This window comes from Paenibacillus sp. EKM206P, assembly GCF_011066155.1.
In the GTDB taxonomy this organism is placed as follows: Bacteria; Bacillota; Bacilli; order Paenibacillales; family Paenibacillaceae; genus Paenibacillus; species Paenibacillus polymyxa_D.
Genome location: NZ_JAAMNQ010000005.1, coordinates 57672 through 288357, shown reverse-complemented (window position 1 = coordinate 288357; position 230686 = coordinate 57672). Strand labels below are relative to the sequence as shown.

Sequence of the window (230686 nt, the reverse complement as noted above, 5' to 3'; positions counted from 1 at the left end):
CTGGGATGATAAAGCGGACCCGACTGAGACACAAAACATGAAGGAGGCTGAGAAAGAGTTTGAAGAACAAGTGACTCGCAGGATTAAGTCTCTTATGCACAAATTACAGTCAGAATATAAAGTCGATGTTGCTGGTTTTGGTGATCATTTGCATATTGAGAAACCGCAGGTGTGGAAAAAAGTAAAGGAGGATTGGGATTATAAATTCAGCAAAATACCCGTAACCTTCGATATAAAATTATCCATTACGGATTTAGGCTCATCTGCTGAATGAAAAAGTCGAATTGGCCTTATATAAAAGCCAATTCGACTTAGGATTCGCGGTTGTCTTTATAACCTTCCAACACTGCAACGGTCGCTCCTGGATTTCCAGGAGCGGCTACATGCTTAATTCAAATTGATTTTAAATACATCCCCTGCATTGCCACCCAAAACGATCAAGCCACCTTTGGGCAGTACAACCGAATTGCTATTGCTGGCAGTTGAAAATTGTACAACCGCTCCGTTTTCATCATAGACAGCGAACCCTCCGCTTTTTGGAAAATCAACGGTCATCGTTTTATTGGCTGAGTTTTTATCTATTTTATACCATGTGGCTTGGCCATTAGATGGTATAGTGTACACTGATTTTCCTCCCAAGATAGGTTTAACAGCATCTTCACTGATATAGGATTGTCCATCTATGGTTAAATACTCCGAACCATCCTTGGTATAAAAATTCAGATCAAATGCATCTCTTCCACTCATAACAGGAATCTCAACGGCATTTACTGCTTTATTCTCATCCACAATTTTAGTACCACTTGCATATCCGTCATGATCAACGGATATTTTTTTCGTTATAAATGAGGGGGCCAGATAAAATATGGAAGATATCTTTTCATCCAAAGCATAATAATTTTTCCCGTTCCTGTTTTCCCATGCCTTTTTAACTGGAGGATTTACAGGATTGGCATCTAGCTTTTGATATTCATAAGTCACCATAACCATTTGACCTAATCCCGGAAAGTTTAAATAGAAGTTAGCCTTAATATACGTTTTCCCGTTTTTTTGTTTGTCAAAGCTTATGGCTACACTGCCATCACTGCTTTTGAATTGTCCATTGCCTGTATACACATATTTTTGCGCCGGGACGAATCCATCCAGAAAAGCTGGGAACTCAAACTCTCCGTTCTTAATCTCTACATTGATGGTTGTACCCACCGAACCGTATAATCCCGAATAAGCAAGTAAATCAGACGGCATTTTTACTTTTACAGGAGGCTCAAATGTTTTATCCGGTAGGATGTCTTTAATGATGCCCTTATCTTTTAAGACTTCTAATAAAACGTTGGAAGCAAAAATACTATCTAAGATGGAAGACCCTCCAGATGAAAGCACAGTCATAGAAAGCTGATGCTCTGGTATGGTGATCAAGACAGAGTGATACAAAACAGTATCCCCACCCTTGGACAACGCAGTTATTCCGTAATCACTAAATGGTGCCAACTGAACCGCATCCCAGCCAAGCCCATAATTAAAGCTGTTTGTCTCTTCAGGTACCCATACTCCATTTCGATATTCATGACTTTGCATGGACTTTGCTGATTGTGCAGATAAAATATCGGGTCTGTTCCCCGTTAATACTTCTGAAAACATAGCCACCTCTTCTGCGGTGGAGTATAAGCCTCCTGTCCCGATGACATTGGCATTTTCAACCGGTAAGGCCCCCTCAATCCCAGGAAAGTAAGTTTTGGACAGCTTTTGTCTATCAAATTGGTCGAGAGGTGTTTTGGTAGATTTCAAACCCAAAGGGGTACTCATATGCTTTGCCAGAAAATCAGTGTAACTTAGACCGCTCACCCGCTCAACCAATATTTCAAGCAATTGAAATCCATCATTGGTATATACGGAATATTCACCAGGGTTTGATTTTAAGGTTTCTGATTGCAACCTTAGCAAGAGTTCATCATGATTTTCTGTATCATTGTCATTAAATAACATACTATTTTTATAGTGAGCACCATAAAGACCTGACGAATGATTTAACAGCATACGCGGTGTAATTTGTTTGTATCTTTCATCAGACATTTTAAAGTCCTTAATGTATGTTGTTAATGGCTGATCAATATCTACCTTATGGGCATCCACCAGCATCATCGTTGCAGCAGATACATACATTTTGCTTGTAGAGCCTATACCGAACATCGTATCTTTGGTGATTTGCTCGTTAGTTGCTTTATTCTTTACACCCACGCTATCCGATAATACGATGTTTCCTTGGTCCATAATGGCATACTGCACACCGCTAGCACCGTATTTGGATACCAGCTCCGAGGCCAGACTGCGAGCCTTTTCCTTGATGGGTTCATCAGTGCCTTGAGCAAAAGTATTCGTCATCGGCAGTACAAAAAGCATAGCAGACACGAACACAGCTATTATTTTCTTCATTCCATATTTCCTCCTCTTATAGCTTCACCAGATTTTATGACTGACCTGATCATACAATGAACGAGGATTCTATATAAAAAAATACCCTTAAACGAAAAAAACAATCCCTAAACAACATGATGTCTAAGGAATGTCCTTATAAAATGGCAATAAGACCATATTATCGAATACTTTATTTTTCGTTTCAATGGTCATATTCCCACCATATTTGTCACATATTCTAGATATATTGGTTAAGCCAATGCCATGAACATCCGGGTTTGATTTTTGACTATGCAAATGAGCCACTTCATTCTCCACATGATTAAGGATGTGAATGAAAAGCGTGGACTCATTGGAATGTATTTTAATAAGAATGTACCTGTCATCCGCAATCTTGACCTTTTTAGATGCTTCTATGGCATTATCCAGCATATTCCCTAGAACTACACATAAATCATAACGTTCAATATTTACTTTCTGTGAATATAAGTTAAGTTGGGTATCTACCTTGATGCCATTGGCTTGTCCAATGTTAAGACTATTCGTGACAAGGGCATCTATAACCAGATTACCGGTATTAACCCTTTGATATGCTCCTTCGATTTTATTTAAGGTAACCTTAATATGTTCACTCGCCTCAGCCAATTCATTTCTCTTGATACATTCTTCAATATACAAAAACTGTTGGTGTGTATCATGAATGATTCTTTTTATATTTTTGAAGCTGTGAACCGTTTTTTCATAATTGGCATCTTGGTAGTCCATCTGATCTTGTAATTGAGCATTTTCATGCATTAATTGAAATTTTTCAATGACATTATCAAAAATATATATGATAAAAACATTTAAGGAAATAAAGCCAATAATAGAACCAAAATAATACATATTCTTTTCACTATAAACAGATAAAACATTGACCTGGTATAAACTTATGATGGGAACGATTAAAAATAAAATATAGTAACGATGCTGCAAAGGGAAGGTTCTTCGTTTGGCAAATAACCGTATAATCTGAATGACAGCAAACATGATAATGCAGCTGAGTAACATAACCTTAGAGAATATCAAGTGATCTTGTTCACTCAAATGGCTAAAGTTGCTAATTTTAACAGAGCCTACAGCATATAAAATATAAAGAGATATAAAATTAACGATGGTTATCAATACAGCATAAAGGATAGAAAAGATGATCTTTGTCTTTATTTCCACTGTATACGATTGCGCTAAACTAAATATGACAAGTAATGCTAAAATCGAAGATATCGTAGGAGCCAAATAAACACTTAAATATAGGGAATCCAGCAACCCAAAAATAATGAAGTACACGAATCTGTTCGGCTTTCGATTGGACTTATCAAAAACCGAGTTAAAGTAAAAATTCACTTGGAAGCACATAACAAGGACAACGCAAAGATTAAGAAGCAGGGAGTTATATTCCATCATATTAATGCATCTTCATGATCATAAATTTGGTATATAGATCTTTAACTTCTTTTATTTTAGAACGCCCAATAGGTAACTTCACATCATTTGACATCAAAACATCACCGCCAGCAAATTTTTTCACATGAATTAAGTTTATAATAATCGAACGATGAATTTGTAGAAAATTATGTTCTTTTAATGCTGAAGCATAGTCCGAAAGAATCCCTTTGCTATCATAGGTTTGAGTAGAGGTTACAAAATGCAGTTTGTTTTTTATGGTTAAGCTTTTGACCACTTCAATACTAATGATATCATCATATTTTAAAAGCACTTCCTCATAAGCTGACTTGATGATAACGAATTTTTTATCGAGAGATTGAAAATATTGACACAGCTTTATCATTTTTTCCTCAAAGATATGGGGAGCAATCGGTTTTATTAAATACTGAAATGTGACTACGTCAAAACTTTCCACCATATATTCAGGGTAGCTCGTTAAAAAAACAATCTGTTCATCCAGGTGATTTAAACTCCTTATTTTTTGGGCGGTTTGGATTCCGTTCATGCCACTCATTTCAACATCCAATATTAAGATATGGAATGGAGACTCATGGTTTTGATAATGAGATACCAGCTGTTCTCCGGAGTCGAATAATTCAACTTTAAATTCTATACTGGTCTTTATCGACAAAGTAATCAGCATATTTTTAACAAGCTCTCTCTGCTTGTGCTCATCATCGCAGATAGCCACTCTATACATAAATAACATACACCTCGTTCCCATTGCATTGATCATGGAATTGTATTCTAAACAGTATATAACCTTTTAATATTCTATAAACAGCTTTTGGATAAAACGCAAATTCAAATCCCTCAAATGCCAGTATACAAGCTGCTCAGCAGTTGCATCCAAGGTAAAAAAGAAACCCTCGTCTTAAAAGACGGGGTTTCTTAACTATATTATTGATCGTTATTTTAAAAAATCTGCTCTCTTGTCTCCACCGTGGGAACGTCTGGCAAAGTCGACAAATTGGAATTTGTCCAGCCGATGCCTTGACTCGGTATACTGGAACAACGTGGTGTCCTCCAGATAAACATAGTTACGTACTACGACCACATGAGTGTAGTTCTGAAGGTCCATCAGCCTATGATCTTCTTCGTCTGCATTTTCTACGGAAACGACTTTTTTTGCATAACTGATTTGAAGATGGAGCTCTCCCTCCAAATATTCGTAGATGGATCCACGACTAATTTCCTCAGTAAGCACAGATACAATGTCTGATCGAAAGTAATCTTTGTCCAATATGACGCATTCACCTTCAATTTCACGTGCACGAACGACTTTCCAGACCAAATATTTGTCTTTGTCAATCTCAAGATGATTGGCTATGTCATCTGGAACTGGAAGTAGTTGATTTTCATGTACAATGGTTCGTGATGTACGCCCAATCCGTTCGGACATTTCCTTAAAACTGACCAGACCTCCTATAGGAAAATCCATCCGTCCCATATCCAGAACAAAAGATCCTTTAGCTTTTATTTTATGGATATACCCATTTTGTGCAAGCAAATGGAGTGCCTTACGTACGGTTTCGCGAGAAGTGTTATACTCCCGGGCCAGTTCATTTTCAGATGGCATTTTCGTACCTGGAGCCAATTCGCCTGTCTGAATCTGTCCCGAATAATCCTGATAAATTTGCAAAAATATATTCTTTGTCAATTTTCATCACCACGTTCATTGTAGCATTCTTTCACTTCCCTGTTCACTATAATAGACTGTGCGAATTGAAACTGAATTAATTCCTATGACCTGATGAAGAATTCAAATGAATTTTCATTAAGGTATACTGCAAATCGTCTGCCTCACCTGGCAGTTCCTCAACCGATTTAATCATACTTTGGCCATCCGGGACAATGACAGGTGTAATGATGGGATATCCAGATTTCTGAATCAGATCACGGTCAAATTCCATCAATAGTTGTCCTTGCTTCACAGTTTGATCTGTCTCCACATGTATGGTGAATCCCTCACCCTTCAGTGACACCGTATTGATCCCCACATGTACCAGAATCTGTACCCCTGTCGGATGCTCCAAAATCAAGGCATGCTTGCTTTTCATCATGATATGAATAACTTTTCCGCTGAAAGGGGCAAGAATCTTGCCATCCTTCGGTTCCACTGCGATACCGTGTCCCATCTGCCGTTCGGCAAAAGCCGGATCAGGAACCTGCTCCAACGGCACAACACGTCCCAGTACCGGAGTCTTTACTTCAAGCACATCCAGTGCAGAATCTTGACGGCCCGAATCTTTCCGTACGGAGTCGTTAGCTGGTGTAGCTGGAGTCTGACGGCGCTTATTTAGCAGTTTTCCATACATAAAGGTTAAAGTGAACGGTACAATCAATACGATCGCCATCCCAATGAAGAATACACCCCAGTTGTTTGGGAAAATAGACAAGAAGCCTGGAATCCCTCCCACACCAATGGAAGAAGCCATCACATGATTTACGGTAAGCAGTATACCTGCGATACCGGAACCGATCATTCCAAATACGAACGGATATTTATATCGGATATTCACCCCGAATATGGCAGGCTCGGTTACACCCAGAAAAGCAGACACAGAAGAGGTAAGAGCCAACCCTTTTCCCTTTTGCTCCTTCAATACTAGCATCATGGCCAATGCTCCGGCCCCCTGAGCGATATTGGACAGCGCCAGCATCGGCCAGAGGAACGTTCCACCCTGCGTACCAATTAATTGCACATCCACCGCCAGGAAAGTATGGTGCATTCCCGTAATCACGAGCAAGGAGTACAAGCCTCCATAGATCAAGCCTCCCACCGCAGGAGCCCAATCGAAAACGTATACAAGACCAGACGTAATAGCATTACCAATCATAAAAGTAACCGGACCGATCACTGTAAAAGCCAGAAATCCCGTTATTAATAATGTAATCGGTGCCACGAGTAACAGCTTAAATGAATCCGCTATCTTTTTATTTAGGAATTTTTCAATTTGTGCAAGTACGTAAGCGGATACTAAAACAGGTAAAACCTGTCCTTGATAACCAATCTTGTTCACTTCCCACCCAAACAAATTCCAAACCGGAACGGTTCCTTTGGTAACGGCATCCGCATAACCGTATGCACTTAATAGATCTGGGTGAACCAGAATCAGACCCAGTACAATCCCGAGTAAAGGACTGCCGCCAAACCGGACAACGGCTGACCATCCAATTAAGGCAGGTAGGAATGTAAAAGCGGTGCTGGCAATGGTGTTAATGATAGCAGCAAAGTCAGTCCATTGAGGATAGACCTGAACCAGAGCCATACCTTCGAAGAAAATCCCCTTGCCTGTCAAAATATTATTTATTCCAAGTAATAAACCTGCAGTCACGATTGCGGGCAAGATGGGGATAAAAATATCTGCCAGCGTCTTGATGGCACGCTGAATTGGATTTTGTTTTTTGCTTGCTGCATTTTTGACATCGTCTTTAGAAGCCCGACTACCTCCTGTAATGGAGATCATTTCGTTATATACCTTATCCACCAGGCCTGGACCAATCACGACCTGATACTGTCCTTGTGAAGAAAATTGGCCTTTGACCAAATCATTTTGTTCAAGTGCTTCTTTATCGACCAGCTTATCATCATAAAGGGCAAATCGCAGACGAGTTACGCAATGCGTAGAGGCCTCTATGTTGTCTTTGCCACCAACGGCTTTTATAATGTCTTCTACCTGTGATCTTTCAATCGCCATTTAGCCCACTCCCTTAACGTTTGCTCTTTTTTAGCAGCAACCCCGGTTATAAAAAATAACGTTCCCGGGGTACTACTAGTTATCTCCATACTATTCACTAAGACTACGGACAATCCACATATATGAAGCATATGGGGCCAAAGTGATCTCTTGTTTTAGCTCCGGGACGTGCTGGGTATTACCTATTAAAAGCTCAGCCGCACCCAACGCTTGATTTTTTAATGATGAATAAAATGAATCCGGTATACGGAATTGCGCATCCTGTCCGCTAAAATTAGAGATGACGATCAAAGTCTCCTCTTCATTGCTGCGTTGATAGGCGTAGACCTGAGGATGAGCTTCGTCCAAACGTTGATAACTCCCGTCAGTAAGGACCTGCACCGTCTTACGCAGGTGAATCAGCTGACGGTAATGATTGTAGATCGAGTTCGGGTCCTCTAACTGAGACTGAACGTTGATCTGTGGATATCGTTCATCTACCTTAATCCAAGGCGTGCCTGTAGTGAAGCCCGCATTGCGAGTGTTATCCCACTGCATCGGTGTCCTCGAATTATCACGAGACCGCTCTCGAATGATATTCAATGCTTCTTCTGCACTTTTGCCTTGTTCCTGTAAGATACGATACATATTCAGAGATTCAACATCCCGAAACTCTTCAATATCTGCCCACTGCGGGTTGGCCATCCCAATCTCTTCACCTTGAAATATATAGGGTGTTCCTTGAAGACCATGTAACGTGGTTGCCAGCAGCTTGGCGCTTTCCGCATGGTATTCGCCATCATCCAAAAAGCGAGAGATCGCCCTTGGCTGATCATGATTGTTAAAAAACAATGCACTCCAGCCACCACCTTGTTGCATGCCCGTTTGCCAATCCGAGAATAGCTTCTTCAACAATTCAAAATCATATGGCATCAATTCCCACTTATGTCCATTTGGATAATCTACCTTCAAATGATGAAAATTAAAGGTCATGGACAATTCTTTTCTTTCTGGATTGGAATAACGGATACAGTGATCCAGTGAGGTGGAGGACATCTCCCCTACAGTGACACTGTTATACGCTGAGAATACTTTCTCATGTAATTCATGAAGGTATTCATGCACACTTGGGCCGTCCGTATAATACTTACGCCCGTCCCCAGGAGCCGTGCTTCCATCGTCGTCCGAGAATTGCTGATCTTTGGAAATCAAATTAATGACATCAAGTCGGAAGCCACTAACTCCCTTCTCTGCCCAAAATTCCAGCACATTAACAACTTCCTGACGAACTTTGGGATTTTCCCAGTTTAAATCCGCCTGCGTCTTATCAAACAGTGTCAAGAAATATTGGTTTGTAGCCTCGTCATACTGCCAAGCTGGTCCACCAAACTTGGAAATCCAGTTGTTCGGAGGTCCTCCATCGGGTGCTGGGTCACGCCAGATATAATAGTCCCTGTACTCACTATCCTTAGAAAGCCGCGCCTGCTGAAACCAGACATGCTCTGTGGAAGAATGGTTAACCACGATGTCGATCATCAAGTGCATCCCACGCGCCCGAATTTCCCGGCTCAATTCTTCAAAATCCTGCATTGTTCCATAGTCAGGATTAATCCGGCAATAATCGGCTACATCATACCCGTTATCACGTTGTGGTGAGACATATACAGGCTGCAACCAGACAATATCGACACCCAGTTTTTGCAAATAATCCAGCTTTTGCGTCAGTCCTCTTATATCACCGGTTCCTTTACCCGTCGTATCGTTAAAACTTTTGGGATAAACCTGATAGACTACTGATTTTCGCCACCAGTCCTTATCTTGAGGAATCAAAGTCCTATTCGTTGCTTCCATTCATGCTCATTCCTTTCTTGCGAAATGAAATAGCGTAAAAAATAATATAACGCTTTCAACAACTTGTATATACAAGATTAAGTCATGTATATACAAGTTGTCAACAGCTTTATTTATTAAGGTAATACCCGTTTTGCAGCTAAATGATCAGGAGACTCATCCATTCTGTCCGATTGTATGTTATAACTCGTAAAATAAGCTCAATTCACACGAAAAAAAAGCTCCTGCCTATAGTCAGGAACCTTTCTTTTCTATGATGGAAACGGTATTCATTTACATCCATATCGATAGTGCACTATAAAGTAGCAATAAGGACATTATGATATTGAAGGAGCGCTCATACTTGTTCAAGAAACGCTGAAACATAGCCCCAAAAATCGCCCAGCACACTACAGCTATAAAACCAATACAGGTCAAAAGTAATGAAATCATAATAAGCTCTATATACGATACATCATAAGGCATAACAAACGTTGAAATGACCGTAATACCATACAAAATGACTTTTAAATTGATAAATTGCAGCAGCAATCCTGATTTGAAGGAATATCCTTCATTGTGATCATTATTTTTAGAAGAAGGTTTGCTCTTCGCTATTTTTATCGCCAGATAAAGCATGTACAGACTACCGAGTACATTCATCCAGATTTTAACCCGTGGCAAAAAATGATACAAAGCAAGATTAAAATAGCAGGCTAACAGCATAATAGCGAAACAGCCAGCTGTTACTCCCAGCAAAAATGGGAATGCTTTTCTCAAACCTAACCGCCTGGCACTGTCTAATGACATAATATTGTTGGGTCCGGGCGTAAAGCTGGTAACAATCACATAAGAAAGAAACGGAATAACCGGCATGCAACAATCAACTCCAGTATGTTATAATTGTATAAAGTGTGCGTTAAAACGCACGTTTGTACTTTATGATTGTACAATACGTTCTTTATAAAGCACAATAGGGGCGAATAATTATGGAGAATATTAATCTGATTTTAAGTAAAAATTTGAAATATCTAAGAAATGAACGAAAATTAAGTTTAGATAAATTAGCCGATCTGACGGGGATCAGTAAAACGATGCTTGGTCAGATTGAGCGGGGAGAATCAAATCCTTCGATTACAACCGTATGGAAAATTGCAAACGGTTTGAAAATCTCTTTCACTGCCCTGATTAATGAACCCCCTGCAGATGCAGTAGTCGTTCCGAAAACCAAGGTGCAAGTGCTTGAAGAAAATAATCACTATCGGTTGTATCCGTTTTTTCCCTATGAAGGAAGTAGAAATTTTGAGGTTTACACCGTAGAGATTGAAGCAGGCGGGGAACTAAGTTCAGCGCCACACCGTGAAGGTACAGAAGAATTTATTACGGTATTTGAGGGTGAAATGGTGGTAAAAGTCAGTGAGGAAATGTACACGGTGAAAGCCGGAGATTCGATTCGGTTTAAAGCAAACCGCCCACATATTTACTATAATCTAGGAGAAACACTAGTACGGATGAACATGATCATTTATTACTCTGTATAATTCAATATTGAAGACCATAAGTGTACAAGTCTTTAAATTAAATGATCCTATTAAAATAAAGAGCTATTTTAATAGGATCATCGGAACAAATATTAAATGCTTTGCCTGTATGCTGTTTAGGAGATTTCAATCTGCTTGATTATTCGTGCTGGATTTCCAGCTACAACCACATGATCTGGAACATCCTTGGTTACTACTGCTCCTGATGCCACTACGACATTATTACCTATCGTAACACCAGGATTGATCACTGCTCTCCCGCCGATCCATACATTGTTGCCAATCTTAACAGGCTTTCCATACTCTGGGCCAGCGATTCGTTCAAACGGATCTATGGGGTGAGTTGCTGTGTAAATATGAACTCCTGGAGCCAGGAAACAATTATCTCCAATGCGCACTTCGCAAACATCCAAAATGGTACAGTCAAAGTTGGCATAGAAATTATTTCCAACATGGATGTTGTATCCGTAGTCACAACGTATGTTGGGTTCCATGCCTATATTTTCACCAGTTGATCCGAAAAGCTCCTTAAGTAACTTTTCACGGTACTCACGATCCGTCTCTGTCGTCTGATTAAAGAGACGGACACATCTTCTCGCATACTCTCTTTCACTCGTTAATTGAGGATCAGCAGCTACATACAGTTCTCCATCTATCATCTTTTGTTTTTCCGTTTTCATAGTCATGGGCCCATCCCCTTTATATTTTAATCTGATTTCCTTTCTTTCATCCCAATGGGTTGGGCTGCACCTGATATCAAACCAGCAACAATAACGCCAACATAGTCAATGACCGCATCTACAAGTGTCTCCATACGAAATGAACCGTGGAAAGCCGGCAAAAGCATTTTTTGCAATTGATTTTCTACCACAGAACCTTCGGCATTTACTTATCTCCCTATCACTACTTTTTATTAATCTTTTAATAAGCTATATTATAATTAGTCATTCTATTCGTATCCAAACTATTTGTCAAAAAGAGAACTATAGTCATAGATCGCTATTGACCGTCAATTGTAAAATTTTAAAAAAAGACCTGAGCAGGTAGAGCATGAGCACTCACCACCTATTCAGACCTTTTTAATAAAACACTACAAGCTCTATGCTGATTCAACCTTGAATTATCATTTGCGTTCTTCTTCCACTTTCAGGCTGATTTCTCCCTGTAACTCCCCATCTGCTGATGCTTGAAGCAACAGCTCACCAGCCACATTCCCAGATTGTACAACCACAAGACACCTTCCTCTGTGTGTTCGTCTCTCATTCCCCTTGTAGGGTTCATCACTGGTGAGGTCCCCATTGTCTATTCCAAGGATGCGGCCATCACCATGCAGTTTAAAGGTTAATTCAACATCCTGGTTAGGTACAGTGATCCCGTTTGGGTCTATGACGGTTACTTCCACATGAGATATCTCATGCCCATCAGCAGGTAGAACCGTCCGATCGGCCTCCAACTTTAGAGCATAAGGAGTCCCGGCAGTAGTCAGTTCATGCTCACAAACCTTCTCGTTTCCATTACGACCCACAGCTCGGATTTTGCCCGGTGTATAGGGAAGCTCCCATAGGATTAAATGATTAGGGTAATCCACTAGCTTCCTCTCACCGTATAATTCATCATTCACGATCAATTCCACACTCTCACAATTGGTGAAGGTAACCAACCGTATCAATTTTCCACCGTAGTCAGGAAATGTCCAGTGATCTTCCATGGCCGGAGATTTCCAGTGCATTGTCCATGTCGGATTAAATTCCGATTTCATATGTTCGTTAAATGCGGCTATGTGCACAACAGGCTGATTAGACCATAAGCTTTGTTGGAGATAAGATACTGGTTTGCGGAATCCGCAAGTATCAATCAGGCCCGAAGACCACCCTTTGGAGGGATAGCTCGTTTCTCCCAAATAGTCAATTCCACTCCAAACAAATTGACCGATCACATAATCATGATTAGCGACATCAAACCAGGGATTCATAAGCAAATAACCTTTAACCCGGTTATCCTTGCCCCGATAGTATGGAAACGTCTCGGTTCCAAGGATAAGCATATCCGGCATGGCCGCCCTATAGTGCTCATACCACTGCTCCTGATAGTTTAACCCCAGAACATCCACTCGTTGTGCCAGCTGCTTAGTATGCTCCACTTTGGCCTCAATCGAACCCTCACGCAAGCTGATCGGTGTATTATGCGGCTCAAGCGCATATGTAACCGATCGGGTTGGGTCTTTTTCATGGCAGAAACCCACGAGCTGCTCCAACATTTTTAGCATGGATGGCTGCCCTTGGTTTTCCACTTCATTCCCAACGCTCCACATGAAAACACTGGGATGGTTCCTGTCTCTGAGCAACATTGCCTCCAGATCTTTTTCCCACCACTCATCATATAAATGCTCATAGAAAAGAGATTTCCACTTATCAAAAGCCTCATCAACCACCAAGAACCCCATCTGGTCACATAAATCTAATAATTCGGGCGCCATCGGGTTATGAGCAAAACGGATCGAGTTACAGCCCATTTCCTTCAGCTTTTGCAGCCTTCTTTTCATGGCTGTATCATGGTAAGCAGCCCCCAGACAGCCTAAATCATGGTGAATGCACACTCCCTTTAGCTTTAAGCTGTGCCCATTCAAAAATAAACCTTTTTGTGTATCCAGCTTCACTTCTCTTATGCCAAAAGAGGTACAATAACGATCCACCTCTGTATTGTCGCAATAGATCGTCGTCTGGGCTTCGTAGAGCACTGGGTTGTCCGGTGACCATAGTTCTGGCTCTAATACTCGCGTTTTTTGCTCTATTTCCCCCGTTTCACAGCTCGAAAGAGTGACTCGGTTTTCCACTTTTCCTTGGATCTGTCCCTGTGGGTCCAGCATTTCAGTCATAATCGTACACTCTACGGCATGCGCGTGTTGATTAGTGACCTGGATTCTGACAGTCACCTTGGCTTCATCTGGCGAAATTTCAGGTGTGGTAATGTAAGTCCCCCATTCGGTTATATGAATATAATCCGTACAAATCAGCCAAACATTACGATAAATACCGGCCCCCGAATACCATCTGTCAGGTGAAAGAATCGTATTGTCCACTTTGACGGCAATCACATTTTCCTCATCCCACCGAATATATGGAGTCAAATCATATTGAAAGCTAACATATCCATAAGGTCGCTTGCCCACAAAATGCCCATTGATCCAAACCTCACTGTTACTGTGAATGCCATCAAATTGTATGTATACGCGCTGTTTTGGAGAGGAGGGCTTCACATTAAAATGCTTTCTGTACCATCCGACAGACCATCTTGGCAAATAAGCCTGATTGCCACCATACAGCATATGTGGATCAAAGGACTTTTCAATGCTCCAATCATGAGGGACATGAAGGAGCCGCCAATGCTCATCGTTGTAGTCCATTTTCTCAGCACCCGCGTAATTTCCTTCTATAAATCTCCAGTCTGTTTTGAACGGCATAATCACTCTGCTTCCCATGATCTCGCCTCCATTTCATAAAGTGGATGAACGGATATAACAGCAGTGCTGGATGACCATCACAAAAAACGTGTTCTCATTACAATATTTGAAACACCGGGTGATCTTCAATAAAGTGTACGGCAAGCATCGGAAATTGGGCGGAAAGTACATCTGCGAGATACTTCATCCCAGGTGCTTCACTTTCAGCATGTCCCAGCATGATAAGTGCTCTACTGTGCCCTTGATAGACAGCATCTTTAACATATTCTGGTGTTTCCCATTCTGGGCCTTCACCGGCGATGACTACATCTACATTTTCATTTAGAAATAATGGAATGGCTAGATCGCCACCTCCCCTGTATCCTACTGAAATTCCCACTCGTTCACATGGCATGGAAACCTCGCCAGCCACCCGTACATAACGAATATGTAGTTTGGCTTTGATATATTCAGCGATCTCCTTAACTTTCATAGCGGGAATAGTCAAAATGGCGGCCGTCGGCTGCTGTTTTACCATGTAGTTGTGCCAGCCAAGCGCCTGAAGAAGCCCAACCATCACTCCATCCGGTTGATAACGATGTATGGTGTCATGAAACCGATAAATGCCTATACCTGCATCGGCAATGAGGCGAGATTTTTGCGAAAAAACCGGATCATGTAGTAGACACTCATGCATCCTCTGATGACTATAAAAAATGCCTTCATGTGTAATGATAAAATTTGCACCTAGAGAAATAGCTTGTTCTATCACGTACTGTGAAGCGGAGAAAGCGGTTACAATCCCTTGCACCTCAGTATCTACAGATCCTGGGTCCAGCAGATCTACGGTGGTGTGGGGTAGGCTTATTCCCTTGGTCAGATGATTCACAATCAGACCCATAGTCATGGTCATACACGTTCCCTCCTCATGGATAATGCATAGCAATTGTACCATTTTATTTCAGCCATAGGCGCTATTCTTTCTAGCAAAACAGCCAGTTCCAGAGGAGCCAGCTGTTTTACGAATAATTCTATTATTTATACAGAACTCCTAAAATGGAGTCGATTCGTTCTTTTGCTCCTTGCCAGGATGTCATGACGGGGAACTCATATTGCTCTCTTGCTCTCAGATTCCATGGATGAGGAATACAAAGCACCTTTTTCCCCTCCTTTAGCGCAGGTACTAAATTATGAGGACCATCATCAATCAGGAGATCATAGTTAATCAGGTTCTTTCGTTTACATGGGAAAAAGTTCTCGATCGGAATGAATGGCATATGTCTTTGAAGCCAGTTCCATTTCTCTACGACGGTCTTGGGCTCTGCCGCTGTCACAATAATGACATCAAAAGCATTGCAAAGCTTCTCCATTTCTTCTACAACATACTCGTCAAACAGTTCAAGTTCCTCAAACAGACCCGGTCGCCCATAAAATACATCATGCGTGCTTTTGGGATGACGTAGATGATCGGTGTTCCAATCTAACATTTCTTCATAACGAAGCGGATGAGTGGGAAATTCACTATTGTTATGGTATATGGCTCGTTTGACGAGATGACAGATGGTATCGTCCATATCGACTGCAATGATTGGTTTTCTCATCAGCTTGCCCCTATTCACTCTGGTAAAATTTTTCACAAGAATATCATACTATAATTTAATATCGCGGTGAAGCTTAGGTATTGCTGTCCGATAGATCTCACCTTTGTTCAAAATAATTAACCAAGCAAAACGTTAGGTCAACCTACACAAATCCGGAATATCGCAGAAATATAGTTAGGTTATTTTTATCAATATAAACTAAATTTTAAACAAACATAAACAATAAATACAATGAAACCACAGAAAATCGCACTTAAATAATACATCCATGTGTTTATACTTCAAAAACACAAAAAAATAACCAAAATAACCGATTGAATAACAAAAACACAAATGATAGAATAACAAAAATAACTTTTTTCATATTTGAAAGCGCTTAATTTTGTGTTTAGCTTACTGCTATTTACACACTTACATACCTAACTTCATCTCTGTATAGCAGGAGGTTGAATAATATATTTAGGGAGGAATAAAAATGAAGGTATTGTTAAGAAAAGCACTATTGTCTGGAATGATCGGCTTGCTCATCATGATTGGTTTAGGAGGAGTTTTCTCCAAGGTAGAAGCTGCTTCAGGATTTTATGTAAGCGGTACCAAATTGTATGATTCTACAGGCAAGCCATTTGTTATGAGAGGCGTCAATCATGCTCACACATGGTACAAAAACGATCTTTATACAGCGATCCCGGCAATTGCCCAGACAGGTGCTAATACCGTCCGAATTGTCCTTTCTAACGGAAACCAGTACACCAAGGATGATATTAATTCCGTGAAAAATATTATTTCTCTCGTCTCCAACCATAAAATGATTGCTGTACTTGAAGTTCATGACGCTACGGGCAAAGACGACTACGCTTCTTTGGATGCAGCTGTGAACTACTGGATTAGCATAAAGGATGCTCTAATCGGCAAGGAAGACCGGGTTATCGTAAACATAGCGAACGAATGGTATGGTTCTTGGAATGGAAGTGGTTGGGCTGATGGATACAAGCAAGCGATTCCCAAGCTGAGAAACGCAGGTATTAAAAATACGCTCATCGTCGATTGTGCCGGATGGGGACAATATCCTCAATCTATCAATGACTTTGGTAAATCTGTATTCGCAGCTGATTCTTTGAAGAATACGGTATTTTCCATCCATATGTATGAGTTCGCTGGTAAAGATGTTCAAACTGTTCGAACCAATATTGATAACGTTCTGAATCAAGGACTCGCTCTGATTATTGGCGAATTTGGCGGTTACCACCAGGGAGCAGACGTCGACGAGACAGAAATCATGAGATACGGTCAATCCAAAGGAGTAGGCTGGTTAGCCTGGTCGTGGTATGGTAATAGTTCCAATCTTTCCTACCTTGATCTTGTAACAGGACCTAATGGCAATCTGACGGATTGGGGGAAAACTGTAGTTAACGGAAGCAACGGGATCAAAGAAACATCGAAAAAGGCTGGTATCTACTAAACGTACTATCAGAAAGTAAAAAAGGCTCATGGTTGAACGACCATGAGCTTTTACATTTTTATACTTTATACTAAAAGTACCCACTGTGCGTCTCTGAACTTACACTTCCTGGGTTATACGGTGAGTCGAATTTCATACACAGGCACGATGCTGACTGCGCCGATATCTACGATACGTTCCTTTGCCGTCTCTTTCCAGCCAGCCATAGTCGTATTGCTGTTGAGAACCTTACCTTTTCGTATTGGGGAAACATATACGTACAACCCTTGCTCGATGAGCCGATGCTCAAATGCTTTCAAGCCTATTTCCCAGGTCGTATGGTTGCAGAAATTATCGTTGATCAGTTCGCCATCCATAAAAGCATAACCGATATCTCCAGTATAATCGATACGCAGCAGAGCTTCCTTAATTCCGTGAAAGGCATCTATCTCAAAATCAATAGTAAGTTTATCGTCATTTATTCTTTTCAAATTGAAATGAATTTCTCGCTTAGGAGCCTTTAAACGATACGTTTTAAATACATTGTTTTCTGTTATGTCTAGCAGCTCTCCACCAGTAATAGATGTGATCGAGGCGTCGAAATCAGGGAATACACTCAGGGATACCATTTCTTGATCCGTCGATTCCAGCCTTAGATCGCCCTCAGATACAAGAACATTGGCATTGGTCAAAATGACTCTGTCCCGGCCTTGCATGTTTACCTTCCAAAATGTAAGACTTTGCTCATCAGTCATCGTGTAGATGGCAACTTTTTTGCCACTTTCAGATACCAGATGGATGAGACTATCGTCCTCTTCAGCAACCTTAATGATCGTGTTCCCGTCCAATTGCTCTATCGAGCCTTTGTCGATTGTGGCACTGATGATATCTTTTGACTCAATTTCATATCTTCCCTTCATCCCCTCTGGTACAAAGAAAAAGTTGTATACTTCTCCATCTTCTTCTATCCTTGTTATCAGCTGTGCCGTAGCATATTTGAGCTTCATTCCATCTAAATTAAAGTTAAATGGCAATATAGCGAAACTTTCACGTCCTAACATCAGCTCACCTTGACTAGGGATTATAATCGTTTCCTCGGGCAGTTCAATGCTCACATTAAAATCGCACAGGTCGTCATTTTCGACATGGTCTTGGAAATTATTTAGAAACAGATAACCCGATCCAGCACTGGATCGCACTGCATATCGTAACGTATCCACATCATAAGGGTCCATCTGGGACGTATCCCCTGGCAGAATAGTCTTGGTTACTGAGAATTGCTTTTGGAACGTTGAAAAAAAGTAATGCTGCAGCTTTGTTCTATGGTACGATTCCCTTACTTGACCGAATTCGCCGATCATGGCGTTGAAATCATAGGATATTTTAGGTGTGGCTAGATCATTGGTGAACGGGTTAACCTTACCCCGAGGATTGGAACCCCCATGATACATGTAATATCCGATCAGATTACAGCCTTCTGCAACCTTCATGACAGTCATTGCTGGAACACTGCGGTAGGGAAATGCGAACCGATATTTATAAAACTGAACCATGCCGCCACCCATTTCACAGCAAGCGTACGGATAGTCTTCAGGTGCGTATTGAGGCTCGAAATTGTAACTCTCTGGAATCTTGTTATTATGCTTGTCGCGGAAAATGTATTCCGGTGTCGCAGGATGCTCGTCCATCCCCTCCAAACGTCCCTCTTCGTAGTAGATCCATGGCCAATAGGCATACCCGCCCCATAACGGCAGCATATCAGGTACAGGAGTTGTTGCTCCTCCCCATCCTGTGCACGTATAGATCGGAGTATCAATCCCCGCTTCCAGAGCTATTTCTTTAAGTTTTAACATATGCGAGTTACCGTCACTTCCACTGTTTAGCCACATATCATTAATTCCTACAGTCAATGCCCACTGGGCAGATGAATGATGATGCTCGTTTTCGATTTGGGTGCCGATAATCGGCCCCCCCTCCTTATATAACAGCCCTTTAACCTGGGTACCGATTTCGTTATACAATCTTCTTGTATAGAACAGATACCCCTCATCATTAGAACGAACCTCAAATGGTCGACCGAATAACCAATCTGGCATACCGCCGTTTCGAATTTCCCCATGATCAAAGGGACCGATCCGAATGATGGAGTATACCTGATGTTTGCCGCACAACTCGATGAAATGACGAAGATTCTTGTTCCCACTCCAATTAAAAACACCTTCAACTTCTTCATGTAGGTTCCAAAAAATATAAGTGGCAATGATGTTTACGCCGCCCATTTTTATTTTAATAATTTCGTCTTCCCAATAGCGTTCATCATAACGGGCATAATGGAATTCACCACAAATACCGAAAAAGGGCTCTCCGTCCTTCTCCATAAAATAGTTGGTGAATCCGATCTCCTCTCCTTTTGGGTTGGTGCCGCCAAGTTTGATATGTCCTTTAACAATATGCTTCTGATCGTCTTTAACCGCAACTCGATAGTTTCTCATGGAGTTCACTCCCCTCACTCGTTAATCTGAATTCAGGATAAATTGGTTCCACTTGCGCTGCCAAGCGATATCATTCCAGAATGGATGATGGGGAGCGCAGTTAGAACAGAGGGTCATTCCCCAGAACCCAAGTGCCATTCCTTTTCGCAACACATATTCAGCGATAAATTTGCCGACTGGGCCTTCTTCAAATTGGGCATGCAGCGGCGTGTAGCCTACATAACCTTCTCCTATGACAATTGGAATGCCGGAATGACGAGTCCATTCATGAATCTCTTCCAATCGGGTGTCGGCCTTCTGCAACATGGCCATTTTATGGTCTCCATACCGATCGTACAAAAATAAATCCCATTGATCGGGATCTACCCAGTCGTGCAAATAAATAAGTCTCATGCCGACTGGATTGCCTTCCATCCGCCAATTCTGCCCCGGAGGCAGGGTCCATTTTGCAAATGGAGGAGCGTCTTCTCTTAATAGGGATTGTACGAATGGATTGGGGAACGGCGCCAACTCATCATAAAGCGCTGCCGCTTCCATAAGCTCATTGAGCACCCCTTTAATATATAGGTGAAAATGGGCCACCTGCATATTGCGCGCGACGTAAGCCTTGGGGTAGGCTTCATTTAACGTATAACTGGCTGTCATCATCATATCAGGATGACATTGGCGAAGATATTCTATCGCTTCTTCTACGTAGGGCTGCATGGCTTCAATAAGCGCCGGTACATTCGTTTCGGCTATGCCTTCAGACGTTCCGACGGCGTTTAACTGCCCAAATTCCACTTCGTTATGCAGCTCTGTATAGATGATCTGACTCCTGTAGCCTTCTGCTGTGACGAAACGGATCAACTGATCCATTGATTTTGCAATGGCCATGAATCTCTCCTTAGGAGGAATTGCAGCTAGTTCATCTCTAAGCTCAGCATGAGCCAGAAAGCTGGGACTCTGCTGATATTCCCAAGAGGATAACATAATGTAACAGTTATGAGCCTTTGCTTGTTTGAACAGTTCGAGCAAATGAGCATGCCCGTCCAGTACTGCGCCTCCACGACAGTTATACCAACGCGTACGCTGGCCTACTTCCCCAAGGTTAGCAAACTCCAAGGGTCCGGGGCGTTTGCCATCCGCTGTAAACAACATGAATGGCATTGCACATATTCGGATCGTATTGTAGCCTCTTTCGACCGCTTCTTTAAAACGGGCTTCCAGATCGCTGTAGGGCTCACCTTCCTGTGTCATGGTATACCAAGAAAAGTCCCACATGGTGATCGTCAATTTGCGCGGTACAGTTCTCATGAGATTACTCAATTGATTTCCCCTCCCAGCTCCAGTCCATATGGTTCAACGCTCCTTGATGGTTAGCTTCTAGCTTAAGCACCGATTCAAAATGCAAGATGGCTTCGTCCTGTCGCCCTAATCCAAGCAAACCAAGTGCTTTCATATAAGTACAATGAACCTGATTACGAATATTCAGGTCATCTTCAAAGATGAGAAAGTCGGGTAACGAGACCGCGAAATAATCCATTTTCACGGGTTCGAATAAGTATCTATCGGCGTAATCAATGAGCTTGTTGAATCGACGATTGCCTTCCTTCGCATAACCAAGTTTCCGCCAGGCCAATCCTTGGTAAAATATCATATCTGGCTGTTGATCGTTATAATACATGGCATTAATGGGTTCCCCCAGTCCTTGAGAGGCCGTGGAAAAGGCCTGTCTTGCCTCATCTGTTAATTTCAATAGCTCATACGCGCAGCCCAAATAATAATAGATATCGTTATCTTGGGAACCCTCTAGCTTACCTTCGCCAAGATTCTCTGGATACACTAAAGCCTCCCGCAGCCCCTTTACAGCCTGTTCAATCCGCCCAGACCTCAGGTCGGACTTGGCAAGCTCTACCTTGGCCAGCCTATACTGTCCCGTTACCTTCCCCTCTCCGCCTTCCCATGGATGAAATATTCTCCCTGTCAGCAAGGACAACGCTATCTTATGCTGCTTCATCGTATTGTGAACGGTTACATATTCTAAAAACAGATCATCGCGAAGCTTTATGATTCCCGGATAACTCTCCATTAGATTCAATCTGTCGTTGGGCTTGATGTTCAGCTTCCTATACAGCTGGTCAAGCTCATAAAGAATACGTGCGTCTGAAGTATTGCACGCAAAGGCCTGCTCTAACGAATGGCGAGCCTTCTCTACTTGGCCTTGTTTGTTAAAATATCCAAGAGCAAGATTACGGTGAACAACGGGGTAAGTATCGTCAATGGAACGAGACATTTCCCAGCTGGAAATAGCATCCTGATGCCGTTTCTTATCATAGAGTAAATTACCTAAGTAATAATGCGCCTTGTCATCCTCCGGTCTTGTTCGAATTGCAAATTGTAACACATCCAACTCAAACAGACGGTTAGGAAAGCAGTAATCGGGTACTGCATCTGCGGCCTGAGCGAGAGCATTGTTCACCTGCTCAAGCTTGCCGATTTTAGCATAGCAGAAGGCCTGAACGTAATACAGCATAGGGTATGTTTTTGCCTGCTCTGGAGCTTCTTCCAGCACACATGCTGCATCCTCATAGAGTCCTGCCGCCGCATAGTCCGATGCTACCGCTATATAGTTGTGCACATCTCCACGCATCCATTTTTCCAGCTCTTCAAAGACCGTTTTAGCATCATCTCGTAACCCGAGAGCCTCTAAAGATAATGCTTGCTCACGGTAAGCTCCAAAATCGGCGATATCGAGCTTCATCGTTTCCTTGGAAAAGGCTATTGCTGCTTCGTTCCTGCCGAGCTTACGAAGAATAGCCGACTTCAGGTTGCGTGCCTTGTAATTGCGAGCATTTCGGATTGTCGAGCGCTCGACGAGTTCCAATGCTTCTTCATAGTTCCCTTGTTCTGTCGCAATCTGTGCCAGTGAGAAATACCCGCTGTCTTGCCATGCCGCACTCCATACTGATTTATAAAATGCAGCGAACGCCTCATCCATCCGCTCTTGGTGTTTTAGCGACAAACCAAGCTGGTAGTAGGCCTCACCATCATAGGGATTAGAGTTACGCCAGGTTATCCGCGAGATGGCTTTACGAAAGCACTCTTCACTTTCTGCATATAACCCTCTGCGAAGAAGCAACGTACCATATGCCATATTTATACGGCTGTCATTCTTATCTCTTTTCAGGCCCTCAAGGTAATACGCCTCAGGCTCAAAGGTAGCATGACGGTATTGCTCCAAGTGTTGTCCTGCTAAATACAATTCTTCGTTCGTTCTTAATTCCTCCGGTTGTGGCAGGGGGTCGGCAGCAGCCGGCATCTGCTCAACTTCCTTTTGCTTAGGCTGGTAGCTAATCAGCTCCCTTCCGGTCGCGTCTTTGACGCTTAAGCATAGATCATAATCCTCATCCTCAGCCAAAATAACTGTCTTCTGTATCAAGGCCTTATTAGGTGTCAGATCCAAGGTTTCTTGAATATAAACTTCCCGCTGGCTGCTTAATTCCACAACAGCCTCGCAAAATGACGAAGTTACATAGACGCCAATCTGTACTGTCCCTTCGCTGCGATTTAATTCCAAACTAACGGCTGCGTCAATTGAAGCGTTTTTGACCATACCAATATGTTTGTAAGGCATAAAATACTGCGAGAACGTCTTTTCTTCATACGGCTGAAGCCAAGTGAAATCTGGTTGATTATCGGTATACACTCCCGTCATCAACTCGATGTAGGGGCCGTCTTCATCTGTTAGATTGCGGTCCCAAGCTTGGCCGAATTCGCCATTTCCCCATGTCCACTGCTTTTTCCCGGGAGAGATGTGATGGTTGGCCACATGCAAAAGCCCAGCTTGTTTCATATGGTCGTAACCACCTATGAAATTGTAATCCGATTTATAGGCCATATATGAAGTGGGAACAGGAATATTTTTGTATCGGGAGATATCTACGCCTTCAGAATAATCCATTTTATAATAAGTGCCTGTAGCAATCGGGAAACGGGATACATCTCGCTTTCCATGGTCGAACACGGCTGATACGTCTGGAGGAAAAACAGATTGCGTGTGATCATGTACCGCTACGGCTGGATTGGCCCACCATAAAAATGTTTGAGGCTCGGCAGTCCGGTTATATAGCTGGGCCCCCACTTTAAGGTATGCCTTATCCGGTTGAAGTGTAAAACCAGCTGTTACTTTCGTGCCGAACATACGATCAATTTCGCTCACCCATACCGTTGCGCTTCCGTCGTCGTGTTCTTCCAACTTGTATTCAACGGGTCCGTAAGTGTTGGGACGGTGATGCTGCGGCCAGTTGAACTCAATGCCTCCAGATATCCATGGTCCCAATAAGCCCACAAGCGCTGGTTTGATGACCCTGTTATAATAAACAAAATCATAACCGTTGGTCTTGTCGACCGCACGATAAATGCGTCCTCCCAGCTCTGGCATGATCTCAATGCGCAAATATTTATTTTCTAGGAAAACTATTTGATAATTTTCAAGTTTCTTCTCATCCTCAATTTTATCAATGACCGGATGCGGATACACTCGACCGGAACTTCCCTGATAGACACGTTTCTCCAGAAACATTGGATTTTTGTCGGGTTTGCCAATTCCATACGTGGGGATCTGCACGGTTTGCTCCCACACGCGTGCCCTAGCGTCGAAAATGCTCAATTCCATCACTCCCTCATAGTCGCTCTTATATTCAGAGCTTACAAGTAAGCGACATTACAGACAATTGACAATCTACTGTTTATGATGGACTATATACGTATTTCATCATTAGAGCCGCCTAAGGCTAGGAGATGGATAGATTATGAATAAGAAAGCTGATGGATTTGAGGGTGAAAAGTTATATGTCGTTCCACCCTATATACTGGATAAATTAAATATGAATCCGCTTACAAAAAATCTATATATTACGGATATAGGCTGCTTCAGCCATGCCCGCCATCATTTTCGTGAAAGAATGCACGGATGTGACTCTCATATATTCATCTACTGTACCAGCGGAAAAGGTTGGATACGAACAAAGGATGGCCTAACGATTGACATGACAGAGCGAGGCTTTGCGTACATTCCCAGAGACATGCCGCATGCTTATGGGGCTGACGATAGAGATCCTTGGACAATTTACTGGTTTCATCTTAAAGGGGACCAAATGGATGATTTTATAGCATTGTTTGAGCCTTTTAAAACGTATATTTCGATATCTGCCAGTGATGGAGTCAAACTACTGGAGCTATTTCATCAGTGTTACGACCTTTTATTGAATAAATCATACTCCATTATACATTTAGTTCAAGTATCGCAAACTGTCCGTTATCTGCTGAGTTTTGTTGTATCGGTTGCATTTCGCAAGGAAGACAGTACGTACCAGAGTCATGTGGATAAGGCAACACGCTATATGAGTGAACAATTGGAATCCACCGTTTCGCTTGAGCAGCTTAGTCGGCATGTTCAGGTATCCAAGCAGCATCTGAACCTGATATTCAAGCAATCCACCGGCTACTCTCCTGTCGATTACTATTTAAGAATGAAGATACAGAGGGCCAGTCAGCTTTTGGATTTGACGAATGCCTCTATTAAAGAAGTTAGCATACAACTCGGTTTTAGGGACCCTTACTACTTCTCCAGACTATTCAAAAAAATAATGGGCTGCTCTCCTTTGGAATATCGAAATAATTTGAAGGGTTAATCTATGTTCATCAGGAGCGTTCAAATTTGCTTCTATCGGGCTACCGCAAGGTCACAGATCATTTACGAATCACGGGTGCAAGGTCTATACTTAAGGTTAAAAAAGGAAGTTTTGTATGCTCCTCACGTTGAATCGTAGACTAAATGCAGCTATGCCGCTAATTACACCAATCAGCATTCTAATTGGCGTCCTAATCGGTACGCCGTTGTCAGAATATACCGAACTCTCTCCCTGGCTGTTTGCATTCATGACCTTCGCGGGCAGCATCAGTATGGGGTTTAAGGATTTTGTCCATGTGATCAAGCATCCTGGTCCGATGATCGCCTGTCTGTTTATTCTTCACCTGGCCATGCCGCTTCTCGCCATGATGCTGGGACATCTGGCCTTCAGTGATGATCCTTACACGATTACTGGACTTATTCTTGGTGCAGCTATCCCTACGGGCATTTCCAGCTTCGTGTGGGTCAACATCTATAAAGGCAATACAGCGCTGACATTGGCGATCATTTTAATTGATACGATTTTGGCCCCATTTGCCGTGCCGGGCATCATGTCCCTACTGATCGGAGCGGATGTGCAGCTCGATACCTGGGCGATGATGCAGAGCCTATTCTGGATGATTGTCGTTCCTTCGCTAATCGGCATGGTGTTGAACGAATGGACCAAAGGGAAGATCAAGCAGGTATGGGGACCACGGCTAGGACCGTTCTCCAAGCTGGCTATGGCTCTTGTCGTCATGATTAACGGATCTGTCATTGCGCCTTATCTGGTCGATTTTAATCTTAAGCTTGTCGGAGTATGCCTATCCATAATCGTCCTTGCCTCCACTGGATATGCGATCGGTTATCTGATATCAGGACTGATGCGGTGGAATAATGCAGACCGTACGGCGCTTGTCTTTAACGGCGGCATGCGCAATATTAGCGCGGGAGCCGTGCTTGCCATCACCTATTTCCCGGCCCCGGTAGCATTGCCCGTTGTACTGGGGATGATTTTCCAACAATCCACAGCATCTCTGGTCGGGTTTCTGCTGAGTCGTCGCGACCGCGGCAACGCCAAGGAAAAGCGCAATACGGCCTCTGTTTCTTAAGCAAAGGGGGTTAGCGGTGGTTCCAGATGATAAAACTCCTCCTTATGAGGAGGAGTTAGTTTCGGAAGGGCGTTTCTATACGTACATGGTTGAAAGTCTAATTTAAATATGCATGCACAATCATGTAAATGGTCACTTTCCACTTCATAACATTACTATTGAATCGTGTAGGGTAATAAACTTAGCTTCCGTAAAGAGCCTTTCGTGGCACAACGTTCAAGCCATATATTACCCTAAGGAAACTAAGAACGATATACACAGGTCGCAAAGTCTAAAACAGCTTTTGCGTAAGATTTTGAAATTGTGACTTCACTCCATCTTTCTGAAGTTCTGATTGTAACACCTGATTAAAGGTTTGAAGTGCACGCTGGAATTTATTTTCACCAAATTCCGTAATCCGAGTATACACACCTCGTCGATCATCCTCGCATGTATGTCTTTGTAAAGCCCCGCAGTTTTTGGCTTCCATTCTCACTACGAGTCTCGATGTCGCACTTTGACTTAATCCCACCAATTCTTGAAGTTGCTGCAGTCGTAATTTTTTTTCCTCGGAATTGGATATAAAACCTAAAACATAAAACTCCTTCAAAGATAAATCATAATTTTGTAGCAGGGCTTGTTCTAACTTATCATTTAAAGTGGAATGGATGTGAGACAAAGACAACCATACATCCAAAAGTTCGTTTTCATGTTGCAAGTTTAGACCACACCATTCTATATTGAAGTATTTCCAGTAAGTTTATCCTATTGTAACAAGCTTAAATGGAATGGTCAAAACCCATAACCTATTTTGAATATTACAATCCGTCGTCACCGAACCAGCATGCAAATGCAGCATAATGATTCTCGTTTCAGAGTGTCGATTTTATTGACAGTAGTCCACCCTAACTATCTTCCTATGTACATACATTGCTGCAATTAAGCTTATATAATGTGAGAAAGTGAAGATAGCAAAAAACAGGTCAATCATGGTGATATCTAACCATAATCGACCTGTTGAATGTAAAGGAATAGCATTTTCAAAGTGAGCGGTAACAACATCATGACGAAATGGAAGAACAACGTAGATCGTAGCAAAAGGAAGTCAGACAACCAATTTTCACATGTAGCCTTTCAAAAAGACGACACTGCATATCCAGTATCGTCTTGTTAGTGTTATTTTCAAGATATATATAGGTTCCATATCCTTTTACTGTATACATAATATGAACTGCAATCTTTTCATTGAATTATTCAGCTTGCCATATATCTTTCAATTTCCAATATGTCAGCCCATTTACTAGCGCCTCTCCACCCTCTGTTATGATTTCTATGCCTAGCAATTTCTCACTCGGATAGATGCGACTTGTCATCGTAGCTTGCCCTTCATTCGCAAACATTTCAATGGATGAACGATCCAGATATACATGCAATGTCAGCTGTCCCTCAGCATTGAAGGCTGTTTGACGTACTCCATCTGTCTTTTTACCTGATTTAGAACAATTAAGCATTAGTTTCTGCTCCGGAATAGAATATGTGATAACCGTTTCTTCTCGACCTCTTCCACGAAACTTCAAGCCTACCAGGTCTGCACTTGACTTCGTGAGATCGAACACTACCTTAACTTCAAGCAAGTCTTCTTCAACTTCCTTGAAGTAACTTCCAGAAATAGCGCCATATTGATACAAAACATGTTTACTTTGGCGAAGTAACTTCATTTCTTCAACTGGAGTCATCAGTACTCTATTATTGTCACCCAACGTAATTAAACGTGGGATCGTCATTGCTCCACACCAGCCGTCTGCTTTCGTCGGCATATCCGATTCCCACATATCCATCCAACCAAGCGCTATGCGGCGACCTTGATCATCTAGAAAAGTTTGAACCGCATAGAAGTCATGACCAGTATCCAACTCGATGAACTCTCCATGCTTATATTCATTACTATCATAATTATATTCGCCAACATAATATCCCGTCTGGAACAAGTTATTGTACTTATCTCCTTGCGCATCAATACCTTGTGGGGAGAACATAAATATATGCTTACCGTTCAGTTCAAAGAAATCAGGGCACTCCCACATGAAGCCCATATTCTTATCTCCCTGCAGAAGCACACCATGATAGGTCCAAGTCCTAAGATCAGGAGATGTATATAGAATAACACGCGGCAGATCTTCTTTCGTGCTGTTACCTAGGATCATGTACCATGTATCCTCATGCTTCCATACCTTCGGATCACGGAAATGCTGTGAGCTATCAGTCGGAGGTTCAGCGATTACGGGATTCTGCCTTAGTTTTGTAAAATGAATGCCATCTGTGCTTACTGCCACATTTTGATTTTGGAAAAAGATATTGTTTGGTTGATCAATATAGTGATGACCAGTATAGATCAATGTCAGTTCGCCGTTATTATCTACTGCGCTTCCTGAGAAGCAACCATCAAGGTCACACGCATCTCCAGGCGCTAATGCAATCGGACAATGCTCCCAATGTACAAGGTCTTTACTCTTCACGTGGCCCCAATGCATTGGGCCCCAGTTCTCATCATAAGGATGATGCTGATAGAAGGCGTGATATTCACCTTTGAATTGAATTAATCCATTTGGGTCGTTAATCCAGTTTGCTGGTGCCATAATATGATAACCTAATCGGTACCGCTTGTTCATTTTCGCTTCTGCCTGTTTCAATGCTTCCTCAGCTTGCTTCGTATTGTTATTATATGTGTTCATCTTTCTTCCTCCTATGCTGTTTCAATATGCTTGTTAGGCTTGGGATCCAGCTTTTTCGGTTCTTTCTTTAAGGTAAAGATTGAGATTGTTGTAAAGACAAATACGAAAACACCCATAATCACGTACGTATTTGCAAAACCTCTAATGTCATAAGACATACCGGCGATTGGCGAGAAGATCGAAGCTCCTACCTGACTCATAAACTGGAATCCCACCAGATACAAGATCGAAGACAGACGCGTATCGAAATTTGCAGCCAAGTACTTAAATACGGAGATCAGCATGATTGGCAGTTCCAATGCGTGAATCAATTTCATAGCTGAGATTCCATAAGGTCCAATAACTAAGCCTGAACCCATGATCCGGAACGCCATCAAGAACCCTGCCAATATTAGACCCTTTTTTGCTCCAATTTTGTTGACAATGAAAGGCGCTAAGAACATCATGCCTGCTTCCAAGAACACTTGTAGGGAATTTAAGTAACCGTAAACTTGATTGCCTAATGCAACCGTTGAGAACGTCGATGAAAAGTAATTCGGGAACTGCTGGTCATACACATTGTAAATACAGGTAACACCAAGAACATATAAAATGAAGAACCACAAATGCTTATTTGCAAACAAATGGCCGATTTGCTTAAAGTTAACGGATTCTGCTCGCTCCATCTCGGAATCTGTCATTTCAACTTTAATTGTCGTCATAATGATAAACAGAACGACAGCAGATACTGATGCAATCCAGAAGTTAATGTTAGGGTTGATATTAAAGAGCTGACCAGCGAAAAACGTTGCTGCTGCCCAACCTAGCGAGCCCCACATACGAGATTTTCCGTATTCAAAGTCATATTTTCGGCTGACTTTCTCGACATAAGATTCGATGGCTCCAATCCCTGCCAAAAAAGAAATACCCAAGTATAATCCACCTGCAATGGCACCGAGAAATACATTGTATTGAAGTAACGGCCCATAGATAAAGATATAGAAAGGACCAACAAATAAGAGCAAAGAACTGATTAGAAATAAAATATGCTTCTTTAATCCGATTTTATCAGATATATAGCCATAAAGCGGTTGCATACATAGCGCAAAGATAGCGTTTACAGTAAAGATAACACCTGTTTCAGCACCATTCAGACTGATTTCTTGCCCTAGCCAGATGGAAAACAATGAATAACTTGCTGACCAAGTAAAGAAGAAAAAGAAAAAATAGGCACTTAGTTTCCAGTACATGCTCTTTGACTTTCTCATATCGAACGCTCCTCAAGTTGAACATTTAATGTAAATGAAAGCACTTTCGTATTTACAGATCGATTATATGTCAACCGCTTTCATATGTCAACCGCTTGACATATTTTCGAAAGAAAAAGAGCTCTCCTCTTGATTTCAATTACTCTAATAAGGATAGCTCCACCTTCTATCACAATGCTGAAAACTATGGAAACTGTATTAAGCCGTACTAGCTTCAATCAGTTTCACTGGTAGATAGGTTTCTCGCGGGACATCACTGAATCCACCTTCAATTTCTTTAATAAGTAACTCTATGGAAGATCTGGCAATCTCCTGTATTGGTTGCTGAATTGTCGTTAATTCAGGGAGAAGATTGCGGGTTGTTTCTGTTCCGTCATATCCAATTACGCGAATATCTTCAGGAACACGTTTTCCTCTTCTTCTTGCTTTAGCAATAAAAGACGCAGCCACCAAGTCATTACTCGCAAACAATCCATCTACTTCAGGATGTTCATCGAGCAAGCGTTTAATCGGTTCGTCGTGATTCTGTTGGTGGAAGGGATCATGTACTTCATAGGTAATTGCCTTTCGACCATACTGCTCCATCACATCTTCATATGCTTTTCTTCTTAAGCTTGCTGGTGTTTCCAATTCAACAGGGCCATTTATGTGTAAGATATGCTTGCACCCTTTTTCAATAAGTAGTTCTGACGCCAGTTTTCCACCCATATAATTATCCGATCCTACAACTGGGATTGAATCGGATAGGAAGCGATCGATCGCAATGACGGCAATGTTCTTCTGTTCATAATTTACGATACCCCGATTGTGTGTACCAACGATAATACCGTCAACTTGATTTCGCATAAGCATATCCACATATGATTCCTCTTTATCCAGCTGATTCAAACTGTTACAAAGCAACAGCTTATAGCCTAATGACGCACAAATATTCTCTATATGAAAAGTCAGCTCTCCGAAAAATGGGTTGCTTGTAGTTGGAATGATTAATCCAATCAGATTTGTTCGTTTACTAAATAATGACCGAGCCACATCATTTGGAAAGTAATTTAGCTCTTGCATCGCTTTATGAACTTGATCCTTCGTTTCTTGACTGATATAGCCACGATTATTAAGTACGCGAGAAACCGTAGTCGGTGAAACTCCAGCTAATTGTGCAACATCGTTAAGTTTTGGTTTCATTGATTCTCCCTGCCTTCTCTTCATGCCATATCTCTAATTTTTTTCATTTTAACATGGTTAAATGTTAAAAAACATGCTTGAGCATTCTTATGGATTATTCTTCAGATTTGTCTCCCTCTAAGAATCTCCTTGGCGACAGAAGAACTGGTCAAAGAAGACGCTAAAAAACAAGGATATGATAGCGAATTTGTTGATTATTACATCATAGAAATGAGCAAAAATCCTCCTGAAGAAGCTTACACCGTATTGCCTGCGGCTGTAACCATTTCGTCGAATCGTGGCACTGCTTAATAGGCTCTGTCGTAAATTCATTTCAATTTTAATGATAATGGTAAACTAAAGTCTAAGCAGTCTCATTTCCTCAGATGCATGTCAGATGATAATTCAACGATCATCTTCATAATTAGTGAGAACTCATTGACTCGAAGTTATACTACTTCTTCATTGTCAATTGTTAGCGAATAATAATGTTTTAGACTAAACAATAAAGAACTAGACTGAGATAAGTTATAGACTGGCGACGCGCGGCCCGCATGCGCGACTGCAGTTGCGCTCCCCATCTCTTCCGGAATGAAGTCCAGCTTTGCGATCGGCGCGCTAGCGACTGCGCCCGTGTAATTAGAAAATATAGTCTTAGACTGGAAAATAAAGTATTAAAGGTATAAACTACGAATATGCTTTTTTCTTGAACCCTCTCATATGATGAGAGTAATTCAGTATTCGAGGAGATGGTCTTGATGAACAAGAACATAGGGATTAAGGATACTTTGGTAAGGTTCGACGAGATTTCGAAGCATTATGTTCGGGAGCTGGACAAGTATAGTCTGGCGGAACTGTGTCGCAAGCCAAGCGAGAACGAATGGTCGCTTGGGCAAATGTACCTGCATCTGCCTCATTCCACGCTGAACTTGCAGCTCCGTCTTGCGGAGCAGTGCATGGCGCTCGGTGGCGGCAACGAGGAGGGCGACGGGAAGACGGAGGCCGGTCATGCCGTGTTTGAGCAAGGGAGCTTCCCACCGGTTCGCATTCAGGTACCGGCCGACTTGCAATATACGCCCCCACAGCCAGAAAGCAAGGAGCAGCTTGTCGCCAAGCTGGAGGAAGCAAGGCGCCGCATGCATGAGATTGGGGCGTCGCTACAGAACATAGACCCAGAGCGGCTGCAGCGAAAGGCGACTCATCCGGCCGTAGCCTTCGGCGCGTTAAACGCGGTCGAATGGTTCACGATGGTGGAGATGCATTACCGTCATCATCTTCTTCAAAAGGAGCGGCTGGACGCTTTCTTACAAACTGCAGAGTTATTAGGCTAACAGGACACGATAGTTGAATGTTGACCACAACAGCGGCCAGTCTAGGAATTTATTTTCGCGTCCTTATCTGCCGCTGTTGCATTTGTCGGATCAGTCTAAAACTTTATTTTCTTCGGACAATAAAGTTGTATACCAAAATCCAATATTTGTAATTTTGATTCTTTTATCAATATATAAAAATATGTACGTTAAAATGGGGTAATACCAGCGAAATTGATACAAACCGCAATTTGTTTCCTCTAAGCTTTTAGAGGCTGATCGTTTGGACTGCTTACATCAACATAAACACGAACATATTCACTGTTTCTGTTCTGATAGGCCTTTGAACGCTTCAGCACTCTGTAGTAGTCCTCGAAGTGCTCCAAAAACTGATCAATCTCTTCAGGTATTCCTTCAACCCGTATTTTTAGCATCCTCTTTTACAACTCTTCTTTTAGCGATGAGCTTGGAGCATTTTCAACCATTTCGTTTGTGATTCCGTGGATGGCGGTCGCTTCTTCTGGAATGAGGGATACCGGCTTGATTAACGTTTCAAAAAGAGGATTTTCGTCAAGATCAATAATTGCAATCTCTACGATCTCAGAGTCGCCATCTAAACCGGTGGTTTTCACATCTAAAATGATATATTCTGATTTTCTTTGGCTAACTGAACGGTTCGAGCTTTTTGTATTGCTGCTAGTTGTTTCTCTTATTTTCACAAAAAAACAAGCTGACGATTATAAGATGGACTTTTTCTTGTACAAAAAAGAGTCTGCCCTTGGGCAGACCCGATACAAATGAACAGACTCGTGCAAGTTGTGCTCAGTCAGATTGAACCTGCAGGATAGAGGCTGTTTCAATTCGGATTTATTTTGTTAACTTGATAATAATGTGCTTCTACCCAACATCGTCTCTAATTCGAAAACATTTATTCCATCTAATGATCTTTTAATGGAATAACCTAGCTGACATTTTTTAAACACCTCTATTGACACTTAACACTATCATCAATACAACACTTCGTTAAGCCACATTATTACAAATTTATTGATGTAGTTGAGATGGACTCACTTTTTGAATTTGAACAAGTATATCAAACGTTTTACCTAATGATATATCAACAGTTTTTGGTATAGCAGGGCCTTCTTTAGTTATTCCAGCGAAAATTTGATGTTGTTCGTTTAACCAAGTTTTTGTCACTCCGTTCGCCTTACGTAAATCAATAAAAAATTGATCTTTTTTGACCTGTCCAAAAATGTAATTATAACTGTTTGGATCATCTGATTTTAATATTCCATATGGGCCAAATTCACCATCATTATTATAAACATTATATTGTCCTTTATAAACTGATGTTCCAATAGATACATACCGTTTTCCATAATATTCTGCTAAATGCTGCCCAGCTACTTTAGGGTATATAAATGGAATCATATTTGTTTTCGAAACGTGTCCATTATGTCCCCAAACTATGGTTTTCCCTAAATGTTCTTCAGTCCACTTCGCATTTTCATACATTGCAATATCATGTTTCAAATAAAAATCCGATGGTTTATCAGGGGATGTTCCTCCTAACATTGTAGTAAACTGTTCAATAATACGAGCATTTTGTTTTATCCATGCGAACTCTTTGGATTTTCCGTTCAGATAACTTTTATTTTGTTCTAATAAAGCACTGATTTGTTTAGCATCTGAAATATACTTTTCTTTTTCTTCTTTTGTAAGGCCCTCAAAAGTAGTCATATCCTTTGTTACAGGAATGAGACCTTTTATCTTCTCTTCTACTCTAGGCACAAGATCTGAATTGTTTCTTTTTATATATTCTATTATATTATTATAAACATTCTCGTTTACTGATTGAATGTCCATCCCAATGATACGCACTTTAGATTTATGTTCTGGATTAGCATTATATTGTCGAATCCAACTAAGTAGATCTAACATTTCTTTTGTGTTAAATACAGGTGATAGATGTTGGCTTGGGTTTCCCTTACCAGTAAGAACATATCGATCAAGCTCCAGAGCTCTGTCCCATCCCTCTTCTAAAACTAAGTTGATGAATCCCTTTTCAGATACTAAATAATTAACAATGCGTTGTTTCATTGTAAAAACTTCATGAGCCCCATGCGTAGCTTCACCTAAACCTACAATTGAAGCTGAACCTACCATATTCTTAAGTGGTTTTAAATCATTAAAAGATGCAGTTGGATTAGTTGTTTTTAAAGGCTTTGCATGCATTTCTAACCATTCCGTTATTTGATTTGTATTGTAGGGAGCTGTAACAGAAACTCCTGTTTTCGAGTCTGCATAAGTACTTCCTACAAAATTAGTCAGTATTATAGCAAAAACACCAAGTGCAATAATCATTTTCTTTTTCATAATACCCTCCTAAAATACTTACTTGTTAGTTTTTTGACATGCTCTAAGGAGCCCAGTTTAAACCATTTTTTCCTTTTTCCTACTTGCTAAATTCAGCAAGTAAAATATTTTTAAATGGATCAGGACTATCAGCTTTAAAGCTGTTCAAATTGACGACCAATGTATGCTTGCCTCCAAGTGTGCCACCAGCAAAAGTGGTAAACCCTAGAACTCTACCTTTGTGTCCCCATATCGAGACACCGTTTGGAAGCTTAGTTTCAAAGATCCCAAGACCATATCCGGTTCCTTCTCTATCTGTAGGAACTGTAGTAAGCATTTGTTTTAGTTGCTGTTCCTTCAGTAATTTACCACTGAGTAAGTAAGAGAAGAATTTGTTTAAATCGTCAGCAGTAGAAATCATATCTCCATCCGAGCTACCTGGGTTAATATAAGCAACGTCTTTTAGCTCACTTGCTCCGTCTAGTTGGAAATAGCCACGGGCATGCTTGGTGCCTGGAATCACGCTTGAATTGCCAGGTAGGAATGTATTTGACAAATCAAGCGGTTCAATAATCCGATTTTCAACCTCTTCCGCATAGCTGTTTCCAGTTACTTTTTCAATAAGGATCCCCAGTATTACGTATCCTGTGTTTGAATAAGACCAACCCTTTCCTGGGGCAAAGTCTGGGGGAAGAGAAATCCCCATCTTTACGAATTCTTCAGCCGTATACGATTTTTTTGTATCCGTATAATCAAAGTCTTTTGAATTTACATAGTCAGCGATACCACTTGTATGATTCAATATCTGCCGGATAGTAATTTGGTTACCATCATATCCGTTTCCTTGAATGACACCAGGTAACCATTTTTCAATGGAGTCGTCTAGATTCAAGCGGTTCTCTTCAGATAATTGAAGTAGAACTGTTGCAATGAATGTCTTCGTTACACTACCAATGCGAAAGCGAAAATCTGTTTTCATTGGTTTCTTGGTGCTCAGGTCCGCTAACCCAGCGGCATAACTCCATGTTTTTCCACCCTCAGAAGTTTTAGCAAGTATCCCAGGATATCCAAGTTGCAATGTATCCCGCATTGCCTCTTTGACGGAATTACGTTCACTTTGAGTGCTTGTTTGTAACGGACTAGATACATTTTGAATGGACTCCGCTCTTACAATTGAGGTTGGTGTTGTGTATAACAGAGAACTTCCAGCCATTAAAAGGACTAAACCTGTAGATGCAATTTGACAATGCTTTTTCATAAAGATATTCTTCTCCTCTATTCATATTGTATCGGCAGTTATTTGCTGTTTTAGGGCAAGAGTGGATTTGCAATTATCTTTACTCATTATTATTTTCACAAACGCTATTGTGTCCTAACAAACGGTAAATTCCTTTTTTTCCACATGTATGTTAACCCTAGAAATTACTTATTTTCCTTAAAACACTCTTGTTACTGGATTGTTTTTCATAAATAGGTCTTACCTGTTTCCCCTTTCACGCCTCTTTATTTTTTATCATACACAATGAAAATCTCTCCTCCTCGTTTATTGTTAATGTGTTAAACTGCCTCTATGATTCTAAGTATTTTTCTGTCACATACGGTAGTGTCAAAATGTCACACTATTAAAAATCCTAATATTATTCGGAGTGAATATCTCAATCCAGATGTCGCTGTCAGTGAAGCTGGTGATTTGGCTGTGTCTTATTCGTATTCCCAGTTGCTCCATAACCTCTCTTACCAGAACTCTTGCCAATCTCAATTCAATCGCTTGCATTTTTCTAGGGGGTAACTCACTCTCGTTGCCAACGTAAAAACACCTCCAAGGTTATCTCCATATCTTACGACATGGCTTGATTCTCTTGAAGGTGTTTTGATTTGTCTCACGTTATGGGGTCAGTCCCCTTGATCTACAGTCGAAAAAGGTTCTTTATCTAACTTTACCAATCGATCAAAAACCTTAATTTCAAATCCCGATTCATTTCTCAACACTTCAAACCGGATGTTCTCCTCTACCGCCGGATTGATGGCTGAACCGAAACATTGTTATCTCCTGACTACAATCAATCATTTTAAGCCCATTATCTTCAAACAGGCATTCAGCATATCCTTGTTTTTATAGATTACAACAGTAATCTCCTGTCGTGCTCTCGTTAGCATTTGGTACAAACGCAGCCCCGTTGTTTCTTTGCACTCCACCTAGGCGACATTCTTTAGCTTGGCGTATTGTTGCAGGTGTAAGGCTTTTGCCGATGCCCAACCGCCGATGACAAATTGACATCGGACAATTTGTCCGATATAATCAAAACAAACCGGACAAACTGTCCGAATTTATAATACGAAGGGTGAAACTGGGATGCATATCAAAAAATTGTATTTTTTATCTGTAGGTGAATGTTTCCTAGATCAATCGGCAGTTAATCGAACCCTTGCCCCCGGGAAATTAGTCGGAATGCCTGTGTGGTCTTTTCTATTGGAAACGACCAGCGGGCCGATACTCATCGATACGGGAATGCCCGACGCTTTTATCAACAATCCCGATTACTACAAGGGGACTAGACGTGAAGGGCGCGTCGTCCCCAACATGTCTGACGGCGACTCGATCGTAAATGTGTTAAAGCGTGTCGGTTATCGACCTGACGATATTCAAATGGTCATTAGCTCCCATTTACACTTGGATCATTCTGGGGGAAACGGGCATTTCCGCAATACGCCGATCCTTATTCAAAGGGCAGAGTATGATGCGGCCATAAACAATGAGGATTACTCTCCATTAGAGTGCAGGCTGCCCGATTTACAATATCAAATCATTGAGGGTGACCATGAATTGATTCCGGGGGTTCAAATTTTATTCACTCCGGGTCATTCCCCTGGCCATCAATCAGTCCTTGTCACAACGGAAAAGTCGGGTCCAGTGCTACTGACAATTGATGTTGCTTATACTCGGGAGAACTTCGAGAATAGCGTACCGTTCTTGACATTCGATCAAAAGATGGCTGCCAAATCGATTACTCGCATGCAGGAGTTAATTCAGGATGTTCGGCCGTCCTATGTTTTCTTGGGACACGATAGAGATCAGGCGCAAAAATGCCGCACCTTTCCTGACTTCCTGTAATGGAGAGACAGGCTATGGATACTCAATCAATGGCTTTATCCGGCAATGAGCGGAAATTAATGGGGACACTTTGCTTGCTTATTATTTTCGGAAACATCAATATGACCATGTTTAATTTGTCTATACCTTCGATTTCCGCTGACTTTGCCCTGACCTCCTCGCAGGTGAGCTGGGTTATGGTCGGTTACAGCATTTTGATGGCTATCGGCGCCGGTACTTACGGCAAGTTAACGGAGTCCTTTTCCTTTCGCCAGCTGTATGTCATTGGTTTAATCCTTTTAGCTTTCGGCTCTATGACCGGCTTTTTTGCAGCTTCATACTTGCAAGTCATCATTGGAAGACTACTGCAGGCAGCAGGGGCCTCATCCATCTCTCCCCTGTCTTATGCGGCAGTAACCCTGTATTTTAAGCCTACAGTCAAGGGACGGGTGCTGGGAACCTTATCCGCCACAATTGCCTTTGCTTCCGGCTTCGGGCCTGTGTTCGGCGGTTTCGTAGAGCAATACTTTGGCTGGCGTGCTTTGTTCATCGTGTCCAGTCTGAGCCTATTTGTTATCCCTTTGATACTCAAGTATGTTCCTGACAAGAAACACGACCGCGGTTCATTCGATTTTCTCGGAGCTGTTTTGTTCTCCGCGGGACTGGCGTTGGTATTGCTAGGGGTTACGAACTATTGGTTTATGCTCATTGCAGGAGCAGCAGTTCTTCTATGGTTCGGTACTCATATTCAGAAAAAAGAACATCCATTTATCGATGCATCTTTCATGAAAAATGCTCCTTACCGACGAATTCTAGGGATTGGATTCCTTACCTTCGTATGCAACACGGGGTTAACCTTTACTCTTCCTGTCATGATGAAGAATTCCTTTCATTTACCAACTAGTAAAATCGGTCTGCTGATGCTTCCCGGTGCCGCCTGTGCAGCCTTGCTCGGATCCCGGATCGGAAGTTGGACAGATCGTTTCGGAAGCTCCCGTGTGCTTGTCATATCGCAAAGTCTCGTCATCAGCGGATTTATACTACTGGGGGTATCCGTACATTTGCCGCCATGGATCGACGCTTTATTGATCATTATCCTTATGATTGGATTCAACGGTGTCCTCACCTCTAGCAGCAATTTAGTTTCGACGACACTCCGTTCGGCTGAGCTGGGTGTGGGGATGGGTATTTTCACACTGGCCTATCTCCTAGGCGGAGCATTTGGCCCTTCGCTGGTCGGCCGACTGATTGATCTAAAGATGCCTTTTTCTGTTGTTTATTTTACCATTTCCCTGTTGGCAATCCTGACATACTTATTCGCAAGAAAAGCAAATCCTAGCGGAAGTTATGGTAATTAGTTTGGTAGACTTACGACATGTCCGAAAGATACGGAGGATGAATAGATGAGTAAATTAAATTTCCAACTGTCCTTTGCTGCTATTCATGAGCTGGCCGAGGGGATCCGAACAAGGGAAATATCCCCGGTAGAGATTACAGAACATGCGCTTCATCGCATCGAACGTTTGAATCCGAAACTGAACGTTTTCGTTACCCAAACGTCCGAACTGGCGATTGAACAAGCGAAGCAATCGGAACGCGATATTATGCATGGTCGGTACAAAGGGCCCCTTCACGGGATTCCCATCGTTCATAAGGATCTATATTACACTAAAGGGATCCGAACAACTGCCGGTTCAAAAATATTGAACAGCTTCGTCCCCGATTACGATTCGACGGTTGCAGCTAAGCTACATGAGGCTGGAACAGTTCTGCTAGGCAAAGTACAGACTCACGAGTTCGCTGCGGGATTGACAACAACTAGCCCACACTTCGGTCCTTGCCTCAATCCGTGGAACACTGAACTTGTAACGGGAGGTTCAAGCGGCGGATCGGCTTCTGCTTTAGCGGCTGGACTTACTTATCTGGGCACAGGCTCGGATACCGGAGGTTCGATCCGCATACCCGCTGCTTTGTGCGGTGTCGTAGGGATGAAGCCGACGTACGGTCGGGTCAGTCGGTATGGTATCATTCCAATGGCCTGGTCATTGGACCACTCGGGTCCGTTGAACCGCTGTGTCATGGATGCGTCTCTGTGCTTGGATGTGATGTCTGGCTTCGATCCAAAGGATGAATCGACTGTCGATCTGCCTGCGCCAGGTATCAAGATGTATCCGAATGGTCTCAGGGGTGTGCGTATCGGATTGCCGACAAGCTACTATTACGAGGATTTGATGCCGGAAGTGGAAGCTGCGATGAAGGCCGCTATAAATAAATTCCGAGAACTGGGAGCAGAAATCATCGAAGTTAGCCTGCCCCTGATCAAACATGTTAGAAGTGCGACGATGGCCATTATGATGACGGAAATGTACTCGTACCACGAGAAGTGGCTTGAGACAGAATTGGAACAGTATGGACCGGACGTCCGAATGTTTCTTGAAAGCAGTAGAGATATTCCGGCTTCCATTTACCTTCAGTCTCAGCGGGCCCGGCAACTAATTGTCAATGATTTTTTGAATGCATTGTCCGGAATCGACATCTTGTTGACGCCGGCAACACCGATCACTGCGCCGCGTGCAGATGATGAAGCTAGTGTATTCAGATTGAACTCATTTACGGTTCCGACCAATTTGACTGGCTTGCCTAGCTTGAGCATGCCTTGCGGCTTCTCACCTTCCGGTCTGCCGATTAATATGCAATTGATTGGCCGCCCCTTCGAAGAAGCGACAGTACTAGGTATCGGCAATACTTATGAAATGAATACAGACTGGCACAAGAGACATCCGGATTTGTAAGCCTGACTATATTTGATGGAGGGTAATCTATGGATCAAAAGCAACTTAACTCTGAAGTTAGCAGGAGAGCATCAACCGAAACCGGAACAGATACGACGAGCGACAAGAAAAAAGCAATCGAGCAGTTTATTCATACGATCGCAAGTTTAAAGGAACTGGACCTATCGGGCATTGAACCGCATTTGCCTCCAATTTACAAAAAGCACTATACCAAGAGATAAAAAAAGCTCATCGGTCACCCAAATGAATGTATTTTTAATTTTTCACGAAATGTATTATAATTATGAAGACGGACAACATGTCCTATACACGAAAAACGGACATATTGTCCGCTTTTCGTGTTAAATAACAGTTAAATTAATGATGAAGGGAGATGTTTATGGTGAATTCAGAATCGCAATCTGTCTCTCTGAAAATTCCCAGAGAGGAGTTAAACCGAAGACGAATTTTGGCGGCGGCTAGAGAACTTTTCATCAAAAAAGGCGTTGACAATGTCAATATGCATCAGATTGCGAAGACTGCTGGAGTAGGACAAGCAAGCCTATACCGCCGCTACTCGGATAAGGGCGACATATGTCAGGAGATCGCGTATGAAGAATACCAACCTTTGTTTGATGAAGTTCAAGCATTTCTTGATCAATCCCCAGAAACCGCTGCCTTGGACCGGCTTTACCATGTAATCGTAAGATATGTCTCTTTTTTAGAGGCGAAAGTTCCTTGGCTCTGTGAGGTCAGCCGGGCCTCAACCGGGCATCGTCCGTTACAATCCCCGTTATGTCAATGGATGCGCAATATAAGCAGAAATCTGCTAAATGAGGCCGTTGAACAGGGAGACGTATCCGGGGTGGACATTTCATATACTATTGAAGCCCTGCTGGCCGTGCTTCACAATATCGATTACCATCTCCAAGATGAGGGCTTTACAAGCCAACGAGTTCTTGATGGATTACACCGCATATTTATTGAAGGTTTAAGAGCTAATAGACATTAATTGAGGGGCTGGCCACAAAGCCACATAACATGGATGAGGAATAGTCCTGCGTAACTCCTCTTTTTATCTCATAATGGTATATTGAATGTACAAAGAAACCATATCCTTTCAAATGGTCGGGTGGTACCTCCATTTTACCCAGGAACGGTTTCTTATTGTTTTACAATTGGAGAACAGGACGTCCCTAGTCATTTTTATGACTTATGGGACAACCCTTTTTTTCTGCCAATGGCTGCTACGCGAATTGTCCGGATCGGACTTCCATGGCACGCTCTCCTTATTCGGTCTTCTTATCATCAGCAGCGCTCTTTCGTCTACATCCTGTAGGCTTCGTAGCAGCAGGCTTAGTAGCCTGAGAATCCATGGAGAACAAGCAGGTTTTCATCTTATGTATTCCAAAATTGCAGTTGAAGAGATTTGTACAACACTTGGGGATTTTATTAACTCATCTTCCAAACTCCACGTCCAACTTCTCCAATCCATAACCAAACCACCTTTACGAAAAGTATCAATTATGATCGTAATTTGGATTCGATATCGATAATACCATATGTTAACATTTATAGGATATATAGAGTAAATAGAAACACAAAAAACCAATAGAAACAAGGGGCTTTGTTTCTACTGGTTTAAAAATGTCTCAAACATATACCCAAAAATGTCTCGGTTATCAACCAAATCAGTCTCAATTATTACCGTTACTCACTGTGTGGTGTCATAATTAGTGAGAATATCCACATTGCTTAAATGCATAAAAATACATCCGCTTGTATACATTATTTTACCATCGAGTAACCCTAAAGATACAAAAAAGGGCACAAAAAATGCCGGTTAATGGATATAAAAAACATATGCAGTTCCATCATTAAATACAAAGATGCAGTAGCTGGTAAATCTTCAATTAATTTAATTTTTGAGTCTGTTATGAGGTATACAATATTGTTTGGATCATAGAGGTACCAGTCATCTCTCATCACTTACGATATATCCGTTAACTTTTTTATAGCCAGCAGCCATTTTCTCCTTATAAGCTTCATCACGTAGTCTTTTTATTCTTTCCTGTTTTAATACCTCTCTAGCTGCTAATTTTAGTTTATTGTACCTTCTATTGAATTTATCTAACTGATAGAATGCAAACACATTGCTAAGCTTAGGCCTTTCATCGAGAAGGGTTAATAACTTAGGAATTGTGACTGAACTGTAAAACTGCCCCAAACTCTTTGGATCTAGCTCTTAGTTTTCTTCTGTATTCTGTTCTTTGCGTTCTAAGAGTATCTATCTCTTTCAACAGTTCAACTTCACGTCTAGCCAGATGGTTTCTTTCAGTTTCAACTTTAGTAATATTTCTTTTCAGAGGCTCTCTGAGTTATGCCCGATGATTTCTTTCATCACCAGCAAATTTTGATTTAGATCTGCTGTAAAAGGAACGACTAGTTGAGGTATTTCTTGTTTCATGAAACTTTTTTTGATCAAAGCTGAACCAGTGTAAATTTCTCCCGTTCCCTGTATGCAACCATTGAAATACTCTTGATACTCCAAACGGAAGAGCAAATGGGAAAAAAGTTCCTAACCATATATCCGGTTTAATAAGATAAGTTAGTACCTTTTGCAGAATGATGACGGTCTCACCCTTTCATGGAAATCAAGAAATTCCATATTTGCTAATTTAGCATACCCAGCCCCATTATTTTAATTCAAACGCTTAATTGCCCTTGTCTTAACACAAGACAATATCATTTATCTGTAAAACAAAAAGCCGCCAAATTGGCGACTTCATAACCACTGCAAGTTCTTGTCCCGAACTGAGAACAAGAACTAGGTACCCCCTTGGGAAAAGAATATGATCTTATTGTCAATCATCATATTATTATAGGTAAGATGCAAGGAAAGATTCTTACGCCCTCTTACCACTGTAAAACTATATTATGAAATTCTCCGTGTTAGTCTTTCGATTTCTGCTAACTTCTAAGGATACGAACCCCCGGTACGGTTGTGAGCCGACGGGAGGTTACGTGTCCAGGCATAAGATAATACTTTAATTAGTTTTGGAGACCAGTTTAGATACGGATATAAGCAATCGGGCTGTAACCATTTCGTCGAATCAAGCCGCTGCTTAACGGGTTCTGTTGTAAGAACGTTTCAATTGGAATGATAATCATAACTACTGTCTAAACATTCTCATTTCCCCAAATGCTTACCAGATCATTGATCTGAAGCGACACGACCCTCAGTTCTCCACCAATGGCGTAGAGTTCTAGTCCCTTACTTTCGAAGTCCGGGAAAATCATGTCTGAAATGATTGTTTTTCCATGATTGCCGAAGACTTCGACACTTGACCAATCCAGATAAATGCTCAACTGTATCCTCTCATGCTCTGGCTTCATAGTGGCCTTGTGTATTGCTGTGAAATCTGAATGAAAATCAGTGGCGCTCGACTTCGTCCGATCGACGAACAATTCCTCATTCGAGATATTATATCCGATGATCGTCTCCTGATTGGCGGACTTCCGTACTTTAAACCCGAATTCCATAGCAGTACCGATTTCAAATTCTGCAATAATTTCTGCCTTGGCTGCGGAAATATCAGACAACACGTTCATATCTGGCTTAATCGTCAAGTCTTGTAGAGACAAAATCGGTTTTCTTAGCTGACTTAATTCATTTATGGGTGTTTGGATTAGGCGAAGTCCCTCGGGATAAGTCCTTAGCTGTAGCTCCCGGGGAATTGATGTCTTGCCACGCCATTCCTTTGAAGGAAGCGTGGTAGCATAACGCCAATTATTCATCCAGCCGATCCAAATCTTTCGTCCGTCTTCGTTCGAAATGCCATTCCAGGACACGGCCGCGTAAAAGTCTGATCCATAGTCTACCCATTTGATAGTATCGATGGATTCCAACGCTTCATCTGGCGTGAACGACTTACCGTCAAAGTTGCCTACAAAATACATCATGCCAGAACCGCCTGCCGGTGGTTCCGGATCGTCTGGATTCACACCATTTCTATCCCCGACGCTTAGCATCAGAATCCACTTCGTGGTATTAGGATCCTCATCCACTTGGATTCGAAATATATCAGGACATTCAAATATCCCTCGGTGTATATGTGGAATGTCGGAACCGAATTCGCTTGCAAAAGACCATTCTTTCAGGTTTGGAGATGTGTAAAATTCTACACGGTCCCTTACGGCAAGAACCATGATCCACATTGATGATTCATCATGCCAAATCACCTTCGGATCACGAAAGTCTAGCGTGTCCGTTGGAAATAAAACCGGGTTACCTTCATATTTTGTCCAGGTTCGACCTTTATCCTTGCTGTAAGCAATGCTTTGCACCTGCGGTTTTCCAGGCTGAGCCTTGTTGCCCTCATTTGTATAAATGGCCACCAATCCTGATCCTTCCTCTTTGAAAAATCCGCTGGTATTGTTCTTATCCACCACCGCACTCCCCGAGAAGATCGCTCCGTCCTCCCCAGGTGGAATCGCTGGTGGAAGCTCAGTCCAATGCACTAGATCCTTGCTTACCGCATGCCCCCAATGCATGTTGCCAAAATCAGGCTGCGTATCATGGGGCGTATGCTGGTAGAACAGGTGGTATTCTCCTTCAAAGTAAACCATGCCGTTGGGATCGTTCATCCAATTTTTCTCCGGTGAATAATGAAATTGAGGCCTGTACGTCTCACTATAGTTACTTTTTCTCTTTCTGCCGCTATAGTCGTCCGTTAGGTTTAATTCTTTCATAGTATCCGCTCTCCTCTTGATTGTTGATAAGGTATTTAACATAATAATTTGAGTTGCTCGTTTGCAAATGAATTTGAAATACTACCATTTAAATGTTTCAGCTTTGATCTTTGAGATATCTGTCATAGCCTTTCTGTTTGATTTCCAGCCATTTATCTAGCCCCAGTCTGGACAGCTCGGCTTTATATTCGGCCCATTCTTCTTCCACTTTACCCGTCTTGATCCATTCCGCCCGCTTGCGGTTAACGTAAGCAAACAAATCGGTTTCCAATGTGGAGATCTGCTTCTGATCCTCCAGAGAGAAGAAGACTTTCGGGAAATTATGGTCAGCCTTCATATAAGGAACGAGTCTTTCCTTCATGAGCTTAAGCCGTCCCACTGCATCATCGGGCTTAGTCGTAACCGTTCCGTAATACTCGTCAAGAATTGCTAATGGACCACCGATGTTCGTTTTTTGCCGTAGCTCGACAGGGGCCGTTCCCTTAAGCGGAAGATGCTTCAGCATATGACTCGCTTCATCGTATTCAAAAATGTTCTGCTGAGTTTTGTCGCCGTAGGTACCCCAGTTGTCTTGCACGGACTGGATAGGATCATACAGCTGGTCAATCCATTTTGCCGTAAGCTCGAGATTTTGGTTGTCACTGGTAATCACCATTCTCCCCCGGTCAAAGCCGAGATTGTTCGTGCGGGTCACATTGACTTCACCGCTTGGTCCGGCGAGCGGATTCATCAGTTCATATTTATCGTTGTCTCCTGAAATATTCGCCTTATCCCATTGGAAGTAGAGGCCATATCTTTCACTCTGACCTTTGGCTAGATACGTGTTATAATCCTGCTCGAATGATTCCTCGTCGATCAGGTTCAGTTTATACAGCTCATTAAGATATTTAATCCCCTCTTTGTAACCGTCCTGATCGGCAGTGAAGACCACTTTCCCCTCATTGGTCACTACCGTATGATCGCCGTTGTCCCCAAGACCGAATGATCCGAACAGAAAATTCAGGTCCTCATTGCCGTTATTGAGCATAAAGGACAGCGGGATTTCATCCGCTTGGCCATTTCCGTTAGGGTCGCCATTTTTAAATGCGAGCAGAACTTTTTTTAAATCCTCGGTGGTTTTTGGCATTTTAAGTCCCAGCTTTTTCAGCCACTCCACATTGATCCATGGCATGTCGTTTACAGAATGAATGCTCTCCTTCTCAGAACCCAGTTCTTCAATCCAAGGAAAGGCATAAATGTGCCCGTCCTGTGCGGTTATCATGGATCTGTACTCAGGCGCTTCCTTTAATACCTTCTGCAGATTGGGCATATATTTTTGAATCAAATCCTCTAAAGGGATAATAGTTCCATCCTTTCCGAGGTTCAACAAATCGTAATCGGAATATCCGGCATCCAGTATGGCATCTGGAAGATCTCCACTGGCAACAGCAAGGTTTCTTTTTTCAATGAAGGAATCGGAGGTGAAGTTGGTAAAATCGATATGCACCCCTGTTTTTTCTTCCAGTCTTTTATAAATCAACTTTTCATTTGGATCGGAAGGTGCCAGCGGCGAGCTTTGAGTCATAAAATGCAAAGTAACTTTCTCTTTAAGCGGCAGAGTAACATTTTCCAGCTTGTAATCTTCGGATGCCGCAGAATTATTGCCCGAACCGCCGCATCCGGCAAGCAGTGAAGTAGAAAGTGCCAACACAGACAAGGTTAGTAATGTTTTTTTCATCTCTATTCCCCCGATTTGTTATTTGATCGAACCTACCATGACACCCTTTTCGAAATACTTCTGGAAGAATGGATACATGACAATCAAAGGCAAACTTGATATGACAATGGCAGAGTACTTAATCATTTCAGACAATTTCTTAAGCTCCGCTTGTGCCATCGCATCGGCAATCATGCCGGGCTGAACCTGATTCTGTATCAAAATGGAGCGCAGTACTAGTTGAAGCGGAAACAGCTTCGGATCATCCAGATAAATCATGGCGTCGAAATAAGAATTCCACTGTCCGACAAAAGCGTATAAAGCTAGAACAAAAATAATAGGCTTGGAAAGCGGCAGGACGATTTTAAAGAAAATACTGAGCTCGGAAGCTCCGTCTATACTCGCCGCCTGGAACAGTTCTTTCGGAAGTCCCTGGAAATAAGTCTTTGCCAGAATAATATTGAATACGCTGATCGAGCCGGGCAGAATAATGGCCCAGACCGTATTCAACATGCCTAAATCCTTAATCACCAGATAGGTAGGAATCAGACCGCCACCGAAAAACATCGTTATCAGGAAAAAGATCATAATGGACCGTTTCCCTACCAACTCTTCAACCGCAAGCGGATAAGCCGCGAAGACGGAAAATAATACGGTTGCGAACGCAAAGGCTGCTGAATAAAAAATAGCATTAAAAAAACCGCGGATCATGGCACTGTTGCTTAGGATTTTGGCATATCCCGTGAGTGTCCAGTCTGATGATGTAATGGCAAACCCTTTGGTAATCAGGGTATTTGGAGTTAAAAAGGACGAAAGCACCACATAAACCAGCGGTAACAGAATAGCGAGAACAAACAAACCAAGTAGAATATAATTGATGATGAGCAGAATCCGGTCCTTCCCGGTGTAATGAATATCCATAAATACCTCCTTCTTTAATACAGCCCTTCTCCTTCGTTCAGCTTCTTGACGACGGTATTTACGAAAATCAACAGGAATACATTAATTACGGAATTGAACAACCCGATTGCCGTAGAATAAGCATAATCGCCGGATTGCAACCCCACCTTGTATACGTAAGTCGCGATGATTTCCGAGGTAGGTGTGTTCAGAGCCGTCTGCATTAGGTAAGCCTTTTCATAGCCGATCGACATAATACCTCCTGCAGCGAGAATGAACAGGACGGCCATGACGGGTTTAAGAGCTGGCAGATCAATGTGGAAGATTCTCTTCATCAATGAAGCACCATCAATTGTTGCAGCGTCATGCAACTGCGGGTCCACATTGGCTAAGGTGGCCACATAAATGATAGAGGACCAGCCCGCTGTTTGCCATATACCAGACAAAATATATACCGTTCGGAAATAGGCAGGATCAGTCATAAAAGCAATCGGCTTGCCGGTGAAGGTTGTTACCAAAGCGTTCACTATTCCAGCTGGCGATAGAAAAACAAACAGCATACCGGCAACAACAACAACCGAGATGAAGTTAGGTGCGTATACAATAAGCTGAATATTCTTCTTGAACTTCGCTCCTCTGACCAGATTTAGCATTAAGGCCAGAATGATGGGTACTGGGAAGCCGAGAATAAGACCGTAAGCGCTTAATTTAAGCGTATTCATTAATATGTCATAAAAATTTGGTGATGAAAGAAACCGCTGAAAATGTTCAAATCCAACCCATTCGCTGCCGAGGATGCCTTTTCTTGGGCTGAAATTTTTAAACGCAATGATCGAGCCGTACATGGGAACATACTTGAAAATGACGGTAAGAATTATGGACGGAAGCAGAAACAAATACAATATATAATTTCGAAGCATATAGCTTAACCAATGGTTTCTTTTTTTTGTTTCTGAAGCCTTTAATCCCCTTTTTTGAACGATCGAATTTGCCAATATTTTCCCTCCTACTGTTCACGGCTTGTTATACGACACAAAATATAAGCCATGTTATGTCATCTCTCTGACATAATTAACCAAGATGTTTTTCAAATACTTGCTTGTAATATCCACACCTCCAACAGAACGAGAATTTTACACATTCCCAAAATGAATGGGCTTACAATTTACATTTGAACATATTTCACTCTTACAATTTATCAGATGTACATTTAATTAGTCAATATAATTCGGGTGAAATATTCATTCAAAAAGCGTATTTCAAGATAATTATAATGTTTTTAGCAAAAATACATCAAAAATACACAATATAAATAAACAAACGTAAACCTTTATTGTTCATTTGAATAAATACATTGTTAAAAACATGAAAATACTATATATTTAGAAATATGAAGAATCTTAATTCGGAGAATAAGGTGAACAATATGACGAGAAAGTCAAAGGTTACGATACAAGATATCGCTGATGCCTTGGGAATTTCCAGAAACACTGCATCCAAGGCGCTTAATGGAGTGGAGAGTATTCCCACCGTTACTAGGGACAAGGTGGTCAAAAAAGCAATGGAGCTTAAATACAAACAATTTTCTTATATGGAAACAGCTTCTGAAAAACAAGGCAATATCGCACTTTTGACCTGTAATCTTCCTAATAGCTCACACTTTGGATCTTTGTTGATCAGCGGACTGGAGAAGGAAATCAGCAAACAGGGCTATACTTTATCCATTTATTTTGTCCGTGAGAATGATATCAATTCGATGACCCTACCCGGCAATTTTGAACCTTCGAATGTGGCTGGCATTTTCTGCATCGAAATGTTCAGCAAGGAATACAGCAAGCTGATCACAGATCTTTGCATCCCAACCATTTTTATTGATTGCGCTGCGGATATGATGTATCCAGAATTGAAGGCGGATCTGGTATTAATGGAAAATGAACACAGCACATACTGTGTTACCCGGAAATTAATCGATCATGGCTATGAAAGCTTCGGTTTTGTAGGCGATTACAATCACTGCAAAAGCTTCAATGAACGCTGGACCGGATTTAATAGGGCCTTAGCAGAAGCAGGAATCGCTGTAGATCCTGCCCATAGCATTGTAGCGCCTGACCGCAACTTCTTTATAGAGGAGAACTGGATGGAACAGCAGTTGGATGCTCTGAGGGAGTGTCCCTCCGTCTTTATTTGCGCCAATGATTTCATTGCCATCAACGTGATCAAATCTTTAAAAAACAAAGGGATTAAAGTCCCAGAAGATGTTGCTGTCTGCGGGTTCGATGATGCTTCGGAATCCCGGGTTGTCGAGCCTCATCTTACAACCGTGCATATTTACAGTAGTCAGATGGGTATTATTTCAGCCGAAATGTTATTGTCCAGAATCAAAGACAATACCATGCCATACCGAGTGACTCATGTTGCAACGGATATCGTATACCGGAACTCGACCCCTGTTCTAAACTAAATCTACCAAGAGGTGAATCAAAGTGAAAAATGACAGAACGGTTCTTTGTGTGGGGGAGTTGCTCATTGATTTTTTCTGCACGGATATTGATGTTAATCTTGCCAAGGGTCAGCATTTCTCCAAGCAGGCCGGCGGCGCTCCGGCAAATGTAAGCGCAGCCGTAGCCAAGCTCGGAGGAAAAGCGTCATTCTTGGGGAAAGTCGGGGATGATCCCTTTGGCATGTATCTGAAGCAAACGCTGGAGGAGCAGCATGTGGATACGTCCATGCTTCTTTTTGATCCGGAAACACCGACTACACTGGCCTTTGTTTCCCTTGCCGCTAACGGCGAACGAGATTTCGTATTCAACCGCGGAGCTGACCGTCAGCTGTCTCTGCAGGACATTGATAGAGAATGGACTCGACAGGCTGCCATTCTGCATTTTGGCTCGGCAACGGCCTTGCTCGCCGATCCTTTCCGGGAAGCGTATTTGTCTTTATTGGACGAAGCGAAAGCCAATGGGCAATTTACCTCCTTTGATCCCAATTACCGGGGGGACCTCTGGAAAGATAGGCTGGAGGAGTTTATAACATTGTCCAGAAGAGGAATACACAATGCAGATTTCGTAAAGGTAAGCGAAGAGGAATTAAATATCATTACGGGGCTGACTGACCGCAATGCTTCATTGGATCTTTTGCATGGGTTGGGAGCCAAAACGGTGGCAGTTACCTTGGGGAAAGAAGGTACTCTCATCTCAAGCGGTACCTCCCGTTCGCTAATCAGCAGTATTACTGTTAAATCGATCGATTCTACCGGTGCCGGTGATGCCTTCGTCGGAGCTATGCTGTATCAAATCAGCCAGCTGAGTCAGCCCAAGGCATTTACCTCCGATTGGGAGCAACAGCAGGAATTTATAACACTTGCCAATCAAGTCGGCGCTATCGTGTGCACTAAAGTTGGAGCGATTGCAGCCTTGCCATCGTTGGAAGAAGTTAAGCATTTCATAGAGCAACAGGGTGAAACAAAAATCGAACTGTAAGAACAGCAAAGGTGTCCCGACGATCCTAGGGTCGCTGGACACCTTTTTAGTTATCCCTTGGAAAGTGAAGTGAGGAAACTAAATCATATCGAGGGAGTTTAATCAAAAGGAAACTACTACTATCCTATGTAGTAGCTCCTTGTATTTAAGACAGACCAAAATGTTTTCGATTGCCGATAATATTCCATTTTTATTTGACTCAGATGTTTTCATAAAACATTTTAATTCACATTGCTGTGCTTATTGTAGGTAGTGATTTGAAGCTTTAACAACTGTATTTAGTGTTTCACTTCTTGTACATTGTGGATCAAATAAAACAGGAAATAAATCCTCCATGCCTCTCAGGTGATCTCGTTCTAAATACTCTGATCGAATTAGTCCATCTTCGGCAAACACAAAGAAAACTTGTAGGCAGAAATTCCTCCTGAAAATGCTGGTTCCATAAAGGTATCGACGATAATGGGCTTCTTTTTACCCATTTGTTATAACTCTAAAATAATGAACTCAACACTTTCATCAAAGACCGAAGAACCATTGACTCTATCGTTCCCACAACCTAAGAAAAACCACTCCCAATCGATAAAGTGACTTAAAATTGCCGGATGGTCCTGAGGGTTAGCTTTGCCCTGATAATCAAAGGTATGGTCATCAGAAGAATAATACTCCCCACTTGGAGGCTTTCGTCTTAGTCATAGTGCTTTTTACCGCCGTAAGGCCCCCGCCACAAATCCAAGTAAGTGTGATTTAGATAAAGCCTTAATACTCGATCTGAAATTTTCAAAGTACATCATTCCCCTGTCTAAAAATTGTTTCTTACAAGGGGAAAAGTCTCATTCTGAAAGCACTACAGTAATTTCTCATCATCCATATTCATTAATAATGCCCCCATCATTAAGTTATGTTTGGTTTATTCGATTCCGTCCCACATTCCACACGAAGTCTATCCATACCTAAAGCTCTTTTCCCTTGGCTCCTACAAATCCATTTCATTTTATCCTATTCGTTCCCTTGGCCTCGTGGTTTATCATCATTTATTAACCACCATTTCTTTTGATTTTTTATATTCTCGTTGCACATAATAATAAATCCGTCCAAATCGGCATGCCAAATCACCACAAGCAACATCTGGTGCTTGCAGCATGGACATCTCAACGGGTCTTTTTCATATGTCTCTATCACTCAGTCTCTATCACTCGCTGGCGATACGAAAAGCGAAAGAAGCTCGACGCTTTCCTGGCCAGCAAGAAATTGATTTTCCTAACCTGACAGAAGTAAGCTGAAGCTGCATGAACACAATAACAAATCCGCCTTTTGCCAAAAGCCCCTCTACGCCAAGCGAAGGGGCTTTTCTACAGGATAGAACTAAAAATCAGAGCTTACTTTCCACCTATTTCGTCGCATTTCATCCGTTGGAGGAGTCTCCAACGTAAGCTTTGAACCATCCTCGGATATGGTCAAAGCCCTATTATGATAAACTGAGATAATGACAACCGAACCATCCCTATTTTTGTGGACAATCCACCGCTGATTATTGTAGCCCAAATAAGAATAGAGCTGAATTTTATTGTGCTCCGCGTCCAGATCCAGCGCCTGTCCGGAGGTCGTTCGGATGGAATAGGAACCTGCATCATCTTCGGTCGGCACAAACACCCATTTTTGATCCGAGGCTTCATTTGCATCCTGTACACTAACTGCTTCGCCATTTGCCAGGCGGGCTGTATATATGGATTTTTGGAATGCTACGTTCACGAGGCTTGATACCCTCAACTTGGCCGGTTTCCCTCCTGTCACATTTACATTCTGATAAGAGACAGAGCCGCCAAAGACATGAAGTCCGAAATGACCTTCGGCAAAGGTCCCATCCTTCAGATCCATTATTTTCAGTCCTCCCATATGTACCACGATATGCGGGCCTTCCGCTTGAATCTTTATTTTATAGGTTTGGCCTCGCTGGATGAAGGCCGGGACTTTCGCCAGAACCTGTCGTTCCTCGAATCGTCCATCTATTTTGTAGAACAGGCGAATAGACTTCATGTTAGGATCTAGATTCAGGTAGTAGCCGCTGTGCCCATCCTCGCTTGCACGGAACAGAAGTGAACCAGCCCCGCCGGACGTGCCAAGCTTCAGTTCAGCTTCATAAGTAAAATCCCCAGCCTGCTCCTGGGCCATATAATTCGCGTCGCTTGAGTACCTTCCACGAATTCCATCCTTGCTGAGTACCCATGAAGCCATTGACGGATCTGGGGTCCAGCCGCTGAGACTGGTATGAAACTCGCCGCCAGAGACTTTTACAAGAAGGCTGGCGGATGCCTTTCCATTCGGGGTGGATACAGTAATGACGGACTCGCCCTCTTTTTTGGCCATAAGAGTTGCCTGAGAAGCGCCGGCTCCCTTTATGCCTACCACCTTGGCATTACTGGATTTCCACTCCAGCGGGTGAACACCATTGCCAGGACCATTCTCCACTGCCGCCCGCAGCGTTTCGCTTTGCCCTATCCCTAGTTCACGGTCACCCGTGTCCATTGCAATCCGTAGTGGCGAATCGTTATCCGAATTCCACACTGATCCAAGCTTGTTTACCGACAGAGAAACAATCTTCACATTGCCACCCTGATTATAGAAGCTCATCTCCCTACTGGCCGGATCAGGAAATATGACCTCGGAGAAAACCACCTTGCCTCCATTAGCGAAGACCTCAACAGAGGATTCATCCACCAAAATCCGCATCTGGATCCGCTTGTTCTCGGCTTTCATCCCCGTTTCATGTCTTGTGGTAAACAGATTGGAGAAATCCGTAGCTCCGGAAGCAGAGCGATCCACGAACAATTTACTTTCGCCTGGCTTATAACCCACCACAGTCTTCTGATTCGCACCTTCACGTAGATTAAAACCAAACTCTGTTACGTTACTTCCAGCCGGAATCTCCAGTTCGGCTTCAATCTCATATGCTCCAGAAACAAGTCCCTTCAGCAGGTTTGGAGAAGATGGATTGATCATCTTGTCAGTTACAGAGAACAGCCTGCTGCGCAGATGTTCCATCTCCTTGATCGGACCCTGGACGAGACGGAGTCCGTCGGGGGTCATGACCAGAGCAACCTCTCTCGGAACAGTCAGTCCCCCCTTCCAGCCCGAAGTCGGAAAAGCGAACGGATAATCCCAGTTGGACATCCACGCCAACATCACTCTGCGCCCATCCGTCATGTCCGAGAAAGACATGGATGCATAATACTCCTTGCCAAAATCCGTTCTCAGCACCTTTCCTGCCGGATTGTCATTTACGAATTTCCCCTCTGCAGTCAGACTTCCCACAAAATATTCAGAATCCGATCCTCCTGTTGCCGAATTCGCCCCTGTACTGATCATGAGAACCCACTTCTTCTCTGACGTTTCCTGCACGACCAGTGGGAACAGGTCAGGGCATTCCCACACACCGCCACGAACATAATCTCCATAACCCCAATTGTCGGTCAACGTCCAGTCCAGCAAATTAGCCGATGTAAAGAACCGGATATGATCACCACCGGACACTACCATGACCCAGCGATTATGCTCGTCATCGCGAATCACCTTAGGGTCGCGGAAATCCCATCCCCCCGGTTCTTCCCCGTTCTTGCCGGGGTTCTCAACCACGATCGGACGATTCTTGGCATAATGCCACGTACGCCCCTGATCCTTGCTGTAAGCAAGGCCAATGCGCTGGTTGCCATTAGGACCATCTGGGTTATAGGAAGTATAATAGGCGATCAGACCTTTGCCGCCCGAATCCGTAAATAAGCCTGAAGTATTCGTTACATCCGCCACAGCAGATCCGGACCAGATATGCCCGTAATCATTCCACGGAAGTGCAATCGGCAGACGTTTCCAGCTCAGCATATCCTTGCTGACGGCATGGGCCCATGTGCCTCCATCCTGATGGAAAAGATGGTATTCACCTTCGAAATAGACCAACCCGTTCGGGTCACTGGCGTACCCACGGATCGGTGTATAATGATACTGGGGACGATAGGTTTCAGTATAATAATTATTAGACTCCGTGACATAAGCATCCTGAAAGTAAGCGCTTCCCTTTTTCACAACAAGACCGGCGTTTCCTGTTGAATACGAATGATCCGTTACATCGATTGCTGGTGGAGTATAACCGTCCACGAAAACTTGAATCCGGTTACCCATTGCCTTTACTTCCACATAATGCTTCGCCCCCGCTAAGCTCGGATAAGGTCGCTCTGAGCCTGCAATTGCAGTTCCATCCGCTTTCGTCAGCGATACGCGGACCTGCTCTCCTTCCTTCACCAGAGTAGCTTCATATCCACGTGTTCCATCGGTAGAGGACCGGAAAGCTAGAGCGGCAGCAGCATCGGAGCGGAAAACGATTGTTCCTTCATATACAAAGTCAGCAGCTTGCCTGCTATAGATTTGCTGAGCCTTGCTCTGGTTCACAGACGTTCCTTTTTGGCCGCTGAGGTCAGGCTGCCACTGTCCTTTTTTCACAAGTACCAAACCCAGATTCCCTTTCAGATCGCTAACGGTTATGTTTTGGAACAAGGCTGACCCATCCCAGACGTGAAGTCCAAGACGGCCAGATCGGTATGAACTGTCTTGAACATCAATCACAGGCTTATATTGAGTTCCCCAATATACTTTCAGCGAGGCCCCTTCAGCTTTTACCTTGAGATGATAGATCTCCCCTTTCTTGAGCGAAACCGGATGCTCTTCATTTAATTTACCTGCTCCACTGCCCGCATCTTTTAAACGGATAATACCGGACTGCGGTGCAATTTGAAGCATATACGAATTCAATCCGTCTTCATTGGAACGGAAGAGCAAAGAAGCATCCGCTTGCATATCCTTGATCATAACATCGGCTTCATACAGGAAATCATCTGCTATTGTTTCTGAGATGGCCATCACGTCCTCCTGCGGATCAGATGTCAGCAGGAGCCCTTCTGCGGCATCTCCCCACTTGCCATTTCCTTTTACCTGCCATCCTGTCAAATTTGTATTTAGATTTATAACGTTTTCAAAAATAGAAAGACCCTCCTTTTCCGATTTTACTGTGTTACCTTCCGCCCGTGCAGCCCAGCCGGTATCAGGACTAGCGGCGTAAACTCCAGATGAAGTCATAATAATAGCCATCACCATGAGGATGTGCAGCACAGCTTTGAATTTCTTTTTCATCGATTACCCTCCATTTCTACTCTACGGAATAATCATCTTCTACCAAAAAAGTAGAAGGCGGCCAGTTACAGCACAGTAACTGGCCGGAATAGCATATTAAATTTGTTATAAAATATATAGAGCTTGAACTTGTGATTTCTATTTTAGGATTTGAACGAGACTATTGGGAATGTTCAAACTCCGACTCCCCTCTCTCTTTCCCTTTTTGTTAATTTTCAATAATATCCGAGCCCGGTGGAACACTATACTCATCCTTATGCTCCAAGATGGCACTTAAATTGAAATAACCGTTCAGGTTCCGGAGCACAACCTACCGGTTCAGCGGGAAAATCAGCAGCAGCTGCATAACGCCGCCCAAAAAATTTTGTGAGTTGACAAAAGTAAAATGACACGGGTTTATGGACCAGCAATATAGAAGGCTTCCATATCTAATGCGATATGGTTCAACGGCAGCTCGTGGTCCTTTTTCTCATCTGGCTTCAATGGCCTTCAAGGCGTCCCTATGTTAACGAATTCATCTTCAGAATGCCGTCTGGTCAGCATTTGTCCACTCTTCGGATATACAAGTATATGTATAATTTCACCTTCCGAATAAACACTAACACCGCCCCCCCGTACCTACGATATATTACAAGCAGTAGGAATCCTTACGCAGCACCCCATTTAAATCTCGCTATAAACTGCTGCATTGACATCGGTTTCCCAGCCAACGGGAACGGCAAGACCCGCCGCAGAATACTCAGTGTTTGTAATTTTCGACCCCGTCTTAGGAGTTGTGTAGCGAATCTGTAATTTGGCTATCCGGCGGAAAAGCTCAATAAAATCACAGCCGGTTATACAGAGCTCATTTTAGTTTACCTCCATCCTTACCCTCAAAATACTTATACTTGTGCATTTAATTGTTCATCAAGTTTACATTTATAATCAATATTTATAAACATTAATTTATATAACCAAAAGTATAGCGCTTTCAAAAATAAAAAGCAATGAAAATCCCACTCACTCTGTTACTTGTTTAAGTTTATATATTTCCTTGATAGCAAACCCTCCGAGAAGGGGTCTAGCTCTCTTTCTTTTCTTAGAAGAACACCGATTTATCCTAATAGTATAGAATCTTTTTTATCTAACTCTTACTACAAAAAAGGCAAAGAGTAGTGTAGTATAAGAGGGGAATGTTTATTAGCAGTATGCAAGATCAAAGAATTGTTTTCAAGCTAAAAACCACATTCACATTTACATTTGAATAAATTTTTGTTTATCATTTAAGATTTTATGAAGCAGGATAAAAAGGAGCTTATTATGGCTGAGAAAGTAACGGTTCAAGACATCGCGGATGCAATGGGGCTGTCTCGAAATACCATATCCAAAGCCCTCAACAACCATCCGCAAATTCCAGAGGGCACAAAAAAGAGAGTAATCCAAAAAGCAGCGGAGATGAAATACAAAAACTACAGTTTTATGAATGGAGGCAATATTGCTCTTCTTACACGAGGGGACATTAACGCCATCAGCTTCTACTCTGAAACGATTAAAGGAATGGAAACCTCCCTGCGCGCTGAAGGCTTTAATCTGATCTTATCTCTTGTCAATCCTGAGGATATCCATTCATGCACACTGCCCTCCAATATTAACCAATCAAATGTGAACGGAATTGTTTGTATTGAGATCTTCCAAGAAGCCTATATTGAAACTATTCTAAACACGGGCATTCCAACGGTATTTATCGATTTTTTGCCAGAGTCGTTGAACTCTCCACACAAATTCGACATCCTCTTGATGGAGAATCACCGCACGACATACAATCTTACTCGTTCTCTCATTGGACGCGGCCATTCGGAGATTGGATTTATCGGAGACCACAATCACTGTCGAAGCTTCTATGAGCGTTGGCTTGGTTACGATCAAGCCCTCCGGATGCATCGCGCTTCATCTGGAGAGACGTTCAGCATCAAGCTTGAGGACAACAATCCTTATCTATCTGTTGAGTGGATGCTTGAACAGTTGAAGCAGCTTCCAAAGCTTCCGACAGCATTTGTTTGTGCCAACGATGATATTGGAATTTCGGTTATTCGTGCGCTAAAGGAGTTGCACATCGATGTTCCTGGACAAATCGAGGTAACAGGTTTTGACGATATTGCTAATGCCAAGATTATCGATCCTCCGCTCACGACCGTACATACTTATCCGTACGGACTCGGTACACGCGTCGTTGAGTCCTTGTTGGCTCGATTGGAGCAGCCGGATCGACGGAATGAGACCATTCATCTTGAGACATGCATCGTTCATAGAGGCTCCACGAAGTCTTCCTAATCAAGTTGTATGTAACAAAGATACAGGGAACCATTTTTATTCAGAGCATATACACTGTTATTTTTAAGCAAGGTAAGATGAATAAGATTTTCAGATACCAAGGTAGTATGAATGAGAGAGATAGCAAAACTAAAAAATTAATCTTTCTCACATTCTTATGTTTTATTTTTTTGCTCCTTATAGTTAATAACCATAGTGTACTTCTATCATTACAATATAGACATAAATAAATAAGAAATTGAATCAGCACTTTGATTTTCAATGATATTCCTCCAAATAAGTTATGTTTTTCGCGTTAATTAAGTTTTGATGTGTAATGAATTTTTCAGATGAGTAAGCGCCCGAACTGTAGAAGGTATTTTGGTAACTAAATTAAAATGAGTTAAGAGAAGCATTTAGCGTAGATCTCATTTTTAAAAAGACGAAAAACCTCTTCACAATTCAGCCCTATCTCCTTTCTAATTATTGCATTTGCGTAAAGTTAGGCTTATAAGTAGCAGTTTATACTTAAATGAATCTGATATAAATAATACGTTTATATTAGATTTTCTTAAAAGATATATTTAAAAATAAATTGTCCTTATGTCGCATAATACAAATAATTTTTTTATTTATAGAAATAGCTATAACTGTATTCAATGAAAAAAGGTAGGTTCGCAATTGAACCTACCTATTCGGAGAAATTACATATTATTTACTTTCTTATCCTACTTAAGACTCCGAGCCCATCATTCTCCTGGCTTCTTTTAGTATTGAACCTGTTGTACTCATTAGCCATCCCAAAGAATCAGTAGTACCACAATACTCAATAACATCAGCGCATTTTAATTGTCAGGAGAAAATAACGTTCTAGACTAAAAAATAAAGTGTTAGACTCAGCAAATAAAGTTGTAGACTGAGAAAATAGAGAGACTGACGATGCTTCATTAAGCTAACGGACAGATAGGTTAACCATGAGATTTCAATAACTAGTATGGTTGTAGCATTGTAAAAAATATTGATCCCTCATAAGGGGGGAGTGATTTATTATTGAGTCTTTATGTTAAAATTACTATATGGATTGTGAATAAATGTACTTGAATTAATGCAGCAGATTAGTAATGGTAGATTATACCATGTGGATTATATGGAGGTTGCTGTAATGTTTGAAAGTATATGTGTTTCTAGTGATTGCGATTTAGGGACAATAGCAGAGAAAGCAATTTTTTATGATAAGGTAAAAATAATCGTCAATGAGAATCTGTTAAATCGTTTGTTTTCACAAGTCCATCCCGCTGAATTTATTCCATTTTTAGAAGAACATAAAGAAAATATTGAATTAGTTTATTTCTGGGTTGTACCAGTTACTAGAACTTTCCACCACGATGATAAAACAGAAATAATGTTTACCTCAATGGATGAAGATGATGTAGACCCATACTTAGATTACTTGTGGGAAAAAGGTGGGTTGAATAGTTCTCTCCTTTACTTTTAAAGAAACTTCCAAAAGATATTAAGTTAAAATTACACATCATAGAAGATGATGCTCTTTTAAAAAGATATGAATTAGAACATAATATTAGTAAAGAGATAATTGACCCTCTCTCATTTCTAGGAAGTTATTTTTCGACTTTTTCTAGCTTTGAAGTATGGTCAAAGCACTCATCGGATTTCCAATTAAGCCCATCATCTTCTATCTTAATTGCGAACAGATTTGATTCCCTTTATAACAAAATCGTTAGTGGAAGTAATAGTATAGAAACATTTAATAATTTTGTACTGAAAACTGGAAATGTTAGAGGAGTTTTGAATTCCGGGGAAAAGACTTTTTCAGAGTATATATCTATATATGAAAATAGTAGAAAATTCAAGGAGTTTATTGGTGATTTACCCCCAGAAGCTAATTTAATACAGGAATACTTTAATGCTAATAATGCAAATACTTGGGCTGAGAAATTACCATCTAAAACAATCAGGTTGGGCTGTTTACAGGTGCAGGTTTACTTAATACAGTAGGTGGCTCAGGAGCTGGCACTTTATTAGGAATTTCATTGAGTGCGGTAGATACATTTTTAGTAGATAAGCTAATAAAAGGATGGAAACCAAATCACTTTATAGAAAATGATTTAAAAAACTTTATAAATAGTTAAATATGTAATGTTAGACTAACGGGAAACGTTAGTTTAACAACAACAGCGGCAGTCTAAGACCTTATTTATCAGGTCTTGTTCTGCCGCTGTTTCATTTAATGGATTAGTCTAAAACTTATTTCTCAAAAGTTGACGGTTCTTCAATTCGAAAACGTTGTTAAGTCAACGACTCCAGTCTATTACTTTATTTTTACAGTACTAATCCTTTTCTTTTGTCATTTTAAATCATTCCCCTCAAATAGTTTATTTCTTCGCCATCTTCTTATATTCGGACACCACACACTCACATGTATTGCTAAAAATTTAAATCTTGTAAGCCTTCATAGCTTTTCTTAACTCTTTGAACGAAGGACGTTTACCATACATTAAGACACCCGTACGGTAGATCTTGGCGGCCAGCCAACCGAACAGCAAAATGGAGGCGACCAGAATACCAAGTGACAGCCAGATTTCCAGCAGGCTCGCCCGTTCCAGACCAATCCGCAACAGCATGACGGTTGGCGAGAAAAATGGGATGTACCCGGCAACCTTTACGAAAATCGTATCAGATGCGGCGATATTGAAGATACCGATATAAAAGGCTGCTAGTGACAGCACGGTAATCGGCATGATCGCCTGTCCCAACTCCTCGGTACGGCTAACAATGGAGCCCACCGCGGCGAACAGTACTGCGTAGAGAAAGTAGCCGAGGATGTAGAATACCAGACCATAACCCAACACCGCGATATTCAGTTGCGACAGATCCAGCCCGGCTGAGCTAAGAATGACATTATTATGCGGCAGCATAAGGTTGGCACATACAGCGGCTGCAAAGACAGCAATTTGCAGCAGGCCGACCAGGAAAATGCCGATAATTTTTCCGAACATCTGGGTCAACGGTGAGACACTTGTGATGAGAATCTCCATGATACGTGAGCTTTTTTCCGATGTCACCTCTGCAGCAATCATATTCCCCGTCATCATGGAGGAGGTGAAGAATAAAATCATCAGTACATAGACCAAACCATAGTTAATCATAGAGGTCTCTTTTTCCTCTGTCCCCACAGCTCCCCCTGCCTCAGACGAACCGTCTACTTCCCTGCTGTCCACTATTACAGGTGTGCTAATCTCACGAATTTGATCACTGGTCAATGCATTGCCGCCCATAATGGCTTTGACCTTAGCTTCCTGAAGTCCCGTCTGCAACAATGTAATTACAGCAGGAGATGGCTCTTTTTCTACAGAGACATATTCCACTTTAGGAAACGTGTCTCCCTTGTCGGTAGGCTCCGTGAACTGTACGTAACCTTGCAGCTCCCCATTTTTCAAGGCTTGCTGCATGGCTGGTGTTTGTACGTTGTCATAACGCTTCCAGATGGCTGCCGGGTTGGATTGCTCCTTGGTGAATTTCTCCAGTTGATTCGCCACTTCTATCCGGCTCCCGGCAATCAGTCCCAAGCGATGATGCTCGGCTGCCGTCGTGCCCGAACCTCCTGTCCCATCTGCTTTAAACAAAGAAATCAAATATGGCAGATTCATACCAAGCGTAATGAGCAAGGCCAGTACCAGCGTTGTAATGATAAAAGATTTGGTTCTCGCCTTCTGACGAAACGTAAAACCGATTACCGTACCCAGTCTATTCATGGGAATCACCCACCTCTCTTATGAAAATCTCGTTCAGCGTCGGTTCCTTGATCTCAAAATGCTCTACATCCGTTTGCTCCAACGCCGTTTGTAATACCAACTTCGCCGCATTCGGCTGCTCAATATGCAGCATCCAGCCGCGATCCATAGGCTCTACACGGCGCACGCCGGGCAGCTGTTCCAGTCCGTTCACTTCACCTGTAGTGATGAGACGAACTTTTTCACGCGGGTAACGGCCCTTAATCTCCTGCACACTTCCCTGCACAACTGTATTTGAGCGATGCAAAATCGTAATATGGCGGCACAGTTCCTCCACATGCTCCATGCGGTGGGTCGAGAATAAAATCGCAGCCCCATCGTCCCGCAGCTCTTTCACCGTATCCTTAAGCAATTCAACGTTTACCGGATCAAGCCCACTAAAGGCCTCATCCAAAATGAGCAGCGTCGGGCGATGCACAACGGCGGCAATAAAGCCCATTTTCTGCTGATTTCCCTTGGATAGCTCCTCAATCCGCTTGTCGTAATATTCGGGCACTCCAAAGCGCTCCAGCCAGTAGCGTAGACTTTTGTCCGCCTCCTTAGCCGACATTCCGCGCAACCTGCCCAAATAGTTAATTTGCTCGCTCACCTTCACCTTGGGGTACAACCCTCGCTCCTCGGGCAAATAGCCCATCGTCCGCTGAAGCTCCTTGCTGTAGGGCTTGCCCTCATATTGAATGTTACCTCCATCAGGGTAAATCAGACCGAGCACCATGCGCATCGTTGTCGTTTTGCCTGCTCCATTGCCTCCCAGTAGTCCGTAAATCTCCCCACCGTTCACATTCAGCGAAATTCCGTTCACCGCCGTGTGGTTCCCATATTGCTTCACGACCTCTTTCAATTCCAGCATGTTCATGATTACTCCGCTCCTTTTTTCTGCGTGTATGTCTCCGCATCTTCTGATAGTTGTCCCGCAGACCAATGTACTAAAATATCATCCAGTTCCAAACGCCGCACACGGATGGGGCGGATGCCCGCTTGTTCCAAGATGGCGCTGGTCTCTCCGGCTGCCAACGTTACAATTCGCTGCAATCCGCCTTCGCTCTCCATCTCTACAACACCCGGAAGTTCCGATGCCTCCTCCGGTGTGCCTTCAAACCACATTTCTTTGCTATTTTCGAGCAAATGGTCTTTTTCCAGCTTGCCGAGCAGCCTGCCATCATGCATCAGGACAATATAATCCGCCAAACGCTTAATCTCGTCTATGATATGAGTGGCAATAATGACCGTCGTTTTGCCGTTCTCCATACAATCCCGCAGTTCCTCCAGCATGATTTTCCAGGCAAAAGGGTCTAAACCCGACGAAGGCTCATCCAGCAGCAACAAACGAGGGTGAGGCGCCAAGGCTGCAGCCAGTTCAAACTTACGGCGCTCTCCCTTGGACATGCGCGATAATTTCGTATGCTGAGGAACCTGAAATCGTTCCATCAGACGCTGAAAACGTGTTTCATCCCAGCCGGGATACCACAAGGCTCGAAACGCCGCTGCTGCTTCTGCTGTGAGTCGATCTTCCTCACGGGTCGGCTGCTCTGACATATACCCAACCCATTGTCGTGTATCTGCCGGCATGCCGTCCGGATACGCTTGACCGAACCAACGTATTTCACCGGAATCCGGGTGGATAAGCTGAGTCAGCAGATGAATCAATGTACTTTTGCCCGATCCGTTATGTCCAGCCAAAGCGACTACATATCCCGGTTCAATGGTTAGATTAATCGGTCCAATTTCCCGGTTACCTCGAGTTTTATAGACTTGGCTCATCTCAATAATGGGTGTTTTTATCTGTATCCCCATAGGAACTTCCACATGATGGTTTACATCGTTTTTCACGGGCGTCACTCCTTCACTTGGACTTCATACCTTCTCTTCACCATTTCTGCGAAAAGCTCCAACAATTCCTGTTCTGTCATCTGTACAGCGATGCCTGTGTCAATCGCCGTTTCCAACGCCTCGGTCACTGCTTTAAGGCGGTAACCTGAGCGCTTATCGTCTTCGACCAGAGCTACGAAGGTGCCCGTTCCCTGCCGGGTACGAAGCAAGCCTTCGTTCTCCAAATCCTGATAGACCCGCCGGACGGTGATGACGCTGCAGCGGAGCGTCCCTGCGAACTCCCGAATGGAGGGAAGCAGCGTTCCCGCTGCAATCTGTCCGGTTACGATGAGTGAGCGAAGTTGCTTTTCAATCTGCGCATACAGCGGTTCCGCGCTATTCTCATCAATTTGCACTGGTATATTCACCTGCTTCTCCCCCCTTTTTATCTATCTTTGTACACATACCGCTAAGTTAAATCCCGTTTCATAAGCTTACGCTGTGTCACCCTGTAGGACATCCACATACCCAGAGCTCCTGCCAGCAGCGCTCCCCACATCACCGGAGACAACAGCTGCCATTCCTTGCTGTAAAATGCCGTTATCGATACCAGATTGGCCCCACATACTCGAACTATAATCGTAACTATCCCACAAATTAGCATGATGACAATGGATAGCCAAAAGTAGGATTTACCTTTTTTAAGAAATTCCAAATGAATATAAATGGCTTGAATCAGCATTCCGTAGCCTATCCAGGTAAGTGCAAACGATACAAAGAAACCTGTACTGGCATATACCCGAAACGTAGCTGACAACGTAAACAATAGAGTGAAAAATATCACACTATTCACAACAAACGCCAAAAGCGCCTGTTGAATTCGACTCATAATCACCGCATTCATCGGTATAGGCAAGGTGCGGAAAAAGGCTAGCATATGCGTATAGGAATCTTCCTGAAGATATTTAAATGCACGGCGGTTATAAATGTATCCGAGAAACGGAATCAACACCAGCATGATAAAATCGGCTACCGGACTCAAGTTTCCACGTTCATCCCAATGCACACTTACAGCAAAACTCATGGTAAATCCCAAATACGCAATAAACAGCAATGTCCACAGCATAACATATGGATTGTTGCGAAAATCCTGCCGGGTAATCTTCCATGCCTGCTTGATGATTGTCATTTTCTTATCCTGATCCCTTCTGCACTGCCTGTAATGACGACCTCGTTCTCTCTTCATACGAAGTTATTATTAAAGTAATCAGTGTTATTACTGTATATATCTTTATACACAGTATATAAACCATGAATTACAACTGTCAATACCTGAATGTAAATTGTGCGTACAATCACAATAGCTCGTCAGGACCTATGATACTCTGTAAATGATAAACGTTCTCAATCAAGGGGATGAACAAATGGATAAGATACTGCACTGGGATGAACCGATTTTTAACCTTGTTAACCGTTATCCCGAAGTGAAGGACATTATGGTAGAGCTGGGTTTTCATGATATCGCCAAGCCTGGCATGTTACAAACCGCAGGTCGTTTTATGACATTGTCCAAAGGTATTGCATTGAAAAAAGTAGCTATGGAAACCGTGGAACGCACGTTTTTGCAACATGGTTTTACCATTCAAAAATAAAGGAGCTAACGATCATGAGCGAGCTAATTAACAACCGTGAACATACAGCACAGGAATTAACAGAACGTCAACGAACACTGAAGGAAATTATAAAAGAATTACATGCCGGGAAAAGCGTCGAAGAGGTGAAAGCGCGTTTTGCAGAGGCTGTTGGCGGAGTAAGTGTGGCGGAAATTTCAGCTATGGAGCACGCACTGATGACCGAGGAGGGAATTCCCGTATCGGAAGTTCAGCGGCTCTGTTCCGTGCATACTTCGATCTTCAAGGGCTCCATCGAGGATATTCACCGTCCTTCAGGACCGGAGGAACAACCGGGACATCCTGTCCACACATTCAAGCTGGAAAATCGGGAGATCGAACGACTGGTCAACTTTAAGTTGGCATTGCATGCAGAGCAATTTCAAAAGGAGGACAGTCCCAAGGTTATTTACAAGCTGCTTGAGGATTTAAGTCTGCTAATGGATCTCGACAAGCACTACAGTCGTAAAGAAAACTTGGTCTTTCCTTATCTAGAACGCTATGGAATTTTTGGCCCGACCAAAGTCATGTGGGGTGTGGACGACGGCATTCGTGCCGCGATTAAGGAAGCGAAGAGTCTGCTCGCCGAATATAACGGGGATCGTGAACAGATTGGGAAGGCGCTTGCCCATATCATGAGTGAAGTAAATGAAATGATATTCAAGGAAGAGAATATTTTGCTGCCGATGGCACTCAGTAAGCTGACAGAGGATGAATGGCTGAAAATAGCCCGGGAAAGCGAGGAAATTGGATTCTGCCTGACCGCCCCCGAACGCGAATGGATACCCGAACGGGCAGAGGAGCCTGCAGAAGCCCTTGAGCAAACGGAAGGCACATCAGGAACACCGCAAGGCTTCGTGCGATTCGAGACAGGGATTGTATCCGTACAACAATTGGAACTGCTGTTGAACCATCTACCTGTTGACCTGACCTTTATCGATGAAAATGATGTTGTTCGCTATTTTTCCCATGGTAAGGAACGAATCTTCGCGCGCACGAAAGCCGTCATTGGTCGTACCGTACAGAATTGCCACCCACCCCAAAGCGTGCATGTCGTTGAGAAGCTGCTGGAAGATTTTAAGGCAGGCCGCAAGGATGTTGAAGATTTTTGGATTCCAATCAAGGATAAATTTGTCTACATTCGTTATTTTGCCATCCGTGATGCAGAGGGCCGCTATCTGGGAACGTTGGAATTTACGCAAAATATCGCACCCATTCGTGCCTTGGAAGGACAAAAGCGTATTCTATCCGAATAGTATCCAACCGTAAGCCACCATGTTCAGATTTTTGCCACCCAAACTTATAATATGTTGTTCTACTATAAGTTTGGCTCCCAACCTTTCATAAAAGGTACATGCTGGATTATCTGCTAGCACCCATACGATCACAGAGTGAATATCCATACTATTGAAATGTTGAAGCAGACGTAAAAATAGTCTCTTCCCCAAGCCTAAACTATGGTATTCACTCAAAACGTAAATTGCCGTTATTTCTCCCCCATACGGGGGATATTCACCTGACTTTTCCGGACCCCCACTCACAAATCCGATGATTTCCCCCTTCTCATTTTCAGCAACATATACCCGATGACCGTCTTCACTGGATAGATTCGCATTCCACAGTTTTGTTCTTTGCTCATAGGAAAGCTGTTCCAGAACCTGGGCAGGCATTATTTCTTTGTACGTCGTCCTCCAGCAATCTACGTGCACCTTGGCGATGCCCTCGGCATCTGATATCGTTGCTTCCCTGATGATCATGTGAGTTCCACTCCTAGTTTCCAATATTATACTTTCCATATACCGACGATCCGAATCTTGATCTATAATAAAAATGTTCACTGCTATTCATTCATTCCTGAAGGATTCGACTTGAATAAAATTGTTTCATTTTATGTACGTTCGTGGCTGTAGCTGTATTGATCATAGGCTGGAGTATCGGGTTGACGCCCGTAGGCAATCTGGTCTTTCAATATGTATTTGGTGTGTCCCCGAATTGATCGAACCTACCAAGAACGTATTTCAGGTTCTTACTTTACTATACATATGGGTAGCTGTCCGTAACATATATCAGGGACTTATTATTAACAAGCACCGAACGGCATGGATGACATTCAGCTCGTCCATACGTATTATCGTGATGCTACCAAACCTATCTTTATCGGTAGGCTGTTTTCTGTAGCTTTGCAATTCTCGCGCTTATTCTCTGTATCTGCTTTTTTCCAGGACTGGACGGCAAAGTGGCGGGAATTGTGATGGCTGTTTCCGATGAATGCATCATCCTGAAAAAAACTTACCTAGAGAGCCTTATGCAAAGGACCCGCACATTGACTCCCTATGGCACAACTCGCTTTTACGAGGTCAAAATATAAGGGCCGTTCTTTGTAATCGCAATCGTGTGCTCGTATTGGGCTCCCCAACTGCCGTCTGCTGTGCTGATGGTCCAGCCATCGTCCCCCCAGAGCACGGCCCCCTCGGTTCCTAGGGTAAATACCGGCTCGATGGTAATCACCATCCCTTCGCGCAGGGGTAATCCCGTTTTGGGACGACCGTAGTGCAGAACCTCTGGCGGCTCATGCATTTGGCGGCCAATGCCATGCCCGATCAGAGGCTTGACGTTGCCGAACCGCCGCCAGCCTGCCGCTTTTTCCACAGCATGCCCGATATCCCCCAATGTCCTCCCCGGGCGGGCAACCTCTATACCGCCCATCAGTGCCTTATGGGTCTGCCGCAACAGTCTCGCTACCGGGCGGCTAATGTTACCTACCGCATAGGTCCATCCTCGGTCAGCCAGCCAACCGTTCTTGTTAACCACAATGTCGATGGTCACAATATCCCCATCATGAAGCACCCGCTCCGAGGGAAAACCATGGCACACCACCTCATTGACCGAAGCGCAGGTGGCATAAGGGAAACCTTTATAGCCCTTTTGTTCAGGCGTGGCTCCGCGCTTGTTTAAAAACTGCTCCACCCAAGCGTCGATTTCAAGCGTTGTGATTCCCGGAAGAATACGACTTTCCAGCGTACGATGACAATCTGCTAAAATACGCCCGGCCTCCCTCATGTAGCCGATTTCCTCCGGTGTTCGTATCGCTATCTCTATTGGAATCCGCCTCCTTTGAGCATACAAATACACTAAACCTATCCCATTGTATGCAGGGCAGACACAAAAAAACCGTCTCCTCTGTGGATAGACGGTTTATAAAAGTCGTATTTCTAGTTTTTCGGGTAATCGAACCCTTTAAGATACTGAAGAATTTATGCGACCGAGTTCGTTTTCCACCACCATGGTCAACTCTTCCTCATACCCTCCTGTAATCCGGTATTTTCGCACATATTCCTTTACAAATTTTTTGGGATCCTTAGGCCGGAAAATTCGAGTCATTTCCCGCAGACTTTCCTTTACTTCATTGTGACCTTTCGTTGCCATGTAACTCCCTCCCAAAACGTTGAAAATAAGTGCTCCGTTGAAGAGAATGCCGAAAAGTATTGATGTCCTTATGCAGTGAAGTAGTATGTCTAATTGCAGCTTAGGTCGGGAACGCCTTAGGCAGGCATGTACCTGACACTTGTATTAACCGATTTTCTTTTGGCTGAATCACTACCCCATTATAACATATTCAGATACAGCTTTCAGCTTTCCAGTAAATTTACATTGATTTTACCTATCTTTTACGCATCATGTCATTTGGGGTACTACATCAGCTGTTGCACAGAGGGTATACCTTATTTATCGGTTTTTGGAGTGTATGTGTTTGGGGTAAAATAAATAAACATAACAAGGAGGGAAAAGGATGAGCCGCTATGCTCCGCTGTTCACTGCACCTGTTGCCCGTATGTCTGCCCTGAACATAGGAACTTGTGAAGAGGAGGGCATCAATGCCTCCTTACTTGATCAGGCAGACCGTGAAGTTCAAGCCAAGTTTCCTAAAATGCACAGCTTCCTGCTGCTGCGCCACGGTAAACTGATCTGGGAACGCTATTACAACGGTCATGAAGCAAGCTCTCTGAACGATTTGCGATCCGCGACCAAAAGCTTCACTTCCACGCTCATCGGCATAGCTATGGCTCGCGGTGATATGCCCGGGCCAGAGACGGCTGTACATAAGCTGTTGCCTGAGTATTTACCTAGGCGGAAGGAAACACTGCTAGAGCAGATTACGATTCGCCATCTGTTGACCATGACATCCGGCTTGTATTGGCAGACAGGCAAAAAGCTCGGAGAAGCTTTTATCCACCGTTTTCATCGCAGCAAAAGCTGGCCGTCCTTTGCCCTGCGCTTACCTGTACAGGAGGATCAACTCGGTGTATTCCAATATCGCAGTGTTGATTCGCACTTGCTGTCCGTGCTACTGACCCATTGTTGTGGGATTGACGCCTATACGTACGCTCTCCAGCATCTGTTCGAACCCTTAGGTTTTGGGAGAAGTGGTTGGGCACAAGATCCAGAGGGCTACACCATGGGACATATCGGGCTATATCTGACATCGCGTGACATGGCTAAATTCGGCGACTGCTGCCTTCATCAAGGCAGCTGGAACGGAAAAGAATTGATACCGGCCGATTGGCTGCATCAGGCGACACAGCGACAGGTCGAAGGCTATCCAGAATTCGGGGATTACGGATTCCAATGGTGGACAGGACGACTCCACGGCATCAACTACGCGTGTGCACACGGACATGGAGGACAGCAAATTTATCTTGTGCCAGAAGCGAACGCAGTCGCGGTATTTACAGCAGACAGCAAGGTGAGCCGTTGGAAAAATCCGCGAACACTGCTGGAGCGTTACGTTTTGCCAGCCGTATCCTCCCTCAACTTGGAACGTTCCTGAAATGAGCTTCAATGTGCTTATTGAATATAGGGGGCTAAACAATCATGGAAGTCTTACCACCAAAAATTCTAATATTGTACGCCAGTTACGGGGAAGGCCATGTACAGGCCGCCCGGGCAATTAAGGACAGTTTGCGAAGACTCGGACACTGCGAGGTACGACTACTTGACCTAATGGCTGAATCTCATCCCTGGTTGAACAGTCTGACCAAATTTGTATATATGCAAAGCTTCAAAACCATTCCACAGCTTTACGGATGGGTCTATAACATCACGCGCGGTATGCAGGCTACATCGGCCTTCGGCCATGTGTTGCATTCATTCGGAATGCGTCAACTTACGCTCACACTGAAAAAGGAGTTGCCCGACCTCGTAGTACATACATTCCCGCAGCTCGCGCTTCCGGCGTTACGTCGCAAAATGGGAATGCATTTGCCGATTGTCAACGTGGTTACGGATTTCGATCTGCATGGGCGCTGGCTGCATCCCGATATTGACCGCTACTATGTAGCCACTGAGGATATGCAGCAGGAAGCTGCCCAGCGGGGAATACCGATCGAACGCATTGCCGCGACGGGCATTCCGATCCACGCTTCTTTTTATAACATGTCTGCCGACGAAGCGCCTGTTCAAGAACAGCTAATCCCACCCCTACAGGCTGAGACTACTACGCTACTCATTATGGCTGGCGCCTATGGTGTGCTATCCGGCATAATGGATATCTGTCAGCAATTAAGCCAGCTTCCTCAGTTGCGGCTACTCATCGTCTGCGGTCGTAACCAGCAACTGAAGGCAGAATTGGATGCGCTGTATGCAGACTACCCGGACATTTACACCTATGGATTCGTGGACTTTGTTCCAGCACTTATGCGTGCGAGCAATCTGGTGATTACGAAGCCGGGCGGCATTACACTCTCAGAAAGCATTGCATCCGGTTTGCCTATTCTTGTGTTCAAGCCCGTACCCGGTCAGGAGCTAAATAATGCTCTATATTTGCAGCAAAAAGGAGCTGCTCGGATTGCTCGCACTACGGAGGAGCTGATTCAGCATTGTCTCGACCTGATTTCCATCCCCTCTCTTGCTGGAGAGATGACGCAGGCGATTAAGCTACTTCGCAAACCTCATCCCGCAGACCAAATTGCCGAGGATATTTTGCATCAGCTTGTGGATAAAAGAACCTCCGTCCGGACAAATTAACGGAGAATAAGCCATACGGAGGGGATACCAATGGAACGCAAAGGAAAGGATTTACTCCCACTAACGGGTGATAAGGTAGAAGTGGACGGTGTTTATATTGATGAGGATGGACATGAGCAGCATTTGCACAGAGGCCAGCATTTTCCCGCTGATGTAGTTTTGGGTACTTCCGAGTGGAAAATGACCGAATATGCCTTTGATAACCATCACGAGGGACGTACCGATGAACGACTTATCCCCAAAGAGGATGACAAGAATAAAATGGGTAAAATCACACATCCACGCCGCCATTTAAAAACTGGTGACCGATAATTACGAAAGTATATCCACAATTACACCCAATATGTTGATAGTTTGTGGACAAACTGTGTGCAAAGTATAAATTATCGTAATATTATCTACAGATTGTGCACAACTTGTGTATAAATAATGTTATTTCTGTGGATAAACATTAATATGTGGTGGATAAAGTGTATACAACATGTGCAAAACATGTGCATAACCGTTTAAAAGGCTGAACGAATTCTTTTCGTTCAGCCTTTTTCGTATTTTTATACACATTCTCTAATTCATTTTTTTACCGAGATCGGGTATGTTCGAACGAAAAATCGCTCCCGGAACGATGAGTTGCCCAAAAAGGACTCTATCCCATTAACGGAGACTCATCGAAAATTCGCAAATAGCGCATAGAGGAGTGTAAAATGGAAACGAGGACGAACAGAGTCAAAAGAGGAATTACCGAAATGTAATAAGGCGTAGTCATCATAGAAATTCTCGCTTCAGGCGGGCGAACATATGCAGGAACGCGGTATATAGAAGCATCTAGCAAAACTCGTTGACCAAAATTTGGAGTAGGGGTGATCCGAATGGCATCTATTAAAATCCTTTCACTTAATGTCGGCATGCCCAAGCAGATCCAGTTTAATCAGAAGAACGTTTCTACGGGGATATTCAAGTCGGCCACAGATGAATATTTGTATTTATCTTATCTAAACTTCGAAGGGGATGGGCAGGGCGATCTAGTTCATCACGGGGGTAAAGAGAAAGCTGTATGCGTCTATCCCTACGAGCACTATCCGTTCTGGGAAAATGAATTGCGGAGACCGCTCGATTACGGCGCGTTCGGGGAAAATTTAACGATAAAGGGTTTGCTAGAATCCGACGTTTGCATTGGAGACGTCTTTAAGCTTGGCAAAGCTATCGTTCAAGTTAGCCAACCGAGACAGCCTTGCTACAAGTTGTCCATCAAGTACGGCGTACCGGACATGCCCTTGAAGGTACAGCAAACAGGCCACACGGGATTCTACTTCCGCGTTTTGGAGGAGGGAGTTGCCTCTAAAGCCGACGGACTATCCCTCCTTCATCGCCATCCGAAAGCAATTACGGTTTCATTTGCCAATCGAATTATGCATCAAGAGAAGAATCATATCGAGGGTATTAAGCAAATTCTTGAAGTTGAAGAATTGTCCTTAAACTGGAGAAATACGTTTCTAAAACGTTTGGCGGGAACCGAAACGGATTCTCGGGAAAGACTATCAGGCAATTCGTAAGGTGGAAGTGGTTCAATGAGTCTGCAAGCTCGTCTGGCTACAGTCGAACATCGAATCTGCGAAGCTTGTGGGCGATGCGACAGAAGCGCAGTCCAAAGGTTATCGCCAAATTCGAGTATATCCACTCGCTTGACCGCTTATCCTTTGTGTAGAGCCATTTTTTTTACCGAGATCGGGCATATCCTTCAATCCTGTCCTCATAGCTTGTATAGTACGGAGACTTAGCTTGAATCTTTTTATAAAGGAGGATATGCCTGACATGTCAGTCTATAAGTCTTCCACAGGATTGGATGAAAATATAGCAGCTGTCCTGTGCTATTTGTTCGCCTTTATTGGCGCGCTGGCCTTTGTCATGCTGGAAAAGAAAAGCCGATTCGTATTATTTCACGCACTGCAATCCATACTTCTTTTTGTAGCCCTCATGATCGGACATGTGCTGGTAGGATTCATCCCCCTACTCGGTCCTTTCTTCGCTTCCCTGCTAACGCTGGCAGGCCTTGCCTTGTGGATTATCTTGTTAATTCGTGCGGGACAAGGAAAGTGGCTCAAGCTTCCCTGGATAGGCGATCTGGCTCTTCATCAAGCCCGGCAGTTATGAAAACAGCAAAAAACCTTGATCCTAAGCAAGGAATCAAGGTTTTTTATGTTTGGGCAGTTCATTTTTTTACACTAGCTTCTTCTGTCCTATCAGGACTTTGAAAAATTCGATTCCAGTCGCTCCGGAGTGCAAGATATAGACGAACTAAACCATTTCGATCTATATCTTAGTCATTGGAAGTCGCTTATGGGATTTTTGCAAAATCCTCGTCTATATGGATGTGTCCCAGCTTATCTGGATTAACCATTAAATAAAAATTCTGAATATGCTCCCCGTCCGGTGTCAGTATGAGACATAAGGTTTCTCTCACTTTTCCGTCTTCCAGAAATGCCAGCTGGACCTCGCCATTGATGACGGTATGGAACACATCTCTTTCTCGTAAAACGGTTAATACCCGACGAGAAGTCAACAGGGCAAGAACACCTTTGCGTACAACCATCGGCTTCATCACCGTATGCACATTACCTCCGCCATCTGACACAAATACAGGTTGTTCAGCCAGTAGTTCCAGCATAGCAGTCACATCGTAGGCAAGAAAAGCTGTTGTAAAACGTTCTAGTAGTTTTATTCGGGATGAGTTATTCACATTGCGACTGGACTGAGCCTCAAGAGCAGATTCTCCGGAAGATAGAATACGACGGGAGCGACTGAACAACTGACGACAGTTGCTCTCCGTCTTCCCCAGCAATTCCGCAATATCTTTGTAATCATATTGAAAAGCTTCCCTCAGCACAAAAACAGCCCGCTCTATCGGCTTTAGCTGCTCCAGCAAAACCAGAAAAGCGTAAGATATCATATCTTTACGCTCTAACCAATCCGCAGGGAGATCTGCGCTTTCACCCAACGGCTCCGGCAGCCACTGTCCTACATATGTCTCTCTTTGCTTACGTGCAGAGTTCAGTAGATTCAGGCACCGATTCATCGTCATTTTGGCCACATAGGCTTTGGGATTGTGTATATTATCCAGGGGCTTATCCTTCAGCTCGACAAAGCAGTCTTGAACGACATCCTCGGCATCTGTAACCGTTCCAAGCATGCGATAAGCAATGGCAAAAGAATATTTGCGATATTTCTGATACAGCTCTTCCAGACTTACATCCACCGATTCTTGTTCAATTCTATGTTCTTTGCCAGACAAAGCATAGCCCCCTGTTCATTAAAGAATGCCCGGATACATGCCCGTTGCAATTGCAATCCGGTTCCAACTGTTAATCACGTTAACTGCGGTTATCAAATCTACGTATTCTTCCTCGGTAAAATGCTCTCTGACCCGATTATACAAATCTGTAGGTACCCCTTGTTCTGAGATACGAGTAACCGCTTCGGCTAATTCAAGCATAACACGTTCTTTTTCCGTGAACAAAGGAACCTCCCGCCATAAGGCTAGCTGCAAAATGTGGTCAGCATAATCCCCCAGCTTGAGCAGATCCTTCGCATGCATATCCAGACAATAGGAACATCCATTGATTTGGGATACTCTAATTTTCAGTAGTTCGTACAATACTTTGTCTGTAAAACGACCGGAAATATATTTCTCCATCTCCATCATCGCCTTGAACGTACTAGGACTCACTGTTCTGTGATTGAATCTTAAACTCACGATACATCGCCTCCATTATTGGTTTACATATAGAAGACAAATGAACATGTGATTTTGTGACAAAGTGCAATACATCAATTGGGAATTGCCCTCAATTGACATAGCATGTATTATAGATAAATGATTTTATGCAAAGAAGGTGAGCACTCACATGAGCGGAAAAGGTATTATAAAAGAATTTAAGGAATTCGCTGTACGGGGTAACGTGATTGACCTTGCGGTCGGTGTTATCATCGGTGGAGCGTTTGGCAAAATTGTCACTTCTGTGGTAAACGATATTATTATGCCTCCGATTGGTAAGCTTCTGGGAGGTATGAATTTTCCAGATTTGTATGTAGCTTTACAAGCTGCTGAGCCTTTAAATGGTGACGGTACACGCAAGACTTTGGCACAGGCCAAAGAAGCAGGGATCGCGGTCCTCGCCTATGGTCAGTTCATTAACGTCCTGCTGGACTTTCTGATCGTGGCCTTCTGTGTGTTCATGCTGGTCAAAGGGATTAACATGCTGAAACGCAAAGAGGAAGAAAAACCTCCTCAGGAAAAAACGATCAAGGAATGTCCACATTGCCTATCCGAAATTCCTGTAGCCGCTACCCGTTGCGCACATTGCACTTCCAAGCTGGAAGGGTACGTGGAAGCACGCTGACTCAACCCACTTATATGACTACAATAAACGGCTTAAGACGCTCTATCGTCTTAAGCCGTTTTGGCATGTATGGAAAATTCAATTAGTTGAAATTGGTGATAATGCCACGGGGTCTAACGGGCAAGCCCTCAGCGTACAGATGGGAAACATCACCGAAGCCGATGCAACGGGGAACTGCCCATTCTTGGGAGCGCTCATCAAACAAGATCGTGGTTACGGAGCTAGGCGGCATCCAAAAACCGGACCAGACCAAGGCCAATGGCAACTCCAACAGATGAGCAAGCCAGGTCAGCCCGAAGCCGCCATGACAAAATACCGCCACCTGATCTTCAGTGTGCTTCAGAATCCGGTACCTGCCCTCCACCCGCTCAAAGCCTTGCCGTTTCAGGAACTCATCGGAATGAAGCTTCAGCCGCTCGAAGGTTTCAGGGCTTTGCGTTCCCTGATAATAGGAAATCTCCTGCCAAGAGTCATGAGTCGGCAGGGGCAACTCGGAACGGATCACTTCACCAGGCAAATCCCAATGGGAAAGACGGCCGTATGGGGTTTCCTCCAGCTTTAGATCCAGCTCCTGCGTCCAGTGTTCTACTTCATGAGTCATACCCAGAGAGTCGGCGGTGTAGCGCATCGTATCCAAAGCCCTCCCCAAAGGAGAGGCATAAATTCGATCCAGTCCGTGACTGGAAAGCCGCTTGGCTAGTGCCTGGGCTTCCAAATGCCCCTCCGGCGTTATGGTGTTGTTGGGGTAATCGGGGTCTGCGTGTCGGATAATATACAATCTCATCATTGTTCTCCGTTCCTATGAATGGCGACAGGATCGCTTTATCTCATTTCATCGATTAGTTCTCCTGGTCTTTAACGTTTAACGTTTATTCAGCAAAGTTTCCAAAATCGCGCGCAAATCCCTATCTTCCTGGTAGACTTCCTCACCCGTATCCAGCTCAATAACCCGGATATATGTATAATTGGCTCTGACATCGACTGGTTTAAAAATCAATTCCTCCGGATTGTCTGGGCGGACATCATAGCCCATATTTTTGAACATATCCGTGATTTGATCAATCCCCGGCTTGCCCCCGCTTTCCAGCATAATCAACCCGCGAAGTTCCTTGGGTTCCTCCGGATGCATGACTCGAAAATGTACTATACATTCCATGTAAAATCGCTCCTTTCAATCATAAATCTATGTGATGTTTCAAATCCTTATGTTCCCAGCATACCCCAAATGCCACTCCACATTCCACACCCGCCTTCATATCGTTAGGACAGAAAACACGTTATACTGTAAAGTAGACCTTTGATTTCTGCTTACTATAGGAGGAACCACGATGAATAGCGAGCTTCTGGATATCTACGACGATGAAGACAACCCCCTTGGCACAGCCTCCCGACGAGACGCACATGCCAAGGGATACTGGCACCATACCTTTCACTGCTGGCTAGCACGAGACACTTCTACAGGCCGTCGCTTGCTATTCCAACAGCGTCAGGATACGAAGGATACCTTCCCCGGATGCTACGATATTACAGCAGCCGGTCATTTGACGGCAGGCGAAGATATGTCTCAGGCGGCTCGCGAGCTGGAGGAAGAACTGGGCATTCATGTTCCCTTTACCTCATTAACACCGCTGATGACCGTTCGGTATGAAAGCAAAGGTACCGCCCAGGGCACCTCTTTTTGGGATCGGGAGGTTAGCTCGGTGTTTGGACTGCTATCGAACCAGCCATTGGAAGCTTATCATCTCCAGCAAGAAGAAGTAGCCGGACTGTACGAAGCGGATCTTGACCAAGCACTGGCCCTTTTTGAAGGCTATATTCCCTTTATCGAAGCCCAAGGCATTACGTCAGGGCCGAACCCAGAAAAAACTCGCCGCCTGATCACATCGGATCAATTCGTGCCTCATAAGGCGGGCTATATTACATCTATATGCCGGGCACTGATGGAACTTCCTACCCGGTAATCTTTAGCTATTCCCCAGCTGACATATATTTGCCGATAATGCCTTCATACCGCCAGCCATACCGGGTCGACAGCTCTCTGCCCATATCATGCTCCAGCTCATACAGAATAAGATCCTGAGCAAAATGATTAAGCAGCAGGCCTGTCATTACCGGATGCTCGGTAATAAGCGCCTGTGTCGGGCAATTCTCTCCCCGCATACCCAGCATGCACCAACGCCGATCAATAACAAAAGAAAACTTACGCCCTGCTGGTTCCTGTCCGTCTGTACCAGACCTAAGCGGTAACCACGGTCCCATCATGCTTTCTCCGTTATCGCAGGACCAGAGCAGACGCACACCTCGACTCTCGGCTTTCTCCAACTCTGTCCGCAGCAGTTCGGCTTCCTCGCGCCACAAGTCCAACACAATCTCATGCTCTGCCCGTTCCAACTCACGGGTCAGACTTTCCAGTACCTTCCGATCGCCTTCCGCATTATAAAAGGTCGGCTTGGTTGGTTCTGTTCGTGGCATTTCTTTCTCCACTGCACGTAGAGACTCCTGCATTTGTCCTTCGATCATCCGGGTCAATTCAGCCGGTGGCAGCATGCTGTAACGTACAGGCTCTCCCGCACTGGTTCTGAGGTATCCCTGCCCGGCCAAACGCTGTAAAGCCGCGTACACGTTGGAGCGTGATGCACCCAGACGCTTAGCCACTTCATAGCCGGAAGCCGCATTTTGCCTCGAAAGCTCGACCATAACCTTGGCTTCCATTTCCGTAAAACCCAGATTCCGCAGATGATGCAGCAAACGCTCCATATATTCTGTTCCCCCTATGCTGCCCGGCGTTATGTCTGTGTCCTGCAGCAGCCTGTTCGGCTGCGTTAAATCTGTTCAGCTCCGCAACGCGGGCACCACTTGGACCCTTTGGGTAGTTCTGCGGTGCAGATTTGGCATTTTACATTTTCACGTACTTGTGCAGACGGCGTTGCCGGTTTCTCAGCCCCGGAGTTGTTGGCCTTCCAATATCGAATCCGCTCGTCCAGCTCCTCCTGACGCTCACGCTCACGTGCCAATTCTTCAAGACGACGGTGTTCTTTTTCCAGATCTTCCTGACGACGGCGCTCCCACTCAGCGTCGAATGCCGCTTTTTCCTCCGGTGTAAAATCAGACACTGTATAATCGCGGTCTAGTCCCGCTGGTTCGTGTGTTTCATACCGCTCATCCTGTTCCTGTTCATGTCGATCGACTACTTCATGTTCTGCATACTCCGTGTAAGCAGGCGCAGCATCCTTCGCTACCTCTGGCTTGCGCAGATCAAAAGAATAGACGTCCGTTGGCACCTCTTCACGCACAGCAGCTACTTGTTTGGAAGCAGCCTGTCCTTCATTGAGCTTGCGTCCGCATTTAGGGCAAAAGTTCGCATCCAGAGGCACAACCGCTCCACAGGTGCATAAATGAGCGTTCTTCAATTCTGCAATTCTACTGCGCAGCTCGTCAATTTCATCCTGAAGCTCATCACAAGCAGTGGATAGCTGTGTCATCTCGGTTTCTGCCACCGACATGTCGGATGCGCGATAACCTTCGTAAAAGATTTGACCCATTCGCAAGAAATGAACATCCATTTCCTGCTGGATCGTTGTAATTTGTGAATTGATCTTACTAATCTCGACAGCATGCTGCGCCTTTTCTGTTGCGCGATTAGCGCCTTCCTTTATACGTTGAATCAGCTTCATCGTTATTTCCTCCCCATATCCAGCCGGATTTCACTGTACCGTCCGTATATCCCAAAGTTTTTTTCTGTTGGCAAACCTCGAACTCCTGTATAATGGAATGCGGTCATATCGCCTGTTTGAAGGCTATAGGCATTGGCGTCAACGTATTGACGTTCTGACGCTTCGGCAAGATCCGCATGAATTTCAGCATTATTTTAGTCCATCGCCTTGTTCTTATCGTCAGCTAAAGCTGACTAGAACTCTATCATACCAAAAACTACCCCCATTTGTGAAAATGGAAGATTTTAAGAACGAAAGGGGTTTCAGGATTATGGACCCAAATCCTTCTTTTTACCCCCGACCCATCGGGGTTCCTTATTCAACGTCGAGCCCTCAGGCACGTCGTGCTTCCATGGATACCAGTATGACGCTGGTACCCGATACCGACCAAGACTCGGCCTATTTTCGTGCTTTAGAGAACGCCGGCATTCACCTGAACCGCCCGCAGATTCAGGCCGTCCGCCACGGCAAAGGTCCCCTACTGACCCTTGCAGGGGCTGGCTGCGGCAAAACCACAGTGCTGGCTGCCCGCGCAGGCTACCTGATGGCGATGCGGGATGTTCCTGCATCGTCCATTCTGCTGGTGACCTTCACCAGCAAGGCAGCTGCCGAGATGAAACTGCGCATCGCGGGATCACCCGGTGTGCGCCCTGCCGCTGCACGTGCAGTTCAGGCACGCACGTTTCACTCATTCGCTTTGGCGATGCTGCGGCATCGCGGCGTGCAAGATGAAGTGTTCGGTGAAACGCAGGCCCAACATACCGTCATGAAAATGATGCTGCGGCAGCTTGGGCTCAGCGAAGCTTTCCAGCCGGAAAGCCTGCTGTCTGCCCTCTCCGCCTGGAAAGCGGAAGGCCGCAGCGCGGACGAGCTGCCGGAAACCGTACGCGAGGAATCGGATGCCAAGCGTGCCATGCTCGCTTATGAAGCGTGGAAACAGGAGCGCAATAAAATGGATTTTGACGATATTCTGCTGCGTGCCTCCGCACTACTGCGTGACCCGGATGTGCTTCAGCCGCTTCAGCGACGTTTTTCACATATCATGGTCGATGAATTTCAGGATACGAATGCCCTCCAATATGAGATGGTGCAGCGGTTGGCTGCCCGACATCGCAATCTGATGGTTGTGGGGGATGATGACCAGACGATCTATACCTTTAATGGGGCACGCCAGGAATCTATTCTGGAGTTTGACAAGGTCTATAAGGATGCAAAGGTCATTACTCTGGATATTAATTATCGCAGCGATGCGCGGATTTTGGGGCTGGGCTCTAACATTGTCGCCAAAAATGTTCATCGACGCTCCAAACGTCTTGCGGCTGCCGGGCGTGAGGGCTTGCCGCCACAGTTTGCCACCCCATCTGGGCCTGAGGAAGAGGCGGGACATATTGTTACTCATCTGCTCGGGCAGGTAGAAGAAGGTCGTCTTCGCTACCGGGATATCGCTATTTTGCACCGGACAGCCAGCGGAAGCCGATCTATTTTTGAGCAATTAATTATGCGGGATGTCCCATTTATTCAGTACGGAGCAGGGGCTGTATTTTATGACCAGTCCCTGATTCGTCCTTTAATGGATCACCTGCGCTTGTCGCTAAATCCCCGACGTATGGAATCCATTCCGAGCACCCTTGGGCCGCTGTACGTCTCGCGTGAGGCTGGGATGGAATGGATTATGCGCGAGGAGAAACAGCAGGCTAAAAAATACCCGCTGATTCATCTCAGCCGCTGGGATCGACTACGTGATTTTCAGCGTGAACAAGTGAAAGAGCGTATTCGTCTGATTCGCAGTCTCACTACCATGAAACCTGCCTATGCCATTCAAGAAATGCGGCGCGTCTTTTATGACAAATATTTGGAAAGTGGAGATACGGGCGCGTGGACTCATTATAAGGAAACGATGCAAGAAAGTCTGGAGGAGCTCGAAACGGCAGCCAAGCGGTTTGACACTGTGGAGGCGTTCGTCAGCTTTGCGGACGAGCTTTCCGAGCGTCACCGCCAAATGGAATCGCTGCGCAGAGAGGAAGACAGCGATGCTGTTCGGCTCATGACGATCCACCGCGCCAAGGGATTGGAATTCCCTTGCGTATATTGGATCGGAGCCAGCGAAGGCATTCTGCCGCACAGCTCGGCGCTGCACAGCGAGCTGCCGGAGGATCGGCGGGCAGGCGCCGCCCCAACTACAGCTGTGGATAACGATGCAGCGCTTGAAGAAGAGCGCCGCCTCGCTTACGTGGCCGTCACCCGGGCGAAGGAGTTGCTATACATCACCTCCCCCGCCTCTAATCATGGCAAGCCTGCCGCCGTGTCACGCTTCCTGCTGGAAGCCTATGGGGTCACCCCTGAGGCTTCCAAGCCAGAAACACGCCGCAGTAGCTTTGGCCAAGCGAAGGGTGCTTCCGGGTATGGCAGCCGTGCTGGCGCTGGATCGCCAGCGTCTGGCACAGCGACCCGCGTGAGCAGCAGGCCGGGACCAGGCAGCGCTACGGCACGGACAACCTCGTCGGTGGCAGGGTCTCCGGCGGAGCCACGCATCAGCGTGCCCGTGTGGAAATGTACCGACGGCGCTTGCAAAGCGTGGATGCGTCGCGACACAACAAGCGGACGCCGTACAAGCGCGGCTAGCACAGGCACGCCGCCAGTGTGTCCGCTCTGCGCCTCCCCGATGACAGAGGGGACACGCAGCATTCCGGCCAGATAGGTGGAAGGCGTATAACTGGTATGGAGAATTGTGCAGACCAATGATAAATTAAATAAGCTTTGGACAGACCAATAAAAGAAAGAGCGGTAGGCTAGGACGTGAAAAATAAAGTCCTAGTCTGCCGCTTTCTGTTTTAACTTGCTATTGAACGTTCGTTTTCCGTTAGTTCAATGCCTTGCTCTTTGTGATCACCCAATAGGTGTTCCATCAGGTAGTTTGATATCTGGTTTCAATAGAACCACATCCCCCTTTTCGGGTATTCCTCCAAGAACCAATACCTCTGACTTAAAGCCTGCTATCCGTCGAGGTGGAAAGTTGACTACACCTATGATTTGTTCCCCTATAATATCTTCAGCCACATATCTTTTTGTAATTTGTGCACTCGAAGCCTTTATTCCGATATCTTGTCCAAAATCAATTTCAAGTTTAATATTTTGCAACTGTAGTATACTTTAAAGATTTTGCCCAAAAATACATTCCCATACCGAATAGAGTCATGATTCCACCTATAAATTGAAATGCAGAGATTATTTCTCCCAAGAATAAGTAGGCGAGAATTATGGCAAGAACAGGCTCTCCAATAATACCAACGGAGACCGTAGTTGCACCCATTGATTTCAACAACAGATTAAAAATATATTGTCCAAAAATAGTTGGGATTACTGCAAGTAACAAGAAATACATCCATTCCGACGAGTCATATTCAATCAAGGAATAATGATTCAACAAATTGTACACCAGCATGACGCTGCCACCAATAAAAAAAACAATAACACTATATAAATTTGCATTTATTTTGTGACTTACTTTCTGTCCTGCCAACATATATGCTGAAACCAAAATTGTTCCCAATAAAGATAATCCATCTCCGATCAATGCCTCTCTCGAAATCCCTATGTCTCCCCAAGCAATAATGATTGAACCGACAAGAGCGGCGATCAAACAAAGTATGGTTAATATGTTGGTTCGGTCTCTGAACATAAAGTATGAACCCATCATTACAAATAAAGGCTGTAAGGATAAGATGACCATGGAGCTCGCAACTGAGGTATATACTAAAGATTCCATCCAGAATAAGAAATGTAACCCGAGAAAAAGACCGGCTATGAAAACGGTAATCCAATCTTTTTTGTTCATTTCTAAGGAACGGAACATTTTCCAAGGTACAAAAGGAAGCATTATTAGTACTGACATATACAATCTGTACATCCCAGCCACAGAGGTTGGAGTATCTGAGGATTTGATCATGATGGATGAGATAGAGACAGACAGTATGCTGATTAAAAGCAAAATATACGGATGAAACGGTAACGACGATTGATTTATTTTCACATGTACGCCTCCAAGAGGTCTTATCCAATCGCCTGTGCACAGGATTGTAATGATAAGCCGAAGATCTGGTATAATAATATCACCACTTTTATTTATTTTGTGTAACTATATCTTTAATTTATATAGAAATATCGTCATCAGAAAGGACCTCGCTAAAATGGAAAAACAATTGCATGAGACCATTCTATATCCCGATGTTTCATTTCCATACATCATGTACACCCATACTATTCATGCAAGTAGTCCTGAAGGTAGAGGATTCAACGATTTACATTGGCATGAGGAGCTACAAATCACTTTGGTTACCAAAGGGAAGCTAGTGATCCAAGTTAACGGGATTGATCATGAATTAGAAACAGGTCAGGCCATTTTAATTAATAAAGGTGTTCTTCACGTTACTACGCACCTTACACATAACGGCCAATATGTCAGTTTTAATTTTCCGGAGAAGCTGCTGGCCTTTTATGCAGATAGTGTGATGGAAAAAAACTATGTACTGCCTTATACAAACTCTCTCTTATTGTCATTAGTAATCAAAGGAGATGTTGAATGGCAAATTCAAATACTGCAAATGCTTTGGGATATGAAAGAGAAATTTGATATGAAAAAAAACTGGGGATGGGAATATGAGGTTTCTATTAAAACAGTACAATTATGGTTCATCATAATTTCTAACATTTCGCTTTCTTCGGAGGAAGCACCTAAACACATGAAACTGCAACAGGAAAGACTTCAATTGATGCTCAGCTTTATCCATCAAAACTATTCAGACAATATAACACTGCAAGAAATTGCTGAAGTAGCACATTTAAGTATTTCGGAATGCACTCGTAGTTTTAAGAGAACCATTCATATGACACCTTACGACTATTTAATTAAGTACCGTATCAAGAAAAGCAGCGAGTTATTAATTTCAACAGATTCTACAATAACTGAAATAGCCCGCAGAGTGGGGTTCAATCATGTAAATCACTTCATTCAGTCTTTTAAAAAACATCATGAAAGAACACCTAAAGATTTCCGGAAATTTAGAAATGAAATCAAGGATTAAGGGCTATTTCTTTTCTGGTTGCGTGATACCGCTCTAATACCAACAGTCACCTATATTCCGTTGTACTTCTCAATCGGCGCGCGACAGCGGCCTAATTCGTCAATCAATAGATAGCTTAAAATCAACAATAGTTTGCTCAGCCGTGATCTCATAGCCTAAGCCCTCGTAAAGATATACAGCGGCTTGGTTCTCCTTCAGTACTCCCAGGTAGATATCTGATGAAAGTGATCTGCCCAGTTTTGTAAGTTGGCTCGTCAAGTGCTTTGCTAGGCCTTTCCCTCTGTGGGTAGGGCTTGTGTATATGTTTCCGAGCTCAACGAGTTTAGAATCATAAAAGTGGAAGCCGCCCACGGCAATAAAATGACCACATTCCTTTATCCCAAGGAAAGGATATTGTTCGAGTTCGCTCCTCGTAAAAAATTTCATGCCGCCATTTCGTAATAAATCCACTATATCTGAAAGGTCATTTTCCTTAACTAGCTCAGCCCAGTTTGAATCGAGCAGTTTCGATTGATCCATATGCTTCATTGTTAAAAAACGTTGTGGGTTACCCAATATAAGACCATGAGATTGAAAAAGTTCAAGGTCACGATTACAGAGGATTGTACCACAAACAGTATTTTTCTTAAGTTGAATGATTTCCTCAGTAAAAGTAATAAGAGCTGGAAAGTTAAGTTTCTCGCGATTTATGCAATGGAAAGAAAAAGCAGGGAAGGATAGCCCCCAAAAGTATGCTAAGACCGCCGTCAGCTTGTCGTCTATATATTGACCAACAAATTTAGCCTGCTCCTTACGTTGACTTAAATAGCTATAGAATAACAAGTGTTGGTCTCTATTAATCTGGTCAGTTAATTGACTAATTGTTTCGTAGGTAAGCAATCGATGAGAAATCATTTATTAGTCCCTTTCATTAGTCATACTTTTCCTATGCGTGGAATACCTACTGGCATGATACCACAAATTGAAACTATTCTTCCCGCTTATTCCATATAGCCTTAAAAAATATTGGGTTATACATTTCTATAAAGATAAATTGTTTGCCGCCCGAGTATAAAAATCCATAATTTAAGGATGATTTTTCCCGAAATTCATTGTATGGTTCCTGCCTCGCGTCTAATTTATGATGAAATTAAAGAGAGGTGAGGCACCGAAAAAATTAATGACAAATATTGAAAACGCATACAAATGAAGAAGGAATGTTTAAAAGTGCAAGCTGGTCCTTAATCACCTGTCATCGATTACTTCAAAGTGTACTTAATATGTACACACTTATGAAAGCGTTTTCTGTACGATGCGTTGCAGATTAACTAAGGCGTTAACATCTAATTCAAGGAGTGAGTCATATGCCAGACCCATGGAAAAAAAGGTTTCTCAGTATTCTCAGTTTTGTTCTCTTATCCTTTTTGTTGGTATCTCTCAGTTTAATTCCAAGCCTAGCAAAAGCAGAATCAGCTCACTTGGTCACTGACGGTAGCCCCTTTCCTATAGTCGTCAGCTCCAAAAATGCAATTCTTCAAGGTTACGGGGTAGAAAAACGGGATATACCCTATACCGGCGATACGCTTTATAAAGGCGATGGCTATGTATCCTTCTTTTATGACTATGACCCAAACTCAGGAAAGTCTGACGGGACGGCTACGTTTAAAGTGAACGTGCCTACAGCAGGTCTTTATAGGCTGAGCCTCGGCTACTACATTCCGGCGGACACCGGCTCCAAGGATACCAGCATCAAGGTCAATGGCACAATGGCTGAAAACGTAACGCTGGCTGCTCCTCCGAAAGGTGCGGCGGTGAACGAGAAAATGGTAACTAAGATCATGCTGAATGCTGGCACAAACGAGCTGACTTTTTCAAGAGGCTGGGGATATTACGGGATCGAGTATGTGAAGGTTGAATTCGCCAATCTGCCTGCTGCCATAAGCAAAATGGAAGCCGAAGAAGGAGCCATTACTGGTGAGGTCAGCATCGAAGCTGCTGATACGGGTTATTCCGGTACCGGTTACGCAGCCTTTAAAGGCACAGGGTCGTTAACCTTTGCCTATAACGCAGCCTCAAGCGGGCTTTACAATCTTGCAATCGGTTACAGTAACCCCAATGGAGACAAAAAGACTCAATTGGTGGTCAATGGCCAGACCAGCGAAACATCACTCCCGACAACAGCAAGCTACACAGAGGTATCTGGCGGTAAACTGATGCTGAGTGCGGGAAACAATACCATACAGTTCAATGTCGATTCGGACCAATATCATATCGACTACGTCAAGCTGTCAGCAGTGTCCCCCCCGAAATTGCATCAGATTGAGAAAAAGCCAGTAAACCCGAATGCGACTGCGGAAACCAAGGCACTTATGGGTTATCTCGTCGATAGTTACGGCAGCAATATTCTTTCCGGTCAGCACACTCTTGAGGATGCCCAGTGGATTAAAGACCAAACTGGAAAGTATCCTGCGATGTTATCAACGGACATGATGGATTATTCCCCCTCTCGCATCGAACATGGCGCCACCTCAACTGAAGTGGAAAAGGCGATTCAATGGGCCAAAGAAGGTGGAATTGTCACATTCGCATGGCACTGGAATGCTCCTAAGGGACTGCATGATATTCCCGGCAAAGAATGGTGGCGCGGGTTTTACAAGGACGCTACTACATTCGACGTTCAATATGCGCTCACTCATCCCGAGTCGGAAGAGTATCAGCTTATCCTAAGGGATATCGATGCTATTGCTGCTCAGTTGAAACGTCTCCAAGACGCTCACGTTCCGGTGCTGTGGAGACCGCTGCACGAGGCGGAGGGCAAATGGTTCTGGTGGGGCGCCCAAGGGCCAGACTCCGCCAAGCAACTGTACCATATCATGTACGACCGCCTAACAAACTACCATCACCTGAACAACCTGATCTGGGTATGGAACTCTGAGAGCCCCGAGTGGTATCCGGGAGACGATGTCGTCGATATTGTAAGTGTGGATATCTACAACCAGGCGGCTAATTATAGCCCAAGTATCGGCAAGTATGACAGCTTGGCGAATCTCGTGCAAGGCAAGAAGCTGGTTGGTCTGTCCGAAAACGGCCCGATTGGCGATCCTGAATTACTTCAAACATATTCAGCGCATTGGCTCTTTTTCACCACATGGACAGGCGACTTCATCCGCAACGGACAATATAACTCCCTGGATCATCTCATAAAAGTGTTCAACAGCGATTACGTGATCACGAGGGATGAGCTTCCCCAAGACCTATTTACTTCGTCCAAGAATGAAGCGGAGTAAATTACTTTAAACGTATCCGTAACTATACCGTCCCATCCAGCGTCGTAAAGTAACGAAGTAGTCTTCCTCTAACAAACAGCGGCCGCCTCTGAAAATAACCAGGGTAGCCGCTGTTTATTTGTACCTCAAATGCTCCATATTTTATTCTCCCGTTTCGTTAATGTAGCTACTTTTCTAACCAAGAGACCATTATGAAAAAGGACCGTCTCCTCTCCGGCAGGAAAGTGGAAACGGCCCCGTTCTTTTATGCGAAACGAGTTAGTTCGTGGACCACAGCTTAATTCGGTCTTGGATATGCTTGGTAAAGGATTGTTCCATTTCTTGCACTCCAGCTTTCTCTAGTTCTGCCATATAGGCATCCCAAACCTTGTCGAAGTTTTCCGGTTTAGTCATGACAGCTTCCGGAATTCGTTTCCATGTAATATCCTTCATCTTGGCTCCAAGAATAACAGCCGGATCGTCATTGGGAAGAGACATTGTATATGCTGCTCCGTATGCTCTCGGCTGGAATTCTTCTTCCTTCGGAAATAGATCTTTCCAGTGTTCGATCTTATAGGCCTTCAGAACTTCCTTCTCCGACTTGTTGTAAGTCGCTGTCAGCAGTTCTGGATAACTACGAGTGAAATAGTTGCCAGTTGAGTCTTCGATGCCATCACCATAATGGACCGACAAGTTCCAATATAGGCCGATTCCAGACTCTTTTTGGAAAGCCGCATTGTCATTGTTTATCCGTTCAAGTACAGCCGGAGTAATCGTCCGTTTGCCGTCTTTCATCGTGTAATGCTTTCCTTCAATTCCCCAGTTATTCAGGACTTGCCCCTCTTCCGATGCTAGAAAGTCGAGAAACTGGATAGCGCGTACCGGATCCTTGCATTTGCTAGAGATTGAGATTCCGTACCCCCCATCAAAACCAGGCAGCCAGAAGTTGGTATCCTTGTACTCCTTGCTCATGGTAACTGGATAATGACCGTAAGTCTGATCGAATTTGCCCTCCGCCTTCAGCGCATTTTGTCCGTCGCCATAGTCCCATTCCGGATCGGCCAGGCCCAGTACGCGACCTGAAGCCACTTTCGCTTTAAACTGGTCAGTCTTTTGCACAAAGCTTTCCGGATCAAGTAATCCAATGGCATTCATGTGATTCAACCAGCGAAAATATTCTTTTTCTTCCGGTCGACGGAAATGATAAGTCGCTTGGTGTGTTTTTTGATCGATGTAGTATTCACCATCGTCTGGTCCCCCAGTTGTTTGGAATCCTGAGTTCGTTACCTGGTACATATGCCAATCGTCCGCATTTAGGGACAGTCCGATATTTTTGTTGCCATTTTCATCCGTCGGATGCTTGGTTAGATAGTCCTTAATGACTTTTTCAAAATCCTGTACCGTACGAATGTCTGGGTATCCCGCTTCCTTGACGACACGGTGTTGGAGTTTAAATCCTACGTCGGGTTTGATTTTTTTCTCTTCGACAGCAGACCAAGTTGGAATCACATAGATTGATGGGTCGTCCAAACTGTACTTTGTTCGAACAAGCTTGTCACCCAGCATTTTTTTGATGTTTGGTGCATGCTTGTCGATCAAATCCGTCAGATCAATGATTGCGCCAGCATCGACAAGTTTGCCAACATCCGCCTTAGCAGCGATTAAATCAGGATAGTTTCCTGTGGCAGCAATCAATGAAATCTTTTGGACCGGGTCACCGACAGCGAATTCAGCATCTAGAGTTACTCCGGTTTTTTCAGCGATGACCTTGCCGACTTCATCCTTCATATTATTCCAATTTGTGCTGGAGTCTTCCGAAAAATAAGTAAGCGTGATGTCACCTGTTGTTACGGCCTTGGTAGCCTCAGACGGATTATTACCGCTACACCCTGCAAGGGTCGCCACTAAAGTCAGTGACATTACGAAAGATACGACCATTCTATTTTTTCTTGACTTCATGGAGCGAAACCTCCCTGTATAATGAATATTTACTGCTTCGTTTTAGCTCTTTACCGCTCCAAGTGTCATACCTTTAACAAAATATTTTTGTAGAAAAGGATAGACGATAAGAATCGGCACTGTAACAATGATGGTGATTGCCATTTTGACGGATTCCGGTGAAACCTGTGCCATACGCTCAGCCATATTAGCAGCATCCTGGGAATTGGTTGCGCTCGTTGTAGTACTCTGCAAAATTTTCATTAATTCATATTGCAGGGTCGTCAACGATTCGTTAGACCCATTAAACAGATAAGTATCGAACCAAGAGTTCCATTGCCCTACTGCCAAGAAGAGCGCCACGGTCGCTAATGCTGGTTTGCAAAGAGGAAGAATAACGCGCCAGTATATCGTGAAATCGTTGGCACCATCCAGCTTAGCTGATTCTTGTAACGCATAAGGCAGACCATCAATGAAGGAACGAATAATGAAGACATTAAACGCACTTACAAGGCCGGGTAAAATATAGACGGCAAATGTATCAATTAAATGCAATTCCTTCATCAAGATAAAACCTGGGATTAATCCCCCGGAAACATACATGGTGACGGCAAGAAAGATTGAGATGAACCTTCGAGCTTGAAAATCACTTCGTGCAAGCGTATACGCAAGCATCGAACCGCTGGCCAAGCCCGCTACGGTGCCAATGACGGTCCGCAGAAAGGATATCTTGAATCCAGTGATTAACCCCTCATAGGTGAAAATCAAATCGTAATTCTTCAACGTAAATTGTCTTGGCCAGATGGTGATTCCCCCTCTAATGGTATCTACCGAATCATTAAAAGAGATAGCCAGTACATTTAAGAACGGATAGATTGTTAGAACGGTTACCACAATCATGAAAAGATAAACAACGACTTCTAAGATTCGATCTTGTGGTGATTTCGCCTTAAGCCAGTTGTTTAATCGGCCGACTGGCGTACTGCTTTTGACAGCCTCCATGTCCTTTATCCTCCCTACATAATACTCTCGTTGGTATAGCGCTTAAAGATTCCGTTAGCCGCAAACAATAGGATCAGGCTTATCACCGAATTAAAGATATTAATTGCCGTTCCGAAAGAGTAACGTCCCATCGCCAGACCATAATTAAGCGCATACAAATCAAGTACTTCAGAGTAATCAATGACCAGGTGATTGCCCAGCAAAAATTGTTTCTCGAATCCCGTACCGAGCAAATGACCAATAGACATAATCAGGAGGATGATAATGGTCGGCCGGATCCCTGGCAGCGTGATATGCCACATTTGCCGGAATCGGCTAGCGCCGTCGACCCGCGCAGCCTCGTATAATTCAGGACCAATACCGGCGATGGCAGCCAGATAAATAATGGCGTTCCAACCTGTTTCCTTCCAGATGTCTCCGAAGGTTACAACCCACCAAAATAATTTACCTTGGGCCATAAACTGGATCGGCTGTTCGATGATGCCTAGACCCATGAACATATCATTCACGACACCGCCATCCGCTGAAAGCATTTTGGTGACAATGCCTGCAGCAACCACCCATGAAACAAAGTGCGGCAGATAAGATACCGTCTGAACAAATCGTTTTATAACCTGGATACGAACCTCGTTGAGCAGTAAAGCAAAGACAACCGGCACGATAAAACCGGCGATCAGTCCCATAAGACTCATAGCCAGCGTGTTCCGCAGCACTTGGTAGAAATGATCATCTCGGAACAAAGTACGAAAATGCTCCAAGCCCACCCACTTTTGCTCAAAAAAACTCAAACCGGGTTTATATTTTTGAAAGGCCATTGTCCAGCCCCATAGCGGCAAATACTGGAAGACAAAAACCCAAATAACAAACGGAATGGACATGTAGTAAAGATACCTCTGGCTTTTAAATACCTTCCAAGCATTCCTCTCCGTCTTTTTGTATGCCTTTTCCGAAACCACTGTTACCGCTTTCATTTTTTTCATCCCCTCTCTTAAAATCCATCATAAAACAGAGAGGAGTCCGCGCCCATACAACGGATTTCGGAAAAAATCATACACAAATTATGGATTTCTATATTCCGATGGTGAACGGCCTTCGTACCTTTTGAATTTGCTGTAAAAGTAGTTGACGCTTGTATAGCCCACGCTTTCAGCGACTTCGTATACTTTCATTCCCTGATCCAGCAGCTCCTTGGCCTTTTGGATGCGGACTCGGTCCAGATAGGTGTTGAAGTACTCCCCAGTCTTGTTCTTGAAAAGCTGGCCTAAATAGGCGGTACTGTAGTTTAGTAGTCCGGCTAGCGTTTCCAGCCTCAGATTGTCCGCATAATGCCTATGAATGAAGTCGATCATTTTCTTGAATTCCTGCTCCTTTCCACGGTGTTCGGAGTCTTTTCCCAATGCTAGTAGGAAACGGTGGGTCTCTTCCAAAAGATCATCTAGGTTATCATGCTGGTATATCCCATTCAAAAAGCGGGAAACTGCTTCCGTCTCTTTCAACTCAATGCAGAAACCCGCGGTCAGCTTGTGAATGACTGCATTGGACAGAAAGAAGAAGGATTCTTTAACAGATTTCTCATCTTGCCCCTGTTTGAGAAAAAATGCTGCCGCCTCTTTCAACAACGATAGTACTATAGCCTGGTTTCCTACCTCCAGACTGTAATACAGGCGGAAGATGAAATCCTCCATCATTTCTTCGGCTTTATTGACGGACAATCGGGGAGAATCCAGCGAGGACGAAAAGAGAGGATACGGATCTATCAGTCGGTTCTTCTCGCTGAAAAAAGCTTGTTTTACTGCTTTCTGGGCCTTAAAAAAAGATTTGCAAATATCTTCGGGAACAGACACTCCCCCTCCGGTTGCAGCAACGAACCGTACATTACCAGCGGCGTTACGAATCTCGTTATACAGACTTTCACGTCGTTTTCTCCCGCGCAGTGGCTCGTTGAGCAGAAGGACCGTATAGGGGGGAATCACAGTTACAAGCCCCATCATCTGCCCTTCTATCTTTGGTTTTAACTCAATCGAAAGCCGATTTACCACATCGGCACGATCCACTTCAGAAACACGCGGGTAGACGACTACGACTTCATAGCTGGTCCACAACAAATCCGCTTCTTTTGCCTTACTTCTTAATTTGGCAGGATCCTCAGTTTTCTCTTGCGGGATGAGCAGGCTATGCAGGCAAAAATCACGACTCATAATCTCCCTCTCACGCCACTCTCCTTGAAGTCGCTCCTCTTCAATCCGCTCGCGTATCCGCTTTAAGTTGGCCGACATTTCAGCGACGTCCACCGGTTTAAGGAGATAGCCGACAACCCCGTATTTGATCGCTTGTTTGGCATACTCGAAGTCGGCATATCCACTGAGAATCATAAAATGCAAATGATGACCGTCAGATGTCAAGTGCTCAATCAACTGTAAACCATCCATAACCGGCATGCGGATATCGACAATTACGACATCGGGAGTCTTTTCCTCAATGACTTTCAATGCTTCTTTTCCATTAGCTGCCGCAGCAATAACGGTAAATCCGAGACTTTCCCATGGAATCAGCGTTTGAAGGCCTTGACGAAGCTTCGGTTCATCATCAACGATCACTACCTTAATCATTTGGATTCCCTCCAGGAATGAAAAACTGAATACAAGTGCCTTTCCCAGGCTCGCTCTCGATTTTTAAGGCACTAGAAGCCCCATACAGTAAGACGAGACGATCGTTTACGTTTCGCAATCCAATCCGCTGGACCTCCTGTTCATGTAGGGATTCAGCAAGCTCTTCCCGTACAAGAGCGAGACGATCGGCCGTGAAACCAGCCCCGTTATCACGTACCATAACTCGGACCCCTTCCAGGGTTTCCTTTACTTTCACTTCAATGACAGCTCCTTCTGCGCGGTTATCCAGACCATGCACAATAGAATTCTCCACCAAAGGTTGAATAATCAACGGCGGGACCAACATCTCCTCCAAATTCGGATCAACCGTTAAACGATAATTCAAACGGTCTTCATATCGGAACTTTTGAAGATCAAGATAACAGCTAACCCGCTCAAGTTCTTTGCGTAGCGGAATCTTATCATTACCAGCCTCCAGACTGCTGCGAAGCAACGTACTCAGCTGCCATACTGCCTCAGCAATATCGTCCTGTTTGCGAATGTGGGCCTCCATTCTGATGGACTCCAACGAATTGAAGAGAAAGTGCGGGTTAATCTGGCTGGCCAGCATTTTAAATTTGATCTCGTTTTGTCTTTGCTCTACGAGATTTTTCTGACGATTCGTTTCTTGGACCTCCTGCACCAAATTGTTCACGCTGCTGACGAGCGCGTTAAATTGCCTTGATAGTATACCGACTTCATCTTTTCCGTCGATATGGAGAAATGTTTCCCATGAGCCCGCGCCAACTTTGGTCATATGTTTGCTCAAGCGGAGAAGCCTTCTGGATAATAGCGAAGCAGAAGCATAGATAAGTAAGACTGCAAACATCAGGCTGGCCGTGATCACGATTCCTCCAAGCCATATCACTAGATTGGCATCGCGGGTGATCTCTGAAACGGAAAAGATGGAAATGACGCGAAGTCCGTTCCAGCTGTTCTGTGGAATTAGATTTGCAATAACCACTTTTGACGCTTTTCCGTTGATGAACGTGTTGTAACTTCCTTCCTGATTAAAAAGTATATTTTCGTCAGCATGAATTTCGGAAAGATTCTTCCCGAACAACTTTACTTCATTAGACGCGACGATCTGATTTCGGTTATCTACGATCAAGGTAGGGAACGATTCCTGCTCTAGGATTGAATTTAATTGGCGCTTGTTTACATTCATGACCAGAACTCCTTTTCGCCCTAGTGAATCCACTGAGAATGAACGAATTAGACTGAGATAATCGGAACCGTCCCTCTCATCCTTGATTAAATCCCATCCGGCCAAGCCTTTCTGATCTATAGCTTCCTTGTACCAATCTGCGGTTGTGATCGTATCGTCAGGCTGGATAAATTCCCAATTGTTAAGCGCTCCTGGATTAGCGACATAGACACGGATGCCGGATATCTCTTTGTATAACTGGAGGTAGTCACGAATATCCGTATACCCCCGGTATGCCTGAATGACTTCGAGGTAGCTGTTATACTTTTGGCTGGCCACCATCTTCATCCGGCTGTCATTGGTTAGCCGGTACGAGATGTCCAGCGGAACTTTAATTAGTTCTCCTGTACGATTTCGGACCCTTTCAACATTGTTGGATGCTTGCATAAAGGCGTTCTTAATGACAATCTCTCGAAGCCTCCCGGTCAGAAACAGACCGCATAACAGCAAGGGAAGAACGGCTACCGAAATGAATGTAAGCGTCATTTTCTTCCTCAATTTCATGTCATTCATCATTCGTATAAAAAACAAGGCTTCCCCCCTCTCCGATCAGTGCGGCTGCTACGCGCAAAATGCCCCTTTTCATATAAAAAGGGGCATAACCTAATCGATTGTTTTTTCTCTTTTGGCAGTTTACTGTTGTACTGATCCTTTAGACCTTGCCGGACCTTATCGCCCGGAGCCTGAACCATCCACTTTCATAGTCTTTCTGTCTGTAGACAAGAGGGAGCCCCAACTTCATAAGCCTATCCCCCCCATGGATAGACTTTTGCCCGCTATTTCCTGACTGAACTTCATATTCGAGTTCTGGATTAAGTCCGTCAAGGCGGAGGGCTCGCCAAGGCGCGTTCGGGACAGCCATCACTTGGAAATAGTAGACGATGGCATCCTCTTGGTCTTCAGAAACAAACATCCAAGCCGACTCGTTATTTTCAAACGGACTCTTTAGGCGATACAAGTCACCCTTCTGTACTAAACCACGAATCTGCTTGTAGACTGCGATTTGGCGTTTGACCGTCTCTTTTTCCTCATCAGTGAATTTCGTGAGATCAAGCTCATATCCAAAATTCCCGGACATGGCTACATCACCTCGAAAATCAAGGGGCGTTATGCGTCCAACTTGATGGTTCGGAACTGCCGAGACATGCGCCCCGGTTGCGCTTACAGGATAGACAAGGCTAGTTCCATATTGAATCTTCAGGCGTTCCACCGCATCGGTATTATCACTAGTCCAGACTTGAGGCATGTAGTAAAGCATGCCTGGATCAAAGCGTCCTCCGCCACTTGAACAGCTCTCGAAAAGAATATGCGGAAATTCAGTGGTGACGCGCTCCAATAACTCATACAATCCAAGAACATAGCGATGGGCAGTCTCGGATTGGCGTTCCGGCGGCAGAGCAGCGGAACCGATTTCCGTCAGGCAGCGGTTCATATCCCATTTCACGTAAGAAACCGGCACGCTGGAGAAAATGGCAGCAAGCGAATCGTAGATGAAATCGCGCACTTCCTTGCGAGTATAGTCCAGCACTAGTTGCCATCTGGCTTCGCTGCGCCTCCGTCCCGGAACGTGAAGGCACCAGTCTGGATGCTCCCGGTACAACTCACTGTCTGGAGAGATCATCTCTGGCTCAAACCAGAGCCCGAACTCAACACCCAGCTGATTGATACGTTTCGCGACATCCGCAAGTCCGTCTGGCAGCTTCCGACGATCCTCGTACCAATCGCCGAGAGACGAATTGTCGGAATCGCGTTTTCCAAACCAACCGTCATCTAAGACAAAAAGTTCGATGCCTAGCTCTGCCCCCTCCTTCGCTATCGATACCAGCTTATCTGCATTGAAGTCAAAATAGGTAGCTTCCCAGTTATTGACCAGAATAGGGCGTTCTTCATCCCGATATTTCCCTCGGCAAAGACGAGTCCGATACAAGCGATGATATGTACGCGACATTTCTCCCAGCCCTTGACCGGAGTAAACCATAACGGCTTCTGGCGTTTGGAAGCTCCCACCTGGGCTCAGTAACCACGAAAAATCAAAGGAATTCACGCCGATGCTAAACCGTGTAGAGCCAAATGAATCCATTTCTGCTCCCGCCTCAAAGCCCCCGCTATACACAAGGCTAAAGCCGAATGCCTCGCCATAGCTTTCCGTTGTCTCCCGAGTGACCAATGCAGTAAAAGGGTTGAGTTGATGGCTGCTCATACCCCTTTTACTATCAATTCGGGTCTCACCTTGAAGAATCGGTTTGCGGGTAATATTCCCTTCCCGAGCCCATGCTCCCGAAAGATACATGAATTCCAAATCGCTTTTACCCGAAAAATCGACACTGGCACTTAGTGCACGAAGGAGCCTAAGATTCTTTTCCCCCGCATTACTCAAACGAGCCGAACGAGCGATTACGTTTCGATCCGCGAAAACGGTGTAAAGAAGAACCACTTTAAGACCTGAAAAGGCATCTTTTAATTCCAGTTCCAGCGTATCCGCTTCGTCTTCATTCTCGGTATATACGGCCGGAAGCCCGCTTAATGATGGCTTTCCCTTCATGATACGGTAACCATCGTACTTCAACTCCGTAATACGAGTTCCATCCTCAAGTTCTACCTGATACGCCGGGGTACGGAAGTCTCCACTCCCATACTGCGGATACTCTTGCGGAAGCCGATCCAATCCAGCCGTCGCAGAAGTGTGAGGCAATAGATCGGCCGTTGATTCGCGATGCTTCAGCCTATCTCCCCAGTATACATGCACAGGAAATCCATCCACAACCTGAATAATATAACTCATGCCCGACGACTGTAGATGAAACAGCCCCGTTTGCTCTTGAACAATGATACCCATTGGGAAAATAACCCCTCTCTTAGATAATAATCATCGGAGATCCACACCAAAAAGGCACTTAGAAGAATCTTTATGTAGCAGGCATCAACTAAGCTCATATGGTGTAAAGCTTGATAAGATCCAACAATATAGCAGCAGGTTCTACAGAAATCATATATTAATTTTAGATATGAAGTACATGGCATGGTGCTCACTATTTATGTTATAATGCTTGATAATTTACATAAGGAGATTTTACCGTGATAGAGTATTTGCCACGTAGTAAACAGCACTCTGAATTGTATCTAACTCAGTTTGGTATAGAGAAATGCATACCCAGTCACTTTTTTGGACCTGCGATAAGAGATCACTATTTGCTCCATTATGTTTTGGACGGAGAGGGTACCTTCGAGGTTGGCGGGTTCAGTTATCGCTTGCGGAAAGGACAGTGGTTTCTAATCTGCCCCCAAGTCATCACTTATTATCAAGCCGATGTGGTGAATCCTTGGTCTTATTGCTGGTTTGGTTTTAACGGGGTACTGGCAGAAACACTCCTCAAGCAAGCAGGCCTAACGATGACGCGTCCAATCCTCAACTTTGAAGGAGACCATTTGATTTATCAGTATTTGCAGCTCATGAACGAATCAAGTGGATGCCATAAAGCTCGGGAAACCAGACTGACCGGTCTGCTATGCCTAATGTTATCGGAGCTTATAGAGTTCGGTCCGGTAACACCTCCTGAACAAAAGGAAAGCCGGGCGGAAATTTACGTGGAAAAAGTGAAGGATTTTATCGAAATGAATTATGCTCAGAAGATTACCATTGAGCACATTGCAAATTTTATCGGACTCAATCGGAGCTATTTATGTTCGTTATTCAAACAACAAGTGAACACAAGCATTCAGGATTATTTGGTTCGCTATAGGATCAACAAAGCATGTGAAATGATGGGAAACGCTGAACTTTCGATCGGTGATATTTCCCGTTCAGTCGGCTATAACGATCCTTTACTCTTCTCGAAAATTTTTAAAAAGATAAAGGGATTCTCCCCCAAACACTATCGAATCGAAACTCATGCTCAAACTCAAGCCGACTACTAACAAAAGAGGTCAACCCGAAAAACTGGCTGACCTCATAAGTTTATTTTGTTGTAGTTTGTCCTTCCAAATAAGAAACCGGCTCTTTAACTTCTACTTTGGTACCGCCAAATTCATCTTTAATGTATTTTTGAGTATCCTCGTTATGATAGAGGTCCGCTAACTTTTGCAGCACTTTGTCATTCGCCTTATCAGATGAAGTAACTAGAACGTTAATATTATTTTTGGTTGCCTGACTGATTTCCTCATGGAACAAGGAATCTTTCAGTACATTCAGGCCCCCTTCTAAAGCAATCGTATTCCCAATCAGCACCAAGCCTACATCTTGAATCACTCGTGGTCCTGTTTTATCATCAATGAGTTCAAATTTCAGATTTTTAGGATTGCTGGTAATATCATTGACTGTACCCAAGGCATCATTAAAGTCAGCCTTAAGCTTAATTAAACCGGAGGCTTCCAATAACTTTAAACCTCTTGCTGTATTGGCCGGGTTATCTGCCAAAGCTACCAGAGCCCCGTCGGTCACTTCATCGATGCTTTTGAATTTTTGCGAATAAATCCCCATAGGCTCCAGATAGGTTGTGGCTATCGCCTTCAAATCGGCTTTGCTCTCTTTGTTATAGCTAACCAGGTACGCCCACGATTGGAATGCATTCACGTCTACTTCGCCTTCTTTTGTCGCATTGTTCGTTTCGATTCCGCCGTTAATTTCTTTCACTTCAATGTCCAGCTTGGCATCCTTGGCGGCCTGGGACTGGGCAATATGCTTCCAGATCTGGGCGTCAGAGCCCATGGAGCCGATGACTACTTTTTGCGTTTCCGAACCGGAAGCGGCGCTGGAGCCATTGCTGTCTGAACTTTTAGTACCGCATCCTGCGGCAACCAATAATAAACTAATCCCTAATAGTAAAACGAACGATTTCTTCATGTTGTTTTCCCCCAGATCATGCTAGTATGCTAATGCATCGTCATTCCACCTGTAACATTAATCGCTTGTCCTGTCATATATGCGGAGAGCGGACTTGCCAGAAACAGCACCACATTGGCGACATCCTCTACCTCGGCAGTTCTCCCCAAAGGTACCTGCGAGCAATCTTCTTCGTATATTTCTTGAGCGGTCATTCCGCGAATGACGCCCCCATCAATCCGTTCACGATGCTTCATCGGCGTTTCTACAATGCCGGGGCAGACCGCATTTACCAAAATATTTTGCCGGGCAAGCTCAATAGCCATCACCTTGGTCAAGCCAAGAACCGCATGTTTGGAAGCACAGTATCCGCCCATGGCCCGATATCCATTTTTTCCAGCCTGCGAAGCCATTTGAATAATTCGCCCTGATTTACGAGCTGCCACCATTTCTTTGGCAAAACGTTTGGACGTTACATATAATCCGGTTGAATTGATCGAAAATACTTTCTCCCAATCAGCCAACTCACTATCAATGACATAATCCATCGTAGAAGTACCCGCGCAGTTCACCAATATATCAGGAACTCCCGCTTCGCTGATTAGTAAATCGCACCATCTTTCGATATCATCCGGTTTGGATATGTCCAATTGAGTTTCAACCAACTGTGGATTGACCACTCTATACGGCTCTTCATAAGAGATATCAGCAGAAATCACTTTAGCTCCGCTTTGAATGAAAAGCTCTACAATTCCCTTGCCTATGCCTGACTTACCGCCTGTCACTACCGCTGTCTGATGAGATAGGTCAATCGAAATCATAGATTTTACAATACTCTTTCGAAAGGATCGCGGCTAATGCCTGCTTCCAATACAATTTTCACATATTCCTGCGCAGAGAAAAGGGAGTGGTCCTTGTAGTTCCCACATTCCAAAGCAGTAACAGCCGGGACCTCTGTCGTTTCCAGAATTCTTTTCAAGGTTTTTTCCAAAGCGAGTGCAATTTCCTCAGGCTCATGTTCATTCCATAAAATCAAGTAGAACCCCGTTCTGCATCCCATAGGAGAGATATCAATAATTCCTTTGATTTCATCTCTCAGATACGTGGCTAATAAGTGCTCCAGCGTATGTACAGCTGCTGTCGGAAGTGCATCTTCATTGGGTTGCAAAAATCTCAAGTCATACTTTTGTACTGTGCTTCCTTTTTCGTCATGCTCTACTCCCGCTGCTCTTACATAAGGAGCCTTTACAATCGTGTGATCTAATTGAAAACTTTCTACTTTTGCCATTTTTCTTTTCCTCTTTTCTGTAATTTATATTTTTAATCTAATGATGGATACTCTACATTTGTGATTTTTTTCAAAGAATTAAATGCTCCAAATCAGCATTTTTGTAATTATACATCGGATTACTCGGTTTTACCACTATAATTCTTGTCGTATTTCTTTTTTTCTTTGTCCGTCTCTCCTTTGCCTGTAGGTTTTGACATAGTGTACAATGTATACGATAATGCATTTTTACGAAAAAGATCGAGGACATCATAAGCCTCATTTAGGAGAATGCTCTGTGAATGAACCGGATTGGAAGCACCTGAATGCTGTCCCATTACCCTTGCAGGAATTTCAGCTACAGCTGGATCAAAACAGTGTTGACGCCAAGCAACTAGAGGAGTGGAGAAAGATTCCCGTCCTTTATCAGCTGGCTCTGGAAGAATTAAAGAATAAAATTAAGCTGATCCAGACGGAATGGAAACTGTTAGACGGTTTTAGCCCGATTGAACATATTAAAACCCGAATCAAAGAGCCCCACAGCATCGTGGAAAAGGTTCGGCGCAAAGGGCATGAAGTGACCTTGGACAATATATTGCGTGAAATTCATGATATCGCGGGGATGCGTGTGGTATGCGCCTTTGTGAAAGATATTTATCGTCTGATGGATCATCTACACACTCGGGAAGACATTCGTATTCTGGAGGTCAAGGACTATATAGCCCATCCTAAGCCCAACGGCTATCAGAGCCTGCATGTCATTGTGGAAATTCCACTGATCCTGTTTGAGGGCACACGTTGGATCAAGGTTGAAATTCAATTGCGTACATTGGCTATGGATTTCTGGGCCAGTATGGAGCATATTTTGTATTATAAGTTCGATAAGAAAGTGCCTGAACATGTCGTTAATGGATTGACCGAAGCCGCACGTGCAACCTACGAGCTGGATCAGAAAATGCTGAAGTTGCGCGGCGAAATTTTATCGCTTAGCGAGGAACAGGATGCGGAAGAAACCCCGGAGAAACCATCCGAAGAGTCGTCCATGAAGACACTCTCCCTCCCCGCAGATCACGCCACTTCACGGCCACAAACCTGCTAAGTTTTTGTGTGTAAGATAACTTAAGAATTCCGTCGAGGCTGCAAAAACGTTGGTTCAGTCTTACGCTGAATTCTGTAATGTACAAAAAAAGAGCCATCAAAACCACGTTCATCATGGTTTTGATGGCTCTTTTACACATTTTTTCGATCAAATATTACTGTTTCTCACGGATTTCTGTGCTGATTTTCTCAACGATGTCCGCAATGCTGAGTGATCCCAGATCGCCTTCGCCGCGTTTACGAACCGCTACAGTACCGGTTGTTTTTTCATTTTCCCCGATAACGAACATATATGGAACCTTCTCTAGTTGCGCCTCGCGGATTTTATAACCAAGCTTCTCATTACGAGTATCCACTTCGACGCGCAGACCTGCTTTCAGCAACGCATCCTGTATCTCATTGGCAGTCTCGATATAGTTCTCGGATACTGGCAACAGCTTCGCATGAACAGGAGCCAACCACAATGGGAATGCACCGGTAAAATGCTCAGTCAGGATGCCCATGAAGCGGTCAATCGAACCGTAGATGGCACGGTGAATAACGACTGGACGGTGCTTCTGGTTGTCCTCGCCCACATAAGTAAGGTCGAATTTCTCAGGCATTTGGAAGTCCAATTGGATCGTTCCGCACTGCCAGCTGCGTTTGAGCGCATCAAGAATGTGGAAGTCAATTTTCGGACCGTAAAATGCTCCATCCCCCGCATTAATACGGTAGTTGATGCCCAGGTGATCCAGCACGTTTTGCAGAGCTTGTTCCGCTTGATCCCACAGTGCTGGCTCGCCCATAAAGTCATCTGGACGTGTGGACAATTCCACTGTGAAGTCAAAGCCAAACACACTATACATTTCGTTAATCAGCTTAATTACGTCTGAAATCTCTTGTTCAATCTGACCTGGTGTGACAAAAATATGCGCATCATCCTGACAGAATGTACGAACACGCATCATACCGTTCAACGCACCGGACAGCTCATGGCGATGCACTTGTCCAAATTCGGCTATACGAATTGGCAGATCGCGATAAGAATGAAGCTCATTTTTAAACACAAGCATATGCCCTGGGCAGTTCATCGGTTTCAGCGCAAATGTAGTTTCATCCACTTCGGAGAAGTACATGTTTTCCTTGTAATGCTCATAGTGTCCCGATTGTTCCCACAGACGGTTGTTCATCATCAGCGGTGTACGTACTTCCTCATAGCCATGCAGACGTTGAATGTCACGGGAGTAATCTTCCAATGCAGTGCGGACAACCATACCTTTAGGCAGGTAGAACGGCATACCCGGTGCTTCTTCGGAGAACATGAACAGTTCCAACTCTTTACCCAACTTGCGATGGTCACGTTTTTTTGCTTCCTCCAGCAAATGCAGGTGCTCATCCAGTTGTGCTTTTTTCGGGAATGCTGTTCCGTAGATACGTTGCAGCATCTTGTTGTTGGAATCGCCTCTCCAGTATGCACCCGCTACACTCAACAGTTTAAAAGCTTTGATGCGGCCAGTAGATGGCAAATGCGGGCCACGACACAGGTCAAAAAATTCGCCTTGGTCATAAATTGTAATTTCCGCTTCTTCCGGCAAATCACGAATCAGTTCCAGCTTCAGTGGGTCTTCCAACTCTCCAAAAATACGAGTGGCTTCCTCACGGCTGACCACACGACGTGTAATCGGCAGATTTTCCTGTGCGATCTTCGTCATTTCCTTCTCAATCTTGGCCAAGTCGTCAACGGACAAGGGGTTTTCGATATCAATGTCATAGTAGAAGCCGCTGTCGATGACCGGACCGATACCCAGCTTCACATTTTTCTCACCGTAAATGCGTTTGAGCGCCTGTGCCAGCAAATGCGCTGTACTGTGGCGATAAATTTCCAGACCGTCTGCACCGTCCAGCGTAATGATTTCAAGGTCAACGTTCTGGTCCAAAACGGTGTTCAGGTCTACAGCCTTCCCATTCACTTTACCTGCTACGGCGTTCTTTTTCAGCCCGGAGCTGATCGAACCCGCCACATCGGCGATCGTTACGCCCTGCTCGTACTCGCGTACGGCTCCATCCGGCAATTTCACTTGAATACTCACGATTAAAGCCTCCATTCAAATTGTGTGCTATATCAAAAATTGAACGCAAAAAAACGCCTCTCTCCCTCAAGGGACGAGTGCGTTCAGCTCGTGGTTCCACCCTAGTTCGGCCCGCTCCTGTGCGTACATTCATGTTCATCGGAACATGCTCATGCACACATGCGTGACCCTCCATTGGTATCCGTTAACGGGGATAAAGCGGTAGGCGCTTACTGATGTCACTGCCAGATTGCACAGCTACATGTTCAACGTCACGGCTACAAAGGGGTAACTTCACATGCGGTTGCCGGAAAAGCTCTCAGCCTCGTCTTTTCTCTCTGAACGGCCCTTCAAGGAAATCATGTCTTTGGTCAATGCCTTGAATATCACTATATGCTACAGCATTATAGATCAAATTCGCAGGTATTTCAAGTGGGCGTTTATGTATCCATATTTACACAGCTCTGAAAACACTATAATATACACTTATCTAGACGACACCGTACAGAAAGGGAGAAGGAGAGATGCCTAGAATTATTGTCACAGAAGAACAATGGATTCGGAAAGGAATCGAACGTTTTGAACAGGGTGGAATTGATCAACTCGTAGTTGAAAAAATGGCCGTTTCTTTGGGGTGCAGTAAGAGCAGTTTTTATTGGTATTTTAACAATCGCAGCAGCTACATTAGACAGATTGTGGAGACATGGAAGGAACAGACGACACAACAGGTGATTGCAGCGTCCATCATCCATGCTGCTGCAGATGAGCGGATCAAAGAGTTGTTAACCCAGATGTTCGGGAAGACGAAACGAGGAGATTTTCTGTTTTATCTGCGAAAACTGTCATTGAAGGATGATAGTTACCGTTCCTTGCTCGATGAAGTTGAACAGATGAGAATGGAGTTTATGAAAGAGCTTTTAATACAGAAGGGAATGCAGGCAGAGAAAGCCTTTCAGAGATCATGGATGTTGTACCATTACTACTTAGGCTGGTATGAGCGTCACAAGCAAGAGACATTAAGTGACGAAGCCATTCAACAGCATATTCACATGATTTGGACAGAGTGGATTTCGAATGAACCCAATTAAGGAGGATGTGGGATGTTGGAATTACTTACATGGGCAGTTGGCGGAATTCTATGGGTACTGAGCGGCATGCATTTATATTGGGTATTCGGCGGACAAAAAGGCGCTAAGGCAGCGATCCCAAGCACGGGAACGGATTTACTCTTTAAACCCTCCAAAATAGGGACATCGACCGTTGCCATTTTACTAGCTTTAGCCGCTTGGTTCGTCCTAGAACTAGGTGGAGTTACACAATTCCTGTTTTTCAGGTCCTTTCATTCCTACGGTGCAGGCTTGTTGTCGTGCGTATTTATTTTACGTTCTATAGGAGATTTCAAATGGGTAGGGTTCTGCAAGAGAAAGAAAGGAACCGTTTTTGCAAAATGGGACAGTGTGCTCTATTCGCCCCTTTGCTTTCTCTTGGGAACAGCCATTTTAATCATTATGTTTTTGCGTACGGCATAACTTAAAGCTGACCTCTATCAGGTGGTTTGTTTCTTTCGCACATCTCCACTCGTTTCTTTCTCAGTGAAAAAGTACAGCAAAGCCAGCACAGGCAGGACGACTCCAATCAGAGCACTGAAATTCCAACCTCCTAACGCATACGACCAACCACCTAATGATGATCCAATCGCTCCGCCTATGAAAAAAATAGACATGAATAATCCATTCAAACGCCCTCTCGCTTCACTTCCCAAGGAGTAAATCACACGCTGTCCAAGTACAAGATTTCCCGATACAGCCATATCCAGTGTAATCGCTGAAATAAAGAGAAGTACGAGTGCAACCGTCGAATGACTTTGAAAAAGATAGATGAGTAAAAAAGACAAGGCTGCAATGATCATAGCTAACCCGGTTAATACTTTACTCCAGCCTTTATCCGCCAATCTCCCGGCAATCGGAGCAGCTACCGCACCACCTACGCCTACTAAAGCAAACAATGCAATCCCTTGTTGGGACATTCCGAAATCATCCGCCAAACGTAGAGGAACAACAGTCCAAAATAGGCTGAATGCACCAAATAGGCAGGCTTGATAGAGGGCACGGCGACGCAATGCAGGCGTTTGTTTTAGAAGAGTACCTAACGAGAAAATCAATTTACTGTAAGATACCGTAGGCACAGGCTTGCGTTCTGGAAGAGCTCGCGAGAGCAGAATCGTCAACAGCGTCAAGACAATGGCTGACAAAATAAATACGGCTTGCCACCCCCAGATGCTGGTGATAAAGCTTGCTACTGGCCGTGCGAACATAATGCCTAGCAAGAGTCCGCTCATGACATTCCCAACAACGCGGCCGCGTTGCTCTTCGGATGCTAAATAGGTGGCGTACGGCACCAGTATTTGGGCTACCACAGATCCAATTCCAATGAACAAGGATGCGGTCAGGAACAACGGGGCATTGGTAGCAAAAGCGGCAACAACCAATGCACAGACTGTAATGATTAGCGATACGACCATGAGCCGTCGATTTTCGATAATGTCGCTGAGCGGTACGATAAATAGCAATCCCACCACATAGCCGATTTGAGTCAAGGTGACAATGAAGCCCGCGGCTGTAGAAGAAAGACCCATAGCAATATGAATAGGTCCTACAAGGGTTTGAGCATAGTACAGGTTGGCAACAATAAGGCCGCATGCGGCTGCTAACAAAAACATCATCCAATTTGAGATACGGTTACTTTCTAAGGCTTGTTGTTCTCTTTGCATGATAATCCTCCTCATTAATTTAAATACTAAACGTATAGTTCATTAATTCGATAGTTAAATAATATACTGAACGTTTCGTTTTGTAAATAGGCAAAATCAACTTTTTATTTTTATATGGTATTTGATATACTGAACGTATAGTTTATTTTTTGTGGTTACTTATATCTATTAAGAAGGTGAGCATTCCAGTGCAGAGCAAAAGAGGACGTCCACGTAATGTCGAGACGCATAAATCTATCCTTAACGCTTCCTATGATTTACTGTTGGAGCAAGGCTTTGGGGCGGTTACGGTAGAAAAAATTGCTGAACGAGCGAAAGTTAGCAAAGCCACCATTTATAAATGGTGGCCTAACAAAGCTGCCGTAGTGATGGATGGTTTCCTGTCAGCCACCATAGCAAGATTGCCCGTGCCCGACACGGGCTCTGTATTAGATGATATTCTCATTCATGCCACAAATTTAGTGCGGTTCTTAATAAGTCGAGAGGGTAAAATCATTACGGAGTTAATAGGCGAAGGGCAACTTGATTCAGGATTGTCAGAGGCATACCGGACCCGATATTTCCACCCTCGGCGACTTGAGGCCAGGCTTCTTATTGAGCGCGGAATGGAGCGCGGAGAATTGAAGGAAGATCTCGATATTGAATTATGTATCGATCTCATTTATGGGCCCGTTTTTTATCGATTGTTGGTAACCGGTTATCCATTAGACGACTCCTATGTACGACAATTAGTCATGAATGCGTTCAAAGGAATTGGCTTGGACTGAATGACGTGGCATCAAGCAGCCCTCACAGAGTATCCTCTGTGAGGGCTGCTTTTTCTTTTACCTGCCACGATCCTCTGGCTAGTTCCTGATTTGTTTATTCGTCAGGGTCTATACTAATTTTTTGCAGCAGGTCGATCAGAAGGTCCTCTTCCTCTTCGGATAGATTGTGGACAAGGCTGACATTGGACTCGTCCAATATTCCTTGTAGGACAGGGGAAAATTCTAGCGCCTTGGCTGTAGGAGACAAAAGATGGGAACGGCGGTCATTTGGGTCTGTTTTCCGTTCAATATAGCCTGATTCCTCCAATTGTTTCACAGAGCGCGCCGTGGTTGCCTTGTCAAATTTAAGTTCATTCGTCAACTGCTCTTGTGTAATGCCCGGCCGCTGCAAAATGAGCTTTAAAAAGCTGTGTTGTCCTCCACTGCCGATTCCGTAAGGAGTCAGTTTTTTGGACAATATTTTTTGATTACGACGGTACAGGTGGGAAATTAGCTTTCCAATCGGTTGTTTTTTTCTCATCAAATACACCTCATTGGCTTAAAAATGACACATCCCCAGTTGGGACCAAAGCAAAGTTTACAATAATATTGTTGCACACGCAACTAATTTGCTGTACACTAGAACCGTTCATTTAGTTGCGCGTGCAACTAAATGAAAATTGTCAACGATAACGAGGTGTAATGATGAGTTCAACTGCTACAACGGCTACAACCTATCAAGAGAATATCGAAGTCCAGAAGAAACGTTGGCTGATTTTAATTGTTTTGAATCTGTTTACATTTATGTCCACATTGGATGGAAGCATCGTCAATATCGCTCTTCCTGTGTTGTCTCGCACATTACATTTACCCGTAGCACAGATTGAATGGGTGACAACCGCCTATTTAATGGCGATATGTACCGCTATTTTATTTTTTGGCAAGCTTGGAGATATCGTCGGTAAAATCAAAATATTTAAAATCGGCACAATCGTATTCATTCTTGGCTCCCTATTGTGCGGTCTTAGCTCTTCGCTCTCTATGCTGCTGATTTCCCGCATTATTCAGGCGATTGGGGCGTCCATGACCATGGCAAACAGCCAGGGGATTGTGACAGATGTCTTCCCCTCCAATGAACGGGGCAAAGCACTTGGCCTCATTGGAACCTTCGTTTCTCTAGGTAGTATCGCCGGGCCAAGCTTGGGCGGTATTATTGTCTCCTCGCTCGGCTGGCAGTACATTTTCTGGGTCAATGTACCGATAGGATTGGTCGCTGTCTTTCTTGGCTGGAAGCTTCTGCCGAAGGATTTGATCAAGGTGAAAGATAAAATTGACGTTCCCGGTAGCTTGGTATTTGCTATTTTTATTCTCACTTTGTTCGTCGGATTGTTGCTGGGACAACAGGTCGGGTATGGCGACAAACGTATCGTTGCTTCGCTGGTGATGGCTGTAGTTGCTTTTGCCATGTTTATTCGATTGGAACTTCGTCGTCCACAGCCACTGCTACAGCTCGCGCTATTCAAAAATCCGTTATTTTCGCTCAGTATTTTGTGTGCATTTCTGGTGTTCGTCGCTAACTTTTGCTTTAACATCATTTCACCTTTTTATGCGCAGAATATGCTGAACTTGTCGCCTTTTCATGCCGGGTTCCTGCTGATGTTGTTCCCCATCTCTATGGTTATTGTGGCCCCACTCAGCGGTGCGCTTTCCGATAAAATCGGGTCTGAACTGCTCACATTCGCCGGGCTGGTCGTTATGGTCATTGCCCAGATTGGATTGGCCCAACTGCATGCAGGCAGCTCCATCCCGCTCGTGGGTCTGTGGATTGCCATGCTGGGCATTGGCAGTGGTTTATTCCAATCGCCGAACAACTCGCTGATTATGTCCACGGTACCCCGCACACAGCTCGGCTCAGCCGGTAGCGTCAATTCGCTGGTTCGCAACGTCGGTATGGTTGTGGGGATCACCTTGGCCACATCAATCCTCTTTTATATTATGAGTAAAGAGGCTGGTTATCGGGTCACCGGCTTGGTCCCGGGTCATCCAGAAATTTTTCTGGCAGGCATGCATGTAGTCTTTATGACGTCTGCGTCCATCTGTCTTGTGGCGGCATTGTTAACAGGCTGGCGGCTGATCGGGGCTAGACGGGTAAGAACGCAGCAAGAAAAGGGATAAAGAGTAACATTTACAATTTTAAAAATGGGATACAAGGGTGGAGCTCACATGAAACATTACTATGCATGCGGAACAAAATTGATGGTAAAGGAGTGTGAAGGCGAAGGCCCTATAAGCGTTGCGATGCGAAAATGATGAAAAAGATGTCTTTACAGGTAATTGAATTGCTAAACCGCAAGATGGCTGCTCTTTCCAAGGAACCCTCTTGCGGGTCCCTACACTTCTACTAAACGTCCATTCTCTTTCCATGATTGCAGTATTTTCTCAAGTACCCACTGGTTTTTGTAGCCGTCCTCGAATAAGGGGGCACGATCCACAGACTCTCCCCTTGCCAGCTCAACAAAATCTTCATAGGCCGTATGATTATAGATTGCAGGGACAGTCCAAGTCTCGTATTCGGCATCCGGGTGTTCTAGGTCACGCAGCACAATGCGGATACTTTCCGGATTACTGAGGCTGGCGTGCAGCGTACCCAGTTCTCCATAGATATCGACTTCGATATCGTGCCGTATGCCGATGGCATTTTTATGTGTGATAAAGGTTCCCACGGTATTGTCGCCTACGATGCCATGAAAGGCAGCGAGATCTTCCACATCCACTTTTACAGGCAGGCCCGTGATCGGATCGAGCCGCTCGGGTGTAATGGTATGTAGCAGCGCTGCGACACTTTTAAATTCACCCACCAAAAAACGGGCCAGATCAATGATATGTGAGGCTGTATCCCCCACTACTCCAGAACCAGCCTTGGCTAAATTGTGACGCCAAGTATACGGATGCTGACGATACGGCGCAAATGCATCCATTAGATAACGAAATTGAATGTTATAGATTTTACCCAGCTTTTGCTCATCCAGCAGTTGCTTGGTATATTGGAAGGCCGCGCCGTAGCGATGCTTATAGTGAACCAGCAAAGGCACCGGATTCGCTGTATATAGCTTGTTCAACCGATCCGCTTCCTCCCATGTGAGAGTCAATGGTTTTTCTGCCAGTACAGCTTTGTGTTTTTCCAGCGCAATACGAATAATGTCAAAATGCACATCATTGGGTGTCAGCGACAGAATCGCATCTACTTCTGGGTCACGGATTAATGCTTCATAATGGGCGTACCGCTTGGAAGGAGGCAGTTGCAATTGCTCTCCGATGGCTTGAAGGCGATTGGGATTCACATCACTAATGGCCACAATAGATACCCCCGAGATGGTGTGCAGTGATCTCATGTGATATTCAGCGATAAGACCCAGGCCAATGATACCCATCCGAATTTGTTTGGTTGGGAAGGTGGTGGTACTCATAGGTTCAGAACTCCCTTCTCTTCAATTTGGTTTGAACTCTGTAGCGAATTCCTTTTGCTATGCAGTATCACCCGTTGCTTTGTAGAATAGTCCCCACAGGAAGTGATCGTTGCAACCCTTAATTCAACAGTCTGATGCCGGGCAGTGAATACAATGTTCCATAAAAAAAGGATCTGCAGCTCCGTTGTCCGGTATTGCAGATCCTTGGTATTCCTTCTCTATGTCGACTACATCAAAAATGTACCTACCACAAAAGACACCCCGACGATGACCGAGCGCAGCAGCTGTGCCAGAGCCACATTGCCCTTGGCAATTTCCTCGCACACCTTGGTACTCGGCGTCACCAGATCAAAAATCACATAGACGAGACACAGCACTACAATGCCCACAGCCGACCAGGCCAGCATATCGAGCCATGAATGACTGCTGTACGACACCATCCCCACGATGATACACAGACCTAGCAGCTTTGCCCCCATATAGATGCCTGCCGCCTCATTGCCGCGTGCGATTTCTTGATTATCGTTATAACGTGTCAGTAAGCTGAATACAAAATAACCTACGATTAAGATGGCAAACAGGATAAGCAGGCCGATACCTACATTGCCCAGTGCGTTGCCCAAACTGATATGAGAGTCCAATTTTCTTCCTCCTTATGATACTTCAGGATTTTGCAAAATCCTCACTTGTGAAAATGAACAGATATGTTCGAATATTGTATATTTTTCAATTTAGCTTATACAACCGGCGGATTAGGAGGTACGGTGGCAATGGCGGCGGCGCAATAGTAGGCCATATCACCTGTTACCTTTTCACCGATTCGCGGCAGGACACCCGCAAAACGCCCCCCAATTACAAATATGCCTGTTAACACATAGCCGTGAAATAGCCCTTCCTCGGTCTGTACCTCTGCGCTCTGCATCGGCCACAGCCGCTGATAAATCTTAGGCTGTCCTTCATAATAAGCGGCAATATGTGCGGCTTCCTCCTGCTCAGGCGTTCGTGGAGCATCAGCTTGGTGAAGCAGATCAGGATGGTCGGTCTTCGCATTTTGAACCTTTCCCAAGACGCCTTCTAGTCTCTCCTCGTCTTCGGTATGTTCAATCAAGTGCGTCCCTTTACCCTCCCGACCCCATATACCTTTGGCCACATAGGGCTCTTTATTTTGCATAAACACCGAGGGTTCAAAATACGTAGGCAGCAGGTAGGTTCGTATCACCTCCAGCTCGCGATCGTCAAACAAACGAAAACCACAGAACTCTGGTGTCTGCTCATTGCGCTCATACAGTGACCATACGGTTGCGGTGAACCCTTTGCTCTGGGTAATGATATGCTGCGGTGGGTTGATTAATCCTATTTTCCCGTCTGCCACCATATCCATTAGCTCCTGCCCCACCTCAAGCCCCGTATTCTCCTCCCGGTCATCAATTAGATACTCCAGCGGATACAGGCGATAGAGAATGCGGATTTGCTCTCCCCGGTGATACAATCCTTCATTCGGGATAATCTCCAGTTCTTCCAAAGGAGCATAAACGACTTCGAATCCGGCTTGTTCACATAAACGCATAATATATTTGGTGTTCGTCTGATCCTCGATGTGCCAGTCATAGCAAGTGAAATACACCTTTGTCCCTAATCCCTTGCGGCTATAAAAATGGATGAGCTCCGTCAAGGCAGACTGAATCGCCTCGTCCATTCCAGTTGAGGGTCCATGTAGTGCATTGTCATCCTCCGACATTCCTCCCTTACTCAGCACCTCTAGCAGCTTTCCTTCGAGATAAGCCACCTCGGGAATTCCGGTTGGGGTATCGGTGTTATTCTCAATGCACTTGATACCCGCTTCCCCCACAATCCAGTCCTGGCGGGTTATCCCATCCGGCTCGGCCTCCATACGTGCAGCACGCAGCAAGCCCGGATGAATCCCCAACCGTTCCACCAGGTATTCATCCGGCATATAGCGCTGAACGAATTGCTGAACCTTGCGATAAATACGATGTACCGCCTCAGAAGCAACCTGAAGCTCTGCCAGCTCGCTTTCCCGATATACCGTTAAGGCCGGCACGCAATAGGACTTGCCATACATGCGGTGATACGGGATGATACGGCTGATTTCACCCTTAAAAAGCTCATCATGTTCATAAGGCAATTGCCGAATCGTGCGCATGCTCATCTTAACCCCCAGAGAAAAAGCCGCTGCGTGAGCCGCTGCTGCCAAAACCGCTGTGTGAGCTGGAAGATGAGGATGAGCTTTTGCGGTATGAGCTGGAAGAAGAACGACTGCTATGGTATGAGGAGCCTCCACTATAATAAGTCGATCCGCCATAGTAATACCCACTGCTGCCTGAATCCCGACACGCCGTTTGTTCCGATATAGGAAGCTCATCGCAGTCATAATACTCGTCGTCACCGCAACCCGTCAGAGCGGCCGGGACAGCCAACATCAGGGCAAAGGCCGCCATCCGTGTACGAGAGCCGGGCTTGGATTTCATTTTTTCCCAAGAATGCTCCATCACAGATCGACCTCCTTCACAAACAGATGTACCTTTTTCAGCTGAGGGTCCAGTACCGAATATATAAATTCATATGTTTTGCCACCCAGTACTGTATAGTGATCTAATAGCCGTTGGGCCAACTCCAAAGTAAATACCGAACCTTCCCGCTGATCCATACTACGGAATGCAGGTTCATGCCATATCCAGTACATTGCACTGTATGTGGAAGTGTAACCTCCCTCACTGGCAAGCACGAGGTCTGTGATAGACGCACCGTAAGGCTTTGCACGTTCCCCTGTAAATTCAGTCACATAGACGGAATGATCCGTATGTTCCTCACTTTCATTCGAGATATGCGACCATAGTTTGTCATGGAGACGCGTAGCGTCTACAAGCTTGCGTAGAAACAGCTCATCTCCCGATACGGATTCCCGTGTCAGGCTGCGCAGTTCCTTTTGAGTGTCTTCCGACCATTCGCGATACGTTAATGAATAATAAATGATGATTCCCTTCCCTTCCTGTACGCTTCTGTCATGAGGTTTGCAACAAATCAAAGCGCTTCTGTCGTTGATCACTATACGAGATTCTACCTTGAAAAGGTTCAATTTGGAAGAAAAACACGACAAAAAGCCGCAATCCCTAGGATTACGGCTTGATTTTAGCTGCTACAGCTTGATATTGTTCTCGTCGAAATATTCCTCCAGCGTCATCCCCTGCTTGGCTACATCCTCCGCAATGTCTATTCCCACATAACGGATATGCCAAGGCTCGTACACGTAGCCGGTCACATCTTCCTTACCCTTCATATAACGAATAATAAATCCGTATTCCGGTGCATGTTGTTCCAACCATTCGCCTTCCTTGGAAGCTCCGAAGGATTGCTCCAGCGCATTACCTACGCTTGGGCTGGATACATCAATGGACAATCCCGTCTGATGCTCACTCGTACCCGGTACAGCGCTGACTTTAGAGGCATATTCCTGTCCCTTTGTCTTTACATTGTTGTCGAAAATAGACACCTGACGCTTATAGGAACGGTATCCCGATACCGCACGCAGCTCAATGCCGTCCTTTTTCGCACCGTCGAACAGCTTCTCCAGTGCCTCTGCCGCATCTTTACGCAAATGCCGCTTTTCGTGCGGTCCCTCGAAGGAAAATTGCACCTGCGGCTCCACCAGGTCGTCTGGGACATAGCCCACAGGCAAGCTGCGCTTTTTGTTCACAACGACTGTATCCGAAGTCGCATTGGTGACAATCGCGGTTCCATCCTCTTCCTTAACCGTGGCTTGCAGCGCACTCTGGCTCCGCAACGCCATCACTGGGTCGGCTTGTCCACTTTCTGTACCCGCAGAGGCTTGTCCAGCACTAGTGCTGCCATTGCCCGCATCCGGCTGGGTGGAAGGCTGCACATTCTCCTGTACCGCTGTAGATGACTTTAACGGCTCGCTTTCCTGTCCACCTGATCCTCCCTGCTGGCAGGCTGCCAGTAATAGCCCTGGCAGGATCAGCCCTGGAATGAGCGCTTTGGTCCATCGCTGAGATGTGCGCGTCTGTTGTATATGTCGTTTCATGCTGGTATCTCCTCCAATATTGCAATTGATACATGACTTGCAGTGACTTTTCCGTTCCCCCATTGTAACTGAACTTTGGACACTCTTCGAAGCCGTTATCCCGTTCGATGAAGGCGAATAGACTCGAAAAAGGAAGTATATACCCGAATTGTTACGGAGTATGACGTTTTTGCGGAATTGCAGCTCGGGCCCGCTCGGCTACCCGTTCACGTATGAGTTTCAATGCCTCTTCCGCACGGGGTAAACCCGGCAGCAAAGCCGTAATATCCGCTTCCTTCTTAGGAACAAGCTTCTGCGGCAGATGAATCTCAATCGCATGAAAACCTGCACCGGGACGATGTAATGCTCCTTCTGCCGCTGACTCGGCAATCCATTCGCTAATCGCAGCCGATCCACTGCGTCCGCCTTCCGGCCGCGAGGTAGACTCAAGCGCGGGGGATGTCCCCTGCACATGAGATAACTCTCCGGCCCAAGCACTGAATACGTACTCCAGCAGCTCTTCCCGCGTCATTCCGATCAATTCCAGACAGGTCTGCGGCTCGCTTTCCATCCCGGTCTGAAGAGCCTTCTTCACATCGTCGACTACACCCACGCCATCCTCCATGCTGGAAGTGGCTGTCTCAGCTGCTAGCTGAACGATCTCATCCAGCGATAGACAGGTTTCCCCTTGCAAAAAGCGGTAGATGTCCAAAGGATCTGCTTTTAGCTGCTCCAGCCATGCCTTTCGCTGTTCGGGGTTCAGTACAGGCGCTGGGCCAGTCCATTGGACAGTATGTGTGGAAGATACACCCGTTGATTCGCCTTCCAAGCCATTTCTGTCTAATTCCGCTATCCATTGACCGTCAGTTACTTTCAGCTTCACTCGCGGCCTCGTCATCGCCTTCATCCTTTCTCTGCTCACTCAATCCATACATCATTTTGCAACGCAATCAGACCGCGCAATTCATCATCAGACATTTCGGTGAGCCAATGTTCACCGGAGCCGACAACCTGCTCGGAAAGTGCCTTTTTGCTCTCGATCAACTCGTCGATCCGCTCCTCCAGTGTACCTTGGCAAATCAGCTTGTGCACTTGTACATTGCGGCTTTGACCAATACGAAACACACGGTCTGTCGCCTGATTTTCCACTGCAGGATTCCACCAGCGGTCATAGTGAATGACATGGCTGGCACGTGTCAGGTTCAGACCCACACCACCTGCACGCAAGGAAAGTACGAATATATTCGGCCCTTTTCCCTGCTGGAAGTTGTGAACCATTTCGTCCCGTCTGGTTTTCGCCAGTCCCCCATGCAGGAAATATGGCTCTTCTCCCAGAATTTTGGCCAAGCGGGAAACCAGTAGTTCTCCCATCGATACATATTGGGTGAAAATCAGCGCCGATTCATCGTTCTCGCGAATGGTTTCTACCAATTCCAGCAGTCGCTCCATTTTGCCCGAGTTTTGCGTTTTACCACTATCAGCCCGACCCGGAATGATCAGACCCGGATGGTCACAAATCTGCTTCAACTTGGTCAGTGAAGACAGAACAAGCCCTTTGCGAGCTATACCGATCTGCCCATCCAGTGTTCCCAATAATTGATCCACTACGCCCCGATACAATCCGGCCTGCTCCGGTGTCAGTACACAGTAGGATTTCAACTCCAGCTTCTCCGGCAAATCCTTGCGTATATCTGGGTCGCTTTTGAGTCGACGCAGCATGAACGGGGAGACGAGGCGATGAAGCTCACGCAACGCAGACCCCCGCTCCTCTCCCGCCAGACTGTACCGTTGGCGGAATGAAGACGCCGTACCGAGGTAACCTGGGTTCAGGAATTGAAAAATAGACCACAGCTCGCTCAGCCGATTCTCTACCGGGGTACCCGTCATGGCAATCCGATGTGGAGCAGACAGCTTCATGACGCTTTGTGCTTGCTTTGTTCGTGCATTTTTTATATATTGCGCTTCATCCAACACGATGGAGGACCAGTATACCGCAGATAAATCGCTACCGTCCCGTCCCGCCAAATGATAGGTAGTGAGGACGATATCATACTCACGTACACTTTCCTGAAACAGCTCGCCGTGGAGTCGCTGGTTTCCATGGTGAATATACAGTGACAAATCCGGTGAAAAGCGTTTCAACTCGCGCTGCCAGTTGCCGAGCAAGGACGTTGGACAGATGATCAACGCCGGACGTTGATCATCTGCGCCGATGCCACCGTCGAGTAGGCAGGTGATGACCTGAATCGTTTTACCAAGCCCCATATCGTCCGCAAGGCAGACGCCAAAACCTAATCCACGCATCGCGGCCAGCCATTGAAAGCCGCGCTCTTGATAGGGCCGTAATGCGCCGTGCAGCGTCTCTGGCACAGGTCGCGGCTCTACCGAACGAAGTACGCCGCCCTCAGCCAAAGACGCAAGCAATCCGGCGGATTCCGCGCCAAAGATGGACAAGCCTTTCCATGAGGCCTCGCCTGCACTTTCATTTTCTGCCGCCAGATGCATCCATTCGGACAAGCTCATCTCACCGTTCTCACCGCGCTTGATAAAGCGCAGCACCTGACGAATTTCCTTAGGATCGACCTCGATCCATTCCCCTCCGAGACGTACATACGGCAAATTAGCGGCGACAATGCTTTCCAGTTCCTCCATCGTCAAAGTTGTATCACCCAGCACAGCCTCGGCATCAAACGAAATCATGCGGTTAATGCCGACAGTCGATGTATCGGCAATCACACCATCCGGCTTGGCACCCTGCTCTGTCGAACGCATTTTGAGCCGCAAGCCTGCACGTCTTCGGCCCTCCCGGCTCCAGCGTGAAGGCATTTGCACGGTAATACCGTTCTTTTGTAATGCGGGAACGGCTTCCGTCAGGAAGCGGAAGAACATCTCCGGCTCCAGTGTCAGCCCTTCGGGATAAGGGCGGTTCAACGCTTCTTGCAATATAGGTGCCGCTTCAGCAGCCTGTCCGAGCCTCATTAGCAGTTGCGCCTGCACTTGACGATATACAATTCCGCCGCGAACCAGATCGCGTTCAGGATGCGCCCACAGTGCCAGAGCAGGCAGTCGCAACCCCGGCTCAGCATCGCTTTCTGCCCAAAAGGTAATGCGCCATTCCTTCACACTCTCTTCCAGCGAAGGCTCCAAACGAAGGCACAACCGCAGTTGCCCTTCTATCGGCTCCTTGTCTTCCCGCTCCGTGACAGGCATTGCGCTTCCCTTAAGAGAGGACGCTTGGAGAACCAGCTCCTCCATCTCCGCGGGCGTTCCCTGAATCGCCACCGGGCGGGAACCTGTCAGCAGACTGTTCCACCATAGCTCTGTCAGCGGCGATCCTCCGCGCCGATACTCTGCACGATATCGTCCCAGCTCACGGTCTGATGCTGCCAACACCGCGGTCGTTTCCGCATGGATGACCGCACACAAGAAGGAGTACAGCACGATTCCGGCTGCATCCTCGCGTGTTTCAGGCTCCTTACCCGCGAAAACGGCAGGAGCCGCCATACAAACAGCCGGCATTGCAGCAGCCAGCTCATGAAAGCGGCGTATGTCCTCCTCTTGATACAGACGAGGAATCCACACCCCGACAGCCGCTTCCGGACCGCGACGACGCGGTCCCGATGGACGCGCCTCTGTAAGCGATGGCGTAATTTCGCCCCGCTGCATCAGCTCTAGCGCAAAATAAGCGGCTTTTTGCCAATATTGCATTTCCTCGCCCAGCGTAATGCCCGATGCCGCACAGCCCTTCTCGTCCATGCGGGTCAGCAGTGCCATCGTCTCGCGCGGTTCCAGCGCCAAGCCCTCCAATGTACGCCCCAGCATGGAACGTCTTTTGCCACCTCTGCCCGCGGTTTCCACACGAGCAGTGTTCGGTATTCGTACCTCGGCAAGGCGCAACGCAGCCTGCCGAAACGGCCGAAGGTCTCCCTTTAGCGTCAGCCTGCGAATTACACTGCTCCACGCATCGATACGTGGTTCCGACGTCTCACCAGAAAAGCAAAAAAACACATCTCCGAGCCATATCCCATAAAGCGGTTGATTCATATCTGTCTCCCGTCCAGCCTTTTGAATTATTACTCTTCATCATATACGAAAACGGGCTCTTTTCAAAACTTTATCACAAAAATAAATGGAAAGTCATAAGTCAATAACCTTAAATATTCATGTGGTTAACTATAAATAAGAGAATCAATTTACAGGATTAATTGTCTTTTTCTTCATCATCCGCTTTTGCATCCTTCAGATAAGGGTTCAGGCTGTCTTGCAACAGTTGCTTGACCTGTACACGCAGTTCTTTGGGAAATACGACCTCGGCCTCTGGCCCGTATTTTAGCAAAAGTCGGGATACATATCTAAACTCTTCGACCGGAATATATCCCTGCCATTCCTGAGCCTGCCCTTCCTGATGGGAAACATTTTGGAAGAGGGCATCTGATCCAGCCAGCCTGACACCCAATGCGGTAAATTTTATTTTGGACGGAATTCCTATACGGGAATCCTCCGAAGCCAACCATTCTTGAAGTGTAGGAAGGGTGTCCAAGGTGTCGTCCAGCATCGTTATTGTGATCACCCGATCTGAACGATACAAAATGATGCGGTCTCTGCTATACGCTGGCATGTACCAATATCCGTGATCAAAATACAGTCCAATCGGATATACCTGAGTCCACTTTGCCCCGGAAGCGGAGCGGTAATGCATGTTCACCCGGCGCTTATTCAGCGCAGCCTCCAAAATGATTGAGGTGTAGGGTGACTCTGCGTGAGTAGGTAGCATACGAAAAGAAATGTACTCCTTTAATTGATCGATGCTGTCCTGCACATCCTGTGGAAGTTCGGCATAATAGTGCTCGGATAAATGCTCACGAACTGAGCCAAAAGGGATATCTGGAATGTTCTCCAACAGTTGCAGCATGAGAAAAAGACCCAAGGCCTCGTCACGAGCAAGATGAAGGGGAGGAAGAAGCCGATTGGGAAGTGCCCGATACCCGCCATGAGGACCCATTTCGGTATAAAGGGGTAATCCGGTCTGCTGCAAATAGTCGAGATCTCTCTGTATCGTCCTGACGGAGACACCAAAACGTTCAGCCAGCTCACGCGCCGTATATTTTTTTCGGGAATCCAGTATCCTCATAAGAGCAATTCTGCGTTCGTTCATAAGGTACCCCTCTAATCAAAAATTAATTTAAAATGACCGTTTAACTACGACATACGATGTCATAAATACATTGTAACATTAGGATATAGAAAGGAGTGAATGAACACTATGAAGGATTTGAAATCAAACGCAGTTGTGCTGTATATTGCCATGAGTCTCGACGGGTATATCGCTTTGCCGGACGGTTCGGTGGACTGGCTGTATGATGTTAAAGGGGATGGTGGGGACAATGGATATGCCGACTTTTACGATACCGTTGGTACGGTGCTGATGGGCAGACTGACGTATGAGGAAGTATTGAAGCTCTCAGATGATTTCCCTTATGCTGGAAAGCCATGCTATGTGCTCACACGAGCATTAACGGAGCAACAGCAGGCGCCACATATTACATTTACGGACGAAGCTCTGACTGAACTGGTTCCACGTCTACAAGGACAATCGGAAGGTGCGGTATGGCTAGTCGGTGGAGGCCAGTTAGTCCAGGCCTTCTTACAAGCTGGACTGCTGGAGAAAGCTATCATTGCGATCATTCCCAAAGTGCTTGGACAAGGAATACCGTTATTTCCAGAGGGAACACTACCAAGTACGTTTGAACTCCAAGAAATAGAACGCCGCGGGGATATTGTTCTTCTCCATTACCATATATAATTAATTTTGCAAAAAAGCCTTCGTATGTTCAGGATCATGCAATTTCCCTGACATACGAAGGCTTTATCGCGTGCTTTTGTTCTTATTTAGTCTTCAAATTTTCCCATGTTTTCTGGAAATCATCGAATAGCTTCCCAGCATCCGATTTACCTGCCACATAGGCTTGCATCTGACTTCCGAATTCTTGCTGTGCTCCTTCAGGATAGCGGCTAAAGAACCAGCCCAGCAGTTTGTTTTCCTTACTGTACTTCACCACTTCAGCACCCAATTGGCCCATATCAGCCTCTGCCCCTTCGATGCTCTTGAACGCTGGAATAAACTTGAATTCCTTGGTGATATACTTTTTACCCTGCTCGGATGTTACCATCCAGTTTAAGAACTCTTTCGCCTCGGGTTTGACAGACGAATTTTTATTAACCACCCAGTTGTTGGCGACACCTACAAACAGCTTATCTCCGGCTGTTGCGTCTTCACCAATCGGCATAGGCAAAATCCCCAGATTCAGCTTCGGATTAATTCCGTCAATTTGGACCTGAGTCCAGTTTCCTTGCTGCATCATGGCAGCCTTTCCAGTGGCGAAGTTCGTTACCTGCGTGTTGTAATCAGTCGTGAGCGGCTTCGTATTCCCATACTTCAGTGTCAGATCGAACAACTTAACCCACTCGGCAAATACAGCGTTGCCCGGAATCTTTGCAGTTCCATCATTCAGTCCCTTAACGAAGGCCGAAGGGTCTGGCTGATTGGCAAATGCCACGTTCAGCAAATGATTGCCCAGCACCCAAAACTCCTGATATCCATTAGAAAATGGAGTAATCCCAGCGGCTTGGAGCTTTTGTGCAGCTCCCTCCAGTTCGGACAATGTTTTAGGGGTCTCCGTAATCCCCGCCTTCTTGAACAGATCCTTGTTATAAATAAAGCCGTACCCTTCCAGATTCATCGGCTGGCCATACAGCTTGCCGTCTTTGGTCATCGGCTCTTTGGCGACATCGACCACATCCCCAACCCAAGGCTGGTCAGACAGGTCCTCCAAATATTCCAGCCACGTATCCAGCTCGCGGTAACCGCCGACGTTAAAAATATCCGGCTGCTCCCCGGAAGCAAACTTCGCCTTTAACGCAGCTCCGTAATCACTGCCCCCGCCCACGGTCTGAATATCGAGCTTGATCCCTGGGTGAGACGCTTCGTATTCCGCCTTCATGCGGTTCAGCGCTTCTGCAATCTCTACCTTGAACTGAAAAATGTGAATTGTTTTTTCCTTCACTTCCTCTTTGCCTGCGTTTTGTCCGCCACTGCTGTTACAACCTGCCAAAACCAGGGCAAAGGCCGCGAGAAGCAAGATTAATGCTTGAGCTTTCTTTTTAAAGGTATGCGTTTTCATTTTGATGTTCCTTTCTATTCTAAATTCATACCAGATGAACTCGAAAAATTCATGTGGAAACGGAGCTAACGGAATGGTGCTGAACAAGCGATAGCGCTCGCCTTTGTCTCTAGATTCCCACCTTTATTCGTTTATTCAGGGAAATCTGGAGGCTAACAGCGATGGTAAGCACCCTCCGTTTGCGGAGTGGCACACCGTGTACATTTTCAGCTCATCCCACACTCAACCCTTGACCGAACCCGCCATAATACCTTGTATAATATATTTTTGCATAGCCAGAAAGAATGCGATGACTGGCAAGATGCCCAGCACCAGAGCAGGCAAAGCCAAATCCCACTGCTTTGTGTATTGTCCGAAAAAGGCATAGGTCGCAATCGGAATCGTGCGCAGCTCAGCCTTTTGCAGTACCAGAGAAGGCAGGAGATAATCATTCCAAATCCAGAGCGTATTTAAAATAATAACAGTTACCATCATCGGCAGCATCAACGGATACACAATTCGGAAAAACACTCCGTAAGGCGTACAGCCGTCCACCGTAGCTGCTTCTTCCACCTCGACTGGCACACCTTTGACGAATCCATGAAAGAGAAAGATCGACATTGGAGCTCCGAATCCCAGATAACAGATGACCAGACCACTTATACTGTTCATTAAATCCAGTGTACTTACAACCTTGACCAAAGGAATCATCACCGATTGAAAAGGAATAACCATAGCAGCTACGAACAGGCTGAACAACACTCGATTATAACGCGTCGGACGCCGGACCATTCGGTAAGCTGCCATTGAGCTGATCAGTACGAGCAGCAGATTACTAACTACCGTAACCACGAATGAATTCCATAAAGCTTCGGGAAAACGTGTGATGCTCCACGCTCTAGCGTAGTTGCTCCATACAAAGGTTTGTGGCCAGGCCGCAGAATCGGTGAGCAGGTCACCAAAGCTTTTGACCGAATTCACGAATAAAAAGTAAAACGGGACGAGGAATAACAATGCGACGAGGATCATCACTATCTCGGTCGCCCATGTTCCAAAGCGGTAGCGCTTGCTTGTTTCCATTTACGCTTCCACCTCCCGACTTTTCGTCAGTCGTACCTGAAGGCTCGTAACCAGAGCAACAATGATAAAGAAAATGAGTGCTTTAGCTGTTCCCAGCCCATAACGATTATTCACAAACGCTTCATTGTAAATATTGAGTGCAACCGACTCTGTGGACCCGAAGGGACCGCCTTTGGTCAGTGACAAATTAAGATCGAACATTTTGAATGACCATGATATCGCCAGGAAAAGACAAACCGTAACGGCAGGCATGATTAAAGGAAGTATAATCGACCGCAAAATTTGCATCCGACTAGCTCCGTCAATTTCGGCTGCTTCTAGCATATCGCGGGGCACATTGGTTAGGGAAGAGATATAAATCACCATCAAATACCCGGCAGTTTGCCAGATAAACACGATTACAATGCCCCAGAAGGCCGTGATCTCATCTCCTAACCAGGACAGATTGAAGAAGGACAAGTTCGTGCTCTCTCCGATTGCTGCAAATCCCTTGACGAAAATAAACTGCCAGATAAAGCCCAGCAACAGACCTCCGATCACATTGGGCATAAAAAAGATGGTCCTTAGTACATTTTTTGTTTTCAACGGTTTGGTTAGAAAATACGCCAGCAGAAAGCCAAAAATATTCGCAGCCACCACTCCTACCACCGTAAAACGGACCGTAAACCAGAACGCTGTCCCAAATTTGTCATCATTCCATAAAATGTGACTGAAATTATCCAGCCCGACCCACTTTGCCTGATTGGCTACTCCATTCCACTCTGTAAAAGAATAGTACATTCCGAGCATGAAAGGGATTACAATAATGATAACGAAAAATAACGTCGACGGCCCTACAAAAATCCATTGCTGTAGCCATTGCGACGACTTGGCGCGATTCAAACCGATCCCCCCTTATGTTGTCTATTGGTGTCTGGAACGCTCCTTTACGGCTTTCTTTCAGCAGTATGATGTTTGGGCCGTAAGGATATGCGATTCACATGTTCATTATGTCGAATAAGCGCTCTCGAGAACACGTAGGATCGTGAACCATTAAGGGGGAAAATATTGACCTCTGGCTCGCCTTGAATTGTGAAAGGAGCTCACTGCATGAAATTTTACAGTATTCGTTCTCGCCTAATCTGGTTTTTGCTCATTGCGGTCACCCTGCCGCTACTGCTGTCGATGACCATGACCTTCGTTCTCACCAAGCACTCCTTGCGGGAGCAGGCCACACAAGAAAATGAGCGGCTTATTTTTCAGGGAATTACGAATTTGGATAACTATTTACAGGGTTTGAATCGCGCGTCCATCGGAGTCTATAATGACCCTCATTTTCTGCGTAATCTGGCCAAAATCCCGGATGATTACCGGGCCGTCGCTGAAATATACACCACTCTGCAAACGATGATGAATGCTACGTCAGGCATTGACCAGGTGTATTTGCATTCTTTTGAGGCCGGGCAATCTACGCTGATTACCAGCACGGTTCCTCTACGGGAATTCCGGCTGGAGCCCTTTACCGGTTTTATTCATTATGGGCCTTCCGGACTGTTCATACAGCCCACGCATATGAAGCATTTGTACGGCTTTTCGGCGGTTTCCTATGCGGAGCACAGCACAGAGCAGCAAGTATTTACACTTCATCGGGCGATTCGGAACATTCCTGCCTCAGAGACGCTTGGGGTACTGGCTATAGATGTTGATCTGGAGCCGCTGCGCAGTATTTGCCGTCAATTGTATGATGCGGATACAGAGGAGCTGTTTTTGATCGATCGAAACGGAACGATCATATATAGCGGAAAAGAAGCATCAATTGGAACACACTGGAAGGAATCTGACCTGCTCAATCGAATTTCTAAAGAAGGCGAGCACGGAGTGATTGAGGATGATACAGCACTGCACGTGTACGGCAAGCTGGATGCCAACTTGTCAGGCTGGACACTCGTCAAGAAAATTCCACATCGTACGCTGTATTTACGGGCTACCCGCCTGACTCAGATCAATGCGGTCATTACAGGCGCAGCATTGCTACTTGCCATTGTTGCCACGTTATGGATTTCGATAAAAATCACGGCACCTATTAAGCGACTGACTCGTTACATAAACCAGATTCAGTCCGGTCAACTGGATGTAGACATTCGGGCCATGAGTAACGATGAAATCGGAGTACTGTCGCGCCGTTTCAGACAGATGATGGATACCATCAATAACCTCATTTTGCGGGAATACAAGCTGGAGCTGGCTAACAAGACACATCAATTGAAAGCGCTTCAGGCACAGATTAATCCTCACTTTTTATATAATACGCTACAGTCTATTGGAACCCTGGCTCTACAGCATGAGGTGCCGCGAATTTATTCGCTGCTCTCTTCCCTTGCCAAAATGCTGCGCTATAATATGAGGGACCATACGGTCGTTACACTTAAGGAAGAAGCCGAACATGTAAAACAATATCTTGATTTGCAAAAGGAACGCTTCGGTGAGCAATTAGAAGTCACTTACCAGTGGGAGGATGAGGTCCTGAATGATCGGGTGCCTAAAATGATTCTCCAACCGTTGGTGGAAAACTACTTTAAGCACGGTGCCGATCCCCGGCTGGGGCCCGGTGAAATTCGCATTACAGGCAGCCGAATCCGGGAAGGCATTGTGAAAATAACAGTGGAAAATAACGGAACTAACATTCCACAAGCCGAGTTGGAGCAACTCCAGCATATGTTAAAACGTCCGCTAAAAGCCTACGAGGAGCCAGACACTAGCGAGCAGGACTCCATTGGCCTTCGTAATGTTCTATTGCGTATTCAGCTTCACTCGGAGGATGGTTCTAACACCCTGTGCGTAGACAACATTCTGCCTCATGGTGTCCGGTACACACTCGAAATTCGCACGGAAGCCCATACGGAGATTCATATTAAGGGAGAGTGATCTGTCAATGAAAGTCCTGATTGTGGATGATGAGAAGCATGTGCGCCATGCCATACGGATGCTCGTACATTGGGAAGCTTGCGGTGTGAGCGAGGTGATTGAAGCCGAGTCGGGCGATCAGGCGATTGAGGTCATTACCGCCCTTTCCCCACCCGTTGTACTCACGGATATGCGGATGCCCGGCAAGGATGGGATAGCACTGATGGAGTGGATTCAAGTCAATTCCCCAGCAACCAGAGTCGTGGTGGTCAGTGGCTATGATGATTTTGACTTGGTTCGACAGGTCATCCGCCGGGGAGGCATGGACTATATTCTTAAGCCCGTGGATCCAGTGGAGATTAACGAGGCTGTAAAAAAAGCCACTCAAGCCTGGCGGACAGCAGAGCAAGACCGGAACAGGCAGACGATGCAGGCCATGGAGGTCAATCGGATGAGGCCACACTATGCTGATAAGCTCCTGACTGAAATCGTTTCCGGGATAGCGAATACCCCTCTTTCCATTACGCCCTTACGCGAGGAGCTACGTCTTCCCGCAGCTATTCAGATATGTAATGCAGCTGTGATGAGTACTACTCAGCTGGATGCCGATATACTGGACAAATATAAAACGCGGCGTGCGCTTTTGAGCTTTTCCCTCACTAACATCTGCAACGAATTTCTCGGAACTTCTCAAACCGGAGTTGCATTCCGTCATCTGGAGCGTATGGACGAAATTATTCTGCTATATTGGGGCGATCCATCTCGTTGGTCAAAGCTCTTGCAGGATATTCATACAGGAATCAAAACCGCTTTGCGGTGCTACATGCACATCGGGGTTGGCTCTTTTGGTGCCTTTCCCATAGCGGCAGCCACTGCCTACCAAGAGGCAAGGCAAGCGTTGTGGAAACGGGATGTGTTGCAAGCCGACTGGATGCACCAGAGTACCCAGACACGGCAGAGCATTCGTCTTCCCCAGTTACCTGACATGGAAGAGGAACTACGGCTTAGTGCGCTCAGCTGTAATGCCAGTCGTGTGTCTATAGCGGTAGGCCGCTGGATAGCAGCCGTAGCCGAGTTGCCTTCGGTTACAGCAGAGCAGCTAGCCAGTTGGAATCAAGAGCTGGACTGGATGCTGGCCCGCTGGTTGAATGACAGACCTGGAGATACCGATGGCGAGGAGATGGCAGATGAGTCCGGCTCCATTCATGCCTTGCCGGTCGACAACCGCGGCATGCTTTCGTTGCCCTTATGGCAAAGACAGGTCGAAAACCGACTGCTGGCAGCCGGTCAGGCACTTACACCAAGCCATAGTCCAAACAACCCGACCATCCGTGATATTGCCCGCTATCTGGATGCACACTACGACGAGGACATTTCTCTACAGGATATGGCGAGCCGCTTTTACCTCAGTCGGGAATATATTTCTCGTAAATTCAAGCAGGAGTACGGGGTTAATCTGTCGGACTATTTGTGCCAGATCAGGATGGGCAAGGCAAAGCTATTACTGCTGAATGACAAGCTGCGCCTTCATCATATTGCCGGTATGGTCGGTTATCAGGATGAAAAATATTTTGGCAAGGTGTTCAAAAAACTGGAGGGTGTCACGCCTGGCGAGTTCAGAAGACGCCATTCTGCAAATCCTCAGCCGTTATCGCATACAGCACGTGATCTTCCCACACACCATTAATCTTCAAGTAGTTGAGAGCTAGCCCTTCGCGGCGAAATCCTGCCTTTTCCATCACTCGATTGGAAGGCGTATTTCTTGGCATCACTCCAGCTTGAATACGGTGTAATTCCAACTCATTCAGGGCGTAGCGTACAATATCCTTCACTGCGGAAGTAGCATAGCCTTGTCCGTGGTAAGCAGGATCTACAAAGTAGCCCAGATTGGCGTTTTGAAAGGGGCCTCTAGCGACACCCGACAGCTCTATTCTGCCAATCAGCTTATTATTTTCCGGCAAAAAAAGTCCAAACGTATATCCCTGTCCGGCTTGTGCCGCTTCCAAACCGTTGGAAATCAGACGCGCCTGTTCTTCCAGGGTAAAGTAAACTTCAGGCCGTTCTGGCTCGAACGGTTTGAAAAAATCAAAATTTTCACGTCTGATCTCTAATAAACGTTCTGCATCATTTACTTGCAACAGTCGAATCTGTAGCCCCGGATGGGTTGACTCCATCAAAATCGCGCCATTAGCTCCATGTAACATTGTCAGTTTCCTTCTTTCTCAGTTATTCCTATATTATTGTGTTCACGGTCACAAGACAGGAAAATACCCCAGGTGCATGAGAGCAGCCTAGGGTATCTCCGTCATTCAAAATTTAGTCCGTAACAGGCATCCAGCCTGGAAGGGTCGTCAACGCACCCCACAGGTAGTCAGGAATGACTAGCTCCTGCTGGGCTTGCTTGGATAAGGTCGTGCGAATGGTATCTTCTGTGCCGTTTTGCACCTTCTGAACCCATTGCGGCTCCATCAAAAGTGGACGTCCCAGCGATACAAGCGGTACACCTGTCTCCAGTGCTGCAAGCGCCTCGTCCGGTGTATTCAGCGATCCGACTCCCATAATCGGCACACGGTTACCTACCTTCTCATGGATGAGAACGGTACGTGACCGTTCGTCACTACGGTCACGGAACGAACCACCGAAGAAATGATTTACGGAAATGTGCAGGTAATCCAGCCCTTGATCCGCCAGACGGTCTACAAGCACCATCGTATCATCCAGCGTGATGCCTGGCGTGTGTCCTTCCTCAGGAGACAAGCGGTATCCGAAAATGAATGGCCCCTTTGCATGTTCTGCGATCACTTTCTTCACTTCGTGAACAATCGCCAGCGGGAAGGTCATTCGTTTTTCAATACTTCCTCCCCATTCATCGGTACGAAGGTTGGAGTGCGGGGAGAAGAACTGCTGCACCAGGTAACCGTTCGCTCCGTGCAGCTCCACACCATCATAGCCTGCTTCAATCGCGCGGCGAGTTGCTTCGCCATAGGCGCGGATGACGCGATGGATATCGTCGGATGTCATTTCACGCGGCACAGGTGCGCCTTCTTTTTCCTCAGCTACTGCGCTTGCACTAATCGGTTGTCCGTCTGGAATCTGATCCGGTGGACACAGGCGGCCACCATGATAAATTTGCAGGATCGCTTTCGCGCCCTCTTGATGAATCGTATCTGCCAGACGACGGAGACTCGGAATCATTTCATCCTTGTCCGCACCGAACTCATTGACAAAGCCTTTGCCATCTGGAGTTACATACACACAAGCGGTAATAACCGCGCCCACACCACCGGAGCGTTCACGGTAGTATGCCAGTTCCTCGTCACTCACTTCACCATTTTCGTGGGAAGCAAAGTTAGTCATAGGTGCCATGGTAATACGGTTCTTCAACGTAACACCGGATGGCAGGGTAAAAGCTTCAAATAGAGAATTATATTTTGGGTTCATTCTTTCTCTCTCCTTCAGTTAAATCAGATCAGATAATATAAGGCTGTTGAGCATGAAGCCAAATACGAATTCGATGTAGTTTTCCTCCATAACGACTCAAACTACTGTTGCTTACTTAAATACAGTGGTTATAATAACCACAGTATAATGATCCGCAACTATAAAGTCAAATCTATCCTTTCTGACCATCCCTAAACTGTTCGAAAAAGCTGAACCGTAGCCACTTGGCACAAGCCACTAACAAAGCTTAATGCTTCCCGGTTGTGCTTTTCTTCTCCTCCCGGCGGGAAAACCAAGTCGCGAGCAACGAGCCGGAAATATTATGCCACACGCTAAAAATCGCACTCGGTACAGCAGCAATCGGGTTAAAATGAGCTGCTGCCAGCGCAGCACCCAGTCCGGAATTCTGCATTCCCGTTTCCAGCGTAACAGCTTTACGCTTGGAAAGATCCATGCCGAACAGCTTGGCAAACCAATATCCAAGCAGGAACCCGATTCCGTTATGCAAAATAACCACACCAAAAATAATCGGACCTGTCTCCAAAATCTTGCCTTTGCTGCCTGCAATCACAATAGCCACGATGAGCATAATCACCAGTGTTGATACGAGCGGCAGCGCCTGGACACTGGCTTCTGCCTGTTTGCGAAATAGCGATTTGACGATAACACCCAGCACAATGGGGACAATAACTACGATGAGAATGTCCATGATCAGGGACTTCGCATCAATATTCATCCAACGTCCCGCAAGCAGGTTAATCATCGCCGGGGTAGCCATTGGAGCAATCAGCGTCGACACCGAAGCAATCGATACCCCCAACGCCACGTCGCCTTTGGATAAAAGCGTCATTACGTTGGACGCAGTTCCACTCGGGCAACAGCCTACCAAAATGACACCTACCGCAATATCCGGTGGCAACTGCAATACTAATGCCAATCCAAAGGCCAGAAACGGCATAATCAGATAATGCCCGACCACACCAATAGCCACATCCACTGGACGCCGGAATACTTCGCGAAAGTCAGCCGCAGATAAAGTTAGCCCCATCCCGAACATGACAATGCCCAGAAATAACTGTATGTATCCTTTCAACCCTGTAAACGCCGCAGGAAAGAAAAATCCCAAGCATGCAAATAAAAGTACCCAGATGGAAAAGGTCCCTCCTACAAATTTCCCTACTTTCTCCAATCTATTCATTCAACTTATCTCCTTACTTCTATATAAGCTGAATTTGAGGAAATACAGCTTATATAGTGCTTAAAATTTTTATCATTGTACTACATATGACTGCATATACATACAACCTTTTATGATTATACCGGGATCAAGGAACTTTTTCCCGTTCGGACATATTCGAAAGCAAAGTGGGTATATTCATAGTAGAAGATTGTGACCAGTCGGTCATTTTGGATCATCATTCGTTGAGGAGGAGATATCCCAATGTCACGAAGCCATCCGTATAAATGGTGGAATATTATTGCATTTATCGCTGTCGTTCTCATTAACTTTCTGGCTTCTACACTTCCTATCGGTGGCAGAAGTACTGCTGCTGTATCCAACATGTACCCTACCCTGGTCACCCCAGCGGGTTACGCTTTTTCCATCTGGTCGGTCATCTACGTGCTGCTCGCCTGCTTTGTTGTGTATCAAGCTACACCTACAGGGCAAGCCAAGACAAGCGTTCAATCCATCGGTATTTTTTTTATTCTAGGCTGTCTTTTCAATATCATCTGGATTTTCCTCTGGCAGTATGTATACGTAGAACTGTGCGTCATCGTTATTATTTTATACTTGCTTTCCTTGGGCGTCGTGTATGTACGTACCCGCACACCTCAGCCAACCCGCGGAGAAATGTGGTTCGTCAAGCTACCGTTCAGCCTCAACCTCGGTTGGGTATCCGTTGCTACTATTATCAATATTGCAGTGGCACTGGAAAAGAATGAATGGAGTGGCTGGGGACTCAGCGATACGACATGGGCGATCATTATCCTGCTCATCGGCACCATATTGGCGATCATGGTCAGCTTTCCTTATCGTGACAGCATTTATCCTCTCGTATTTGTATGGGCCTATGTCGCCATCGCCGTCGAGCATCCGAACCATGAAAATGTACGGCTGGCTGCATTGATCTTGGCAGCAATCATTCTGGTGTACGCCCTATGGCTATTCTTTGCCCGTAATCGAGACCGGGATTAAAGAAACTATTGATATCTACTAGCAAAAACAAGCGAGTTCGGGTCTGAATCATCTAGCCCAAGCTCGCTTGCTTTGTTTATTCATTTTATCCAATATGATTAGGTATAGACTTTGATCAAATCTATAAGCTTGCTTGTTGAGTGATCTGCATTTATCTTCTTCATATTGATAATGTAATCCGACCTTTTTTCATACAAACGAAGAATCATGTCGACAAACCGTTCAGATTCCAACTCTTCTTCTTCTAAAAATTCACAAAAGCCTTGCGCCTTAAATGATTTTGCATTTAGAATTTGATCTCCCCGGCTGGCCGCCTTTGAAAGAGGGATCAATAGCATAGGCTTCCGCAACGTCAAGAATTCAAAAATGGAATTTGAACCCGCCCTAGAAACAACCATATCTGCCATCGTCATAACATCCGCCAGTTCATCGTTTATATATTCAAATTGCTTGTAACCATGCATATGAATGGAATGATTCACTTGGTCTTTACCACAGATATGCACGATTTGAAAATGAACGAGCAATGCCTCTAAATTCCTCCGGACCATCTCATTGATCTTCTTCGAGCCTAAACTCCCACCCATGATTAGAATGATCGGCTTATTTCGAGTAAATTCGCAATAGGCCAAACCTTTAGCTGCCACCCCATCTTTTAGTTCATCTCTCACAATAGCACCTACATACCGGGTATGCTTAGAGCGAAAGTACTGAGTGGTTTCAGGAAAGGTAGTACAAATTTCTGTAGCAAATGTGCTGGAAATCTTATTAGCTAATCCAGGGGTAATATCTGATTCATGAATGATTACAGGGACTTTATTCAACCAACCAGCCAATACCACAGGAACCGAAACAAACCCGCCTTTTGAAAAAATAATATCCGGTTTTTCTTTTCTTATAATCCGGTATGCTTGAGAAATCCCCTTCAGCACTTTAAAAGGGTCCTTAAAATTATCCCAATCAAAATATCTGCGCAATTTCCCAGTTGAGATGCTGAAATAACACACATTTTCTAGTCCGGAAATCAATTTTCTTTCAATCCCTTGTTTAGAGCCTATGTATTGGACACTCCATTGTTGTTCCAGTAAGTGAGGAATCAAGGCTAAGTTTACTGCTACATGTCCTGAAGAACCTCCACCAGTGAAAATTATTTTTTTATTAATCATCTCCACCTCCACTCTGTATTCAACAAAACACATTAAATTTGAGCAACCGGGTGCCTCTATTTAATAGGGACACCCGGTTGCCATGCAAACTTTTTATTTTATGAACGGACCTTTCAGACTATTCGCCCTTCAATGCAATGACTTCAATCTCCACCAGTGCATCCTTAGGTAGACGAGCTACCTCCACCGCACTGCGTGCTGGATAGGGTTGTTCAAAGAAAGAACTGTACACCTCATTGACGCTGACAAAATCGTTCATGTCCTTCAGGAATACAGTCGCTTTCACAACCTGGTTCATGTTGCTGCCTGCCGCTTCCAGAATGGCTTGTACGTTGCTCAAGGACAGGCGTGCCTGCTCCTGTACATCCTTACCAAACTCACCTGTTGCCGGATTCAGTCCAAGCTGTCCCGAAGTGTAAACAAACCCGCCTGCCTCTACCGCTTGGCTATAAGGGCCGATAGCACCGGGTGCTTTTTCAGTAGCAATTGTTTTTTTCATATGGGTTGGATTCTCCTTCCTGATACTGGTTCACCGTATTATAGCATGTGAAGTCCGAAGCCACTATTCCGTGCGACGGAATAACGCCCTGGGTTTCTTTTAAGACATCCCATTGCCACGTTGCTATATTTTTTTATCTCCGCTGTAACCTTTAGCACCTATGTATCATCTAACTCCTATAACCTGCTACAAAATAAATTCTACAAATCCAGATACAGGTACAATGATCATAGCTAAGTATAGGCGGGAGAGGAGCACCATCCTTTGAATCTCGAAACAAACTTACACCACGCAAAGCAGGGGGACCGCAAGGCATTCGTCGCCTTGATGAAACATATGGAATCCGATATGTATGGCATGGCGCGTTCCATTCTTCGTAGCAATGAAGATTGCGCGGACGCAATGCAAGAGGCCATGCTCAAGGCATACCAGTCTCTGGGTGAGCTGCGTGAACCTCGCTATTTTAAAACATGGCTGCTTCGTATCCTCATTAATGAGTGCCGTCTCATTATCCGCAAGCAAAAACGGATCGTACCCGTGGCGGAATTTATAAAGGAACCCTCCACCTCGGGTGGATATGAACAAATCGAACTGCGCGAGGCCATCGACCACTTGGAGGAATCCATGCGAACCGTAATTTCCCTGCACTATTTGCGGGATATGCCGATCAGAGAAATATCAGAGGTACTGGATGTATCAGAGGGGGCCGTCAAAACACGATTGCACCGTGCTCGCAGAACATTAATGGACCTGCTACAAAACCGCGGAGAAAGGAAGGTGACCTTGCAATGAGCCCTTCAAAGTTTGAGAAACAGAACCAAGAGCTGGATCGGAAATTACAATCAGAAAAAGAAAACTTGGAAGCAGACACGGTAATGATTCCCGATTTGGTAAGAGAACGCTTAGATACATTTTACACACAAATGGAATCGGATGTGGGGCCGTTATCCCAGTCTTCTTCCTTACATCAACCGGTCAAAAGATTTCTTCGGGGAACCGTAATTACCGCTGCTTCTGTGGCTGTCATTAGCGTTATGATCATTGGTAGCGCCTTTGTTTCGCCTACAATGGCAGAATCATTGAAACAGGTTCCCCTTGTAGACAGCGTGTTCAGGCTCGCTGGGGATTTCGGGCTACAGACCGCTGATCAGAAAGGGTTGGCAACTTCCTCGAATCTTAGTGTTACCCATGACGGTATTACGTTAAAGGTACCACAAATCATATTTGACGGGACACGCTTGGTCGTGGCGTTGGAAAAGAGCGGCGGAGATTCACAACAGCAAACCCTATATCCGACCATCCAAACGCAAGGACAGCCCGAAGAGGACATTCTGGAGAAAGTGGACCTGCTCATCAATGGGACATCGATCAATAGCAATAATGGCGCCTTTAATTTTATGTATGGCTACCCAGGCAAAGACAGTAATTCTATGCTGATTGCGTATATGCGTGATCCTGCCAGTGGTAAACCCGCCTTACCAGATCAGTTTGAGCTAGAGGTATATGCAAAGTTAAAAGGTGTAGCCGATCCGTTTCGCATACAAACCACGGTTCACAAAACTAAAATAAAAAACAAGATACTTCAGCTGCAAATGAGCAAATCTAATCCGTATCTTGCATTTACGGCAGAAAAGGTAGAAATTACCCCCATCACGACCAAGATTACAACGTCGTTCAAAATGCTGACCAATATTGCGCATATGCCGGATGAGTACACCGTGGAGCGTGAGTACAATTACATCAAAAACGGACAAACGATCCATTACACCAAAAAGGAATTGGATATGCTTGAGTATGCTGTATTCGACGAGCAGGGAAGAGAACTGCAGCTTCTGAGCGGCTCTGGAGTTCCCCTTACCAAAGAACATGACAGCAAAATGATCACCCTGTTTACTCCTTTTGTGGGAACTCCCCAGAAAATCATTTTCAAGCCTTATATCTTACCAACACAACCAGGCGGTAGTGCCCTAATCGATGCTAATGGCAACTGGACACGCCATTACATGGATGAATTAGAGATTACGATCGATGTGCCGCAACATACAGACCACCCATAAAACACAAATAACGCCGCTGCTGCCCGAATCATCGGGCAACAGCGGCGTTATTATCATTTTTAATCCTAAACGTGGTTTTACACGTTTACATCCGCATCCGCACCCGTTCCTGAACCAGTTTCCTCAACATCGGATGTTAGCTCCGCACCGATGACCCGAATGATGTCGTTCGGATAAATATGTACGCCGCTCGCCTGCGCAAGAGCGATTCGTACCATGGCTCGTGCGATGACCGAAGCCGGGATGGCACGGTAGGAAGCCAGCTTGCCCGTCATCAGACCGTCCAGCGCTTTCATGACAACAGCGGCAGCGGCTTCGCCCAAACGTCGTTCAGGTCTCGCTCCCAAGATCAGCGACGGACGGAACAAATGCAGCGCAGGCAATCCGATAGCGGCAAGCGCCTCTTCAGCCTCACCCTTGGTGCGATTGTAAAACACGCGTGAGTCTGGATCGGCGCCCATCGCAGAGACCGCAAGCATCTGTACCGCTCCAGCCTCTTTGCCCAACTGGGCAGCTAGCACTGGATAGTCCACATCCACCTGACGGAACTGCTCCTTGGAGCCAGCCTTTTTCATCGTTGTCCCAAGGCAACAAAAAACATCATCCACCCCTTCGAAGGCGAACGCCGTTTTCTGTGGCTGTTCCCAATCGATAAGCGCCTGCTCCAGCTTGGGATGCTTGATGTCCAACGGACGTCTGCCCATAACCATGACGCGGTTGTATTCCTTTTGCACCAGCAGCTCTCGTACAACATAACCCCCGACAAGCCCTGTTGCACCCACAACGACCGCTTTACGTTCCATGATAGACCTCCTTTGTGCCATAACGCTCCTGCTCCTACAATTGCGATTAGGTTAATTTAAAGGGTTGTTCGTCCGCCTCCTTGCTTTTGGACGGACACATCGGTAGGTACAGGGAAAATGTACTTCCATTGCCCTCCTCACTCTCCAGACGGATAAACCCGCCCAACAAGCGGGAAAAATCACGGCTGATGGACAATCCCAACCCAGTTCCTCCATATTTACGATTAATGGAACCGTTCGCCTGCTGGAATGCCTCAAAAATAACGTGTTGCTGAAGCTTGGAAATGCCGATGCCCGTATCTTTTACAGCAAATACAACCCAATCTCCCTCCTGTCCCTTTCGATCCAGATGTTGTGTACTGATTTCCAGCAATACACGTCCTTCATGAGTGAACTTAAAGGCATTGGACAACAGATTACGCAAAATTTGCTGTACTCGTTTGGAATCGGACCGAATTTCATTCGGTATAGGCTCATGCTCCTTTAAGCTGAATTCCAGGTTTTTATCCTTCGCAGTGACTTCAAACTGCATCATCATCACCTGCGCAATTTCACGCACATTGACCGGCTCACTTACGATTTCCATGTGTCCAGCCTCGACCTTGGACAAGTCCAGAATGTCGTTGATCAGTTGGAGCAAATCATGCCCCGAGGCATAGATGAGATCGCTGTACTGGTATAACTCGTCCTCATCCAGTTCCTTTCCCTGCTCGTTGATAATCTGCGCCAGGTTAATAATGCTGTTAAGAGGTGTACGTAACTCATGCGACATCGTTGCCATAAAATCCGATTTATATTGGGAAGCCATCATCAGTTGCTTGGCACGTTCCTCTAGAATGACCTTTGTCTTCTGCAACTCATCTCGCTGCTCTGATAACAACTCATTCGCCTGCTTAATCTGATGATTCCGCTGTTGCTCCATCTGAAAGTCCCGTAAAATCAGAGCAAATAGAAAACTGAGGACGATGCCGATTGGCAGTGTCAGAGGAACAACCTCCGCTACATAATAGCGCCAGGGAATGACGCCCAGGCAGGCTATATTTAACGTATTTACGATATTAACCGCTAAAATGGTCACCGATGCCTTGATAATCAGACGCCAGGTGGAACGCCGCATCCAGTAGTTCAATCCGGCGCACAGGACGCCCAGAATGCTCATATTCAAAAAGCCGACCCACGCCGCCATATGCAAACCGAAGGTAAATCTCGTAAGTCCGATTGCGACCCCAATAATAATAAGCGTATAGGAGCGGGGATACACCAATGCCGCGATAATCAGCGGTACAAAACGCAGATCAAAAATAACCGTTTCACTAAAGTTAAAACCAAAGCAAGAGCTGACCCATCCGCCAAATATCACTAGCAGCACGGAGCTGACATATTTGAACCGCGAAGAGGTACGACTCAAACCATATTTATAAATCACGTTCGCCACATAAGCAACGGCAATCAGCATCCCTAAATTCATTAAAAACATCATTGAAAATTGCATGGACTCACACTCCCATAGCGCAAAAAATTGGATGCCAGGCCTATGTTAACCGCGTTTGCCTTTCTTGTACATCATAACATGAAGCCCCATCTTTCGACATGTCAAAAGATGCTTAGCTCCCTATATAAAAAAGCGAACCTCAATGGCTCGCTCTAATGTGCTGATACCTATAGAATCAGCTTGTGATGCCTTTGTTCCGGCGCCACTCCTTGACAAATAATTCGGCAAAATAAGGGTCCCATTGGGTTCCCTTTCCCTCCTCCAATATCATAACCGCCTTCTCTTCCTTCATACCTTGCCGATAGGGGCGATTAGACGTCATTGCATCATAAGCATCCGCTACAGCAATGATTCGTCCAAATAAGGGGATATCTTCCCCAGCGAGCTGGTCAGGATATCCTTTGCCATCATAACGTTCATGGTGCGAGCGCACGCCAGGCAAATAAGGGGCCATAGCATAAGCCGGTTCAACTTGCCGGAGAATGCTCTCCCCCATAACCGGGTGCATTTTAATCTGATCAAACTCCTCGTCCGTCAGCTTGCCGTCCTTGAGTAGCACAGCGTCAGCCACGCCGATTTTACCGATATCATGCAGCAAGGCTGTTTTGCGCAGCAAATCGATGTCCGCCTCATTCAAACCTCCCTTGCGCCCAATGAGTACAGAGTATTCAGCTACACGCAAAGAATGTCCTGCGGTATAGGCATCTCGTGCATCCAGTGCTGCCGCCAAGGTGGCGAAGTAACTGTCCAATAGCTGACCGTTCTTTTCTTCCCGTTCCTTTAGGCCCTCAATCATCATGTTAAATCCTTCGACCAGCTCCGCAAATTCGTCCGAATACAAATCGCTGGCATTACTGTTCAGGCGGCCTTCCTTCACTTCATTCATTTTTTCCAGCAGGTGGTGGATCGGCTGTTCGATCTCACGGGTCAGCAACCTGCCTCCCAGATAAGCAAAGGCTACACCAAAGATTAAAATCGCACCCGCCCATGCCCAATAGGAACTAGAATTCGCCGCCTCCAAACGTTCCAAGCGAATCTGTGTAGCTAAACAAAATAAAAATAAAGGAAAAGCACCAATGAGCGTCGCACTTAACTGAAATTTATGCCGAAGCGATAGCAGGACTCGTCCTCGCAGGGACAGGCTCAATCCATATTGCTGGTAGGTTCGATCCCGAATTTCCTCCAGCAGTGGTTTGATTGCTCTCATGGTCAGGAAAAATTCAACCAGTGCGTGCATGGAAGCGACCAGACAAGCTCCTATACAGGCGATTCCTACATAATACAAGGGAAAGGTAAGTTGTCCAGTATGTATCATCCATAACGCAATGACGGTTGCCGGGATAGAGAAGCCTAACAAATGCGGTCCTACAATACGTAAAACTGACAAATTAGGCAGATGATGAACCCGGATATACACCGCTTCTACATCCTTGAGTGTTTCCTGGTTACCTAGAAAAAAACGATGAACCGGTCTCAAATGGACTCGAAACACTATGGTTTCACAAGCAATCATAATAACACTGGAAAATGCAATAATTTTAACAAGACCCCAAATTTCATGGTGGGCTACATTTAAGGTGGAAAATACAAAAATCATACCTACCAACAATACAGCGATAAACGAACCTATAATATAGTTCAGGATAACATGCTGAATAAAGCGCTTATAGGTCGGCAAATTGCTACCCCTCTTTTCATCCGTACACTCTAAAATATCTTGTGTATTCAATATCGGAGTCCAACCATCAAAAGTTTACCTTCTTGCTTGAGCATTTTACAATACGAAGACGACTTTTAGTCTGCAATTTATAGATGGGAAATCATACTATTCTTAATTAAGAAACCAAACACACCTTGTGTTTTAGATATATTCCTGCTATACTATTAAAGTATGTATTAACCCCATAAGATTCCACGCAACAAGCTATTACTCCTAATCACCGTATGGAGCTTCTCCAAATTTTATGTATAACCCTAATGTAGAATTTTGAGCTTTTGCCGAAGATTTTCACATTCACACTGGCGCGGTCATCGGAGCCGCAAGGACGAAAGAGAGGTAGGGCTTTTGTCGTTTGGAAAATGAACAGTGGAATCACACTGCCCCTTATGAACATGCTGACCATATATTGCAAGGTAGCAGGGGTTGAATATATATTATGCCATCAAACGATGAAGTTTGGGCAAGCTGTGCAGTACATGCAAACTGCACCCATCCTCCGGATGATCCCCGGGGGATTTTTCATTTTACGGAAACCGTATCATGAACAAAAAAATGACCCCGTCGATACATCGACAGGGCCTATAGCTTGATCAAAAAGGGGTTAATAGGGTCATTATAGTCTCGCTTTCTTAAAACTAAATGATATGCACCTTAAAAACTCATTAATTCTCCAGTTTTATATACCTTTTAATAATTCGTCCAATATTCTGTACCATCGGTCGGCATCGTTTGCGTAGTGGAACGTCTTGTTTCGGCTTGAGTGCGCCTTTGGGTCGAGGGACGCTCCCATCCTTCCAGTAAAACAACATGTTGGGTACCCGAATTGTTTTCCCAAGTGATGTAGCGCTCCTGTTCCATATGTCGCAAGGCGACTGTAATTTCAGCGTCTCGCTTGCCCGTTTTTACGGTCAATTCCGCCATTGTAGGCATGTGGCGATGCTGGGCGAAATAATTATACAAAATACGTAGCAGCTTTCGTTCCAAATCTGGCAACATCGTCTTCCCTCCTACAAAGAACATATGTTCCCATTATAACACATAAAAATGCACCCTCCTACTGGAAGATGCACTGGGCTTGTATTCCCATGTTGAATTCAGCTTTTTTCCTTCTCTTGACGACCGACAGAGCGCAGCCACCAAGCGACTCCACCAACACTTCCAAGTGCCAGAACCGTTAAGAAAATAATATAGAACAAATGAAATGCACGATCACTCATGGCAATCGCCTCCCTTACTTTATGTATACACTTTCCAGCTAAGCCTGTAAACCTCTTTTTGATCCCACATTCTAAATTTCCCCAAGAACTCGACAATAGATACTTGCTTGAGATCCATCGGTGCATACTAACTAAAAATGGTTAATACCAAATATGAGACAGACCAAGGAGGTTATCGAATATGAAATTCCTATTGATCGTGATCATCGTCGTGCTGATCGTTGTGTTGCTTATGAGAAGACGCAGATAAGCGGCGACATCCTGCATGGTTAAAAAGGAATACAAAAAGGGCTTTCGGCACATCACCGAAAGCCTTTATTCATATGAGGTTAGGGCTAAATTACGCCTTGTTCTTCTTGCTATATTTAATAAAAGCAATTACAAGCGCTACAGCAAACAATATTCCGCTGACTACCCATGTTGTCAGAAATGCCATACCCAAACCCACATTAGACCCCATCGTCGGGTGCTGCATGGCAGTAAACACCGAGCCCTGCATCATAAATATGGTACAGAATAAAACAACGGGCGCCAAAATAATCGTGCTTGCCGTCTTCCGACTACCAGATACTGCGATCACGCACAGAGCGGAAATCACCAAGATTACCCAATATATAACTGCTTCCCAAATCACTGAAGTGCCCACTGTTCAACCTCTTTTCTATCCATTCGTATATGCCTCTTCTATTGTAACAGACGTCACACAGTGAACCAAGCCATAATTTGATCAGAAAAGGGGTAAACTCTGCGAATAACGTAAATAATGTACAGTAGCAATCCTACATTAAAGACAGGAAAGGAAATGATTCCATGAGAAGTGCAAGCCCTTTTGTCATTGTAAACGACGTGCAGCAGTCAATTGACTATTACCAATCGGTTTTAGGCGGAAAAATCAAAGTGCTAAACAAGCAGGAAGGCAGACTCTTGCACGCTGAACTTCACCTGGGTAGCAGTCATATCCATTTTTCGGATTCCTACGGTAAGCCGCTGAAAGCACAGCATGTACAAATCATTCTCGACTGTGAAAGTGAGGACGAGCTTAAGCAGGCTTACCACGCACTAGCAGAAAAAGGTACCGTTACCGTGGAGCTACAAGATACTTTCTTTGGTGCGCTGCACGGCGAAGTAACGGATCACCTTAACCAGATTGGATGGGTGATGAACTATTTTAAGAGATGATCACGTTCAGCCATAACCGAATACGTCTTATAGCCACCATCAACGTTCCTCACCCGATAACCGTATTGGGTCAAAATTCGGGCCGCAATATAGCCTCGCAGACCAACTTGGCAGGATACCGCGATCTCCAGATCACTAGGGATTTCCGCCATCCGCTCTCTAATCTCGGCCAGAGGAATATGAATCGAACCTGGAATGGCTCCTGCCTGTAGCTCCACTGCATCCCTAACATCAATAATAAGACCACCCTTTCGGTGAAAATCATCAACTTCATGCCACTGTATCGTTTGGACCAGCCCATCCATGATATTCGAAGCCACGTAGCCCGCCATATTCACAGGGTCTTTTGCTGAAGAATAGGGAGGTGCGTAAGCAAGTTCAATATCAGCCAGTTCTCGGACGTTCAAATGACCACGAATAGCCGTCGCAATGACATCAATTCTTTTGTCTGCTCCATCAGCTCCAACAGCCTGCGCCCCATAGATCATCCCATTCTCGGGATTAAAGAGCAGCTTCATAGCGATGGGTGATGCGCCAGGATAATAACCAGCATGCGAACCGGGATGAATATGAACAGCCTGATAAGGAACACCCAGCCGCTGTAATGTTTTTTCATTATTACCTGTAGATGCTGAAGTCAATGCAAAGGTCTTAATGACGGATGTTCCGAGCGCCCCATCATAAGAAATTGTCTGACCGTTAATATGATCCGCTGCCAAGCGCCCCTGACGATTGGCTCCCCAAGCTAGCGATACCATCGTTGCAAACCCATGATTGCGGTCCTTGACCTGGATGGCATCCCCCACCGCATAAATGGCCGGATCGCTGGTTTGCAGTTGGGCGTTAACCTGGATGGCGCCGCGAAAACCAAGTTCCAATCCGCTTTGCTTGGCCAACTCATTTTCAGGAACAACACCGATCGCCAGAATAACCATGTCCGTCTGAAGCACACCCCCGGAGGTCAAACGAAGTTGTGCACCCTGCTCTTCAAAAGCCGTGACTCCTTCCTCTAAACGCACCTCCACCCCGTTCAGTCTCATATGCTGTTCTACCAATTTAGCCATTTCAGGGTCCAGCGGATTCAATAATTGTTGTCCCCTATCAATAATAGTTACTGCAAGTCCACGCTCTCGCAAATTCTCGGCCATCTCCAGCCCAATAAATCCGGCCCCGATCACCGTGACATGCTTTGGATGTCTTTCATCTACATATGCCTTAATAACGTCCGTATCATGAATATTTCTTAATGTAAATAGATTCATAGCTTCATGTAATCCGGGAATGTCCGGTATCATCGGTTTGGCTCCCGGCGACAATACCACAATATCATATGGCTGCTCATCTGTTTCCCCTGTAACCATATCGCGGAAATGGACGAGCTTCTGCTCCCGGTCTATTTGTATCACTTCTTTCAGTACCCGCACATCTATATTAAAACGGTCTCTTATCCCTTGAGGTGTTTGGAGAAACAGCTTCTCTCGCGCAGGGATTACCCCGCCAATATAGTAGGGAAGGCCACAGTTCGCAAAAGAAACATGCTCTCCGCGTTCAAACAGAGTAATCTCGTCTTCCTCATTCCATCTACGCAATCTCGCAGCAGCAGAAGCTCCACCTGCTACCCCGCCAATAATAACTATTTTTCTACCCACTTCTTCCCCTCCTTATATACCCTATGGGGTATAATATATACCTATGGGGGTATGTTGTCAACACGCAAAAAAAGACGGAGGTTGCCCCCCGCCTGATCAACCCTGAACGAATACCGATCTGGGTCGAAAAATCACTTGCGATGCTACACGAATGCTCTGTCACACTTAGTCTAAGAAGAGTCTACTGCTACTACTGCTGGCTGGCCGCGATCGCCTGCTCCAGATCATACAATATATCGTCTATTGCTTCTGTCCCGACAGATAGGCGTAACAGCTCCGGTTTGACTCCGGCAGCAACCTGTTCTTCCTCATTCAACTGCTGGTGCGTTGTGCTTGCCGGATGAATAATCAAAGACTTGGAATCACCTACATTCGCCAAATGAGAAAATAGCTTTACATTCGCAATTAGCTTGCTTCCCGCCTGGCTTCCACCTTTAATACCAAAGGTCAGGATTGCTCCTTGTCCTTTCGGCAAATACTTTTGAGCTAATGCGTAGGACGGGTGGCTCGGCAACCCGGTGTAGCTTACCCACTCCACATCCTTGTGGCCTTCGAGATATTGCGCTACCTTCAAGGCATTTTGACTATGTCTTTCCAGCCGCAGATGAAGTGTCTCCAAGCCTTGAAGCAGCAGCCATGAATTGAACGGAGAAATGGCAGCTCCCAAGTCCCGTAGCAATTGCACCCGTGCCTTGATAATATATGCGATAGGTCCCACCGCCTCGGTGTAAACAACTCCGTGGTAGCTCGGGTCCGGCTCAGTCAGCCCCGGGAAACGACCATTCGCTTTCCAGTCAAACTTGCCGCTGTCCACGATCACCCCACCAATAGACGTACCGTGTCCGCCAATAAACTTCGTTGCCGAATGCACGACAATGTCCGCTCCGTATTCAATAGGACGCAATAAGTAAGGACTTGGGAACGTGTTATCCACAATCAGCGGAATACCATATTCGTGCGCAATCGCCGCTACTGCTTCCACATCCAGCACATTGCCCTGTGGATTGCCAATCGTTTCGGCAAAGATGGCCTTCGTTTTATCCGTAATGGCATGGCGGAAATTCTCTGGATCATCCGAATCGACAAAATGCACCTTAATACCCAATTTGGGCAGTGTGGTAGAAAACAGATTATATGTACCGCCATACAGGCTGGAGGCTGATACAATTTCATCTCCAGCTCCCGCAATGTTCAGAATGGAGAAGGAAATCGCCGCCATTCCCGAAGCTGTGGCCAACGCGCCAGCCCCGCCTTCCAGTGCAGCAATCCGTTGCTCGAACACATCCGTGGTCGGATTCATCAGACGCGTATAAATGTTGCCGAATTCTTTCAGCGAGAACAAATCAGCCGCATGCTCGGCATCCCGAAATCCATATGAAGTGGTTTGGTACAACGGAACGGCGCGGGAAAAGGTAGTAGGATCAATCTCTTGTCCGGCATGGACAGCGAGAGTTTCGAATGACAGCTTGCGTTCTTCTGACATGATTATTTCCTCCCTTGTTATACGTGCTGTATGAATCGTCTCTTCCTGTATGCGTAGTCATGGATGATTTTTCAATTATTCTCGCACAAAAAGAACGATTTGGGAAGATAATTCTCATTATTCAGGTAGGATATTATCATTTTATTTAAAGCATCAGGTTTCGGATCGAAAGGTTTTGCCCAAATGCTCACCCAGACCAAAATAATGGCGGAAATTGTAGATGAGCGGACTCCACTTTGTCGGATCAATATGGTTCTCGCCGAGGATGATATCCTGATGAACATGCACCTGTATGGCTTGAGTTTCGACGATAGCAAAATAAGGAGAATGGTCAGGAATTCTTACATCCCTCACCTTGGCTTCAATTTGAATAGGGCACTCCCTAATTCGGGCAGGCTTGACCCTATTCGACTCAATCGAAGTGAGTCCGCTGATCTCATACTTATCTTTATGGTACATAAATCCATGTTCCTTTTTTTCCGCTGGAACAGGATTCTTACCTGTATAAGGAGCCAAACGTTCTACATTTTCCCACATGGAAGGTCCCGGAACATTGATTACACATTCGGGATGCCGCTCCATATTTTCTAATGCTTTGCCACCTGTTCCAATGCCTAGTACCACACAATCTCCTAATGCCCACGAGGAGGAAATCGGGCTAATATTGGTCGTTCCATCCTCATTCACCGTATTGAGTAAAATCACAGGGGTTCCGTAATATAAAATGCTAGGGTTAATCGTTTTAACGTTTGGGGTATGATTCATCTCATTCATCTGATTTGTTGGGTTCATCATCTCTTCTCCTTCTATTCAGATCTACCTCCCTATTGTAAAATATAAATATTTCAATCTTCATCGAAGTATGGATTACAAAGGGGGATAACCGTGCCATGAGCACCAAGTCAAATGTAGCCATGATTGCTTCTCTTGTCAGCGAGCCTTCCCGTGCAGCTATACTCACCGCTTTATTAGACGGCAGGTTCCACACGGCAAGTGAATTGGCCCATATGGCAGGCATCAAACCGCAAACGGCCAGCTTCCATCTGGCTAAAATGACCGAGGCACACGTCGTTACTGTGGAAAAACAAGGGCGTCACCGTTACTATGGCATTCAAGACCCCGAAGTTGCCCGGGTGATGGAGTCATTTTTATCCATAGCTCCACCTGTTCCAATCAAGTCATTCAAACAAGCCTCCGAAAACGAGGCCATACGGTTGGCAAGAACTTGCTACGATCATGTTGCGGGTCAATTAGGCGTACAGCTCATGAATTTTTTCATGCAAAAGGGGATTCTTTCCGAGGATCAGGACGGGCTTCATATTACGGACCAAGGAGAGACTTTCTTCACTGACTTTCAGATTGACCTTACAAAAACAAGACAAAAGCGCCGCTCTTTCTCACATAAATGCCTGGATTGGAGTGAACGACGCCATCACCTTGCCGGTGCTTTAGGAAGTGCTATTCTGGACAGATTATTCGAATTACATTGGATCGAGCGTCTGCCTACAACCCGAGCGATACGTATTACAGCCGAGGGTAAAAGAGGTTTTAAAGAGATATTTTCGATAGAGGTCGACTAGATCATCAGAGTCCTTTTATTTTTCGCATTACCTCAAATCAAGCAGACTGTTTGAATTGGGCAATAGCAATGGCGGAGTCCTGAAAGTTAACTCCTGTCGTAGTAAGCAGGATAAATTAAGAAGCTTTCCCGCTCTGATCCGCCGCTTTTGCCCCATCTGCCGGAGAAGGTTGAATGGTATTATGAAAAAAAGGTAGCCACAGCCACATACGTCTCCTTTTCATAGTCAATGATGTGTATACATATGACTAATCCGCATATCAAGACTGTGCGTTTCCCCAGAGTAATGAAACAGGTGTGGGCTGGATGAAGCTGTTCATTGATCAACCTCTCTTGAAGAACTCTACCGTTTCGTTAAATGATTGCTGAGCCGAATGTACGTTATATCGGGGAGAGTACGGATCACTGAATCCGTGCTGTCCGCTGAATTTATGTACCCGGATATTACGGTTATCTAAAATTGAAATAAGCTCATCCACATTAAATGATGGTTCTTCCTGTGGGAAAAAAAGCAGTGTTGGACAATGTGGAGTTATTTCTAAATAATTCCTAATACGAGAGCCATAGTATCCTACAATTCCATCAACATACTTTTCTTTACTACACAGCCAGGCAACCGTTGCCCCTATGCTAAAGCCGACGATAAATACCTTTTTATAGCGAGCTCGAATACTTAATAATAAACTTTCGATATGATAGAAAGAGCGTTCAAATCCTATATTTTCTATAAAATTGGTATAGGCACTTTCCTCTTGCGAATAGTCATAAGGCGTTTCTTTGCCTAGTAAATTTGGACAAATGACATCATAACCCTGATCTGATAATAGGCTACAAAAATTTTGTATATGCTTGTTAATCCCATAAATCTCATGCAGTACAACAATTAGGGTGCTCGACTTTTTATCTATGCTTATCATATTGTCCCCCTAACCAGTTTTGAATATGGGAAAATAATTCATCCGGATACGCGTATTTATACTTAGCTGCCACTTCCGAGGATAATCGTTTGAACAACTTTAAGGATACGACCAATGCTTCCCAACTATGATTGGGATCGTATTTCCCAAAAGATTTCTTCAAATCAGTAACAACATCTTGATCAGCCCATTCATTCATGAATTTCCCTGCATGCCAAGTATCATATTCCGATCCATGTACAGCTTTTGCATGCCACTCTATCATTTGCAGCAATAATTGTTTACAGTCCATATCTCTTTGCTTAGCTACCCACAGATCATTACGCAAAATTTGTTTAGCCACATATAGAGAGGTGAAGCAATACATGTTAACAACCTGTAGATAAGCACCTTCAGATATTAGAGGAGTATCCGGGATCGTTGTGGTTTGAGAAATGATTTGATTTCCATTCCCCGTCTTATCGAGCAGCATCCTGACCCCCCGCTGAAATCCTTCAGGAATACGTCCATTTTTGATTATATGATCCAGATCAGAAATATGACGGAATAGAAAATCAACCTCAGCCCCTTGGTCAAAGAGAACGAGTTTTTCCGGATCCCCTTTTGCCGTTCGAAACATAAAGCTGGTCCAAACTTTGCCGATGTTTAGTAACCATTGATCATTTTGAAGATAGTAATCTGGATTCGTTGAAAAGACGACTACATCCAAGTCAGAAAACTCATCAAAAGGCTTGTCCTCTCTTGCCCGGGACCCAACGATATAAACCGCAATAATTTCCTCATTAGAGATTCCCCATTCGGATATACGCTCCTCAAGCACTTCGTAAGCATTATTCATTACAATATATCCTCCTTTTTTAGAAAACATTATATCCAATCCAATAATTACGGTATATATTTTTAGTTAACATTCAAAGGAATGCTGCCTGATATACACCATTCATCAAATCAATTTCCCAATCTTCATTCTGTGATATAATTCTTTCAATATTACAGTTTGGAAGGATGGTGCAGATGTCGGAGCAGCGAGTATACATCCGGTTCTCTGAGGAGACGGACGCCGCAGAGTTGGCAGCAATGTACAAGCGCAATCGAGAATTCTTTGAGAAGTTTTCGCCAAACAACCAAGAGAAGTACTATACGGAGGAGCACCAGCTCCAGACGATTATTAAAAGCAAGGCCGACATGATGGAAGACCGGAAATATTCCTTCGTGGTATGCCACAAGGAGGACGACCGGATTATAGGCAGCATAAGCCTATCTTTTGTGGTGAGAGGACCGCTTCAGAGCTGTATGATCGGATACAGTCTAGACCAAGCATATAACGGAAAGGGTTATACGACGGAGGCGGTAAAGCAAGTGGTTCACTATGCCTTCGATGAGCTAAAGTTTCACCGGATCTTCGGGGAAGCCTCTCCCCAGAATCCAGGATCCATACGTGTGCTTGAGAAGGCTGGCTTTCACAAAGAAGGCATCTCTCGAAGCAACGTAAAGATCAACGGAAAATGGGAGGATCACCAGGTTTTGGCGATTATAAATCCATCTGAGGATATCTAGTTTTTCAGAGTGAACAATCATTTAACCATTGTAGGTGGTAGATAAAAGTACCAAATTTCAATATTCTTATTATTGTAATTGAATTTCGGGAAATTCCAAGGAGGTTATTATGAAGTATCAATCCATCAAACTGAATGAAAAGTTATCTAAGTTTAGTGATCATTGGTCTCCGAAAGTTATTGGTGAAATGAATGACTATCAATTTAAATTGGTGAAAATAGTTGGGGATTTTGTATGGCATGATCATCAGGATACCGACGAGGTCTTTATTGTACTTGAAGGTGAGATGTTCATTGATTTTAGAGATGGACGGGTACAAGTTTCTCAGGGAGAGATGTTTATTGTACCTAAGGGGGTCGAACATAAACCTTTCGCCCATGAGGAGTGCCATATCATGCTAGTAGAGCCGAGGGGAGTGGTAAATACTGGAGGATCAGAGTCAGAATTAACGGCAGCCAATGATACTTGGATTTGAATATATAGCAATAATTAGAAGTGAACAAGAAAAATTGAAGCTGATCGGAGATGGGGCGTATGCACTCCGTAGCTGTCTATTATTGCATTAAGCAACGGGCAGGGGGGATAGTTAAACAAAAATTTCGAGAAAGGAAGAGTATAGTGGATGATAAGAAACGCAGAATTTAAGAATAGTTATCCAGGATGGCGAGAAGTAGAAATAAAGGATTCCTCTCTAGGCATTACATTTCCCATGATGGTAATGTATCCAACGAACGAACCCGAACAAATAGAGCGATTGGGTCCATACCAGTTAGAGTTGGCGAGAGAGGCAGGGCCATCGGAAGGAAGGTTCCCTTTGGTTATCATCTCTCACGGTACTGGCAGTACACCGCTTGTGTATCGGATTTTGGCGCAGTATTTAGCACGTAATGGTTTTATTGTCGGCATTCCAGAGCATCCATTTAACAATCGAAATGATAATAGTCTGGAAGGGACTGCCCAGAATCTTATCTATAGACCTAGACATCTTAATATGGCCACCGATTGGTTTTTCGATAGTATGCTTTTCAAGGACAATTTGATACAGAATGCTGTGTCGCTCATTGGACATTCCATGGGTGGTTATACGGTATTAGCAGCGGCAGGTGGCGTGCCGACTTCTTTTCCTCACGAGACCTCGGACGGAAAGCCCCAGCTTATAGAGGTTACACCAGATTACCGAGTAAAATGCCTCGTTTTACTAGCGCCAGCGTCGGTCTGGTTTCGAGCTGAAGATAGCTTGCGTACGGTTAATCTACCTATCTTAATGATGGATGCAGAGAAGGATCAGTACACTCCTTCTTTACACGCGCGTATAATATTGGATGGCGTGCTGGACCCTAAGAAGGTACAATACAAAACAGTAAAAAACGCCGGACATTTCTCCTTTCTGAGTCCTTTCCCGAAATCGATGAGGACTCCAGCCTTTCTCCCATCGCAAGACCCTCCCGGCTTTGATCGCGAACATTTCCATAGGGGACTTAATGCTGACATATTGGATTTTCTATATGCTCATACACGTTAGTTGGATGACAACAGCGGCTGTCTAAGACTTTATTTTTCAAGTCTTGGTCCGCCGCTGTTTGATTTTTTGTTCAGTCTAAAGCTTTATTTCCACTGGATATTTTACAGAAACTGTGTTCTTTTGGCTGGGCTCTCTCAGTGCATGATTTCTCTCTTATTCACCTTAACACCTGATAAGGATTGATCAAACATATCGAGAATAAAAAGAAACCTCTCAGCTTCACGAAATACATGATCGGCTAATAAAGGATGGATAATGCTTTTTATTCGGCACTCGTCGATTAAATCACGCGCTGTTTTTTTAAAATCACGCAAGGACTTCACAGAGACACGGTTCTCATCAACAAATTGACTCAGGAGTGGAACGGTTTGTGACTGTGGCCGCATATGACTTAGGTCAATCGCTTGAAACATTAGCATATCAAAATCATTACTAAACTCCCTAGCTTGTTCAACCAGTTTACGTTCGGATGGATCAAGTAAATGGCCTATAAATTTTGCGTGATCGGCCATGATTTTTAAGAAAAATACATTTTCGTCAATAATAGCATCAGGTAAGGGTTCAAGTGTTCCTGAATTCAGTTCTCCTAAACGGTTTCTGAAATAATTTGCTTCCCGACTTACGTGATCTACCAGTAAAGGAAAATTGGTTTGTCCAGGAAGCTTGCATTGTAATATAAGGCCCAGTACCATCCTCTTAAATGCCCAAATATTCGTCGCCGCATTCTGAACTTCCGTATTAAACTCTTTGATTGTATAAGGATCTGCCTTGTTATTAAATTCATGCGACCTTTTCTCGATATCCTCGAAAATAGCGTAAAACTGATTGGCTTCTGTTTTAAGTTGAGTATCTTCCGCTCTAAAACCTAACCCCAGAAAAAAGGAATGCTCCTTCATAATCCTCGACCAAAATCGTATTTCATCTAATGAGCGCGCTACGAATGCATCCAATCATATCCCTCCTCTATGTGAGCAAAAAGCACTTACTTAGTCATATGGGATATGCCAGGTTATTATGATTATCGAATCCCACGCCTCATATTAGTCTAATTCTGAAGTTAACAAATTAAATTCCATAATAATACTCATATTTGAATATATATCATTTAATGTTTGGACAATTCTCCCAATCCAGTTCTATAATTCACTTGTTATTACATATATTTAGGAGGAAGTCATGAAAAATATTATATTCAAAAAACTAGGAACAATAGTGTTAGCCCTTCTCATTGGGGTTTCGGTGTTCTCATTGTTCCCTACTGTTACAAAAGCTGAGACTAGTAACGTGACTTGGTCGAATGGTTCTTTATTAGCAAAACTAGGGAATGGAGGTCAAGGAGATAAAGCAACTGTAGGAAAAACCAGTGGGAAGTGGTACTGGGAAGTAAATGTAGTTGATGGAAATCCAGATATACCAAGTATATCATTAATTGGTATAACAAGTGAATCAGGTACTAATACATCAGATAAATGGAAGTATCATAGTTACTATGGGTATGACGGTCAAATTTTAACTAAAATATCTTCTGATATAACAAGAACTAAATATGGTAAAACTTTTGCGCAGAAGGATACTATTGGTTTAGCGTTGGACATGGATAACGACACAATTTCTTGGTACAAAAATGGAGTTTGGCAAGGTTCTAATACTGCAAAACCATCTCAACTCGGTGGATCACAAGTATTCCCGATGGTTATGGCTGGGGAAAATGGATATAAATCCTTTCAAGCTAATTTCGGAGCAAGCGATTTTAAATATCCGATTCCTGAAGGATTTTTACCTTATCAAGATTCGGGTACATCTACAACACCTGATCCATCTACAAAGCCTGACCCGTCTACTACACCGGATCCATCCACTAAGCCCGATCCGTCTACTACACCGGATCCATCTACAAAGCCTGACCCGTCTACTACACCGGATCCGTCCACTAAGCCCGATCCGTCGGATACAGATGGGGCCTCCCAACCAACTGGTGACCGCGCCATTCTGACTGTAACGATGGACAATGGATTTGATAAAGAATTCGATTTGAGTAAAAAAGAACTCAATGCCTTCATCGCATGGTATGACGCTAAAGATGCTGGTAGAGGTGCTTCTTTCTTTGCCATTGACAAACATAATAACAACAAAGGTCCATTCAGCAATCGCAAAGACTACGTAATCTTCAACAAAATTCTCACATTTGAAGTAAGCGAATATTCAACGAAATAAACATATGAAGGGCTTCATGTCGGCTAACATGCCGATGAAGTCCTTCTTTACATTTACTCTAATCTCGAGATCACGCCTAAACTGCTATACTGGACGATACATTTTTTCTAGACTAAAAGTTTGCAAATCGTTTTTTAAACAAAAAAAGCACGGTTTCCAAAAAGCCTGGAAGCTGTGCTTTGCTTATGTATTCAACCCTAATATTCGATAATAAAGGTAACAAGATAAAATGAGCAACTACCTCAACCGATGAGGATACTCACAGGAGAATTCGTCATGTTAAAAAGAGCTCTATTCATTGCTCTACTTTCTGTAGCTCTAACAGCTTGTGGAAGCAATTTCAAAGAAGCAACGACAAGGTCTGGGTCTTCAAGTACATCCTTTGCTACTGAACAAACAGCAAGCAATGAAAATACTGCTCAGCAAGCTTCTACAAATCAGGTCACAGATAAACAATATTTATTTGCTGAATTCATGAAAGATGGAACCCCCATGTTAACAGAAGATCAAGCTTCTATGGAACAAACGTCTTATGACTTCATTGCTAAAAACAGTGACTTATTTCCTTCCACAGATAAAAGCAGAGTCATTAATCTAGTAGACAAATCCGTAACAACAAAACACTTAAATAAAAATTTGAACTTATACTTAAACAAATTTGTAAAAATAAGCGGCGATGTAATAGATATAGAAGAAGATAACATTCCTATAGGAACAACGGCTATCGTTTATATTAGTGATGAAAATGATAATACAGTAATGGCAGTTTATCCGGGAGCAAGTGGGGAAATTTTTGAAGGAGACGTTGCTACAGTTATTGGAGTTCCTATCGCTAATTTTTCATATGAAAATATTTCAGGTGGCTATACGAATACTACACTGTTAGCAGCTTCTTTTCTCACGAAAGAAAATCAATAAATTTTAATCATGCAAGCCCTTAAGCGAGTATTCAACTAAATACACAACGAGAGGGACTCTATCCGGCTAAATAAAGTGATTAGGAAATTGTTCAAATGCAAAAAGCTCTGCCGACCCATAAGGTTAGCAGAGCTTTTTATCTAATCTAATTTCGGACAGAATGAAAGAAGGTCGTTCAACTTGATTGATGGGTCATTATCATACAATTCTTTTCGCAAAATTAAACCCAACATGATTTAAGGATGATAACCAAGAGGATATAGAGCACCAAAATAGCCGCTGTAGAAGTCCACACACCGCAAACAGCTGCACCTGCACATCCGCTCATAGCTTTAGCCCTCCTTTATTTGTCTTCATCTTAATATATGTGTAAATATGTTTTATGACCGGGCATTCAGGTAAACATAAAAAGCACTCCATTTACGCATGCCAGCGGAATATTAGGATACTTTCCGATCGCGTGCTGATAGCTTTGTTAATATGGAAGATGAGATATACACCGCGAAAAAGCCATGCTTAATAGTTCCTGATTGTAAATCTGATACTTACGGTTTTGATCCAACACCCAATTTGCAAATCCAACAGCTTTAGTGTAGCAATTATAATCATAGGGATTAATTTTAAACTCAAGAATATTCAGCATCATCTGGTTCTCTTCATCTGATAATTCCAAGCCCAACTGGCTAAACTGTCTTTGTCGAATTCTCCGAGCGGTGTCGTCTTGTATGGCTCTGTGCTGAATGGACACTTGTCCTTTATGTTGACGATAATACAATAAGCTTATAGGGAGGTTTGCTATTTGTACCTGAGAGGCTAATCGGTTCCACAGTTCGTAGTCTTCGGCATGAGGATAACTACTATCATATTGAATGTTTAGCCGATGTATCATGCTATTGCGTAATATTGTAGCAGGATGGCAGATACAGCAATGAAATAACAACCATGTTCTAATTTCTTCATGACTAGCCGGATTCACCTTAAGTGCCCCTCCACTAGAAGTAGTAAAAGCAGCACCACATACATCAATTAAGGGATTTTGATCCATGAATGATATTTGCACATCCAGTCGATCTGGCGTAGAAATATCATCGCTATCCATACGAACGATATATTCACCAGTTGCCCTATTGAATCCCTCGTTTAAAGTAGCAACCAAACCTTGATTGGTACTATGGAATATTTTAACTACTCTAGGATCTGTTATCTGTGAAATAACAAAAGCGGATCCATCTGTTGAGCCATCATCAATAATAATCAATTCAAAATCGGAATAGGTTTGAGCTAATATACTGTGGATTGCTTCCCAAACAAAGGACACAGTGTTATAAACTGGAAGTATAACTGAAGCTCGTGGCACAAGAAGTTCCCTCCATTCTACATTTTAAAATCAGAAAATATTATTTTGCATAAAAGCCAACTTCCCTATTTTTCTCGAAAACTATTTCTTCGAATGTTCATGCTCCAAGTATATGTATTGAAATATATTTTGAGGCGGCTTCTCGGTAAAAAAAGCTTTCCATAGCCACCCTTTGGGGTATTTATAGAAAGCTAATCTGCTTTGCAGCGTCTATAGCGCTCACTTAAAATTTTTCAGGAAACTGTTTGACAATGCCTTCTGTCAGAATGTCCGCTAAATGAATCATATGGATCTCGTTTTTGTCGGTTGGAATGGAATATATGATAGAAGTATTCATGGGCTTGTACTTAGTAATTGATCTTCAAAAAAATAATGAAGAGAAGGAAAATGCATTACCCACTACTCCATAAAACAGAAAGGATACCCTGACGTTTTAAGTAAGTGAGTAATCAAATAAAGACTCTTATGGCAATACATTAGCGGAGTCCTTTCATTTACTCTAATTTCACATTGATCACGGAAAAATAAGATTAGTTAATCTTAATAGCTATTTGGTGATCGGTGTGGTGAATCCTAAAAGTAAACAATCCCCGCCGACCAAGTATGGTGAGCGGGGATTGTTTAGTTGTTTTTGAGTTGTTGTTTACGATTATCTTTTACTGTGGTTTTCAGGCTCGCGACGTTTTAAACCTGCCAATCCAATTAACCCCAACAGACCAAGCCACCCCCAATTATTATTATTATCGTTATCATTATTATTAGTAGTAGTTAGCATTTGTGTTCTACCATTGTCGTTTGTGCCCATATTGTTTTGACTGTTTTCAGCAAATGCTACTGCCGCTCCAAAGCTTGAAATCATTAATGCAACAACAGCCATTATCTTCATTTTTTTCAACATACCTAAACCACTCCCTTAAATTTGTGTTTGCAATCAATTTTTTAATGTATATAGCATGCCAATTGAACTTATTTCTTATACACACATTAAATCTTCACTACTGGGAATCATAAATTTGTACATCATTAAAATTAAAAAAGGAGTGGTTTTTATAATGGGTATCCTAAGCGGGAATCCAAAAGACGAGCCCATGCATTACGGAGAAGTTTATAGTGTGTGGCAGTTTTCAGCGTTAGCGAAAGGCAGCGTTTCATTTTACCAAGCATGTTTAAACCACGCAGGAGACAAAGAGCTCAAAAAAATACTGGATGATCTTATTGATCAAGCTAAACTGGAAATCCAAGAATGCGACGCAATGCTTACTGATAATGGGATTGCCCCAGCTCCTATTTTGCCTGAAAGACCTCCTGTCAAACTTGAGGATATCCCAGTTGGTGCAAGGTTTACTGATCCCGAAATCGCAGCTAAAATCGCATTAGATACCTCTGTAGGATTGACATCTTGCAGCCAAGCTATGGGTCAATCCATTAGAGAAGACATCGGGGCCTTATTTGCGAAATATCATCTAACTAAGACTGCTTTGGGAGTCCGTATTCTAAAAATGAACAAAGAAAAGGGTTGGCTAATACCTCCCCCTCTTCAATTAAAAAGACCTGAACCAGTTAAAGCCTAAATTTCCAGTACGATTCCTCAACACACTGTTCCCCTTAGATTGTTCAACAAAAATCCCCGCCGACCAAGTATGGTTAGCGGGGATTGGTTTTGTTACGTTAAGCACCTCCGATGGTAACGTAAGGCTGAATACTATTGTGGTGGTTAAGGGCTTGATCCGGCACAGTAACAATAAACAAAAAGCTAGCCGCGATGATTAGCAGTACCATTTTTTTCAACATTGGTCATCCACACCTTTTCCATAAAATTTAAAAATGCTGCTTTGGTTTCAGGAGCCGCATAATCCCGAAAATGTAAAAACAAACCCAAACAGTTTATAAAACAAGTCTCATTATTTAGTGTATGATAACTTACTAATGAATACATCAAATGTTTAAAACCATCAATGTAAGAACCTCGATGTAAATAATAATAAGATAACTCGTAACCAAACCACGCGATATAATCCGGTATCACTTGTTGGGTATACATATCATCTGATGATAGTTGCTGTTGTGCAAAAGCATTTATTTCGGCTTCAAATTGCTGAAGTATACCTTCTACATCTTTTGCTGAAATTATAACATTCAACAGTTTTGAGATTTTCTCATTCTCGTTAGTGGCGGATGTTGCTGCAATATATTCAACATAATCTTGAAGCACACTTATATCTCCTGACAACAGTTTATAACTGAGACCAGAGGAATATAAGCATTTAGAAAGTTGGCAGAGCAATCGTCAACAACAAAGAACTTTATAAAATTATGCTACTCAAGTCTCAAGACCTATTCACCAAATAAATTTAAAATTGAATAGATTGTTTTACAATTAACATTGGTATGCGGCGAAGAGGGACTTTAATCGCCCGGAAAAGGTCAGTTGTTCTCTCTCCTATTCAGACATCTTACAAAAGAAGAGCACGTTAAATTACTCAGTCGGGGGAATCACTATTTTGAGAAAGCTATCATTCTTTATTTCCATTATTATGTTGGGTGCAATGTTGTCCGCTTGTTCTGCCATTACATCCACCGTGGATCAAGCGACTGCAGGCGTTACGTCCGGCGAGAGCAAAGAAATCGAAAAATACAATGCGTATGTGAGGCTGAATAACTTGATGACAGGCAGAATCAATGAGGTTCTGGTTCATTATTTCGAGAAGTTCGGAGTGGATACACAGCCTGTAATCGAGAAGAACTTCAGCTTCATCATGCTCGGCGTTGCTGAAACTGAGCGGGAAGTTATTGATAAAGCGAACGGCTATACCGCAAGCCAACCTGCTTTTGCGAACGCAGATCCCGTAGTGATCAAACTGACACCGGTCATCAATGATCTGTTGTCCGTCCTGGACGAGATGAAAGCCTACTATGATACAAAAGGCTACGTGGATGATGACTTCGCAAAAGGAAAACAGCTGCATACCAAGCTGGTAAGTGCCAATCTCGCTTACGAGACTGTCTCCAAACAATACTTCACGGCTATGCAAAAATTGGGTAACGAGCAGCGTCTGGCTGAACTGCAAAAACTCAAAGATTCAGACCAGCAGATCAGGTATGATGCCTTGAAGTTCATGATAGATGCCGAGGCTACGGCCATTGAAATGGATGAGCAGGGTATCACCGCCGACAATGTGCTGCAGCTTGATATGACGAAGTTTAAAGCCAAATACGACATTATGACCGCAGATCTAAGTGCGCTCATGACAATCTCAAAAGATAAGAATCGAGTTCAAAAAGAAGGGATTAACAGCTTCAGTATCAGGAACTATGTTGATTCAGCCACTGAGGCAAAAGCGGCTGCTTCGAAAATTATTGAACGCATCAATAAGAAGGAACCTGTATCTGATTCTGACCTGAACGGCCAGTTCCTGAACACTACGGATGGCACACCTGAGAATTTCAATTATAAGCTAAGCAAGGCAGTCGAACGATATAATGAAATAAATTAAGCGTATCTAACGATATAATGAAATAAATTAAGCGTATCTAACGATAGGGGCTGCGAAAACAAATACGGAGTTCCGGTAACGAACAAGCTCTGCCAACCATAAGGTTAGCAGAGCTTGTTCTTTAAAATCCTCCAATGGTAACCTGAGGGTGAATGCTATGATGGTGGTTAAAAGCTTATCCGGCACATTAACAATAAGATTTAAAAATGCTGCTTTAATTTCTGGAACCGCATAATCCTGAAAGTGTAAAAATAACCAACCTTACTTCTCAAAGCTGGTATTCATCCGAAGAACGTTCAAGAGCAACTTGGACATTCGTCTATCAATGTAACTCTGGATACCTATTCACATGTTCTTCCGAATCTCCAAGAGGCGGTGTTAAAAAACATTGGCGATTCAATCACAGGAGAGAGCATTAGCACCGAAGAACCTACTTTACTAGACTAAAGGGTAGAAAAATGGTAGAAGAATGCTCAATTCAACAAAAAAGCGCGACCTCCAAAAAGCTTGGAAGCCGCGCTGTGCTTGAGTTTTATAGAATGCTGGTGAAGGGAATTGAACCCCCGGCCTACGCATTACGAGTGCGTTGCTCTACCCCTGAGCTACACCAGCAGGTCAGTGTAACTGACAACAAAAACTATTATACTCTTAGTTACATAAAAATCAATCACTTACATCAACTTTTTCAACTAGGATTTGGATTTAGTTCGGTAACATTTCCTGTCGCGATGCCAGATAGTTTCTCTGCGACGGAACGGAGCTTTTGGTGACTGGATGAAGGCTTGTCACGGCGATCATCAATTTTGACCGAGGTGGAAACACGCTTCGCTCCTGACAGGAATGGTGCTTCGTGCAGCGCAGCAATGGCGGTGAATACATCGTCCAACGAACCTTCAATAATCGTACTCATGGAGGTAAGCTCATAGGTAATTCCTTTTTGCGTTTTCAACACTTTTTGCATCTGGGCAACGTAGTCGCTCAGGCTTGTACTCCCCGTTCCAATCGGGATCACTGTCACTTCTGCAATAGCCATCGCCAAGTTCCTCCCTAAAATTAAAATCGTCGCTGCTTTAAAAATCTAAAATTTCAGTCCGATAGAGCGAGCAACCTTATTTCACAAAAAAAGTTTATATGTATGCTGCTTGTTTCTGTAGGAAACATCTTTATCATTCATTGTACCGTTCAAACAGCCTCAATTCAAATACAGCCCGCGACTTCTCTGTATATTTTGATTTTCCATTCCTTTTCCTTTACGTATGGCTTCGAATGTTGCTATAATACTCCTTGCACTTATTTGAAATTTTAAGTTTTTACACACAATATGTTGGGTTAAATATTCATAACACGTCTAAATATAGTGATGTAGCCGATAAATCGTACGGGAACCATCTTTTCCCCCTTCATTGGCAGGTACATCGCTATTTCTATGTTATTGGATTACATACAGCCCCCAAATGCTGTCTGACCATCGCTTTTTTCGCCATTATCTTCTCATCATGATCATTTTCATGCCTATTCCCAAGTATGATTCCAAATCAAGAAAGCGAGGAATTAATCCTATGCCACAACTCGTAACCAAACCAAACAATCGCCAGTTGGCTTTTGATGAAATACGCATCTCCGTATATGCCGACCGTGTACTCAGCGGACTGGACAAGCTGGATAAGGATCGACTCATTCGCGGTGTAACTAGCAAGCTGCGCCGGGACGAAGTCACGGGGGATGACATTAGCAACGCGTTTGCAATGGCTGCCCTTGAATTGGTTAGTAAGGAAGAACCGGACTGGAAATTTGCCGCTGCACGTGCTTTGCTCACTTCCTTGTATAAAAAAGCGGCTACTCACCGCCGTTACAAATCCTATGCGGACGAGCCTTACGGCGCTTTTTATCCACTGATCACTGATTTGGTCCAAAAAGGAATTTACCGTCAAGAACTGCTCGACTACTATACCAAGGAGCAGATTGATGAGTTGGGCGATTCCATTTTGCCGAAAAATGACCTGTTGTTCGATTATATCGGGCTGTTAACACTGTCTGAGCGCTATTTGGCCAACGATTTTGACGGACGCGTAATGGAACTGCCTCAAGAACGCTACATGATCATCGCGATGTACCTGATGCACCAAGAGCCTGCCGACAAGCGGATGGAGCTGGTCAAAGAAGCGTACTGGGCGATGAGCAACATGTACATGACAGCAGCTACACCAACTATGTCCAATGCCGGAAAAAAGGTGGCCGGACAGCTCTCCAGCTGCTTTATCGACACCGTAGACGACTCGTTGGAAGGTATTTTCGACTCCAATACGGATGTAGCCCGTCTTAGCAAAATGGGCGGCGGCATCGGCGTATACCTTGGTAAAGTACGGGCGCGTGGCTCCGATATCCGTGGACATAAAAATACAAGTTCCGGCGTCATTCCGTGGATTCGCCAGTTGAACAATACAGCTGTTAGCGTAGACCAATTGGGTACTCGCAAAGGTGCAATTGCCGTATATCTGGACGTATTCCATAAGGATATCCTCGCATTCCTTGACCTGAAGCTGAACAACGGTGACGAGCGGATGCGTGCACATGACGTGTTCCATGGCGTATGTCTGCCCGATCTGTTCATGGAGCGGGTCGAAGCACGGGGCGAATGGAATCTGTTCTGTCCGCATGAAGTGAAGAAAGTAATGGGCTGGAAAGATGACAACGGTCGTCCACTGGGACTGGAAGATTTTTATGATGAAACCTTCGGTTCAGGTACCTTCCGCGAGAAATACGAAGAGGCGTCGCAGCATCCGATTCTCTCTCGTATTACGGTGCCTGCTATCGACATCATGAAGCGCCTGATGAAGTCACAACTGGAAACAGGTACACCTTACATGTTCTACCGTGATACGGTAAACCGCGCCAACCCGAACCGTGCCCATGGTATGGTGTATTCCTCCAACCTGTGTACGGAAATTATGCAAAACCAATCTGCAACTGTAGTGGAAAAAGAAGAATTGGTCACAAAAGACGGACAAACACGCATCGTTATTTCCAAAATTCCTGGCGACTTTGTGGTGTGCAACCTGAACTCCATCCATCTGGCTCGTGCGGTTCCGGCAGGTGTGCTGGATCGCCTCGTGCCGATTCAGGTACGTATGCTGGATAATGTTATTGATATCAACAACATTGAAGTACTGCAAGCACAATATACGAACAGCCAATATCGCGCTGTCGGTCTGGGTACATTCGGACTGCATCATCTACTCGCACTGGAAGGTATCCGTTGGGAATCCGATGAAGCGGTAACCTATAACGATCATTTGTATGAAAAGATTAACTACCTGGCCGTCAAATCCAGCATGGAGCTAGCGAAAGAAAAAGGCCGTTATGCCAAATTCGAGGGCTCTGACTGGTCTACCGGGCACTATTTCACTTCCCGTGGCTATACAGACGGTACACGCGAAGGCAAATTTGTCACTACCTCCGAGTGGAGTGAGCTTGCAGAAGAAGTCCAACAAAACGGTGTCCGCAACGCATGGCTGTTCGCCATCGCGCCTAACGGTTCCACGTCTATTATTGCAGGCTCTACCGCCAGCATTGATCCATTGTATGAGCTGCTTTCCTATGAAGAGAAAACAACTTACAAGATTGCTAACCCTGCACCGGACTTGAACGAAAAAACCATCTGGTACTACAAGACGGCTTTCTTGCTGGATCAACACGCTTCGATCAACATGGCTTCTGCACGTCAGCGTCATATTGACCAGGGCCAAAGCTTTAACCTGTATGTACGGCCTGATATTAAAGCAACTGAATTTTTAGAGCTGCACATCCATGCCTGGAAATCAGGTATGAAATCGACCTATTATGTACGCAGCCGCGCACTGACGATTGAAGAATGTGATAGCTGCGCATCCTAAACTAAAGGAGAGAAGCTCTCATGCAGTTACAGAAGATTTTTAACACGGAAGCGCCAAATCGCTCTACCCGTATTATTGAAGGCGAAAGCTCCGGTATTTTGAATTGGAACGATATTCGGATGCCGCATATGTACAAATTGTATAAAGTGCTGCTGCTGAACCACTGGATTCCAGATGAAATTCCGATGTCCAAGGACGCGTCCCAGTTCCCTGTGCTGGATGCCGAAGAACAGCGCACCTTCAAAATTAACATCGGCCTGCTGGCTGTACTGGATTCGATGCAAACGATGTTTGTCGGGGATGTAAAACGCTATTTTACCGACTCGTCACTGGAAGCTATTTCAGCGATTATCGGGCAGCAGGAAGTGGTGCATAACCAGTCCTACTCCTACGTTCTGTCTTCTTTGGTGTCAGATCAGGAACAGAAGGAAATTTTTGAATACTGGAAAAACGATCCTGTCCTGCTGGAGCGTAACACATTCATCTCGGACATTTACCAGGAGTTCCGCGATGAGCAGAACCCACAGACCTTTTTCCAAGCGATGGTAGCGGATTTGATTTTGGAGGGCATTTTCTTTTACAGTACGTTTGCGTTCTTCTACAACTTGGCACGTGATCAGAAAATGATGGCAACCAGCCAAATGATCTCGTATATTCAGCGTGATGAAAATCAGCATTGCTACTTCTTTGCCGAAGTGTTTAAGCAACTGTTGTCTGATTTCCCTGAGCTGAATACCAAGGAAAATACGGACTATGTCTATCGTATGATTGACCGCGCTGTGGAGCTGGAAACGAATTGGGCGCATTATACGCTCAAAGAGGTTCGCGGCATCGACTTGAACGAGCTGAGCGATTACATCAAATACATGGCAAATATGCGCCTGAGACTGCTTGGTATGGACAAAGCGTACGAAGGCGTAGATGTAAACTGTATGCCTTGGATCAAACCATTCTCAGATGAAGCGCTGAATGCGACAAAAACGGACTTCTTTGAAGCAAAATCACGCAATTATGGCAAGGTCGGAGATGACAACGGATTTGACGATTTGTAAGTCATAAGATACAGCCTTAGCTCGGTGCTTACCGGGCTAAGGCTTTTTTCATGAGAATTTACGCAAATACGCAAAAAAATCATGAAACATCTGAATAACTATTCATATTTTCCTATTTGTACACGATATATATGAAGGTAAAAAAAACATAGTAAGGAGCATATTATGAAAAGCAGCGTCAAAAAAAGAATGGGATTACAATCCAAACTCTACTTCATCTTGCTCATTCCTTTAATATGGCGTCATTGTTTTGTGGACGACCAATCAATCTATCCAGAATGCTTCTCTATCAACCATGCAGCTAAACAATGAAACGCTGGCAAAGAACACGGCCCAGTTATTGGACAAATCCGCAGTCAAGAGCTTAAATACGGATTCATCGGAGCAAAGTAGCGAGTATAAACAACTTCGTAACGAGTTAAATACGCTCAGGCTGCAAACTGGAATCCTGTACATCTATATGTACAACCGTGTGGGCAATGAGTGGAAAATTACGGTATATGGAGCCGCATGGGACGACAAAGACTACAGTCCATTCGGAACTCCTGTAAGTTTTACCCTTAAAGAAACGGAAGAGAAATTGAAACAAGGGGAAACAGTGACTACAGATATTACAACGGACCCTGAGTGGGGGACGATGTTTTCCTCCTTTACTCCCATTAAGGATACAGATGGAACCATCATTAGTTATTTGGGAATCGATAGATCCCTGTCCTCTGTGACTGAAGTATACGAACATACCTTGCCCGAGGCCTACCGATTAGTTATTCCTGTTATCTCCATCATTCTGATCATCTCCATTACGGCTATGATGCTGGTAACCCGGCGGATACTGCGTCAGGTGAGATTTATTAAAAATACACTGGAGCAAGTAGCCGACGGCAACCTTACGGTTACATCGTCGCAAGTAACATATGATCAGTTAGGCGAAATCAGCGGATTGACGAACAAAATGGTGGAAGCCATGTCGAATATGATTGTGGATATTCAAAGCAGTTCAAGTACACTCCAGCATGCATCGAAGAATATCGTCGTGACAACGGAGGGGACACTCCATCAGACTGAGGAACTGTCCCGTACGCTCCAGCAAATTGCCGATGTCTCTATTAACCAAGCAGAACAAGCGGTGGAATCAGTTCAACAATCTGACCGATTAGGACAAACGCTGGATGAAGTCGGAAGCCATGTGCAGCAATTCACGGATACAGCCCATCATCTCAATGAGGTTCGCAATCAGGTAGCCAGTGAGCATGAACTGTTATTAGAAAAAGGACGAGAAAGCGCCCTGCGTATCAAACAGATGCAACGTATGTCACACGCCTTAACCGAAAAATCCCGCGAGGCGGCTAACATCGGTCAGCAGGTACAGGGCATCGTAAAGCAGACGCAGATTTTGTCCTTTAATGCATCTATTGAAGCCTCACGTGCAGGCGAAGCTGGCAAGGGTTTTTCTGTGGTCGCTCATGAAATGGGGCAACTTGCCCAACAATCCGCCATATCGATTCGTGAAATCGACGAAATCTTAAGCAGCTTTGTTGAGCAAATTGAGCAAATGGGTGATCAATTTGATGAAAACATAAAGACCGTCAATGAACAAGAAACCCAAATTTCAGCATGTCTACAGTCTGTTGACAAAGTCACCCAGGTTTCACGGGAAGTTGAGGAGTTAGCTGCACATCTGGCTCAGTTGACGGCAGAGATGCAAGAGGTACGTCACAGCGTAGATCAACATTTAAATCACACAGCCAGCGCGGCACAGCAGACTGCCGGAATGACAGAAGATGTATCAGCAAGCGCTCAGAAACAGGCCCTAGCGGTAAAAGAACTATCCGAAGTAGCCCGCAATCTCACCACACTATCAAACAATCTGCAGCGTCATGCCGACCAGTTCCGGGTAAAAAACGCTGAATAGTAAATATGATGCTGGATTCGATTCAACTAAACAAAAAAAGTAAACTAAAATGGAGCATTCACTAACGTAGCGAATGCTCCATTATTATGTTTTGAAAGCCGAGCAGAGTTCACCTTTATCCGAGTAGGTGCATACATATAACCTAGAAGTGTGTATTCAAGCAACCCAGAATCATACCCGTTCTTATGATGGAGGTAGCGCCGCTGTTTTCACCTGTTTTGTGTAAGAAGGATAGCCTCCCGTATGCTGGAGCATTTCGATTTCACGCAGAATACGCGGCAAGTCAGCGACCGAGTTCATCACGATGTGGGCTCCTGCTCTTTTCAAACCATATACACTCTGTCTGCGCCGTTCCTCAGCCACTCTGTCTTCCGCTTCATGGCTGGTCGTTTGAGCTACGGTCGTCACGCTTTCGTTATGGTTCAAGACACCAATCGTCCATACACCGGCGTTCCGTCCTTCTTGCATATCGGCTGCTGTATCTCCTACTTTCACAATATCGCTCAGCGGAAATACCTGCAAGCGATGTGCAATTTCATAGATCATCCACGGATAAGGTCTCCCCTGCGAAACTTCACAAGGGGCAACCGTACAATCCAGCGTATAGGGTGACTGCGCAGGCGTAAATACGTGACTGAGCATCTCCATTGGACAGGATGCAGTGGCACCTGACTGAATGCGACGATCCTGCAACTCCTGCAGCGCCCTATCTATACCGATAGCAGGCTCAGCCCCTTGGATCAAGGAGCGGAGAACAGGGACAAGCTCAAGATAAATATGCTCAATATCCACTCTGCCAGGATGCGCACCAAAGCACTCCAGCCATTTTTTCCGAACCTCTGAAAGTCCCAGCACATTCGCAATATGATCCCGGATCGGCATTCCTCGCCCATGAGATACCTGTTCTTCAGTTACCTGTATACCTTTCCATCTGAAAATATCACGCATTCCCTGGGTTAAGCCTCGTCCTCCGGGGTCTAACAATGTACTTTCGAGATTAAAAATAACCGCCTGTATCATGCAATCCCCGCCTTTCCGTACCGCGGCTATCCGCAATCTTTATTTTGCTTAGGAACATGATACACAGCTAACGTAAACTGAAATGTCGTAAACGGTAAGCGGATTGTAATTGAAAATAAATTCCTTGATTGGTTGTGAATACCGAGTGTGATCAGAGGAGGAGTCGCAACATGAGACAGCCTTGGAATGAATTTAATTCCAAAATGCCTTGGCGGATGGAGCTTGGTTGTTATGCGCTGAATAAACTGGCCTGTGGAGGATTGGTTTTTGGTCTCTTATGGGTCTACTGCTATCTGACAGAGGAAGTAATAGGGGTTCCTCTGACTATAGCAGGCAATAGTGGTGAACTGACCGCGCAGCTGTGGGCCTATGGTTTTGCCCTTCCTGCCGCTCTTGTCGCTGATGCGCTATGCGATCTTTTACCCTGGCTTCGCAAGCCCGAGCAGCTCACCCTATACCTCGCTGCAGGATTCAGTGTCTTTCTCCTGCTAGGTTCTTTGATGTCGCCTGCCGGAACGGGCATTTCATGGAGCAACGGCATAGCAGGTGCAGGGATTACACTGCTGTATTATGGAGGAAGGCACTGGCTGAACCGTGAATATGGATTACAGATCATGCTGGCCTTCCTCCTGCCACTGCTGCTATGGCCTATAGGGCTTCAATAATGTCGCCAGCGATCACAGAGGCAGGATGCTGGCGATGACGTGCGGCTGTTTCTCCAGCCGCACCATGCAAATACACGCCAAAAGCTGCTGCCTGCGAAGCACTCAGGCCCTGAGCCAGCAAACCTGCGATGATGCCTGTTAGCACATCGCCCGCACCGCCTGTCGCCATCCCAGCATGGCCTGTGGTATTGACGTAGGCCGCTCCGTCGGGACAAGCGATGACGGTGCGCGCTCCTTTGAGCACCAGCGTGACCCCACGTGTTCGGGCGTACTCCCGGGCATGGGTGATACGGTCACGCTGCACCTCTGCTGTCGGTATGCCCAGCAGACAAGCCATTTCACCGGGGTGCGGCGTCAGTACGACTGCCGCACTTCTCGGCTTCCAAGCCTCTAGCTCAGGCCCCGCCGAGGCGAGGATGTTCAAGGCGTCCGCATCAAGTAGGAGCGGACCGCCGTATTCCTCCCACAGGCGGCGTAGCCAGCCGGTGTCCCCTGCAAAGCGGCCGAGGCCGGGGCCGACGGCCAGCACATCACGTGCCTGCGCGAGCTGTAGCAGCTCGTCTGCGGAGTCGGCGTTCCATTCGCCGTCTCCGCTTGCTGCTGCGGCAGCGAGCATTAGTTCCGGCGCGGCGCCAATGACGCGCGGCAGCAGCGCTTCGGGCACCGCCCACGTGACAAGGCCGCTGCCGATGCGCAGGGCGGCACGTGCGGCCAGCAAGCCCGCGCCGCTCATGCGCAGGCTTCCAGCCGCGACCAGAACGTGGCCGTAGGTGCCCTTGTGTCCATCCGGCACGCGGCTGCGGCTTACATCCACGTCCAGCGCAGCGCGCAGCGTGTCACGGGTCAAGAGCTGCAGCTGCACGCCGCACTCACGGGCAAGGCCGGGTGGAATACCGATGTAGCGTACCACCACATCGCCTGCGGTCCCGGCGCCTGGATATTGGACGAGCCCACGCTTCAAGTAGGCGAGGCATACGGTGACGCGCGCACGAATGCACGGCTCGTGCAGTGCACCTGTGTCGGCGTCAAGGCCGCTAGGCACGTCTACCGACACCAGCGGCACGCCGCTGGCATTGGCCTCGCGGATCAGCGAGGCGTAGGGTTCGCGCGGCGGGCCTTGCGTGCCCGTGCCCAGCAGGGCATCGACGATGCCGGAGGCGCCGCGCAGGTCGAGGGTATCCCGGCCATAGAGGATCACCGGGATACCCAGAGCCGCGATGATATCGCGCTGCGCAGCCGCTTCACCCCGCAGCGTGTCTGGCGGCTCGACGTACACAACGGTGACGCGTAGACCTGCATCGGTTAAATGGCGGGCCGCCACCAGTCCGTCACCACCGTTGTTGCCTTTGCCTACGAGGATATACCAGTGTTCTCGTTCCCGTAAGTCATGTCGTCCTTGACTCCACGTCTCTGTCCGTATAACACCGCCATGTTCCGGTATATCCCCCGGCCCTGTGTGTGAAAGCTTCAATACTTCGTCAGCTACCGCGCGCCCGGCATTTTCCATCAAGGTAAGGGCCGGAATACCCAGCTTGTCAATTGTATAGCGATCCAATTCTCGCATTTCTTCGGCGGTCACCATATACATGCCTTTCGCCTCCCGTATGGCTATCCCTGCTTATTAATATCCAACTGTAAAACGGGAATTGACAAATTCCCCTTCTACTAACTCATCAATCAGGGCTACCGCATAATCTTCGACCGAGATACGGCTATGGCCTAATTCGTCAACCACCAAATGATCCAAACCAATACGGAACTGTCCTGTACGTTTTCCTGCTTCAATCATTCCGGCAGGACTACAATAGGTCCAGTCTACATCCGCAGCGCGGTACAGCTCCAGTGCATCTGCATGGGCAGCCGCCAGCGGCTTCACTTCCTCCGGAAACTCGGCGGTATCCATGAGGCGTTCACCGTTTTCTGTTTTCAGACTTCCCGCTCCACCAACGACAAGTATGCGCTCCGCGCCAGAACGCCGAGTTCCTTCCAGCAAAGAACGAGTCGCTTCGAGCAGTTCTTCCTCTTCTCCAAACTTGGGACCGTATGCGCTAATGATAGCATCGTGCCCCTTAGCCACTTCCGTAACGGAATTCGGATTTAGAATATCTGCTTGAACCACCGTCAAGTATTCACTTTGCTCCGTCACACGTTGCGGATCGCGCACCGCTGCTGTCACCTCATACTTACGCTTGATAGCTTCCTTTACTAACGCTTTGCCGATTGTTCCTGTTGCCCCGAAAATAATAACCTTCATATTCACTGCCTTCTTCCTGTCTATAATTTACTTACTGTTATTTATCCGTTTTATCTCCAGCTTAAACCCGTGCAGGATATCGATTTGATGTCTCATGATGTTCTGTTGCATTTTCTATATTTTTATTCATGCCGAATCTCCTCTTCCTGCTTGTAATCTTGTCTATTTTACCAAAAAATACTTCATATATCCTGGTCAAAGGTATACAAGCCCTTGAAATGCCTGTGTAGTCTGTGCAATAGTGTAGAAAGAACAATGGAAGGAGGGATTGCGGGTGTCCCCGACGGACTTCGCGGCGTTAGTCGCATATATCTCACCCGGTCTGATCGCCTTCCTGCTGGCGTTGTCTTTGCTGGTATGGCTGTATGTTCACAGTGCAGCCCAGCTTCGAAATTCGCGTCAGCAGCGGCTGGAAGAATTACAGGAATCGCTGCGTATCTATGGACGATTAGCTGGTTGCCTCCAAACCACTACCCAGAACGGGTTCAATAACAGCGAAAAGCAGTACCAGAACGGACTCATCCACGCTCTCCAGGAAGCCAAAGCTGCTCCCTATTTGACCCCTCACCTTCAAGAGCAGGTCCAAGCATCCCTTCGGGAGTGTGATGCGTTCCGCAGAGAATTGCTTCTCAAATCACTGGAGCGTGAAATGAACAAACTTATTGAGGAACGGCGTCTTGTTCTGCTGGAATCTCATGCTCCGGGCTGGGGAACAGCATTGTGGAAGCTATTGCGTCCAGCAGCTGGTCCGCTGGCACTGGCAGGAATCGTCTGGTTGGTCACAAGGCTGGTTGTGGAACTGACAGCCTCCAGCCATGTTGATGTTAGTCTGCCCGACACTGCACAATCTGCCTCATGGCTCATAGGGTGTGCATGGATGAGGTTCGTTTCAGGCTTGATCGCCCTACTGTATGTATATCGGCTGATGACCCTGCGCAGACAAAATGATCTGGACGTGACGGCATCCCATTTTCCAACAAGCCTGTTGTGCTTGGTAATCGCCGCTGTCGCCCTGTTTCAATGGATCGGACCGGAAGCATCTCCCTACATACTGGCTGTTCAGCTTGTGCTGTTCTTGATCGGCTTCCGACTTACCCGAGGTCGCTCGCGCAGTGATCGTCCTTATGTTGGTCATCCCGGCTTGATCAAGGCAGATGCTTCTCAACATCAGGATTTACGCGCAGCAGATACAGATAAAACGGCTGACTCTTCTTTGGCAGAAGAACATATCCGATCCTAAACACCAATGGCACATGCCTCTACCCGTATCCTGCCTGCAAATCACATACCATCACAGGACATCCCAACAACAAAGAAAGAGTTTATGGGGTGTCCTGTTTTTTGAACAATTTTTGGATTTTTGTGGGGTTAGGCTTGTGCCAATGATCAAGGAAAGGGTATATTGTTTATATAAATGTAAATCATATCGTTTTTTATGTATTATTATTGAAAAAAATCCATATATGTTAAACTACCATCAATTTATGATGTGCGTTAGAATTGGAGGAACTATGCAACTGGACATTTCTGAAAAATCACTTCCCGTTTATGAGGCGCTGGCCAGTGAGGTTCGGCTAAACATGATTGTTCTGCTTGCGGAGAAGCCTATGAATATACGTGAGCTGGCGGAAGCGTTGGGGCTCAGCAGTGCGATTATGACGATGCATGTCAAGAAACTGGAGAGAGCGTCCATTATTTCGACCAAAATGCTGCCCGGACGAGGCGGGGTGCAGAAAGTGTGCTCACTGGCAACAGACAAAATTGAAATCGCCATGCCACGCTATCAGCAGGATGTACGGCAATTCCATCAGACAGAGATTTCCGTCGGACACTTTACAGATTTTGAAATACAGGCGACCTGCGGACTGGCTACCGTCGAAAAGATCATTGGTGAATTCGATGAGCCTCGTTCGTTCTTGGACCCTGAGCGCTTCAATTCCAAAATTCTATGGTTCAGCCAAGGATATATGGATTATAAGGTGCCGAATTTCCTACTGTCCAGCCAAAAAGCTGAGGAACTGGAAATTTCGATGGAACTATCATCCGAGGCCCCTTTTACCAATGATAATTGGCCTTCAGATATCACTTTTTTCCTAAATGATGTGAATTTGGGTACATGGACCAGCCCAGGGGATTTCGGGGATAACCGTGGTAAATACACACCTGCATGGTGGCCTGATTTTATCAATCAATATGGTCTCCTCAAAAGACTTCGCGTTACCTCCGAGGGTACCTTTATGGATGGGAAGCAAATTTCTGACGTGACTTTAAGCCAAGTGCTGATTGATCAGAAACAATGGAAATTCCGTATTGCCATATTGGATGATGCCCAGCATGTGGGAGGGGTTACTCTGTTCGGCACCGGATTCGGTAACTACAATCAGGACATCTTGTTCCGTTTGTACTACAAACATGCAGAAAATCATACCAAAACAGTAACGGTAGAAGCTGGCGATAGCAGCAAATAGTTTTAGTCCACTTCAAGACCTGAACACGGCGTTTTGCCCATGCCTTTCATGGGAAACAAAGCGCCGTGTTTTATTTTTCATTCACTTATATCGTACTCTTTTGCCACGTGCTATCCGATTAGCGTACAGGTTCAATACACACAGGTGAAGGAACCTCCAGCACATATCCCGTTCGGGTCAGCCTTCCATCCTCACTATGGATGGCAAAGGATACGAGGTTGTTTCCATCCTGATTCGCCACTACCAGATAACCGGACAGGATGTTGAAGTTACGCGGTGTGCTGCCGAAGGTTTCCACCCATTCAACCGTCTTCAGCTTGCCGCTGTCCAGATCGACATGGTATAGCACGATGCTGTCATGGCCGCGGTTTGACACATACAAAAAGCGTCCACAGGGCGTAATCCGAATATCGGCTGCTGTATTATCTACATTTATAAAGCCTTCTGGCAGTGTGGACAGGCTTTGCAGCAATGTAAGCTCACCATTACGTTCGTTATAACTAAACACAGCGACGGTATTGTTCAACTCATTGGCGACAAAAGCATATGGACGCGAAGGATGAAAAACCAGATGACGCGGTCCAGAACCAGGTGGCAAATCTATCTCACGATGGGTCACCAGTTTTCCATCCTCTGTCAAACGGTATACCACAATCTGATCCAGCCCCAGATCACATATCAGGGCATACTGTCCTGAAGGATCTGGAATAATCGAATGCGGATGTGCCGCATCCTGACGGTCCTGGCGAATACCTGAGCCGGTATGCTGAACTTGCCCCGACATGTCTCCTAATCCTCCAGCTTCCGTCACAGGGAACACAACGGCATTGCCGCCTGAATAGTTGGAAGCCAGCACATATCGTCCATCGGTTGTTACGGAAACATAGCAAGTATGTGCTCCCTCTGTCCCTTTGCGATCCAAAGGATGTAATTCCCCCGTCTGGGTATTCACCTGATACGCATACAGCTCGCCTCCTTCTGTTTCACTGGCAGCATACAGCTTTGTCCCATCCGGGTGTAGCGCGAGAAAAGAAGGCCTCTCCATCCCTTCCACACCTCCAACCATGCGCAGATCACCATGGGTCACATTCAAAGCACATACATATATTCCTCTTTCCTGACGAGACGCATAAGTCCCTGTATAAAATAACTGCTCATTCCGCTCTTCCATCGGCTCTCAGCTCCTTCTAGCTTTTTTTATCTGGCTTTTAGCTCTACTATTTGTCTTGTTGTAAAACCATCATGCATTATTACCCAAGATTCTGTCGTTTCATTAACGTTTCGCAATGTATGCAAAAAAATAGCCTCCTTCGGCGCCATCTGTGGTTCATAAGAACGTCACAGTTCACACCAAAAGAGACTAAATTTACGACAAGAACAACATTAAACCGCTGTGGTTTGCGTATCTCTGCTATTCCATTTTACAGCCAGCCCCAAACTAAGGATGAGAATGACTGCCCCAAAAATATATGGCAAATTGATATGCACATCGAACAATTTACCCGCAAGTGCAGGCCCCAGAATATTACCAATACTCATATAAGCATTGTTCATGCCGGCTGCAACTCCCTGCTCATCCCCCGCCATTTTGGATAAAGCAGTATTAATGGCTGGCCGCAGCAACGACGTAGCGGTAAAGAAGATGAGCGATACCCCGAGTACATAATAAAAGTTGCCGGAGAGCAGCATAAGCACAAGGGAAATCGCTGAAAACAGAAAGGAGCCGATAATGACACCTTTTTCGCCAAAACGATTCAACATCGGGCTAATGACCACAGCTTGAATCACGGTTCCGACCAGTGCTCCTACGGTAATAATGATAGCAATATCACGCTCATTGTAATGAAACTTGCCCGTCACGAAGAAAGGAAACATCGTTTCAAAATGCGTCAATCCAAAGGTTAGCGTGAATATCATAATCAGCAGCATAAAGTAAGGCTTGCGGAAAGAAAGGGCAAACTGTTTAATCACATTATCCCGTTTGGCCTTGACATTCCGAAACTTCAACTGTTTCTCCAGCGACAAGGTTTCGGGCAGCATAATCAAGGAAATCAGTGCAGCTACGCCCGATACGGCCGCCGAAACATATAAGGGCGTACGAATCGAGATATCTGCCAGCAAGCCGCCCACACCAGGACCGATCACAAAGCCAAGAGACATGGCAGCACCCAACAACCCCATTCCTCTACCGCGATTGTGGACCGTTGTAATATCAGCAATATAGGCCATCATCGGAGGAATCATAAAAGCTGCTCCTGCACCTCCCAGCAAACGGGAGATATATAGTATGGTTAACGATTCCCCAATCGCAAACAATACAGAAGACGCCGTCATGATTACCAAACCGATAATAATCATTTTTTTACGTCCGTATTTATCGGACCATTCTCCCGCTAACGGCGAAAACAGGAATTGGGTTAAGCCAAACACGGCAACCAAATAACCACCCGTTTCACCACTGCCTCCCAAGGAGCTCATAAACTTGGGAAGGATCGGAATAATGAGGCCAATCCCCAGCATGGCAATAAACATATTAATCATCAAAATGACCAGCGGCCCCATTTTCAACTGTTGTGAATCTGACATGTAGCGTTTTGTCCTCCTCAGGTTCTTTATTTCGTATACGAAAATCTTATTTTGCAACCATTCCAGCAAAACTCTTCATTATATTAATAGAGAGAAGGACAAATAACAATCATAAAATACTTCCGATAACCCTGAATCTTTCCTTTGGCAAAACAGCAAAAAGGAACAACCTGAATAGACGATGTTGTCCCTCTCATAGCGATTCATAACCCTTTATTTTTGTACAATAGCAATTGCAATATCATAATCAAATTGCTGAATTTCTGCGGATGGAATATCAAAAGGATTCACGGGCTTAAGCCGATTCGACTCGATCCAATATGCCCCCTCCGTAGTATTACGCTCATAACCATTACGCTCCATCCAAGTAAACAGGTCATCATAAATGGTGTTCAGTCGTTCACGATCTCCCTGAAAACGGGTGACCGCATATTCCCCCTCAGGTATCTCAATGCGTTCAAGGCTATCCGGTATTTCGTTCCAAGAGGACACTTTAACGCCCACCTTGACCGCCATGCTTCCTTTCTCCTGAGCAACTGTCCATTGGGGAGTTAACACATAGCCCGTATCTACGTCCAGACGACCAGGGTGAATCTCTGGAACAGACTGTTGCACCCATTGCCACTGCTTCCGCACCTCATCACCCAGCTCCGCAAAAGGGGCCTGTGCGGTCAGAGCCACCACCTTAAAAGCAGGTAATCGTCGAATGTCCACAATGAGACTTGAATTCATCCTGTTTCCTCCTCATCAAGCGGATGCTACTCTGGTCCCTACGATTCCTGTTGTGGATCTTCGAATAGCTCCTGTATCATCTTTTCCCTGTTATTCAGAAATTGTTTCGTAATGATAAAATGATCGGTTTCCTCCAGCGTCCGGGTGTCGATCCCTTCATGTGTCAGATGATACAAGATGGAATCTGGATAAGCCATCAAAATAGGGGAATGAGTAGAAATGATAAACTGTGAGCCCTGCTGCACCAGCTCGTGAATCCGTGCAAGCATGGCCATCTGGCGCAAAGGTGATAACGCTGCCTCCGGTTCATCCAAAATATACAACCCTTGTCCTCCAAACCGATGCACAAATGCAGCAAAAAAAGACTCGCCATGTGACTGCTCATGCAGCGATTTGCCCCCGTAGGAATCTCGAATCGGTCGCCCTCCTCCTTCGCGATCCAGCTCGTCGATATGAGTCGCCACATTATAGTAGCTCTCCGCCCGGAAAAAGAAGCCATCCCTCGGCTTTTCTATCCCTCTCACCAGCCGGATATGCTCATGCAGTGAGGAATGCGTGGCTTGGGTAGAAAAATTGAAATTTTTAGTACCGCCCTCTGGATTAAATCCCCACGCGACCGCGATTGCCTCCATAAGGGTCGATTTACCTACGCCATTTTCTCCAATAATATAGGTGACGGAAGGATGGAATTTGAGTTCGTTCCACTGGCGCAGGGCTTTTAAGTTAAACGGGTATTGGCTCTCGTCAGCATCTGGAGGCCATATCAGCTCCAGGCGACGTATAAAAAGATTGCGGTCCCATATACTCATGTCCAGTTCAGCTCCATCGCCAAGCAATTCACTAGGTTTTCCATCATTATATTGGAATTATTTACAGCAATCAATCTGAAATCCCATTTCGTAACCCTTCTGTTGTTATTCAAGCGATTATTACAGGTATAATATATAGTAATGTTCATCGGACATGAAATCTAAGTACTTTATTTCTTGTATATCTCATTCTTTTCAAGCAGGTGAATCTATGAAGTCAAATCACAAACCGATCCAATCCTTTAAAATCGTACAGTTCTTGATGACCATCTACAGGCAGCGATTGACACGTATTTTGCTACCGTTGGCTGTACTGGCTTTTATTATATGGGAGGCCGGACGAGAACTAAATGACTTTAATCTGGCGCGTATGTTTCATGAGCTGCGGCGAATGGATGCCACCTTTCTCATTGAAATTGGCTTGTTCTCACTGGCTGCCGTGGCGGCTATGAGCGCATACGATTACGTAATCAGGCATCATTTCAAGCTTCAGGTCAAGCCTGGGACGACATTTCGCTACGCCTGGATCTCCAATACCTTCAATAATGTCTTTGGTTTTGCAGGCTTTACAGGGGCAGGACTTCGCACCGTACTGTATAAAAAAAGCGGTGTGCCGTTAGGTGTCATCACCTCTGCCGTCGTATTTCTTTCGCCGGTCGTCATTACCGGACTATCTTTGCTGGCTTGGGGGGCCATTGTCCATCTGTATCCGGTACAACCTGTGCTGGATGCTCATCCTTGGCTTCATTGGGCGCTGTGGGGAATGGCATTGTACCTGCCGCTATTTTTGATCATGCAGCGCTCCAAACGGTACTCCACATGGTTCAACAAGGGAGAAGGACAGCTTTCCTGGTCCACTATCTCCGCTTCCATTAGTGCTTCTCTGCTGGAATGGCTGCTGGCTGGCCTTACCTTTGCATGGATCGGCTCGCACTTGCTCCATGAACTTCCGATCCATGCTGTGTTCGGCATTTATGTGATAGCCGCGATTGCCGGATTGGTCAGTCTTGCACCCGGAGGGGTCGGGGCATTCGACATCATTGCCCTGCTCGGGCTGCAAATGGCGGGAGCCAACTCAGATCGGGCACTGGCTGTGCTGCTGGTCTTTCGTATCTTTTATTACATCATCCCGTGGCTCATCGGCTTGGTATTAGCCGCGCTGGAAATGATTCCGCGTAACGAGCGCCTGAATCAGCTTGCTGAGACGGGTTGGGATTACTCCCTTAATGCCTGGCAGAAGGTATGGGGCTGGCCTGGTCAATTCCGGTTTTTGGCCGATCTAGGGGTATGGGCGCTTGGTAAGCTGGTACTCATCTCCGGCGTGGTGCTTCTTTTGTCAGCAGCTACGCCCGGTCTGTTATATCGACTTCGTTTTGCTGAGCATTTGCTCAGCCTGCCCGTCATGCGCTTGTCGCATGAAATCTCGGTCATCATCGGGATTATGCTTGTCGTTCTGTCCCACGGAATCTCTCTGCGTATTCGCAGAGCATTGCGGCTGACATTGATACTGCTGCTGACAGGAGCTATTTTCACCTTCACTAAAGGGCTAGATTTTGAAGAAGCCTTATTCCTACTGTTTGTGGCGTTAATGCTATGGATCTCGCGTTCGCGGTTTTATCGGGTCAGTGCTCCGCTGAATCGGCACAACATTTTAATATGGGGTGGATTATCTCTACTCGTAACCGGGGCTTATTTTATCATTGGGGCAGGCTCCAACACTCCTTTTATGCGCCATTTGCATGCCAAGGTCCATCTGGACTTTTTTATGAACCGCAGCGATTACGGAGTTACCGCCGTATTTAGTCTAATTTTGGCATGGGTATTCCTAACGGTGTATTTCTTTCTTCGACCTCAGCGTAGCATCGCCAATCTACCCGACGAGCAAGAGCTGGATAAGCTAAAAGAATTTTTGGAACGGCAGGGTGGTAATCTCGTATCTCATATGCTTTTTTTGGGTGATAAATATCTGTATTGGACCACAAATGAACAGGTCGTCATTCCCTATGCTCGCAGTCGGGACAAACTGATTGTATTAGGTGACCCACTCGGTCCAAAAGAACGTGTGAGTGAAGCCATTCAGGAATTTCAGCGGTTCGCAGATCGGTATGCGTTAACGGCAGTATTTTATCAGGCCTCGCCGGAGTATTTGTCCATCTATCACGAGAACGGCTATCGCTTTTTCAAACTGGGCGAGGAAGCACTGGTGCCGCTGGAGTCCTTCACACTGACGGGCAAAAGCAATCAGGCGCTACGCAGCGCCAAAAACCGCTTTGACCGCGAGGGCTACTCGTTCGAAATCATCCAACCGCCTCTAGAGGCTTCACTGATTGAAGAGATGCGGCATGTTTCGAATATTTGGCTAGACGGTCGCAAGGAGAAGGGATATTCACTCGGCTGGTTCAAAGAACCCTATCTTCAGTTGGCTCCGATTGCATTGCTAAAGGACTCTGAAGGGAAGGTCATCGCTTTCGCTACGATGGCCCCTGCCTATGATCATGGCCGGACGGTCTCCATTGACCTGATGCGCCACTTGCCTGACACGCCAAATGGCACGATGGATTATTTATTCACACGGGTCATTGAGTGGGCCAAGGAGAGTGGATATACGACATTTAATCTGGGTATGGCACCGCTGTCCCAGGTAGGACAAAGCGAAAAGGCATTACGCGAGGAAAAGCTGGCTCGACTTGTTTTCCAATACGGGGGACATTTTTACGGTTTTCAGGGGCTTCGGCGCTTTAAGGATAAGTTCAAGCCCCAATGGGAGCCTCGCTATCTGGCCTATCCGGCTTCTGTCTTTCTACCGATCCTGACGCTGGAGCTGGTTTATCTCGTGTCCAAACGATCGGACTAAACAAAGGGCTGACAACAGGAACTTTAATAGCCTAACACGACGTAAAAAAAGGGTGTTCCCCAACCACGAACGGTTGCAGGAACACCCTTTTATTTCACAAATCTTCTTAGAAGCTGCCTTTTACAACAACTTCAGAGAGTGGAAAACGTCCTGATGGACGTGCTGGCACTTGTGCCTTACCTACACTAATAAGCAGGGTTGGCAGGTAACGTGCTGGAATATTGAATTGCTCGATCAACTGTGCTGGAATGAAACCGCCCATTGCGCAAGTGTCGTAGCCCAGAGATTTAGCAGCCAACATAATATTTTGTGCTGCAAGAGCAGAGTTCAGGATGGCTGCATCGCGAGCTACTTGCGGGTTTTGGTACGCGCCGTTGATTTGACCTACCAATGCGTCACGGATTTCCGCTGGCAGTGCGCCTGCTTCTACCGCTTGATCATAAATGACGGTGTTACGGTTCGCTTCCAAATCACCCAATACGGCAATCGTAACGGAACTTTCCGCTACTTGACCCTGATTGTAGGCGATAGGCAGCAATTTTTGCTTGTCCGCTTCGCTTTCGATAACAAGGAATTTCCAATGTTGAAGGTTCCAAGCGGAAGGAGCTTCTACCGCCGCAGTCAAAATAGCCTCCAAATCTTCCTCTGGCAATTTAAAATCCTTAACATAGCTCTTTACCGCGTGTCTTTCACTAATCGTAGATAGGGTTTCATTTTTTGGACTACTCGACATTCTGGGTACACTCCTAATTTCTTATGATATATATCTAACTTGAATCCTCATTAACTTCCCAAACTACTGCAATTATAAAAATGATAGTTAGTCATGTCAATATGTTTAAGTATGACCCTGCACTCAAAATACAGTACAATACGGATAAAGACATACATATCGGCAGATGCCTGCCGATGGGACAAGACATAATGAGTTCATTTTGTTCTCATTTGAATTAAAAAAGGAGCGTTACTATGATTGGATCGTTTAAAAAAACAGATATTGCTTTGTTTGCCGCCTGGGTTGTAGCTTGTGTGGCAACTTTGGGCAGTCTGTATCTCAGCGAGATTTTGGGGTATGAGCCTTGTAAGCTATGCTGGTTTCAGCGCATTCTGATGTATCCCCTGACCCTTCTACTCGGGATCGCCTATTTTCGAGGGGATTCGGGGATACGCCGTTATGTCATGCCGTTGGCTATCATTGGAGGTGCGATTTCGGCCTATCATTTTACCATTCAGCGCATCCATGCAGCTGCCAAGGCAGCTACGCAAACTTCAACTTCCTGCGGCAGAGTATCCTGTGAACAGGATTACCTAAACTGGTTCGATTTCATCACCATTCCTTTTCTCGCACTAATCGCCTTTATCCTTATTATTGTAGCCATGGGTTATATCATGCGAAAGGAGAAAAAATCAGCTCAGGGAGAGGTACAAGCAACAGAACTCGCATAAGTATGAAAGAGACCCAATTATAGGGCCAGTGTTATCACCAAGAGGCGTATAATCCGCTTGCCGGGGGAGAGACTGTAACTAAATATATCCATTGCATATGTGGTATAATGTGAAAGGTTTGCAGTCTGTCCAATAACGCTTATATTCCTTATAGAGGGGGCCAGTCCATGTTTCATATTAGCACCCCATTGCTGCAATATGGCGCAACCTTCGGTATGATCTTAATCGCTATATCGGCTATTTTCATCCGTATGAAGACAGGTCATCGCCCGATTAATGCCAAAAAAATCATCATCCCTCCGCTCGGCATGAGCACCGGTTTTATGATGTTCGTGGTGCCGGAAGTACGGGTTCCCTGGCTTTGGGCGCTGGGCGCCTTTCTGGTCGGCTGGTTTATTTTTTCTTACCCGTTGATCCGCAGCACCAAATTTGAGTTGCAAGAAGGGCTGGTTTTCGTGCAACGCTCACGTACCTTCTTCTTTATCCTATTCAGCCTGCTGATCGTCCGATTGCTACTGCATGAATTTATTCAGCATTACATTACCATTCCGCAGACAGCAGGGCTATTTTTCATCCTAGCCTTCGGCACCTTGTTACACTGGCGGCTCCGTATGTATTTTCAATATCGTCAATTCGTTCCGGACGAGACAGAAGTCCGCATCTGACCAACGGTTTTTTAACATGCATGCTCGCATGTTGCTGTATAGACCAAAAAGACACGTTCTCCCAGCCAGGAGGCCGTGCCTTTTTGGTCTTTTCGTCTTTTTAGTCTATCAGGTCTACATTAAGCATTCACGAAACAAGGAAGTATTCGATTAAGCCCCTCTGACTTTGCAATGTACAGCATCCGTTCTGCCTGCTCATGCCTGCGACTGGAACGGATATGCAGCGAATGCTTATAGAAAAAGAGACTGCCTCTGGACAGCCCCTTTTCTGTAATATGTCCAGACCATTCACCACGGTAGTCTGTATGCTTGCGGTGGATGCCTGCTTTTATTATTGCTGGGTCAAAATGATCGGACCCTCTGCTGTAATGGCCAGCGTATGCTCGTATTGCGCAGACAAGCCGCCGTCCAACGTGCGTGCGGTCCAGCCGTCCGCATCAATTTTACTGCGGTATGTGCCTGTGTTGAGCATTGGCTCAATTGTAATGACCATACCCTCTTTTAAGCGTGGTCCACGGTGCGGAGGTCCGTAATGTGGAACCTGCGGTTGCTCATGCATCTCTTCTCCGATGCCGTGCCCAATAAATTCGCGTACGACCGAGAAGCCTTCCGCTTCCGCGTAGGTTTGTATCGCATGGGAAATATCACCGATCCGGTTACCGATAACGGCTTGCTCAATCCCTTTATACAGCGATTCCTTGGTAACATCCAGCAGCTTTTGCGCCTGCTCAGACACATTACCCACCGCATACGACCAAGCGGAATCTGCCAGCCAGCCATTCAGGTTCACAACCATGTCGATCGTCACGATGTCCCCGTCCTTCAACGGTGTCTTATTCGGAAAGCCGTGGCAAATCACATCGTTAGGTGAGCCACAAGTTGCAAACTGGTAGCCGTTATAGCCCTTTTGCTCCGGTGTTGCGCCATGCTTCTTCATAAAGGATTCCGCAAAGGCGTCAATTTCCAGTGTCGTAATGCCCGGCTTGATCATTTTGGCAATTTCCCGGTGGCAAGCAGCCAAAATGTCTCCAGCCTTTTTCATATTTTCAATTTGTTCTTTGGTTTTAATGATAATCATTAAACGGTCTCCTTCTTTTCCGTGTTCGTTCCACTTTTCACTGCTTCTTTTTTCTGCTTCTATTGTAACGCTAAAAGCAGCGAAATGGAACCGATGTCAACTGATACCGTTTACAAGGATCTTAAATGGGGTATATAATATTCCATAACTTGTATACCAGTATGCAAAATCATTTCCTAGATAGGAGTATCCTATGAAATATCCAACAACCTGGTTACAGGGCGCATCGCTTGGGGAAAGGATTGCTTGTGAACTTCGGCTTCAGATTATACGCGGCGTTCAGACACCAGGCACTGTGCTATCTGAGAATCAGATTGCTGCCGATTTTGGTACCAGTCGTTCTCCGGTGCGTGAAGCCTTGAAGGCACTCTCGGGCGAAGGGCTGATCCGTCTGGAGCGCATGGGGGCGATTGTCGTCGGCATGACACCCGGTGATATGGAGGAGCTATTCGATGTGCGAATGCTGATTGAACATTTTGTTGTACAAAGGTATGTACATAGTGATAATGCCACATTGGTGACTGTTTTGAATCAGATGATTGACAAAATGGAAGTCGCTCTCAAGTACAGGGATGTCGTTGAATTTTCTCTTCAGGATTTTAATTTTCATGAAGCTCTGGTTCTGGAAGCTGGCCATACCCGTATTCTTCATACCTGGAACGGCATGAGACAGCTAATCCTGACGGTCATGTTAGCTGCAACAGAACAACGATTTGCGTCCAACATCGAAGAATCACAAGTCACGATTCACAAACATCGAACCTTTGCAAACGCTTTAAATCAGGGGGATGCTCAGGAGTTGTCAGGATTTATTGAGGATCATTATCGAGATACCCGCAACGCGGTTAACGATAGCGTCCTGTCTCCCTACAGAAGAAAGACATCGTCCTAGCCACAATATGCGTGACAAAGAGCAGATGTACCGCGCTTTATGCGTTTCTCGCTGGCGCGGCTCTCTTTTAATTGAAGTTGTCGACAAGTATACATTTAGCTATACATATAAGAATAAGGAGGCATACCTTCATGAACACATTATTCGGCTTAAGCCATAACGCGTCCCTGCTCATATGGGCGCTAGTTACCGTCATTCTTTTGATTTTGCTGATTGCTAAATTCAAATGGAATCCCTTCGTTTCACTGCTGCTTTCGTCGGTATTTCTCGGACTGGTTAACGGGATGCCTGGTCATGAAGTTACTGCCTCCATCACCAAAGGGCTCGGCAGTACACTTGGCTCCATCGCCATCGTGATCGGTTTAGGCACAATGCTCGGTAAAATGATGGCGGAATCTGGCGGTGCCGAACGCATCGCGACTACACTGATGGATCGTTTTGGTGAAAAACGCGTTCATTGGGCGATGATGATCGTAGGCTTTATCGTGGGAATTCCGGTGTTTTTTGAGGTTGGTATTATTTTATTAATTCCCATCCTGTTCACGGTTGCCCGTAAAATGAACATGTCTCTGCTGAAAATCGGTATTCCAATGCTGGCAGGACTATCGACGGTACACGGCCTTTTACCACCCCACCCGGCTCCGATGATCGCGATTGAAGCCTTTAACGCCAATATTGGACGCACGATAGGATATGCACTCATCGTGGGCATCCCATCCGCCATTATTGCAGGCCCGGTCTTCGGCGCTTGGATTGGCAAAAGAATCATGGTCAGACCTTCCGAGAGGCTGGACGAGCAGTTCAGAAATACGACGGGGCGGTCGTTGCCTCCCTTTTGGATTACTTTGTTCACCATTTTGTTACCTGTTATTCTAATGCTTAGCGGATCAGTCGCTGAAATTGTAGACCCGGCCAATACACATCCGCTCACTGTATTTTTCAAATTCATTGGTGATGAGGTTATGGCATTACTGATTGCGGCCGTGTTTTCTTTTTTCTCGCTAGGCTATGCACGTGGTCTAAAGAAAGAGGACTTGTACCGTTTTACCAGTGAATGTCTGGCACCAACAGCCTCTATTATCTTAATTATCGGGAGCGGTGGTGCATTTAAAACGGTATTGATCAACAGCGGTGTAGGTCAGGCCATTGCAGCGGTCGCTACAGGAGCCCATATGAATGTGATTGTATTTGCTTTTCTGGTCGCTGCGCTCATTCGTGTAGCCACTGGATCAGCGACAGTCGCGATGACGACAGGCTCCGGTATTGTCGCACCTGTGCTGGCACTTACCCCCGGCGCGAATGTCGAACTGGTCGTCCTTGCTACAGGAGCAGGGTCGCTGATCTTGTCTCATGTGAATGACGCCGGTTTTTGGATGATTAAAGAATTTTTCAATATGACGGTTCCGCAGACTCTAAAATCATGGACCGTTATGGAAACCATCCTCTCCCTGGTCGCTTTCGGTTTGATTATGCTGCTGAGTGTGTTAACTTAACGATAATGAGCTAATAACGGTAAGTGAAGGGGAGATTGAATATGACAGACACCCGATATATGATCGGCGTCGATATCGGTACGACCAGTACCAAAGCAGTTCTTTTCGAAGAAAACGGCAATATTGCCGCCCAGCACCATGTGGGCTATCCGCTCCATACACCTGAGCCGGATGCGGCAGAACAAGATCCGGAAGATATTTTCAAAGCTGTTGTGACGACGGTGCAAGAGGTCATGAAACAAAGCGGAGTGTCAGCTGAGCATGTACTGTTCGTCTCCTTCAGTTCGGCCATGCACAGCGTACTGGCAGTGGATAAGAACGGCAAACCGCTGACCGCCTCTATCACTTGGGCAGATAACCGTAGCGCCAAATGGGCCGAAGCGCTCAAACATGAATACAACGGACACGATATTTACTTACGTACCGGAACGCCTATTCATCCTATGTCACCGCTCACAAAACTAATGTGGATTACACGGGATTTACCAGATGTTGCGACCCAGACGTACAAATTCATTTCCATTAAGGAGTACGTTTTTGCCCGGTTATTCCACCAATATGTCGTGGACCACTCGATTGCCTCTGCAACCGGACTCATGAATTTGCAGCAGTTGGACTGGGACGAGGAAGCGCTGCATATTGCAGGTGTGACGAAGGAGCAGCTATCCGAGCTGGTGCCGACAACTCATGTGCTCAAAGGGCTGGATGAGACCTATGCACATGACATGGGCCTACTGAAGACGACTCCTTTTGTGATCGGGGCCAGCGACGGTGTCTTGTCCAACCTCGGTGTGAATGCGATCAAGCCTGGAGTTGTCGCTGTTACCATCGGCACCAGCGGAGCCATCCGCACCGTAGTTGATAAGCCGCTCACGGATGCCAAAGGGCGCTTTTTCTGTTACGCCTTGACCGAAAAGCTGTGGGTCATCGGCGGCCCGGTGAACAACGGAGGTATAGTCTTCCGCTGGATCCGGGATGAATTTGCAGCCTCCGAGGTGGAAACGGCCAAACGACTGGGACTTGATCCGTATCATGTGCTGACCCAAATTGCGGAACAGGTACGTCCTGGCTCCGACGGTCTGCTCTTTCTCCCGTACTTATCCGGTGAACGTGCGCCCCTATGGAACCCGAATGCTCGCGGCTCCTTCTTCGGTCTGTCCCTGCGTCACAAAAAAGAGCATATGATTCGCGCCGCTCTGGAGGGTGTGCTATTCAATTTGTATACCGTCATGCTTGCCATGGAAGAAGTCATCGACAGACCGTCAGTCATTCACGCCACGGGTGGATTTGCACGCTCGGAGCTATGGAGACAGCTCATGGCAGATATTTTTGATCAGGAAGTCATTATTCCCGAAAGTCTGGAAAGCTCATGTCTGGGTGCAGCTATTCTAGGCTTGTACGCACTGGGACGGATTGATTCGCTGGATGCTGTGTCCGGTATGATTGGTACCACTCACCAGCACAAACCGGTGGCAGAACACGTGGATATTTATCGCGATTTACTGCCGATTTATATTCGCATTTCACGTAAATTCGAAGAAGAATTCAAGGATATTGCGGAATTTCAAGCCAAGTCCCTACAGTCTTGAGTTACAAGGTAAACCGAATGGAGTTACAGCAGCGAAGCCATAGGCCCTTAAACTTGTAAAGCGAAGACCCTTCTCATCAAGGGTCTTCGCTTTATTGTTGTGCGCCCTTCGTCACGTAGAGCAGCATTCGTGCATTTTACAGGAAATCGGCCAAGACCGAAATTACAGAAACAGGGTTTTAGAGATGATCACCAACAAAATAAACAGAACCAGAATCGCTCCTACAGAGGTCCATGCGCCTACGCCGCAACCCATACCGCCTACTCCGCACATATGACTCATTTACAACACTCCCTTCGCTCATTTACAGGATCATTGTATGTAGACCTGGTCAAATGCGTAAGGGGGGCATTCCCCCATTTTTGCGGCGAATGCCTGTTTATTTTGGAGACTAGCATTATGTATTAACCTCAAAATTATAGAACCCCTCAAGTGTTGCTCTCTTCATCATCAATACTGCACAAGTCCCAAGGAATCCACTCAGCAAGCCACACCTCATGCCCTGCATAATAAAATGCGATTCCCTCTTCTCTTGCTTTAATCGTGTTTACCTTGAGCATGACCAATTCACCTCTTCGGCTCCCTGCTAATGCTGCAAAGTTAGTGCTTTCAGATAAATGTACATACTTTCTGCCAACAGGATCTAAACCATCCGCCATAATAAATGGCAATGCTTGCTTATTCGTACCATGGTATAGTACATCTGGTGGATTCCCGGGAGTATACTCTATCTTTTGATAGCTATGTCCATATCTAGCTCTGATTCTACCGTTATGGATTTCAAAACGCTGCTTATCTGAATTGCGCACGATCCGCTCAATATCAGTCTGCTTTACACCTGACCAGCCTGGCAAGCTTTGAATGATTTGAAGTAAGTGTTCCACAGTACAAGAGCCGTCTGTAATGTCTAACTTTAGCCCGGATTCCTCGGGTTTGTGTCGCAGCATTTTGCTCATTATTTTACTTAGCTTCATATCTTCCTTTTGTTTCTTCATTGAATTTCTCCTTCCTTTAATATAGTAGATCAAAAGATATTTCTACATAAAATTAAGGATTCCTCTTATTTCTTCTTTATACGCTAAAAGACCATCAGAACCGGGAAGGTCTGATGGTCTTTATCAGAAAAGATGCTAGTTATGCCTCTCTGCGTCTGCGTGGTGTCAGACCAAGCCAGGACAACAACGAACTGCGCGATTTTCGTTGTCTGCCCTGGTAGGTACGCAAATTCGTAATTAACTGCCGATCCCGTTCCTCGTCGATCTTTTCTTTTATCCAGCGTTTTTGATCCTCCAGTTGGTTAGACAAGTTGATATTCTTTTCCACCAAACGGCTGTGCTCTGCTTCCAGCTCCTCCAAACGGCTCCGCATTTCCAACAAAGCGTTTTGCACCATGTCCTGCATCTGCGCCAGTTCTTGTGGCTCTAGGGACTCCTGTGTTTGTACAGATACAGGCGCTTGCTTCAATCTATACTCAATAGTTGATGCCAAAGTCTGGGACTCTTCCTGCAACTGTAGCTGCATGGGTTCTTCTGACAGTGTCTGAGCATTCATTTCATCCTGTAACTCTGTCAGTTCAACCGTAGCAGCGACTTGAGCCTGCATGACCGTCTCTTCCCTGCCTTCAGCCGCCGCCATTATTTCTTCCCAGGTTGCGGTCAGTGACTCAGCATCCGAGATGGGTGGCAAGCGGAATTCCTCATCCTCCATTGGAAAGGGAGCGGTCACTCTCTCAAGCACCACCTGAACCGCCTGCTCCATCGTCATATGCTGCTCACGCAACGCCCTCCGCATCACCTTCAAGCACTCAACATCCTCAGCACTGAACATTCTTGATTGATTCGCGGAACGCTGAAACACATACCCCTGCTCCTCCAGCGCCGCTGCATATTTACGAAGGGTACTCGCCCCGATTCCCAACTGTTTTGCTGCTTCCGTCGTCGATTTGATTTCTTCCATTTAATCATTACCTCCCCGGATGGTATGGAAAGAAATAAGCTTGTATATGTAGAATTCGCGAAATCCATTGGAAACCCTTTGGCAAAAATGTTCTAATATTGCAGACTGCTAAGAACCTTTGTCATAACGGAATCTTTGTAGAAATACAAGAAACGACATTGCAGAGAATACTTCGTTCTATGTACACTAAAGACTCTTTAAAGAGCGTCACATAAATGTCATACTTTTATAATTCCTATGGTACTATTCCTTCCATCAACATAGTTCATGTTATAATTTATACAGCGGTCACCTTAAATATAAATTGAAATGCACTCTCCTACCTTCCAGTAAAAGTATTGATAATTTACGTTCATTCTACAATTAATCGCAGAAAGACACCTCTTTCACAGTTCATTTTTAATTTTCCGGAATGGAGACAAAAAAATGGATATTTTCAAAAGATCAGCAATATGTTATGTTATGTAACGTAAAATGGATTTCAGGCATAATTTGTAGCATATTAACGTTCGCTGGAACGAGGAGGCAACATAGATGAAGGGGAAGGCAAGGAAAGTAGCTATTGTCGGCGCGGGAATGGTCGGTTCGAGCTGTGCCTACTCAATGGTTAATCAGTCCATTTGTGATGAAATCATGATGATTGACCGCACGTATGATCGGGCTCTGGCCCATGCACTGGATCTGTCCCATTGTATGGAGTTTACGTCCACACGCACTAAGGTACGTGCAGGCACGTATGCAGACTGCACGGATATGGACGTGGTGATTATAACGGCTGGAGCCAACCCTAGACCAGGTCAAGACCGCCTGTCTGTACTGGACGACGCAGTGCTTATCACCAGAGAGATTGTAACAGCGATTATGGAGGGTGGCTTCGACGGTATATTCGTCATTGCCGCTAATCCTGTCGACATTGTAACGTATATGGTACAAAGTATATCCGGTCTGCCGCGCAACAAGGTGATCGGCACGGGCACCTCTATCGACTCGTCCCGGCTCAAGACGTTGCTTTCTGAGGTGTTTTCCATAGATCCACGCAGCGTACAAGGATATGCTCTTGGCGAGCATGGCGAATCCCAATTCGTTGCCTGGTCACACGTAACGATTGGCGGTAAGCCGCTTTTACACATTTTACGGCAGCATAAGGAACGATTCAGCCACGTCGATCTGGACGACATTGCCCGTAAAACCAGGGATGCAGGCTGGGAAATCTTCACCCGCAAAGGCGCCACTTATTTTGGTATTGCCAATGCTCTGGCATACATTACCCGTTCCATTTTAAATGATGATGGTAAAATTATAGCGGTCTCTGCTGTATTGGACGGCGAGTACGGGCACACCCATGTCTGCACAGGCGTTCCAGCGATTATCGGCAGCGGAGGAATTCAAGAGGTCATCGAGTTGGAACTAAGTCCAGAGGAACAAGCGAAGTTCGACGCCTCTTGCCACTTTATCAGCAATAATATCCGTGCCATTTCAGACTTAGTGTAAACCAATAGCACAGAAAAAAACTCCTTACCCTCATTGAGGATAAGGAGTTTTTGCAATCCCCGTATTTCGCCCTATATCTCTTTATAACGAAATACCGTCAGTCCCGCCAACGTAAATACGACAAAGCTGCCCATTATAACCGTCAATAGTGTATCAGTTGGCACCATGAACGCCCCAAAGTTGTCTCTTCCACTCGGCATCATCGCCAATAAAGGCTGTGTCCATGGATAGTACGGACCGTAGGTTTGAGAATTGGCGACCAGAATATTCGGCACGGTGAACACAAAATTCAACGCAAGCGGTGCAGCAAAGCTGGACCACAGAAAGGAGACCAGCAGTTGCAGGGCAGCCAGCGGCAGACAAGCAACCCAGCCCGCAAGCAGGCTTTGGGCAATCACAGCCCAAGGAATCGGTCCGTTCATCCCCTGCACAGCTCCAACACTCAGCAACGCTCCCCCGAACAGTAGCTGGGTCAATCCGACCAAGGCCATAATGATAGTCAGCTTAGCTGCGTACAGACTGGTGCGGGACAATGGCAATGACATCAGCTGCTTCCAGCCGCCGCCCCCATGCTCGAAACGGCAGACCAGAGACCCAAACACGGCCGTCAGCATCGGCAGGAACAGCAGCGCATGAACTGTAAGCATGGCTGACAACAGCAACAGCCAGTTCCCTCCCGGATTCGCCAGCAAACCAATCAGGACGGCAATCGCCGGGCTGACGAGCGCGAGCAGCCAGACGGGCGATTTCGCCATTTTCAACCGTTCAACAGAAAGTAACCGTGCATATCCTCCGAACATTACGCCACATCCTTTCGGCTAAAATGGGCCGCTGTCAGCAGGCTGAGAAGCATACCCGTTCCGCACCCGACGGACGCAAACATCCACGCTTGAGGTGCAACCCAGGCGAATTGAGGCCAGGCCAATGGAAACCATTCGGACAGCTGTGAAGCAAACAAGCTGCCGATGCCTAACGTAATGCCCAGTGTTACAGGTAGCGCTTGATTATGGAATGTGACTGTTAACCACAACAATAATACGAGCATAGGCAACGTGCCGCCTAAGGGCCAAAATCCGAGTCGTAGCAGTTCTCCTACGGGTGCAGGTTCTCCCCCGAAGCCAAGGATCATTCCCAACACCCAAGTCCCTACCGTCAGGAGTAGACAGGACACACACAGCATCCCAATCGCCAACGTCAGCTTGGCCATATAGACGCTGAATTTGGAAATCGGCAAGGCCAGCAACTGCTTCCATGAGTTAGATGTATGCTCCACATTCGCCAACATGGAAGCCACCATAGTAGCTCCTAGCACCAGCGCAAGGGGTACAAAAAGAGCGATGTTATCCATCAAAACTTCCCACAGATGACCCTTGTTACGCGGAATCAGATAGTCATATCGAAGTCCAAAGTTGAGCGCCTGCATGGCCACCAGCCCAAGGGGACCGAGGAACACCAAGAACCAGATTCCCTTTCTGCGTGCTTTGAGCAGATCCGCCGTGAGTGCTCGCAGCATCATAAGGAAGCCCCTCCTTTGCCCACCACCTGCATGAACATATCCTCCAGCGATTTGCGGCGTTCCTCCACACGGTATACGGCATGCGTATTTTCGACCAATCTTCTGACCAGCAGCGCAACAGCCGCATCATTCATGTTCTCGAACTCCAGCGCCGATCCGTCCTTCACCGAATGGTAGCCCTGCTCACGCGCAATCAATTGGGCTGCTTCCGGTTCCGACACGACGATCCGAATTCCGCCCGCGGATTCCTGACGGAGATTATGAATCGTGTTTTGAAAGACCAGCTCTCCTTCACGAATAATACCTACGGTATTCGCCATATGCTCTACCTCGCTCAACAGATGGCTGGATACCAGTACGGTGATCCCCCGTTGCTTGGGCATCGCCTGAATCAATGTGCGCATTTCCTGAATACCCTCCGGGTCCAAACCATTCGTAGGCTCATCCAAAATGAGCACTTCTGGATTCCCAAGCAGGGCTGCTGCAATACCAAGTCTCTGCTTCATGCCCAGCGAGTAGCCTTTGACTGGACGTTTGGCATGCTTGGTCAGTCGGACGACCTCTAACACTTCCGCAATGTTTTGCTTGGGTACATTCAAAATACGGCGAATGGCCTCCAGATTTTCAATGGCGTTCAAATGACCATAATACGAAGGATACTCCACCAACGAGCCGACTTTACGCAAAATATCAAGCTTATGTCTGCGAATATCTTTGCCGAATATACGGATCGTTCCTCGAGTTGGGCGAATAAGTCCAAGCAGCATGCGGATCGTTGTCGTTTTCCCTGCTCCATTTGGACCCAGAAATCCGTAAATATCTCCCCGAGCTATTTTCAGGTCCAGCTGATTAACCGCCGCGCGGCCTTTGTATATTTTGCTGAGACTGTTCGTTTCAATAATGTATTCGTTCAAGTTCCTCACCTCGACACCTATCGTAACGTGCCAAGTTTAAAGCCAAGGGAACTCTGAGTTTAAGTTTTGTTTAAAAAACGGATTCGGGTCCCGGCTGATGAACTGAAAATCTCCCTCTCCAAATTCATTTCGCGAGCTAGCAGTTCTGTAATTGCCAAGCCAATTCCAGCTCCTTTTTCACTGGATTGTTGTTCCATTCCCGGGCCTTTATCCGCAATGACCAATGCCTCTCTCCCGTTATCCTTCTGAACTTGAATACCAATATATCGGCCTGAGGCAGCATGACGAACTACATTTTGAAAGAGATTGTCCAGCAAACGGCGGAAGCCTTGCTCATCGACATTCCACACCATACTATGCTCAGGCAGGTCGATATCCACTTCAAAGCCCTCCTTCTCCCACACCGGATACCAGCTGGCTACACACTCCCGCACTAGCCGCAGGATATCACGCGGTGTGTTATTCATGGTGTATTTGCCACTGGATAGGAGATTATAGGTCAGCAAGTTGTCGATCAGACTCCCAAGGTCCTTTAGCTTGTTTTCCATTAGTGTAATCGACTGTTTCCCTCTGCTGCTGAGATTTTCACCATCTAGTGTATACAGATGGCTACGCACGACCGTAAGCGGCGTCCGAATATCGTGTGACAGATCCGCGACCAGTCTCTTCCGTAGCTCTTCCTCCTGACGCTCACGTCCCCGACTCTCTGCCAACTGCTCGACCATCTGATTAAATGCTTCTTCCAGCTTGCCGATTTCATCCGGGCGTCCAGTGGCAACAAGAATAGGCAAGCCATCCTCTCCTCGCTGCGACATGGCGGCCTGAAGCTGCAACAGTCTACGCCGAATGCCTCCAAAAAACAGAAGAGATACGCATATAAAAGCGCCCAAAATCAATACAATAAAAAAGAAATAGTACATCAACATACTACTATCAGTAGGTGGCTGTTCAAAGAACGAACGAGGCACTTTTAATACCATATAGCCCTGATTTACATCATTCTTGCCCCCGCCAATAAAGGCTACTACCGTAAACGGCCCCTCATAGCTTGCTTGCTTCATAAAAGCTATAGCCTGCGCAGCGTTCCATTGTTTTGGCAGGTTAGGTTGGGTCGGTAACTCCAACCTAGTTAACCCTGCGGTATCCACCCAAAATATTTGGGATTTAGGGAACATATCTTGTTGTATTTTGCGCAGATGGACTGAGATTTGCTCTGGTGTGGCTCCCTTCAAGGCTACAGCTTCGCGATGCCAGCTATTTTCGGTATGGGTAGCAGAGGGATAGTAAGCGTTTTTAGGCTTGGGCCCCGCCCCCCAATTGAATAACACGCTATATATCAAGGCTGTAGCAGGCAACACAATGGGCAACAGCATCATAGCAACCACAATGATGACCAGATAACGGAACAACAGTGAACTGCGAAACCGACCTCCCTGATCCGGCCTAGAGCTGGGATGCAGCCTCCTCCAACCCTTGCGCGTCCTGTTCATTATGCTTTCACCCGATATCCTACACCACGGATCGTCTCAATGATGCGAGGTGTCGCAGGATCAATCTCCAGCTTTTCGCGCAGGTGTCGGATGTGAACCATTAAAGTTTTGTCTCCGTCGATATATGGATCTCCCCATACCGCTTCATACATTTGCTCTTTCGTCATAATCTGGCCCAAATGCCGCAGTAAATAAGCAAAAATGTGATATTGCTTGCCTGTCAGTGTAATTTCCTCCCCGGTATCACGGTTCACAATACGGTTATCAGGAGAGAACACAGAGAGATGCCCCAGTTGTAAGGATTCTTCGGGCACGGTTCCTGATCGGCGCAGCAAAATCTCCATACGTGCTATGAGCTCGTCCGGGTGAAAGGGCTTGGTTACATAATCGTCGGCGAAATCCAGTCCTTGCAGTTTATCGTCAATGGAGGTACGAGCAGACAACATGAGAATGGGAAGCTCCGGGTACTCTTTCTTGAGCCGTTTCCCTATGGTGAATCCATCCAGACCAGGTAACATCACATCCAAAATCACGAGTTGGCACGTACGGGCTGCCTCCACAGCCCCATCCCCGCTGCGAAGCCATACTACAGCGTAATTCCGCTCTTCCAAATACTGATGCGTCCAAGCACCGATATCCTGGTCATCTTCGATGTATAACACATTTGTTTTCATCATGAGCACCTACTTATCGTTTTTCTTTTATGTAATGGGCATTATAGCATTTATGGTACATAACCCACTTAAAAAGGTTAATAACTATCTTATACGACATACGCTTCACATTTTCAAATTTGAATGCTTATGAAAAAAGGAGGCCGACCCGATGCTGCTGGAAGCAATATACCATCACCCGAAACGCAATTGGGCTTTTGGTTATAATGATGAAACGATATTTCTACGGCTACGTGCGAAGAAAAATGACCTGAACACCGTTCATGCTCTCACCGGAGATAAATACGATTGGGACCGCACCCGACAGCTTGTCCCGATGTCCAAATTCGCTACTGATGGCAGGTTTGATTACTATGAGTGCAGTATAAAACCTACTCACCGTCGGCTGAAATATGGATTTTTGCTAGAAGACGGTGAGGAACGTATTTGGATGAACGAGGACGACTTTACTACCCAAGAACCCGAAAATGCAGATAAACTGTTCCAATATCCGTTTTTGAACCCGATTGATATTCTGAAGCCACCCGCATGGGTGAAGGATGCGGTATTTTATCAGATTTTCCCGGAACGCTTTGCGAACGGTGACCCATCCATCAGCCCAGAAGGTGCAGAGACATGGGGTGGAACCCCACAAAGAGACAATTTTTTCGGTGGCGATCTACAGGGGATTCTGGATCACCTGGACCACCTGAACGAGCTGGGGATTAACGCCATATATATGACTCCTGTGTTCAAGGCGACGACCAATCATAAATATGATACAGAGGATTATATGGAGGTGGACCCACATTTCGGGGACAAAAAGACATTGAAAAAACTGGTCGATGCCTGCCACGATCGAGGAATTCGGGTGCTGCTTGATGCGGTGTTCAACCATTCAGGGCGTACTTTTAAACCGTTCGTCGACGTCCAGGAAAAAGGCGAAGCCTCGCCTTACAAGGACTGGTTCCATGTACATAGCTTTCCCCTGAAAGTGGTGGATGGCATACCGACGTACGATACATTCGGGCTGGAACCGATGATGCCCAAGCTGAACACCGAACATCCTGAGGTAAAAAAGTACCTGCTGGATGTGGCAAAGCACTGGATCGAAGAAATCGGCATCGATGGTTGGCGGTTGGATGTGGCAGACGAGGTGGACCACGCCTTTTGGCGGGAATTCCGCACTACGGTCAAGCAGGCCAATCCGGATGCGTACATTTTGGGTGAAATGTGGAATGAATCGTCTGAATGGCTTCAGGGGGACCAATTCGATGCAACGATGAATTATCCGTTCACCTACGCCGTGAATGATTTCTTCGTCAAAAAAGCGACCGATGCCCAAAGCTTTGCCTACGCCATCGGACGACAGCTGGCCCGCTATCCACAGCAAGCATCCGAGGTTGCTTTCAATCTGCTGGATAGCCATGATACACCGCGCCTACTGACGCTGTGCGGGGGCGACAAGCGACTGATGCGGCTGGCTGCTTTGTTCCAGTTCACGTATATGGGCGCACCCTGCATTTTTTACGGCGATGAGATCGGCCTGGATGGAGATGCCGATCCAGGCTGCCGCCAGTGCATGGAGTGGGATGCCGATAAGCAGGACCACGAGCTGTTCGACTTTTACCGCGAGCTGATTGCGCTTCGTAAGGGGCACCCGGTCCTCCGTGACCAAGGAAGCATCACTTTCCTGGAGGCACAGCCGGAGGGTGCCTCACTTGCCTACGAGCGCCGCAGCGAGGAAGAAGTGCTGCTCGTGCTGCTCAATCGTTCCGATGAGGATCACGTTTTTGAATTGGACATTCCTGAGCAGGAATGGCAATTAGCCTTTGGCGAAAGCCAGTGGTCCGTAGGACCGAAGGGACTGCATGCCGAGCTTCCTCCTTACGGATATGCTGTGCTGAAGGCAACGCCTGTGCGATCAATCAACTCTGCAAAAGAAGTCGACAACAAGACGCAAAGCAAGGCATAGGCTATGTAGACGCGGATGCTGATGAAAGTACCTGCCGAATACGGCAAAAAAAGCGAAACCACCAGGAACAAGATAGTTAACTTGTTCCTGGTGGTCTTTTTACGTTAAATATGGGCTTCTATCCAAGTCGATTATTTGTTTTTAACATCTGTTCTTACTACCCCAACGTCTGAAGCATTGATAGAAATGGGATTGCCGCCTTGCCCTGTTTGAGCTGAAGAAGATTGTCTAACGTCCACCCTAATTCTTTTGCCCTTAAAGCCAGTTCGTCTCCTTTTTCCCAATGCAGTGGCCTCCTTAAGTCTTCATGGCTTCATAAACCTCTCAATATGACCCAACTGTGGAGAGATATGCTATATGCATATGCCGCTGAAGAAAACAGGTCTCGGCGAATATCAGATCATAGAGAAAAGAGGCTGTTAGTACCCGAGCTGGAAAGCTCCTCCAAGAAATTGCAACGAACATACTAACAGCAAAAGAGCGGAACCTGCTTTTACAGGCTCAATGTGGCTTTAAACCATCATTGAGCCTGTAGTGATTGATGATATAGAATCATTGCTTATATCAGCTATCAACAAGCCAGCAGCCTTTCATGACTATCGTTGAACGCTAGCAGATTCGCTTGTAGATAATTGAATATTTTAATCCGTAAAATTTAAAGCGTTTACAAGTTAAGCGGCAGGTTGCCGGTCAGAGACGGCTGCTTGACCGGATCACTTTACAAATTGCTTAAGCCAATACACCAAGAGCGTATCCAATAATTCCTATTGCGAATAAAGCAAAAATCAGAGCTATAGCATTCACTTTCTTTTTGAGCAGTCTCATGCATAAAAAAGTCAGCAAGAGAGGTAACAGACCAGGTATCAATTGATCCAGAATCATCTGTATCGTCGTAACAACCTCTACTCCATCCGAACGGGTATATCGGGATACTTCGAGTGGTATATTCAGAGTAGTCCATTTGGATACGAGGGCGCCCATAACAAATAGTCCCAGGATGGAGGCCGATTCCGTAAGCTTTTGCAGTCGGTTTCCGGACATGTCGGACACAATCTCCGTCCCTTTTTTGTAGCCGTATTTCAGTCCGTACCACTTAGTGGCCAGGCGAATAACATTAAAAAGCAAGAAAAATAGGACAGGCCCGATAACGCTTCCGGACAACGCAATGGAAGCTCCTAATGCAGCCAGAACGGGGCGTAATGTTCCCCAGAAAATAGGGTCTCCTACTCCAGCCAAAGGTCCCATTAAGCCAACTTTCACACCACTTATGGTAGCATTATCAATCGACTGGCCATTGGCTTTCTGCTCCTCCATAGCGGCCGTTACCCCCATAATCGGTGCAGAGATAAACGGTTGAGTATTAAAAAACTCCAAATGCCGCTTTAGTGCTTCTTTTTGGTCTTCCTTCTTGCTGTATAACCGCTTGATTGCCGGAATCAAGGTGACACAAAAACCAATCGACTGCATACGCTCAAAGTTAAACGAGCCCAGCAGGAACCATGAACGGAAAAACATTTTGTTTAAATCGCTTTTGGTCAACTTTTTTTCTTCCATAGTACCCCACTCTTTCATTAAGAATTTCTTTAGAGCTCTTCAATTTCACCCACTTGATCTTTGCGCTGGCTATATTTGGGATTGAGCTGGATATACAGCAGAGCCAGAACCGCCCCCATGATTCCAAAGCCAACCAGATTGATGCTTGTAAATGCCGCGATGACAAAGCCCAAGAAAAAGAAAGGCATCAGATATTTGGCTGCCATCATGTTAATAACCATGGCATACCCTACAACGACGATGAATCCCCCAGCAATTTGCAGCCCTTTTGTAATGACCTCCGGGATCGCGTCCAGCAAAGTCGTAACCAGACCGGTTTCTGCTGCAATAGCCACCAATACGGCAGGCAAAGCGACGCGTAATCCCTGAAGAAGGAGGGCTATGAAGTGACATAATTCAATTCCTTTGAAATTTGAAGATTCGGCATATTTATCTGCCAGATGCTGAAAGAACACGGTAACCGTTCTAACAAAGATAGTTAACACTTGTCCGCCAGCCGCAATCGGAATCGCAACGGCAATTCCCGCACCGATCGATTGGTGCCCGACAATAACCAATATGGTTGAGACTACACTGGCCAAAGCCGCATCCGGAGCCATGGACGCTCCGACATTCATCCAGCCCAAAGCCAACAATTCCAGCGTACCGCCTAGAATAATACCGGTTTTGAGATCTCCCAGGACCAGACCGATCAGTGTACACGCAACTATAGGACGATGAGTCTGTCCTTCATCCAAAACACTGCCCATTCCGCAAATGGCTGCAACTAGCGTGACCATTACGATTTCAAAAACACTCATGTTTGACCCCCTCTCTTATGCGTACGTGTTGTTAAAACTGGACATTTTGGAGCTTGTTAATCAAATTAATTTTAGGATCACTGGCCACTTTTCTAATCTCCAGCTCTATCCCCTTTTCGTGCAATTTATAAAATGCCTCTACATCCTGCTTGTCTACGGACACTGCTCCGGTAATTTGTGTTTTGCCTTCTTTGAAGCACATTCCACCTACATTTACCGATGTAAACGGTACCCCACCTTCTACAACCCGCAGTACATCCGTGGGATTGGTAAACAGGAACAAGGTCTTGAAATCGTTATATTTAGGATTGTTATAAGCTTCAATCGCTTTCGCAATCGTGACAACGTAAGCTTTAATCCCCGGCGGCGCCACTTGTAACAATAAGGTTTTGCGCAGCGTATCCGCAGCGACCTCATTGCTGACGGCGATAATTTTGTTACACTTCGTTTCCTTCACCCACACCGTAGCTACCTGACCATGAATCAGACGGTCATCAATACGAACAAATGATATTTCCATACCTATAATTCCTCCTCTGTTTGTATGTCCCGGATGACACGAAAAGACTTCATTGAATCCTGACCCGCACGGATGGCCAGATCACTTAGATTCTCCACGTTCTCCAGCCCTCTATTAGTCAGCAGGTCTACGATCATTGGCAGGTTTACCCCTGTTACAATGTCCATTTTTTCATACCTGGCCACAATCCTACTGGCCGCATTATAGGGACTGCCACCAAACAAATCGACGAGAAAAATCAATCCGTCCGTCCAATCAATTGTTTCCAAGGCCGCTTTGTACTTCTCAACAAGTCCGTTAACACTTTCACCTGGTTCAAACGTTACACCCACCACATTTTCCAGATGGCCAAAAATCATTTCCGTGGATCTTAGGATCTCTTCAGAAAATTTTCCATGAGTGCCAACAATAACACCTATCATTTGTTTCACCCCCTCCTTGCATCCTTCGCCTATACTTATATGCAAGTCTCATGCCAAGATTCTGTATGATGCGATTAACTATCAAAAAAAAGACCAAACCCTCGGCTGCTCCGGGAATTTGGCCTTTTCTCACCAACTACTTATTATCCTTATCCGCATGATTAATACACATCCAGCATCGTTTTATACACTTGCGCCACTACTTGGGGATACAGTTATATACTTCGCTTAGGATTTCGCAAATATAATATTTTTCATCATTAGTCAGCTTAATGTTAATACTGGAGGCAAATATATTGCAGGAACGGTTCACCACATCGATTAATCGTTGGTCAAGCAAGGATACATCCTCCTGATACACTAGCCCTTCTCCAATAACCATTCGTTCCAGCGCATGAGCCGTATGAACAGCAAGCTGAACCTTCTTTGCATAATGGAAATCAGCCTCCAGTTCCTGTTCCAGCTGCTCGATAAATTTCATCAAAATCCCCAAAATTTTGTGAGGATTCAAATAAGTCATAAACTCCTTTAGCGTATCCTCACATAGATCTCTTACGATCACGCTTCCGTGTTCATGCATAACAGGCAACTGATTGTTGAGCAACAATTCTCTTAATGCCTGTTCACCGCTTGCCTCGATCAGTTTTTCCAAAGGGATAAACGGTACATTGAGCTCGCTTGGCCGCTTAACCCCAATCACCGCAAGAAGCGTATGCTTGGCCCGTAAATCCTTCACCACTTTATCCAATTCCCTGACCTTTGCCGGTACAACAACTATTTTCTCTTCGGTTAAGTCATAAACAACCTTCTCTACAAACTCCTTTAGCTTGGCGGCGGCACCTTTGCCGGAGGAACAGACCGTCACGATTACCTTATTACTGGTCTTTTCCGCTTTCACTCCAGCATTTCCAGTGTTATATCCACGAAAATCCTTCAAAGATTGATAAATTTCCTCTATATTCATATCAAAAATACTGGCCTTTCGCACAGCCTCCAACACAAGCGGGGTTGAAACCATATCGATAGTCTTCACCTTAATCCCGACACGTTCCATAATGGTTGCTTCAAGATTGAGCAAGGAGCCCATATCAACCAGCAGCAATACGCCTCTGCCATTGTCAATGTCCTTCACTTTTTCCACAATAACTTCCAGGATTTCTCTGGGGCTAACATCCAAAGGCATGTCTACTGCGCAAATATTTGAGCTCCCCAGCAGGCTGTCGACAACGCTAACGACACTGCTTGCCGTACTGTTGCCATGTGCAGCTACGATGATTCCCACATTTCCCTGGTGCTCCTCTTCTACCGATTTCAGAAGAATCGCCACATAGGTGGTCTCGGCATCGGGTACGCTGACTTCAAACTTGGACTCGATCAAATCCTTGATAATGAGTGCCAGTCTGTATTCTTCATCCTGATCATTCATCGGTTCATAGATTTGTTTACTGACATATTTTTTCTCCCGGATTCGCTTTAAAAAAGCACTTAAATGAAGACTGAAGGCATAAACAAACCTGTCGCTGTAATTTCTGTTCAATTCTTTTTGAGCCATCTCTTGCACCTGTTCAGCGAACTCTAGGATATTTCTGCCTACGATCTTAAGGATCCGTTCCCTTCCCCCTTTGATGTTATAAAATCGGTTATAGAAGCTTTTGATGTGAATATTGACATCTGTAGTAATAAACTTATTGATAAAACTGTCGTCGAGTCCTTCTTCTTTGAGCATCCCTATCTTGTCTTCAATCAATTTGTACAAGTTGAACGGCAGTTCAAAAGCGTCTACTTCATCCATTCCTTTGCTGCCTTCAGGAGTAATATACAGCGAGGAGTTGACCATCTCCATTTCGGCAATCTCCTTGCGGTTCTTCCCCATATTAAATAGACCTTCCTTGATATTTCCGGGCAAAATTTTAAAATCAAGTTCAATCTCTTCCTTATTTTCATGTATGCTGTTCAAAAATCCTTTGGCACACACAAGCTGAATGTTCGATTTCAACTGACCGATATTTCCATAGGTTACGCTGCCAATCAGTGCTTTTACAGTTTCCAATTCAACCCTAATAGGCTTGTTCACACGATGGGCTTCGTTTGCAAAGAGATGCTTCAGGATCAAAAACCTCTCTTCAACAGTTCGCTCTTGCAAGGAAGGAATGTTGATCGTAATCGGTATCCGTCTGATAAAGGTTTTCAGCATGGAAGAACCGGGATCTTCGGTCGTAGCGCCGATGAGCAGCACATTCGCTTCCCGCTTGCGCTCCGACTCGCCCAATTTGTTGTAACTGTTCGTGTCCATGAAATAAAATATCATTTCTTGGCCTTCTGGGGGCAGCCGATGAATCTCATCCAAAAACAGAATGCCCCCATCCGCTTTCTCGACCAGTCCCTCTTTCTCCCGATCAGCCCCGGTAAATGCTCCTTTTACATGACCAAAAATGTGGGAAAGTAGCAGCTGAGGGTTATTGTAATAATCAGCGCAGTTAAATACGATAAACGGTGCTTGCTCTGAAAAGCGCTTCATATATTTACCATAATTATACATCAACCTAGCGAACATTGTTTTTCCAACGCCAGTCTGTCCCACAATCAGCGTATGTAGGCCCTTCGGCGGGTATAATATTGCCGCTTTTCCCTGCTCAACCTGGTTCCTCATACTCCCCATGAAACCAATTAAGGCGTGAAACGGATCCACTTGCTCTCCAGGCAGCAATATTTCATGAATACTGTTGACTTGGATTTGTTTCTCTTTAAGCTGAACCCGAAAGGTCTCCTCGATCACCTGCTTGTGCAAAAACTTGACGGGTCTCCCCTTGATTTTAATAATCAAGTCGGCGCGAAGTAGGCTATTAAGCTCCTTGCTTACATTATTTCTTAACATATTCTGTTGATCGGCTATTTCCGCAGCCGTAATTCCACCGCCGTCCTGCAAGGCCTCTACCGACAGTTTCTTTGTCCCATTGGCAATATACTCTAAGATCTCATCAATTCGTTTCACGGTATTCCCCCATGCTGACTAGTTCTTATTTAATTAGTATATAAAAAAAGAAATAATCCTCTACAAGAAAATAAACTGACAAGTTAATCATTAATCTGATACCCTTTTTATTGAATCTATCCAAAACTCAAATTCAGCCCATTCCATTCACTTCTTTTCCAAGATCAAAGGTTGGCAGTATAATTGCATAAGCTTCACGAATAAGCTGCATAAAAAGTTATTTTTGTTTCCCAGTAAGGAGCTGAGATAAAATAATGCGCTACGGATTACAGCAAGAGCAAACATTCAGGCTGGCTATGACTCCAGAATTACGACAAGCCATCACGATTCTTCAATATTCTTCGGTCGATCTGATGTCATATCTTCATGAGCAAGCAAATGAAAATCCGATCATTGACTTGGCAGAGATCGATATGTCCATCGAAAGAATCAACACAGAAGAAGAATACTCGCTACGAAAAAATGATAATCCGGTAGACCTTCTGGACTTTGTCTCTAATCCCGCAGATAATTTATATAGACATCTCAAAGCGCAGCTTGGGATGGTCCGCGGGCTATCCAAACTACAACAGATGATTGGCATGTTTCTAATTGGGAATTTAAATGAAAAAGGCTACCTTGAGCTGGATGTAAATACAGCTGCCGGAATACTTGACGTCCCCACCGATGAGGTTGAAAATATACTTGCCCTGATCCAAGGCTTTGAACCGGCAGGAATCGCTGCCCGCAGTCTGGAGGAATGTCTTCTTTTGCAGCTGCGATATGCCGGGAATGATGATGTTTACCTGGAAGAAATCGTGCGACATCACATGGTCAATCTTTCATGTAACCGCATACAAAAAATCGCGGATGCTCTAGGGATCGACATTCACATGGTACAACAAATGACCGATCAGATACGCAAGCTGAATCCTTGTCCGGGAGCGGCATTTGCTCCATATGAACGCCAGTATCATATAGCAGATATCTCAGTGGAGAAATCCAAAAACGACTACGTTGTGACAGTTAATGATATCACAGTCCCACGCGTCGGGATTAATCCTTTTTACCAAAGTATGCTTCGAAAGCCGGCGATGGAGGAAGAGAAACGATTTCTTCGTGAGAAGATGAATACAGCATTATGGCTTATTCATAGCCTTGAGCAGCGCCGCCTGACCCTGATGCGTGTGGCCCAGGCTATTGTTGATAGGCAACGGGAATTTTTTGAGCATGGCGTTTATCATCTGAAATCGATGACCCAAAAGGAGATTGCTGGAATAACCGGCCTGCATGAATCCACGATCAGCCGGGCGGTCAGTAATAAATACATGCAGACGCCCCGTGGATTGTTTGAACTCAAATATTTCTTCACCTCCGCCCTAGGATCGAAAGACGGAGATGCTACTTCATCAGAGAGCGCAAAAATGCGGATAAAGCAGATCATCGACAGTGAAGAGAAGCAAAAACCATTTTCAGATCAGGCAATCACAGAGCGGATGGCAAAGGAAGGACTAGAGCTGTCACGCAGAACGGTAGCCAAATACCGTGAAGAATTGGGGTATTTATCCTCCGCCAGGAGAAAAGTGTATTAAAGCTTCAGCAAACGGTTGTGAAAACTAAAAAGCAGCGCTATCACATTCTCCCGGCTGCCTCCCTCGTAGAATCTCCAATAGAATAGGCCAACCAGTAATCTCTGGTTGGCCTATTCATACGACCTGAGCCAGTACAGCCGTTTACGCAGGTAGCGTCTGTGTTTTCAATTGCACGTACAACTGGTGCGTCACCTGCTGCGGTTCAATACCCAACTCATCTTCCAGTATATTGGCGAAGCTTTCATAATGCTTTTGCGCAGCGGTATAATCGCCCAGTTGGGCATAGGCGGTCAGCAGCAGACTGCAGATATCGTCTGAGTACGGCTCCCGCTGCTGTAGGCTGAGCAAGCGCTGAACAGACTGCCGGGTACGACCTGAGCGAAGCTCTTCTCTCGCCAGCTCAGAAGCACATGCCAGATACATACTGCGCAGCTTCTCCCTTTTTGCATACGCCCACGGGTAATCGTGCTCCTCCAGGTAGTTGCCACGGTATAGAGCCAACAGGCTATCAATACGCGGCGTACCGCCGCTACCGGATGCAGCCCATTCGGATATTCCCCGCTCGAAGAGCTCCACATCTGTAATCCAGCCATTGCGGTTCAAGCGGTAGCGATCCAGATTGTATTCCAGCTTCGTATCTTGCATCCGTTCTTTCAACGCCTTGCGAATTTGATAAATGGACGTGTGCAGGTGAACAACAGCCTTGTCCAAATGATATTCGGGCCACAGCGCATCCAGCAATTGTTCTTTGCTCACCCATTCCCCTTCATGGTGTAGTAAAAAGGAAAATAGCTCCTGTGACTTTAATGTGCGCCATTTGAGTGGTTTCGCTCCTACGGCTTCCTGTCCAACCTCCAAAATTTCAAGCTTTTGAAAACAACGTACCTTGGGGGATTGCTCTGCTGCAACTCCCAAGCTGGAGGAACGGGAATCAGCCAGCGTGGCTGCAATCCGATCTATCGTTTTGGATAGCCGCCGGGCATGAACGGGCTTTAACAAGTAATCCAGTGCTTGCAGCTCGAACGCTTCAATAGCATATTCCGAGTACGCGGTCACAAAGACGATATGAATATGGGAATCCAGCTGTTGAATCCACTCGGCGGCCTCCAGACCGTTCATCTCTGGCATTCCGATATCTATAAAAACAATATCCGCACGTTCTGCCGCCAGATAATCCAGCCCCGCTTGTGCAGACGTATATTTGCCCATTACCGTTAACCGTCCGTCCGCCTCCAGCAACCGTTCCAAGTAGGTTAATGCCGATCTCTCATCATCAATCAAAATCGCCTTCATTTGTGTCCGTACTCCCTTCCTGCTGTAACCATCCATCATGATGCTCTATTTACATGCTATCTGCTTTAACCATACGATTTTTAATTTCTTATATTTTATATATCGTATCATCGCGGACGCGACATTAGCTTTTCCGACAAATATACTGTACTTTTTTTATTCATCGGTATTCCGGGGTGTGATCGTTTCCGGCACACGGAAGCTTACCGTCGTCCCTTGCATAGGATTACTTTCAATCCGCAACCCTTCTCCATACATATGGATAAGACGGCGATGGATATTACGCAGTCCCACGCTGGAAGATATATGATCATCCGACAGCAGTTGTTCCAGTCGCTCCGGTGGAATCCCTACGCCGTCATCGGTCACGCTGACCACAAAATCGGTTCCATCCTCCTGCACAACCACTCGCACGGTTCCACCTGTTGCCCGTTGCATCACACCATGCCGTATCGCATTTTCCACGATGGGTTGAATACTTAACGGCGGGATGAGCGACCGGATGTTCCTCCCTACCTCTACGGTTACCTGCAAACGTTCTTCAAATCGTGCTTTTTCCAGTGCCACATACGATTCTACCAATTCCAGCTCCTTGGATAACGGTACCGTATTCTCCCTGTTCTGAAAATCAAAGCTCCCCCGCAAATACTGGCTTAGCTCCATGAGCAGCTCCGCTGCTTTGTCCGGGTCTACGGCTACGGTCGAAACAATGACATTCAAGGCATTGTACAGAAAATGCGGCTTGATTTGTGCCTGTAAAAAGGCCATTTCAGAACGCACCGCTTCCTCCGCTGAATGGCGCATGTTCAGCAGCGTGCGCACACGTGCCTTTAATTCCTCAGCATCAACAGGCTTACGTAGAAAATCATTCGCTCCGGCCATAAAACCTGCGCGGATATCGCCGGGCAGATCGCGTGCCGTCAGGAGCAACACCGGTAGCTCGGACAGGGAATACCGTTCCCTTATCCGTCGGCACAGCTCAATACCGGACATTTCCGGCATCATCCAGTCCGTAATGACCAGGTCAAATTGGGTACGGCCATTCAGCATGTGAAGTGCCTCCTCGGCATGATCCACAGCCACCACGCTACAACCTGTGGCATATAATAGTTCCTCCAGCACCCGAAGGTTAACCTCGTCGTCATCTACAGCCAGCACTTTGTAAGGGACAGTCTGGACTCGCTCCAGTGCATCCTCTTCATGCGGAATCACATTCTGACCCGACGTCACGCCAGGCTGCAATATAACCGCAGGCGAAACATCTTTTTGAGCTTCATGTCCCAACGTTCCGGTCTGCGCCAAGGGCAGTGTAAAATAAAAGGTCGAACCCTTACCTAATCTAGATTCTACCCGGATATGACCCCCATGCAGTTCCACCAGACGACGGACTATGCCTAATCCAAGCCCTGTCCCACTGTATCCTTCATCCTCAGCATTCGCCCCTCGGTTAAAAGGTTCAAATATATGCGAAAGATGCTCCTGGGCAATACCGGAGCCGGTATCCTTTATACTGATTTCCATTTCACGGGTCCCCGCTTTGGCAGAGATTACGATTTTGCCTTCCTCCGTAAATTTCACCGCATTACCCAACAAATTGTATAAAATCTGAATCAGCCGATCCTCATCCGCATCTACTTTGGGCAACGAACTGGGCCATTCTTTGACGAATTGAAGCTTTTTCTTACCCACCGTATGCCCCAATACCTCCAGCACGGAATTCACAGCTGCCTGTACATTGACAGGCCGACGATTTAAGGCTAATCTGCCATTTTTCAAATTAGAAAAATCCAGAATATCGTTAATTAAATAAGAAAGTCTGCGTCCTACATTCGCAATCAAGGCCAAATTGTGCTTTTGCGGCTCATTGAATTGTGTCCCGTAGCGGTCTAGCATGGATTGAGCGATATTAATAATTCCATGCAGAGGAGTGCGCAGTTCATGTGACGTGTTCGCCAGAAATTCGTTTTTCAACCCATCCAGTGTGAGCAATCGTCGTGACAGGTTCTCAACCTCCATAAACGAATGTACAAAACGTTTGGCCAGCAGCAGCGTTTGAGCCAATACGAATATGAGCATTTCATAGGCTGTCACCCCACGTACATCTCCCCAGCCCAGAATATACACAAAACTAGTCACTACAATCATAAGAATGCTCATAATACTAATGACTAGCAGTGCAGCGTCATCCGTCTGTTGAAGAAGCCCACGAATCAAGATTAGTAACACGTATCCCACACTGACTACACCAAAAAGAAGAATAAACAATTCAAAGGATGAGAGTACCAATGTAGGCAAAAATAGCCCCATACCCAGCATCAGTGCGGTTGTAATATGATAGAAGCGCAGCACGATCCGATTCATAACAATCTGCGTCGAAAGATGAACATAGCGGATCAGAAAATAGTAGAACAGCGTTGACGAGAACGACTGTATTTTCAGTACCCATTCATAAGGTAAATCCGGTATTCCCCAAACCAGCAGCTTTTCTCCATGTGTCAGAATATAAAATAAAGCCGCGATGCAAAAGCATCCTAAGTAAAGTAATGCCTTCTCCTTTTTACGCAAAAGGTATAGCATGATAAAAAATACGGTAGGAATAAAAAATCCTGCGATCAGTACGGTGTCCTCTGCCATTGCAACTTCCCGGCTATGCGTAATACTCTCGTAATCCCCAAATAACAGTGGATAAATAATCCCACCAGAGGAATAGCTATAATTAGCCACATGCACGGTAATATCAGCCGAATGTCCATCTACCGATGCAAACCCAACATAGGGAACATTGCCCTGCTTACCCTTGTCGGCAGAAACAGAGGGAATACCACTCGCTCCGACGTTTTCTCCGTCAATCCATACTTGGCTGGCACTGCGAATGTTTTGCATATAGATGCCGTACAGATTTTCCGCTTTTTCAGGCAACAGCACACGGATATGATAGGTTCCATATCCGGTCGCCTGTCCCTTAGGCATCCACTGATTCCATCTACCTGGCACATCCACAATCTTGGCAGAAGATCTCGTTTCCATCCCCAACTCTGAAGAACTCTGATGACTTTCCCAATCCTTATCTTGTTGCATTTCATGAAAGGATAAAGGTTGCACAAGCTGATTAGGGTAAAATTCCCACTCCCCTCCCAGCTGTACAGGGCCTTCCTTATGAGGGTCCCAATTACGCAAATCAATAATACCGTTATGAGCTTTCCAATGACTGTTTCCGGATAAAACACCCGACACTAACGGATACACTGGTAACGCAACCGCAAGCAGAAGTATAATAAAAAATAAAACACCCTGTTTTTTCATAAATCCTCCGCTCTTTTCAATAACGTCTATCTTTTGTATCGGTTATTCTATTCAGCTACATTAGAAGCGTTGTCCATACAAAAAAGGACGCCCGCCGCAGATAAAATCTGTGCGGAATCGTCCCCTTCAATACGTACTTGTAGTTTCTAGCCTCTCCTATTAAGGAATCATAACGCCATCAATACTACCGCCAGGAATCGAGCTTGAATCGTCTCCACTGTTATCGCTCGGCGGTGTTGCTCCACCGTTGCTGTCACCGCTTCCTGTTCCGTTGCTATCGCTCGGCGGTGTTGCTCCACTGCTGCTGTCGCCGCTTCCTGTTCCGTTGCTATCGCTCGGCGGTGTTGCTCCGCTGCTACTGTCGCCGCTTCCTGTTCCGTTGCTATCGCTCGGCGGTGTTGCTCCACTGCTGCTGTCGCTGCTTCCTGTTCCGTCGCTATCGCTCGGCGGCGTTGGTCGACCGTTACTGTCACTGCTTCCTGTTCCGCTGTTTTGTTGCTGGCTGGCTACAAAATCTTTATACTCCTGAATCGCATCTTCCAGATCCATGTAATTTTTCTTAAGTTCTGGCATAGGCAAATACTGGTCCAAACGATTGAATGCATCCACTACTCTGTGAAAGTAGACCGTCGTAGGATCTGTACCATTTACTGTAAGCAGATTGTTCGCAATGTTCTTAAGCTCATTGATATCAAGATCAGTTACGATCCATTTGAATTGGTAGTTTGCAAACGCTGTAATCAGATCCGTATTAGCTTGGTCTACCTGTACCTGTGTGCTATCCGGATTATTAAGCACAAGGTTTGCCAGATTAATCTGCCCTTGAAGTTCTTCGTTATCTTGTTCCGTATAATGACGGCCGAACGTCAAAATTTCATTATTGGCCAAATTGATATTGTGATTCAACAACGTAGTATCCACCGTTATAGGTGCAGCATACTGGCTCTGTACTTGTTGCAGCTCCTCATATACAGGAACAACGTCTTGTAATTCAAAGCTGGACAAGCCTAAGAAAGTAGAGGCATGCTCTGAAGCAGAAGACAAGGCTTGCTGAGCCTCAGCGCTTAATGCGCCTGAATTTTGCAGCAAAATTCCATTGATCGAAGTCTGCATTTCAATGACTTTGTCTCTCAATTGTAGTCTTTTCTCGTTATATTTTTCAAGATAGGTCCCTTTAGCCTGACTTAATTGATTATAAGAGATGACCAATTGCTCCTCAGGAGTAAATGGCATAATGAGTGCAAAGTTGGCTTGTCCTGTTTGTTGCTCTAAAGACAGCATTTCCGTATTCAAGTAATTACGAGCCACAGGGTTAGACAGCAGTTTTAGTTGAATATCTTGAACCAGCTGCTGCAGTTTTTCCCGAGTTGTAGCAGGCAATGGCACAGTGAACTCCGTAAGCCTTTGACTCAGCTCCATGTTCAAGTTCAATACGTCCTGCTGGGTCATAGCAGTGTGCATCTTCTCTGTATATTCCTGAATCAAGTTATCTAGTTCAGCATTTTGAGAACCATTCTGATCGTAGATAACCTGCGCTTCTTGTAAAGTATTCTTAAGCACCGAGAAGTCCGCTGCTTGCAGTGCCAAGAATGATTCTGTAGCAAGATCTATTTTTTGTGTCCATTCTTCCAACTGCTCAGTTGTAGCCAATGGATTCACATATACATTTGATCCTTCTCTTACTAAGGACTTGTAACGCGCTTTATCTGTTTTCAAATTATCCACACGATCTGTTACATCGACAAAATGCAGATAGGCATCTCTGAGTTTTACTGATGCTTTGTATACCTTTATTACTCGACGCAAGCTTTCTGCTTCCCGATCCACAATATTTTGAGGCGCATTTCCTTCCAACACATTGTTGCCAAATTGAATCGCTTGACTTAGTGAGTCGTCCCAAAGAGGTGGAAATTCATCACCAACCATTCGGTTTTGTTCAAGGGTAGTCGAAGCTAACTGAACCAGTCTAGTTAATTCCTGTGTTCCAATCACCGGCTCTGTGGCTGAGGTTGTGTACACAGAAACATCCTGTTTCAATGTGCTGAGCGCTTGATCTACTTCTGCCTGTGTAGCTGCCGTATTGTTCAGTACCAGCATAGCCTGATTGATTGCTATGGACAGGTTTTCCTTCGCTGAGACCGTGTAAAGCGCCTGATCCAGTCCACCCTCACCTGCACGCTCCAACAGTTCTTTGGCTGCATGGACTTCCGTCTCCAACTGACTGCGGTCTATACTAACGATATCACTGTCACGTTTTTTCTTATCTTTGCTATCTGTGTCCGTGACAACCGATCCAACAGAGGATGAGTTCTTCGTACCATTTACGAGACTAACTGCTTCCTTCATCGCATTATAGTTAACAATAACATCCTGCGGCTGTTTTTGTTCCGGCAGATTGAGCTGGTTGATTGCAGCCCCCTTGGCCAGTGTGATAAAAGGAACACCCACATATTGTGATGCATCCAGCAAACCAATACTTCCGCTCACCAACAGCTTGCCTAGTCCCTGTTGCAATGAAACACGACTAATCGCTGCATCCCCCTCGGTCCCGATCGATGCATCATTTTTCAGCGTAAGGTTGTCAATCTTTGTCGTCCCGGTTGCAGTCAGTTTGGCATCCTTGGAGCCCAGTTCTACACCGGACCATGTCGTATTTTCCAAAATGGCCGATACAGGCTGGGTCCCTGAGCCTTTGATTTCTAATACGCCTGTGGAGGACATGTTTTTCAAGGTTACCGAACCATTGACGATCAGGCGTCCATCAAAAGACACACCCTTACCGTCAAATACACCACCGTCTGCGTTAATTTCCAGCTTATTTACACCTGTGAGTGTACGCAAATTACGGTTAAGATCGATTTTTGCCCCTTTTAATACAGCTTTGTTATTTTCACCAAACAAGCCTTGCAAAGATCCTTCCAACTGGTACGGGATATTTCCGATTCGAACGGTATTGCCCTCTGATTTCACTTCTCCTACCGGATGATCCAGCAGGCTGACGAATACTTCTGCACCACTCTCCCGGTTCAATGGATTTTTCAAATCCGTTGCAGAAGCATCCTCTGATAACAGACCGTAAGAGCGGGCAACCTGAACTGCATTTTGCTGTGCATCCGCAGTACTTGTATCCTGCAAGTGCATTGCACGTACGAGCGAAACAATCAGTTCTTCCTTGGTAATGGCATCCCCCGGACGGAAGAGTTCTCCGTTACCTGTCATATACCCGGCTGCACGTACGGCCTCAATATAGGGAGCGCCCCATGCATCGGACGATACATCCATAAAAGAAGTCTGCGGCTGATTGTTAACTTCCAACTGGAACAGACCGCACAAAATTTTGGCCGCTTCAGCGCGGGTCAAATTCTTTTGTGCCATAAAATCGCCCTGATTCCCACCTGTCATCAAACCCAAAGTACGAGCTTGTGCTACAAATCCAGTTTCACTTTGTGTATCTGCTGTCGCTGCATAAGCAGTCTGAGCGCCCCCCAGCCAAGGCAAAGATACGATGGAGCCTGAAGCAATCCCCAATACCATCGCAGATGCAATCCATTTATTTCGATTTATAAGTTTCAACATTTCCACTCCTAGACGCTATTTATTGGCATATATCCTGTTTTATCAAAGTCTTTAGTCATGTTTAGTTCTACGGATTATGCAACCAAGGAACTATGCTAAGAGAATTATACGAAACCCCACTGAACCGATTCTGAACAATTAGTCCTATATGAAGGCATCACGCAACAAAATCGCTTGACTTGGAGTGAACTCCAAATGTAATAATATCCGGTGTAAGTAGCTGGAGTAGAACATTTGAAGAAAACAATATCTAGGAAAGAGAGGTATAATCAAATGGACTATATGAAACTTGGAAATACCGGCTTGGATGTATCCCGGCTTTGTCTTGGGTGTATGGGCTTTGGGGTTGCAGAACGATGGATTCATCCATGGATATTAGATGAAGAGCGCAGTCGTCCCATTATAAAAAAGGCCCTGGAGCTAGGCATCAATTTTTTTGATACCGCGAATGTATATTCAGACGGAACTAGCGAAGAAATCGTCGGACGGGCTTTAAAAGATTTTGCGAATCGAGATGAAATTGTCCTTGCAACGAAGGTTCATTTCCGTATGCATCAAGGCCCCAATGGTGCGGGACTTTCTCGAAAGGCTATTATGAGTGAAATCGATAAGAGCCTTAAGCGACTGGGGACAGATTATGTGGATCTGTACCAAATTCATCGCTGGGATTACACTACCCCTATTGAAGAGACGATGGAAGCATTACATGATGTGGTGAAGGCTGGGAAGGCAAGATATATCGGAGCTTCTGCCATGTACGCATGGCAGTTTCTAAAGGCTTTGCATATAGCTGAGAAGAATGGATGGACCCGGTTTGTATCGATGCAAAATCATTTAAACCTCTTATATCGTGAAGAGGAGAGAGAGATGCTGCCGCTTTGTAAGGAAGAAAAAATCGGTGTGATTCCATACAGCCCACTTGCAGGTGGAAGATTGACGCGTGATGCGCAGGAAACAACACATCGTTCCGAAACCGATCAAGTGGCAAAATCTAAATACGATGCGACTGCAGATACCGATCGATTGATCGTGGAGCAGGTTGCGGCCATCGCAGAAAAACGCGGAGTTCCCCGCGTTCAAATCGCACTTGCCTGGTTGCTACAGAAAGAACCGGTAACAGCTCCGATTATCGGTGCTACGAAAACGTCTCATCTTGAAGATGCAGTAGCTGCTCTTTCGATTACGTTAACACCTGAAGAAATCGCATTGCTGGAAGAGCCTTATGTTCCTCATCCGGTAGTTGGCGCCCAGTAAATATGGATGAAATGACAGTTTCGAAATAAGAAACGACAAGAACGCCCTATCCATTTACATAGGGCGTTTCTTGATCAGAAATCAGGAGGTGAAGTCTGCATGTTGATCGCAGAAGTAAGCAAAAAATTCGAACTATCTCAGGATACACTCCGCTATTATGAACGCATCGGACTTATTCCGCGTGTGAACCGTAATAAAAGTGGCATCAGAGATTACACGGAAGAAGATTGCAGATGGGTTGAATATATTAAATGTATGCGAGAAAAGAACTCCTAATAGAGCAGCGCAAGCAGCTCATTGCAAAAATGAAAGATATGAACAACGTATTGGAACGCATGGATTATAAAATTACAAGCTATGAACAGACAATAGGTGAAAAAAAACATCTAATTTAACCCCTGCGTGCTTTACGGGACAATAGGTTCCCCAAGGACTGAACACCTTGTACAAACAAGACTAGAATGATGACGGTAATCAGCATAACCAGCGTATCAAAACGTTGATAGCCATATGCGATCGCCAGATCGCCAATTCCGCCTCCGCCGACCGCACCAGCCATAGCAGTAGCACCAATCAGACCAATGGCTGCTGTCGTTAACGACAAAATCAGAGAACTGAATGCCTCAGGAAGCAAAAAGTATCGAATGACCTGGAACGGGGTCGCCCCCATCGCATCTGCTGCCTCCAATATCCCCGGATTCACCTCCAACAGCGAGTTTTCGACCAGCCTTCCGATATATGGCGCAATATATATAATCAAGGGGACAATTGCCGCGCTGGTCCCAATGGATGTATGCACAATCAGACGGGTTAACGGAATGATCGCAATCAGTAAGATAATAAACGGTAAGGAACGAACAATGTTAATGATCGGATTCAAAATATTGTGCAGCCATTTGTTCTCCAGAATTCCGCCCGGGCGTGTGATGACGAGTAAAATACCGATAGGGATACCGATCAGGGCGCCAATGAATAAGGATATGCTGACCATGAGCACGGATTCATACAAAGCTTCCCACAGTTGATCCCAGGTTATCGTGGTTCCTGTAATCATCATAGACTCTCTACCTCCTGAATATGGACTCCTTTGCTCTTGATAAAATCAACAGCCTGCTGAATGGAATGCTGTCCACCACGCAGTTGGATTGTCATATAGCCAATCGTCGTTTCTTGAATCTCCGTCATGTTGGCAAACAAAATGTTCACATGGATATCATGCTGCCGAATTAATTCATGAACTACCGGATCAGAAGCAACCTGTCCTATAAATTCCAGCTTGTAAATCCGCTGTGATTCTTGCTGTTCGAACGTTTGTAGCACACTCTCGGGTACTGCATCGTGAATGACCGTGCGTACAAAGCTCTGCGTCGTCGGGTGCTGCGGCTGTCCGAATACCTCCAGGACATTGCCCTGCTCGATGATTTCCCCTTTTTCCATTACGGCAACCTTGTTGCAAATTCGCTGAATCACCGACATCTCATGGGTAATGATCAATATGGTGATCTTGTATTCCTTGTTGATTTTGCGAAGCAAGTCGAGAATAGACTGTGTGGTCTGCGGATCAAGTGCCGAGGTCGCCTCATCACAGAGCAAAATGGATGGGTTGCTCGCAAGCGCCCGTGCAATCCCGACACGTTGCTTTTGTCCGCCGGAAAGCTCGTTGGGATAGCTGTCCGCCTTGTCCGACAATCCTATGAACGCCAAAAGCTCTTTCACACGCCCCTCTATTTCGCGTTTGTTGCGCTTAAGCAGCACCAACGGAATTGCAATGTTGTCGAACACCGTTTTTGATTCCAGCAGATTAAAATGCTGAAAAATCATTCCAATCTTCTTCCTTACCTTCCGCAGTCCAGAGGTAGAATAGGTATTTAACTGCTCCCCTTCAACAAGAACCTCTCCGCTGGTTACTTTCTCAAGACGATTGACCAAACGGATTAGCGTACTTTTCCCTGCGCCACTGAATCCGATAAATCCGAAGATGTCCCCTTTATCCACTTTGATATTTATATTTTTTAACGCTTCAATACTTAGGCCTTTTCTCACGTAGGTTTTAGATACATTCCTAAGTTCAATCATGAGTCCTAACTCCTTCCGTTCTTACAAGTATGTAAGATATTCTGAGCTGATGCTTTTCTTCGGCATAAACGATCGAATTAAATCCGAGTATTCTAGTGAGTTTTATAAAGTATACTACTTCGATTTAATATTCATGTCAATATGAGTTTTACATTCGGTCAAAGCATGTCCTTGCATAAATCAGTACGATATTGCAGATGGTATGAAATATGTCGAAGCATACACACCTTACCCGAACGGGACGAAAGCGGAGGAACATAGATGAAGCGAATATTTACCTTGTGGCTATGCATTGCAGTAACGGGTATGTTGGCAGTTACGGCGGAACCCGCATGGGCTACTCAGACTGTTGACGGACAGCCTTATCATTTTGGGTTTAAAAAAAGTAAAGGAGGGGAGCTGCCTTCCATCGCACAAGAAGGCTTTATGCACCTGATCGAAAGACAAGGTGGCATCTTTCTGGGGGATACGACTAAAAAAGAATTATTTCTCACTTTCGACAACGGCTATGAGAATGGGTATACTCCGAAAGTGCTGGATGTATTGAAGGCCAAAAAGGTTCCGGCCGCCTTCTTTGTGACGGGGCATTTTGTAAAAGACCAGCCAGCTTTGATGCGACGCATGGCGAGTGAGGGCCATATTATCGGCAACCATTCATGGAGCCATCCTGATATGAGCACCATTTCTTCGGCAGAGATCCGGTCTGAGCTGGATCGGGTACGAAATGCATCGGCAGAGCTAACCGGGCAAAAAGAAATGAAATATGTCCGGCCGCCTCGCGGCATTTTTAGTGAAAAAGCATTGGCTTCCTGTCGAGAAGCCGGATATACGAGCGTATTCTGGTCTGTGGCTTACAAGGACTGGGACACAAAAATTCAGCAAGGAACGGACTATGCCTATCGTCAAGTCATGCAGCAGCTCCACCCTGGAGCGGTCATTTTGCTCCATTCCGTATCCAAGGATAATGCCGAGGCGCTTGCTTCTATCATCGACGAGGCTCGCAAGCAAGGGTATGAGTTTAAAAGTCTAGACGACCTTAAGGTGAAACATTATCACTAAAAAGTAACTACATTTAATGAGACCATATCATAATGAGCCCGATCCACACCTGCCCATGGTAGCCAGTGTGGATTGGGCTTTTTAGTTTACTCCAAGGAAGGGAAGGCTCTATGGGCCTTCCCTTCCTTTTACCATTCTAAAGATAGCAAAGCCTAATGCATGGTTAGCTTATACACTCTGGCTTCATAAGGCCGCAGCTTCAAGGCATGCAGTTGTTCCCCTTGTACCGGTTCGTAGTTGGAGAGAAGTAGTTCCGCCTTGGCGGCAGGAAGCTCCTCACCTTCGGGCCAGTGGAACACCGGATCACGGTCAAAGAAATTCAAAATGACCAGCAAACGCTCTTTTCCCAACATACGAGTGAATACATACAGCTCTGTATCCAGTGGCAACAGAAGCTTGTATTCGCCATAGACTATGACCTCATGTTGTTTGCGCAGAGCAATCAACTTACGATAATAGTGGAAAATCGAGCCTGGATTATTTCTTTCAGCCTCTGCATTAATGTGTGTGTAGTTATCGTTAATCTTCATCCACGGCTCTCCATCGGTAAATCCGGCCGCAGGACCAGCATCCCACTGCATCGGAGTGCGTGCATTATCCCGGCTTTTTCGCCAGATTGCCGCCATAATCTGCTCCTCCGGCTCACCAATCTTTCGTTGCTGCTCATAATAGTTTAACGTTTCCACATCCCGATAATCATCAATCGACGGGAATGCAATATTCGTCATCCCAATTTCCTCACCCTGATAAATATAAGGCGTACCCTCAAGCATATGTGTGAAGGTTGCCAGCATTTTGGCGGATTCCACACGATATTGTCCATCATTCGCAAATCTGGAGAGAGCCCGAGGTTGATCATGATTGTTGAGATAATTGGCATTCCATCCTTCCTGATGAAGCACTGTCTGCCAACTGCTCATTATTTTTTTCAGCTCCACCAGCGTCCATGGCTTGGATTTCCATTTTTCCGTCCCTAGCCCTTGTGCATCAATAAACATGTGTTCAAACTGGAAGACCATATTCAATTCATGCCGCTGGTCTCCCACATAATCAAGCGCCTGTTCCGGTCCTAAGCCAGACGTTTCGCCAACTGTCATTAAGGGATAACATTCCAGCACCTTTTCATTCAGCATCCGTAGAAGCACATGTACCTGTTCCAGATTGGAAAAGAGCTGATAAGCCCGTACCAAGGTTCGTTTGTCGGGATTATCGGCATCCGGCAGCCCTTCGGCTTTGACAATATGGGCAATAGCGTCAAAACGGAAGCCATCGACTCCCTTTTTCAGCCACCATTCCACCATGCGGTAGAGCTCGCCCACCATCTCTTCATTTTCCCAGTTCAGATCCGGCTGATGCTCGGAATATAGATGCATGTAATATTCGTCTGTAAGCTTGTCATATTTCCACACTGAGCCAGAAAAATACGATTCCCAGTTGTTCGGATATCCGCCATTTTTGCCTGTTCGCCATATGTAGTAGTCCCGCTTCGGATTATCCTTGGACGAGCGTGACTCCGTAAACCACGGATGCTCATCCGATGTATGGTTTAATACCAAATCCATCATGATTTTGATACCTCGTTCATGCGCCTGGTGAAGCAGTTCGTCAAAATCCTCCATTGTTCCAAACTCATCCATAATGGCATAATAATCGCTAATATCATATCCATTATCGTGATTGGGCGATTTATATACCGGACAAATCCAGATAACATCAATACCCAGTTCACACAAATAATCCAACCTGGACAAAATGCCTCGCAAGTCCCCTTTACCGTCTCCGTCAGAATCCTGAAAACTGATCGGGTAAATCTGATATACAACGGCTTCCTTCCACCATATTTTTTTAGGCATGTTTCCCTCCTGTAGCTTCTCTGTACATCCAATAGCTTATGCTCTTAACATACACGCAATACCTGGCTGCGAATCGTTGGTGATTGGGAACAAGAGTCTTGTAAGCTTGCTTCGATGCATTAGCAGAACCGCTATAATCTGCGGAGGTTTATTTTAAAAAAATATTTTGTAAAACAGGTTGTATAAATGGATCTGGCGTTACCTATATTTATGAACTGCCCATATACATGTACCCAAAGCGGTGCCACTTTTGAATAAAAGGAGGAATTTACATGAACCATCGATCCAAGGAGCCAAAGGATCTGATTGTGGAAACTGCCGTGATCCCGCCCAACATCCATGTGGATGTGGAGTCAGCCACTGAGGGCGGAACACGCCGCCTGATGCTTAGCGATAACCCGGAGACGCTTACCCATGTGACGGTACCTACCGAGCAAGCCACCCTGTGGCATGACATGGTTCGCTCGACAACCCGAACAGTCAAACATCGCATTTTCGGCTGGCATTATAACAAAATCGACAGCCCTGTTAAACTGGGCATCACTGTAGAGAACAGGAGCGCTGCTAAACTGGAAGTACGCCATATTGAACGCGCTCTTAAGATTGTGCCTGAGGACGGCAACTGGATTATTGATGTCGGGCAGTCTATTGCCAAAAGCTGTTTGGCGGGTACGATGGAACGTGTGAAGCCAGCAGACCGTCATAAATTCGGCAAAGGCACCGCTCTGCTGGAGGAATTTGAGCTGCCCGAGGGATCGCTGGCCGGATTCATCTATGACCTTACCGTAGAATTTGCTGAAGGCCACGGTACGCTGGATTATGTGATTCGCACCGTGATCAGCAAGGACACGCAGACCGATCTGCGCCAGATTCATATGGATGCGCTTCCTCCCGTACCTCCACCACAGGCGCATCCACGAGGGGTGTGGTCCTTTTCCGAAACGAATGCGCGGATGCCAGAGTACGTGGTGGGACAGAGCGCAAACTATCGGGCGTGTGCCACCAAAAAGCTGAACGGTGAGGCTCCTGCCGATCTGCTGTTTACCGGGGCACGCAGCGAGCTGGGGCCTGCGCTAGATAATCGCGGACAATTCGGAACCATATACAACGCGACCATTCCCATCGTTAACGACAGTGACGAGGTACGTATCGTCAGAATCTACGCGAATCCACGTGGGGGCGCGTTCGCCGGGGCTGTACGCGTGGATGATCGTGTATATGGTATCCCTTTGCTACGAGATAATACCAAGGTATGCCGATTGGCTGATATCAGCGTTCCCCCCGGCAGATCCAGCTATTCTCTCAGCTTCATGGTTGCAGGTAGCGCAACTACGCCGCTAGGTCTGTACGTCATTACACTATAGCTGTGCTCACGATGACTGGATGAGCGAACGTGGGGCCAAAATGTTACGGGATATGGTCTCCTCTATAGTAAATGGAGCTATCCCAAAGTGGTTTTAAACTTTATTGGACAGTCACGCTTCATCATTAGTATAAAAAAGCGCGAGTGCAAGGTTATTCCCCCCTGTAGCTCGCGCTTTTTGGTTCATGCTCACCCGGTTTATGTCAGAATAAATATCGCTCTATTTGAACCGCTGGACCTGCCTCGAAGGCATAATGGTCAACTCTGGAATATTGACATGCTCCGGCTGCTCTAGTGCATAAAGGGCAGCTTCTGCAACATCATCGGGATGCAGCGGCAAAACGCTCGAAGCAAACGCCCGAATTTCCTGCTCGGGATATCCGGCCACCTGCGAAAACTCCGTCGCCACCGCCCCGGGGTGAATCGCAGTTACACGAATTCCTTGCGTACTGGTCTCCAAACGCAATGCAGAGGCTATGGCGCTAACGCCGTACTTGGTAGCGCTGTATAGTCCTCCTCCGGCAACCACTTCCTTCGCTGCAATAGAGGAGACAATGACAACATCCCCCTTGGCCTGTTCCCTCATTGGCTGAAGTCCGTACTTCAGTGTCAGGACAAGACCGTGCACATTCGTCTTGTAAAGCTCCTCCCAGCGCTCCAGTTCCACCTCTGCCAGCGGACTTCGATACCCGAAGCCGGCATTGGCAACGATAATGTCAAGCCGCCCCCAGCGTTCAAGAATGGCGTGGACCGCCTGCTGTATGTCTTCAGCCTTTTGGATATCGGCAGGTATTGCCATGACCTCATACAATTCCTCTTGGTGCAAGTCGCGAACCAATTCATCCAATCGCTCCTGACGGCGCGCCAATACAGCTACATACGCGCCACGCTTTGCCAGTTTTTTTGCAATCGATGCCCCAATGCCGCTGCTTGCGCCTGTTACCAAAGCTACTTTCCCGGCCAGGCTTTCCTTCGCTTTCCAGGATAATTTCAACTCATCCAATATCATGTTAAACCCTCCCCAAGCTTATTTGGTTAAAAGCACTCGATGAACACCCTGGCTGCCTCCAGGAGCTGTACCTATATATAAATATCCGTCATGGTTTACAGCCGTGGTTACCCCATAAAGCGAGCCTTCAGGATCATGCCAGCTTCCGATGAATTTACCCTGCGGATTAAGCTCCACAGCAAGTCCATGCTTCACAGGTGCGCTTGCACCGCTGAGCAGCGATTGAGGCAATTTGGCCATCATTCCAGCCAGCCACGGGCTTCCATGCATCTGATCTACAAAGGGAATACGTGTCGTGAAGAGACCGACCCAGAAATGGCCTTGATCATCACGCGTAATGTTATCCGGAAAACCGGCGAGATTATCCGCAAAAATATCCGAAGTCCCTTTCTTCGGCCCTTTGAGCCAGTATCGGGTCAATTGGTAGTGATACGACTCTGCCACAAGTACAAAATCTTCATCCGCAGACAAGGCAACCCCGTTCGCAAAATAAAGACCTTCCAACAGAACTGTCGTCTGCTTGGTCGCCGGATTATATTTCAGCAAACGTCCATGCGGCTTGTTCTCGGCGATTTCTTTGAAGACTACACTGCCATAATTGGAGGTGTCAGAAAAATAAATAGTACCATCTTTGGCAATATCCAGTTCGTTGGCCAAATAGATCGGTGTGTCGTCGACTTGATTGGCCAACACCGTCACGTTTCTGGAAGGATCTACCGACAGTAGCCCCTTCTTAACATCCGTAACGATCAGATTTCCACTTGCGTCAAACATAAGTCCATTGGGCGTTCCTTTGGTATCTGCATATAGCTGGGCCTTTTGCGGATTGCCCTTTGTATCAAAGGCAACCTTATAAATTTTCCCGTTGGAGTCTCCCGTATATAAATTTCCTTCCTTGTCAAAGGTGATAAATTCCGGAAACTTAGGGGCATCTGTAACAAGCTCGGCGGAGCTGAGTTTGTTGTTTTGTTGCCATGGACCCGCTTGTTCAAAAGAGGGGGCCGAAGGTGCAAGCCATTTTGCAGGCTGTACAGGGGAAGGGATGAGCATAAAAATAACCACTCCCAGAAGGATTACCGACAGCAGCGATAATCCGGTTCTGCGTACCCATTTACGCGGTTTCTTATTCTTTCTTCCTTGAGAATCTTTGACAGATAAATCAGGTTTACTGGGCATTAGAGTGCCTCCTATGTAATGTGAATAATATTTCAGCATTTTGCATAATTCAATTCCCAACGCTCGAAAGTACACTATATAGACGTACTAAACCGTTTCGATCTATATAGTGCTGATTTGAAATTGCTCTTGGGATTTATGCAAAATGCTCATTTATATTTGAACGACGATTTTACCGAAATACTGTTTTCCTTCAGCCAAAAGTGCGAAGGCTTCGCCGATTCGGCTGAGCGGGAATACCCGGTCGATGACAGGATGTAAACGATGGCGGGAAATGGCACGATTCATGTTTTCGAAATGTTCCCGGTTACCAACCTGGCTGCCGCGAATCGTCGCAGCCTTCTGCAAAATGCTGGTGACATCGAACTCAGGAATGGTCAAGCCCGATAAGAATCCGACCATGCTCACAGTCCCTCCAGTACGAAGTGCATTGATGGATTGCGCCATTGTTGCCGCTCCCCCTACATCCAGAACATGGTCGACTCCGCCGCCTGTCAGCTCCAGAGCTACCTTATCCCACTCTGGAACCTCCGAATAGTTGATTGTCTGCCATGCGCCGAGAGCCTTTGCCCGTTCCAGTTTGTCATTGCTGCTCGATGTGATAATTACCCTTGCTCCCGCCATCAGAGAAAATTGAAGCCCAAAGATGGAAACACCGCCTGTTCCTTGCAAGAGCACCGTATCCCCCGCTCGCAGCCCGCCGGATTCCATCAGCATGCTCCATGCGGTTAATGCCGCAATCGGCAAGGTGGAAGCCTCCTCCCAAGAAAGGTGATCCGGAATGGCGACGACCCCCTCTTCATGCAGAACGATATATTCAGCCGCCACTCCACTGAGCGGGCCTCCCAGACTGTCCTTTAAGACCTCCGCTCTCGTGCTCCCGCCAATGAATTTCTGTTGTAAATTTGCCGCTACCCTTTGTCCAACCTGAAATTTTGTCACCCCTTCGCCCACAGCTACAATTTCACCCGCTCCATCGGATAACGGAATGAAGGGAAATTGAATGCCGATCGGCATGACTCCGTTGATAACTACCAAATCACGGTAATTGAGGGACGCTGCCTTTATGCGGATCAGAACTTCCAGCCGTCCCGGCACCGGTGTGTCAAGTTCCATCAAGGTTAACTCTTCAAAGCCAAAACCGTTTTTCAGTTGCACTGCTTTCATTTTGGTTGTCCTCCCTGTAATGTTAAACCTTTTACCTAATATAGATACAGTGTATCACCAAGGAAACACCGTTTCTTATATAGTACACTGTATCCAATTCTCTTCAAAACGTCAATCTTTACTTTTTAAAAAAAACGGTCGTAAACTGCTTCCGGGCTTTTAACGTCCCTTACCAAGTAAAATTGGAGACTGGATGGCTTTGCTTGCCAGAGCTTGTTCAGGTGGGCAAGCATGACCAAAAAACGCGAGTTGCAGGGGTGAAATAACCTCTGCACTCGCGTTTTTTACATTAATGCTAATACGACAGCCTTATTTAAGCTCCAATTTTTATAAACTACATCTACTTAAATTTGTTCCTGACTATATTACGCTGCTAAGCATAAAATTGGAGGGCGGACCGGGCTCCGGCTTGCCAAACAAATAACCCTGAGCCAGTGACACACCTGCTTCACGACAAAATTCAAAATCCTCTATCTGCTCTACTCCTTCAGCCAACACTTGGCCTCCAAAACGAAAAGCCGATTCTACAATTCCTGTGATTTGCCGCTTCTGATTACTGTTACTATGACAGCCGTCAATTATGCTACGGTCAATTTTGACATAATCCGGCTGAAGGCAATTCATAAGCTCTGTCGTAGAATAGCCTGCCCCCACATCGTCCAGGGCAACTGAAACTCCTCGATTACGATACTGCTCAAAGATATGATGCAAAAAATTAAGGTCGTCTATCTCTTCCGTTTCTACGACCTCAAATACAAAATCCTTCGTACTCATGGATAACCGATTAATCGTCTCAAAGGTGTGATTCAAGCAATAAGCCGGATTATAAATGGTGGAAGGGAGAAAGTTAATAAAACGTTTAATCCCCGCCGGAAGGCATGTTGCACTTTTTTCAATTGCGGAAAAACGAGCCGAGCGATCCAGATGAGCATGCAAGCCAGCTTCACGGGCGATTTCAAACAGTCGGAAAGGCTGAAAAGGTCTCTCCGCATGTGACGGACGCAGCAAAAACTCAAACCCGATAATATCCAGCTTGTGGTCAACAATAGGCTGCATATGGCTGGAAAAACTTTGATCCTTAATAATACTCACGATATCCGGATGTTGCAGTCTGGCTTGCAATTGACTAAATAAAAGCCAGTCCTCATATCCTTCGACATGATGCAAGCCAGTCACCACAACTTGTATATGGTTCAAGTATTCCTGCGGCAGACGAGCCAGTTCGTTAACCAGCTGTTCCAACTCTGAACGGCTGTCATAGCGAAACTCTATGCCGCCCTCACGCTCATGTTGCTGCTTCATTTGTTCCGATAGCATACCCAAACCATCTAATGCTGGAGTAAGCGACACCCTGGAATACCTAATTCTAAGCAATCCTTGATCCTTTATAGGTAATATGATGCTGCAATTGCTGCATGTCATAATGGTCCTCCTCGGAACAATTTTCCGGTTTTTTCACCATTATATCACAAATAACTAGAACAAAAGTACTATATAATTACGTTTTTTTACAAAAAAGCAGCTTGTTCTTAACGATAACTTAGGACTTAAGTACATATTCGACAAAAACAAAACCTTTTTACACTCATAATAATTCGGGGCCGTTTTTTTTAATATTAAAAAAAGCAGCAAATCTCTTGGTTAAAGAGACTTGCTGCTTCATTCTGATATTGAGTGAAAACTAAAATTCGAAGTTATTTGGACGCCTTTGGCTTTGTTGTTTTAGCTGGTTTAACAGCCGCCGGTTTGGTCGTTTTAACAGCTGGCTTTGCTGTTGCTTCCGCGGGAGCCACAGCTTCCTTTACAGGAGTCGTTGCTGCACTAAGCCTAGCGCCAGCTTTTAAGCTGTATTTGGCAAAACCGTCTGCCGCGCTGCTCAAGTATGAAATTTGTTGATTGCCTGCCAGCACGTCTTTGGCATCAGGAGAGGACTCGAAAGTAACCTTTGCCTGACCAAAAGGAGCAATAGACCAGTTGCCATCCGCCGATGGATTAATCGTTCCGTTCGTACGGATATAGTCAACAACGACTTGACGACTTTCATCCGGTGCTGCCATCACAATTCGTTTGCCATCTGGGTTGGCCAGTTTGGATGAGGAAGCACGATAGTTATTGGTTGCTACGATAAATTTCTGCACAGGATCAATAGCCTTCCCATTGTATTGCAGATCCTTGATACGATGCGCTGAAGAATCAATAATAGTTCCCTTGGCATCATATCGTGCAGGCTGCGTTACATCAATCTGGTAATTCACACCGTCAATGACATCGAAATTGTAGGTTGGGAAATCTTTGTTGATCAGCGATTGCTCCTCAGTTTGCTTTGGATCAATACGGTTGAACTGACCCGCAGACCACTCCAGCCATTCCTGAATTTCAGCACCGGTCACTTCTACAGCATGAACCGTGTTCGGGTACACATACAGGTCGGACACGTTTTTAATCGCTACCGTACCTTCAGGAATATCAGTGTAATACTCGGCTCCGTTTCGACCGCCGGCCTTGAATGGAGCGCCTGCCGACAATACTGGAAGTTTTTCGTATTCAGTTCCTTTGAGATGGTTTTGAACATACCATTTCTGTGCATTCGTCACAATTTGAATGGAAGGGTCGTCCTGCACTAATGCAAAATAACTGGTAATTGGCGCCGTCGTTGTTCCTACAGGCTGGCGAATATAATCCAGCGTTCCTTGATGCTCTTCTTTGACCGCATCAATCAGTTTAAATTCAGGGATAAACTGCACAGTCTGATTAGTGGTGCTCACAACCGGACGCACTTGAGATTGAGAGTTAGTCACGTTCCACTCGCGATTTTTCTTTTCTAGGCTCAGGTCAATGATACCCAGATCCTTGCCCCATGAGGAAGCTTCCACGGCTGGTACCCCATTAATGGTTCCCTTATCCAGATCTACACCCTTCATATCTTTAAAATCAGGGCCAGGGAAAGATTTATGAGCATGCCCAAACAGAATAGCGTTAATTCCGTCCACCTGGCTCAAATACTTAACGGCATTCTCCATCAGTGGCGTTTGTGGCACATCCTCATAACCGGTATGCGCAAGCACGACAATAATGTCAGCACCTTCCGTCTTCATTTGAGGAATAAACTTTTTCGCCGTTTCCACAATATCCTTCGTAACGACTTTATCCTTCAAATTGGCTTCATCCCACTGCATAATTTGAGGTGTGACCAGACCGATCACACCCACTCTGAGTGTATGCTCTTCGCCCTTCTCGTCCGTTACTGTTTTATCAAGAATCTGATAAGGGGTAAAATAATTCTTAGTAGCTTGGCCCCCTTTATCAACATAAACGTTCGCATTTACATAAGGAAAATCAGCTCCCTTGAGCGATTTGTCCAGAAAGTCGAGACCGTAGTTGAATTCATGGTTGCCCACTGTAGCTGCATCATAGCCCATCAGGTTCATCATCTTGTAGACCGGATGGACACCGCCTTCTTTCTCAAAGGTTTTGTTGCGGGCCATATAATCGCCTAATGGGTTGCCCTGCAGCAAATCACCATTATCGAACAGCATACTGTTTCTTGTTTCACTACGTGCCTTCTGGATCAAGCTAGCTGTACTAACCAAGCCATACTCGTTGGTTTCTTTGTCCGAATAGTAATCGTAGTTCATCAGGGACGCATGGATATCCGTTGTTTCCATGATCCGCAAATTCACCGTAGCGCTATCACGAGAATCACTAGCTGCCCAGGATGGAGCGGCTGAAAACACCAGCATGCTACAAGCTACAACTGCTGCTGTAAACCCTTTAAACCAATTTTTACGTAATAACAAAATATACCCCTCCTCATTAAGGTGTATGCCTCATATACATACTTTTGCACATATATGTAAGCCTTGAACTCACCATTTCTATTTTAATCCAACGCCAGACAAAAGAGTAGTCATTTACTTAAAATTATTTATGAAAAAATAATTAATTTTCTCAAACATAAAAAAACCAGCAAACCTCCTGAAAAAATTGGAGATTTACTGGCTTATCCATTTATATTCGTATTATTTCTTCCACACCTGGCGCTCCGTTTGCTGACCCACATACTCAATGCGAGTCGGATTCACGTCCAGAATGACATAATCGGGATCGTCCGGTCCGGAAAACCACTCCTTCAAGGAGTCGTTCCACACTTGTTTGCGTAGCCCCTCATCAGCTGTAATTTGGACGGTAGCCTCCACTTCAACAACTTCCTTCGTACCGCCAACCTCATAACCCAGCAGCAGATAAGCATTCGGATTGTCCTTTAGCTCATCCACTTTATGCGTTTTGCGATCTGTCGCCAGATGAATGTTCATTCCATCGTTAAAAAGGGCCATATAGCGTACTTTCGGTTTGCCACCCTCTACCGTACCTAACGTACAAAATTTGTTGTTATCCAAAGCCTTCACAATGGCTTGTTCCAGTTGGTTGCGATCCAATGTTTCCGTTTTACCCACAGTACAACAACTCCTTTTCACGAATTAGAATTCTCTACCTACGCCATGCCATTGGGCACCAGCCCATCTGAACCTACCTGCGCAGCTGTTCTGAAAATAACATGACCGGATCGAATCGGATTGATTCATACTCATTTTCAGATCAAAGCTCACAGTAAAAGTGTACCCTGTCGTTCGGCAAATGAACCGTTATCTCTCCCTTCATGCTGGACAGACCTGCATTCAAAGCATATAATCGTCGTAGTAAACCCGAATAAATGAACCCATTAAACCATACAATGCCAGGGGTGCTGGAATCGGCCGGCTGAGAGTGTGTCCCAAGACACTGACCCTTACAACCTGATCTGGGTAATGCCAGCGTAGGAATGCTTAAGCAAGATGTGCCTTTTTTACATAGGACCATCCCTTACTTTGGTATATACAAGCGCAAGCGTCCCGGAAACTCGGGGCGCTTTTTTTGTTGAGGATTAAGTTGTTGGAAAGATCGCGTCCGGCAGATGTTATTTTTATGAAAATGGGAAACTTAAGCTGTCTGATTGGATGGATAACGGGTAATCAAAAGGAGAGAACACTAACGATGAAGCGCATGAAAATATTAACCCTGGGACTGATCAGTCTGTGGCTCATGGCCCTGACCCTGACCGCTTGCGGTGGAAGTCCCCCTACATCCCAAGAAGCGGCTTCCGCTACCGACACTCAAACGTCTACTCCGGCAAAGGGGCTCAAAGATGTTAAAATCGTGCTCGACTGGACACCCAATACGAATCATACGGGACTCTATGTCGCCAAGGACAAAGGATTTTACGAAAAAGCAGGTTTGAATGTCCAAATTGTTCAACCTGGTTCAGGCGGAGCCGATCAAATGGTTGCTTCTAATGCTGCACCTTTTGGTATCAGCTACCAAGAAGGCGTCACACAGGCTCGCACGCAAGGTGTGCCGCTTGTATCCATCGCTGCGGTGATTCAGCATAATACCTCAGGCTTCGCAGCCCCGGTAGATCGCGGAATTAAAAGCCCGAAAGATTTTGAAGGTAAAAAATACGGCGGTTGGGGCTCTCCCGTAGAAGAAGCGGTCATGAAATCCATCATGGATTCAGACAAAGGCGATGTGAGCAAAGTGAAGATCGTCAACATGGGCAATGCAGACTATTTTACAGCCGTGAAGCGGGATATCGACTTTGCCTGGATTTTCTACGCATGGACCGGAATCGAGGCCCAACTTCGAGATGAGCCATTGGATATGCTGTATGTAAAAGATTATTCCAAAAGCCTCGACTACTATACGCCTGTAATTGTGAGCAACGAACAGACGATAAAAAATGATCCCGAGCTGGTCAAAGCGTTCATGGACGCTACCGCCCAAGGCTATGAATACACTATCGCCCATCCGGAAGAAGCCGCGGACATCTTAAGCAAAGCTGTACCGGAGCTGGATAAAAAACTGGTACTTGCCAGCCAAAAATGGCTAAGCCCACGTTATCAGGATGATGCCGCGCAATGGGGCGTGCAAAAAGCGGAGGTATGGCAAAACTATTCGGACTGGATGTACGAACGCAAGCTGCTCAGCAAGCCTTTGGAAGTCGATAAGGCCTTCACAAACGACTTCTTGCCCAAGCGCTGACCATTTGTTAAAACGCTAAATAAGACTGAACTAGAGAAGTGAACGAAGCGCCACTACGCAGTCGGATGGTGCTTCCCATCGCCACCACCCCGGATTTCTTAATAAAAACTTATGATTAATGTAGAAATCCGGGGAGGTTATGCTTCCGAAGCGAGCTTTCCTACGGAAAGCTTTTAAAGCGAACGCTAACGCTTGTACAGCACCATTCCGCCC

Annotated in this window: 192 protein-coding genes, 1 tRNA gene, 5 pseudogenes and 1 riboswitch (1 of these 199 running past the window's edge); of the genes and pseudogenes, 70 read left to right on the top strand and 128 right to left on the bottom strand. The window is 45.3% G+C overall.

Features of this window, described 5'->3' with window-relative positions; translation table 11 throughout:
* Positions 1-274, top strand: partial view of a Ger(x)C family spore germination protein gene (locus G9G53_RS13535; protein ID WP_165148246.1) — the 3' portion only. 926 nt of this gene lie to the left of the window's left edge; 274 of the gene's 1200 nt are visible here — the last part of the coding sequence; its start codon lies off the left edge, out of view; its stop codon occupies positions 272-274.
* A gap of 113 nt (positions 275-387) precedes the next feature.
* Here the strand turns inward: G9G53_RS13535 and G9G53_RS13530 are convergent, their stop codons facing one another.
* The 7 genes from G9G53_RS13530 to G9G53_RS13500 form a co-directional block, all read right to left on the bottom strand.
* Positions 388-2430, bottom strand: coding sequence for a serine hydrolase domain-containing protein (locus tag G9G53_RS13530; RefSeq protein ID WP_165148243.1), 2043 nt, complete (start codon positions 2428-2430; stop codon positions 388-390).
* Between the two features lie 123 nt (positions 2431-2553).
* Positions 2554-3855, bottom strand: a complete 1302-nt coding sequence (locus tag G9G53_RS13525) for an ATP-binding protein (protein ID WP_165148240.1) — start codon at positions 3853-3855, stop codon at positions 2554-2556.
* Between the two features lies 1 nt (position 3856).
* Positions 3857-4597, bottom strand: coding sequence for a LytR/AlgR family response regulator transcription factor (locus tag G9G53_RS13520; protein WP_165148237.1), 741 nt, complete (start codon positions 4595-4597; stop codon positions 3857-3859).
* Positions 4598-4807: 210 nt separating this feature from the next.
* Positions 4808-5557: a trehalose operon repressor gene (treR, locus tag G9G53_RS13515; protein ID WP_069010927.1), complete on the bottom strand. Its 750-nt coding sequence runs from the start codon at positions 5555-5557 to the stop codon at positions 4808-4810.
* A 76-nt stretch (positions 5558-5633) separates the two neighbouring features.
* Positions 5634-7598 carry a PTS system trehalose-specific EIIBC component gene (gene treP / locus G9G53_RS13510; protein ID WP_165148234.1) on the bottom strand — a complete coding sequence of 655 codons (1965 nt, stop codon included), beginning with the start codon at positions 7596-7598 and terminating at the stop codon, positions 5634-5636.
* A 90-nt stretch (positions 7599-7688) separates the two neighbouring features.
* Positions 7689-9428: an alpha,alpha-phosphotrehalase gene (gene treC / locus G9G53_RS13505; protein ID WP_165148214.1), complete on the bottom strand. Its 1740-nt coding sequence runs from the start codon at positions 9426-9428 to the stop codon at positions 7689-7691.
* A gap of 273 nt (positions 9429-9701) precedes the next feature.
* A complete protein-coding gene (locus G9G53_RS13500; protein WP_069010924.1) occupies positions 9702-10283 on the bottom strand; it encodes a LysE family transporter in 582 nt (193 codons plus the stop codon).
* 110 nt (positions 10284-10393) lie between these two features.
* Here G9G53_RS13500 and G9G53_RS13495 point away from each other — a divergent pair, with 110 nt between their 5' ends.
* Complete coding sequence (locus G9G53_RS13495; RefSeq protein ID WP_165148417.1) at positions 10394-10948, top strand: helix-turn-helix domain-containing protein; 555 nt, start codon at positions 10394-10396, stop codon at positions 10946-10948.
* Between the two features lie 116 nt (positions 10949-11064).
* Here G9G53_RS13495 and G9G53_RS13490 read toward each other — a convergent pair whose 3' ends face one another.
* From G9G53_RS13490 to G9G53_RS13470, 5 genes are all read right to left on the bottom strand, one after another.
* Positions 11065-11634: a sugar O-acetyltransferase gene (locus G9G53_RS13490; protein WP_029515893.1), complete on the bottom strand. Its 570-nt coding sequence runs from the start codon at positions 11632-11634 to the stop codon at positions 11065-11067.
* A 20-nt stretch (positions 11635-11654) separates the two neighbouring features.
* Entirely contained in the window at positions 11655-11819 is a 165-nt protein-coding gene (locus tag G9G53_RS26480) for a hypothetical protein (protein WP_238437999.1), read from the bottom strand.
* Between the two features lie 252 nt (positions 11820-12071).
* Positions 12072-14426, bottom strand: coding sequence for a glycoside hydrolase family 2 TIM barrel-domain containing protein (locus G9G53_RS13480; protein ID WP_165148211.1), 2355 nt, complete (start codon positions 14424-14426; stop codon positions 12072-12074).
* Positions 14427-14505: 79 nt separating this feature from the next.
* Positions 14506-15300: a Nif3-like dinuclear metal center hexameric protein gene (locus G9G53_RS13475; RefSeq protein ID WP_165148208.1), complete on the bottom strand. Its 795-nt coding sequence runs from the start codon at positions 15298-15300 to the stop codon at positions 14506-14508.
* A gap of 121 nt (positions 15301-15421) precedes the next feature.
* Positions 15422-15988 (bottom strand): 5' nucleotidase, NT5C type, encoded by a 567-nt coding sequence (locus G9G53_RS13470; protein ID WP_165148205.1) that lies wholly within the window; start codon positions 15986-15988, stop codon positions 15422-15424.
* A gap of 475 nt (positions 15989-16463) precedes the next feature.
* On the opposite strand from G9G53_RS13470, the gene G9G53_RS13465 reads away from it, so the two are divergent.
* Positions 16464-17447 (top strand): glycoside hydrolase family 5 protein, encoded by a 984-nt coding sequence (locus tag G9G53_RS13465; RefSeq protein ID WP_165148202.1) that lies wholly within the window; start codon positions 16464-16466, stop codon positions 17445-17447.
* Between the two features lie 113 nt (positions 17448-17560).
* On the opposite strand, the gene G9G53_RS13460 is transcribed toward G9G53_RS13465, so the two are convergent.
* Genes G9G53_RS13460 through G9G53_RS13450 form a run of 3 tightly spaced genes read right to left on the bottom strand, consistent with a single transcriptional unit; the run spans position 17561 to position 24575 of the window.
* Complete coding sequence (locus tag G9G53_RS13460; RefSeq protein WP_165148199.1) at positions 17561-19918, bottom strand: beta-galactosidase; 2358 nt, start codon at positions 19916-19918, stop codon at positions 17561-17563.
* A 21-nt stretch (positions 19919-19939) separates the two neighbouring features.
* A complete protein-coding gene (locus G9G53_RS13455) occupies positions 19940-21226 on the bottom strand; it encodes a cellulase-like family protein (RefSeq protein ID WP_029515902.1) in 1287 nt (428 codons plus the stop codon).
* Positions 21219-24575 carry a DUF5107 domain-containing protein gene (locus G9G53_RS13450; protein WP_165148196.1) on the bottom strand — a complete coding sequence of 1119 codons (3357 nt, stop codon included), beginning with the start codon at positions 24573-24575 and terminating at the stop codon, positions 21219-21221. The genes G9G53_RS13455 and G9G53_RS13450 overlap by 8 nt, the downstream gene beginning before the upstream one ends.
* A gap of 136 nt (positions 24576-24711) precedes the next feature.
* Here G9G53_RS13450 and G9G53_RS13445 point away from each other — a divergent pair, with 136 nt between their 5' ends.
* Together G9G53_RS13445 and G9G53_RS13440 are read left to right on the top strand one after the other, a co-directional pair.
* Positions 24712-25593, top strand: coding sequence for an AraC family transcriptional regulator (locus tag G9G53_RS13445; RefSeq protein ID WP_165148193.1), 882 nt, complete (start codon positions 24712-24714; stop codon positions 25591-25593).
* A 115-nt stretch (positions 25594-25708) separates the two neighbouring features.
* A complete protein-coding gene (locus tag G9G53_RS13440) occupies positions 25709-26683 on the top strand; it encodes a bile acid:sodium symporter family protein (protein WP_165148190.1) in 975 nt (324 codons plus the stop codon).
* 271 nt (positions 26684-26954) lie between these two features.
* On the opposite strand, the gene G9G53_RS13435 is transcribed toward G9G53_RS13440, so the two are convergent.
* The 4 genes from G9G53_RS13435 to G9G53_RS13420 all read right to left on the bottom strand — a co-directional run bounded on the left by G9G53_RS13435 (position 26955) and on the right by G9G53_RS13420 (position 31823).
* Entirely contained in the window at positions 26955-27380 is a 426-nt protein-coding gene (locus tag G9G53_RS13435) for a MarR family winged helix-turn-helix transcriptional regulator (protein ID WP_039270457.1), read from the bottom strand.
* Positions 27381-27912: 532 nt separating this feature from the next.
* The gene (locus G9G53_RS13430; RefSeq protein ID WP_029515907.1) at positions 27913-29394 is read right to left on the bottom strand and encodes a glycoside hydrolase family 32 protein; all 1482 of its coding nucleotides are present in this window, start codon (positions 29392-29394) and stop codon (positions 27913-27915) included.
* Between the two features lie 11 nt (positions 29395-29405).
* Positions 29406-30641 (bottom strand): MFS transporter, encoded by a 1236-nt coding sequence (locus G9G53_RS13425; RefSeq protein ID WP_165148187.1) that lies wholly within the window; start codon positions 30639-30641, stop codon positions 29406-29408.
* A gap of 198 nt (positions 30642-30839) precedes the next feature.
* Positions 30840-31823, bottom strand: coding sequence for a LacI family DNA-binding transcriptional regulator (locus tag G9G53_RS13420; RefSeq protein WP_029515909.1), 984 nt, complete (start codon positions 31821-31823; stop codon positions 30840-30842).
* Between the two features lie 129 nt (positions 31824-31952).
* Between G9G53_RS13420 and G9G53_RS13415 the strand changes: the two genes are divergently transcribed.
* Together G9G53_RS13415 and G9G53_RS13410 are read left to right on the top strand one after the other, a co-directional pair.
* Complete coding sequence (locus tag G9G53_RS13415) at positions 31953-32114, top strand: hypothetical protein (protein WP_165148184.1); 162 nt, start codon at positions 31953-31955, stop codon at positions 32112-32114.
* A 446-nt stretch (positions 32115-32560) separates the two neighbouring features.
* Positions 32561-33133 carry a DinB family protein gene (locus tag G9G53_RS13410; RefSeq protein ID WP_165148181.1) on the top strand — a complete coding sequence of 191 codons (573 nt, stop codon included), beginning with the start codon at positions 32561-32563 and terminating at the stop codon, positions 33131-33133.
* 239 nt (positions 33134-33372) lie between these two features.
* Here G9G53_RS13410 and G9G53_RS13405 read toward each other — a convergent pair whose 3' ends face one another.
* The 4 genes from G9G53_RS13405 to G9G53_RS13390 form a co-directional block, all read right to left on the bottom strand.
* Complete coding sequence (locus tag G9G53_RS13405) at positions 33373-33546, bottom strand: DUF3970 family protein (RefSeq protein WP_080658577.1); 174 nt, start codon at positions 33544-33546, stop codon at positions 33373-33375.
* Between the two features lie 6 nt (positions 33547-33552).
* Positions 33553-33831, bottom strand: a complete 279-nt coding sequence (locus G9G53_RS13400; RefSeq protein ID WP_080658578.1) for a 3'-5' exonuclease — start codon at positions 33829-33831, stop codon at positions 33553-33555.
* Positions 33832-34156: 325 nt separating this feature from the next.
* The gene (locus tag G9G53_RS13395; protein ID WP_069010912.1) at positions 34157-35491 is read right to left on the bottom strand and encodes an erythromycin esterase family protein; all 1335 of its coding nucleotides are present in this window, start codon (positions 35489-35491) and stop codon (positions 34157-34159) included.
* A 79-nt stretch (positions 35492-35570) separates the two neighbouring features.
* Entirely contained in the window at positions 35571-36728 is a 1158-nt protein-coding gene (locus G9G53_RS13390) for a serine hydrolase domain-containing protein (RefSeq protein WP_165148178.1), read from the bottom strand.
* Between the two features lie 1095 nt (positions 36729-37823).
* On the opposite strand from G9G53_RS13390, the gene aiiA reads away from it, so the two are divergent.
* The 5 genes from aiiA to G9G53_RS13365 all read left to right on the top strand — a co-directional run bounded on the left by aiiA (position 37824) and on the right by G9G53_RS13365 (position 42344).
* A complete protein-coding gene (aiiA, locus tag G9G53_RS13385; RefSeq protein WP_165148175.1) occupies positions 37824-38582 on the top strand; it encodes a quorum-quenching N-acyl homoserine lactonase AiiA in 759 nt (252 codons plus the stop codon).
* 14 nt (positions 38583-38596) lie between these two features.
* The gene (locus G9G53_RS13380) at positions 38597-39919 is read left to right on the top strand and encodes an MFS transporter (protein ID WP_165148172.1); all 1323 of its coding nucleotides are present in this window, start codon (positions 38597-38599) and stop codon (positions 39917-39919) included.
* Positions 39920-39964: 45 nt separating this feature from the next.
* A complete protein-coding gene (locus tag G9G53_RS13375; protein ID WP_165148169.1) occupies positions 39965-41353 on the top strand; it encodes an amidase in 1389 nt (462 codons plus the stop codon).
* A 29-nt stretch (positions 41354-41382) separates the two neighbouring features.
* Positions 41383-41574, top strand: coding sequence for a hypothetical protein (locus G9G53_RS13370; protein ID WP_165148166.1), 192 nt, complete (start codon positions 41383-41385; stop codon positions 41572-41574).
* 158 nt (positions 41575-41732) lie between these two features.
* The gene (locus G9G53_RS13365; RefSeq protein WP_069010905.1) at positions 41733-42344 is read left to right on the top strand and encodes a TetR/AcrR family transcriptional regulator; all 612 of its coding nucleotides are present in this window, start codon (positions 41733-41735) and stop codon (positions 42342-42344) included.
* 963 nt (positions 42345-43307) lie between these two features.
* On the opposite strand, the gene G9G53_RS13360 is transcribed toward G9G53_RS13365, so the two are convergent.
* The 5 genes from G9G53_RS13360 to G9G53_RS13340 all read right to left on the bottom strand — a co-directional run bounded on the left by G9G53_RS13360 (position 43308) and on the right by G9G53_RS13340 (position 49600).
* Entirely contained in the window at positions 43308-43559 is a 252-nt protein-coding gene (locus G9G53_RS13360; RefSeq protein ID WP_029515919.1) for a hypothetical protein, read from the bottom strand.
* Between the two features lie 953 nt (positions 43560-44512).
* Positions 44513-46084, bottom strand: coding sequence for a glycoside hydrolase family 32 protein (locus tag G9G53_RS13355; RefSeq protein WP_081317544.1), 1572 nt, complete (start codon positions 46082-46084; stop codon positions 44513-44515).
* Between the two features lie 97 nt (positions 46085-46181).
* Positions 46182-47801, bottom strand: a complete 1620-nt coding sequence (locus tag G9G53_RS13350; protein WP_029515922.1) for an ABC transporter substrate-binding protein — start codon at positions 47799-47801, stop codon at positions 46182-46184.
* Positions 47802-47819: 18 nt separating this feature from the next.
* Positions 47820-48701 (bottom strand): carbohydrate ABC transporter permease, encoded by an 882-nt coding sequence (locus G9G53_RS13345; RefSeq protein ID WP_029515923.1) that lies wholly within the window; start codon positions 48699-48701, stop codon positions 47820-47822.
* Positions 48702-48715: 14 nt separating this feature from the next.
* Positions 48716-49600: an ABC transporter permease gene (locus G9G53_RS13340; RefSeq protein ID WP_230584986.1), complete on the bottom strand. Its 885-nt coding sequence runs from the start codon at positions 49598-49600 to the stop codon at positions 48716-48718.
* 506 nt (positions 49601-50106) lie between these two features.
* Here G9G53_RS13340 and G9G53_RS13335 point away from each other — a divergent pair.
* Together G9G53_RS13335 and G9G53_RS13330 are read left to right on the top strand one after the other, a co-directional pair.
* On the top strand, positions 50107-51141 hold the full coding sequence (locus G9G53_RS13335) for a LacI family DNA-binding transcriptional regulator (protein ID WP_165148163.1): 1035 nt from the start codon (positions 50107-50109) through the stop codon (positions 51139-51141).
* Between the two features lie 22 nt (positions 51142-51163).
* Entirely contained in the window at positions 51164-52159 is a 996-nt protein-coding gene (locus G9G53_RS13330; protein WP_165148160.1) for a carbohydrate kinase family protein, read from the top strand.
* Positions 52160-53521: 1362 nt separating this feature from the next.
* Here G9G53_RS13330 and G9G53_RS13325 read toward each other — a convergent pair.
* Entirely contained in the window at positions 53522-57334 is a 3813-nt protein-coding gene (locus G9G53_RS13325) for a GH32 C-terminal domain-containing protein (protein ID WP_165148157.1), read from the bottom strand.
* 1299 nt (positions 57335-58633) lie between these two features.
* Between G9G53_RS13325 and G9G53_RS13320 the strand changes: the two genes are divergently transcribed.
* Entirely contained in the window at positions 58634-59644 is a 1011-nt protein-coding gene (locus G9G53_RS13320; RefSeq protein WP_029515929.1) for a LacI family DNA-binding transcriptional regulator, read from the top strand.
* Positions 59645-60785: 1141 nt separating this feature from the next.
* On the top strand, positions 60786-61118 hold the full coding sequence (locus G9G53_RS13315) for a hypothetical protein (protein WP_165148154.1): 333 nt from the start codon (positions 60786-60788) through the stop codon (positions 61116-61118).
* A 958-nt stretch (positions 61119-62076) separates the two neighbouring features.
* Here G9G53_RS13315 and G9G53_RS13310 read toward each other — a convergent pair.
* The 5 genes from G9G53_RS13310 to G9G53_RS13290 are packed head-to-tail and all read right to left on the bottom strand — an operon-like array spanning position 62077 to position 66433.
* Positions 62077-63396: an ABC transporter permease gene (locus G9G53_RS13310; RefSeq protein WP_069010900.1), complete on the bottom strand. Its 1320-nt coding sequence runs from the start codon at positions 63394-63396 to the stop codon at positions 62077-62079.
* Positions 63389-64291 carry an ABC transporter ATP-binding protein gene (locus G9G53_RS13305; RefSeq protein WP_029515932.1) on the bottom strand — a complete coding sequence of 301 codons (903 nt, stop codon included), beginning with the start codon at positions 64289-64291 and terminating at the stop codon, positions 63389-63391. The genes G9G53_RS13310 and G9G53_RS13305 overlap by 8 nt, the downstream gene beginning before the upstream one ends.
* A gap of 2 nt (positions 64292-64293) precedes the next feature.
* Complete coding sequence (locus G9G53_RS13300) at positions 64294-65229, bottom strand: ATP-binding cassette domain-containing protein (RefSeq protein WP_185156356.1); 936 nt, start codon at positions 65227-65229, stop codon at positions 64294-64296.
* A 41-nt stretch (positions 65230-65270) separates the two neighbouring features.
* Complete coding sequence (locus G9G53_RS13295) at positions 65271-65672, bottom strand: GntR family transcriptional regulator (protein WP_039270421.1); 402 nt, start codon at positions 65670-65672, stop codon at positions 65271-65273.
* Between the two features lie 41 nt (positions 65673-65713).
* Positions 65714-66433, bottom strand: a complete 720-nt coding sequence (locus G9G53_RS13290) for a hypothetical protein (protein ID WP_029515935.1) — start codon at positions 66431-66433, stop codon at positions 65714-65716.
* A gap of 235 nt (positions 66434-66668) precedes the next feature.
* Between G9G53_RS13290 and G9G53_RS13285 the strand changes: the two genes are divergently transcribed.
* Both G9G53_RS13285 and G9G53_RS13280 read left to right on the top strand, forming a co-directional pair.
* Positions 66669-66896: a DUF1858 domain-containing protein gene (locus G9G53_RS13285; RefSeq protein ID WP_029515936.1), complete on the top strand. Its 228-nt coding sequence runs from the start codon at positions 66669-66671 to the stop codon at positions 66894-66896.
* A 14-nt stretch (positions 66897-66910) separates the two neighbouring features.
* Positions 66911-68170 (top strand): DUF438 domain-containing protein, encoded by a 1260-nt coding sequence (locus G9G53_RS13280; protein ID WP_029515937.1) that lies wholly within the window; start codon positions 66911-66913, stop codon positions 68168-68170.
* Here G9G53_RS13280 and G9G53_RS13275 read toward each other — a convergent pair.
* The 3 genes from G9G53_RS13275 to G9G53_RS13265 all read right to left on the bottom strand — a co-directional run bounded on the left by G9G53_RS13275 (position 68159) and on the right by G9G53_RS13265 (position 70340).
* Positions 68159-68671 carry a GNAT family N-acetyltransferase gene (locus G9G53_RS13275; protein ID WP_165148151.1) on the bottom strand — a complete coding sequence of 171 codons (513 nt, stop codon included), beginning with the start codon at positions 68669-68671 and terminating at the stop codon, positions 68159-68161. The two genes, G9G53_RS13280 and G9G53_RS13275, sit on opposite strands and share 12 nt — an antisense overlap.
* A 592-nt stretch (positions 68672-69263) precedes the next feature.
* Positions 69264-70046: a type I methionyl aminopeptidase gene (gene map, locus G9G53_RS13270; protein ID WP_238794841.1), complete on the bottom strand. Its 783-nt coding sequence runs from the start codon at positions 70044-70046 to the stop codon at positions 69264-69266.
* 105 nt (positions 70047-70151) lie between these two features.
* Positions 70152-70340 (bottom strand): hypothetical protein, encoded by a 189-nt coding sequence (locus G9G53_RS13265; RefSeq protein WP_007428354.1) that lies wholly within the window; start codon positions 70338-70340, stop codon positions 70152-70154.
* A 364-nt stretch (positions 70341-70704) separates the two neighbouring features.
* On the opposite strand from G9G53_RS13265, the gene G9G53_RS13260 reads away from it, so the two are divergent.
* The 5 genes from G9G53_RS13260 (at position 70705) to G9G53_RS13240 (ending at position 75086) form a co-directional block, all read left to right on the top strand.
* Positions 70705-71742, top strand: a complete 1038-nt coding sequence (locus G9G53_RS13260; RefSeq protein ID WP_029515940.1) for a serine hydrolase domain-containing protein — start codon at positions 70705-70707, stop codon at positions 71740-71742.
* 44 nt (positions 71743-71786) lie between these two features.
* On the top strand, positions 71787-72938 hold the full coding sequence (locus G9G53_RS13255) for an MGDG synthase family glycosyltransferase (RefSeq protein ID WP_029515941.1): 1152 nt from the start codon (positions 71787-71789) through the stop codon (positions 72936-72938).
* 30 nt (positions 72939-72968) lie between these two features.
* Positions 72969-73250 carry a hypothetical protein gene (locus G9G53_RS13250; RefSeq protein ID WP_029515942.1) on the top strand — a complete coding sequence of 94 codons (282 nt, stop codon included), beginning with the start codon at positions 72969-72971 and terminating at the stop codon, positions 73248-73250.
* Between the two features lie 554 nt (positions 73251-73804).
* Positions 73805-74488, top strand: a complete 684-nt coding sequence (locus G9G53_RS13245) for an MOSC domain-containing protein (protein ID WP_029515943.1) — start codon at positions 73805-73807, stop codon at positions 74486-74488.
* 259 nt (positions 74489-74747) lie between these two features.
* The gene (locus tag G9G53_RS13240; protein ID WP_029515944.1) at positions 74748-75086 is read left to right on the top strand and encodes a DUF4870 domain-containing protein; all 339 of its coding nucleotides are present in this window, start codon (positions 74748-74750) and stop codon (positions 75084-75086) included.
* A gap of 184 nt (positions 75087-75270) precedes the next feature.
* Here the strand turns inward: G9G53_RS13240 and G9G53_RS13235 are convergent, their stop codons facing one another.
* Together G9G53_RS13235 and G9G53_RS13230 are read right to left on the bottom strand one after the other, a co-directional pair.
* Complete coding sequence (locus G9G53_RS13235) at positions 75271-76224, bottom strand: sigma-70 family RNA polymerase sigma factor (protein ID WP_165148148.1); 954 nt, start codon at positions 76222-76224, stop codon at positions 75271-75273.
* An 18-nt stretch (positions 76225-76242) separates the two neighbouring features.
* Positions 76243-76686 carry a carboxymuconolactone decarboxylase family protein gene (locus G9G53_RS13230; RefSeq protein ID WP_039270408.1) on the bottom strand — a complete coding sequence of 148 codons (444 nt, stop codon included), beginning with the start codon at positions 76684-76686 and terminating at the stop codon, positions 76243-76245.
* A 151-nt stretch (positions 76687-76837) separates the two neighbouring features.
* Here G9G53_RS13230 and mscL point away from each other — a divergent pair, with 151 nt between their 5' ends.
* Positions 76838-77332, top strand: coding sequence for a large conductance mechanosensitive channel protein MscL (gene mscL / locus G9G53_RS13225; RefSeq protein ID WP_039270406.1), 495 nt, complete (start codon positions 76838-76840; stop codon positions 77330-77332).
* Positions 77333-77414: 82 nt separating this feature from the next.
* Here the strand turns inward: mscL and G9G53_RS13220 are convergent, their stop codons facing one another.
* Positions 77415-78116: a histidine phosphatase family protein gene (locus G9G53_RS13220; RefSeq protein WP_165148408.1), complete on the bottom strand. Its 702-nt coding sequence runs from the start codon at positions 78114-78116 to the stop codon at positions 77415-77417.
* A gap of 78 nt (positions 78117-78194) precedes the next feature.
* On the bottom strand, positions 78195-78488 hold the full coding sequence (locus G9G53_RS13215; RefSeq protein WP_029515949.1) for a hypothetical protein: 294 nt from the start codon (positions 78486-78488) through the stop codon (positions 78195-78197).
* A gap of 172 nt (positions 78489-78660) precedes the next feature.
* On the opposite strand from G9G53_RS13215, the gene G9G53_RS13210 reads away from it, so the two are divergent.
* Positions 78661-79293 (top strand): NUDIX hydrolase, encoded by a 633-nt coding sequence (locus G9G53_RS13210; RefSeq protein ID WP_029515950.1) that lies wholly within the window; start codon positions 78661-78663, stop codon positions 79291-79293.
* 7 nt (positions 79294-79300) lie between these two features.
* On the opposite strand, the gene G9G53_RS13205 is transcribed toward G9G53_RS13210, so the two are convergent.
* Together G9G53_RS13205 and G9G53_RS13200 are read right to left on the bottom strand one after the other, a co-directional pair.
* Entirely contained in the window at positions 79301-80089 is a 789-nt protein-coding gene (locus G9G53_RS13205; RefSeq protein WP_029515951.1) for a TrmB family transcriptional regulator, read from the bottom strand.
* Between the two features lie 65 nt (positions 80090-80154).
* Entirely contained in the window at positions 80155-81006 is an 852-nt protein-coding gene (locus tag G9G53_RS13200; protein ID WP_029515952.1) for a zinc ribbon domain-containing protein, read from the bottom strand.
* A gap of 310 nt (positions 81007-81316) precedes the next feature.
* On the opposite strand from G9G53_RS13200, the gene G9G53_RS13195 reads away from it, so the two are divergent.
* Positions 81317-83743, top strand: a complete 2427-nt coding sequence (locus G9G53_RS13195) for a UvrD-helicase domain-containing protein (RefSeq protein WP_165148145.1) — start codon at positions 81317-81319, stop codon at positions 83741-83743.
* A 188-nt stretch (positions 83744-83931) separates the two neighbouring features.
* Here G9G53_RS13195 and G9G53_RS13190 read toward each other — a convergent pair.
* A pseudogene (locus G9G53_RS13190) lies at positions 83932-84174 on the bottom strand (tRNA-binding protein); the annotation flags it as partial.
* A complete protein-coding gene (locus tag G9G53_RS13185) occupies positions 84170-85075 on the bottom strand; it encodes a DMT family transporter (RefSeq protein ID WP_165148142.1) in 906 nt (301 codons plus the stop codon). The gene G9G53_RS13185 and the pseudogene G9G53_RS13190, both read right to left, overlap by 5 nt.
* A gap of 157 nt (positions 85076-85232) precedes the next feature.
* Here G9G53_RS13185 and G9G53_RS13180 point away from each other — a divergent pair, with 157 nt between their 5' ends.
* A complete protein-coding gene (locus tag G9G53_RS13180) occupies positions 85233-86126 on the top strand; it encodes an AraC family transcriptional regulator (RefSeq protein WP_165148139.1) in 894 nt (297 codons plus the stop codon).
* A 99-nt stretch (positions 86127-86225) separates the two neighbouring features.
* On the opposite strand, the gene G9G53_RS13175 is transcribed toward G9G53_RS13180, so the two are convergent.
* A complete protein-coding gene (locus G9G53_RS13175) occupies positions 86226-87020 on the bottom strand; it encodes a GNAT family N-acetyltransferase (protein ID WP_165148136.1) in 795 nt (264 codons plus the stop codon).
* Positions 87021-87469: 449 nt separating this feature from the next.
* Between G9G53_RS13175 and G9G53_RS13170 the strand changes: the two genes are divergently transcribed.
* A complete protein-coding gene (locus G9G53_RS13170; RefSeq protein WP_165148133.1) occupies positions 87470-89392 on the top strand; it encodes a glycosyl hydrolase in 1923 nt (640 codons plus the stop codon).
* A 258-nt stretch (positions 89393-89650) separates the two neighbouring features.
* Here G9G53_RS13170 and G9G53_RS13165 read toward each other — a convergent pair whose 3' ends face one another.
* The 6 genes from G9G53_RS13165 to G9G53_RS13140 form a co-directional block, all read right to left on the bottom strand.
* The gene (locus tag G9G53_RS13165; RefSeq protein ID WP_165148130.1) at positions 89651-91330 is read right to left on the bottom strand and encodes an ABC transporter substrate-binding protein; all 1680 of its coding nucleotides are present in this window, start codon (positions 91328-91330) and stop codon (positions 89651-89653) included.
* A gap of 42 nt (positions 91331-91372) precedes the next feature.
* Positions 91373-92311: a carbohydrate ABC transporter permease gene (locus G9G53_RS13160; RefSeq protein ID WP_029515959.1), complete on the bottom strand. Its 939-nt coding sequence runs from the start codon at positions 92309-92311 to the stop codon at positions 91373-91375.
* Between the two features lie 14 nt (positions 92312-92325).
* Entirely contained in the window at positions 92326-93282 is a 957-nt protein-coding gene (locus G9G53_RS13155; protein ID WP_029515960.1) for an ABC transporter permease, read from the bottom strand.
* Positions 93283-93369: 87 nt separating this feature from the next.
* Positions 93370-94920 carry a response regulator transcription factor gene (locus G9G53_RS13150; protein ID WP_165148110.1) on the bottom strand — a complete coding sequence of 517 codons (1551 nt, stop codon included), beginning with the start codon at positions 94918-94920 and terminating at the stop codon, positions 93370-93372.
* On the bottom strand, positions 94913-96697 hold the full coding sequence (locus G9G53_RS13145) for a sensor histidine kinase (RefSeq protein ID WP_165148107.1): 1785 nt from the start codon (positions 96695-96697) through the stop codon (positions 94913-94915). Before G9G53_RS13145 ends, G9G53_RS13150 begins: the two co-directional genes overlap by 8 nt.
* Before the next feature lie 121 nt (positions 96698-96818).
* A complete protein-coding gene (locus G9G53_RS13140; protein ID WP_165148104.1) occupies positions 96819-99002 on the bottom strand; it encodes an alpha-galactosidase in 2184 nt (727 codons plus the stop codon).
* Between the two features lie 239 nt (positions 99003-99241).
* Between G9G53_RS13140 and G9G53_RS13135 the strand changes: the two genes are divergently transcribed.
* Positions 99242-100081, top strand: coding sequence for an AraC family transcriptional regulator (locus G9G53_RS13135; protein ID WP_165148101.1), 840 nt, complete (start codon positions 99242-99244; stop codon positions 100079-100081).
* A 40-nt stretch (positions 100082-100121) separates the two neighbouring features.
* Here G9G53_RS13135 and G9G53_RS13130 read toward each other — a convergent pair whose 3' ends face one another.
* Genes G9G53_RS13130 through G9G53_RS13120 form a run of 3 tightly spaced genes read right to left on the bottom strand, consistent with a single transcriptional unit; the run spans position 100122 to position 102273 of the window.
* Positions 100122-101006 (bottom strand): MetQ/NlpA family ABC transporter substrate-binding protein, encoded by an 885-nt coding sequence (locus G9G53_RS13130; protein WP_165148098.1) that lies wholly within the window; start codon positions 101004-101006, stop codon positions 100122-100124.
* Between the two features lie 29 nt (positions 101007-101035).
* Entirely contained in the window at positions 101036-101806 is a 771-nt protein-coding gene (locus tag G9G53_RS13125) for an SDR family NAD(P)-dependent oxidoreductase (protein ID WP_165148095.1), read from the bottom strand.
* A 5-nt stretch (positions 101807-101811) separates the two neighbouring features.
* On the bottom strand, positions 101812-102273 hold the full coding sequence (locus G9G53_RS13120; protein ID WP_029515967.1) for an S-ribosylhomocysteine lyase: 462 nt from the start codon (positions 102271-102273) through the stop codon (positions 101812-101814).
* A 277-nt stretch (positions 102274-102550) separates the two neighbouring features.
* Between G9G53_RS13120 and G9G53_RS13115 the strand changes: the two genes are divergently transcribed.
* The gene (locus G9G53_RS13115) at positions 102551-103351 is read left to right on the top strand and encodes a GTP pyrophosphokinase (protein WP_029515968.1); all 801 of its coding nucleotides are present in this window, start codon (positions 102551-102553) and stop codon (positions 103349-103351) included.
* Between the two features lie 154 nt (positions 103352-103505).
* Here the strand turns inward: G9G53_RS13115 and thrS are convergent, their stop codons facing one another.
* Positions 103506-105419 (bottom strand): threonine--tRNA ligase, encoded by a 1914-nt coding sequence (gene thrS / locus G9G53_RS13110; protein WP_029515969.1) that lies wholly within the window; start codon positions 105417-105419, stop codon positions 103506-103508.
* A gap of 503 nt (positions 105420-105922) precedes the next feature.
* Here thrS and G9G53_RS13105 point away from each other — a divergent pair.
* Both G9G53_RS13105 and G9G53_RS13100 read left to right on the top strand, forming a co-directional pair.
* Positions 105923-106486: a TetR/AcrR family transcriptional regulator gene (locus G9G53_RS13105; protein ID WP_165148092.1), complete on the top strand. Its 564-nt coding sequence runs from the start codon at positions 105923-105925 to the stop codon at positions 106484-106486.
* A 12-nt stretch (positions 106487-106498) separates the two neighbouring features.
* A complete protein-coding gene (locus tag G9G53_RS13100) occupies positions 106499-106927 on the top strand; it encodes a DUF3995 domain-containing protein (RefSeq protein ID WP_029515972.1) in 429 nt (142 codons plus the stop codon).
* A gap of 17 nt (positions 106928-106944) precedes the next feature.
* Here the strand turns inward: G9G53_RS13100 and G9G53_RS13095 are convergent, their stop codons facing one another.
* Positions 106945-108168 (bottom strand): MFS transporter, encoded by a 1224-nt coding sequence (locus G9G53_RS13095; RefSeq protein WP_029515973.1) that lies wholly within the window; start codon positions 108166-108168, stop codon positions 106945-106947.
* A 188-nt stretch (positions 108169-108356) separates the two neighbouring features.
* Between G9G53_RS13095 and G9G53_RS13090 the strand changes: the two genes are divergently transcribed.
* Entirely contained in the window at positions 108357-108935 is a 579-nt protein-coding gene (locus G9G53_RS13090; RefSeq protein ID WP_029515974.1) for a TetR/AcrR family transcriptional regulator, read from the top strand.
* A gap of 94 nt (positions 108936-109029) precedes the next feature.
* On the opposite strand, the gene G9G53_RS13085 is transcribed toward G9G53_RS13090, so the two are convergent.
* A complete protein-coding gene (locus G9G53_RS13085) occupies positions 109030-109455 on the bottom strand; it encodes a MarR family winged helix-turn-helix transcriptional regulator (protein ID WP_029515975.1) in 426 nt (141 codons plus the stop codon).
* 164 nt (positions 109456-109619) lie between these two features.
* Between G9G53_RS13085 and G9G53_RS13080 the strand changes: the two genes are divergently transcribed.
* Entirely contained in the window at positions 109620-111089 is a 1470-nt protein-coding gene (locus G9G53_RS13080) for an MFS transporter (protein WP_029515976.1), read from the top strand.
* A 215-nt stretch (positions 111090-111304) separates the two neighbouring features.
* Here G9G53_RS13080 and G9G53_RS13075 read toward each other — a convergent pair whose 3' ends face one another.
* The 9 genes from G9G53_RS13075 to G9G53_RS13035 form a co-directional block, all read right to left on the bottom strand.
* Positions 111305-112381 carry a Gfo/Idh/MocA family protein gene (locus tag G9G53_RS13075; protein ID WP_165148089.1) on the bottom strand — a complete coding sequence of 359 codons (1077 nt, stop codon included), beginning with the start codon at positions 112379-112381 and terminating at the stop codon, positions 111305-111307.
* Positions 112382-112608: 227 nt separating this feature from the next.
* On the bottom strand, positions 112609-113022 hold the full coding sequence (locus G9G53_RS13070; protein WP_165148086.1) for a DUF350 domain-containing protein: 414 nt from the start codon (positions 113020-113022) through the stop codon (positions 112609-112611).
* Positions 113023-113117: 95 nt separating this feature from the next.
* Complete coding sequence (locus G9G53_RS13065) at positions 113118-114551, bottom strand: glutathionylspermidine synthase family protein (protein ID WP_165148083.1); 1434 nt, start codon at positions 114549-114551, stop codon at positions 113118-113120.
* A gap of 1 nt (position 114552) precedes the next feature.
* Positions 114553-114891 (bottom strand): hypothetical protein, encoded by a 339-nt coding sequence (locus G9G53_RS13060; RefSeq protein WP_069010810.1) that lies wholly within the window; start codon positions 114889-114891, stop codon positions 114553-114555.
* Entirely contained in the window at positions 114891-115448 is a 558-nt protein-coding gene (locus G9G53_RS26475) for a hypothetical protein (protein WP_238794842.1), read from the bottom strand. Before G9G53_RS26475 ends, G9G53_RS13060 begins: the two co-directional genes overlap by 1 nt.
* A 90-nt stretch (positions 115449-115538) precedes the next feature.
* On the bottom strand, positions 115539-116444 hold the full coding sequence (locus G9G53_RS13050) for a M15 family metallopeptidase (protein ID WP_165148080.1): 906 nt from the start codon (positions 116442-116444) through the stop codon (positions 115539-115541).
* A gap of 151 nt (positions 116445-116595) precedes the next feature.
* A complete protein-coding gene (locus G9G53_RS13045; protein ID WP_165148077.1) occupies positions 116596-117321 on the bottom strand; it encodes a phosphoribosylglycinamide synthetase in 726 nt (241 codons plus the stop codon).
* Positions 117322-117341: 20 nt separating this feature from the next.
* Positions 117342-120467, bottom strand: coding sequence for a DEAD/DEAH box helicase (locus G9G53_RS13040; protein WP_165148074.1), 3126 nt, complete (start codon positions 120465-120467; stop codon positions 117342-117344).
* Positions 120468-120624: 157 nt separating this feature from the next.
* On the bottom strand, positions 120625-121578 hold the full coding sequence (locus tag G9G53_RS13035; RefSeq protein ID WP_029515986.1) for a helix-turn-helix transcriptional regulator: 954 nt from the start codon (positions 121576-121578) through the stop codon (positions 120625-120627).
* Between the two features lie 108 nt (positions 121579-121686).
* Here G9G53_RS13035 and G9G53_RS13030 point away from each other — a divergent pair, with 108 nt between their 5' ends.
* The gene (locus G9G53_RS13030; protein ID WP_029515987.1) at positions 121687-122226 is read left to right on the top strand and encodes a dihydrofolate reductase family protein; all 540 of its coding nucleotides are present in this window, start codon (positions 121687-121689) and stop codon (positions 122224-122226) included.
* Between the two features lie 82 nt (positions 122227-122308).
* Here the strand turns inward: G9G53_RS13030 and G9G53_RS13025 are convergent, their stop codons facing one another.
* The 3 genes from G9G53_RS13025 to G9G53_RS13015 all read right to left on the bottom strand — a co-directional run bounded on the left by G9G53_RS13025 (position 122309) and on the right by G9G53_RS13015 (position 125545).
* Complete coding sequence (locus G9G53_RS13025; protein WP_165148071.1) at positions 122309-123604, bottom strand: ABC transporter substrate-binding protein; 1296 nt, start codon at positions 123602-123604, stop codon at positions 122309-122311.
* Positions 123605-123826: 222 nt separating this feature from the next.
* Complete coding sequence (locus G9G53_RS13020; RefSeq protein ID WP_029515989.1) at positions 123827-124663, bottom strand: carbohydrate ABC transporter permease; 837 nt, start codon at positions 124661-124663, stop codon at positions 123827-123829.
* Positions 124664-125545: a carbohydrate ABC transporter permease gene (locus G9G53_RS13015; RefSeq protein ID WP_029515990.1), complete on the bottom strand. Its 882-nt coding sequence runs from the start codon at positions 125543-125545 to the stop codon at positions 124664-124666.
* Positions 125546-125752: 207 nt separating this feature from the next.
* On the opposite strand from G9G53_RS13015, the gene G9G53_RS13010 reads away from it, so the two are divergent.
* Positions 125753-127567 (top strand): sensor histidine kinase, encoded by a 1815-nt coding sequence (locus G9G53_RS13010; protein ID WP_165148068.1) that lies wholly within the window; start codon positions 125753-125755, stop codon positions 127565-127567.
* Between the two features lie 7 nt (positions 127568-127574).
* Positions 127575-129233: a response regulator gene (locus tag G9G53_RS13005; RefSeq protein WP_039270352.1), complete on the top strand. Its 1659-nt coding sequence runs from the start codon at positions 127575-127577 to the stop codon at positions 129231-129233.
* On the opposite strand, the gene G9G53_RS13000 is transcribed toward G9G53_RS13005, so the two are convergent.
* From G9G53_RS13000 to G9G53_RS12990, 3 genes are all read right to left on the bottom strand, one after another.
* On the bottom strand, positions 129163-129750 hold the full coding sequence (locus tag G9G53_RS13000) for a GNAT family N-acetyltransferase (protein ID WP_029515993.1): 588 nt from the start codon (positions 129748-129750) through the stop codon (positions 129163-129165). The two genes, G9G53_RS13005 and G9G53_RS13000, sit on opposite strands and share 71 nt — an antisense overlap.
* Positions 129751-129862: 112 nt before the next feature.
* Positions 129863-130987 carry an NADH-dependent flavin oxidoreductase gene (locus G9G53_RS12995; RefSeq protein ID WP_165148065.1) on the bottom strand — a complete coding sequence of 375 codons (1125 nt, stop codon included), beginning with the start codon at positions 130985-130987 and terminating at the stop codon, positions 129863-129865.
* Between the two features lie 247 nt (positions 130988-131234).
* Positions 131235-132185 carry a bile acid:sodium symporter family protein gene (locus G9G53_RS12990; protein WP_165148062.1) on the bottom strand — a complete coding sequence of 317 codons (951 nt, stop codon included), beginning with the start codon at positions 132183-132185 and terminating at the stop codon, positions 131235-131237.
* Between the two features lie 243 nt (positions 132186-132428).
* Between G9G53_RS12990 and G9G53_RS12985 the strand changes: the two genes are divergently transcribed.
* The gene (locus G9G53_RS12985; RefSeq protein ID WP_165148059.1) at positions 132429-133184 is read left to right on the top strand and encodes a tryptophan-rich sensory protein; all 756 of its coding nucleotides are present in this window, start codon (positions 132429-132431) and stop codon (positions 133182-133184) included.
* A 98-nt stretch (positions 133185-133282) separates the two neighbouring features.
* Here G9G53_RS12985 and G9G53_RS12980 read toward each other — a convergent pair whose 3' ends face one another.
* Together G9G53_RS12980 and G9G53_RS12975 are read right to left on the bottom strand one after the other, a co-directional pair.
* Positions 133283-134347, bottom strand: coding sequence for an undecaprenyldiphospho-muramoylpentapeptide beta-N-acetylglucosaminyltransferase (locus tag G9G53_RS12980; protein ID WP_185156357.1), 1065 nt, complete (start codon positions 134345-134347; stop codon positions 133283-133285).
* 121 nt (positions 134348-134468) lie between these two features.
* A complete protein-coding gene (locus tag G9G53_RS12975; RefSeq protein WP_029515998.1) occupies positions 134469-134849 on the bottom strand; it encodes a RidA family protein in 381 nt (126 codons plus the stop codon).
* Between the two features lie 264 nt (positions 134850-135113).
* On the opposite strand from G9G53_RS12975, the gene G9G53_RS12970 reads away from it, so the two are divergent.
* Together G9G53_RS12970 and G9G53_RS12965 are read left to right on the top strand one after the other, a co-directional pair.
* Positions 135114-135641 (top strand): RNA polymerase sigma factor, encoded by a 528-nt coding sequence (locus G9G53_RS12970; RefSeq protein WP_165148053.1) that lies wholly within the window; start codon positions 135114-135116, stop codon positions 135639-135641.
* Complete coding sequence (locus G9G53_RS12965) at positions 135638-136906, top strand: DUF4179 domain-containing protein (RefSeq protein ID WP_165148050.1); 1269 nt, start codon at positions 135638-135640, stop codon at positions 136904-136906. Before G9G53_RS12970 ends, G9G53_RS12965 begins: the two co-directional genes overlap by 4 nt.
* 77 nt (positions 136907-136983) lie before the next feature.
* Here G9G53_RS12965 and G9G53_RS12960 read toward each other — a convergent pair whose 3' ends face one another.
* The 6 genes from G9G53_RS12960 to G9G53_RS12940 all read right to left on the bottom strand — a co-directional run bounded on the left by G9G53_RS12960 (position 136984) and on the right by G9G53_RS12940 (position 142784).
* Complete coding sequence (locus G9G53_RS12960; protein WP_029515999.1) at positions 136984-137709, bottom strand: NAD(P)H-binding protein; 726 nt, start codon at positions 137707-137709, stop codon at positions 136984-136986.
* A 46-nt stretch (positions 137710-137755) separates the two neighbouring features.
* Positions 137756-139201 (bottom strand): ATP-binding protein, encoded by a 1446-nt coding sequence (locus G9G53_RS12955; RefSeq protein WP_029516000.1) that lies wholly within the window; start codon positions 139199-139201, stop codon positions 137756-137758.
* Between the two features lie 175 nt (positions 139202-139376).
* The gene (locus tag G9G53_RS12950; RefSeq protein WP_165148047.1) at positions 139377-140879 is read right to left on the bottom strand and encodes an HD-GYP domain-containing protein; all 1503 of its coding nucleotides are present in this window, start codon (positions 140877-140879) and stop codon (positions 139377-139379) included.
* Positions 140880-141608: 729 nt separating this feature from the next.
* Positions 141609-141917, bottom strand: a complete 309-nt coding sequence (locus tag G9G53_RS12945) for a hypothetical protein (protein WP_029516002.1) — start codon at positions 141915-141917, stop codon at positions 141609-141611.
* 98 nt (positions 141918-142015) lie between these two features.
* Entirely contained in the window at positions 142016-142138 is a 123-nt protein-coding gene (locus tag G9G53_RS26720) for a hypothetical protein (RefSeq protein ID WP_274386362.1), read from the bottom strand.
* 340 nt (positions 142139-142478) lie between these two features.
* Entirely contained in the window at positions 142479-142784 is a 306-nt protein-coding gene (locus G9G53_RS12940) for a hypothetical protein (protein ID WP_238794843.1), read from the bottom strand.
* A gap of 164 nt (positions 142785-142948) precedes the next feature.
* On the opposite strand from G9G53_RS12940, the gene G9G53_RS12935 reads away from it, so the two are divergent.
* Positions 142949-143317: a VOC family protein gene (locus G9G53_RS12935; protein ID WP_029516003.1), complete on the top strand. Its 369-nt coding sequence runs from the start codon at positions 142949-142951 to the stop codon at positions 143315-143317.
* On the opposite strand, the gene G9G53_RS12930 is transcribed toward G9G53_RS12935, so the two are convergent.
* From G9G53_RS12930 to G9G53_RS12920, 3 genes are all read right to left on the bottom strand, one after another.
* Entirely contained in the window at positions 143302-144966 is a 1665-nt protein-coding gene (locus tag G9G53_RS12930) for a CoA-disulfide reductase (RefSeq protein WP_165148044.1), read from the bottom strand. The two genes, G9G53_RS12935 and G9G53_RS12930, sit on opposite strands and share 16 nt — an antisense overlap.
* A 190-nt stretch (positions 144967-145156) precedes the next feature.
* Positions 145157-146449 (bottom strand): homocysteine synthase, encoded by a 1293-nt coding sequence (locus tag G9G53_RS12925; protein WP_165148041.1) that lies wholly within the window; start codon positions 146447-146449, stop codon positions 145157-145159.
* A gap of 153 nt (positions 146450-146602) precedes the next feature.
* Positions 146603-147241: a flavin reductase family protein gene (locus tag G9G53_RS12920; protein WP_165148038.1), complete on the bottom strand. Its 639-nt coding sequence runs from the start codon at positions 147239-147241 to the stop codon at positions 146603-146605.
* 98 nt (positions 147242-147339) lie between these two features.
* Between G9G53_RS12920 and G9G53_RS12915 the strand changes: the two genes are divergently transcribed.
* Positions 147340-148029: an ArsR/SmtB family transcription factor gene (locus G9G53_RS12915; RefSeq protein WP_029516008.1), complete on the top strand. Its 690-nt coding sequence runs from the start codon at positions 147340-147342 to the stop codon at positions 148027-148029.
* A 322-nt stretch (positions 148030-148351) separates the two neighbouring features.
* Here G9G53_RS12915 and G9G53_RS12910 read toward each other — a convergent pair whose 3' ends face one another.
* The gene (locus G9G53_RS12910; protein WP_029516009.1) at positions 148352-148945 is read right to left on the bottom strand and encodes a dienelactone hydrolase family protein; all 594 of its coding nucleotides are present in this window, start codon (positions 148943-148945) and stop codon (positions 148352-148354) included.
* Positions 148929-149783: an aminoglycoside 6-adenylyltransferase gene (locus tag G9G53_RS12905; protein WP_165148035.1), complete on the bottom strand. Its 855-nt coding sequence runs from the start codon at positions 149781-149783 to the stop codon at positions 148929-148931. Before G9G53_RS12905 ends, G9G53_RS12910 begins: the two co-directional genes overlap by 17 nt.
* Before the next feature lie 176 nt (positions 149784-149959).
* Here G9G53_RS12905 and G9G53_RS12900 point away from each other — a divergent pair, with 176 nt between their 5' ends.
* The 3 genes from G9G53_RS12900 (at position 149960) to G9G53_RS12890 (ending at position 152024) form a co-directional block, all read left to right on the top strand.
* Positions 149960-150502 (top strand): GNAT family N-acetyltransferase, encoded by a 543-nt coding sequence (locus tag G9G53_RS12900; RefSeq protein ID WP_080658582.1) that lies wholly within the window; start codon positions 149960-149962, stop codon positions 150500-150502.
* 109 nt (positions 150503-150611) lie between these two features.
* The gene (locus G9G53_RS12895) at positions 150612-150977 is read left to right on the top strand and encodes a cupin domain-containing protein (RefSeq protein WP_029516012.1); all 366 of its coding nucleotides are present in this window, start codon (positions 150612-150614) and stop codon (positions 150975-150977) included.
* A gap of 147 nt (positions 150978-151124) precedes the next feature.
* The gene (locus G9G53_RS12890) at positions 151125-152024 is read left to right on the top strand and encodes an alpha/beta hydrolase family protein (protein WP_238437927.1); all 900 of its coding nucleotides are present in this window, start codon (positions 151125-151127) and stop codon (positions 152022-152024) included.
* A 134-nt stretch (positions 152025-152158) separates the two neighbouring features.
* On the opposite strand, the gene G9G53_RS12885 is transcribed toward G9G53_RS12890, so the two are convergent.
* On the bottom strand, positions 152159-152974 hold the full coding sequence (locus G9G53_RS12885) for a DUF2935 domain-containing protein (RefSeq protein WP_165148032.1): 816 nt from the start codon (positions 152972-152974) through the stop codon (positions 152159-152161).
* A gap of 226 nt (positions 152975-153200) precedes the next feature.
* Here G9G53_RS12885 and G9G53_RS12880 point away from each other — a divergent pair, with 226 nt between their 5' ends.
* A complete protein-coding gene (locus G9G53_RS12880; RefSeq protein ID WP_165148029.1) occupies positions 153201-154238 on the top strand; it encodes an SPRY domain-containing protein in 1038 nt (345 codons plus the stop codon).
* Positions 154239-154514: 276 nt separating this feature from the next.
* Complete coding sequence (locus G9G53_RS12875) at positions 154515-155156, top strand: hypothetical protein (RefSeq protein ID WP_165148026.1); 642 nt, start codon at positions 154515-154517, stop codon at positions 155154-155156.
* Between the two features lie 220 nt (positions 155157-155376).
* Here G9G53_RS12875 and G9G53_RS26470 read toward each other — a convergent pair whose 3' ends face one another.
* The 4 genes and pseudogenes from G9G53_RS26470 to G9G53_RS12860 all read right to left on the bottom strand — a co-directional run bounded on the left by G9G53_RS26470 (position 155377) and on the right by G9G53_RS12860 (position 157411).
* Positions 155377-155484 (bottom strand): hypothetical protein, encoded by a 108-nt coding sequence (locus G9G53_RS26470; RefSeq protein ID WP_023986758.1) that lies wholly within the window; start codon positions 155482-155484, stop codon positions 155377-155379.
* Between the two features lie 147 nt (positions 155485-155631).
* The gene (locus tag G9G53_RS12870; protein WP_029516018.1) at positions 155632-156513 is read right to left on the bottom strand and encodes a glycosyltransferase family 2 protein; all 882 of its coding nucleotides are present in this window, start codon (positions 156511-156513) and stop codon (positions 155632-155634) included.
* 223 nt (positions 156514-156736) lie between these two features.
* Positions 156737-156820, bottom strand: a pseudogene (locus tag G9G53_RS26465) (glycosyltransferase); the annotation flags it as partial.
* A gap of 342 nt (positions 156821-157162) precedes the next feature.
* Positions 157163-157411, bottom strand: a complete 249-nt coding sequence (locus G9G53_RS12860; RefSeq protein ID WP_029516020.1) for a WGxxGxxG family protein — start codon at positions 157409-157411, stop codon at positions 157163-157165.
* Positions 157412-157565: 154 nt separating this feature from the next.
* Here G9G53_RS12860 and G9G53_RS12855 point away from each other — a divergent pair, with 154 nt between their 5' ends.
* Positions 157566-158084 (top strand): DUF3231 family protein, encoded by a 519-nt coding sequence (locus tag G9G53_RS12855; RefSeq protein WP_029516021.1) that lies wholly within the window; start codon positions 157566-157568, stop codon positions 158082-158084.
* A 182-nt stretch (positions 158085-158266) separates the two neighbouring features.
* On the opposite strand, the pseudogene G9G53_RS12850 reads toward G9G53_RS12855, so the two are convergent.
* A pseudogene (locus tag G9G53_RS12850) lies at positions 158267-158752 on the bottom strand (transcriptional regulator); the annotation flags it as partial.
* 262 nt (positions 158753-159014) lie between these two features.
* Here G9G53_RS12850 and G9G53_RS12845 point away from each other — a divergent pair.
* Positions 159015-160007, top strand: a complete 993-nt coding sequence (locus tag G9G53_RS12845) for a YiiG family protein (RefSeq protein ID WP_165148023.1) — start codon at positions 159015-159017, stop codon at positions 160005-160007.
* A gap of 258 nt (positions 160008-160265) precedes the next feature.
* A pseudogene (locus G9G53_RS26460) lies at positions 160266-160454 on the top strand (tyrosine-type recombinase/integrase); the annotation flags it as partial.
* A gap of 93 nt (positions 160455-160547) precedes the next feature.
* Here the strand turns inward: G9G53_RS26460 and G9G53_RS12840 are convergent.
* Positions 160548-160619 (bottom strand) — tRNA-Thr (locus G9G53_RS12840).
* A 73-nt stretch (positions 160620-160692) separates the two neighbouring features.
* Positions 160693-161040: an MTH1187 family thiamine-binding protein gene (locus G9G53_RS12835; protein ID WP_165148020.1), complete on the bottom strand. Its 348-nt coding sequence runs from the start codon at positions 161038-161040 to the stop codon at positions 160693-160695.
* 526 nt (positions 161041-161566) lie between these two features.
* Between G9G53_RS12835 and G9G53_RS12830 the strand changes: the two genes are divergently transcribed.
* The 3 genes from G9G53_RS12830 to G9G53_RS12820 all read left to right on the top strand — a co-directional run bounded on the left by G9G53_RS12830 (position 161567) and on the right by G9G53_RS12820 (position 166864).
* Complete coding sequence (locus G9G53_RS12830; RefSeq protein WP_029517884.1) at positions 161567-163900, top strand: ribonucleoside-diphosphate reductase subunit alpha; 2334 nt, start codon at positions 161567-161569, stop codon at positions 163898-163900.
* Between the two features lie 20 nt (positions 163901-163920).
* The gene (locus G9G53_RS12825) at positions 163921-164952 is read left to right on the top strand and encodes a ribonucleotide-diphosphate reductase subunit beta (protein WP_029517885.1); all 1032 of its coding nucleotides are present in this window, start codon (positions 163921-163923) and stop codon (positions 164950-164952) included.
* Between the two features lie 250 nt (positions 164953-165202).
* Positions 165203-166864: a methyl-accepting chemotaxis protein gene (locus G9G53_RS12820; RefSeq protein WP_238437928.1), complete on the top strand. Its 1662-nt coding sequence runs from the start codon at positions 165203-165205 to the stop codon at positions 166862-166864.
* A 183-nt stretch (positions 166865-167047) separates the two neighbouring features.
* Here G9G53_RS12820 and G9G53_RS12815 read toward each other — a convergent pair whose 3' ends face one another.
* A complete protein-coding gene (locus G9G53_RS12815) occupies positions 167048-167884 on the bottom strand; it encodes an HAD hydrolase-like protein (RefSeq protein ID WP_165148017.1) in 837 nt (278 codons plus the stop codon).
* Positions 167885-168054: 170 nt separating this feature from the next.
* Here G9G53_RS12815 and G9G53_RS12810 point away from each other — a divergent pair, with 170 nt between their 5' ends.
* Positions 168055-168549 carry a hypothetical protein gene (locus G9G53_RS12810; RefSeq protein WP_165148014.1) on the top strand — a complete coding sequence of 165 codons (495 nt, stop codon included), beginning with the start codon at positions 168055-168057 and terminating at the stop codon, positions 168547-168549.
* On the opposite strand, the gene G9G53_RS12805 is transcribed toward G9G53_RS12810, so the two are convergent.
* Both G9G53_RS12805 and G9G53_RS12800 read right to left on the bottom strand, forming a co-directional pair.
* Positions 168533-170137, bottom strand: coding sequence for an NAD(P)H-hydrate dehydratase (locus G9G53_RS12805; RefSeq protein WP_165148011.1), 1605 nt, complete (start codon positions 170135-170137; stop codon positions 168533-168535). The genes G9G53_RS12810 and G9G53_RS12805 overlap by 17 nt on opposite strands.
* A gap of 33 nt (positions 170138-170170) precedes the next feature.
* Positions 170171-170803: an NAD(P)-dependent oxidoreductase gene (locus G9G53_RS12800; protein ID WP_039270303.1), complete on the bottom strand. Its 633-nt coding sequence runs from the start codon at positions 170801-170803 to the stop codon at positions 170171-170173.
* 274 nt (positions 170804-171077) lie between these two features.
* Here G9G53_RS12800 and G9G53_RS12795 point away from each other — a divergent pair, with 274 nt between their 5' ends.
* The gene (locus G9G53_RS12795) at positions 171078-172043 is read left to right on the top strand and encodes a FliJ family protein (protein WP_165148008.1); all 966 of its coding nucleotides are present in this window, start codon (positions 171078-171080) and stop codon (positions 172041-172043) included.
* A 271-nt stretch (positions 172044-172314) separates the two neighbouring features.
* Positions 172315-173271 carry an ArsR/SmtB family transcription factor gene (locus G9G53_RS12790; RefSeq protein ID WP_039270301.1) on the top strand — a complete coding sequence of 319 codons (957 nt, stop codon included), beginning with the start codon at positions 172315-172317 and terminating at the stop codon, positions 173269-173271.
* A gap of 118 nt (positions 173272-173389) precedes the next feature.
* On the opposite strand, the gene G9G53_RS12785 is transcribed toward G9G53_RS12790, so the two are convergent.
* From G9G53_RS12785 to G9G53_RS12770, 4 genes are all read right to left on the bottom strand, one after another.
* Positions 173390-174442: a lactonase family protein gene (locus tag G9G53_RS12785; RefSeq protein ID WP_165148005.1), complete on the bottom strand. Its 1053-nt coding sequence runs from the start codon at positions 174440-174442 to the stop codon at positions 173390-173392.
* 212 nt (positions 174443-174654) lie between these two features.
* Positions 174655-175857 carry an MFS transporter gene (locus tag G9G53_RS12780; protein ID WP_029514730.1) on the bottom strand — a complete coding sequence of 401 codons (1203 nt, stop codon included), beginning with the start codon at positions 175855-175857 and terminating at the stop codon, positions 174655-174657.
* Positions 175858-176070: 213 nt separating this feature from the next.
* Entirely contained in the window at positions 176071-176589 is a 519-nt protein-coding gene (locus G9G53_RS12775) for a GyrI-like domain-containing protein (RefSeq protein ID WP_165148002.1), read from the bottom strand.
* A gap of 38 nt (positions 176590-176627) precedes the next feature.
* Positions 176628-177398, bottom strand: coding sequence for an AAA family ATPase (locus G9G53_RS12770; protein WP_165147999.1), 771 nt, complete (start codon positions 177396-177398; stop codon positions 176628-176630).
* A 211-nt stretch (positions 177399-177609) separates the two neighbouring features.
* Here G9G53_RS12770 and mprF point away from each other — a divergent pair, with 211 nt between their 5' ends.
* A complete protein-coding gene (mprF, locus tag G9G53_RS12765) occupies positions 177610-180252 on the top strand; it encodes a bifunctional lysylphosphatidylglycerol flippase/synthetase MprF (protein WP_165147996.1) in 2643 nt (880 codons plus the stop codon).
* Positions 180253-180358: 106 nt separating this feature from the next.
* Here mprF and G9G53_RS12760 read toward each other — a convergent pair whose 3' ends face one another.
* On the bottom strand, positions 180359-180985 hold the full coding sequence (locus G9G53_RS12760) for a nitroreductase family protein (RefSeq protein WP_165147993.1): 627 nt from the start codon (positions 180983-180985) through the stop codon (positions 180359-180361).
* A 236-nt stretch (positions 180986-181221) separates the two neighbouring features.
* Between G9G53_RS12760 and G9G53_RS12755 the strand changes: the two genes are divergently transcribed.
* Positions 181222-181698: a disulfide oxidoreductase gene (locus tag G9G53_RS12755; protein ID WP_039270297.1), complete on the top strand. Its 477-nt coding sequence runs from the start codon at positions 181222-181224 to the stop codon at positions 181696-181698.
* Between the two features lie 167 nt (positions 181699-181865).
* Positions 181866-182363: a CcdC family protein gene (locus G9G53_RS12750; RefSeq protein WP_029514725.1), complete on the top strand. Its 498-nt coding sequence runs from the start codon at positions 181866-181868 to the stop codon at positions 182361-182363.
* Between the two features lie 331 nt (positions 182364-182694).
* Here the strand turns inward: G9G53_RS12750 and map (G9G53_RS12745) are convergent, their stop codons facing one another.
* Positions 182695-183441 (bottom strand): type I methionyl aminopeptidase, encoded by a 747-nt coding sequence (gene map / locus G9G53_RS12745; RefSeq protein ID WP_013308498.1) that lies wholly within the window; start codon positions 183439-183441, stop codon positions 182695-182697.
* Between the two features lie 193 nt (positions 183442-183634).
* Between map (G9G53_RS12745) and G9G53_RS12740 the strand changes: the two genes are divergently transcribed.
* From G9G53_RS12740 to gntK, 3 genes are all read left to right on the top strand, one after another.
* Positions 183635-184333 (top strand): GntR family transcriptional regulator, encoded by a 699-nt coding sequence (locus tag G9G53_RS12740; protein WP_165147990.1) that lies wholly within the window; start codon positions 183635-183637, stop codon positions 184331-184333.
* A gap of 131 nt (positions 184334-184464) precedes the next feature.
* Complete coding sequence (locus G9G53_RS12735) at positions 184465-185826, top strand: GntP family permease (RefSeq protein ID WP_165147987.1); 1362 nt, start codon at positions 184465-184467, stop codon at positions 185824-185826.
* Between the two features lie 41 nt (positions 185827-185867).
* Positions 185868-187415 (top strand): gluconokinase, encoded by a 1548-nt coding sequence (gene gntK, locus G9G53_RS12730; protein ID WP_165147984.1) that lies wholly within the window; start codon positions 185868-185870, stop codon positions 187413-187415.
* Between the two features lie 162 nt (positions 187416-187577).
* Here gntK and G9G53_RS26455 read toward each other — a convergent pair whose 3' ends face one another.
* The 3 genes from G9G53_RS26455 to G9G53_RS12720 form a co-directional block, all read right to left on the bottom strand.
* Positions 187578-187697, bottom strand: a complete 120-nt coding sequence (locus G9G53_RS26455) for a hypothetical protein (RefSeq protein WP_013369112.1) — start codon at positions 187695-187697, stop codon at positions 187578-187580.
* 146 nt (positions 187698-187843) lie between these two features.
* The gene (locus G9G53_RS12725) at positions 187844-188410 is read right to left on the bottom strand and encodes an RNA 2'-phosphotransferase (RefSeq protein ID WP_029514720.1); all 567 of its coding nucleotides are present in this window, start codon (positions 188408-188410) and stop codon (positions 187844-187846) included.
* A gap of 139 nt (positions 188411-188549) precedes the next feature.
* Positions 188550-189371, bottom strand: a complete 822-nt coding sequence (locus tag G9G53_RS12720; protein ID WP_165147981.1) for a MerR family transcriptional regulator — start codon at positions 189369-189371, stop codon at positions 188550-188552.
* Positions 189372-189905: 534 nt separating this feature from the next.
* On the opposite strand from G9G53_RS12720, the gene G9G53_RS12715 reads away from it, so the two are divergent.
* Positions 189906-190862 (top strand): L-lactate dehydrogenase, encoded by a 957-nt coding sequence (locus G9G53_RS12715; RefSeq protein ID WP_165147978.1) that lies wholly within the window; start codon positions 189906-189908, stop codon positions 190860-190862.
* A 71-nt stretch (positions 190863-190933) separates the two neighbouring features.
* On the opposite strand, the gene G9G53_RS12710 is transcribed toward G9G53_RS12715, so the two are convergent.
* From G9G53_RS12710 to G9G53_RS12690, 5 genes are read right to left on the bottom strand one after another with little or no spacing between them, the layout of a single operon-like run.
* Complete coding sequence (locus G9G53_RS12710; RefSeq protein ID WP_165147975.1) at positions 190934-191662, bottom strand: ABC transporter permease; 729 nt, start codon at positions 191660-191662, stop codon at positions 190934-190936.
* The gene (locus tag G9G53_RS12705) at positions 191662-192378 is read right to left on the bottom strand and encodes an ABC transporter permease (RefSeq protein ID WP_029514716.1); all 717 of its coding nucleotides are present in this window, start codon (positions 192376-192378) and stop codon (positions 191662-191664) included. Before G9G53_RS12705 ends, G9G53_RS12710 begins: the two co-directional genes overlap by 1 nt.
* Positions 192375-193292, bottom strand: a complete 918-nt coding sequence (locus G9G53_RS12700) for an ABC transporter ATP-binding protein (RefSeq protein WP_069010774.1) — start codon at positions 193290-193292, stop codon at positions 192375-192377. Before G9G53_RS12700 ends, G9G53_RS12705 begins: the two co-directional genes overlap by 4 nt.
* A gap of 59 nt (positions 193293-193351) precedes the next feature.
* Positions 193352-194782, bottom strand: a complete 1431-nt coding sequence (locus G9G53_RS12695) for a sensor histidine kinase (RefSeq protein WP_165147972.1) — start codon at positions 194780-194782, stop codon at positions 193352-193354.
* Positions 194782-195456: a response regulator transcription factor gene (locus tag G9G53_RS12690; RefSeq protein ID WP_029514713.1), complete on the bottom strand. Its 675-nt coding sequence runs from the start codon at positions 195454-195456 to the stop codon at positions 194782-194784. Before G9G53_RS12690 ends, G9G53_RS12695 begins: the two co-directional genes overlap by 1 nt.
* A gap of 151 nt (positions 195457-195607) precedes the next feature.
* On the opposite strand from G9G53_RS12690, the gene G9G53_RS12685 reads away from it, so the two are divergent.
* Complete coding sequence (locus G9G53_RS12685) at positions 195608-197410, top strand: alpha-glycosidase (protein ID WP_165147969.1); 1803 nt, start codon at positions 195608-195610, stop codon at positions 197408-197410.
* 729 nt (positions 197411-198139) lie between these two features.
* Here the strand turns inward: G9G53_RS12685 and manZ are convergent.
* From manZ to G9G53_RS12660, 5 genes are all read right to left on the bottom strand, one after another.
* Positions 198140-198982 (bottom strand): PTS mannose transporter subunit IID, encoded by an 843-nt coding sequence (manZ, locus tag G9G53_RS12680; protein ID WP_274386364.1) that lies wholly within the window; start codon positions 198980-198982, stop codon positions 198140-198142.
* 11 nt (positions 198983-198993) lie between these two features.
* Positions 198994-199764 carry a PTS mannose/fructose/sorbose transporter subunit IIC gene (locus G9G53_RS12675; protein WP_165147963.1) on the bottom strand — a complete coding sequence of 257 codons (771 nt, stop codon included), beginning with the start codon at positions 199762-199764 and terminating at the stop codon, positions 198994-198996.
* 31 nt (positions 199765-199795) lie between these two features.
* Positions 199796-200284 carry a mannose/fructose/sorbose PTS transporter subunit IIB gene (locus tag G9G53_RS12670; protein WP_013369100.1) on the bottom strand — a complete coding sequence of 163 codons (489 nt, stop codon included), beginning with the start codon at positions 200282-200284 and terminating at the stop codon, positions 199796-199798.
* 2 nt (positions 200285-200286) lie between these two features.
* A complete protein-coding gene (locus G9G53_RS12665) occupies positions 200287-200706 on the bottom strand; it encodes a PTS sugar transporter subunit IIA (protein ID WP_013369099.1) in 420 nt (139 codons plus the stop codon).
* 199 nt (positions 200707-200905) lie between these two features.
* The gene (locus G9G53_RS12660; protein ID WP_069010772.1) at positions 200906-203698 is read right to left on the bottom strand and encodes a sigma-54-dependent transcriptional regulator; all 2793 of its coding nucleotides are present in this window, start codon (positions 203696-203698) and stop codon (positions 200906-200908) included.
* 254 nt (positions 203699-203952) lie between these two features.
* Between G9G53_RS12660 and rpoN the strand changes: the two genes are divergently transcribed.
* Positions 203953-205269, top strand: coding sequence for an RNA polymerase factor sigma-54 (rpoN, locus tag G9G53_RS12655; RefSeq protein WP_029514709.1), 1317 nt, complete (start codon positions 203953-203955; stop codon positions 205267-205269).
* Between the two features lie 141 nt (positions 205270-205410).
* On the opposite strand, the gene G9G53_RS12650 is transcribed toward rpoN, so the two are convergent.
* The 3 genes from G9G53_RS12650 to G9G53_RS12640 form a co-directional block, all read right to left on the bottom strand.
* Positions 205411-206562 (bottom strand): response regulator, encoded by a 1152-nt coding sequence (locus G9G53_RS12650; RefSeq protein WP_165147960.1) that lies wholly within the window; start codon positions 206560-206562, stop codon positions 205411-205413.
* Between the two features lie 156 nt (positions 206563-206718).
* Positions 206719-209865, bottom strand: a complete 3147-nt coding sequence (locus tag G9G53_RS12645) for an ATP-binding protein (RefSeq protein WP_165147957.1) — start codon at positions 209863-209865, stop codon at positions 206719-206721.
* A gap of 159 nt (positions 209866-210024) precedes the next feature.
* A complete protein-coding gene (locus G9G53_RS12640) occupies positions 210025-213441 on the bottom strand; it encodes an S-layer homology domain-containing protein (protein ID WP_165147954.1) in 3417 nt (1138 codons plus the stop codon).
* Positions 213442-213714: 273 nt separating this feature from the next.
* Between G9G53_RS12640 and G9G53_RS12635 the strand changes: the two genes are divergently transcribed.
* Both G9G53_RS12635 and G9G53_RS12630 read left to right on the top strand, forming a co-directional pair.
* A complete protein-coding gene (locus G9G53_RS12635) occupies positions 213715-214695 on the top strand; it encodes an aldo/keto reductase (protein WP_165147951.1) in 981 nt (326 codons plus the stop codon).
* 99 nt (positions 214696-214794) lie between these two features.
* Positions 214795-215090 (top strand): annotated as a pseudogene (locus G9G53_RS12630) (MerR family transcriptional regulator).
* Here the strand turns inward: G9G53_RS12630 and G9G53_RS12625 are convergent.
* Complete coding sequence (locus G9G53_RS12625) at positions 215087-215752, bottom strand: methionine ABC transporter permease (protein WP_029514704.1); 666 nt, start codon at positions 215750-215752, stop codon at positions 215087-215089. The pseudogene G9G53_RS12630 and the gene G9G53_RS12625 overlap by 4 nt on opposite strands.
* Positions 215749-216771, bottom strand: coding sequence for a methionine ABC transporter ATP-binding protein (locus tag G9G53_RS12620; RefSeq protein WP_069010766.1), 1023 nt, complete (start codon positions 216769-216771; stop codon positions 215749-215751). Before G9G53_RS12620 ends, G9G53_RS12625 begins: the two co-directional genes overlap by 4 nt.
* 261 nt (positions 216772-217032) lie before the next feature.
* On the opposite strand from G9G53_RS12620, the gene pdaA reads away from it, so the two are divergent.
* Positions 217033-217830 carry a delta-lactam-biosynthetic de-N-acetylase gene (gene pdaA / locus G9G53_RS12615; protein WP_165147948.1) on the top strand — a complete coding sequence of 266 codons (798 nt, stop codon included), beginning with the start codon at positions 217033-217035 and terminating at the stop codon, positions 217828-217830.
* A gap of 152 nt (positions 217831-217982) precedes the next feature.
* Here the strand turns inward: pdaA and G9G53_RS12610 are convergent, their stop codons facing one another.
* A complete protein-coding gene (locus tag G9G53_RS12610) occupies positions 217983-219683 on the bottom strand; it encodes a glycoside hydrolase family 13 protein (RefSeq protein WP_029514702.1) in 1701 nt (566 codons plus the stop codon).
* Positions 219684-219955: 272 nt separating this feature from the next.
* Between G9G53_RS12610 and G9G53_RS12605 the strand changes: the two genes are divergently transcribed.
* Entirely contained in the window at positions 219956-221047 is a 1092-nt protein-coding gene (locus G9G53_RS12605; RefSeq protein WP_165147945.1) for a hypothetical protein, read from the top strand.
* Between the two features lie 219 nt (positions 221048-221266).
* Here the strand turns inward: G9G53_RS12605 and G9G53_RS12600 are convergent, their stop codons facing one another.
* The 6 genes from G9G53_RS12600 to G9G53_RS12575 all read right to left on the bottom strand — a co-directional run bounded on the left by G9G53_RS12600 (position 221267) and on the right by G9G53_RS12575 (position 228852).
* The gene (locus tag G9G53_RS12600; protein ID WP_029514700.1) at positions 221267-222055 is read right to left on the bottom strand and encodes an SDR family oxidoreductase; all 789 of its coding nucleotides are present in this window, start codon (positions 222053-222055) and stop codon (positions 221267-221269) included.
* Positions 222056-222073: 18 nt separating this feature from the next.
* Positions 222074-223231 carry an SMP-30/gluconolactonase/LRE family protein gene (locus tag G9G53_RS12595; protein ID WP_165147942.1) on the bottom strand — a complete coding sequence of 386 codons (1158 nt, stop codon included), beginning with the start codon at positions 223229-223231 and terminating at the stop codon, positions 222074-222076.
* A gap of 153 nt (positions 223232-223384) precedes the next feature.
* Positions 223385-224398 (bottom strand): zinc-dependent alcohol dehydrogenase family protein, encoded by a 1014-nt coding sequence (locus G9G53_RS12590; RefSeq protein WP_069010760.1) that lies wholly within the window; start codon positions 224396-224398, stop codon positions 223385-223387.
* 360 nt (positions 224399-224758) lie between these two features.
* Complete coding sequence (locus G9G53_RS12585) at positions 224759-225820, bottom strand: EAL domain-containing protein (RefSeq protein WP_069010759.1); 1062 nt, start codon at positions 225818-225820, stop codon at positions 224759-224761.
* Positions 225821-226092: 272 nt separating this feature from the next.
* Entirely contained in the window at positions 226093-228195 is a 2103-nt protein-coding gene (locus tag G9G53_RS12580) for a bifunctional 2',3'-cyclic-nucleotide 2'-phosphodiesterase/3'-nucleotidase (RefSeq protein WP_165147939.1), read from the bottom strand.
* A gap of 222 nt (positions 228196-228417) precedes the next feature.
* Positions 228418-228852, bottom strand: coding sequence for a pyridoxamine 5'-phosphate oxidase family protein (locus G9G53_RS12575; RefSeq protein ID WP_039270290.1), 435 nt, complete (start codon positions 228850-228852; stop codon positions 228418-228420).
* A gap of 273 nt (positions 228853-229125) precedes the next feature.
* Positions 229126-229235: riboswitch (TPP riboswitch) on the top strand.
* A gap of 194 nt (positions 229236-229429) precedes the next feature.
* Between G9G53_RS12575 and G9G53_RS12570 the strand changes: the two genes are divergently transcribed.
* Entirely contained in the window at positions 229430-230473 is a 1044-nt protein-coding gene (locus G9G53_RS12570) for an ABC transporter substrate-binding protein (protein WP_165147936.1), read from the top strand.
* Positions 230474-230686: the final 213 nt, after the last annotated feature.

Coding starts and splice junctions, on each gene's coding strand:
- mprF (WP_165147996.1), top strand. CDS start 177,610: ATGAAGTCAAATCACAAACCGATCCAATCCTTTAAAATCGTACAGTTC.
- G9G53_RS13355 (WP_081317544.1), bottom strand. CDS start 46,084: ATGAAAGAATTAAACCTAACGGACGACTATAGCGGCAGAAAGAGAAAA.
- aiiA (WP_165148175.1), top strand. CDS start 37,824: ATGCATATCAAAAAATTGTATTTTTTATCTGTAGGTGAATGTTTCCTA.
- G9G53_RS13200 (WP_029515952.1), bottom strand. CDS start 81,006: ATGAAGCTGATTCAACGTATAAAGGAAGGCGCTAATCGCGCAACAGAA.
- G9G53_RS12945 (WP_029516002.1), bottom strand. CDS start 141,917: ATGTTGCCAGATTTGGAACGAAAGCTGCTACGTATTTTGTATAATTAT.
- G9G53_RS13370 (WP_165148166.1), top strand. CDS start 41,383: ATGGATCAAAAGCAACTTAACTCTGAAGTTAGCAGGAGAGCATCAACC.
- G9G53_RS13040 (WP_165148074.1), bottom strand. CDS start 120,467: ATGAATCAACCGCTTTATGGGATATGGCTCGGAGATGTGTTTTTTTGC.
- G9G53_RS12750 (WP_029514725.1), top strand. CDS start 181,866: ATGTTTCATATTAGCACCCCATTGCTGCAATATGGCGCAACCTTCGGT.
- G9G53_RS13000 (WP_029515993.1), bottom strand. CDS start 129,750: ATGTTACATGGAGCTAATGGCGCGATTTTGATGGAGTCAACCCATCCG.
- G9G53_RS12650 (WP_165147960.1), bottom strand. CDS start 206,562: ATGAAGGCGATTTTGATTGATGATGAGAGATCGGCATTAACCTACTTG.
- G9G53_RS13240 (WP_029515944.1), top strand. CDS start 74,748: ATGTCAGTCTATAAGTCTTCCACAGGATTGGATGAAAATATAGCAGCT.
- G9G53_RS12860 (WP_029516020.1), bottom strand. CDS start 157,411: ATGTTGAAAAAAATGAAGATAATGGCTGTTGTTGCATTAATGATTTCA.
- G9G53_RS13325 (WP_165148157.1), bottom strand. CDS start 57,334: ATGAAAAAGAAATTCAAAGCTGTGCTGCACATCCTCATGGTGATGGCT.
- G9G53_RS13445 (WP_165148193.1), top strand. CDS start 24,712: ATGAATAAGAAAGCTGATGGATTTGAGGGTGAAAAGTTATATGTCGTT.
- G9G53_RS13205 (WP_029515951.1), bottom strand. CDS start 80,089: ATGGAGCGTTTGCTGCATCATCTGCGGAATCTGGGTTTTACGGAAATG.
- G9G53_RS12705 (WP_029514716.1), bottom strand. CDS start 192,378: ATGATGCTGCGAGCACTCACGGCGGATCTGCTCAAAGCACGCAGAAAG.
- G9G53_RS13150 (WP_165148110.1), bottom strand. CDS start 94,920: ATGATTAAGGTAGTGATCGTTGATGATGAACCGAAGCTTCGTCAAGGC.
- G9G53_RS12600 (WP_029514700.1), bottom strand. CDS start 222,055: ATGATATTGGATGAGTTGAAATTATCCTGGAAAGCGAAGGAAAGCCTG.
- G9G53_RS13460 (WP_165148199.1), bottom strand. CDS start 19,918: ATGAGAAACTATCGAGTTGCGGTTAAAGACGATCAGAAGCATATTGTT.
- G9G53_RS12790 (WP_039270301.1), top strand. CDS start 172,315: ATGCAACTGGACATTTCTGAAAAATCACTTCCCGTTTATGAGGCGCTG.
- G9G53_RS12635 (WP_165147951.1), top strand. CDS start 213,715: ATGGACTATATGAAACTTGGAAATACCGGCTTGGATGTATCCCGGCTT.
- G9G53_RS13520 (WP_165148237.1), bottom strand. CDS start 4,597: ATGTATAGAGTGGCTATCTGCGATGATGAGCACAAGCAGAGAGAGCTT.
- mscL (WP_039270406.1), top strand. CDS start 76,838: ATGAGCGGAAAAGGTATTATAAAAGAATTTAAGGAATTCGCTGTACGG.
- G9G53_RS13035 (WP_029515986.1), bottom strand. CDS start 121,578: ATGAACGAACGCAGAATTGCTCTTATGAGGATACTGGATTCCCGAAAA.
- G9G53_RS13375 (WP_165148169.1), top strand. CDS start 39,965: ATGAGTAAATTAAATTTCCAACTGTCCTTTGCTGCTATTCATGAGCTG.
- G9G53_RS13100 (WP_029515972.1), top strand. CDS start 106,499: ATGTTGGAATTACTTACATGGGCAGTTGGCGGAATTCTATGGGTACTG.
- G9G53_RS12965 (WP_165148050.1), top strand. CDS start 135,638: ATGAGCCCTTCAAAGTTTGAGAAACAGAACCAAGAGCTGGATCGGAAA.
- G9G53_RS12595 (WP_165147942.1), bottom strand. CDS start 223,231: ATGCCCAGTAAACCTGATTTATCTGTCAAAGATTCTCAAGGAAGAAAG.
- G9G53_RS12690 (WP_029514713.1), bottom strand. CDS start 195,456: ATGAAAACAAATGTGTTATACATCGAAGATGACCAGGATATCGGTGCT.
- G9G53_RS13085 (WP_029515975.1), bottom strand. CDS start 109,455: ATGAGAAAAAAACAACCGATTGGAAAGCTAATTTCCCACCTGTACCGT.
- G9G53_RS13020 (WP_029515989.1), bottom strand. CDS start 124,663: ATGGAAACAAGCAAGCGCTACCGCTTTGGAACATGGGCGACCGAGATA.
- G9G53_RS12905 (WP_165148035.1), bottom strand. CDS start 149,783: ATGAATAATGCTTACGAAGTGCTTGAGGAGCGTATATCCGAATGGGGA.
- G9G53_RS13250 (WP_029515942.1), top strand. CDS start 72,969: ATGGAACGCAAAGGAAAGGATTTACTCCCACTAACGGGTGATAAGGTA.
- G9G53_RS13045 (WP_165148077.1), bottom strand. CDS start 117,321: ATGACGAGGCCGCGAGTGAAGCTGAAAGTAACTGACGGTCAATGGATA.
- G9G53_RS12890 (WP_238437927.1), top strand. CDS start 151,125: ATGATAAGAAACGCAGAATTTAAGAATAGTTATCCAGGATGGCGAGAA.
- G9G53_RS13335 (WP_165148163.1), top strand. CDS start 50,107: ATGACGAGAAAGTCAAAGGTTACGATACAAGATATCGCTGATGCCTTG.
- G9G53_RS13450 (WP_165148196.1), bottom strand. CDS start 24,575: ATGGAATTGAGCATTTTCGACGCTAGGGCACGCGTGTGGGAGCAAACC.
- G9G53_RS12770 (WP_165147999.1), bottom strand. CDS start 177,398: ATGAGTATATGGGACCGCAATCTTTTTATACGTCGCCTGGAGCTGATA.
- G9G53_RS13380 (WP_165148172.1), top strand. CDS start 38,597: ATGGATACTCAATCAATGGCTTTATCCGGCAATGAGCGGAAATTAATG.
- G9G53_RS12855 (WP_029516021.1), top strand. CDS start 157,566: ATGGGTATCCTAAGCGGGAATCCAAAAGACGAGCCCATGCATTACGGA.
- G9G53_RS13195 (WP_165148145.1), top strand. CDS start 81,317: ATGGACCCAAATCCTTCTTTTTACCCCCGACCCATCGGGGTTCCTTAT.
- G9G53_RS13530 (WP_165148243.1), bottom strand. CDS start 2,430: ATGAAGAAAATAATAGCTGTGTTCGTGTCTGCTATGCTTTTTGTACTG.
- pdaA (WP_165147948.1), top strand. CDS start 217,033: ATGAAGCGAATATTTACCTTGTGGCTATGCATTGCAGTAACGGGTATG.
- G9G53_RS12810 (WP_165148014.1), top strand. CDS start 168,055: ATGAGACAGCCTTGGAATGAATTTAATTCCAAAATGCCTTGGCGGATG.
- G9G53_RS13300 (WP_185156356.1), bottom strand. CDS start 65,229: ATGGGGATACAGATAAAAACACCCATTATTGAGATGAGCCAAGTCTAT.
- G9G53_RS13175 (WP_165148136.1), bottom strand. CDS start 87,020: ATGATTTCTCATCGATTGCTTACCTACGAAACAATTAGTCAATTAACT.
- G9G53_RS13365 (WP_069010905.1), top strand. CDS start 41,733: ATGGTGAATTCAGAATCGCAATCTGTCTCTCTGAAAATTCCCAGAGAG.
- G9G53_RS13420 (WP_029515909.1), bottom strand. CDS start 31,823: ATGAAACCAAAACTTAACGATGTTGCACAATTAGCTGGAGTTTCACCG.
- G9G53_RS12960 (WP_029515999.1), bottom strand. CDS start 137,709: ATGGAACGTAAAGCGGTCGTTGTGGGTGCAACAGGGCTTGTCGGGGGT.
- G9G53_RS12740 (WP_165147990.1), top strand. CDS start 183,635: ATGAAATATCCAACAACCTGGTTACAGGGCGCATCGCTTGGGGAAAGG.
- G9G53_RS12755 (WP_039270297.1), top strand. CDS start 181,222: ATGATTGGATCGTTTAAAAAAACAGATATTGCTTTGTTTGCCGCCTGG.
- G9G53_RS13305 (WP_029515932.1), bottom strand. CDS start 64,291: ATGAACATGCTGGAATTGAAAGAGGTCGTGAAGCAATATGGGAACCAC.
- G9G53_RS12825 (WP_029517885.1), top strand. CDS start 163,921: ATGCAGTTACAGAAGATTTTTAACACGGAAGCGCCAAATCGCTCTACC.
- G9G53_RS13265 (WP_007428354.1), bottom strand. CDS start 70,340: ATGGCAACGAAAGGTCACAATGAAGTAAAGGAAAGTCTGCGGGAAATG.
- G9G53_RS13030 (WP_029515987.1), top strand. CDS start 121,687: ATGAAGGATTTGAAATCAAACGCAGTTGTGCTGTATATTGCCATGAGT.
- G9G53_RS12725 (WP_029514720.1), bottom strand. CDS start 188,410: ATGAAGAAACAAAAGGAAGATATGAAGCTAAGTAAAATAATGAGCAAA.
- G9G53_RS12990 (WP_165148062.1), bottom strand. CDS start 132,185: ATGAATAGATTGGAGAAAGTAGGGAAATTTGTAGGAGGGACCTTTTCC.
- G9G53_RS13050 (WP_165148080.1), bottom strand. CDS start 116,444: ATGAAACGACATATACAACAGACGCGCACATCTCAGCGATGGACCAAA.
- G9G53_RS12620 (WP_069010766.1), bottom strand. CDS start 216,771: ATGATTGAACTTAGGAATGTATCTAAAACCTACGTGAGAAAAGGCCTA.
- G9G53_RS13410 (WP_165148181.1), top strand. CDS start 32,561: ATGAACAAGAACATAGGGATTAAGGATACTTTGGTAAGGTTCGACGAG.
- G9G53_RS12715 (WP_165147978.1), top strand. CDS start 189,906: ATGAAGGGGAAGGCAAGGAAAGTAGCTATTGTCGGCGCGGGAATGGTC.
- G9G53_RS13405 (WP_080658577.1), bottom strand. CDS start 33,546: ATGCTAAAAATACGGGTTGAAGGAATACCTGAAGAGATTGATCAGTTT.
- G9G53_RS13280 (WP_029515937.1), top strand. CDS start 66,911: ATGAGCGAGCTAATTAACAACCGTGAACATACAGCACAGGAATTAACA.
- G9G53_RS12610 (WP_029514702.1), bottom strand. CDS start 219,683: ATGCCTAAAAAAATATGGTGGAAGGAAGCCGTTGTATATCAGATTTAC.
- G9G53_RS13095 (WP_029515973.1), bottom strand. CDS start 108,168: ATGCAAAGAGAACAACAAGCCTTAGAAAGTAACCGTATCTCAAATTGG.
- G9G53_RS13065 (WP_165148083.1), bottom strand. CDS start 114,551: ATGAGCATGCGCACGATTCGGCAATTGCCTTATGAACATGATGAGCTT.
- treC (WP_165148214.1), bottom strand. CDS start 9,428: ATGGAAGCAACGAATAGGACTTTGATTCCTCAAGATAAGGACTGGTGG.
- G9G53_RS13160 (WP_029515959.1), bottom strand. CDS start 92,311: ATGGAGGCTGTCAAAAGCAGTACGCCAGTCGGCCGATTAAACAACTGG.
- G9G53_RS13480 (WP_165148211.1), bottom strand. CDS start 14,426: ATGGGAAGCAGAGTGATTATGCCGTTCAAAACAGACTGGAGATTTATA.
- G9G53_RS13465 (WP_165148202.1), top strand. CDS start 16,464: ATGAAGGTATTGTTAAGAAAAGCACTATTGTCTGGAATGATCGGCTTG.
- G9G53_RS12625 (WP_029514704.1), bottom strand. CDS start 215,752: ATGATGATTACAGGAACCACGATAACCTGGGATCAACTGTGGGAAGCT.
- G9G53_RS12785 (WP_165148005.1), bottom strand. CDS start 174,442: ATGGAAGAGCGGAATGAGCAGTTATTTTATACAGGGACTTATGCGTCT.
- G9G53_RS12670 (WP_013369100.1), bottom strand. CDS start 200,284: ATGGAAATATCATTTGTTCGTATTGATGACCGTCTGATTCATGGTCAG.
- G9G53_RS12645 (WP_165147957.1), bottom strand. CDS start 209,865: ATGAAAAAACAGGGTGTTTTATTTTTTATTATACTTCTGCTTGCGGTT.
- G9G53_RS13340 (WP_230584986.1), bottom strand. CDS start 49,600: ATGCTTCGAAATTATATATTGTATTTGTTTCTGCTTCCGTCCATAATT.
- G9G53_RS13215 (WP_029515949.1), bottom strand. CDS start 78,488: ATGGAATGTATAGTACATTTTCGAGTCATGCATCCGGAGGAACCCAAG.
- G9G53_RS13260 (WP_029515940.1), top strand. CDS start 70,705: ATGAGCCGCTATGCTCCGCTGTTCACTGCACCTGTTGCCCGTATGTCT.
- G9G53_RS13105 (WP_165148092.1), top strand. CDS start 105,923: ATGCCTAGAATTATTGTCACAGAAGAACAATGGATTCGGAAAGGAATC.
- G9G53_RS12800 (WP_039270303.1), bottom strand. CDS start 170,803: ATGAAGGTTATTATTTTCGGGGCAACAGGAACAATCGGCAAAGCGTTA.
- G9G53_RS12910 (WP_029516009.1), bottom strand. CDS start 148,945: ATGATAAGCATAGATAAAAAGTCGAGCACCCTAATTGTTGTACTGCAT.
- G9G53_RS12880 (WP_165148029.1), top strand. CDS start 153,201: ATGAAAAATATTATATTCAAAAAACTAGGAACAATAGTGTTAGCCCTT.
- G9G53_RS12935 (WP_029516003.1), top strand. CDS start 142,949: ATGAGAAGTGCAAGCCCTTTTGTCATTGTAAACGACGTGCAGCAGTCA.
- map (WP_013308498.1), bottom strand. CDS start 183,441: ATGATTATCATTAAAACCAAAGAACAAATTGAAAATATGAAAAAGGCT.
- G9G53_RS13155 (WP_029515960.1), bottom strand. CDS start 93,282: ATGAAAGCGGTAACAGTGGTTTCGGAAAAGGCATACAAAAAGACGGAG.
- G9G53_RS13490 (WP_029515893.1), bottom strand. CDS start 11,634: ATGACTATGAAAACGGAAAAACAAAAGATGATAGATGGAGAACTGTAT.
- G9G53_RS13165 (WP_165148130.1), bottom strand. CDS start 91,330: ATGAAGTCAAGAAAAAATAGAATGGTCGTATCTTTCGTAATGTCACTG.
- G9G53_RS12760 (WP_165147993.1), bottom strand. CDS start 180,985: ATGTCGAGTAGTCCAAAAAATGAAACCCTATCTACGATTAGTGAAAGA.
- G9G53_RS12605 (WP_165147945.1), top strand. CDS start 219,956: ATGAACCATCGATCCAAGGAGCCAAAGGATCTGATTGTGGAAACTGCC.
- G9G53_RS13170 (WP_165148133.1), top strand. CDS start 87,470: ATGCCAGACCCATGGAAAAAAAGGTTTCTCAGTATTCTCAGTTTTGTT.
- G9G53_RS13255 (WP_029515941.1), top strand. CDS start 71,787: ATGGAAGTCTTACCACCAAAAATTCTAATATTGTACGCCAGTTACGGG.
- G9G53_RS13350 (WP_029515922.1), bottom strand. CDS start 47,801: ATGAAAAAAACATTACTAACCTTGTCTGTGTTGGCACTTTCTACTTCA.
- G9G53_RS12815 (WP_165148017.1), bottom strand. CDS start 167,884: ATGATACAGGCGGTTATTTTTAATCTCGAAAGTACATTGTTAGACCCC.
- G9G53_RS12805 (WP_165148011.1), bottom strand. CDS start 170,137: ATGTATATGGTGACCGCCGAAGAAATGCGAGAATTGGATCGCTATACA.
- G9G53_RS12775 (WP_165148002.1), bottom strand. CDS start 176,589: ATGAATTCAAGTCTCATTGTGGACATTCGACGATTACCTGCTTTTAAG.
- treP (WP_165148234.1), bottom strand. CDS start 7,598: ATGGCGATTGAAAGATCACAGGTAGAAGACATTATAAAAGCCGTTGGT.
- G9G53_RS12975 (WP_029515998.1), bottom strand. CDS start 134,849: ATGAAAAAAACAATTGCTACTGAAAAAGCACCCGGTGCTATCGGCCCT.
- G9G53_RS12830 (WP_029517884.1), top strand. CDS start 161,567: ATGCCACAACTCGTAACCAAACCAAACAATCGCCAGTTGGCTTTTGAT.
- G9G53_RS12780 (WP_029514730.1), bottom strand. CDS start 175,857: ATGTCAGATTCACAACAGTTGAAAATGGGGCCGCTGGTCATTTTGATG.
- G9G53_RS13130 (WP_165148098.1), bottom strand. CDS start 101,006: ATGAAGAAATCGTTCGTTTTACTATTAGGGATTAGTTTATTATTGGTT.
- G9G53_RS13005 (WP_039270352.1), top strand. CDS start 127,575: ATGAAAGTCCTGATTGTGGATGATGAGAAGCATGTGCGCCATGCCATA.
- G9G53_RS12695 (WP_165147972.1), bottom strand. CDS start 194,782: ATGAACAGGACGCGCAAGGGTTGGAGGAGGCTGCATCCCAGCTCTAGG.
- G9G53_RS13125 (WP_165148095.1), bottom strand. CDS start 101,806: ATGATTTCGATTGACCTATCTCATCAGACAGCGGTAGTGACAGGCGGT.
- G9G53_RS12685 (WP_165147969.1), top strand. CDS start 195,608: ATGCTGCTGGAAGCAATATACCATCACCCGAAACGCAATTGGGCTTTT.
- G9G53_RS12675 (WP_165147963.1), bottom strand. CDS start 199,764: ATGAGTGTTTTTGAAATCGTAATGGTCACGCTAGTTGCAGCCATTTGC.
- G9G53_RS12720 (WP_165147981.1), bottom strand. CDS start 189,371: ATGGAAGAAATCAAATCGACGACGGAAGCAGCAAAACAGTTGGGAATC.
- G9G53_RS13075 (WP_165148089.1), bottom strand. CDS start 112,381: ATGAGTACCACCACCTTCCCAACCAAACAAATTCGGATGGGTATCATT.
- G9G53_RS12995 (WP_165148065.1), bottom strand. CDS start 130,987: ATGAACCCAAAATATAATTCTCTATTTGAAGCTTTTACCCTGCCATCC.
- G9G53_RS12920 (WP_165148038.1), bottom strand. CDS start 147,241: ATGAACCCAACAAATCAGATGAATGAGATGAATCATACCCCAAACGTT.
- G9G53_RS13470 (WP_165148205.1), bottom strand. CDS start 15,988: ATGAGAAAACCAATCATTGCAGTCGATATGGACGATACCATCTGTCAT.
- G9G53_RS13440 (WP_165148190.1), top strand. CDS start 25,709: ATGCTCCTCACGTTGAATCGTAGACTAAATGCAGCTATGCCGCTAATT.
- G9G53_RS12570 (WP_165147936.1), top strand. CDS start 229,430: ATGAAGCGCATGAAAATATTAACCCTGGGACTGATCAGTCTGTGGCTC.
- G9G53_RS13060 (WP_069010810.1), bottom strand. CDS start 114,891: ATGGAGCATTCTTGGGAAAAAATGAAATCCAAGCCCGGCTCTCGTACA.
- rpoN (WP_029514709.1), top strand. CDS start 203,953: ATGCGCTACGGATTACAGCAAGAGCAAACATTCAGGCTGGCTATGACT.
- G9G53_RS12955 (WP_029516000.1), bottom strand. CDS start 139,201: ATGCAATTTTCAATGATGTTTTTAATGAATTTAGGGATGCTGATTGCC.
- G9G53_RS12590 (WP_069010760.1), bottom strand. CDS start 224,398: ATGAAAGCAGTGCAACTGAAAAACGGTTTTGGCTTTGAAGAGTTAACC.
- G9G53_RS12900 (WP_080658582.1), top strand. CDS start 149,960: ATGTCGGAGCAGCGAGTATACATCCGGTTCTCTGAGGAGACGGACGCC.
- G9G53_RS26720 (WP_274386362.1), bottom strand. CDS start 142,138: ATGAGTGATCGTGCATTTCATTTGTTCTATATTATTTTCTTAACGGTT.
- G9G53_RS13140 (WP_165148104.1), bottom strand. CDS start 99,002: ATGGGTATCATTGTTCAAGAGCAAACGGGGCTGTTTCATCTACAGTCG.
- G9G53_RS26455 (WP_013369112.1), bottom strand. CDS start 187,697: ATGAGTCATATGTGCGGAGTAGGCGGTATGGGTTGCGGCGTAGGCGCA.
- G9G53_RS13475 (WP_165148208.1), bottom strand. CDS start 15,300: ATGACCATGACTATGGGTCTGATTGTGAATCATCTGACCAAGGGAATA.
- G9G53_RS12915 (WP_029516008.1), top strand. CDS start 147,340: ATGAGCACCAAGTCAAATGTAGCCATGATTGCTTCTCTTGTCAGCGAG.
- G9G53_RS12640 (WP_165147954.1), bottom strand. CDS start 213,441: ATGTTGAAACTTATAAATCGAAATAAATGGATTGCATCTGCGATGGTA.
- G9G53_RS13010 (WP_165148068.1), top strand. CDS start 125,753: ATGAAATTTTACAGTATTCGTTCTCGCCTAATCTGGTTTTTGCTCATT.
- G9G53_RS12895 (WP_029516012.1), top strand. CDS start 150,612: ATGAAGTATCAATCCATCAAACTGAATGAAAAGTTATCTAAGTTTAGT.
- G9G53_RS13220 (WP_165148408.1), bottom strand. CDS start 78,116: ATGAGATTGTATATTATCCGACACGCAGACCCCGATTACCCCAACAAC.
- G9G53_RS13345 (WP_029515923.1), bottom strand. CDS start 48,701: ATGGATATTCATTACACCGGGAAGGACCGGATTCTGCTCATCATCAAT.
- G9G53_RS13525 (WP_165148240.1), bottom strand. CDS start 3,855: ATGATGGAATATAACTCCCTGCTTCTTAATCTTTGCGTTGTCCTTGTT.
- G9G53_RS13500 (WP_069010924.1), bottom strand. CDS start 10,283: ATGCCGGTTATTCCGTTTCTTTCTTATGTGATTGTTACCAGCTTTACG.
- G9G53_RS13290 (WP_029515935.1), bottom strand. CDS start 66,433: ATGACAATCATCAAGCAGGCATGGAAGATTACCCGGCAGGATTTTCGC.
- gntK (WP_165147984.1), top strand. CDS start 185,868: ATGACAGACACCCGATATATGATCGGCGTCGATATCGGTACGACCAGT.
- G9G53_RS13425 (WP_165148187.1), bottom strand. CDS start 30,641: ATGAGAAAGTCAAAGAGCATGTACTGGAAACTAAGTGCCTATTTTTTC.
- G9G53_RS13080 (WP_029515976.1), top strand. CDS start 109,620: ATGAGTTCAACTGCTACAACGGCTACAACCTATCAAGAGAATATCGAA.
- G9G53_RS13025 (WP_165148071.1), bottom strand. CDS start 123,604: ATGAAAACGCATACCTTTAAAAAGAAAGCTCAAGCATTAATCTTGCTT.
- G9G53_RS26470 (WP_023986758.1), bottom strand. CDS start 155,484: ATGAGCGGATGTGCAGGTGCAGCTGTTTGCGGTGTGTGGACTTCTACA.
- G9G53_RS12665 (WP_013369099.1), bottom strand. CDS start 200,706: ATGATAGGTGTTATTGTTGGCACTCATGGAAAATTTTCTGAAGAGATC.
- G9G53_RS13315 (WP_165148154.1), top strand. CDS start 60,786: ATGTTTGAAAGTATATGTGTTTCTAGTGATTGCGATTTAGGGACAATA.
- G9G53_RS12925 (WP_165148041.1), bottom strand. CDS start 146,449: ATGTCAGAAGAACGCAAGCTGTCATTCGAAACTCTCGCTGTCCATGCC.
- G9G53_RS13390 (WP_165148178.1), bottom strand. CDS start 36,728: ATGAAAAAGCATTGTCAAATTGCATCTACAGGTTTAGTCCTTTTAATG.
- G9G53_RS13245 (WP_029515943.1), top strand. CDS start 73,805: ATGGCATCTATTAAAATCCTTTCACTTAATGTCGGCATGCCCAAGCAG.
- G9G53_RS12585 (WP_069010759.1), bottom strand. CDS start 225,820: ATGACATGCAGCAATTGCAGCATCATATTACCTATAAAGGATCAAGGA.
- G9G53_RS12735 (WP_165147987.1), top strand. CDS start 184,465: ATGAACACATTATTCGGCTTAAGCCATAACGCGTCCCTGCTCATATGG.
- G9G53_RS13395 (WP_069010912.1), bottom strand. CDS start 35,491: ATGAAAAAGAAAATGATTATTGCACTTGGTGTTTTTGCTATAATACTG.
- G9G53_RS13180 (WP_165148139.1), top strand. CDS start 85,233: ATGGAAAAACAATTGCATGAGACCATTCTATATCCCGATGTTTCATTT.
- manZ (WP_274386364.1), bottom strand. CDS start 198,982: ATGAAAGAGTGGGGTACTATGGAAGAAAAAAAGTTGACCAAAAGCGAT.
- G9G53_RS13320 (WP_029515929.1), top strand. CDS start 58,634: ATGGCTGAGAAAGTAACGGTTCAAGACATCGCGGATGCAATGGGGCTG.
- G9G53_RS13275 (WP_165148151.1), bottom strand. CDS start 68,671: ATGATCATCAGGGAAGCAACGATATCAGATGCCGAGGGCATCGCCAAG.
- G9G53_RS13310 (WP_069010900.1), bottom strand. CDS start 63,396: ATGAATAGACTGGGTACGGTAATCGGTTTTACGTTTCGTCAGAAGGCG.
- G9G53_RS12710 (WP_165147975.1), bottom strand. CDS start 191,662: ATGTTCGGAGGATATGCACGGTTACTTTCTGTTGAACGGTTGAAAATG.
- G9G53_RS12835 (WP_165148020.1), bottom strand. CDS start 161,040: ATGGCTATTGCAGAAGTGACAGTGATCCCGATTGGAACGGGGAGTACA.
- G9G53_RS13285 (WP_029515936.1), top strand. CDS start 66,669: ATGGATAAGATACTGCACTGGGATGAACCGATTTTTAACCTTGTTAAC.
- G9G53_RS13210 (WP_029515950.1), top strand. CDS start 78,661: ATGAATAGCGAGCTTCTGGATATCTACGACGATGAAGACAACCCCCTT.
- G9G53_RS12985 (WP_165148059.1), top strand. CDS start 132,429: ATGTCACGAAGCCATCCGTATAAATGGTGGAATATTATTGCATTTATC.
- G9G53_RS13430 (WP_029515907.1), bottom strand. CDS start 29,394: ATGAACACATATAATAACAATACGAAGCAAGCTGAGGAAGCATTGAAA.
- G9G53_RS12875 (WP_165148026.1), top strand. CDS start 154,515: ATGTTAAAAAGAGCTCTATTCATTGCTCTACTTTCTGTAGCTCTAACA.
- G9G53_RS13120 (WP_029515967.1), bottom strand. CDS start 102,273: ATGGCAAAAGTAGAAAGTTTTCAATTAGATCACACGATTGTAAAGGCT.